Origin of the sequence: Hyphomicrobium sp. CS1BSMeth3 (assembly GCF_900117415.1) — a bacterium.
GTDB lineage: Bacteria > Pseudomonadota > Alphaproteobacteria > Rhizobiales > Hyphomicrobiaceae.
The window spans coordinates 454,779-676,373 of the sequence record NZ_FPEI01000006.1; the positions used below are offsets into that span (position 1 = coordinate 454,779).

Annotated in this window: 216 protein-coding genes, 3 tRNA genes and 1 riboswitch (2 of these 220 running past the window's edge); of the genes, 100 read left to right on the top strand and 119 right to left on the bottom strand. The window is 64.2% G+C overall.

The window, feature by feature from the left end; translation table 11 throughout:
* Window positions 1-323, top strand: partial view of a heme ABC transporter ATP-binding protein gene (locus tag CS1BSM3_RS17180; protein ID WP_072388950.1) — the 3' portion only. 520 nt of this gene lie to the left of the window's left edge; only the last 323 of its 843 coding nucleotides appear in the window; the start codon falls outside the window, past its left edge; it ends in the stop codon at window positions 321-323.
* 49 nt (window positions 324-372) lie between these two features.
* Here CS1BSM3_RS17180 and CS1BSM3_RS17185 read toward each other — a convergent pair whose 3' ends face one another.
* Window positions 373-1,158, bottom strand: coding sequence for a GntR family transcriptional regulator (locus CS1BSM3_RS17185; protein ID WP_072388952.1), 786 nt, complete (start codon window positions 1,156-1,158; stop codon window positions 373-375).
* A gap of 127 nt (window positions 1,159-1,285) precedes the next feature.
* On the opposite strand from CS1BSM3_RS17185, the gene CS1BSM3_RS17190 reads away from it, so the two are divergent.
* The 3 genes from CS1BSM3_RS17190 to CS1BSM3_RS17200 all read left to right on the top strand — a co-directional run bounded on the left by CS1BSM3_RS17190 (window position 1,286) and on the right by CS1BSM3_RS17200 (window position 6,106).
* A complete protein-coding gene (locus tag CS1BSM3_RS17190) occupies window positions 1,286-2,539 on the top strand; it encodes an ABC transporter substrate-binding protein (protein ID WP_072388954.1) in 1,254 nt (417 codons plus the stop codon).
* Between the two features lie 164 nt (window positions 2,540-2,703).
* Window positions 2,704-3,582, top strand: coding sequence for a branched-chain amino acid ABC transporter permease (locus CS1BSM3_RS17195; RefSeq protein ID WP_072388956.1), 879 nt, complete (start codon window positions 2,704-2,706; stop codon window positions 3,580-3,582).
* Window positions 3,583-3,589: 7 nt separating this feature from the next.
* Complete coding sequence (locus CS1BSM3_RS17200; protein WP_072388958.1) at window positions 3,590-6,106, top strand: branched-chain amino acid ABC transporter ATP-binding protein/permease; 2,517 nt, start codon at window positions 3,590-3,592, stop codon at window positions 6,104-6,106.
* Between the two features lie 88 nt (window positions 6,107-6,194).
* Here the strand turns inward: CS1BSM3_RS17200 and CS1BSM3_RS17205 are convergent, their stop codons facing one another.
* The 8 genes from CS1BSM3_RS17205 to CS1BSM3_RS17240 are packed head-to-tail and all read right to left on the bottom strand — an operon-like array spanning window position 6,195 to window position 13,190.
* Window positions 6,195-6,893, bottom strand: coding sequence for an ABC transporter ATP-binding protein (locus CS1BSM3_RS17205; protein WP_072388959.1), 699 nt, complete (start codon window positions 6,891-6,893; stop codon window positions 6,195-6,197).
* Window positions 6,877-7,665 carry an ABC transporter ATP-binding protein gene (locus tag CS1BSM3_RS17210; protein ID WP_072388961.1) on the bottom strand — a complete coding sequence of 263 codons (789 nt, stop codon included), beginning with the start codon at window positions 7,663-7,665 and terminating at the stop codon, window positions 6,877-6,879. Before CS1BSM3_RS17210 ends, CS1BSM3_RS17205 begins: the two co-directional genes overlap by 17 nt.
* Window positions 7,662-8,612: a branched-chain amino acid ABC transporter permease gene (locus CS1BSM3_RS17215; RefSeq protein WP_072388963.1), complete on the bottom strand. Its 951-nt coding sequence runs from the start codon at window positions 8,610-8,612 to the stop codon at window positions 7,662-7,664. The genes CS1BSM3_RS17210 and CS1BSM3_RS17215 overlap by 4 nt, the downstream gene beginning before the upstream one ends.
* 4 nt (window positions 8,613-8,616) lie before the next feature.
* Window positions 8,617-9,483 (bottom strand): branched-chain amino acid ABC transporter permease, encoded by an 867-nt coding sequence (locus tag CS1BSM3_RS17220; RefSeq protein ID WP_072388965.1) that lies wholly within the window; start codon window positions 9,481-9,483, stop codon window positions 8,617-8,619.
* Window positions 9,484-9,489: 6 nt separating this feature from the next.
* Window positions 9,490-9,879, bottom strand: coding sequence for a RidA family protein (locus CS1BSM3_RS17225; protein WP_072388967.1), 390 nt, complete (start codon window positions 9,877-9,879; stop codon window positions 9,490-9,492).
* Between the two features lie 11 nt (window positions 9,880-9,890).
* A complete protein-coding gene (locus tag CS1BSM3_RS17230; protein ID WP_210188799.1) occupies window positions 9,891-11,513 on the bottom strand; it encodes an acyl-CoA synthetase in 1,623 nt (540 codons plus the stop codon).
* On the bottom strand, window positions 11,503-11,991 hold the full coding sequence (locus CS1BSM3_RS17235; protein WP_072388971.1) for a MaoC family dehydratase: 489 nt from the start codon (window positions 11,989-11,991) through the stop codon (window positions 11,503-11,505). The genes CS1BSM3_RS17230 and CS1BSM3_RS17235 overlap by 11 nt, the downstream gene beginning before the upstream one ends.
* Window positions 11,988-13,190 (bottom strand): ABC transporter substrate-binding protein, encoded by a 1,203-nt coding sequence (locus CS1BSM3_RS17240; protein WP_072388973.1) that lies wholly within the window; start codon window positions 13,188-13,190, stop codon window positions 11,988-11,990. Before CS1BSM3_RS17240 ends, CS1BSM3_RS17235 begins: the two co-directional genes overlap by 4 nt.
* A gap of 168 nt (window positions 13,191-13,358) precedes the next feature.
* On the opposite strand from CS1BSM3_RS17240, the gene CS1BSM3_RS17245 reads away from it, so the two are divergent.
* The 11 genes from CS1BSM3_RS17245 to CS1BSM3_RS17295 all read left to right on the top strand — a co-directional run bounded on the left by CS1BSM3_RS17245 (window position 13,359) and on the right by CS1BSM3_RS17295 (window position 24,183).
* A complete protein-coding gene (locus tag CS1BSM3_RS17245) occupies window positions 13,359-14,183 on the top strand; it encodes an IclR family transcriptional regulator (RefSeq protein WP_072388975.1) in 825 nt (274 codons plus the stop codon).
* 92 nt (window positions 14,184-14,275) lie between these two features.
* Window positions 14,276-14,458, top strand: a complete 183-nt coding sequence (locus CS1BSM3_RS17250) for a hypothetical protein (protein ID WP_072388977.1) — start codon at window positions 14,276-14,278, stop codon at window positions 14,456-14,458.
* 162 nt (window positions 14,459-14,620) lie between these two features.
* On the top strand, window positions 14,621-16,033 hold the full coding sequence (locus CS1BSM3_RS17255; protein ID WP_072388979.1) for an MmgE/PrpD family protein: 1,413 nt from the start codon (window positions 14,621-14,623) through the stop codon (window positions 16,031-16,033).
* A complete protein-coding gene (locus tag CS1BSM3_RS17260; RefSeq protein WP_083528682.1) occupies window positions 16,008-17,243 on the top strand; it encodes a 2-methylaconitate cis-trans isomerase PrpF family protein in 1,236 nt (411 codons plus the stop codon). The genes CS1BSM3_RS17255 and CS1BSM3_RS17260 overlap by 26 nt, the downstream gene beginning before the upstream one ends.
* An 11-nt stretch (window positions 17,244-17,254) precedes the next feature.
* Window positions 17,255-18,061, top strand: coding sequence for a phosphosulfolactate synthase (locus CS1BSM3_RS17265; RefSeq protein WP_072388981.1), 807 nt, complete (start codon window positions 17,255-17,257; stop codon window positions 18,059-18,061).
* Window positions 18,058-18,966 carry a TrmB family transcriptional regulator gene (locus tag CS1BSM3_RS17270; protein ID WP_210188800.1) on the top strand — a complete coding sequence of 303 codons (909 nt, stop codon included), beginning with the start codon at window positions 18,058-18,060 and terminating at the stop codon, window positions 18,964-18,966. Before CS1BSM3_RS17265 ends, CS1BSM3_RS17270 begins: the two co-directional genes overlap by 4 nt.
* Window positions 18,963-20,477 carry an FAD-dependent tricarballylate dehydrogenase TcuA gene (gene tcuA, locus CS1BSM3_RS17275; protein ID WP_072388983.1) on the top strand — a complete coding sequence of 505 codons (1,515 nt, stop codon included), beginning with the start codon at window positions 18,963-18,965 and terminating at the stop codon, window positions 20,475-20,477. Before CS1BSM3_RS17270 ends, tcuA begins: the two co-directional genes overlap by 4 nt.
* 29 nt (window positions 20,478-20,506) lie before the next feature.
* Entirely contained in the window at window positions 20,507-21,499 is a 993-nt protein-coding gene (locus tag CS1BSM3_RS17280) for an ABC transporter substrate-binding protein (protein WP_072388985.1), read from the top strand.
* A gap of 185 nt (window positions 21,500-21,684) precedes the next feature.
* Window positions 21,685-22,542: an ABC transporter permease gene (locus tag CS1BSM3_RS17285; protein WP_210188801.1), complete on the top strand. Its 858-nt coding sequence runs from the start codon at window positions 21,685-21,687 to the stop codon at window positions 22,540-22,542.
* On the top strand, window positions 22,539-23,378 hold the full coding sequence (locus CS1BSM3_RS17290) for an ABC transporter permease (RefSeq protein WP_072388987.1): 840 nt from the start codon (window positions 22,539-22,541) through the stop codon (window positions 23,376-23,378). Before CS1BSM3_RS17285 ends, CS1BSM3_RS17290 begins: the two co-directional genes overlap by 4 nt.
* Window positions 23,368-24,183, top strand: a complete 816-nt coding sequence (locus tag CS1BSM3_RS17295) for an ABC transporter ATP-binding protein (protein WP_210188802.1) — start codon at window positions 23,368-23,370, stop codon at window positions 24,181-24,183. Before CS1BSM3_RS17290 ends, CS1BSM3_RS17295 begins: the two co-directional genes overlap by 11 nt.
* 623 nt (window positions 24,184-24,806) lie before the next feature.
* On the opposite strand, the gene CS1BSM3_RS17300 is transcribed toward CS1BSM3_RS17295, so the two are convergent.
* A tRNA-His gene (locus CS1BSM3_RS17300) sits at window positions 24,807-24,883 on the bottom strand.
* 280 nt (window positions 24,884-25,163) lie between these two features.
* Here CS1BSM3_RS17300 and CS1BSM3_RS17305 point away from each other — a divergent pair.
* Window positions 25,164-27,101, top strand: coding sequence for a potassium transporter Kup (locus CS1BSM3_RS17305; RefSeq protein ID WP_083528683.1), 1,938 nt, complete (start codon window positions 25,164-25,166; stop codon window positions 27,099-27,101).
* Window positions 27,102-27,170: 69 nt separating this feature from the next.
* Here the strand turns inward: CS1BSM3_RS17305 and CS1BSM3_RS17310 are convergent, their stop codons facing one another.
* From CS1BSM3_RS17310 to CS1BSM3_RS17330, 5 genes are all read right to left on the bottom strand, one after another.
* Window positions 27,171-28,481, bottom strand: coding sequence for an adenylosuccinate synthase (locus tag CS1BSM3_RS17310; protein ID WP_072388989.1), 1,311 nt, complete (start codon window positions 28,479-28,481; stop codon window positions 27,171-27,173).
* A gap of 368 nt (window positions 28,482-28,849) precedes the next feature.
* The gene (locus CS1BSM3_RS17315; RefSeq protein ID WP_072388991.1) at window positions 28,850-30,982 is read right to left on the bottom strand and encodes a hypothetical protein; all 2,133 of its coding nucleotides are present in this window, start codon (window positions 30,980-30,982) and stop codon (window positions 28,850-28,852) included.
* A gap of 44 nt (window positions 30,983-31,026) precedes the next feature.
* Complete coding sequence (locus tag CS1BSM3_RS17320; protein WP_072388993.1) at window positions 31,027-33,936, bottom strand: DUF4159 domain-containing protein; 2,910 nt, start codon at window positions 33,934-33,936, stop codon at window positions 31,027-31,029.
* The gene (locus CS1BSM3_RS17325) at window positions 33,933-34,892 is read right to left on the bottom strand and encodes a DUF58 domain-containing protein (RefSeq protein ID WP_072393929.1); all 960 of its coding nucleotides are present in this window, start codon (window positions 34,890-34,892) and stop codon (window positions 33,933-33,935) included. Before CS1BSM3_RS17325 ends, CS1BSM3_RS17320 begins: the two co-directional genes overlap by 4 nt.
* Window positions 34,893-34,983: 91 nt before the next feature.
* Window positions 34,984-35,982 carry an AAA family ATPase gene (locus CS1BSM3_RS17330; RefSeq protein WP_072388996.1) on the bottom strand — a complete coding sequence of 333 codons (999 nt, stop codon included), beginning with the start codon at window positions 35,980-35,982 and terminating at the stop codon, window positions 34,984-34,986.
* A 320-nt stretch (window positions 35,983-36,302) separates the two neighbouring features.
* On the opposite strand from CS1BSM3_RS17330, the gene CS1BSM3_RS17335 reads away from it, so the two are divergent.
* A complete protein-coding gene (locus CS1BSM3_RS17335; RefSeq protein ID WP_244540632.1) occupies window positions 36,303-36,818 on the top strand; it encodes a DUF1285 domain-containing protein in 516 nt (171 codons plus the stop codon).
* Window positions 36,819-36,929: 111 nt separating this feature from the next.
* Entirely contained in the window at window positions 36,930-38,165 is a 1,236-nt protein-coding gene (locus CS1BSM3_RS17340; RefSeq protein ID WP_072388998.1) for a Zn-dependent hydrolase, read from the top strand.
* Between the two features lie 126 nt (window positions 38,166-38,291).
* Here CS1BSM3_RS17340 and CS1BSM3_RS17345 read toward each other — a convergent pair whose 3' ends face one another.
* Complete coding sequence (locus CS1BSM3_RS17345) at window positions 38,292-38,903, bottom strand: hypothetical protein (protein WP_072389000.1); 612 nt, start codon at window positions 38,901-38,903, stop codon at window positions 38,292-38,294.
* Window positions 38,904-39,136: 233 nt separating this feature from the next.
* On the opposite strand from CS1BSM3_RS17345, the gene CS1BSM3_RS17350 reads away from it, so the two are divergent.
* Both CS1BSM3_RS17350 and CS1BSM3_RS17355 read left to right on the top strand, forming a co-directional pair.
* Entirely contained in the window at window positions 39,137-40,732 is a 1,596-nt protein-coding gene (locus tag CS1BSM3_RS17350; RefSeq protein WP_072389002.1) for a GMC family oxidoreductase, read from the top strand.
* A 12-nt stretch (window positions 40,733-40,744) separates the two neighbouring features.
* On the top strand, window positions 40,745-41,206 hold the full coding sequence (locus CS1BSM3_RS17355) for a TfoX/Sxy family protein (RefSeq protein ID WP_072389004.1): 462 nt from the start codon (window positions 40,745-40,747) through the stop codon (window positions 41,204-41,206).
* On the opposite strand, the gene CS1BSM3_RS17360 is transcribed toward CS1BSM3_RS17355, so the two are convergent.
* The gene (locus CS1BSM3_RS17360; RefSeq protein WP_072389006.1) at window positions 41,148-42,599 is read right to left on the bottom strand and encodes an amidase; all 1,452 of its coding nucleotides are present in this window, start codon (window positions 42,597-42,599) and stop codon (window positions 41,148-41,150) included. The genes CS1BSM3_RS17355 and CS1BSM3_RS17360 overlap by 59 nt on opposite strands.
* A 17-nt stretch (window positions 42,600-42,616) precedes the next feature.
* Complete coding sequence (locus tag CS1BSM3_RS17365; RefSeq protein WP_072389008.1) at window positions 42,617-43,438, bottom strand: glucose 1-dehydrogenase; 822 nt, start codon at window positions 43,436-43,438, stop codon at window positions 42,617-42,619.
* A gap of 198 nt (window positions 43,439-43,636) precedes the next feature.
* Here CS1BSM3_RS17365 and CS1BSM3_RS17370 point away from each other — a divergent pair, with 198 nt between their 5' ends.
* Complete coding sequence (locus CS1BSM3_RS17370; protein WP_072389010.1) at window positions 43,637-44,788, top strand: CaiB/BaiF CoA transferase family protein; 1,152 nt, start codon at window positions 43,637-43,639, stop codon at window positions 44,786-44,788.
* An 8-nt stretch (window positions 44,789-44,796) separates the two neighbouring features.
* Here CS1BSM3_RS17370 and CS1BSM3_RS17375 read toward each other — a convergent pair whose 3' ends face one another.
* Window positions 44,797-45,669 carry a crotonase/enoyl-CoA hydratase family protein gene (locus tag CS1BSM3_RS17375; protein WP_072389012.1) on the bottom strand — a complete coding sequence of 291 codons (873 nt, stop codon included), beginning with the start codon at window positions 45,667-45,669 and terminating at the stop codon, window positions 44,797-44,799.
* A gap of 18 nt (window positions 45,670-45,687) precedes the next feature.
* Window positions 45,688-46,464 (bottom strand): SDR family NAD(P)-dependent oxidoreductase, encoded by a 777-nt coding sequence (locus CS1BSM3_RS17380; protein WP_072389014.1) that lies wholly within the window; start codon window positions 46,462-46,464, stop codon window positions 45,688-45,690.
* A 150-nt stretch (window positions 46,465-46,614) separates the two neighbouring features.
* Between CS1BSM3_RS17380 and CS1BSM3_RS17385 the strand changes: the two genes are divergently transcribed.
* The 5 genes from CS1BSM3_RS17385 to CS1BSM3_RS17400 all read left to right on the top strand — a co-directional run bounded on the left by CS1BSM3_RS17385 (window position 46,615) and on the right by CS1BSM3_RS17400 (window position 51,203).
* Window positions 46,615-47,556, top strand: a complete 942-nt coding sequence (locus CS1BSM3_RS17385) for an acetamidase/formamidase family protein (RefSeq protein WP_072389016.1) — start codon at window positions 46,615-46,617, stop codon at window positions 47,554-47,556.
* Window positions 47,557-47,895: 339 nt separating this feature from the next.
* Window positions 47,896-48,093, top strand: coding sequence for a hypothetical protein (locus CS1BSM3_RS17390; RefSeq protein WP_072389018.1), 198 nt, complete (start codon window positions 47,896-47,898; stop codon window positions 48,091-48,093).
* Window positions 48,094-48,606: 513 nt separating this feature from the next.
* On the top strand, window positions 48,607-49,896 hold the full coding sequence (locus tag CS1BSM3_RS17395; protein WP_072389020.1) for an OmpP1/FadL family transporter: 1,290 nt from the start codon (window positions 48,607-48,609) through the stop codon (window positions 49,894-49,896).
* 22 nt (window positions 49,897-49,918) lie between these two features.
* Entirely contained in the window at window positions 49,919-50,065 is a 147-nt protein-coding gene (locus CS1BSM3_RS28315) for a hypothetical protein (protein ID WP_174263716.1), read from the top strand.
* A gap of 349 nt (window positions 50,066-50,414) precedes the next feature.
* Complete coding sequence (locus CS1BSM3_RS17400; RefSeq protein ID WP_072389022.1) at window positions 50,415-51,203, top strand: YiiX/YebB-like N1pC/P60 family cysteine hydrolase; 789 nt, start codon at window positions 50,415-50,417, stop codon at window positions 51,201-51,203.
* 102 nt (window positions 51,204-51,305) lie between these two features.
* On the opposite strand, the gene CS1BSM3_RS17405 is transcribed toward CS1BSM3_RS17400, so the two are convergent.
* From CS1BSM3_RS17405 to CS1BSM3_RS17450, 10 genes are all read right to left on the bottom strand, one after another.
* Entirely contained in the window at window positions 51,306-52,148 is an 843-nt protein-coding gene (locus CS1BSM3_RS17405) for an ABC transporter permease subunit (protein ID WP_072389024.1), read from the bottom strand.
* Between the two features lie 14 nt (window positions 52,149-52,162).
* On the bottom strand, window positions 52,163-52,978 hold the full coding sequence (locus CS1BSM3_RS17410) for a taurine ABC transporter ATP-binding protein (RefSeq protein ID WP_244540550.1): 816 nt from the start codon (window positions 52,976-52,978) through the stop codon (window positions 52,163-52,165).
* Between the two features lie 40 nt (window positions 52,979-53,018).
* Complete coding sequence (gene tauA / locus CS1BSM3_RS17415) at window positions 53,019-54,029, bottom strand: taurine ABC transporter substrate-binding protein (protein ID WP_072389026.1); 1,011 nt, start codon at window positions 54,027-54,029, stop codon at window positions 53,019-53,021.
* Window positions 54,030-54,467: 438 nt separating this feature from the next.
* Entirely contained in the window at window positions 54,468-55,421 is a 954-nt protein-coding gene (locus CS1BSM3_RS17420) for an aminotransferase class IV (protein WP_072389028.1), read from the bottom strand.
* A gap of 81 nt (window positions 55,422-55,502) precedes the next feature.
* Window positions 55,503-55,757 (bottom strand): hypothetical protein, encoded by a 255-nt coding sequence (locus CS1BSM3_RS17425; RefSeq protein ID WP_072389030.1) that lies wholly within the window; start codon window positions 55,755-55,757, stop codon window positions 55,503-55,505.
* A 108-nt stretch (window positions 55,758-55,865) separates the two neighbouring features.
* Window positions 55,866-57,308 carry an NAD-dependent succinate-semialdehyde dehydrogenase gene (locus CS1BSM3_RS17430; RefSeq protein ID WP_072389032.1) on the bottom strand — a complete coding sequence of 481 codons (1,443 nt, stop codon included), beginning with the start codon at window positions 57,306-57,308 and terminating at the stop codon, window positions 55,866-55,868.
* 133 nt (window positions 57,309-57,441) lie between these two features.
* A complete protein-coding gene (gene recO / locus CS1BSM3_RS17435; RefSeq protein WP_072389034.1) occupies window positions 57,442-58,203 on the bottom strand; it encodes a DNA repair protein RecO in 762 nt (253 codons plus the stop codon).
* Between the two features lie 65 nt (window positions 58,204-58,268).
* The gene (locus CS1BSM3_RS17440; RefSeq protein ID WP_280174757.1) at window positions 58,269-59,102 is read right to left on the bottom strand and encodes a prephenate dehydrogenase; all 834 of its coding nucleotides are present in this window, start codon (window positions 59,100-59,102) and stop codon (window positions 58,269-58,271) included.
* A gap of 161 nt (window positions 59,103-59,263) precedes the next feature.
* Window positions 59,264-60,517, bottom strand: a complete 1,254-nt coding sequence (locus CS1BSM3_RS17445) for an NAD(P)/FAD-dependent oxidoreductase (RefSeq protein WP_072389035.1) — start codon at window positions 60,515-60,517, stop codon at window positions 59,264-59,266.
* A gap of 47 nt (window positions 60,518-60,564) precedes the next feature.
* A complete protein-coding gene (locus CS1BSM3_RS17450; RefSeq protein WP_072389037.1) occupies window positions 60,565-61,080 on the bottom strand; it encodes a Dps family protein in 516 nt (171 codons plus the stop codon).
* A 234-nt stretch (window positions 61,081-61,314) separates the two neighbouring features.
* Between CS1BSM3_RS17450 and CS1BSM3_RS17455 the strand changes: the two genes are divergently transcribed.
* Together CS1BSM3_RS17455 and CS1BSM3_RS17460 are read left to right on the top strand one after the other, a co-directional pair.
* Window positions 61,315-62,442, top strand: coding sequence for a caspase family protein (locus CS1BSM3_RS17455; RefSeq protein ID WP_072389039.1), 1,128 nt, complete (start codon window positions 61,315-61,317; stop codon window positions 62,440-62,442).
* A 57-nt stretch (window positions 62,443-62,499) separates the two neighbouring features.
* Window positions 62,500-63,366 (top strand): lytic transglycosylase domain-containing protein, encoded by an 867-nt coding sequence (locus tag CS1BSM3_RS17460; protein ID WP_072393941.1) that lies wholly within the window; start codon window positions 62,500-62,502, stop codon window positions 63,364-63,366.
* Window positions 63,367-63,488: 122 nt separating this feature from the next.
* Here the strand turns inward: CS1BSM3_RS17460 and modA are convergent, their stop codons facing one another.
* Together modA and CS1BSM3_RS17470 are read right to left on the bottom strand one after the other, a co-directional pair.
* Window positions 63,489-64,265 carry a molybdate ABC transporter substrate-binding protein gene (gene modA / locus CS1BSM3_RS17465; RefSeq protein ID WP_072389041.1) on the bottom strand — a complete coding sequence of 259 codons (777 nt, stop codon included), beginning with the start codon at window positions 64,263-64,265 and terminating at the stop codon, window positions 63,489-63,491.
* A 187-nt stretch (window positions 64,266-64,452) separates the two neighbouring features.
* Window positions 64,453-65,418, bottom strand: coding sequence for a tripartite tricarboxylate transporter substrate-binding protein (locus CS1BSM3_RS17470; RefSeq protein WP_072389043.1), 966 nt, complete (start codon window positions 65,416-65,418; stop codon window positions 64,453-64,455).
* Between the two features lie 113 nt (window positions 65,419-65,531).
* On the opposite strand from CS1BSM3_RS17470, the gene CS1BSM3_RS17475 reads away from it, so the two are divergent.
* Window positions 65,532-66,506 carry a LysR family transcriptional regulator gene (locus CS1BSM3_RS17475; protein WP_072389045.1) on the top strand — a complete coding sequence of 325 codons (975 nt, stop codon included), beginning with the start codon at window positions 65,532-65,534 and terminating at the stop codon, window positions 66,504-66,506.
* Here the strand turns inward: CS1BSM3_RS17475 and CS1BSM3_RS17480 are convergent.
* From CS1BSM3_RS17480 to CS1BSM3_RS17535, 12 genes are all read right to left on the bottom strand, one after another.
* Window positions 66,457-67,218, bottom strand: coding sequence for an ABC transporter permease (locus tag CS1BSM3_RS17480; RefSeq protein WP_072389047.1), 762 nt, complete (start codon window positions 67,216-67,218; stop codon window positions 66,457-66,459). The genes CS1BSM3_RS17475 and CS1BSM3_RS17480 overlap by 50 nt on opposite strands.
* Window positions 67,215-68,141 carry an ABC transporter ATP-binding protein gene (locus CS1BSM3_RS17485; RefSeq protein ID WP_072389049.1) on the bottom strand — a complete coding sequence of 309 codons (927 nt, stop codon included), beginning with the start codon at window positions 68,139-68,141 and terminating at the stop codon, window positions 67,215-67,217. The genes CS1BSM3_RS17480 and CS1BSM3_RS17485 overlap by 4 nt, the downstream gene beginning before the upstream one ends.
* Window positions 68,142-68,246: 105 nt before the next feature.
* Window positions 68,247-69,938 carry an SDR family oxidoreductase gene (locus CS1BSM3_RS17490; protein ID WP_072389051.1) on the bottom strand — a complete coding sequence of 564 codons (1,692 nt, stop codon included), beginning with the start codon at window positions 69,936-69,938 and terminating at the stop codon, window positions 68,247-68,249.
* Window positions 69,935-70,387 carry a thiol-disulfide oxidoreductase DCC family protein gene (locus CS1BSM3_RS17495; RefSeq protein ID WP_072389053.1) on the bottom strand — a complete coding sequence of 151 codons (453 nt, stop codon included), beginning with the start codon at window positions 70,385-70,387 and terminating at the stop codon, window positions 69,935-69,937. Before CS1BSM3_RS17495 ends, CS1BSM3_RS17490 begins: the two co-directional genes overlap by 4 nt.
* Window positions 70,388-70,403: 16 nt before the next feature.
* The gene (era, locus tag CS1BSM3_RS17500; protein ID WP_072393944.1) at window positions 70,404-71,348 is read right to left on the bottom strand and encodes a GTPase Era; all 945 of its coding nucleotides are present in this window, start codon (window positions 71,346-71,348) and stop codon (window positions 70,404-70,406) included.
* Complete coding sequence (rnc, locus tag CS1BSM3_RS17505; protein ID WP_072393947.1) at window positions 71,341-72,087, bottom strand: ribonuclease III; 747 nt, start codon at window positions 72,085-72,087, stop codon at window positions 71,341-71,343. Before rnc ends, era begins: the two co-directional genes overlap by 8 nt.
* Before the next feature lie 119 nt (window positions 72,088-72,206).
* Window positions 72,207-72,935 (bottom strand): signal peptidase I, encoded by a 729-nt coding sequence (gene lepB, locus CS1BSM3_RS17510; protein WP_072393950.1) that lies wholly within the window; start codon window positions 72,933-72,935, stop codon window positions 72,207-72,209.
* 418 nt (window positions 72,936-73,353) lie between these two features.
* Entirely contained in the window at window positions 73,354-74,217 is an 864-nt protein-coding gene (locus CS1BSM3_RS17515) for a DUF4344 domain-containing metallopeptidase (protein ID WP_072389054.1), read from the bottom strand.
* 64 nt (window positions 74,218-74,281) lie between these two features.
* Window positions 74,282-74,614, bottom strand: a complete 333-nt coding sequence (locus CS1BSM3_RS17520) for a hypothetical protein (RefSeq protein ID WP_072389056.1) — start codon at window positions 74,612-74,614, stop codon at window positions 74,282-74,284.
* A 430-nt stretch (window positions 74,615-75,044) separates the two neighbouring features.
* Window positions 75,045-75,251, bottom strand: coding sequence for a hypothetical protein (locus CS1BSM3_RS17525; protein WP_143149255.1), 207 nt, complete (start codon window positions 75,249-75,251; stop codon window positions 75,045-75,047).
* A gap of 168 nt (window positions 75,252-75,419) precedes the next feature.
* Entirely contained in the window at window positions 75,420-76,361 is a 942-nt protein-coding gene (locus CS1BSM3_RS17530; RefSeq protein ID WP_072389060.1) for an HlyD family secretion protein, read from the bottom strand.
* Window positions 76,358-76,594 carry a DUF3302 domain-containing protein gene (locus tag CS1BSM3_RS17535; protein ID WP_072389062.1) on the bottom strand — a complete coding sequence of 79 codons (237 nt, stop codon included), beginning with the start codon at window positions 76,592-76,594 and terminating at the stop codon, window positions 76,358-76,360. The genes CS1BSM3_RS17530 and CS1BSM3_RS17535 overlap by 4 nt, the downstream gene beginning before the upstream one ends.
* A 441-nt stretch (window positions 76,595-77,035) precedes the next feature.
* On the opposite strand from CS1BSM3_RS17535, the gene CS1BSM3_RS17540 reads away from it, so the two are divergent.
* The 8 genes from CS1BSM3_RS17540 to CS1BSM3_RS17580 all read left to right on the top strand — a co-directional run bounded on the left by CS1BSM3_RS17540 (window position 77,036) and on the right by CS1BSM3_RS17580 (window position 88,978).
* Window positions 77,036-78,247: a tyrosine-type recombinase/integrase gene (locus CS1BSM3_RS17540; protein ID WP_072389064.1), complete on the top strand. Its 1,212-nt coding sequence runs from the start codon at window positions 77,036-77,038 to the stop codon at window positions 78,245-78,247.
* Window positions 78,248-79,424: 1,177 nt separating this feature from the next.
* Window positions 79,425-79,658: a helix-turn-helix domain-containing protein gene (locus tag CS1BSM3_RS17550; protein ID WP_072389068.1), complete on the top strand. Its 234-nt coding sequence runs from the start codon at window positions 79,425-79,427 to the stop codon at window positions 79,656-79,658.
* 143 nt (window positions 79,659-79,801) lie between these two features.
* On the top strand, window positions 79,802-80,821 hold the full coding sequence (locus CS1BSM3_RS17555; protein WP_072389079.1) for a bifunctional DNA primase/polymerase: 1,020 nt from the start codon (window positions 79,802-79,804) through the stop codon (window positions 80,819-80,821).
* A complete protein-coding gene (locus CS1BSM3_RS17560) occupies window positions 80,818-82,641 on the top strand; it encodes a DUF927 domain-containing protein (protein WP_072389081.1) in 1,824 nt (607 codons plus the stop codon). The genes CS1BSM3_RS17555 and CS1BSM3_RS17560 overlap by 4 nt, the downstream gene beginning before the upstream one ends.
* Complete coding sequence (locus CS1BSM3_RS17565; protein ID WP_072389083.1) at window positions 82,638-83,045, top strand: single-stranded DNA-binding protein; 408 nt, start codon at window positions 82,638-82,640, stop codon at window positions 83,043-83,045. The genes CS1BSM3_RS17560 and CS1BSM3_RS17565 overlap by 4 nt, the downstream gene beginning before the upstream one ends.
* Window positions 83,046-83,052: 7 nt before the next feature.
* Window positions 83,053-83,259 carry a hypothetical protein gene (locus CS1BSM3_RS17570; protein WP_072389085.1) on the top strand — a complete coding sequence of 69 codons (207 nt, stop codon included), beginning with the start codon at window positions 83,053-83,055 and terminating at the stop codon, window positions 83,257-83,259.
* A gap of 11 nt (window positions 83,260-83,270) precedes the next feature.
* On the top strand, window positions 83,271-84,575 hold the full coding sequence (locus CS1BSM3_RS17575; protein WP_072389087.1) for a hypothetical protein: 1,305 nt from the start codon (window positions 83,271-83,273) through the stop codon (window positions 84,573-84,575).
* Window positions 84,575-88,978: a hypothetical protein gene (locus CS1BSM3_RS17580; RefSeq protein WP_072389089.1), complete on the top strand. Its 4,404-nt coding sequence runs from the start codon at window positions 84,575-84,577 to the stop codon at window positions 88,976-88,978. The genes CS1BSM3_RS17575 and CS1BSM3_RS17580 overlap by 1 nt, the downstream gene beginning before the upstream one ends.
* A gap of 33 nt (window positions 88,979-89,011) precedes the next feature.
* On the opposite strand, the gene CS1BSM3_RS17585 is transcribed toward CS1BSM3_RS17580, so the two are convergent.
* Window positions 89,012-89,437, bottom strand: a complete 426-nt coding sequence (locus tag CS1BSM3_RS17585) for a hypothetical protein (RefSeq protein WP_072389091.1) — start codon at window positions 89,435-89,437, stop codon at window positions 89,012-89,014.
* A gap of 266 nt (window positions 89,438-89,703) precedes the next feature.
* On the opposite strand from CS1BSM3_RS17585, the gene CS1BSM3_RS17590 reads away from it, so the two are divergent.
* Complete coding sequence (locus tag CS1BSM3_RS17590; protein WP_072389092.1) at window positions 89,704-90,735, top strand: fibronectin type III domain-containing protein; 1,032 nt, start codon at window positions 89,704-89,706, stop codon at window positions 90,733-90,735.
* A 115-nt stretch (window positions 90,736-90,850) separates the two neighbouring features.
* On the opposite strand, the gene CS1BSM3_RS17600 is transcribed toward CS1BSM3_RS17590, so the two are convergent.
* Window positions 90,851-91,102: a helix-turn-helix domain-containing protein gene (locus tag CS1BSM3_RS17600; protein ID WP_072393953.1), complete on the bottom strand. Its 252-nt coding sequence runs from the start codon at window positions 91,100-91,102 to the stop codon at window positions 90,851-90,853.
* 118 nt (window positions 91,103-91,220) lie between these two features.
* Between CS1BSM3_RS17600 and CS1BSM3_RS17605 the strand changes: the two genes are divergently transcribed.
* The 4 genes from CS1BSM3_RS17605 to CS1BSM3_RS17620 are packed head-to-tail and all read left to right on the top strand — an operon-like array spanning window position 91,221 to window position 93,409.
* Window positions 91,221-92,330 carry a hypothetical protein gene (locus tag CS1BSM3_RS17605; RefSeq protein ID WP_143149256.1) on the top strand — a complete coding sequence of 370 codons (1,110 nt, stop codon included), beginning with the start codon at window positions 91,221-91,223 and terminating at the stop codon, window positions 92,328-92,330.
* A complete protein-coding gene (locus tag CS1BSM3_RS17610) occupies window positions 92,327-92,587 on the top strand; it encodes a hypothetical protein (RefSeq protein WP_072389096.1) in 261 nt (86 codons plus the stop codon). Before CS1BSM3_RS17605 ends, CS1BSM3_RS17610 begins: the two co-directional genes overlap by 4 nt.
* Before the next feature lie 2 nt (window positions 92,588-92,589).
* Complete coding sequence (locus CS1BSM3_RS17615) at window positions 92,590-92,817, top strand: hypothetical protein (RefSeq protein ID WP_072389098.1); 228 nt, start codon at window positions 92,590-92,592, stop codon at window positions 92,815-92,817.
* A 46-nt stretch (window positions 92,818-92,863) separates the two neighbouring features.
* On the top strand, window positions 92,864-93,409 hold the full coding sequence (locus CS1BSM3_RS17620) for a hypothetical protein (RefSeq protein WP_143149257.1): 546 nt from the start codon (window positions 92,864-92,866) through the stop codon (window positions 93,407-93,409).
* 9 nt (window positions 93,410-93,418) lie between these two features.
* Here CS1BSM3_RS17620 and CS1BSM3_RS17625 read toward each other — a convergent pair whose 3' ends face one another.
* A complete protein-coding gene (locus CS1BSM3_RS17625) occupies window positions 93,419-94,285 on the bottom strand; it encodes a hypothetical protein (RefSeq protein ID WP_072389102.1) in 867 nt (288 codons plus the stop codon).
* A 610-nt stretch (window positions 94,286-94,895) separates the two neighbouring features.
* Here CS1BSM3_RS17625 and CS1BSM3_RS28065 point away from each other — a divergent pair.
* The 3 genes from CS1BSM3_RS28065 (at window position 94,896) to CS1BSM3_RS17635 (ending at window position 97,443) form a co-directional block, all read left to right on the top strand.
* A complete protein-coding gene (locus CS1BSM3_RS28065; protein ID WP_143149258.1) occupies window positions 94,896-95,483 on the top strand; it encodes a hypothetical protein in 588 nt (195 codons plus the stop codon).
* A gap of 310 nt (window positions 95,484-95,793) precedes the next feature.
* A complete protein-coding gene (locus tag CS1BSM3_RS17630) occupies window positions 95,794-96,456 on the top strand; it encodes a hypothetical protein (protein ID WP_072389104.1) in 663 nt (220 codons plus the stop codon).
* A 39-nt stretch (window positions 96,457-96,495) separates the two neighbouring features.
* A complete protein-coding gene (locus CS1BSM3_RS17635; protein WP_072389106.1) occupies window positions 96,496-97,443 on the top strand; it encodes a J domain-containing protein in 948 nt (315 codons plus the stop codon).
* A 469-nt stretch (window positions 97,444-97,912) separates the two neighbouring features.
* On the opposite strand, the gene CS1BSM3_RS17640 is transcribed toward CS1BSM3_RS17635, so the two are convergent.
* A tRNA-Tyr gene (locus CS1BSM3_RS17640) sits at window positions 97,913-97,997 on the bottom strand.
* Between the two features lie 138 nt (window positions 97,998-98,135).
* A complete protein-coding gene (locus CS1BSM3_RS17645) occupies window positions 98,136-99,362 on the bottom strand; it encodes an LL-diaminopimelate aminotransferase (RefSeq protein ID WP_072393956.1) in 1,227 nt (408 codons plus the stop codon).
* A gap of 305 nt (window positions 99,363-99,667) precedes the next feature.
* Between CS1BSM3_RS17645 and phaC the strand changes: the two genes are divergently transcribed.
* Window positions 99,668-101,509 carry a PHA/PHB synthase family protein gene (gene phaC / locus CS1BSM3_RS17650; RefSeq protein WP_072389108.1) on the top strand — a complete coding sequence of 614 codons (1,842 nt, stop codon included), beginning with the start codon at window positions 99,668-99,670 and terminating at the stop codon, window positions 101,507-101,509.
* 129 nt (window positions 101,510-101,638) lie between these two features.
* Here the strand turns inward: phaC and CS1BSM3_RS17655 are convergent, their stop codons facing one another.
* The 9 genes from CS1BSM3_RS17655 to CS1BSM3_RS17695 form a co-directional block, all read right to left on the bottom strand.
* A complete protein-coding gene (locus tag CS1BSM3_RS17655; protein WP_083528687.1) occupies window positions 101,639-102,574 on the bottom strand; it encodes a TIGR02186 family protein in 936 nt (311 codons plus the stop codon).
* Window positions 102,574-103,497, bottom strand: coding sequence for a sulfite exporter TauE/SafE family protein (locus tag CS1BSM3_RS17660; RefSeq protein WP_072389110.1), 924 nt, complete (start codon window positions 103,495-103,497; stop codon window positions 102,574-102,576). The genes CS1BSM3_RS17655 and CS1BSM3_RS17660 overlap by 1 nt, the downstream gene beginning before the upstream one ends.
* A gap of 281 nt (window positions 103,498-103,778) precedes the next feature.
* Complete coding sequence (locus tag CS1BSM3_RS17665) at window positions 103,779-106,388, bottom strand: tetratricopeptide repeat protein (protein ID WP_072389112.1); 2,610 nt, start codon at window positions 106,386-106,388, stop codon at window positions 103,779-103,781.
* 318 nt (window positions 106,389-106,706) lie between these two features.
* Complete coding sequence (gene gcvPB / locus CS1BSM3_RS17670; protein ID WP_072389114.1) at window positions 106,707-108,287, bottom strand: aminomethyl-transferring glycine dehydrogenase subunit GcvPB; 1,581 nt, start codon at window positions 108,285-108,287, stop codon at window positions 106,707-106,709.
* Window positions 108,287-109,630, bottom strand: coding sequence for an aminomethyl-transferring glycine dehydrogenase subunit GcvPA (gene gcvPA / locus CS1BSM3_RS17675; protein ID WP_072389116.1), 1,344 nt, complete (start codon window positions 109,628-109,630; stop codon window positions 108,287-108,289). Before gcvPA ends, gcvPB begins: the two co-directional genes overlap by 1 nt.
* Before the next feature lie 27 nt (window positions 109,631-109,657).
* Window positions 109,658-110,137 (bottom strand): OsmC family protein, encoded by a 480-nt coding sequence (locus CS1BSM3_RS17680; RefSeq protein ID WP_072389118.1) that lies wholly within the window; start codon window positions 110,135-110,137, stop codon window positions 109,658-109,660.
* Window positions 110,138-110,145: 8 nt separating this feature from the next.
* Window positions 110,146-110,520 (bottom strand): glycine cleavage system protein GcvH, encoded by a 375-nt coding sequence (gene gcvH, locus CS1BSM3_RS17685; RefSeq protein WP_072389120.1) that lies wholly within the window; start codon window positions 110,518-110,520, stop codon window positions 110,146-110,148.
* 34 nt (window positions 110,521-110,554) lie between these two features.
* Window positions 110,555-111,697: a glycine cleavage system aminomethyltransferase GcvT gene (gene gcvT / locus CS1BSM3_RS17690; protein ID WP_072389122.1), complete on the bottom strand. Its 1,143-nt coding sequence runs from the start codon at window positions 111,695-111,697 to the stop codon at window positions 110,555-110,557.
* A 161-nt stretch (window positions 111,698-111,858) separates the two neighbouring features.
* Window positions 111,859-111,966, bottom strand: a riboswitch (glycine riboswitch).
* Window positions 111,967-112,038: 72 nt separating this feature from the next.
* Window positions 112,039-112,599, bottom strand: coding sequence for a hypothetical protein (locus CS1BSM3_RS17695; RefSeq protein ID WP_244540552.1), 561 nt, complete (start codon window positions 112,597-112,599; stop codon window positions 112,039-112,041).
* Window positions 112,600-112,899: 300 nt separating this feature from the next.
* On the opposite strand from CS1BSM3_RS17695, the gene ispH reads away from it, so the two are divergent.
* From ispH to rnhA, 3 genes are read left to right on the top strand one after another with little or no spacing between them, the layout of a single operon-like run.
* A complete protein-coding gene (gene ispH / locus CS1BSM3_RS17700) occupies window positions 112,900-113,886 on the top strand; it encodes a 4-hydroxy-3-methylbut-2-enyl diphosphate reductase (RefSeq protein ID WP_072389126.1) in 987 nt (328 codons plus the stop codon).
* A gap of 6 nt (window positions 113,887-113,892) precedes the next feature.
* A complete protein-coding gene (locus tag CS1BSM3_RS17705; protein WP_072389128.1) occupies window positions 113,893-114,861 on the top strand; it encodes a homoserine kinase in 969 nt (322 codons plus the stop codon).
* Window positions 114,861-115,328, top strand: coding sequence for a ribonuclease HI (gene rnhA / locus CS1BSM3_RS17710; protein ID WP_072389130.1), 468 nt, complete (start codon window positions 114,861-114,863; stop codon window positions 115,326-115,328). Before CS1BSM3_RS17705 ends, rnhA begins: the two co-directional genes overlap by 1 nt.
* Here the strand turns inward: rnhA and CS1BSM3_RS17715 are convergent.
* The 3 genes from CS1BSM3_RS17715 to CS1BSM3_RS17725 are packed head-to-tail and all read right to left on the bottom strand — an operon-like array spanning window position 115,325 to window position 116,499.
* Entirely contained in the window at window positions 115,325-115,801 is a 477-nt protein-coding gene (locus CS1BSM3_RS17715; RefSeq protein WP_083528688.1) for a hypothetical protein, read from the bottom strand. The genes rnhA and CS1BSM3_RS17715 overlap by 4 nt on opposite strands.
* Window positions 115,802-115,831: 30 nt before the next feature.
* Window positions 115,832-116,179 carry an antibiotic biosynthesis monooxygenase family protein gene (locus CS1BSM3_RS17720; protein WP_072389134.1) on the bottom strand — a complete coding sequence of 116 codons (348 nt, stop codon included), beginning with the start codon at window positions 116,177-116,179 and terminating at the stop codon, window positions 115,832-115,834.
* Complete coding sequence (locus tag CS1BSM3_RS17725) at window positions 116,176-116,499, bottom strand: NIPSNAP family protein (RefSeq protein ID WP_072389136.1); 324 nt, start codon at window positions 116,497-116,499, stop codon at window positions 116,176-116,178. Before CS1BSM3_RS17725 ends, CS1BSM3_RS17720 begins: the two co-directional genes overlap by 4 nt.
* A gap of 147 nt (window positions 116,500-116,646) precedes the next feature.
* On the opposite strand from CS1BSM3_RS17725, the gene CS1BSM3_RS17730 reads away from it, so the two are divergent.
* The 8 genes from CS1BSM3_RS17730 to irrA all read left to right on the top strand — a co-directional run bounded on the left by CS1BSM3_RS17730 (window position 116,647) and on the right by irrA (window position 124,813).
* Entirely contained in the window at window positions 116,647-117,114 is a 468-nt protein-coding gene (locus CS1BSM3_RS17730) for a GFA family protein (protein ID WP_072389137.1), read from the top strand.
* Window positions 117,115-117,127: 13 nt separating this feature from the next.
* On the top strand, window positions 117,128-117,847 hold the full coding sequence (locus CS1BSM3_RS17735) for a hypothetical protein (RefSeq protein ID WP_072389139.1): 720 nt from the start codon (window positions 117,128-117,130) through the stop codon (window positions 117,845-117,847).
* Window positions 117,848-117,903: 56 nt separating this feature from the next.
* A complete protein-coding gene (gene kdsA, locus CS1BSM3_RS17740; protein ID WP_072389141.1) occupies window positions 117,904-118,761 on the top strand; it encodes a 3-deoxy-8-phosphooctulonate synthase in 858 nt (285 codons plus the stop codon).
* 82 nt (window positions 118,762-118,843) lie between these two features.
* Window positions 118,844-120,682, top strand: coding sequence for a single-stranded-DNA-specific exonuclease RecJ (gene recJ / locus CS1BSM3_RS17745; RefSeq protein ID WP_072389143.1), 1,839 nt, complete (start codon window positions 118,844-118,846; stop codon window positions 120,680-120,682).
* 415 nt (window positions 120,683-121,097) lie between these two features.
* Entirely contained in the window at window positions 121,098-121,886 is a 789-nt protein-coding gene (locus CS1BSM3_RS17750; protein WP_072389145.1) for an inositol monophosphatase family protein, read from the top strand.
* 172 nt (window positions 121,887-122,058) lie between these two features.
* Window positions 122,059-123,099, top strand: coding sequence for a flagellar motor protein MotA (locus CS1BSM3_RS17755; protein WP_072389147.1), 1,041 nt, complete (start codon window positions 122,059-122,061; stop codon window positions 123,097-123,099).
* A gap of 3 nt (window positions 123,100-123,102) precedes the next feature.
* Window positions 123,103-124,131, top strand: coding sequence for a peptidoglycan -binding protein (locus CS1BSM3_RS17760; protein ID WP_072389149.1), 1,029 nt, complete (start codon window positions 123,103-123,105; stop codon window positions 124,129-124,131).
* Window positions 124,132-124,360: 229 nt separating this feature from the next.
* Window positions 124,361-124,813, top strand: coding sequence for an iron response transcriptional regulator IrrA (gene irrA, locus CS1BSM3_RS17765; protein WP_072389151.1), 453 nt, complete (start codon window positions 124,361-124,363; stop codon window positions 124,811-124,813).
* A gap of 91 nt (window positions 124,814-124,904) precedes the next feature.
* On the opposite strand, the gene CS1BSM3_RS17770 is transcribed toward irrA, so the two are convergent.
* Together CS1BSM3_RS17770 and CS1BSM3_RS17775 are read right to left on the bottom strand one after the other, a co-directional pair.
* Window positions 124,905-126,023: a TRAP transporter substrate-binding protein gene (locus tag CS1BSM3_RS17770; RefSeq protein ID WP_244540553.1), complete on the bottom strand. Its 1,119-nt coding sequence runs from the start codon at window positions 126,021-126,023 to the stop codon at window positions 124,905-124,907.
* Window positions 126,024-126,245: 222 nt separating this feature from the next.
* Complete coding sequence (locus CS1BSM3_RS17775) at window positions 126,246-127,247, bottom strand: KpsF/GutQ family sugar-phosphate isomerase (protein ID WP_072389153.1); 1,002 nt, start codon at window positions 127,245-127,247, stop codon at window positions 126,246-126,248.
* Window positions 127,248-127,498: 251 nt separating this feature from the next.
* Here CS1BSM3_RS17775 and CS1BSM3_RS17780 point away from each other — a divergent pair, with 251 nt between their 5' ends.
* The 5 genes from CS1BSM3_RS17780 (at window position 127,499) to CS1BSM3_RS17800 (ending at window position 131,019) form a co-directional block, all read left to right on the top strand.
* Window positions 127,499-127,882, top strand: coding sequence for a RidA family protein (locus tag CS1BSM3_RS17780; RefSeq protein WP_072389155.1), 384 nt, complete (start codon window positions 127,499-127,501; stop codon window positions 127,880-127,882).
* A 41-nt stretch (window positions 127,883-127,923) separates the two neighbouring features.
* Entirely contained in the window at window positions 127,924-128,898 is a 975-nt protein-coding gene (locus tag CS1BSM3_RS17785) for an SMP-30/gluconolactonase/LRE family protein (RefSeq protein ID WP_072393965.1), read from the top strand.
* Window positions 128,899-128,965: 67 nt separating this feature from the next.
* Window positions 128,966-130,063: a Zn-dependent alcohol dehydrogenase gene (locus CS1BSM3_RS17790; RefSeq protein WP_072389157.1), complete on the top strand. Its 1,098-nt coding sequence runs from the start codon at window positions 128,966-128,968 to the stop codon at window positions 130,061-130,063.
* An 11-nt stretch (window positions 130,064-130,074) separates the two neighbouring features.
* Complete coding sequence (locus CS1BSM3_RS17795) at window positions 130,075-130,734, top strand: fumarate hydratase C-terminal domain-containing protein (protein ID WP_072389158.1); 660 nt, start codon at window positions 130,075-130,077, stop codon at window positions 130,732-130,734.
* Window positions 130,735-130,755: 21 nt separating this feature from the next.
* Window positions 130,756-131,019: a hypothetical protein gene (locus tag CS1BSM3_RS17800; protein ID WP_072389160.1), complete on the top strand. Its 264-nt coding sequence runs from the start codon at window positions 130,756-130,758 to the stop codon at window positions 131,017-131,019.
* A 10-nt stretch (window positions 131,020-131,029) separates the two neighbouring features.
* Here the strand turns inward: CS1BSM3_RS17800 and CS1BSM3_RS17805 are convergent, their stop codons facing one another.
* The 4 genes from CS1BSM3_RS17805 to CS1BSM3_RS17820 all read right to left on the bottom strand — a co-directional run bounded on the left by CS1BSM3_RS17805 (window position 131,030) and on the right by CS1BSM3_RS17820 (window position 133,970).
* On the bottom strand, window positions 131,030-131,764 hold the full coding sequence (locus CS1BSM3_RS17805) for a hypothetical protein (RefSeq protein WP_143149259.1): 735 nt from the start codon (window positions 131,762-131,764) through the stop codon (window positions 131,030-131,032).
* Window positions 131,765-131,988: 224 nt separating this feature from the next.
* Window positions 131,989-132,462, bottom strand: coding sequence for a hypothetical protein (locus CS1BSM3_RS17810; RefSeq protein WP_072389164.1), 474 nt, complete (start codon window positions 132,460-132,462; stop codon window positions 131,989-131,991).
* 86 nt (window positions 132,463-132,548) lie between these two features.
* Window positions 132,549-133,217: an aquaporin gene (locus CS1BSM3_RS17815; RefSeq protein ID WP_072393968.1), complete on the bottom strand. Its 669-nt coding sequence runs from the start codon at window positions 133,215-133,217 to the stop codon at window positions 132,549-132,551.
* Window positions 133,218-133,358: 141 nt separating this feature from the next.
* Entirely contained in the window at window positions 133,359-133,970 is a 612-nt protein-coding gene (locus CS1BSM3_RS17820) for a L,D-transpeptidase (protein WP_143149260.1), read from the bottom strand.
* Window positions 133,971-134,265: 295 nt separating this feature from the next.
* Between CS1BSM3_RS17820 and CS1BSM3_RS17825 the strand changes: the two genes are divergently transcribed.
* Window positions 134,266-136,071 (top strand): gamma-glutamyltransferase family protein, encoded by a 1,806-nt coding sequence (locus tag CS1BSM3_RS17825; protein ID WP_072389168.1) that lies wholly within the window; start codon window positions 134,266-134,268, stop codon window positions 136,069-136,071.
* Here CS1BSM3_RS17825 and CS1BSM3_RS17830 read toward each other — a convergent pair.
* The 7 genes from CS1BSM3_RS17830 to CS1BSM3_RS17860 all read right to left on the bottom strand — a co-directional run bounded on the left by CS1BSM3_RS17830 (window position 136,053) and on the right by CS1BSM3_RS17860 (window position 141,168).
* The gene (locus CS1BSM3_RS17830) at window positions 136,053-136,499 is read right to left on the bottom strand and encodes a hypothetical protein (RefSeq protein WP_143149261.1); all 447 of its coding nucleotides are present in this window, start codon (window positions 136,497-136,499) and stop codon (window positions 136,053-136,055) included. The genes CS1BSM3_RS17825 and CS1BSM3_RS17830 overlap by 19 nt on opposite strands.
* Before the next feature lie 490 nt (window positions 136,500-136,989).
* Entirely contained in the window at window positions 136,990-137,400 is a 411-nt protein-coding gene (locus CS1BSM3_RS17835; RefSeq protein ID WP_143149262.1) for a hypothetical protein, read from the bottom strand.
* A 494-nt stretch (window positions 137,401-137,894) separates the two neighbouring features.
* Complete coding sequence (locus tag CS1BSM3_RS17840) at window positions 137,895-138,257, bottom strand: hypothetical protein (protein ID WP_072389174.1); 363 nt, start codon at window positions 138,255-138,257, stop codon at window positions 137,895-137,897.
* Between the two features lie 279 nt (window positions 138,258-138,536).
* Window positions 138,537-138,611 (bottom strand) — tRNA-Val (locus CS1BSM3_RS17845).
* Between the two features lie 114 nt (window positions 138,612-138,725).
* On the bottom strand, window positions 138,726-139,796 hold the full coding sequence (locus CS1BSM3_RS17850) for a geranylgeranyl reductase family protein (RefSeq protein WP_210188803.1): 1,071 nt from the start codon (window positions 139,794-139,796) through the stop codon (window positions 138,726-138,728).
* Window positions 139,797-139,807: 11 nt separating this feature from the next.
* A complete protein-coding gene (locus tag CS1BSM3_RS17855) occupies window positions 139,808-140,362 on the bottom strand; it encodes an adenine phosphoribosyltransferase (RefSeq protein WP_072393973.1) in 555 nt (184 codons plus the stop codon).
* A 20-nt stretch (window positions 140,363-140,382) separates the two neighbouring features.
* Window positions 140,383-141,168: an SDR family NAD(P)-dependent oxidoreductase gene (locus tag CS1BSM3_RS17860; RefSeq protein ID WP_072389176.1), complete on the bottom strand. Its 786-nt coding sequence runs from the start codon at window positions 141,166-141,168 to the stop codon at window positions 140,383-140,385.
* A 198-nt stretch (window positions 141,169-141,366) separates the two neighbouring features.
* Here CS1BSM3_RS17860 and CS1BSM3_RS17865 point away from each other — a divergent pair, with 198 nt between their 5' ends.
* From CS1BSM3_RS17865 to CS1BSM3_RS17880, 4 genes are all read left to right on the top strand, one after another.
* The gene (locus CS1BSM3_RS17865; RefSeq protein WP_072389178.1) at window positions 141,367-141,822 is read left to right on the top strand and encodes a DUF2948 family protein; all 456 of its coding nucleotides are present in this window, start codon (window positions 141,367-141,369) and stop codon (window positions 141,820-141,822) included.
* 178 nt (window positions 141,823-142,000) lie between these two features.
* Window positions 142,001-143,329 carry a histidinol dehydrogenase gene (gene hisD, locus CS1BSM3_RS17870; protein WP_072389180.1) on the top strand — a complete coding sequence of 443 codons (1,329 nt, stop codon included), beginning with the start codon at window positions 142,001-142,003 and terminating at the stop codon, window positions 143,327-143,329.
* Window positions 143,326-143,814, top strand: a complete 489-nt coding sequence (locus CS1BSM3_RS17875) for a UPF0262 family protein (RefSeq protein ID WP_072389182.1) — start codon at window positions 143,326-143,328, stop codon at window positions 143,812-143,814. Before hisD ends, CS1BSM3_RS17875 begins: the two co-directional genes overlap by 4 nt.
* 6 nt (window positions 143,815-143,820) lie before the next feature.
* Window positions 143,821-144,306 carry an arsenate-mycothiol transferase ArsC gene (locus CS1BSM3_RS17880; protein ID WP_072389184.1) on the top strand — a complete coding sequence of 162 codons (486 nt, stop codon included), beginning with the start codon at window positions 143,821-143,823 and terminating at the stop codon, window positions 144,304-144,306.
* Window positions 144,307-144,311: 5 nt separating this feature from the next.
* Here CS1BSM3_RS17880 and CS1BSM3_RS17885 read toward each other — a convergent pair whose 3' ends face one another.
* From CS1BSM3_RS17885 to CS1BSM3_RS17895, 3 genes are all read right to left on the bottom strand, one after another.
* Window positions 144,312-144,881 (bottom strand): carboxymuconolactone decarboxylase family protein, encoded by a 570-nt coding sequence (locus CS1BSM3_RS17885; protein ID WP_072389186.1) that lies wholly within the window; start codon window positions 144,879-144,881, stop codon window positions 144,312-144,314.
* Between the two features lie 40 nt (window positions 144,882-144,921).
* Complete coding sequence (locus tag CS1BSM3_RS17890; RefSeq protein ID WP_072389188.1) at window positions 144,922-145,332, bottom strand: cupin domain-containing protein; 411 nt, start codon at window positions 145,330-145,332, stop codon at window positions 144,922-144,924.
* Between the two features lie 74 nt (window positions 145,333-145,406).
* A complete protein-coding gene (locus CS1BSM3_RS17895) occupies window positions 145,407-146,609 on the bottom strand; it encodes a glycosyltransferase family 4 protein (protein ID WP_244540554.1) in 1,203 nt (400 codons plus the stop codon).
* A gap of 75 nt (window positions 146,610-146,684) precedes the next feature.
* Here CS1BSM3_RS17895 and CS1BSM3_RS17900 point away from each other — a divergent pair, with 75 nt between their 5' ends.
* Window positions 146,685-147,503, top strand: a complete 819-nt coding sequence (locus tag CS1BSM3_RS17900) for an alpha/beta hydrolase (RefSeq protein WP_072389192.1) — start codon at window positions 146,685-146,687, stop codon at window positions 147,501-147,503.
* Window position 147,504: 1 nt separating this feature from the next.
* Here the strand turns inward: CS1BSM3_RS17900 and CS1BSM3_RS17905 are convergent, their stop codons facing one another.
* From CS1BSM3_RS17905 to CS1BSM3_RS17925, 5 genes are all read right to left on the bottom strand, one after another.
* A complete protein-coding gene (locus CS1BSM3_RS17905; RefSeq protein ID WP_072389194.1) occupies window positions 147,505-149,124 on the bottom strand; it encodes a hypothetical protein in 1,620 nt (539 codons plus the stop codon).
* 209 nt (window positions 149,125-149,333) lie between these two features.
* Entirely contained in the window at window positions 149,334-150,200 is an 867-nt protein-coding gene (locus CS1BSM3_RS17910) for an SDR family oxidoreductase (RefSeq protein WP_072393979.1), read from the bottom strand.
* Window positions 150,197-151,384: a tRNA epoxyqueuosine(34) reductase QueG gene (gene queG / locus CS1BSM3_RS17915; protein ID WP_083528690.1), complete on the bottom strand. Its 1,188-nt coding sequence runs from the start codon at window positions 151,382-151,384 to the stop codon at window positions 150,197-150,199. Before queG ends, CS1BSM3_RS17910 begins: the two co-directional genes overlap by 4 nt.
* A 7-nt stretch (window positions 151,385-151,391) precedes the next feature.
* Complete coding sequence (locus tag CS1BSM3_RS17920; protein WP_072389196.1) at window positions 151,392-152,318, bottom strand: dihydrodipicolinate synthase family protein; 927 nt, start codon at window positions 152,316-152,318, stop codon at window positions 151,392-151,394.
* A gap of 71 nt (window positions 152,319-152,389) precedes the next feature.
* Window positions 152,390-153,022 carry a glutathione S-transferase family protein gene (locus CS1BSM3_RS17925; RefSeq protein ID WP_072389198.1) on the bottom strand — a complete coding sequence of 211 codons (633 nt, stop codon included), beginning with the start codon at window positions 153,020-153,022 and terminating at the stop codon, window positions 152,390-152,392.
* 264 nt (window positions 153,023-153,286) lie between these two features.
* Between CS1BSM3_RS17925 and CS1BSM3_RS17930 the strand changes: the two genes are divergently transcribed.
* Together CS1BSM3_RS17930 and CS1BSM3_RS17935 are read left to right on the top strand one after the other, a co-directional pair.
* A complete protein-coding gene (locus CS1BSM3_RS17930; protein WP_072389200.1) occupies window positions 153,287-153,955 on the top strand; it encodes an extensin-like domain-containing protein in 669 nt (222 codons plus the stop codon).
* 141 nt (window positions 153,956-154,096) lie between these two features.
* The gene (locus tag CS1BSM3_RS17935; RefSeq protein ID WP_143149263.1) at window positions 154,097-154,960 is read left to right on the top strand and encodes a hypothetical protein; all 864 of its coding nucleotides are present in this window, start codon (window positions 154,097-154,099) and stop codon (window positions 154,958-154,960) included.
* On the opposite strand, the gene CS1BSM3_RS17940 is transcribed toward CS1BSM3_RS17935, so the two are convergent.
* The 4 genes from CS1BSM3_RS17940 to CS1BSM3_RS17955 all read right to left on the bottom strand — a co-directional run bounded on the left by CS1BSM3_RS17940 (window position 154,898) and on the right by CS1BSM3_RS17955 (window position 158,192).
* Window positions 154,898-155,731: a hypothetical protein gene (locus CS1BSM3_RS17940; RefSeq protein WP_083528691.1), complete on the bottom strand. Its 834-nt coding sequence runs from the start codon at window positions 155,729-155,731 to the stop codon at window positions 154,898-154,900. The genes CS1BSM3_RS17935 and CS1BSM3_RS17940 overlap by 63 nt on opposite strands.
* A gap of 285 nt (window positions 155,732-156,016) precedes the next feature.
* Window positions 156,017-157,576 (bottom strand): NAD(P)H-hydrate dehydratase, encoded by a 1,560-nt coding sequence (locus tag CS1BSM3_RS17945; RefSeq protein WP_244540555.1) that lies wholly within the window; start codon window positions 157,574-157,576, stop codon window positions 156,017-156,019.
* Between the two features lie 3 nt (window positions 157,577-157,579).
* Window positions 157,580-157,783 carry a hypothetical protein gene (locus CS1BSM3_RS17950; RefSeq protein ID WP_072389204.1) on the bottom strand — a complete coding sequence of 68 codons (204 nt, stop codon included), beginning with the start codon at window positions 157,781-157,783 and terminating at the stop codon, window positions 157,580-157,582.
* Window positions 157,776-158,192 carry a VOC family protein gene (locus tag CS1BSM3_RS17955; RefSeq protein ID WP_072389206.1) on the bottom strand — a complete coding sequence of 139 codons (417 nt, stop codon included), beginning with the start codon at window positions 158,190-158,192 and terminating at the stop codon, window positions 157,776-157,778. The genes CS1BSM3_RS17950 and CS1BSM3_RS17955 overlap by 8 nt, the downstream gene beginning before the upstream one ends.
* 149 nt (window positions 158,193-158,341) lie before the next feature.
* Here CS1BSM3_RS17955 and CS1BSM3_RS17960 point away from each other — a divergent pair, with 149 nt between their 5' ends.
* Window positions 158,342-158,965, top strand: coding sequence for a glutathione S-transferase family protein (locus CS1BSM3_RS17960; protein ID WP_072389208.1), 624 nt, complete (start codon window positions 158,342-158,344; stop codon window positions 158,963-158,965).
* 12 nt (window positions 158,966-158,977) lie between these two features.
* Here the strand turns inward: CS1BSM3_RS17960 and panB are convergent, their stop codons facing one another.
* Window positions 158,978-159,868 (bottom strand): 3-methyl-2-oxobutanoate hydroxymethyltransferase, encoded by an 891-nt coding sequence (panB, locus tag CS1BSM3_RS17965; RefSeq protein ID WP_072389210.1) that lies wholly within the window; start codon window positions 159,866-159,868, stop codon window positions 158,978-158,980.
* A 112-nt stretch (window positions 159,869-159,980) separates the two neighbouring features.
* Between panB and CS1BSM3_RS17970 the strand changes: the two genes are divergently transcribed.
* The 6 genes from CS1BSM3_RS17970 (at window position 159,981) to CS1BSM3_RS17995 (ending at window position 166,087) form a co-directional block, all read left to right on the top strand.
* Entirely contained in the window at window positions 159,981-160,349 is a 369-nt protein-coding gene (locus CS1BSM3_RS17970) for a hypothetical protein (RefSeq protein ID WP_072389212.1), read from the top strand.
* A gap of 141 nt (window positions 160,350-160,490) precedes the next feature.
* Window positions 160,491-161,828, top strand: coding sequence for an ATP-binding protein (locus CS1BSM3_RS17975; RefSeq protein WP_083528692.1), 1,338 nt, complete (start codon window positions 160,491-160,493; stop codon window positions 161,826-161,828).
* A gap of 136 nt (window positions 161,829-161,964) precedes the next feature.
* Window positions 161,965-162,684, top strand: a complete 720-nt coding sequence (gene phoU, locus CS1BSM3_RS17980; protein ID WP_072389214.1) for a phosphate signaling complex protein PhoU — start codon at window positions 161,965-161,967, stop codon at window positions 162,682-162,684.
* A gap of 175 nt (window positions 162,685-162,859) precedes the next feature.
* A complete protein-coding gene (gene phoB / locus CS1BSM3_RS17985; RefSeq protein ID WP_072389216.1) occupies window positions 162,860-163,546 on the top strand; it encodes a phosphate regulon transcriptional regulator PhoB in 687 nt (228 codons plus the stop codon).
* A gap of 279 nt (window positions 163,547-163,825) precedes the next feature.
* On the top strand, window positions 163,826-164,995 hold the full coding sequence (gene dapE / locus CS1BSM3_RS17990; RefSeq protein WP_143149394.1) for a succinyl-diaminopimelate desuccinylase: 1,170 nt from the start codon (window positions 163,826-163,828) through the stop codon (window positions 164,993-164,995).
* Window positions 164,996-165,199: 204 nt separating this feature from the next.
* The gene (locus tag CS1BSM3_RS17995) at window positions 165,200-166,087 is read left to right on the top strand and encodes a cell envelope integrity EipB family protein (RefSeq protein WP_083528693.1); all 888 of its coding nucleotides are present in this window, start codon (window positions 165,200-165,202) and stop codon (window positions 166,085-166,087) included.
* Between the two features lie 22 nt (window positions 166,088-166,109).
* Here the strand turns inward: CS1BSM3_RS17995 and CS1BSM3_RS18000 are convergent, their stop codons facing one another.
* Both CS1BSM3_RS18000 and mce read right to left on the bottom strand, forming a co-directional pair.
* Window positions 166,110-167,168 (bottom strand): transporter substrate-binding domain-containing protein, encoded by a 1,059-nt coding sequence (locus tag CS1BSM3_RS18000; RefSeq protein ID WP_083528694.1) that lies wholly within the window; start codon window positions 167,166-167,168, stop codon window positions 166,110-166,112.
* Window positions 167,169-167,478: 310 nt separating this feature from the next.
* The gene (mce, locus tag CS1BSM3_RS18005; RefSeq protein ID WP_072389219.1) at window positions 167,479-167,883 is read right to left on the bottom strand and encodes a methylmalonyl-CoA epimerase; all 405 of its coding nucleotides are present in this window, start codon (window positions 167,881-167,883) and stop codon (window positions 167,479-167,481) included.
* Window positions 167,884-168,018: 135 nt separating this feature from the next.
* Between mce and CS1BSM3_RS18010 the strand changes: the two genes are divergently transcribed.
* The 3 genes from CS1BSM3_RS18010 (at window position 168,019) to secA (ending at window position 173,338) form a co-directional block, all read left to right on the top strand.
* Window positions 168,019-168,618, top strand: coding sequence for a class I SAM-dependent methyltransferase (locus tag CS1BSM3_RS18010; protein WP_072389221.1), 600 nt, complete (start codon window positions 168,019-168,021; stop codon window positions 168,616-168,618).
* A 161-nt stretch (window positions 168,619-168,779) separates the two neighbouring features.
* Complete coding sequence (locus CS1BSM3_RS18015; protein WP_072389222.1) at window positions 168,780-169,871, top strand: hypothetical protein; 1,092 nt, start codon at window positions 168,780-168,782, stop codon at window positions 169,869-169,871.
* Window positions 169,872-170,188: 317 nt separating this feature from the next.
* Window positions 170,189-173,338, top strand: a complete 3,150-nt coding sequence (gene secA, locus CS1BSM3_RS18020) for a preprotein translocase subunit SecA (protein WP_083528695.1) — start codon at window positions 170,189-170,191, stop codon at window positions 173,336-173,338.
* A 22-nt stretch (window positions 173,339-173,360) separates the two neighbouring features.
* On the opposite strand, the gene CS1BSM3_RS18035 is transcribed toward secA, so the two are convergent.
* Complete coding sequence (locus tag CS1BSM3_RS18035; RefSeq protein ID WP_072389224.1) at window positions 173,361-173,792, bottom strand: tellurite resistance TerB family protein; 432 nt, start codon at window positions 173,790-173,792, stop codon at window positions 173,361-173,363.
* A 50-nt stretch (window positions 173,793-173,842) separates the two neighbouring features.
* Window positions 173,843-174,754, bottom strand: a complete 912-nt coding sequence (locus CS1BSM3_RS28320) for an energy transducer TonB family protein (protein WP_083528696.1) — start codon at window positions 174,752-174,754, stop codon at window positions 173,843-173,845.
* Window positions 174,755-174,987: 233 nt separating this feature from the next.
* Here CS1BSM3_RS28320 and CS1BSM3_RS27765 point away from each other — a divergent pair, with 233 nt between their 5' ends.
* Window positions 174,988-176,493, top strand: coding sequence for an alpha/beta fold hydrolase (locus CS1BSM3_RS27765; protein WP_348532906.1), 1,506 nt, complete (start codon window positions 174,988-174,990; stop codon window positions 176,491-176,493).
* 3 nt (window positions 176,494-176,496) lie between these two features.
* Here CS1BSM3_RS27765 and CS1BSM3_RS18055 read toward each other — a convergent pair whose 3' ends face one another.
* On the bottom strand, window positions 176,497-177,564 hold the full coding sequence (locus tag CS1BSM3_RS18055; protein WP_210188805.1) for an SDR family oxidoreductase: 1,068 nt from the start codon (window positions 177,562-177,564) through the stop codon (window positions 176,497-176,499).
* A gap of 101 nt (window positions 177,565-177,665) precedes the next feature.
* Here CS1BSM3_RS18055 and purS point away from each other — a divergent pair, with 101 nt between their 5' ends.
* Together purS and purQ are read left to right on the top strand one after the other, a co-directional pair.
* Window positions 177,666-177,914 (top strand): phosphoribosylformylglycinamidine synthase subunit PurS, encoded by a 249-nt coding sequence (purS, locus tag CS1BSM3_RS18060; RefSeq protein WP_072389228.1) that lies wholly within the window; start codon window positions 177,666-177,668, stop codon window positions 177,912-177,914.
* A gap of 42 nt (window positions 177,915-177,956) precedes the next feature.
* Window positions 177,957-178,640 (top strand): phosphoribosylformylglycinamidine synthase subunit PurQ, encoded by a 684-nt coding sequence (purQ, locus tag CS1BSM3_RS18065; RefSeq protein ID WP_072389230.1) that lies wholly within the window; start codon window positions 177,957-177,959, stop codon window positions 178,638-178,640.
* A 202-nt stretch (window positions 178,641-178,842) separates the two neighbouring features.
* Here purQ and CS1BSM3_RS18070 read toward each other — a convergent pair whose 3' ends face one another.
* A complete protein-coding gene (locus CS1BSM3_RS18070; RefSeq protein WP_072389232.1) occupies window positions 178,843-179,169 on the bottom strand; it encodes an NIPSNAP family protein in 327 nt (108 codons plus the stop codon).
* Between the two features lie 536 nt (window positions 179,170-179,705).
* Here CS1BSM3_RS18070 and CS1BSM3_RS18075 point away from each other — a divergent pair.
* The 4 genes from CS1BSM3_RS18075 (at window position 179,706) to CS1BSM3_RS18090 (ending at window position 182,836) form a co-directional block, all read left to right on the top strand.
* Entirely contained in the window at window positions 179,706-180,590 is an 885-nt protein-coding gene (locus tag CS1BSM3_RS18075) for an ATP-binding protein (protein ID WP_072389234.1), read from the top strand.
* Between the two features lie 53 nt (window positions 180,591-180,643).
* Window positions 180,644-181,483: an NAD(P)-dependent oxidoreductase gene (locus CS1BSM3_RS18080; RefSeq protein ID WP_072389236.1), complete on the top strand. Its 840-nt coding sequence runs from the start codon at window positions 180,644-180,646 to the stop codon at window positions 181,481-181,483.
* A 48-nt stretch (window positions 181,484-181,531) separates the two neighbouring features.
* The gene (locus tag CS1BSM3_RS18085; RefSeq protein ID WP_072389238.1) at window positions 181,532-182,530 is read left to right on the top strand and encodes an aldo/keto reductase; all 999 of its coding nucleotides are present in this window, start codon (window positions 181,532-181,534) and stop codon (window positions 182,528-182,530) included.
* A 69-nt stretch (window positions 182,531-182,599) separates the two neighbouring features.
* Window positions 182,600-182,836 (top strand): BolA/IbaG family iron-sulfur metabolism protein, encoded by a 237-nt coding sequence (locus CS1BSM3_RS18090; RefSeq protein ID WP_072389240.1) that lies wholly within the window; start codon window positions 182,600-182,602, stop codon window positions 182,834-182,836.
* 21 nt (window positions 182,837-182,857) lie between these two features.
* On the opposite strand, the gene CS1BSM3_RS18095 is transcribed toward CS1BSM3_RS18090, so the two are convergent.
* Window positions 182,858-183,364, bottom strand: coding sequence for an SRPBCC family protein (locus CS1BSM3_RS18095; RefSeq protein ID WP_072389242.1), 507 nt, complete (start codon window positions 183,362-183,364; stop codon window positions 182,858-182,860).
* A 4-nt stretch (window positions 183,365-183,368) separates the two neighbouring features.
* Window positions 183,369-183,695, bottom strand: a complete 327-nt coding sequence (locus CS1BSM3_RS18100) for an ArsR/SmtB family transcription factor (protein ID WP_072389244.1) — start codon at window positions 183,693-183,695, stop codon at window positions 183,369-183,371.
* Window positions 183,696-183,919: 224 nt separating this feature from the next.
* Between CS1BSM3_RS18100 and CS1BSM3_RS18105 the strand changes: the two genes are divergently transcribed.
* Complete coding sequence (locus tag CS1BSM3_RS18105; RefSeq protein ID WP_072389246.1) at window positions 183,920-184,753, top strand: sugar phosphate isomerase/epimerase family protein; 834 nt, start codon at window positions 183,920-183,922, stop codon at window positions 184,751-184,753.
* 72 nt (window positions 184,754-184,825) lie between these two features.
* Here the strand turns inward: CS1BSM3_RS18105 and CS1BSM3_RS18110 are convergent, their stop codons facing one another.
* The 4 genes from CS1BSM3_RS18110 to CS1BSM3_RS18125 all read right to left on the bottom strand — a co-directional run bounded on the left by CS1BSM3_RS18110 (window position 184,826) and on the right by CS1BSM3_RS18125 (window position 190,296).
* Window positions 184,826-186,310, bottom strand: a complete 1,485-nt coding sequence (locus CS1BSM3_RS18110) for a TRAP transporter large permease (RefSeq protein ID WP_072389248.1) — start codon at window positions 186,308-186,310, stop codon at window positions 184,826-184,828.
* Window positions 186,311-186,323: 13 nt separating this feature from the next.
* On the bottom strand, window positions 186,324-186,893 hold the full coding sequence (locus CS1BSM3_RS18115) for a TRAP transporter small permease (RefSeq protein ID WP_083528699.1): 570 nt from the start codon (window positions 186,891-186,893) through the stop codon (window positions 186,324-186,326).
* Window positions 186,894-187,040: 147 nt separating this feature from the next.
* The gene (locus CS1BSM3_RS18120; protein WP_244540556.1) at window positions 187,041-188,063 is read right to left on the bottom strand and encodes a DctP family TRAP transporter solute-binding subunit; all 1,023 of its coding nucleotides are present in this window, start codon (window positions 188,061-188,063) and stop codon (window positions 187,041-187,043) included.
* Window positions 188,064-188,301: 238 nt separating this feature from the next.
* Complete coding sequence (locus CS1BSM3_RS18125; protein WP_072389252.1) at window positions 188,302-190,296, bottom strand: glycosyltransferase family 39 protein; 1,995 nt, start codon at window positions 190,294-190,296, stop codon at window positions 188,302-188,304.
* A 239-nt stretch (window positions 190,297-190,535) separates the two neighbouring features.
* On the opposite strand from CS1BSM3_RS18125, the gene grxD reads away from it, so the two are divergent.
* The 4 genes from grxD to CS1BSM3_RS18145 all read left to right on the top strand — a co-directional run bounded on the left by grxD (window position 190,536) and on the right by CS1BSM3_RS18145 (window position 193,569).
* Window positions 190,536-190,877, top strand: coding sequence for a Grx4 family monothiol glutaredoxin (grxD, locus tag CS1BSM3_RS18130; protein WP_072389254.1), 342 nt, complete (start codon window positions 190,536-190,538; stop codon window positions 190,875-190,877).
* Window positions 190,878-191,007: 130 nt separating this feature from the next.
* Window positions 191,008-192,111 carry a paraquat-inducible protein A gene (locus CS1BSM3_RS18135; protein ID WP_072389256.1) on the top strand — a complete coding sequence of 368 codons (1,104 nt, stop codon included), beginning with the start codon at window positions 191,008-191,010 and terminating at the stop codon, window positions 192,109-192,111.
* 123 nt (window positions 192,112-192,234) lie between these two features.
* Window positions 192,235-192,480, top strand: a complete 246-nt coding sequence (locus CS1BSM3_RS18140) for a hypothetical protein (protein WP_072389258.1) — start codon at window positions 192,235-192,237, stop codon at window positions 192,478-192,480.
* Window positions 192,481-192,621: 141 nt separating this feature from the next.
* Entirely contained in the window at window positions 192,622-193,569 is a 948-nt protein-coding gene (locus CS1BSM3_RS18145) for an alpha/beta hydrolase (RefSeq protein WP_072389260.1), read from the top strand.
* 60 nt (window positions 193,570-193,629) lie between these two features.
* Here the strand turns inward: CS1BSM3_RS18145 and ndk are convergent, their stop codons facing one another.
* The 3 genes from ndk to CS1BSM3_RS18160 form a co-directional block, all read right to left on the bottom strand.
* Window positions 193,630-194,052 carry a nucleoside-diphosphate kinase gene (gene ndk / locus CS1BSM3_RS18150; protein ID WP_072389262.1) on the bottom strand — a complete coding sequence of 141 codons (423 nt, stop codon included), beginning with the start codon at window positions 194,050-194,052 and terminating at the stop codon, window positions 193,630-193,632.
* 117 nt (window positions 194,053-194,169) lie between these two features.
* Entirely contained in the window at window positions 194,170-194,373 is a 204-nt protein-coding gene (locus tag CS1BSM3_RS18155) for a hypothetical protein (protein WP_072389264.1), read from the bottom strand.
* Between the two features lie 435 nt (window positions 194,374-194,808).
* A complete protein-coding gene (locus CS1BSM3_RS18160) occupies window positions 194,809-195,735 on the bottom strand; it encodes a peptidoglycan-binding domain-containing protein (protein ID WP_072389266.1) in 927 nt (308 codons plus the stop codon).
* 373 nt (window positions 195,736-196,108) lie between these two features.
* On the opposite strand from CS1BSM3_RS18160, the gene CS1BSM3_RS18165 reads away from it, so the two are divergent.
* The 3 genes from CS1BSM3_RS18165 (at window position 196,109) to CS1BSM3_RS18175 (ending at window position 199,673) form a co-directional block, all read left to right on the top strand.
* Window positions 196,109-196,393 (top strand): hypothetical protein, encoded by a 285-nt coding sequence (locus CS1BSM3_RS18165; RefSeq protein WP_072389268.1) that lies wholly within the window; start codon window positions 196,109-196,111, stop codon window positions 196,391-196,393.
* Between the two features lie 117 nt (window positions 196,394-196,510).
* Window positions 196,511-198,100, top strand: a complete 1,590-nt coding sequence (gene guaA / locus CS1BSM3_RS18170; protein ID WP_072389270.1) for a glutamine-hydrolyzing GMP synthase — start codon at window positions 196,511-196,513, stop codon at window positions 198,098-198,100.
* Window positions 198,101-198,416: 316 nt separating this feature from the next.
* A complete protein-coding gene (locus tag CS1BSM3_RS18175; RefSeq protein WP_072389272.1) occupies window positions 198,417-199,673 on the top strand; it encodes a tyrosine-type recombinase/integrase in 1,257 nt (418 codons plus the stop codon).
* Here the strand turns inward: CS1BSM3_RS18175 and CS1BSM3_RS18180 are convergent.
* From CS1BSM3_RS18180 to traG, 15 genes are all read right to left on the bottom strand, one after another.
* Window positions 199,663-200,013 (bottom strand): helix-turn-helix transcriptional regulator, encoded by a 351-nt coding sequence (locus tag CS1BSM3_RS18180; protein WP_083528701.1) that lies wholly within the window; start codon window positions 200,011-200,013, stop codon window positions 199,663-199,665. The genes CS1BSM3_RS18175 and CS1BSM3_RS18180 overlap by 11 nt on opposite strands.
* 2 nt (window positions 200,014-200,015) lie before the next feature.
* On the bottom strand, window positions 200,016-201,632 hold the full coding sequence (locus CS1BSM3_RS18185) for an MFS transporter (RefSeq protein WP_072389274.1): 1,617 nt from the start codon (window positions 201,630-201,632) through the stop codon (window positions 200,016-200,018).
* Window positions 201,629-202,153, bottom strand: a complete 525-nt coding sequence (locus CS1BSM3_RS18190) for an acyl-CoA thioesterase (RefSeq protein ID WP_072389276.1) — start codon at window positions 202,151-202,153, stop codon at window positions 201,629-201,631. Before CS1BSM3_RS18190 ends, CS1BSM3_RS18185 begins: the two co-directional genes overlap by 4 nt.
* A gap of 5 nt (window positions 202,154-202,158) precedes the next feature.
* Window positions 202,159-202,479: a DUF736 domain-containing protein gene (locus tag CS1BSM3_RS18195; protein ID WP_072389277.1), complete on the bottom strand. Its 321-nt coding sequence runs from the start codon at window positions 202,477-202,479 to the stop codon at window positions 202,159-202,161.
* 10 nt (window positions 202,480-202,489) lie between these two features.
* Complete coding sequence (locus CS1BSM3_RS18200) at window positions 202,490-203,776, bottom strand: TraB/TrbI/VirB10 family type IV secretion system protein (RefSeq protein WP_072389279.1); 1,287 nt, start codon at window positions 203,774-203,776, stop codon at window positions 202,490-202,492.
* Window positions 203,773-204,771, bottom strand: coding sequence for a P-type conjugative transfer protein TrbG (gene trbG, locus CS1BSM3_RS18205; protein WP_072389281.1), 999 nt, complete (start codon window positions 204,769-204,771; stop codon window positions 203,773-203,775). Before trbG ends, CS1BSM3_RS18200 begins: the two co-directional genes overlap by 4 nt.
* Complete coding sequence (trbF, locus tag CS1BSM3_RS18210; protein WP_072389283.1) at window positions 204,768-205,463, bottom strand: conjugal transfer protein TrbF; 696 nt, start codon at window positions 205,461-205,463, stop codon at window positions 204,768-204,770. Before trbF ends, trbG begins: the two co-directional genes overlap by 4 nt.
* A gap of 11 nt (window positions 205,464-205,474) precedes the next feature.
* Window positions 205,475-206,743 carry a P-type conjugative transfer protein TrbL gene (trbL, locus tag CS1BSM3_RS18215; RefSeq protein WP_072389284.1) on the bottom strand — a complete coding sequence of 423 codons (1,269 nt, stop codon included), beginning with the start codon at window positions 206,741-206,743 and terminating at the stop codon, window positions 205,475-205,477.
* Window positions 206,744-207,056: 313 nt separating this feature from the next.
* Window positions 207,057-207,773 (bottom strand): P-type conjugative transfer protein TrbJ, encoded by a 717-nt coding sequence (gene trbJ / locus CS1BSM3_RS18220; protein WP_072389286.1) that lies wholly within the window; start codon window positions 207,771-207,773, stop codon window positions 207,057-207,059.
* Window positions 207,773-210,394: a conjugal transfer protein TrbE gene (gene trbE / locus CS1BSM3_RS18225; RefSeq protein ID WP_072389288.1), complete on the bottom strand. Its 2,622-nt coding sequence runs from the start codon at window positions 210,392-210,394 to the stop codon at window positions 207,773-207,775. The genes trbJ and trbE overlap by 1 nt, the downstream gene beginning before the upstream one ends.
* The gene (locus CS1BSM3_RS18230) at window positions 210,388-210,660 is read right to left on the bottom strand and encodes a VirB3 family type IV secretion system protein (protein ID WP_072389290.1); all 273 of its coding nucleotides are present in this window, start codon (window positions 210,658-210,660) and stop codon (window positions 210,388-210,390) included. Before CS1BSM3_RS18230 ends, trbE begins: the two co-directional genes overlap by 7 nt.
* 14 nt (window positions 210,661-210,674) lie before the next feature.
* Window positions 210,675-210,968: a TrbC/VirB2 family type IV secretion system protein gene (locus tag CS1BSM3_RS18235; RefSeq protein ID WP_072394009.1), complete on the bottom strand. Its 294-nt coding sequence runs from the start codon at window positions 210,966-210,968 to the stop codon at window positions 210,675-210,677.
* A 221-nt stretch (window positions 210,969-211,189) separates the two neighbouring features.
* The gene (gene trbB / locus CS1BSM3_RS18240) at window positions 211,190-212,194 is read right to left on the bottom strand and encodes a P-type conjugative transfer ATPase TrbB (RefSeq protein WP_072389292.1); all 1,005 of its coding nucleotides are present in this window, start codon (window positions 212,192-212,194) and stop codon (window positions 211,190-211,192) included.
* Window positions 212,187-212,726: a CopG family transcriptional regulator gene (locus CS1BSM3_RS18245; protein WP_143149266.1), complete on the bottom strand. Its 540-nt coding sequence runs from the start codon at window positions 212,724-212,726 to the stop codon at window positions 212,187-212,189. The genes trbB and CS1BSM3_RS18245 overlap by 8 nt, the downstream gene beginning before the upstream one ends.
* A complete protein-coding gene (gene traG, locus CS1BSM3_RS18250) occupies window positions 212,723-214,699 on the bottom strand; it encodes an IncP-type conjugal transfer protein TraG (protein WP_072389296.1) in 1,977 nt (658 codons plus the stop codon). Before traG ends, CS1BSM3_RS18245 begins: the two co-directional genes overlap by 4 nt.
* 723 nt (window positions 214,700-215,422) lie before the next feature.
* Between traG and CS1BSM3_RS18255 the strand changes: the two genes are divergently transcribed.
* Together CS1BSM3_RS18255 and CS1BSM3_RS18260 are read left to right on the top strand one after the other, a co-directional pair.
* Window positions 215,423-216,115 (top strand): secretin and TonB N-terminal domain-containing protein, encoded by a 693-nt coding sequence (locus tag CS1BSM3_RS18255; RefSeq protein ID WP_143149267.1) that lies wholly within the window; start codon window positions 215,423-215,425, stop codon window positions 216,113-216,115.
* Between the two features lie 457 nt (window positions 216,116-216,572).
* Entirely contained in the window at window positions 216,573-217,433 is an 861-nt protein-coding gene (locus tag CS1BSM3_RS18260; protein ID WP_083528703.1) for a LuxR C-terminal-related transcriptional regulator, read from the top strand.
* A 243-nt stretch (window positions 217,434-217,676) separates the two neighbouring features.
* Here CS1BSM3_RS18260 and CS1BSM3_RS28325 read toward each other — a convergent pair whose 3' ends face one another.
* A complete protein-coding gene (locus CS1BSM3_RS28325; RefSeq protein ID WP_174263694.1) occupies window positions 217,677-217,817 on the bottom strand; it encodes a hypothetical protein in 141 nt (46 codons plus the stop codon).
* A gap of 66 nt (window positions 217,818-217,883) precedes the next feature.
* Here CS1BSM3_RS28325 and CS1BSM3_RS18265 point away from each other — a divergent pair, with 66 nt between their 5' ends.
* The gene (locus CS1BSM3_RS18265) at window positions 217,884-218,483 is read left to right on the top strand and encodes an FkbM family methyltransferase (protein ID WP_210188806.1); all 600 of its coding nucleotides are present in this window, start codon (window positions 217,884-217,886) and stop codon (window positions 218,481-218,483) included.
* Between the two features lie 44 nt (window positions 218,484-218,527).
* On the opposite strand, the gene CS1BSM3_RS18270 is transcribed toward CS1BSM3_RS18265, so the two are convergent.
* Window positions 218,528-219,193 carry an ABC transporter ATP-binding protein gene (locus tag CS1BSM3_RS18270; protein ID WP_072389302.1) on the bottom strand — a complete coding sequence of 222 codons (666 nt, stop codon included), beginning with the start codon at window positions 219,191-219,193 and terminating at the stop codon, window positions 218,528-218,530.
* A gap of 134 nt (window positions 219,194-219,327) precedes the next feature.
* On the opposite strand from CS1BSM3_RS18270, the gene CS1BSM3_RS18275 reads away from it, so the two are divergent.
* On the top strand, window positions 219,328-220,587 hold the full coding sequence (locus tag CS1BSM3_RS18275; protein ID WP_083528704.1) for a glycosyltransferase family 4 protein: 1,260 nt from the start codon (window positions 219,328-219,330) through the stop codon (window positions 220,585-220,587).
* A gap of 53 nt (window positions 220,588-220,640) precedes the next feature.
* Window positions 220,641-221,595, top strand: the 5' portion of a protein-coding gene (locus tag CS1BSM3_RS18280; protein ID WP_072394015.1) for a glycosyltransferase family 4 protein. 449 nt of this gene lie beyond the right edge of the window; the window shows 955 of its 1,404 coding nt (coding positions 1-955); the start codon lies at window positions 220,641-220,643; the stop codon falls past the right edge of the window.

Sequence of the window (221,595 nt, forward strand, 5' to 3'; positions counted from 1 at the left end):
GCCTCGACCCGGCCCAGCAGACCCAGGTGATGGCGCTATGCCGGGCTCTCGCGACGGCCGGGCTGACCGTGGTGCTGGTCCTGCACGATCTCAATCTGGCGGCGGCGTGGGCCGATGTGCTGGTCGTCCTCGCGAAAGGAAAAGTGCGGGCGGTGGGTTCCCCGCGTGACGTCCTCACGGACGATCTGCTGGCATCCGTCTATGATTGGCCGGCCCGCGTGAACACGCCGCCGCGTGATGGGGAAGTCTTTGTGCTGCCGCATCACGCGCGGGATATGTCGTTTGCGGGCAGCGATGCCGGTCGTGATGTGCGCCGTGGATGATGTCCTCGGCGCGAGCATCCGCTCGCCTGAGATCGCGAGGATCTTCAAGTCACGGTCGATGACGAGCTCCTTGAGGCGTTCGCCTGGGTTCCCGGGCGCCACCGACGGCTTCGGGTGGTGTCGGATGTCCGCCCTCGATGCCGCTCGCCAGACGACCACTTGAAAGGATGAACTCCGCAGCGCTGCGAATGTCGCCTGCGATGGCCGCGCGTGCAACCTCCGGATCGCCGGCCCGCAAGGCGGACAGAAGCGCCTGGTGGCATTTTACAGCATCACCCATCTTGATCCGCTCGGGCGATCCACGAAGATCGAAGTTCAGGATCGGGCCCACGCGCAGCCACAGCCGCTCGATGATGGCCAAAAGCTCCGGTGACTTCGCTGCCCGATAGACGGCGAAGTGGAGCTCCTGATTGGCGGCGACGGCGCGTGCCAGATCGGGCGCGCGCTCGCGGCTGATGGCGCGGAACGTACGCTCTCGCTCGGCGATCGTGGCGAGATCCGAGCGATCGGCACCGTGGCAGGCCATGGCAGCCGCCGCGCCCTCGATCTCGATGCGCACGCGGGTGATGTCGCGAAACTGATCTGCTCGCATGAGCGGCACCGTCACGGCGCGCTTTGGCAGAACCTCGAGCGCACCTTCGGCCGTCAGGCGTGACACGGCTGCGCGCACGGGCATCATGGAGACCCCGAGCGTGTCGGCCACGGCACGCAGCGAGAGCTTGTCGCCGGGTGCGGCACGCCCAGCCATGAGGCGATCGGCCAAAGAACGATATACGCGATCGGCCAGCGTTCCCGCGGCTTCTTCCGATGCGCGCGCGCGTGCAGGGCTGCCCACCGCTATTTCCTCGGCTCCTGGCTGGACAAACGGTTCTCTACCTTGCTAACTGTGATCACAGACTACGGCAAGGCCCGTTCAAGAGGCCAGCCATGGGGAATGAGAAACGCTACGAGGAGGTCGCGCTATGAAGAAGCTCTTTCGTCCTACGCGTCGTGCGCTCATCAAGGGCGCCGGTGCGACGGCTGCAGTTGCGGGCATTTCGGGTTTTCCCGCCATCAGCCGCGCCCAAGCCGATGTGATCCGTATCGGCCACCTGACGCCGCGGACCGGTTTTCTCGGTGTGCTCGGGGACTACGCCGTCATGGCCGCCGATCAGGCAGCCGACGAGATCAATGCCGCGGGCGGCGTGCTCGGGCGCAAGATCGAGCTGCTCAAGGAAGATTCAGTCAACCCGCAGACGGCCTCCACGAAGGCCGAGCGCATGATCGAGCGCGACAAGGTCGCCTGCATCGTCGGTGAGATTTCGTCGGCTTCGTGTCTGACGATTGCGCAGGTCGCGCAGCGCACCAAGAACCTGTTCGTCAACACGGGCGGCAATTCTGATGCGCTGCGTGGTTCGAACTGCAACCGCTACATGTTCCACGTTGAGAGCCAGAACTCGATGTACGTGAAGACGGTCGGGCGCTCGCTGCTGGCCGGCAACATGGTCAAAGGCAAGAAGTGGTACTCGCTGACCGCCGACTACGCCTTCGGGCACGATCTGCTTCGCGTCGCCAAGAGGTTCATGGAGCAGAACGGCGGCCAGTTCGCCGCTGACGAGCTCGTACCGACCGATCTCTCCGATTTCTCGAGCATCCTGACGAAGATCCGGAACAGCAAGCCCGATCTCGTCGTGTCGAACCTCGCCGGCAACCAGATTACGAACTTCCTGAAGCAGTACTCGGAGTTCGGACTGGAGTTCCCGGTCGCCGGCTTCGGTTTTGATACTGCCGTCGCCTGGGGCGCGGGCAAGGGCAATTTCTTCGGCACGTGGCCACTCGTCTGGCACCATCTGATCGATACGGCCGGCTCCAAGAAGTTCGTGGCGGACTTCACGGCCCGCTACAAGAAGCCCCCCGAGAACCAGGCCTGGGGCGACTACATCGCGCTCAAGATCCTCGCGCAGGCCATGAATGATGCGAAGTCCATCGAGGCGGTGCAGATCATCGAGCACCTCGAGAAGGAGCCGAAGTTCGACCTGCTCAAGACGCGGCCCGGCTACTTCCGCAAGTACGACCATCAGCTCATGCACGAGATGTACGCCGTCGAGGCGCTCAAGGCCAACGAGCTGAAAAATCAGTGGGACATCTACCGGCCGAGCGCGCCCGTCCCGGCGCCGAACGAACCGCTCGACGTCATTGCGGCGACGGCCGAAGAGAACGCCTGCAAGATGACCTGAAGCCGTCCCGGTAGTGGATCGGCACTGTAGCATTCCTCGGGGAGCGACGCGTTCCCCGAGGGGCGAGTGTCCCGATCGCGAAGTTCGTCACGATCTGCGCGGCCTCTCGAACGAACTTCGGAATCTGAACCACACTAGGCAGGCTTCAGCGGAGCACGCTCGACGTGACGACAGCTTTGTTCGTGCAGCAGGTGCTGAACGGCCTGCTCGATGGCGTCTACTACCTCCTGATCGCGCTCGGCCTGTCGCTGATCTTCAGCCTTGGCGGGATCGTCAATCTGGCGCACGGCGGCTTCTTCGCGATCGGCGCCTATCTCACCATCACGCTGGCCGAGTACCTCGGCTTCGGTGGCGCTTTCGTCGTCGCGCCGGTCGCCGTTGCCTTGCTCGGCGTGGTGATCGAGCGATTCTTATTCCGGCCCTTCTATCGGGCCGATCCGCTCTTATCGCTTTTGCTTACATTCGGCCTGGCGCTCGTGGCCGAGCAGACCTTGCGCTGGATCTATGGCGCCGCACCGATGTCGTTCGCCATCCCTCAAGGATTGCGCGGCCAGATCTGGATCGGCGATTTCAGCTACTCCTACTACCGCACCATCCTGATCGGCGTTGCGATCCTGTGCGTGGCGGGATTGTGGGTGCTGCTTCACAAGACGGCGTTCGGCCGCGTCGTACGCGCCGGCGTGCAGAACCCGGACATGGTCGGCGCGCTCGGCATATCGCTCGAGCCGTACATGGCGGGCATCGCAGCACTCGGGATCGGTCTCGCCGGGCTCGCGGGCGTACTGCTCGCACCGATCTACGCCGTGCATCCGGCCATGGGGCAGGAGATCATAACGCCCGCCTTCGTCGTGGTCGTGATCGGTGGCCTCGGATCGTTCTGGGGCGTTGTGGTGGCGGCGCTCCTCGTCGGCCTGGTGAAGGGCCTGATGATCGCCTTCGGCTACACGGCATTCTCCACGGCGGCCATCTACCTCATGATGATGCTCGTCCTCCTGTTCCGTCCGCGCGGCCTCTTCGGCGAGCGCATCCAGCGATTCGAGTGAGCGGACCATGCTGCAAGAACGCTCACCTCTGCTGGTCGCAGTTGTTGCGCTCGTCGCGCTACCCTTCGCCCTGAATGCCATCGGCCTCGGCGTGACGTCGGCAACCGAGGTCGTCATCTTCGCCATGGCCTGCATGGCCCTGAACATCCTCGTCGGCTACACGGGCCTGATCTCGTTCGGCCACGGCGCGTGGTTCGGATTCGCAGCCTATGCCGCAGGCATCATCCAGCGCGAGCTCCTGCCAGGCTCGATGCTGCTCCCGATCCTCGGATCGCTGGCGATCGTGGCGATCATCGCCGTTGCATTCGGCTATCTCATTCTGCGGCGGCGCGGCGTGTACTTCGCCCTGCTGACGATGGCGCTCTCGGCCATGATGTACGTCGTCGCCTTCCGCTGGACGGCAGTCACGGGCGGCGAGGATGGGCTCGGCGGCATCGTGAGGCCCGACATCGCCGGCTTCCGTCTCGAAAACAACCCGACCTACTACACGCTCGTCGCAACCATCGGGTTTCTGATCGTCTACGTGCTGTGGCGCTTTCACCGATCGCCGGTTGGCCACGTCCTGATCGCCATCCGCGAGAACGAGCAGCGCGCCCAGTTCATCGGTTACGCGACGAACCGCTACAAGCTCATGGCCTTCACGCTCTCGGCGACGATCACCGGCCTCGCCGGATGTCTGCTGCTCTTCAACAATCGCATGACCTCGGCGGAGCCGATCTCGGTGGCGTTCTCCGGCGAGCTGCTGGCCATGGTGGTCATCGGCGGTATGCGATCGTTCCTCGGGCCGGCGCTCGGTGCGCTGTTCTTCGTCATTTTCCGCGATTACCTGTCGAGCCTCACGGCCAACTGGCAGCTCTGGTTCGGCCTTCTGTTCGTGCTGTTTGTTCTGTTCTCGCCGAGCGGGCTGGTCGGTGTCGCAGAGCGCTTGCTCGCGCCTTTCCGCAAGAAAGTGGTCGAAGCCGCAGCCATGGCCGGCCGCAAAATCGGCGACGCATCGTTGCCGGCCTTTCTGAGGCCCAAGCATACGTTCGAAGGCCCGGTCCTCAAGGTCGATGGCATCGTGAAACATTTCGGCGGCATCAAAGCCGTCGAGGGCGCAAGCTTCTCGGTGCGCGACCGCACGCTGCACGCGCTGATCGGTCCCAATGGAGCGGGCAAAACAACTGCCTTCAATCTCGTATCGGGCATGCTTCCGCCGGATCAAGGTACGGTGCAGCTCGCGGGCACGAACATCTCGGGCTTGCGGCCGGACCAAATCTGCCGGGCGGGCATTGGCCGCTCGTTCCAGATCACCAACCTTTTCCCGACCTTGACGATCGCCGAGAACATTCGGCTTGCGGCCCAAGCACGACATCCGCAGAGCTTCAATGCCTGGACGCCGGCTCGATCAATCGAGCAGATCGAGGCCGAGACCACCGCCCTCATCGCCTATCTCGGGCTGAACGGCATCGAGACTGCCGAGGCCGGCGCGCTCTCCTACGGTGGTCAACGCCTCGTCGACATGGGTCTCGCCCTTGCGACCAAGCCCCGCCTCCTGATGCTGGACGAGCCGCTGGCGGGACTTGCGACGGCCGAGCGCGAGCGCATTGGCGGGCTGGTGAAGGCACTGTCGGCCGACGTTCCGGTCCTTCTCGTGGAGCACGATATCGATCGCGTCTTCCGTCTCGCGGACCACGTGACCGTCATGAACGAGGGCAAAGTCCTGATCGACGGTACCGTCGAGGACGTGCGGACGTCGAAGCGCGTGCAGGAAGTGTACATCGGCTCGGGCGCGGCGCACGTCGCGTCGAAAGAACGCGTAAGTGCGGCGGAAACGAAGACCTTGCTCAAGGTCGAGAGCATCAACACCTTCTACGGCAAGAGCCACATCCTCAATGACGTCTCGCTCGACGTGCGCGAGCACGAGGTGGTGGCTTTGCTTGGACGCAATGGTGCCGGCAAGTCGACGCTGCTCAAATCGCTGGTCGGCATCGCACCACCGGCAACGGGCAGCGTCAAGCTCGATGGCACGGAGATCGCGCGCCTGCCTTCGGCACGCGCCGCGCGCCTCGGCATCGGCTATGTGCCGCAGGGGCGCGGGCTCTTTGCCGGCATGACCGTGGCGCACAATCTCGAGCTTGGGCGCCTCAAGCGCCAGACCGGCACTGGCGTCCGCTGGGACGAGGACCGCATTCTAGAATACTTCCCGCGCATCAAGGACCGCCTGCAGACGCCCGCCGACTTCCTTTCGGGCGGTGAGCAGCAGATGGTCGCCGTGGCGCGCGCACTATCCGGCGATATCCGTGTGCTTCTGCTCGATGAGCCGTTCGAAGGACTTGCGCCTGCCGTGGTGGAGCAGCTCTTCGAGAGTTTTGATCGACTGCGCAAGGAGGTCGCGATCATCATCGTTGATCACCACCTGGACCTCGCACTCGCGCTTTCCGACCGCACGGTGGCGCTCGAGCGCGGTCAGGTGCAATGGACGGGAGATTCCAAAGCTCTCCGCGATGATCTCGAACTCCGGCGCAAGGTTCTTTGGCTCTGAAGCGTGCCTGCCCGGCTTCGAGGGAAACGGTGAAGCGCGCACGCCCGATGGCAACGAGCTGACGGGTACCAAAGCGGCGGGAGACTGCTTAAAGGTATGCGGCCTGCACCGTATCTGAGCTGCGCAGCTCGGCGGCCGTTCCCGCGAGCGTGATGCTTCCGGTCTCCATGACGTATCCGCTCTGGGCCACATCGAGCGCCAGATTGACATTCTGCTCGATGACGACGATGGACGTGCCTTCTGCACTGATCCTTCGCACGATATCGAAAATTTCCTCGACGATCCGAGGAGCGAGGCCGAGCGAGGGCTCATCCAGCAAGAGATACGAAGGGCGGGACATCAAGGCCCGGGCAATAGCCAGCATCTGCTGCTCGCCGCCCGACAGCGTGCGCGCGGGCTGGCGGACGCGCTCGCGCAAACGCGGGAACACATCAAGCAGGCGCTCGAAGTCCTCGCGCATGTCTGCCTGGCCGCGCCGCAAATAGCCGCCAAGGAGCAGGTTGTCGGCCACGCTCATCGACTTGAAAAGCTCTCTTTGCTCGGCGACGAGCGCAACGCCGCTCTTGAGAGTTCGGTCCGCGGACTCGTTGGTAAGAGGCTTTCCATCGAGCTCTATTGTGCCCGACGAGCGTCCTATCAGGCCGACGATCGCCTTCAACAGCGTCGACTTGCCGGCACCATTCGCGCCGAGGATGGCCACGACAGATCCTGCGGGCACATCGAGGTCGATCCCGTTCAGGACATTCTTGTGACCGTAGCCGGCGCTGAGATCACGAATGCGAAGCATGGGCCGCCTTCTCGCCGAGATAAGCCTTGATGACCTCTGGTGAACTGCGGACCTCTTGCGGCGAGCCTTCCGCGATCTTGCGTCCGAAGTTCAGCACCGTGATGTGATCCGAAATGGCCATAACGAGCGCCATGACATGGTCGATGACGAGGATCGTCAGTCCCAGGTTGGCACGCAGATCGAGCAGTATGCTATTCAACTCGTCGATTTCGGCTGACCGCAATCCTGCGGCAGGCTCGTCGAGAAGCAGCAGGCGAGGGCGCGTAGCGAGTGCACGGGCGATCTCGAGGCGGCGCTGCTTTCCGAACGGCAATGCTGCAGCTTCGACATCCGTATCATTGCCGAGGCCGACCAGCTCCAGAAGACGGCGAGCCTCGGCGCGGATGGCCTGCTCGGTGCGCCAATAGGCCGGGCCATGCATGGCGCTGCTGAGGTAGCTGCCGCACATATGTCTGTCCGCGCCGATCATCACGTTCTCGAGCGCGGACATCTCACCAAACAGCTCGGTGTTCTGAAAAGTTCTCGCAATGCCCAGGCGGGAGATTGCGTGCGGCGCGCGCCCATCGATGCGCGCGCCGTCATAGTCGACGCGGCCGCTCGTTGCGCCATAGATGCCCGTGGCGACGTTGATGAGCGTGCTCTTTCCCGCGCCATTCGGGCCGATCACCGCTTGTATGGATCGTGGCGCTATGTCGAGTGAGACGTCGTCGAGCGCGACCAGGCCCCCAAAGCGCACCGTCAGGTTCTGAATGGTGAGCAGCGCAGAGGTCATGCGGCACCTCTTTGCTGCTTCCCACCGACGATGCGCAGCAGATCGGATGCCAAGCTCACCAAGCCGTTCGGCCTCAGCACGATGAACACAAGCAGCAGCAGTGCGAAGACGAGGCCGAGGTAGGTCTGGAATGCCTGCAGGAACTCGGGAACGAGCACGAAGACAGCGCTTCCAACTATGGCGCCGAGCGGGGACTGCATGCCGCCGACGACCGCAACTGCAAGGTAATAGACGGCTTGTGTAATGCCGAACTGGGATGGGTCGAGGTAGGTCGACAAAAGACCCAGCAATCCGCCGCCGATCGCGCCAAGAAAGCCGCTGGCTGCAAATGCGGCGGACTTGTGCGCAAGAACGTCGATGCCCATGGCGGCGGCGGCAGTCTCGCTCTGACGAATGGCGGCGAAGGCACGCCCCACTGGCGAATGGATCAGATTGTGAACGGCGAGGAACAGCACGCCCACGACAGGAAGAACGACGTAGTAAAGCGTCCCGCCGCTAGCGAACGTTTTCCCTGAGATCTCGAGCGTCGGCATCTGCATGCCGACGGCGCCGCCGGTCACCGCATCCGAATGAATGAAGGCGAGCTGAACGATCGCCGTGAACGCCATCGTCGCCAGTGCCAGATAGTGCCCCGAGACGCGCAATGTGAGCTGTCCCAGTGCATAACCGACGGCTCCCACAACGACAGCGGTGATCATGATGCCGGCCCAGACAGGCACACCATAACGCGCGGCGAGAATGGCCGGTCCATAACCGCCAAGGCCGACGAAGGCGGCCTGAGCCAGGGAAATTTGGCCAGCGATCCCGGTGACGACCACGATGCCGAGAACGACAAGCGCCGTCGCAGCGATCAAACACACCTGAAAGAGTTGAAACTCGGCGAGGAAGTGCGGCGCGGCGAAGAAAATCACCAGGACGACGGCACCAAAGAGAAGCCGTACGGTCATCGCTTTACACCTTCTTCAGCGTCAGCTCGCCGAACAGACCCTGCGGCCGCACGAGTATGACGGCAATCAGGATCGCATAGCTGATCATGTCCTTGAGGGCGCTCGACACGTACGTCCCAGCCAGGGCTTCGAGGATTCCGAGCGCGATGCCGCCGGCTACCGCACCTGGCAGGCTGTTGAAGCCACCGAGCACGGCCGCCGTGAAGCCTTTGATGCCGATGAGGCCCATGTCTGGGGACAAGGTCAAAAGCGGTGCGACCAGGATACCAGCAACTGTCGCGAGGACGGAGGCGAGGATCCAGATCAAGAGGAACACCGTCGAAACGTGCACGCCGACCAGACTTGCGCCGGTGCTGTTCTCACAGGCTGCGAGGATTGCCTTCCCGTAGATCGTGCGATCGAAGATCAGGTAGAGCGCAACGAGCACGGCAATGGCGACGCCGACGATCGCAAGATTGGCAGGCACGATGAGAACGCCACCGACCGGGACCGATGTGGATGAAAGCAGGAACGGGAAGGGCCAGGCATTCGGCCCCATGTAGCTGCGCAGAAACTCTCGCAGCACCGTGCCAAGCGCGAGACTTGCGATAATGCGCGCAAGCAATGAGGCGTTCCTGAGCGGCCACATGAAGGCCAGATAGATGATGGCGCCGAGCAGGACAGAAGCGACCAACGCTCCCGCGACCGCGACGTCGAAGCGGAGGCCGATGAACGCCTGGCCGATCAGAACGAGATACGCACCGAAGGTGACTTGATCACCATAGCCGAAATGCACGACGCCCGTGCCCTTGTGAATGAGCACGAAGCCGAGCGCGATCAGCGCATAGACCGCTCCCGCCGTGATCGAGCTGACAAGGACTTGGGCGAGCATGGGGCCTCAGAGCGCAGCGATGGCTTTGATTTCGATCAGCGCGCCCTCGCGTACGAGCCCGCTGACGACGACGCCGGTCGCCGCCGGCCATGGTGGCCCCTTGAAGAGCTCCCGGCGGACCTGGGCGGTTTTCTTGTAGTCCTCCAGCGAGAGGACGTAGTCCGTGGTCTCGACGATATTGGCGAGGCTGCCACCGACGCTTTCGAGAATGACGGCGAATTTCTCGAAGATGTATCGGGTCTGCCCGGCGATATCGCCCGGTGCCACGATGTTGCCGTTTGCGTCGCCCGCGGTGCTGCCGGACAGGAAGACGAGGTTGCCCACCCGCACGGCCGGCGAGAACGTCATGCGCTCGGGCCAATTGGGATTGGGGATGATCGGTTCATAAACGGCCATTGGGCTCCTCCTCAGTCGCGCTCTCGAAGCATGAAGCGTTGGATCTTGCCGGTCTCGGTCTTGGGCAGGCTTGCCACGTACACGATCTCTCGCGGGTACTGATAGCGGCCGAGCGTATCGCGCACGAGCTCGACCAGCTCTTTTGAAAGGCTGTCAGAGCCTGAGAAACCGGGGCGCAGGACAATCCACGCCTTGACGATCTCTCCGCGCAACTCGTCGGGCTTGCCGACGACAGCGGCCTCGGCCACCGCAGGATGTCTCAGCAGCGCGCTTTCCACCTCGAAGGGACCAATGCGATAGCCGGCGCTCTTGATCATGTCGCCCGCACGCCCCTCGAACCAGAAGTAGCCGTCATGATCGCGCCGCGCCAGATCGCCCGTCACGATCCAGCCATTGCGCATCAGGTCCTGCGACGCTGCGGGATCTTCCCAATAGCTCAGCCAATAGCGGTTGTTTGCCGTGGACCTGCTTGCGAGCAGCCCGATTGCGCCGCTCTGCAGGGTATTGCCGGCCTCATCGACGATTGCCATTTGGTAGCCCGGCGATGGCAAGCCCATCGAGCCCGCCTTCACCTCCATGTCGAGCGCATTGTAATTGCCGATAGGCAGAGCGAGCTCCGTCGCGCCGAAGTGATCCATTGGCGTGATGTCCCATGCGTTCCGGAAGAACTCGACGACTTTGGCGTTCAACGGCTCTCCGCAACTCGAGATGGCCCGCAGCCGTGAGCGCGACGGCCGCACCTGCTCCTCTCCGAGGGCCATCAAGCCGCGCAGAAGTGTTGGTGTCGTCGCGAGGTTCGTGACGCCGTAGCGCTCGAGAATGGAGAGGCTAAGCTCCGGCGTCGGGTTCGGCTGAAGAGAAACGAGCGTCGCGCCGCGCGCGAGCGCGCCCAGGTAGCAGACGAATCCATAGCCCCAGCCAGGATCTCCTGTCGGCCAGAGCACATCTTCCTCGCTCAAGTCGAGGCCGTAGATGATGTACGGCCATACGGCAGCGAGGAAATTGACGGCGATGGCGCCGCCTTTGGGTTGTCCGGTGGAACCTGACGTATAGATCAACGCAGCGATTTCTTCGCGGTCGCGGAGCGGCGGTTCGAATGTCGCGTCCTCCCGCGAGATCAGCTCGCTGTAGTCGAGATCGTCGGAGACGGGAGCGCTGTCTACGTGAACACAGACGACCGTCGTATCGACACCTGCGGGAATCTGATCGCGCACAAGCTCATGCGTGACGACGACGCGCGCCTTGCTGTGCTTGAGACGAAACCTGATGGCGTCCGGACCAAAGCCGGTGAACATCGGAACATAGATGGCGCCGGCCTTCAGAGCGCCAATGATCACCACCAGCGTCTCGGGCACGCGCGGCATGAGCCCGGCCACGCGGTCGCCAGGCTTTACGCCGAGGCGCCGCAGCGCCGCGGCAAAACGATTGCTCGCTTCCGAGAGGTCGCGATAGCTGAGCCTCTGCTCCCGGCCATCGCTGCCGATCCAGATCAGGGCCGTACGATTGCTGTCGGCATGGCGATCGACGATCGCCTCGCCGATTGAAACGCGAGCGGCGTCGCCCCATCCGAGCGCCGCGCGCACGTCTCGCCAGTCGAAGGCCGCAGCGGCTTCCGTGTAGGACTTACGCGCCACGCTCGACGCCCTCTGCATCTTCCGGTTGGCACCGAAGCAAATAGGCGTGCTCGCCATCGAGGACGACCTCGTCATCGCCTTTCACGAGCGTCACCCTCATGCGAACCAGCGCCATATTGCGATTTGCCCTGCGTTCGATGGCGATGATCTCGAACCGGCTCGATACCGTGTCGCCGACAAAAACCGGCTTCATGAAGCGGCACTTCTGCTCCGCGAAGGCGACCATTGCGTCCTGCAGGCGGCGCGACATGGCGGTTGCTCCCATGGCCGTCATCGCCATCAAGAGCAGGCCGTGCGCGAGCCGCTTGCCGAAGCGCGTCTTGGCTGCGAACGCGTCATCATAGTGGATGGGATGATCATCCCCGGTGAGGCGGGCAAAGGCTGAGAACGCATCGTCGCCAATGACCCGATCCTCACCGCGGAAGGTCTGTCCAATCACCAGATCATCGGCAAAGAGCTGGTGCTCGGCGCCGCTCATTTGCTGGCACTCTTGTCCTGAACCACCGCAGGAAGGAGCTTGCGGCTGAGGTCGCTCTGCACTTCCACGATCCTCGCAGCAACATTCCCTTCACGACGCTCCGCGGAGAAGGTCGTCGGCAGCGTCAGGCCGGTCTGGAAATCCTTGAGGCCTTCGAGCGCCTTGATGAAGCTCTCCTGGGTCGGCTTGTCGCCCGCGCGCTTCAGCGCATCGACAAAGGCGAGCCCACCGCCATAGGCAAGGACGTCACCAAGGTCCGGACGGCCCTGGCGCGCAAGATCCGGGAAGCGCTTCTCGAAAGCTGCGCGGAATTTCACGGCCGCGGGATCGTTACCCTCGGGCAGCACCTGCAGCGTGACGATGTTCTGCGTGCCCGCTGCGGCCTCGCCGACGATCTCCGGATACTTCCGGCTGCCCGCCGAGTTGGCACCCATGATCTTGGCTTTCAGCCCGAGCTGCTTGGCCTGGCGCGTGATGATCGCCGAGGGATTTGGATAGCCGTAGATGATCAGGACGTCCGGCTCGGCCTTGATCGTGCGCGTGAGCTGGGCGGTGAAGTCGGTGTCTGTAAGATTGAAGACCTCCTCGTTGGCAAGAGCGACATTGAGCTCCTTCAGGCGAGCGACGACGGCCTCGCCGCCCCGCTTGCCATACTCGTCGGTCTGGCGGATCAGCGAGATCTTCTTCGCCTTGAGATGCTCGATCACATAGTCCGCGATCGCGATGCCCTGCTGCCGATCATTCATCGGGCCGGTGCGGAAGACCGTGCGGATGGGCGGCTCCGTAACCGCAGGTGTCGAGAAGACCGAGATGAATACGGGCGTTTTGCTCGCCTTGAAACTCGGGATCAGCGCTTGGCCGACGGCGCTCGCGCCCGGGCCGAAGATCGCGAAGACCTTCTCCTGATCGACGAGCCTCTTGAACGCTGCAATGCCTTTTGGCGGAGAGGACTCATCATCGAGTGAGACCCACTCGATCTGACGACCATTGATGCCGCCTGCCGCGTTGGCCTCCTCGAAGGCGATTGTCGCGCCGGCGAGATTGCCCGTGCCGAAGATCGCGAGCGGCCCGGTGAGGCTGCCAAGTATTCCGATCTTTATGGACTTGTCGCTCACCCCAGGCTCTTGCGCGCTGAGGGGGGCTGCGCTGAGCGCCACCGCAGCTAGTGCGCTGGCTATGGCCGTTTTGAAACTCGACATCCTCCACACCTTCCCTTTTTCGAGACCGCACACACTAAGAATGCTCATGCGACTTGCATTTCCGAAAATCGGAAACTATTACTGATTTTCGACAATCGTATTGAGCGCGAGGGCTGCCTGTCAATGGCAGATCTCGCGCAATGCGCTCAATTCGGAGGCAGAGGTTCAATGGAAGACGGCAAGAGCGCACCGCTCGAGCGCTACCTCGCTGTGCTCGAGGCGGTGGCGACTGCATCAAAGGCGCTCAGCCTGTCGGAGATCGCCGAGCGCTGCGCGTTGCCCGTCGGGTCGACGCATCGACTGCTTCAGAATCTTCAGGGCTCAGGCCTGGTGACGACGGATGGCACGAGGCGCAAGGACTACCGTCTGGGCGAGCGCCTTCTTCGCCTTCTGCACGCGGGCTCTGATGATGCCTGGCTGAAAATCTCCGTTCAGCCGGTCCTGGATGCGCTGGCGAATGAATTCGGCGAAACGTGCTTCGTCACGCGCCTCGTCGGGCATCAGGTCATATCGCTCGCGTGGGCTGTGCCGACGTCCGGTTTGCAGGGCTATGTATTTCCGGGGCACATCATGCCTCCTCACGCCGCTGCATCGGCCAAGGCGATCTTGGCATTTCAGCCGAAAAGTGTGGTCGACAAGGCTCTCGACGTCGTTCTTCCAAAGCTCACGCCAAGAACGAAGGTTACGCGGACGAGCATTGATCGCGAGCACGCGCGTGTGCGCGCATCTGGTTACGCAACGTGTCTCAACGAGATGGAACCGGGCGTCGGGGCTCTCGCCATTCCCATCGAGGTGCCCGAGGTGGGAGTCATGTACAGCCTCGGCGTATCCAGTCTTATCGATCGTCTGAACCGACGCTCTCTCGAGGTGACCATCGAGAGAATGCGGATTGCCGCGGATGGCCTGTCGCCCGCGCTCGGCGATCTATCGTCGAGGTCTCCGATGCGCCCGCCTCCGCGGAGGTCGCCGGGCGCATATTCTGCGAAGGGATGAGGTCAGCGGTCAAAGCGGCTGACGTGGCGAGCCAATAGCAGTCCATTGGTTCTCTCTGGTCGGGACAGTGCCAGTGGTCCGCGGATGCTGTCTTGGCCGTCCTGAAAGCGGCGGCGATTTTGTTGCTGTTGGCGGCTCCGTCGCGGCAGCTTCAGCGTTGGCGTCAGAAGTTGATGTTCTGGGCGGGCCTTGCCGCGTGCCCGTCGATTTCCAGAAAAGCTGACAATCGCGTCCGGCGCGCCGAGGCGGCGCTGCTATCGCCGCTGCGCGCCTGAGGCATCAGCCAGCGGTCAGCGGTCGGAAATGGTGGTAGCTGGAATTGCCTCCAAACGTGCATAGGAGGGCCACCATAGGCGAATTTCAGGTCTCATGGCGTTGACAGAGGCCAATTAGTGGTATTCTTTACTGCTACCAATTAACCGCTGGAGCTGTCCAAGATGCCAAGTGTCTCCACCCCTCAGCAGGCCGAGGAGCTCAAAGGGCTCACGATGCGCTTTGCCGAGCATGTCGCCGGCCTGAAGTACGAGAACATCCCCGACGACGTCGCGCACAAGGCGAAGCTGATCCTGCGCGATGGCGTCGGCAACGAGATTGCGGCATCGGCGATCAGCGAGCCCGCCAACAAGGTCATCGAGCTCGTGAAGGAGTGGGGCGGGGCGCCCCAGAGCACGATCATCGGTCACGGCATGAAGGTGCCGACGCCGAATGCCGCTCTGGTCAACGCCATGATGGGGCACGGCATCGAGCTCGACGACGCGCACGGCACGGGCTTGATCAAGGCCGGCTCGGTGCTCGTGCCGGCCGCCTTCGCCGTCGCTGAGATTTCGGGCGCATCGGGCAAGGATGTCGTGGCGGGTGTTGTCGCCGGCTATGATGTCGCCGTCCGCATTGCCAAGGCCATCAATCCCGGCCATCGCCAGCGCGGCTATCACACGACCGGCACTGTTTCGGCCATCGGCGCGGCGGCTATGAGCGCGAAGCTGCTCGGCGGCAATGCCGAGCAGATTGCGTGGGCGATCGGCCTTGCCTGCATGCAGTCGGCGGGCATCCAGTCCTATCTCGACGACCCCTGCATGGCGAAGCCGTTCAGCCCGGGCAAGTCGGCCTACAACGGCGTGCTTGCCGCCATCATGGCGAGCCGCGGATTCAGCGGTCCCAAGAAGGTGCTCGAGTCGCGTGAAGGCTTCCTCAATGCCTTCACCGACAGCGTCCGGCTTGACGACCTGCAGGACAATCTCGGCAAGCACTTCGCCATCATGGAAGTCGGCTTTAAGCCGCACGCCGCGTGCCGCTATGCGCATGGGCCGATCGATCTGGCGCAGGATGCTTATCGTCTCGATGGCGTCCGTCTCGACAATGTTGATCGCGTCACCGTCCACATGAGCAAGCTCGCGATCCGCCAGGCCTCGAAGCCGGTCTGCACAAACCTCAACGCGGCGATGGGCAGCACGCAGTTCAGCGTCGCGCTCTCGCTCGCATCGGGCGGCAATGGCCTCAAAGAATACTGGGACGGCTACAAGCAGTCCGATGTCCACTCGGGCATGAACAAGGTCGAGCTGCGCGAGGAGCCGGCCTATGGTCTCGGCGGCCGCCAGGCGCAGATCGACATCGCGCTCAAGGACGGGCGCAAGGTGACCCGCAGCTCGGAAGAGCCCAAGGGCGAGCCGAGCAATCCGCTCGCACCCGCCGAGCTCGAAGCCAAGTTCCTCGCCATGACCACGATGGTGATCGACGAGAAGCAGGCGCGGAAGGTCAGCGACCTCGTGATGTCGCTCGAGCGCCAGCCGAAGGCCGACGTGATCCCGCAGGCAACGGTGGTGGACAATGGCCCTTCGCTTCGCGCCGCGTGAGCAATCAGCGCCCGCAGTAACGTCGCCCGCGCTCAGCGCGGGCGACAGCGAGCAGGTCGCAATTCCCTGTGCCTTCATGCGTGGGGGCTCGAGCCGGGGCGGCTTTTTCCTGGATGCGGATCTGCCGCCGATCGGACCGCAACGCGATGCCGTCCTGCTCGCTGCCTACGGCTCGCCCGACAGCCGGCAGATCGACGGCATCGGCGGCGCCGATCCGCTGACGAGCAAGGCGGCTGTCGTGAAGCGGTCGGAGCGGCCCGACGCCGATGTCGAGTATTCCTTCTATCAAGTCGGCATCGAGCAGCCCAAGGTGTCGATCGGCGGAAGCTGCGGCAACATGCTCGCTGCCGTCGGTCCGTTCGCCATTCGCCGCGGGCTCGTGCGGGCCGTAGAGCCGGAGACGACGGTTCGCATCTATACAACCAATACGAAGCAGGTCGTCACCGCGCGCATTCCCGTTCGCAATGGCGAGCCATCCTGTGAGGGCACCTGCAGCATCGCGGGCGTGCCCGATCCTGGCGCGGCCATACGATTGGACTTCGGCGATTGCAGCGGCGCGGTTTCCGGCAAGTTGCTGCCGACCGGCAATGCCCGCGACAGGATCACGATCGACGATAGAGAGATCGAGGTCTCCTTCATCGATGCAGCCACCTCCTTCGTCTATGTAAGGGCATCCGACATCGGAGGCACGGGCACGGAGACGCCGGACGAGCTGCGCGGCAATGAGCTGCTGATGGGGCGGCTGGAAAAGGTGCGCGGGTGGGCGGCGGTCGTTCTCGGATTGGTATCCAAGCCCGAGCAGGCACGCATCGAAACGCCTAACATTCCGCGCGTCATCATGATCGCGCCGCCCTCTCCCTATCGCAGCGTGAGCGGCGCCGAGATCGCCGCATCCAATGTCGACATCTGCGTCCGACAGCTCGCCATGCAGCGGCCGCACAAGGCGCTCGCGGTGACCGGGGCCGTCTGCACGGCCGTCGCAAGTGCTGTTCCCGGCTCGATCGTCGCTGAAGCCATCGGCAAGCCGGTCACGGATGTTCGCTTGGGGCATCCGAGCGGTGTCCTGCGCGTTGCTTCGCGCACGAGACGCGATGCGAATGGTGGTATTGTCATCGAGAGCGCGGAGATCGAGAGAACAGCGCGGCTCATCATGGAAGGCTCGCTGTTCATTCGACGTCGCAAGATCGATCAACTTGCCCAAACGGCATAAGGACGGCCGAAATGAATACGAGGGAGCATCAGCGCGAATTCGCCCCACCGCCACGGAGCGCAAAGCCGCGCAAGCGCGGCCTGACCGCGGTGATCGACTATGGCCCGGACGGCTTCGGCTGGACGGGCGAGCGCGGCATTGCCGACATGCTCGATTGTGCGGCCGAGTACATCGACTTCGCCAAGATCTACGCGATGAATGCGCTGCTCATCCCAAAGCCGGTGATCCAGCGCATCATCAAGCTCTACCGCGACGCGGGCGTGCACTGCTACGCGGGCGGGATCCTCTTCGAGTACGCCTACCAGCGCAATGAAGTGGATCTCTATTGCGATCACGTGCGGAAGATCGGTCTCAACGCCGTGGAGATCTCCGAGAATTACGTCACGCTCAACGACAACGAGCGGCTATCCTACATAGATCGCTTCCAGAGCTTGGGCCTGTCGGTCATCTACGAGTTCGGCCGCAAGAACCCCGAGCAGCCCCTGCGTGTCGACGATATCGAGGCCCTGATCACCGCGATGACCAATCGCGGTGTCGACCACGTCATCGTCGAGCAGTCCGAGATCGATATGGCTGCAAGCCGCGCGCCGGAGCAGCTCAAGGCGATCGCTGCAGCGCCCTGGTTCGAGCGCATTCTCATCGAGGCCGATCCCTATCGCTTCCCCAAGCAGCATGTGGGCCTGCTGCAGGACTTCGGCATCGACGTCAATCTGGCCAACATCGCGCCCGGCCAGGCCCTGCGTCTCGAGGGCTTGCGGCGCGGGATCGGTCGCGCTGTCGACTATTCGCTGCTCGCAAAAGAGGGAGCGAAAGCTTGATCGAATCCAATCAGACGGATTTGCGCGAGCTGCTGCCCGATCTGATCGCGCTCGGGTTCAGCGAATACGAGGCGCGGGCCTATCTCGCGCTCTATCAGCTTCAGCCGGCAACAGCTTACGAGGTCAGCAAGCTTGCGGGGCTTCCCAAGGCCAACGCTTATACCGTGCTGGACAGCCTCAGCAAGAAAGAGGCGGCGCAGCCGATTTCCGAGAGCCCGGTGCGCTATGTTGCGGTCACGCCCGACGTCCTGTTCGAGCGCATTTCCAGCGCGACCGCGAGGCGCTGCGCCAAGCTGATCAAGGCCATTCCGGTCGCGGCCCAGGCCGACGAGCGTGGCTACGTCTGGTCGATTTCCGGTGGTGATGCGATCAGCACGAAGATCGAGTCGATGATCGATGGTGCCGGCTCGCACATCTGGATCAAGGCTGCCGAGCAGAACATCATGCCTTACCGCGACGCGCTCGAACGAGCCGCGGAGCGGGGCGTCGAAGTGTTGATCATTCTGTTTGGTACGCAACTCGAGAAATTCCAGTTCGGCGGCAAATCGCGCACCTATCTGCACGAAGGCAACGGCATTCCGGTCGGCATCGCTCACAAGCTGGTGACGATCACCGTCGACTTCGAGGAGGCGCTGGTCGCCGAAATCGAGAACCATCCGCACGGCGCGTACACGCGCAATCGACCGATCGTCAATCTGGCCGAGTCCCTCATCCGACACGAGGTCTACTTCGCCGAGATCTTCGAGATGTTCGGCCAGCCGATTCAGAAGACCTTCGGCACGGCCTTGATGGATCTGCGCCGCAAGTATCTTCCGCCAGCCCAAGCAGATGCGCTCGAGAGGCTGCTTGGCCTCACGTCGGACACAAAAACCCCGGGCAAGAAGGGCAAGGAAAAGATCACATGAGTACCGACGAGCTGGAATACGACGTCATCGTAGTGGGGGCTGGCAATGCGGCTGCGTGTGCTGCGATCTCGGCGCGCAACAACGGCGCCAGCGTGCTCATACTGGAGGCAGCCCCCGAAGCTGAGCGCGGCGGCAACTCCACCTATACTGCCGGCGCCATGCGCTACACTTTCGATGGCGTCGATGACGTTCTGTCCCTGGTCCCTGATGTCGACGCCGACACGCTCGCATTGACCGACTTCGGCAGCTACACCGTCGACCAGTTCTTCGACGACATGTTCCGTGTCACGCAGTACCGCACGGACCCCGTGCTGTGCGAGCTGCTGGTGAGGAACAGCCTCCCGACACTTCAATGGATGCGCAAGCAGGGCGTTCGCTTCCAGACGAGCCACGGCCGCCAGGCTTACAAGGTCAATGGGCGCTTCCAGTTCTGGGGCGGCCTCAGCGTCGAGGTATGGGGTGGTGGCCCCGGTCTCGTCGATATGCTGCTGAGTTCCGCTGAGCGGAAGGGCGTGCAGATCCTCTACGAGACGGCGGCGGTGTCGCTCATCAAGGACAACGACGGCGTCCATGGCGTGCACGTCAGCCACCGCGGCCGGGAGCGCGACCTCTACTGCAGAGCCGTGGTGCTCGCCTGTGGGGGCTTCGAATCCAATGCGGAGATGCGGGCGCGCTATCTCGGCCCGAACTGGGATCTCGCCAAGGTGCGCGGCACGCGCTTCAACACCGGGGGCGGCATCAAGATGGCGCTCGACGTCGGCGCCATGGCCTGCGGACATTGGTCGGGGGCCCACGCCGTCGGCTGGGATCAGAATGCGCCGACGTTCGGCGATCTGGCTGTCGGCGACGCATTCCAGAAGCACAGCTATCCGTTCGGCATCATGATCAATGCGCGCGGCGAGCGCTTCGTCGACGAAGGCGCCGACTTCCGTAATTACACCTATGCGAAATACGGGAGTGCCATCCTGGCTCAGCCGGGGCAGTTTGCTTGGCAGGTGTTCGACAGCAAGGTCATCCCCATGCTCCGGGACGAGTACCGCATACGGCAGATCACCAAGGTCTCTTCCGATACGCTGGAGGGGCTTGTCGATCAGATGGAGGGCGTCGACCGCGATGGTTTTCTGCGCACGATTGCCGAGTTCAACGCGGCAGTGAAAAAGGACGTCCCGTTCAATCCGAATATCAAGGACGGCCGCGCTGCTGAAGGCGTTGCGCCGCGCAAGTCGAACTGGGCCAACACGATCGATGCAGGTCCCTTCGAAGCCTATGCCGTGACGTGCGGTGTGACTTTCACATTCGGCGGCGTGAAGATCGGCCCCGACGGCCAGGTGCATGACACGGCCGATCAGCCGATCCCCGGCCTCTTCGCGGCGGGCGAAATGGTCGGCGGCCTCTTCTTTCACAACTATCCCGGCGGCACCGGCCTCACGTCGGGCGCGGTGTTCGGCAAGATCGCAGGTGAAGGCGCTGCGGCCGCAGCCGCTGTGAACAAGAGCCGCTCAGCGGCCTGAAATTGGCACTCATCTAGGGAAGAAGCACCATGAGCCTCAAAGGATTCGGTTGGTTGAAGTGGAGCGCATTGGCGGCGATGGTCGCCGTCGGTGGCACGCTCGCGCACGCGACGACGGGATCGATGTCGATCCGAGTTGGACTGCAGTCTGTTCCGCCGGACGAAGTCTACACGGCGAAGGACTGGGGCGCCCGCTACAAGCTGAAGGTGGAGCACGGATCCTTCAGCTCCGGCGCCGACATTCTCAAGGCCTTCATCGCCGGGCGCGTGGACATCGGCAACGGCGGATCTGGTCGCCTCGTCACGATGGCCGCGCAGCAGCCGGAGCTCTTCTACATCGTCGCGGCCAACCAGTACGGCGGTGATCGCTACGGCGTCATGGTCGCCAAGGATTCGCCGATCAAGACGGTGCAGGAGCTCAAGGGCAAGAAGGTCGGCGCGGTGACCGGCTCGGGCACCTACAGCACCTTTCGCGTCTATCTCGACAACAATGGCCTCAAGGAAAGCGATTTCCAGATCGTCAACATGAAGGTCGAGGATCTGCGCGCAGCCGTGCAGCAGGGTATCATCGATGGTGCAGTGGCCTGGGAACCTCATGTCGCGATCGCGGAGACCATGGGCGTGGTCAGGCGCATTCAGTCGATGGCCGGCGTGAACGACAGCCCGAACTTCGTCCTCGTCAATCGCAAGTTCGCCGACGCCAATCCGGAGGCTGTTGCTCGCTACATCGCCACCCTGATCGATCTCGGGGAGCTGATCAGCAGCAATCCGCAGGAGGCCGCGAAGCTGGCCGCCGGCCAAATCAGCAAGAAGGGCGTCTCCATCAATCCCAAGGCGCTCGAGCTCTCATTTACGCGGATCAAGATGGATCCGAAGGTGACCGATGCGCTGCTGGCCGAGCTCATTCCGGTGGCGGAGTCCATGAAGGGCGCCAGTAAGATCGGTGCTGTTCCGGATTTCAAGAAGCTCGTGCGCATGGACTTCTACGAGCAGGCCGTCAAACTGAGGCAGGCATCCCGCTAGTGTCCCGATTCCGAAGTTCGCCACACCTCGATGCTGGTGTTGCGAGCGAACTTCGGAATCAAAAGGGACACTAGAAATCATCCACTTGCCAGTGTGATTCAGATCGAGAAATTCGCTCTATACCGTGCCCGAGATGTGGCGAATTTCTCGATCATCACACTAGGGTGCCTTGAGGTCCTAGAACCGTGACAGCGAGCAGAACTGCGGGCGTCCCGCGCCAGAAGGGCGGGCCATCTGCCTCACCGAGCCAGATCGTCGCGTTTGTGACGTTCATGCTCCCGATTGGCGCCCTGCTTCTCTTTTGGGAAGGCGTGGTCCGGTTTGGCCTGGCGGATGCGACCATCCTGCCCGCACCATCGATGATCGTGGTGCGCGCATGGGAGCTTCTGAACCCAGCCAAGGCCGAGCGAAGCCTGCTGCTCGTGCACATTGGCGTGAGCTTGTGGAGGGCACTTGCGGCGTTCGTGCTCGCCTGTCTCGTGGCCATTCCGCTCGGCTTCGTGCTTGGTCTCAGCACGGGGACCTATCGCGCGCTGTCTCCCTTGCTCAGTCTCCTGCTGCCGTTGCCGGCCGTCGCCTGGACGCCGATCTTTCTCGTTGCTTTCGGACAAGGCGATCTGACAATCATCGGCGTCTGCTTCCTCGGCGCGTTCTTCCCAGTGCTCTACAGCACCATCCAGGGCGTGCGTGGCATCGGCGTCCACGCGATCTGGGTCGTGCAGAGCATGGGCGCTGGACCGCTGGACCTCTTCAGGCGCGTGCTTCTGCCCGGTGCGCTTCCAGCGCTCATCTCCGGTCTCAAGCTCGGCATGGCTCATTCCTGGCGTACGCTCGTTGCGGCTGAGATGCTTGCCGCGCTGAGCTATGGCCTCGGCTACATGATCTTTGCCGCGCGCTCCTACATGGACGTCTCGACCATGTTCGTTGGCATCGTGTGCCTGGCGGTCATTGGGCTGCTCATCGAGCACGTGATCTTCGGCACGCTGGAAAAAATGACAGTGGCGCGCTGGCACAGCAGCGGCAAGGTCAGGGGGACGCGATGAGTGCTGCCGACCTTGCTGGCGCGAAGCCGCTCTCCGGAGAGCGCGCGGGCGCGCTTCTGCGCAACATCATCACGCGCTCCGGCGTCATCGTGACCTTGCTGATGCTGTGGGAAGTCGCCGCGCGACTTGGCTGGATCAACACGTTTCTGTTTCCGGCGCCGTCCAACATCGCAGCGACCATCTGGACGCAATCGGGGCCGGACGGCAGTCCGCCCTATGCGATGCCGATGCACGTGCTGCGCAGCATGATCCGGCTTCTGGCCGGCATAGCGCTGGCCGTTGTCATCGGCACGGTATTGGGCGTTCTGATCGGCATGACGCGCTGGGCGCGTATGCTATTCCAGCCGCTCATCAGCATTTTCATGCCCGTACCGACGCTCGCATGGACACCGGTTCTTCTGCTGCTCACGGGCATCGATGACCGCACAACCATCATCGTCGTCTTCATCGCCGCGGTCTTCGAGGTGATCTACACGATCGTCGCCGGCATCGAGATGATGAACGTGAAGCTGTTCTGGGTTGCCCGCTCGATGGGCGCCTCGCGGCTGCAGATCTTCTTCCGCGTGATCATTCCGGCGATCTTTCCTTACCTGATCACCGGCATGCGCCTCGGCACCGGCTATGCCTGGCGCGCCTTGATCGCTGCCGAAATGCTGGCGGCGAGCTCGTTCGGCCTCGGCTTCATGATCTACGATGCGTCGGAGTATATGAGCACGAACGTGATCTATGCAGGGATCATTCTCATCGCCGTGCTCGGCTATCTGCTCGAAAATGTTCTGATCGGCCGTCTCGAGGCCGCAACAACCGAAAAATGGGGAATCCAAAGTGAGCGCTGATCTGGCGAAAGTCCTTCCGATGAACGCGCGGTCGAAGCCGAAGATCGTGGCCAAGGGCATTCAAAAGAGCTTCGGCAATGTCCTTGCCATGGAGGACGTCACGCTCTCCATCCAGGAGCGGGAGTTCGTCGCGATCATTGGCCCGAGCGGCTGCGGCAAGTCGACCTTCCTGTATTTGATTGCGGGCTTCGAGAAGCCGAGCGGCGGCGAGCTCACGATCAATGGCAACGCCATTACGGGGCCGGGGCCGGATCGCGGCGTCGTGTTCCAGGAGTTCGTGCTGTTTCCATGGCTGACAGTGCTGCGGAACATCACGCTCGGTCTCGACATTCAGGGTGTGAAGCGCGAGGAAGCCGAGGCGCGGGCCCTCAAGTGGATCCGCCTGACCGGGCTTTCAGGCTTCGAGAACGCCTATCCGTCGACGCTGTCGGGCGGCATGAAGCAGCGCGTCGCGATCGCGCGGGCATTGACGTACGATCCGGAAGTGCTGCTGCTCGATGAGCCGTTCGGCGCGCTCGACGTGCAGACCAAGAATTACATGATCCGCGACCTGCAGGACCTGTGGCAGGAAGCGAACCGGACCATCGTGATGATCACGCACAGCGTCAGTGAGGCCGTGCATATGGCGGATCGCGTGGTCGTCCTCAGCTCGCGGCCGTCTCGTGTCATCGCCGATGTCCGCATCGACGTTCCTCATCCGCGCGACCGCCGCAATCCGACGATGCATCGCTACGAGGACGAGATCACGGCCATCCTGTCGGCCGAAGTGGACAAGGCCATGAGCCTGGAGCGACAGATCAGGTAGCGTCGTTTGAGGCTTGGTGTCCCGCGCATTCTTTTGCGCCCCCGGTTTTGCTCGCTCCCCGGCTGAATGCCGGATGCTCGGCGCTGGGCCGCCTTCCACTCCCGGTCTTGTTGCTGCTCGTCCGCGCGCCGGATCGGCGGTAGCGAGGCTATAGGCGAGGGGCCGCGTGCTCAAAATCGCCAGCGTGTCATGGCGAGATGGGCGGAGGGTGCGTGCAAGGCCGCAGGCATATGTTGTCCCTTCACTGGGCGAAGCGAGCCTCGTGCCGGCGATTGCCGAAGCCCCGAACGATGTTTCCTTGAGATCGTCCGACAGCCTCCTGGCGGACGTCGACGTTCTACAGCGGCCTCGCCGAGCGAGCGGTCTCCACCGTCGATCGCCCAGGTGCGGATGCCGACTGTGGGCTACCTCGATGCCAAATAGGCCCGGTTCGATGTGATGTGGCGCCCTGGGGCACCCTCAGTCAACGAGCCGCCGAGATTGCCCTGTTCCAGGATGGCTGCCCGACGCGTGAAGATTTACCATATCGATCGATGCAATGGGCTGCTCACATCCGTGGAGCAGCAACGGGTCCAATCCCCGATTCGGTGGACGTGCCCGGGAATGTAAGGGCTTGAAATCATTGGTACCGCCTCCCCGGCTCGAACGGGGGACCCCCAGATCCACAATCTGGTGCTCTAACCAACTGAGCTAAGGCGGCACAGCACATCGGGGCCCGGAACGGGCGCTGGCCGATCGGCAGGGCGTTCTCTAACGTGCTTCCAGGGCCTTGGCAAGGCACGGGGCACGCCGCGGCGGCAATAGGCAAAGACGGCGTGCGGAAGATGGGGAACGCAGGTCCGTCGCGCGGTCCGCACATGGCGGAATTGGAGCGCTTACAGGGCCATATTGTTCTATAAGGCGGGGCTCATGACCAGCGGGCAGCAGCGCCGGGGGCGGCTCAACGCGAGAGGTCATTGGCAGCGGTACGGAGCTTACCTGTGCCCACACCCGTGTCCCGGACGCCCGAACCGGCAGTCGACGACCAGCCCAGCTCCGCCGAGATCGGAAGATCCGATGCCAGCCGCTTTGCGGCTCTTCTGGTAGTCGGCATCGGTGTCGTCTACGGCGATATCGGCACGAGCCCCCTCTACGCGTTCAGGGATGCCGTCGCCGCAGCGTCCGGCGGTCTCGGCGTGACGCCGCGGCCCGATGCCGTGCTCGGGATCCTGTCGCTCATCCTGTGGGCGCTCATCACGCTCGTGAGCACGAAGTACGTGCTGATCCTGTTGCGGGCGGACAACCACGGCGAGGGCGGGATCCTTGCGCTCATGGCCCTCGTCCAGCGCTCCGCTTCACGCAGGGCTCTGCCCGTGCTCGTGCTCGGCGCCATAGGGGGCGCACTCTTCTACGGCGATGCCCTGATCACGCCGGCCATCTCGGTGATGTCGGCCGTCGAGGGCGCAAAGCTCGCCATGCCGGTGTCTCAGAGAGAGGCGCTCATCGCGACCATCGTGATTCTTCTCGTGCTATTTGCAGTGCAGGGATATGGCACGCACCGCGTGGCAGGGGCCTTCGGGCCCATCATGATCATCTGGTTCCTCGTCATCGGTGCGGCGGGAATCTATCAGATCGCGCAGGCGCCGCAGGTGCTCGCCGCCGCAAATCCGCTGCATGCCGTCACGTTCCTGACGAGTGATGTCACTATCGGCCTCATGACGCTCGGCGCCGTGTTCCTCGCCGTGACGGGCGCGGAGGCCCTCTATGCCGATCTCGGGCACATCGGCCGCAGGCCCATCACGCTCGCATGGTTCTTCTTCGTTCTGCCGGCGCTGGTGCTCAGCTATTTCGGGCAGGGAGCGGTCGTGCTCTCGGACGCTTCGGCGATCGACAACCCGTTCTATCGGACTGTGCCTGAGAACTATCTCATGCCGATGGTCGGCCTAGCGACGGTTGCGACGATCATTGCCAGTCAGGCGACGATCACGGGCGCCTATTCCTTGACCCGGCAGGCCATCCAGCTCCGATTGCTGCCGCGAATGGTGGTTCGGCATACGTCGGTCGAGCACGCCGGGCAGATTTATTTGCCGGCCGTGAACTGGCTCATGATGGCCGGCGTGCTCACGATCGTCGTGGTGTTCCAGGATTCGACGCACCTCGCCGCCGCCTACGGCATCGCCGTCACTGGCACCATGATCGTCACGGCGACCCTCGCGTGCATGATGATGGCCTGGCACTGGAAGTGGCCGGCGTGGCGGATCGCCCTCGTCATGGCGCCATTCCTGGCCATAGAGCTGGTCTTCCTGGCGGCCAACCTGCTCAAGGTGGCGGAAGGCGGCTGGGTCACGCTGCTCATCGGCGCCGTGATGCTGACGATCATGCTCGTATGGTGGAAGGGCTCCGATATCCTTCTCGCCAAGACGCGGCGGAGCGAGCTGCCGCTGGTCGACCTCATGCCGAGCCTCGAGCGATCGAGCGTGACCGTTGTCCCGGGCACGGGCGTCTATCTCACGGCCAATGCCGACAACACGCCGACGGCACTCCTCCACACGATGAAGCACTTCAAGGTCATGCACGAGCGCATCGTGGTGCTGACGGTGATCAACTCCAACTGGCCGTATCTCGAATTGGGGGAGAGCGTCTCGATCGAGCGGCTGTCGGATCGGCTCATCCGCGTGCGCGTCGTCACGGGTTTCATGCAGCAGCCGAACATTCCGAGCGTGATGGACTATTGCCGCACGCACGGCGTTCCCGGCGAGAGCGCGTCGACCTCGTTCATGCTGTCACGGCGGGAGGTGAAGGCCGAGCGGCCGTCCGCGATGCCGCGTCCCGCAACGGCTCTGTTCGTGATGCTCGCGCACAATGCCGCCGACGCGACCGACTACTTCGGCATTCCGAAGGATCGCGTCGTCGAGATCGGCACCCAGGTCGGGCTCTAGTGTGATGGCAGCGCGCGGGCTTGCCGCGCGCTCAGGATCAATCCTGGCCCGAGCGCGCCCTTCGCGCGCTCAGTCTTGAAACGGATCCTTCATCAGGATCGTGTCATCGCGCTCGGGGCTCGTGGAGAGCAGCGTCACCGGGCACTCGATCAGCTCCTCGATGTGGCGCACGTACTTGACCGCCTGCGCGGGCAGGTTTGCCCAGCTCCGCGCGCCCTGCGTCGACTCAGTCCAGCCCTCGAAAGTCTCGTAGATGGGCTTGACGCGCGCCTGCTCGTTCATGCCCGCAGGCAGCCTGTCGATGCGCTTGCCGTCGAGCTCATAGGCAACGCAGACCTTGATCTCGGGAAGCGCGTCGAGGATGTCGAGCTTGGTCAGCGCGATGCCGTTGATGCCGGCAACGCGCACGATCTGGCGCACGAGCACGGCATCGAACCAGCCGCAGCGGCGCCGCCGGCCGGTGTTGACACCGAACTCCTTGCCGCGCTCGCCGAGCAGACGGCCGATCTCGTCGGGCTCGCCGTCGGGGCCGAGCAGCTCGGTCGGGAAGGGGCCCGAGCCGACGCGCGTCGTGTAGGCCTTGGCGAGGCCGAGCACATAGCTCAGCGCCGAGGGACCGAGGCCCGAGCCGGCCGCGGCCTGGCCGGCAATCGTATTCGACGAGGTGACGTACGGGTACGTGCCGTGATCCACGTCGAGCAGCGCGCCCTGCGCGCCCTCGAAGAGAATGCGCTTGCCGGCCTTGCGCGCCCGGTCGAGCGTTTCCCAGACCGTGTCGATATAGGGCAGGATCTTCGGCGAGATCTCGGAGAGCTCGCGGATCAGCACTTCCTTCTCGATCTCCGGTTTGCCGAGGCCGCGGCGCAGCGCGTTGTGGTGGACGAGCAGGCGGTCGATCTTGGGGCCGAGATTGTGCAGGTTGCGCAGGTCCTGAACGCGGATCGCACGGCGGCCGACCTTGTCCTCGTAGGCGGGGCCAATGCCGCGCCCCGTCGTGCCGATCTTCTGGGCTGCCGCCGCTTCCTCGCGGAGCTGGTCGAGCTCCCGGTGCAGAGGGAGGATCAGCGTCGCGTTCTCGGCGACCTTGAGCTGGTCGGGGCTGATATCGATGCCCAATTTGCGGATGCCCTCGATTTCGGCGACGAGGTGCCACGGATCGACGACGACACCATTGCCGATGACGGAGAGCTTGCCCGGGCGCACGACGCCGGAGGGGAGGAGCGCGAGCTTGTAGATCTTGCCGTCGATGACGAGTGTGTGGCCGGCATTATGGCCGCCCTGGAAGCGCACGACGATGTCGGCGCGCTCCGAAAGCCAGTCCACAATCTTGCCTTTGCCCTCGTCGCCCCATTGGGCGCCGACAACCACCACGTTCGCCATTGTCCGATGCCTCTTGTCCGCAGCGCGTGGCTGCCCAAAGGCGTTAGCCCGGGGCGCGGCGCGGCGCAAGAGGTGAATGCTCCTTGTGCGGCGGTTTTGCTTTAGTGCCGCGGTGGTTTGTTTTAGTGCCGCGGGCCGCTGGGAAGGGGTGCTGTCGCCTCCCACCGTTGTGCCATGCCCGCGGCGGTGGCTTTGTTTTAGTGCCGCGGGCTGCCGGGAAGGGGTGCTATCGCCTCCAGCCGTGGTGCTATGCCCGCGGCGGCCAGAGCGACAGCGCAGTGTGTTATGCGCCCCACTTCCCCCTCTCCCCATTGTCTTCAATGGGGAGAGGGGATGCTGGCGTGGCGGAGGCGCGAGTGGCTCTGGAGCTAACGCCCCTCGCGCCACCAGGCCAGTGTCAGGAAGGCGAGCAGGGCCGCGAGGGCGAGCAGTCCCGTGAACATCGGGGTGATGCGCACCCCGCGCGTCACGTAGGCCTCGCGGTCCTTGAGACCCATCCAGCCCGAGCCCGCGAGCACGCGCGCATTGGCGAGCAGCGAGACGCGGGGGACCTCGACAGCGGTATCGCTGGCGCTCGAGAGCAGGCCGCCGCCGCGCGTCCAGAACGTGCCGCCGCCCGTCGCGCTGATCAGGGGCTTGAGCTTCGCGTCGGTGGCCGTGACCTCGCTCATCTCGCGAGCATCCTCGAGGCCGGCATGGGCAACGGCCGTCAGCATGCGGCGGTCAGGCGGGGGGCCGTTCGTCTGCATTTTGTAGAGGCCGGGCTGGCGCACATCGATCGTCGTGCGCCACACGCCATCGGCAGCGCGCTCGAGCCGCACCTCGCTCGTCTCGCCGCCGGGAGACTGCACGCTGACGGGCGGCACGTCCTGCTCCATGGAGCGGCGTTCGATCGTGAGCTTCAGGCCGCGTGCGTCGGCAAGGAGACGCTCCTCCTCGAGATCAGGCTCCTTCATGAGCCAATGCGCCGTGCGCCGCAGGAGGTCGGTGTGCGGGCCGCCGCCGTCATAGCCGCGCGCCCAGAGCCAGGCGTGATCGGAGAGCATGAGCGCGACGCGCCCACGGCCGACGCGATCGAGAACGAGCAGCGGGCGCTCCTCGACGCCGCTCATGAGCGTGCGACCGCGAATGACGTTCGTCTCCACCTGACGGAACCAGCGGCCCCAGTCGGGCTCCTGATTTGGCTCGCGCAGGCCCGGCAGATTGCGCGTGACCGGGTGCTTGAGGCCTTCCGTGGTGACGCGCGCCTTGAAGGGCTGCTCGATGACGCGGCCCGAGGGCGACGCCGGCAGTACGGGCGCGAGCGCCGTACGGAAGAGGCTCGCGGCCTGCGCAAAGTCATCGCCCGAGGCAACGAGCAGCGCACCGCCGTTCGACACGTATCGCGCGATGTTGTCGTAGTAGATGGGCGGCAGGATGCCGCGGTTCTGATAGCGGTCGAAGATGATCAGGTCGAAGTTGGTGATCTTCTCCGAGAAGAGCTCGCGCGTCGGGAAGGCGATCAGCGAGAGCTGATGGATCGGCGTCCCGTCCTGCTTGTCGGGCGGGCGCAGAATGGTGAAGTGGACGAGATCCACGGCGGCATCGGACTTCAGCAGATTGCGCCAGACGCGCTCGCCGGCGTGCGGCTCGCCCGAGACCAGGAGGACGCGCAGGTTCTCGCGCACGCCTTCGGCGGCGATCACGACGCGATTGTTGAGGTGCGTGAGCTCGCCCGGCACAGGGTCGAGCTCGATCTCGACGATATTCTGGCCGGCCGTCGGGAAGGGCATGGCGATGCGCGTGCGCGTGTCGATTTCCGTGCGAACGGTCTCGTCGGGGCGGCCTTCGCGGCGCACGCGCAGGTTCACCTGCCGGCTAGCCTGGCCGCTCTTGCCCGTCTCGCGCACGGCGACTTCGATGTCGCGCGGCGGGCCGTTGACGATGCCGAACTTCGGCGCGGTGATGACCTCGATGCGGCGGTCGAACTCGTCGGGTCGGCCCGTGATCAGCGCATGAATGGGCGCATTGAAGCCGAGTGCGGCGACGGAGGCCGGGATGTCATGGACCTGGCCGTCCGTGATCATGATCACGCCGGCGAGGCGGTCGGGTGCGATCTCAGCGAGCGCGCGGTTCAGATCCGTGAAGAGATGCGTGCCCGAGGCGCGGTCGCCGGTCGGCCGCGAGGCTTCGATCCATTTCACCTCGAGGCCGGGAATGCGCTTCAGCTTCTCTTCCAGATCGGCGCGGATCGCGGCGGTCTGCGCGGGGCGCCCCGCAATAGTCTGGCTCGTGCTCTCGTCGACGAGGACGACGGCGATGTTGTTGAGCCCTTCGCGCTCCTCCTGGCGGAAGGAGGGATTGGCGAGGGCGGCGACCAGGGCCGCGAGCGCGAGCGCGCGGAGTGCAGCGCCGCGCGTGCGCCGGAAGAAGAGTACGGCGATCAGGGCGAGCGCAATGAGCGCCGCGGCCACCAGCACGGGCTGGGGCACCATCGGTGCAATGTCGATCGACCACGTCATCCGGTCTCAGAACTCCATCACTACTGCCGTCGCGCGTGTCGCGCTCATTGACCCAGCCGCTCGATGAGCGCGGGGGCGTGCACCTGATCGGCCTTGTAGTTGCCGGTCAGGGCGTACATCACGATATTGATGCCGACGCGGAAGGACATCTCGCGCTGCGCTTCGCCGCCCGGCACTGTCGGGAACATCGGCCGGTTCTGCTCGTCGAGCGCCCAGGCGGCGGCGAGGTCGTTCGGCGTCACGATGATGCTGCTGACACCATCGGCACGCCGGGCCTTGCGCGTATCGCCGTCGACGGATTCCGAGCTGTCGGCCTCGACCCACATCTGCCCGCCGTCCCAGCGGCCGGGGAACGTACGCAGGATGTAGAAAGCCTTGGTCAGAACGTGTGTCTCGGGCACGGGCTCGAGGCGCGGAATGTCGAGGCGTCCGAGCAGGCGCTGCAGCGGCGTGCCGCCCTCGCGGCTCATGCCGACGCCGGTCGGAATGCCGGTGCCGAAATCGCGGGTGTCGAAGATGATCATCCCGCCCTGTTTCATGTACGTGTCGATCTTGGCGAGCGTCGCGTCGGGAAGCGGATTGGCGTTCGGCAGCACCGGCCAGTAGAGGATCGGGAAGAAGGCGATCTCGTCGGTGGTGACATTCACGCCGAAGGGCTCGCCGGGCTCGACCGAGGTACGCGCGGCGAGCACGCGGCCGATACCGACGAGACCAGCGCGGCTCGTGTCGTCGGTCGCGGCATCACCCGTCAGCACATAGGCAAAGGAGACCTTGCCCGTTGCCTGGATGGCAATCTGCAGGTCGCGGCTCGAAGGCATGGCCGCAGCGGTTGGCGGCGCCTCGGGGCGGCGCTGCGCGCTGGCCTGGCTGCTCGTGAGCGCGAGAGCGGCGGCGCCCGCGAGGAGAACGACGATCGCGGCCGTCGCTGCGGCGGGTCGGCGGCGGCGCCCTCTCAGCAGACCTTGCAGGAGCAGCACGGCAATGATGTCGGCGAAGATGAGGGCGAGTGCCGCCGAGAGCAGCCAGGGCTTCAGCGGCTCGGGGTTGGTGCCCTCGTACGTGCGCTGCTCGACATTCGGCGGAAGGCTCGGCAGGGGGCGGAGCTCGGTGCGCGGCGTGATCACGTTCAGCGCGCGCGGACTTGCTGTCGGTCCGTAGTAGCCGGGCGGGTGATCGAGCGAGGGCGTCATCGTGTCGATATTGCGGGCTGGGAGGGCCTGCGCCGTCGGTGTCGGCGAACGGAGCGTGCCGAAGCCATCGAGCACCTGCGTCGGAGCAAGAACCTCGGCCGTCTCGGGCGTCGGCGTGGCGCGGGGCGTTGCCGCCGCCATGGTCTCGGGTCCGCCGACGGCAATGCCGCCGCTCACGCCGAGCGTCGCGATACGGCGCAGCATCTCGACGAAGAGGCCGGAGAGCGGCAAGTTCGACCAGTCGGAATTCGCGGTCACGTGGAAGAGCACGATCTGACCCTCGCCCATGCGCCGTGCGGTGACGAGTGGCGTGCCGTCCGCGAGGCGCGCCCACACGCTGACCTCATCCGTGAGATAGGCCGGATCGGCGAGGATCTGGCGGTTCACGGTGACATCGCGCGGGATAGTGAGGCCGGCGAACAGGCTCTTGTCCTCGAAGGGGGCGAGCGGCTGCGGTGTCGACCAGGAGAGCGCGCCGCCGAGCGTGCGTCCGCCCATGCGCAGGCCCACGGGCAGGAGGTCGTCGCCGCCTTTTTCGAGCCGCGGTCCGGCAAAGCGCACGAGCACGCCGCCCTTGTTCACCCATTCCTGCACGCGTGTGCCGAGATCGCCGGCAAGCGTGCCGATGTCGGCCATGACGAGGACCGAAGAGCGCTGATCGAAAGCACTTGTCACCGCGCCTGCGAGGTTCACATCCTTCTGTCGGACCAGCTCCGCGAACGGCGCGAGCGCACGCTCGATGTAGTAGAGCGGCGCCAGTAGCGGCTGTGCCTGTTCGCGGCTCTCGCCCGAGATGAGGGCAATGCGGTGCCAGCGCGAGCGGCTGTCGAGAAGATGCACGCCACCGGCACTGCGCTCGCCGGCAAGCTCGATGCGGGCGACCTGGTTGCGCAGCTCGAGCGGCAGGTCGAAGCGAGCCGTCGCGCGGCGGCTGCCGGCGGGGATCTCGTAGGAGGTCTCGGCGAGGCGCTGGCCGCGAGCGGAGAAGGCCAGCGCCGTGCCATTGCGGCCGGCACCATCGGCGCGCACGACGAAGGCTTCGAGACGCCCGTCGCGGTCGAGGCCCGCGGCGAGGCCGAGCGGCTCGTCGCCGGGCCGATTGCGGATCACTTGCAGACGGCCGCCGGTCGCGATCTGGCTCAACGCGGTCGCAAACGCCGCAGTCTTGCCGTCATGGTCGATGCCGTCGCTCAGCCACACGACGTCGAGGCCCTTCTGGCCGGCGACGGTGCGCGCAAGCTGCTCGGCGAGCTCCGTGCGCTGGGGGGCAAAGGGCTGCGGCTGGAGAGCTGCTGCCGTGGTGCGCGCCGCAACTGGCGACTCGATGCGCAGTGTCAGCGTCTTGGCGCTCGAAGCCGTGGGCGCGATGACGACAGGCCGGTTGGCGGTCTCAGCTTCCGAGATGAGCTGATCGACGAGGCGCGCGCGCGCCGCGAAATGACCGCCGCTCGACCAGCCGTTATCGACGACGAGAACGAGCGGGCCGCTCCCCGAAAGGCCGGCTTCGCGGTTCGGATTGAGCACGGGATCAGCGAGCGCGAGGATCACGAAGGCGGCGGCGAGCATTCGGATCAGCGTCAGCCACCAGGGGGTCTTCGCGGGCGTCTTGTCCTTGTTCTCGAGGCCGACGAGGATGCGCGTCGGCGGGAAGGCGATCTGACGCGGGCGCGGCGGCACGGTGCGCAGCAGCCAATAGATGATCGGCAGCGCGGCGAGCGCGGTCAGCAGCCATGGGCTCAGGAAGGCGAGCGCGCCGATGCTCATGCGGGCCCTCCTGCTGCTGCTGCTGCTGCGGCGGCGGCGGGCGGCGTGCTCATGCGGTAGCTGCCCGCCTGGCCGCCGAGGCGCAGAATGAGGCTCAGCAGCAGCTCGTGCGGCGGCCGGTCCGTGTGATGGACGAGCAGCGACCAGCCGAGGCGTCGGGCGATCTCGGCGAGGCCCTCTCTGTGGGCCGCGAGGCGCTTGATGTAGGCGTCCCGCATGGTCTCGACGCGATCGACGATCCAGCGCTCGCCGGCAACCTCGGGGCCGAGGAACTCCGCGCGGCCCTCATAGGGAAGCGTTTCCTCGGCGGGGTCCATGACCTGCACGAGATGACCGCCGACGCCGGCGCCCGCCATTTCTTCGAGACGCGGGCCGAGCTGGTCGAGCGGATCGAGGAAATCGCTGATGAGGATGGCGCCCGAGTAGCGCGGCAGGCGGATCTTGGGCGGCAGGCTCGTCGTCAGCAGAGGCGAGGAGACGTTCGTAAGCACGGTTTCGGCGATGACGGTCGCGGCCTTGCGGCTCGCGGTTGGGCGGCCGAGCCCGAGGAGCGCGACACGCTCGCCGCCGCGCACGAGAAGCTCGGCAGCAGCCAGCATGAGCACCACGGCGCGATCGCGCTTCGTCACGGCCGCGAGGTCGCTGCGGAAATCCATCGACGGCGAGAGATCGGGCCAGAGCCACACCGTGTGCGCCGCTTCCCACTCACGCTCGCGCACGTACAACTGATCGGAGCTTGCAGAGCGGCGCCAGTCGATGAGCGTCGCAGCATCGGCGCCTTCGAACTGGCGGAACTGCCAGAAAGTTTCGCCCGGCCCCGCGCGGCGGCGGCCGTGGATGCCGTGCGCGACGGTGCTCGCGACGCGGCTCGCCTCGATGACGAGGTCCGGCAGTCGGTCCGCGAGACCGTGTGCCTCAAGCTCCAGCCGGCCGATCTCGGTCCGGGCCGGGCTCATGGCTGCCTCCATCGGCATCGCAAGGCGATTGTGCTTTCCGCCACGAGCTGGCTCCCAAAGCTCCTTCAATGCGTGGTGCGCGAGGTGCGCATCACGCGACGTTGGCGGCCAGCCGGCCGATGACGGCGCCGATCTGGCGGCCCTCGGCGCGGGCGGCGAAATTGAGTGCCATGCGATGCTTGAGAACGGGCTCGGCAAGGGCGACCACATCGTCGACCGAGGGGGCGAGACGGCCGTCGACGAGCGCCTTGGCGCGCACGGCGAGCATGAGCGCCTGGCTCGCGCGGGGGCCGGGGCCCCAGGCGACGAAGCGGTCGGTCTCGACGTCGGCGCCGGTGCCGGGACGCGCGGTGCGCACCAGCGTCAGGATCGCATCGACAACCTTGTCCGGCACCGGGATCTGGCGCACGAGGCGCTGGATGCTCATGAGCTCCTGGCCGGAGAGGATCGGCTCGAGCCGGCGCTCCTCGGTGCCGGTCGTGGCGAACAGCATCCGCCGCTCGGCGACCGTGTCGGGATAGTCGACGTCGATCTGCAGCAGGAAGCGGTCGAGCTGCGCCTCGGGAAGGGGATAGGTGCCTTCCTGCTCGAGGGGGTTCTGCGTCGCGAGCACATGGAAGGGCGAGGGCACGTCATGGCGCTGGCCGGCGACCGTGACGTGATGCTCCTGCATGGCCTGCAGCAGTGCCGACTGCGTCTTCGGCGAGGCGCGGTTGATCTCGTCAGCCATGAGGAGCTGCGTGAAGACCGGCCCGCGGATGAAGCGGAAGCTGCGCCGCCCGCCCTGCGCATCCTCGAGCACCTCGGCGCCGATGATGTCCGAGGGCATGAGGTCGGGCGTGAACTGGATGCGCTTGGCATCGAGACCGAGCACGCGCCCGAGCGTCTCGACGAGGAGCGTCTTGGCGAGGCCGGGCACGCCGATCAGCAGCGCGTGGCCGCCCGAGAGCAGGGTCACGAGCGTCTGCTCGATGACCTTGTCCTGGCCGAAGATGACCGAGGCCGTAGCCTCGTGGACGCGCCGCACCCGCTCTCCGGCAGCTTCGACGCGCGCGACGATGTTGTCCTGGGTGTCGATTACTGTTGTCATGGGGGGACTATAAGGCCGTTTTCAGGGGTTGCGAAAGCTTGTGGCGGCGAACATGTTCAGAATAAGGAGCGCGATGCCGGGCAAACAGGCAGTCACCCGAATTTGGGTGTCTTGAAGTTAACCGCATGGCCGCCGCGCACATCGCGGAACCGGCCACGAGCCCGGTTGTTGAGTTGGTATGTTGCCAAACGCTCGTTGCGCTGCGCAAGCAAGGTTGCTCCATGGGTCCACACGATATGCAAGGCAGTCCGCCGGATACAAGGCAGGACGACGCGGCAAAACCGTCCACCGGCGCGGCGCCGCTTGCCGGCCTCGAAGCCATGCTGCGCGCCCAGGATAAGGATCGTCTGCCACCTGTGGATAGCTGGAATCCTCCATATTGCGGGGATATCGGCATGGCGATCGCGGCGGATGGCACGTGGTTCTACCAGGGCAGCCCGATCGGGCGTAAGCCGTTGGTGCGGCTCTTTTCGCGCGTGCTGAGGCGCGATCCGGACGGCCGTCACTTTCTCGTGACCCCCGTCGAGAAAGTCGATGTCGCGGTTGCCGATGCGCCCTTTCTGGCCGTCGAGATGGAGATCCACGGTGAGGGGCGGGCACAGGAGCTGATCTTCCGCACGAATGTCGATGATGTGGTCCGCTGTGGGCCGGAGCGACCGTTGCGGTTTGCACCCGAGGAGGGGACGGGCGGGCTCAAGCCCTACGTGCTCGTGCGCGGGCGGCTCGAGGCGCTCGTGACGCGGGCCCTCTACTACGACCTCGTCGAGATGGCGGTCGAGGATGAGGCCGGACGGCTCGGCGTTTGGAGCGGCGGCGCGTTCTTCCCGATGACGTGAGGGTCGTTAGGGGCGTCGTTGCGGGAATAAATCGCTCTATCGATGGCCGCTGCCGGCGTGGCACAACAGGCGTGTGTCACACCTCTTTCCAGCAGCCGGCGGCAGGCAATCATGAGCACGAACCTCTCGATCAATCCGGATCGCCTCTGGCAGAGCCTCATGGCTTCGGCTGAGATCGGCCGCACGCCGACGGGCGGTATCCGCCGTCTCACGCTCAGTGACGAGGACAAGGCCGTCCGCGATATGTTCGCGAGCTGGGTGCGCGCGGACGGCTACGCGCTCTCCGTCGATCGGCTCGGCAGCATGTTCGTGCGGCGCGAGGGGACGGATCCATCCCTTGCGCCCGTGCTGATCGGCAGCCACCTCGACACGCAGGCCAAGGGCGGACGCTTCGATGGCATTCTCGGCGTGATGTCGGGGCTCGAGGTCCTGCGCACGCTCGACGAGCGCGGCATCAAGACGAAGCGGCCGATCGAGGTCGTGAACTGGACGAACGAGGAAGGCGCGCGCTTCCCGCCGCCGATGCTGGCGTCGCTCGTGTTCTCCGGTGGCGCCGACATCGAATGGGTCGAGGACCGGCGCGACAAGGAGGGCCTGCGCTTTGCCGACGAGCTGGCGCGGATCGGCTATCGTGGGGAAGCACCGGTCGGCGGGCGCCAGATCGACAGCTACTTCGAGCTGCATATCGAGCAGGGGCCGAAGCTCGATGCCGTGGGTCTGCCGCTCGGCATTGTCATGGGCGGCTTCGCGATGCAGGGCATGCGCGTTGCCGTACGCGGCGAGACCTCGCATGTGGGGCCGACGCCGATGATGCTCCGGCGCAATGCGCTGGTTGGTGCGTCCTACGTCGCCGTCGCGATCGATGACATCGGCTGGCGCTATGCGCCCGAGGACGGCAAGACGAGCGTGGCGCGTCTCGATCTCAGGCCGAACCTGCCGGGCATCCTGTCCGACGAGGCCGATCTGTGGATCGACTTCCGCCACCCGCGGAAGGAGCGGCTCCCCGACATGGTCGCGGAGGTCGAGGCGGCCGTTGTCGAGTCGGCGCGCCGCTCGCGCACGAACATCGAGATTGCCGAGCGCTGGGGCTTCGGCGGGCTGACGTTCGATCCCGGATTGATTGCGCTCATCCGCGAGACGGCTCAGCGCCTCGGCGTGCCGTCCATGGATATCGAGACGCAAGCTGGCCACGACGCCTACAACATGACGCGCGTCTGCCCGACGGCGATGATCTTCACGCCGTGCAAGGGCGGCATCAGCCACAACGAAGCAGAGGACATCGACTTCGCGGCGACCGTGCCGGGCGTCAATGTCCTCCTGCACGCGGTGATCGCGCGGGCGTCGTGACTTCTTCCCCTTCTCCCCACGCGCGGGGAGAAGGTCGGGATGAGGGGCGGCACGCCTGCTGGCGTTGGCGTATGCCGCTGCCCCTCACCCTAGCCCTCTCCCCGTAAGGACGGGGAGAGGGGAATCTTATGTGCGTATCCACGTCTCCGAGAAGGCGAGCATGGCGGTGGTGATCGTCTGGCCGGCGACCTGACGCGGCACCGGCTTGCCCGGAAGCTTCCGACCATTGACCGTGATCGAGGCCTCGCTGCAGCCGACGAACAGGCTCGGCATCCAGTGGCGGCCGGTCGCCGACTTGTCGGGCGGCAGGGCGAAGCAGAAGGCTTTGCCGAGGCCGCTCCAGGCGAGCTCGACATCGAGAGCGCCGGCCTTGAGCGTTTCCTTGTAGGCCGAGCCGGGATCGCCCGAGGCAACGACGCTGTCGAGTTTGCGATAGGTGAGACCTGCAAGGCCCGGCAAGCCCTTGTAGCTGCCGAAATTCGAGACGAAATCCGACACGAGGTAGCGGGCGAGTGCCTCGTTGTCATGCAGCAGGTAGTTGGCGCGTTCGGCCGGCGGATTGGCCTCCTGTGGCGACTGCATGAGGACGAGGGCGTGGCCGCGGCCATGGGGCGAGAGCACCACGCGGAAGAAGCTTGCGAGGCTGACGAACGGGCCGTCCGGGCTTTCCTTGAGCGAAATGCCGGGGTTCTCTCCGGACCATTCGACTGTGCCTGGAAATGTCGTGGGCTCGGGCATGATTTCCTCCTGTCCAATGCCATGAATGTCGTTATTGGGCGGATGCCGAAGGCATCTTAGGGGCGGGTTCGGCCGGCGGCTATCTCCGTCCACGCGCGGCTTGGAGGCTTCCGCAATGCGCGCGCAATGCAGGCCGGCACTATCATTCGAGTACTGGTCATCTGCCGGCCGACATTGGTAGGAATGTCGCGACAGCGGGCGCAAAGCTCGCGGCACACGGGGCAGGGAGCACCATGGAGCAGTATGACTATATTGTCGTCGGCGCAGGATCGGCCGGCGCGGCGCTGGCAGCGCGTCTGAGCGAAAATCCGAAGAACAGCGTCCTGCTCGTCGAGGCAGGTCCGGCAAGCCACATGTACTCTTGGCTGCCGGTCAGCTTTGGCCTCCTGATCCACAACCCCGCAGCCAACTGGCTCTATGAATCCGAGCCCGAGGCGTGCACGGGCAACCGGAAGATCCCGGTGCCGCGCGGCAAGGTGGTCGGTGGATCGAGCGCGATCAACGGCCTCGTGTGGGTGCGCGGCCAGCCGCTCGACTACAACACCTGGGCGCAGATGGGCGCGCGCGGCTGGAGCTGGAACGACGTCGCGCCGGTCTTCACGAAGATCGAGAACTACGAGGGCGGTCCAGAGAATGGCCGTGGCACCGATGGGCCGCTCAAGGTCTCGGTCGTGCCCGATCAGAACCCGCTTTACGATGCACTCTTCAAAGCCGGTGAGCAGGCTGGCCACAAGATCACCAAGGACTACAACAGCGAGGATCAGGAGGGCATCGGCAAGACGCAGACGAGCATCCACAAGGGCATTCGGATGAGCGTCGCGCGGTGCTACCTCAAGCCCGCGATGAAGCGGCCCAACCTGCGCGTGATCGCGGATGCCCCGACGCGCCGGATCGTGCTCGAAGGCAAGCGCTGTGTCGGTATCGTTTATGAGAGGTACGGACGGCAGATCGAGGTCCGCGCGGGCCGCGAGGTGATCCTCTCGGCGGGCGCTGTCGCGACGCCGCAGCTTCTCGAGCTCTCAGGCATCGGGCGCCCGGAAATCCTCAAGCAGTTCGGCATCGAGGTGAAGCACGCACTGCCGGCTGTCGGCGAGAACCTGCGCGATCACATCAACGCGCGCGGCATCTGGCATGTGAAAGTGCCGAGCGTCTCCTACAACACGAGGGCGCGCGGGTTCGGGGCCGTGAAAGAGGCGCTGAAATACGCGACGACGCGCGGCGGCTTCCTGAGCCTGCCTTCGGCGCCGCTCCTCGCCTTTCTCAAGACGCAGAAGGAAATGGAGACGCCGGACGTCCAGATGCACATCGTGCCGTACTCGGTGAAGGATCCGAAGCGGCGCATCCTGCAGGAATTCCCGTCGATGACGCTCTCGGTGTATCAGTTGCGCCCGGAGAGCCTCGGCTCGATCCACATCCGCTCGGCCGATCCGAACGACCAGCCGAAGATCTTGTTCAACTTCCTGACCAACCCGATCGATCAGCAGTGCATGGTCGACGGCTTCAAGATGGTGAGGAAGATCGTGAGCCAGCCGGCACTCGATGCATTCCGCGGCGACGAGTACGATCCGGGTCCCAAGGCCAAGACGGACGACGATATCCTGGCCTGGATCCGCAACAACTCGCAGACGGCCTATCACCCGATCGGCACCTGCCGCATGGGGCCGGTAGGCCCGAACACCGTCGTCGACGACAAGCTCAAGGTGCACGGCATCGAGGGCTTGAGGATCGCCGACGCCTCGATCTTCCCGACCATGCCTTCCGGCAATACGAACGCGCCCTCGATCATGGTCGGCGAGAAGGCAGCGGAGATCATCAAGGCGGCCGCCTAAGGAGCTCGGAGCATGTCCGCAGATGCTGCACTCATCGCGCATCTCATGGACGTGCTCCGCCCGCTCGGCGGTGTCGCGGCGCGTCGCATGTTCGGCGGCGCGGGACTGTTCCGCGACGGCCTGATGTTCGGGCTGATCTCGGATGAGGTCCTCTATCTCAAGGCCGACGCGGAGACGGTCGCAGACTTCGAGGCGGAGGGCCTCGGGCCATTCACTTACGGCACAAAGAGCGGCGATCGCGTCCTCACATCCTATTGGCGCGCGCCCGAGCATCTGCTCGATGATGACGACGAAATGCGGGAGTGGTGCCGGCGCGCGACCGGTGTCGCGACCCGCGCCGCCAAGAAAAAGGCCGGCGGTACGAAGAGCGCCGGCCAAAAAGCGGCCGCGAAGAAGCCTGCTGCAAAGAAGGGCGTCACTCGTAGCCCGGCGGCGGGACGAAGCCGCCGATCTCGCGCTCGACGAAACGGCTGAAGGCGATCGCCATCTTGTCGTGGCCGTGGCGCGCGATGGCCTGATAGCCGACGGGCAGGCCGGATTTGGTGAGGCCTGCAGGCCCGACCGTCGAGGGCAGATAGACGACGCCCGAGTATCCCGCCCAGAAGAGCTGCGCGGTTGTCGCCTGTGGTTTGCCGTTGATCGGGATCGTGCGCCGCCAGCGTTCGCCCGATTGGTCATGAGGCCATGCGGCCGAGGCCGCAGCGGGGCAGAGCAGGATGTCCCAGTCCTTGAAGAAGGCGTCGAAGGCAAAGCGCAGCTTGTGGCGCTCGTTGTTGAGCGGCAGCCACGCGCGGTGCGTGAGATCGACGCCCTTCACCATCAGATCGAGATAGCGGTCGGGATTGGGTCCGGAAGCGGCGAGTGCGCTTTTCCAGGCGGCGATATCCGCATCCGGCGTGCGCGCCGATGTGGCTGCGCGCAGGAGCTGCACGTAGACCTCGTGCAGCCGCCTGGTGTCGATCTGCGGCTCGATCTCCTTCACGGTCGCGCCCGCTTTCGCGAGCTTATCGACCAGAGCCTGCAGCACGTTCGCGTACTCGCCATCGATCTCGCAGTTCGGATCGCTGAGCTTGACCGCGACCTTCAGGCCCTTGAGCGAGGTCGCCTTGGCCTTGGGCAGCTCGAGCTTCCAACAGTATTCATCGAGCTCGTCGGCGCCGCTCATGACATCGAGCATGACGTCGAGATCTGCCGCGCCGCGCGCGAGTGGTCCGACGCAGGAGATATCGCCCGGCGCATAGGCATTCGGGAGCGAATGGCGGCGCAGCGGAATGATGCCGTATGTCGGCTTGAGCCCGAAGACGCCGCAGTAGTGCGCAGGATTGCGGATCGAGGCGCCGATGTCGCTGCCGGCTTCGACACCCGTGAGGCCGGCTGCCAGCGCCGCCGCCGAGCCGCCTGAGGACCCGCCCGGTGTCAGCGCCGTATTCCAGGGATTGTTCGTGCTCCCGTAGATGGGGTTGAAGCTCTGCCAGTCGGCGAGAAGCACGGGCACGTTCGTCTTGCCGAAGAGATTGACGCCGGCCTTCTCCAGCCGCTCGACGGCAAGCGCGCTCGTCTCGGTGATGTTGTTCTTGTACTCGGGGAGGCCCCAGGTCGTCGGCGAACCGGGCACCTGGTAGCTCTCCTTGATGGTCATGGGGACGCCGTGCAGCGGCCCCCAGACCTCGCCGCGCGCGAGCGCTGCATCCGCCTCGCGCGCCCGCTTGCGCCCGCGCTCGGCATCCATCCAGATGATGGCATTGAGCTTGGGATTGTACTTCTCGATGCGCGCGAGGAAGTGCTCCAGTACTTCGACAGCCGACGCCTTCTTCGTGCGTATGAGCTCGGCAAGCTCGACGGCCGATTTGGTGTGCAGCTTGTCCATGCTGGGCTCCCTTCAGGTCACTGGCTCGAGCGGGGCATCGCGCCGCACATCACGCCACCGTCGATGACCAGCTCCGAGCCGGTCATGTACTTGGAGGCATCCGATGCGAGGAAGAGAACGCCATCGGCGATCACCTGGGCCTCGGCGACGTAGTTCAGCGGGATCATCCAGAGCGAACGCTCGCGCGGGTCGATCGGCCTGTTGTTGTGCGCGCCGGTCGCGCCGGTCGGAATCTTGTTCCAGATGGGCGTGTCAATAACGCCGGGATGGACGGAGTTCACGCGAATGCCGTCCTTGGCAACGGCGCATTCGAGCGCGACGGACTTCGCAAAGAGCCTGACGCCGCCCTTGGTCGCGGAGTAGCCGGCAAGCCCGGCCGAGCCCCTGAGACCCGCGATCGACGACATCATGATCACCGAGCCGCCCTGCCCCGTGCGCCGCATGGCCGGAATGCCGTACTTCACCGTAAGAAACACGCCATCGAGATTGATGGCGTTCTGGCGCTGCCAGTCCGCGAGCGACATCTCGAGGATCGGCACCATGATGCCGATGCCGGCGTTCGCGACCAGAATGTGGAGGCCGCCGAAGGCCTTCTCCGCAGCCTCGATGACTTCCGGCCAGCGCGCCTCGCTGGTCACGTCCTGCTGGAGAAAGATCGCCTTGCCGCCATCGGCCACGATCTTCTCTGCGAGCGCCTTGCCGCGAGATGCGTCGATGTCGGTGATCACGACGCTGGCGCCTTCGCGCGCGAGCGTCCGCACGCAGGCCTCTCCGATGCCCGAGGCGCCACCCGTGACGAGCGCCACCTTGCCCGCAACCTGACCGCTCTTCTCCGCCATTGTCCGCTCTCCCTGCATGCGCCCGCGCGGCGGGCCTTGTGTGCCGGGCAGGTTAGGCATTTCGGAGCATCCGCGCCACATAGTGAAGCAGGGCGAATGGTGCCCTTCCGTTTTTGCCGGGGCTCCGTCGCGCTTGCTTGCTCAAGTGCATTCGGTCAATGCTTTGGGAAAATCGCCGGATAGTTGGGGAGGTTCAGAATGCAGGCATTCAGCGGGCTCAAGGTGCTCGACTTCACGACGACCATCGCGGGGCCGCACTGCGCACGACTTCTCGCGGATCTCGGCGCCGACGTCATCAAGATCGAGACCGCCGAAGGTGACCTCATGAGGAGCCGGCCGCCGCTGAGAAATGGCGCCAGCACGTCTTACGGCCAGCTCAATGCGGGCAAGCGCAGCATCGTGCTGGATTTGAAACGTCCCGAGGCGGTGGCCGCCACGCGGCGGCTCATCGGCGGCGCCGATATCATCGTCGAGAACTATCGGCCTGGCGTGACGCGGCGGCTGGGCATCGACTATGCGAGCGCATCTGTCGAGAACCCGCGCCTCATCTACTGTTCGATCTCGGGCTATGGGCAGACGGGGCCGGCGGCCGACAAGCCGGCCTATGCGCCGGTCGTGCACGCCACCTCCGGCTATGACCTCGCGCACATTGCCTATCATCCAGGTCGCGAGCGCCCGGACAGTTGCGGCATCTTCACGGCGGATATCGTCGCCGGCACCTATGCCTTCGGCGCGATCTCGGCGGCGCTCTACCAGCGGTCCGTGACGGGCAAGGGCCAGCACCTCGATGTGTCCATGTTCGAGGGGATGCTCTCGCTGATGACCGTGGAGCTGCAGGCCTCGCAGTTCAATATGCCGCCGCGCCCCAAGCGGGCACTCTATGGCCCCGCAGCGACCGCAGATGGCTTCGTCAATATTGCCGTCGCGAGCGAGCGGACCTTCCAGGAGCTCGGAAATGCGGCCGGCAAGCCCTGGGCCACGGATCCACGCTTTGCGAAGTACCTCGACCGCCGCGCCAACTGGGCGGAGTTCATGGACGAGCTCGAAGAGTGGACGCGTACGCTTACGACGAGCGAGTTGATGGCTGTGCTCGATCGCCATGGTGTTCCCGCGGGGCCTTATCGCACAGTCAAGGAGGCGCTGGCCGATCCGCAGCTCGCGCACCGCGGCGCGATGCAGGAGGTGCACGATGCGGCGGGGGCCTTCAAGGTGCTGAACCCGGCGTTCCGCATGTCGGCGTCCGAGACCCAAGCCGGCCCGCGCGCGCCGGCACTCGGCGAGCACACGCGCGAGGTGCTGGCGGCGGCCGGCTACAGCGAGAGCGAGATCGCCGCGATCACGGGGACCTGAGCGGAGCCCTACTCGTACTTGCGCGCCTTCCACCACGGGAAGGTCGAGGGCATGTCAGCCGAGACGCGCCCGGGAAACTTCGCAGGCCGCTTCTCGAGGAAGGCCGCGACGCCCTCGCGTGCATCGGCGCCGGCGCCCGTCTGCACCATGAGGCGGCTGTCGATCTTGTGTGCCTCCATGGGATGATCGGCGCCGAGCATCCGCCACTGCATCTGGCGCATGAGCGCGACCGAGATGCCGGATGTGTTGTCGGCAATTTCGCGGGCGAGCGCGCGTGCTGCCGGCAGCAGGGCGTCGGGTGCGAGCACGTTCTTCACGAGTCGGCCTTCCAGCGCTTCGGCCGCATCGAACACGCGCCCCGTCATGGTCCATTCGAGGGCCTGCGAGATGCCGACAATGCGCGGCAGGAACCAGCTCGAGCAGGCCTCCATGACCACGCCGCGACGCGCGAAGACAAAGCCGAAGCGTGCGCTTTCCGAGGCGAGGCGAATGTCCATGGCCAGCAGCATGGTCGCGCCGATGCCGACGGCCGGGCCATTGACCGCGGCAATGACAGGCTTCAGGCACTCGAAGATACGCAGCGTCAGGCGGCCGCCGCCATCGCGCGCACTGTCGTCGGAGAGGTCCGCGCCAGCGAGCGTGCCGCGTGCGGCATAGTCGAAGGTCTTGGCCCCGCCCGAGAGATCGGCACCGGCGCAGAAGGCGCGGCCTTCACCCGTGATGATGACCGCGCGCACGGCGTCGTCGCGGTCGATCTCGTCGAAAGCCGCGATGATCTCGCGGCCCATGTCGCGGTTATACGCGTTGAGTTTCTCGGGGCGGTTCAGCGTGATGGTCGCGATGCCGTCCTCGACCTCGTAGCGAATGGCGGATGGTGCCATGGCCAGCACTCCCGAACGTCAGAACAGCGCGTAGCCGCCGTCAATGAGGAAGGTGTCGCCCGTGTGGAAGCGCGAAGCAGAACTCATGGCATAGATGGCAATGCCGCCGAAGTCGTCGCCCGTGCCCCAACGGCGCATGGGAACGCGCTTCAGCACATTGTCGTGGAACTTCTCGTTGGCGATGAGATTGGCGGTCATGTCCGTCTCGATCCAGCCGGGCAGGATGGCGTGCGCGCGAATGCCGTAGCGGGCGTACTCCACGGCGAGCGAGCGGATCATGCCGATCATGGCGCTCTTGGTTGCAGCGTAGTGCTCGCTGCGCGGCGGGCCCGAGATGGCAGCGAGCGACGACGTGCCGACGAGGACGCCACCGCCGCCGCGCGCGACCATGTGCTTGGACGCCGCGCGGAACGTATAGAAGGCGCCGTCGAGGTTGATGCGCGTGACGCGCTTCCATTCCTCGGTCGGCATATCGCTGAAGGACGTATGCCCGCCGCGGCCGCTCACGCCGGCATTGGCAAAGCAACCATTGACGCGACCGAGCACCTTGACGGTTTCGGCAAAGCCCTGCTCGACGGCGGCTTCGTCTCCCACGTCCACCTGGAGCGTCAGCACGCGCCGCCCGGTCTTCTCGATCTCGGTCTTCGCGGCGGCATTCTTGGCCGCATTCGTTCCCCAGATGGCGACATCCGCACCGGCTTCTGCCACCGCCTTTGCCATGCCGAGACCGATGCCGCCATTGCCGCCGGTGACGAGCGCGACTTGGCCCGTGAGATCGAATGCCGCGTATGCCATGAGTGTCTTCCCGATTGAGTGCCTGCTCGGCTGCCATCATGACCGCCCGGCAGGCGCGCGCAAGTCCGGATCGCGTGCCGTGCAGGATGACGTTTGGCGGGCGGGACGCTAGGTTGGCTGCGAGCGAGAGCCAGCAGCGAGGGAAGTCCAATGACCGATCACGTCCTCAAATCCCGCGTCGGGACCGTCCATTGGGGCTACTTCGATGCCGCGGAAAAGCCCGTGCTCACGATCAAGAGCGGCGATCGCGTCACCATGGAGACGATCAGCGGCGCGCCGGATGTGATGCCGCCGCCGTCATCGGGCTTCAAGATTCCGCCGGAGCTGCTGGAGGTCCACGCGCAGGTGCCGCGCAAGCTGCCGGGGCACGTGCTGACGGGGCCGATCGCGATCGACGGCGCGATGCCGGGCGACGTGCTGCAGGTGGACATCGAGGCCATCGAGTGCCGCCAGGACTGGGGCTACAACGCCATCCGTCCGCTCGCCGGTGCGCTGCCGCTCGAGTTCGATCGCGTGCGTATCGTGCACATTCCCATGGATCGCGAGAAGGGCGTCGGCAAGCTCTCGTGGGGCGCCGAGGTGCCGCTAAGACCGTTCTTCGGTGTGATGGGCGTCGCGCCGCCGCCGGCCTGGGGCATGATCACGTCGCTCGCGCCGCGTCAGCACGGCGGCAACATGGACAACAAGGAGCTGGTCGCGGGGACGACCGTTTTCCTGCCCGTGCATGTGCCGGGTGCGAATTTCTCGGCGGGTGACGGGCATGGCGCGCAGGGCGATGGCGAGGTGTGCGTGACGGCGATCGAGACGGCGCTCACGGGCACGTTCAAGTTCACGCTGCACAAGGGCGGCTCTCTCGACTGGCCGCGCGCGGAGACGCCGACGCATGCGATCACCATGGCTTTCGATCCCGATCTCGACAGCGCGGCGCGCGCCGCACTGCGCGACATGATCAAGCTGCTCGGAGAGAAGAAGGGCCTCTCACGCGAGGATGCCTACATGCTCTGCAGTCTTGCCGCGGACCTGCGCGTGACGCAGCTCGTCAACGGCCACAATGGCGTGCACGTCATGCTGGAGAAGCGGTATTTGGAGTAGCGTAGTATGAAAGGGGTCTCAGTTTGAGTTGCCGCTTTTGACCCACAACAGACATTCGGCCATGTCCGGCGAAGAGTGACGCTCCGTACAGAAGGCGGACATCAGAGCATCGGCACGACCTGACGACGGGCTTGCTTGCCACAAGCTACGCGACAACTGACGTCGCAGCTCCAGCGAACGCATCCGGCATCGCGAGGTGTTACTAGGGAGCCTTGAGTCCGGTCGCTTGAACGATGGAGTTGTCCGCTGGACGCTTGTCTTGTTACGCACGTAACAGCGCACCGAAGCGCGATGGCACAGAATAACACTCATCGGATCTAGCCAATGAGGAGAACTGTCATGGATCGCAAGCCGGAAATTCAGGAACTGTCCGCAGCCGATGTCGATCAGGTGGCTGGCGGCATGATGGCATTTGTCATGGCGGCGGTGCGAGCTGCACTGAAAGGTTCGAGTGACGGCGGTTCGGCAGGCGGCCAGAACGACCAAGCCCAACAATTCCAGCTAATAATGGAGCAGTTGACTCCAGGGCCAGGGTAGCAATCGAAGGCCGCCACCTTTGGCGGCCTTTCACTTTCCCTTCGGCAACACCACGACATTGTCGCCATCTGAGCCGGCGCGCGACAGGACCGATTGTGGCGGGCCGGAATACTCCGAGCGCGTGCTAGATGTCAGAAATTGGGATGTAATGACCATGGCGCCGGTCGCATGTCGATAGATCGTTGTGTCCGCTTTTGAGATCGAGCGACGATCTTGAGTACCCAGGAAAAAGCGGTGCCTATGGCCTCTTCTGGCCCGAAGCTTCCCTGAGCAGTTGCAGCAAGACAGGCACGCCGTCGAACGCAGCGCGGAGAGGCAGACCTCCGTCCATGCCCACGTTTGTTGCGCAAATGTGACGACGAGCCACTAAAAATCTGCGCGCTGACGAATCAGCGACACGGCGCTCGGGCGAGCAGGATAAGCTCTCTGCTGGATCGAGTGCGTATGTCTCTCGCTCCAGGCGTTGCATCGATAATACCGGGCAAACCGGAGTCGGTCAGTCGGGGGAAGCACATGTATCGCGTTGGTGGGTTCAAGGCCGTGCTGCGCGCGTCGGCCACGGCTACTGCGGTGTTCTGCGTGAGTGGGCCGGCCATGGCCGGTGGTTTCGAGGTCCGCGAGCAGTCCTCCTACTTCCAGGGTATGTCGTTCGCTGGCGCCGCCGCAGGCGGCAGCAACCTCTCGTCCATCTTCTGGAACCCGGCAGCCTCCGCTTATGTGGGCCCAGGGCTGGTTACCGACTCGAGCTATTCGCTCATCAACGTCAAATCGCAGATCAACGCTACCGGGCTGACCGGAGTGCCACCCGGCGTCGATTGCGGCACCTTCGACTGCTCGGTCGGCATTGGTGGCGCCGTGCTGGTACCGGCCAGCTACATGGCCTACCGGTTGGACAGCCGCACCGTGTTCGCCCTCGCCATGAACTCCCAGTTCGGCTCCTCGACGAAGCCCGACAATCGGGAATGGATCGGCCAGCTCCACGCGCGCTCGGCAAAGCTGTTCAGCATCAATGTCAATCCGTCGATGTCCTACGAGGTCGCGCCCGGCCTCTCCGTCGGCGTGGGTCTCCAGGTGCAATTGCTCGATCTGATGCATCTGCGGTCGGCTTCCAACCTTCCTTCGCCGACGGACGTGAGCAATACGCTTTCCGGCGATGATATCGCGCTCGGGTTCACCGCCGGCATCAACTGGAGGCCGAACCCCGGCACGTCGATCGGCCTCGGCTATCGCTCGTCGATCAAGCACTCTCTCGACGGTAGTCTCAAGGGCCCGGCGGTCGGTGGCGGTTCGGTGCCGATCTCGGCCGACGTCACCACGCCCGACAAGGTCACGCTCAGCTTCGCGCAGGAGGTGAGTCCCGCGTTCCGCGTCATGGGCACGGTCGAATGGACGCGGTGGAGCGCGCTTGGCGTGATCCCGATCGACCCGGTCGGCCTCAAGCTGGACTTCCAGTGGCACGACGGCTGGCTCTTCGCGCTCGGCGGCGAATGGAATGTCAGTCCGAAGCTCGCGCTGCGCGCCGGCGCCGCCTACGAGATTTCGCCCGTGCAGGACCCGACGGAGCGGCTGGTGCAGATCCCCGATGCCGACCGTGTCTGGGTGAGCGTCGGCGGTACCTATCGGTTCAGCGAGATGACGGCGATGAACTTCGGCTACAGCCACGTGTTCGTTCAGGACGCGACGCTGGAGCGCAATCTGACGACCGGCACCCCGCCCACGCTTTTCGCCAAGACGAGTTCGAGCGTGGACGTCTTCTCGGTGGGCCTCACCATGAAGTGGGGCGGGGAACCCGGGTTGAAGTAAGCGTCGCGCGGCACTGCGCGACATGATCAAGCGGCTCGGCGAGAAGAAGGGGCTCTCGCGCGATGATGCCTACATGCTCTGCAGCCTTGCGGCGGATCTGGGCGTCACGCAGCTCGCGAACGGCCACAATGGCGTGCTCGCCATGCTGGAGAAGCGGTATCTGGAGTAGAGCGGCGCGTTAGAGCCTCAGTTTGAATGGCCGCTTCTGGCCCGTAGCAGCCCTCAAACCCTCGACCCGGCGGCTGTGGCTCGGAGGACAGCGCGCTTCGCCACATCTGCAAAAACTTGGGTCGTGGGTGCTGGTCGATGGGCTTTGCTGCTGGTACCTTGCCTATCCTTTACCACTGCAGATTGCTCGAAGCAGACGCGTTTTAGTCACTTGCGGCACGCCCTCTTTGTGTCTCGGTGAACGTGCAATCAACACCAAGCGAGCGCAACATTGAGGCGAGCAGGTAGCTGGGTCGCAGAGGGCAAGGCGACTAAGGTGCAAGTGACCAAGCTATTGTGGAGATACTTATATGATAATGCAAAAAATGCGCGTGCTGGCGCAAAACTTGCTTATTATTGCAACCATAGTCGGAGGGGTGACATTCGCACATACTAATCAAGCAAGGGCTTCCAACTTCCCAAAAAATATAAAATTGAGGCACGGTGACCTCATCTGGGTTGGCGACAAGACTCGTTCTATACCATACAAAGTCGATCTGGAGGTGCTCAAGATAAACAGAGCACTGAAGCCCAACCCTAGTTTTGGCGATCAGGATGCCTGGTCAAAGATGCTGGACTTGAGCCCAACGATCTCGACGCATCTCAAACAGGGCAAACGGAAATCTGACTCATTTGGAGACTGGGTTCTCGATACGCTGCGTTTATCCGTTGGCCATGTTGCTATTGTGAACAAAAAAGGCAACCAGATCTTTGTGGTTGAGGCTGCGAATAAGGATGCGGGGGTTATATCCACCGAGCTGGAAGAATGGGTGTCAGAGTGGTCTGACAATGATGTGTTCTGGGTTGGTCGATTTAAGGGTCTTACGCCCAAAGAGGTTTCGGAAGTGGTCTCAGTGGCCTCAGCGCAAGCCGACCTAAAGAAGCCCTATGATTTGTCGAACTCGGATCTACTCGATGACAAGTCATTTTACTGCAGCAAGCTCATCTGGTACGCGGTGATGAAGGCAGCGGGTAAATCCCTTGACGAGAACAGTCGCTCCAAGCGCACTCTCCCGTTCTCTCCTAAGCAGCTGATCAACAGCTCGATGGTGCAGGTCGTCTACGGCGAACGCTCCCAGTATGGACAGCCCCAAAACTAGTGGAGCCGCGATGCAGCATCTTCCGGATGCTTCGAGTTCCGATCCTTCGACTGCTGTTGGCCCAAGGCCGAATTCAATTGCAGTCGCCTGGGACAGCAGCGCTCACACCTTCCCCTTCCAGGGCACGGCCCAACGTTCGAACGCGCGCATGAGCAGCTCGAAGGCAAAGGCGACGACGCCGATCAGCAGAATGCCGAGGATCACGACATCGGTCCTCAGGAAGTTCGAGGCATTGAACACCATCTTGCCGAGGCCTGCATCGGCCGCGACCATCTCGGCGGCGACGAGCGTCGTCCAGCCGACGCCCATGCCGATGCGCAAGCCGACGAGGATCTCAGGCAGCGCGCCCGGCATGATGATGTGGCGGATGACCTGCGCGCGCGAGGCACCCATGGAGAGCGCGGCCTGGATCTGCTCCTGCGAGACCGAGCGCACGCCGGCGCGGGCCGCGAGCGTAACGGGGGCGAAGATCGCGAGGAACAGCAGGATGATCTTCGATTCCTCGCCAATGCCGAACCACACGATCATCAGCGGCAGATAGGCGAGCGGCGGCAGCGGTCGATAGAATTCGATGGGCGGATCGAAGATGCCGCGCGCTATGCGGCTCGTGCCCATGAGAATGCCGATCGGAATGCCGAGGGCGACGGCGAGCGCGAAGGCGCTGAACACGCGGCCCATGCTCGCGAGGAAATGTCCCCACAGCGTCGCATCGTCGAGGTCGCCGTTCACGGCCTGGATGAAGGCGCTCCAGATGGCTTCGGGTTTGGGCAGGAACAGCCGGCTCACCCAGCCCATATGCGTCGCGATCCACCAGGCGCCGAGCAGCACGGCGATGGTCACGACGTTGATGGCGAGCGTCGAGCCTTCGCCGAGGACGCGGTAGCGGCTCGTGCGGACGCGTCGCGGGGGCGTCGCTGCAACCGATGTAGCTTCGCTCACGGCCATGGTGGTGATCCTCGTCAGTCGCGGCGCTGGATGTCGGCGAGAACCTGCTCGCGCATGGCAATGAAATCCGGGCTCGCCTTCACCGTTCGCGCGTTCTTTGTCCCGATGTAGCGGCGGCCGAAATCGAGGTCGTAGCTCTTCTCGATCTTGCCCGGCCGCGGCGTCATCACGATCAGGCGCGTTGCGAGGAAAATCGCCTCCTCGACGGAATGCGTGATGAAGAACACCATCTTGCCCGTGCGGTGCCACACGTCGAGGATGAGCTCCTGAACCTGCTCGCGCGTCAACGCATCGAGCGCGCCGAGCGGCTCGTCCATGAGCAGCACTTCGGGGTCCGAGGCGAGCGCACGCGCAATGCCGACGCGCTGCTGCATACCGCCCGAAAGCTCGTAGATCATCTTCTCGGCAAAGTCGCCGAGCCCGACGAGCCCGAGCTTTTCGCGCGCGATGGCGTAGCGCTCCTCCTTGGAGACGCCGCGCATCTTGAGGCCGAACGCGACATTGTCGATCACGTTCAGCCAGGGCATGAGCGCGTGCTTCTGGAAGACGACACCGCGATCGGCGCCGGGGCCCTCGACAGGTGCGCCGTCGAGCAGGATCTCGCCATCGGAAGGTGTGAGAAAGCCGGCCATGCAGGAGAGAAGCGTCGTCTTCCCGCAGCCCGAGGCGCCGATCGCGACGACGAAGTCGCCGGCTTTCATGTTGAGGTTCACCCGCGCGAGCGCTTCGACGATCCCGTCGCGGGTGGCATAGCGGACCGAGAGGTCCTTCACATCGAGCGTGGCGTTGGCGGACCGTCGCTCCGCGGCGGGCCGTGTCATCGTCACCATGGAGCCTCTCGGTCTTGCTCTTGCGTGTCTGCGAGCCTTCTTACTTCGCGGCCGCGGCCGCGAACTCGGGGTTCACGAACTTGCCGAAGTCCTTCGGGACCTCCGTGATCCGCTTTTGCTCGAGCAGGAACTGCGCGGTGTTCGCGAGTGCCTTGGCAACGCCGCCATTGGCACCGCCGCCGAGCCACTTGTCGGAGGCCTGCTCGGCTGCCGTCGGGAAGGCGTAGTCGGCGAGCACGGCCGGCACGTCGTCGGGCTTCGCACCGACGACCTTGGCGATCGCGGCGGCATTGTCCGAGCCCTTGGCGTACTTGCCGGGGTTGGCGCGGTAGTCGGCGTCGGCCTGCGCCATGATCTTTACGAAGCCCGTGACGAAGTCCTTGTGCTGGGCCGCCCAGGCGCGGTTGGCGATGATGCCGTCGAAAGTCGGCGCGCCCTGCTTGCCCACGTCCGCCGATGACGTGATGAGCGTGCCGTCGGCCTTTACCTTCGAGAGCACGGGCTCCCAGATGAACGTCGCATCGAGGTCACCGCGCTCCCAGGCGGCGGCGATCTCCGGCGGACGGAGGTTGAGGATCTGGATCTCCTTCGGGTTCACGCCGGCCTTGTTGAGCGCGAACAGAAGCTGATAGTGCGCAGTCGAGACGAAGGGCGTCGCGACCTTCTTGCCCTTGAGGTCGGCGAGCGTCTTGATGCCCGATTTTTTCGAGGCGATGAGCTGCTCGGCATTGTTGATGTCGTCGAGGACCCAGATGACTTGGATATCGATGCCCTGAGCGGCTGCCGCCGTGATCGGGCTCGAACCCGCCTCGCCGAGCGGAACCTGGCCGGACGCCATGGCCTTGATGACGTCGCCGCCGCCGGCGAACTGCTTCCAGGCGATCTTGTAGCCCGTGGCCTTCTCGATTGCGCCTGCCGATTGAGCAACGCGATAGGGCACGATCATGTCCTGATAGGCGATCGTGACTTCCTTGGTCTGGGCGACCGCGGTGCTGGCGGCGACGGCAAGAGCCATCGGAATCGAGAGCAGAAGTCTCGGATTAAGCTTCATTTATGCCTCACTACAGATGCTGAGCATTGATGCTTCGCCGGCCGATCGTACACGCGGAAAATGCGTGCGCCACACGAGCGGATCGACGAATTTCTACAAAGCATATCTCCTCCCCGACGCGGCTCCCCGCAGCCGGACGCAATAATCCTACACGGGCCGCATCGAATTGCCAGCAAATGAGACGAGTCGTTCTGCCGGATGAACCGGCAGTGCGTGCGGCGATCGCAGGATTGTTGGGCGACGTGAGGGAGCGCGTGCAGCTTCCCCGTCTCCCCGCAAGAGCGGGGAGAGGGGACAAGCACCGTTCTCCCAGCAGCCCACGGCCGTGTCTGCTGCGCTCGTGCTCTGGCCGCCGCGGGAAATGTTCGGGCGCGCCTTTGGCGCGACGCACCACAGTGGAACGCGATAGCACCTCTTCCCAGCAGCCCGCGGCAAGAATTAGAACGCGCGCGCCTGCATACCTTCCTGGTAGCGCTTGAGGTACTGCGCGACGAAGTCATAGCCGACATAGCGGCTATAGGCGTCCGCGAGACGCTTGGTGATCGGCCCCCAGACCTGGCCAGCGGGGCCAATGTCGACGCCGTTGATCTTCGTGACGGGGCAGATGCAGAGCGACGTCGAGGTGAGGAACATCTCGTCGGCGACATAGCTGTCGTAGAGATCGATGTCCGCTTCGGCGACGGGAATACCCTCGGCGCGGGCGAGATCGATCACCGTCTGGCGGCTCACGCCAGGCAGCACGAATTTTTCGCGCGGCGTCAGCACTTCGCCGTTGCGCACCGTGAAGATGTTCGAGCCCATGCCCTCGGCGAGATTGCCGTTCGTGTCGAGCAGCACCGCCCAGGCCTCGGGATCGGCGCTCTGCACTTCCTGATTGGCGACGATCATGTTGAGGTAGTTGTGCGTCTTCGCGCGCGGCGTGAGCGACTCCGGTGGCGTGCGCCGGTGCGAGGGCACGATCACGCGAATGCCTTCCTTGAAGAGCTTCGCGCGCTGCACGAGCGGCAGCGGCGAGCATTCAAGAACCACATTCGGTCCGTGATAGTCGAGATTGTCGCCCGGCACTTCCTTCACGCCGCGGCTGATGCGCTGGCCAACCCAGTAGTCGTCGTCAGGCCCGAGCAGGTGGCGATTGCGCTCGAAGAGCTCTTCCGTCAGCGCGACCATGCGCTCGGGGCCGAAGCCCGGGTCGATGCGGAGATACTTGAGCGAGCGGTACAGGCGATCCACATGCTCCTTCACCTTGAAGAGCTTGTGGTGAAAGCTGCGGGTCATGTCGAAGCAGCCATCGCCGTAGACCCAGCTCAGGTCACGGAAAGGAATGCGTACCTCGCTCTCGGGTACGAACGTGCCGTTGAACCACGCGACGCGGACGTTGCTGCGTTCGGCCATGTTGGATGTTTCCCCGTTTCTTCCCTGTGTGCGTAGCTTATCGCGCTTCTGGAATGCTGGCGACAGTATGGCTGTGCGCAATCATCCGGCCAGATCGGGATCCTCGCGATCGTGCACATGACCGATCGCCTCGAGCAGGCGCCGGGAAAGTCGTGCGGGACTGATGATGACCTTGCGATCATGGACGCGGACAATCGCCGCGCCAGGGATATCGAACTCGCCCGCATTCTCGACGAAGAGGACAAAATTGTCCTTGTTGACGGCCCGCACGGCGCCGATGCCTTCCTCTCCCTCGGCGATGAACACCATGTCTCCGGTTTCTACCTGCTCAAGCATGGCAAATCCTTCCGGGAGTTGGCTCGGTCAGACTCTCCTTGTCGATGCGTCGGCCGGCCTCGCGCTTGAGCAAGGCCGACCGTTCATATGTGCGCCGGTGGCGCTAAATCAAAGTCCGCCCATCAGCATGTACTTCAGCTCCACGAAGCCATCGATGCCGTGCGCGGATCCCTCGCGGCCGAGGCCAGACTCCTTCACGCCGCCGAAGGGCGCAACCTCCGTCGAGATGATGCCTTCGTTGATGCCGACCATGCCGTACTCGAGACCTTCGGCGACGCGCCACACGCGGCCGATGTCGCGCGCGTAGAAGTAGCAGGCGAGACCGAACTCGGTGTTGTTGGCCATGGCGATCCCTTCTTCCTCGGTCTTGAACTTGAAGACCGGGGCGACGGGGCCGAACGTCTCCTCGCGTGCGCATTTCATGTCGGACGTGACGCCCGAGAGCACGGTCGGCTCGAAGAATGTGCCGCCGAGCTTGTGGCGCTTGCCGCCGGTGACGATCTTGGCGCCCTTCGAGACGGCGTCGGCAATGTGCTCCTCGACCTTCTCGATGGCCGCCTTGTTGATGAGCGGGCCCTGCAGAACGCCGCTCTCGGTGCCGTCGCCGACTTTCATGGCGGAGGCGGCCTTGGCGAGCTTCGCGACGAACTCGTCGTACACGCCTTCCTGCACGAGCAGGCGGTTGGCGCACACGCACGTCTGGCCGGCATTGCGGTACTTCGAGGCCATGGCGCCTTCGATGGCCTTGTCGATGTCGGCGTCGTCGAACACGAGGAAGGGGGCGTTGCCGCCGAGCTCCAGCTCGACCTTCTTGATGGTCGAGGCCGACTGCTCCATGAGCACCTTGCCGATCTCCGTCGAGCCGGTGAACGTGATGCCGCGCACTTTCGGGCTCGTCGTCAGCTCCTTGCCGATCTCGGCGGACTTGCCGGTGATGACGTTGAACACGCCCGGCGGGATGCCGGCCTGACGCGCGAGCTCAGCCAGTGCGAGCGCGGTGAGCGGCGTCTCGGTGGCCGGCTTGACGACGACCGTGCAGCCGGCGGCGAGTGCCGGCGAAACCTTGCGCGTGATCATCGCGTGCGGGAAGTTCCACGGCGTGATCGCGCCGATGACGCCGAGCGGCTGCTTGATGACGATGATGCGGCTGCCCTGCTTGAAGCTCGGGATCGTCTCGCCGTAGATGCGCTTGGCTTCCTCGGCATAGAACTCGGTGAACGAGGCGCCGTAGATGATCTCGCCACGCGCTTCGGGGAGCGGCTTGCCCTGCTCGCTGGTCAGAAGCAGCGCCAGCTCGTCGGCGTGGGCGACCTGCAGGTCGAACCACTTGCGCAGGATCGCCGCGCGCTCCTTGGCGAGCAACTGGCTCCAGGGCTTGAAGGCCTTCTCGGCGGCGTCGATAGCCTGCTTGGTCTCGGCGGTGCCGAGGCGCGGCACCTTGGCGATTTCCTCGCCCGTGGCGGGGTTCGTGACGGGGATCTCGGGCGTGCCGACCCACTTGCCGTCGATGAAGCACTGCGTCTTCAGGAGTGTGATGACTTTCTTGTCCATGGATCCTCCTGGGGATGTTGGTTGGGGATAGGGTGCGCCTGCCGGGGGCCAAATCAGGCCTGGGTGGCGACTTCGAGGGGGATCATAGCGCCTCAGGACGGCGCTGGCCCGTGTTTTTGAGGAGGGCTGCCTGTCACCCGTTGCGGGCGAGGGCCACGATATCGGCGGGCTTGCGGGCGCGCATGAGCATGTCGGTGAGGCGGCCGCGGACCTCGGGCAGGGCCTCGCCGCGGGGGACCAGAATGCGGGTCTCCAGGAAGTGGCCTGTAAGGGCGAAGCCGGCAGCAAGATCGCTCTGCGAAACAGCTCCCTGGCTGCGCCCGCGCAGGAAGGGAGGGAGCGTCAGCAGGCGGTCGCGATAGGGCTCGCCCGCCGAGGCGGAAACGGCGCGGCCGCTCTTCGGCGAAACGTAGATGAGATCGTCGTTGGCGCCGGTGGCAGCGCAGGCCGCGAGATCGAGGCCGAAGCCCAGCTCTTCGAGCAAGGCCAGCTCCCAGCGGACCAGCAGCGCCGGCCAGACCTCCGGCTCGTCGAGATAACCGAGAACGAAGAGGCTGACCTCGTAGAGGCTCGGGTGCGGATCGCGCTCGGGCAGCAGGCGGGCGAGCGTGGTCAGCGTCGCGAGCCCGGCGAGGGGCATGGGGTGGTCCATGACCTCGGCGGCAAAGGCGCGGCGCGTTTCGAGCGCCATATGGCCGAGATGCTCGGCGAGGCGGCCCTTCCAGCTCACTTCGACGTGGTTGCCGGGCTGGAGGATGGGGCGCATCCGCCGCGAGCGCCCGCCGTGGACGAGGCCGAGGTGGCGGCCATGAGCGCGCGTCAGCAGCTCGACGACGCTCGCCGTCTCGCCGTGGGGCCGCACGCCCAGGATGATTCCCTCGTCGGTCCAGTCCATGCGGGGAATATACAGGAGTCGGAGGCCTCAAGGCAGCCGGGTTGCTGTCGGTTCTTGGCTCCGGTTCAGTAAGCAGCAGCCGCGAGGGGTGGCGCCAGCTCGGCCTGCTCATCCAAGGCGCCGCGCACCTCATCGGCCAGGGCGAAAAAACGCTCGCGCACGGCGGCGGCGTGCGGATTGGCCCGCTCGATGGCCTCGTAGACGCCCGGCGCATCGTGGCGGACCATGTTGGTCGCTTGCAGGATGAGGTCGAAGCTGCGCGTGGCCATGCGGCTCGGCAGCGGCTCCATGCGCACGAGCACCTTCGCGATGAGATGCGTGAGGCCCTGCACGACGGCCATCTCGCGATCGTGGACATCGGGCGTCGTGCGGATGACGTCGAGCTCGAGCACACGGCGCAGGAACGCCGCGATGCGCCCGGCCGAGCGTCCGCGCACGGGGCACCAGGCAATGCGATGACCGGCCACGCCGTCCTTGGCACTCTGCGGGCCGAAGAGCGGATGCGTGCCGATGATCTCGACGAACGGCGGCAGCTCCTCGCGCATGATGCGCACGGGCTCGATCTTCACCGAGCCGACGTCGATGACGATCATGCCCGGTTGCAGGTGAGGGCGCAGCGCGCGGATCGTATCAGCGAGCGCGCTGACCGGCACGGCAAGGACGAGCACGTCGGATCGCGCGACCGTGGGCAGGTCGCAGAAGATGACTGGCAATCCTTCCGGATCGCGCGGCTGAAGGTCGAAGGCCAGCACGCGGCAGTGCGGCGCCAAATGCCGGGCAACCAGCGCGCCAAACGCGCCGAAGCCGACAATACCGACAGTGGAGAAGGATTTTCGTTTGAAGGGCATCACGGATCTCCGAGTGGAGCTGCGATGCCGACGTTCGCCATTTGTGATCAACCGCCGGAAACGCAGCGGTTGAGCATGGGAGTGCGGCCGCCGTTATGTGGACGGCGCGTAATACTGGCTGGCGAGATGAGCGTTCGTTCTCATGGGGCGAGCGTATAGGCCGACGTGCCGGCGAATGTCAAACGGAGCTGCGCCGCAGGGTTTGTCGCGCCTTACTGAAAGAGCTTCGCATCCGGATCGGCCCTGCCTTCCGCCCAGGCCTGCACGACCTCCGCCGCGATGACACTGAAGGTGATGCCGTTGCCGCCACAACCGAGCACGGCGAAGCAGTTTGCAAGGTCCGGCGCCGGCGCCATGTAGGGAAGGCCCGTCGGGCTGTCCGCGAAAGCGCCCGCCCAGGCATAGTCGATCTCGAGCCGCCGGCCGGGCAGCAGCGCCTTCACTTTGGCCAATAGGCGCTCGGCTTTCATCGGGGTGGCCTCATCGCGGCGGTCGGGACTGTTGAGCTTGGAGTCCTCGCCGCCGGCCAGGATGCGGTTGTTCCAGGTCGTGCGCACGTAGAGATAGGGATCTGCCGCCTCCCAGATCAGGCAGCGCCCTGGCCAGAAAGCATCCGCAGGCAGCGGCTTGGTCGCGATGGCCCATGTTGAAACGCGTTCGAACTTATCGCGGGGCAGGCCGGGGATCACCGCATAACCCGTCGCAAAGACGGCGCGGCGCGCGGAGATCATCGGGCCGTCGCCCGTTTCGAGATCGACGCCGCGGGGATGCGGGTGCACCTTCTTGACTTCGCGTGGACTGTAGAGGCGCGCTCCGAGGCGCTGTGCCGTTCGCAGGCATTCAGCGGCGAGCTGCGCGGGATTAACCTCGGCAGCGCCGTCGGAGATGATCGCGCCGGTTCGATCGATGCCGTAGGCCGACGCAACTTCAGCGCTGGTCAGAAAGGTCGAGGGGAGGCCGATGCGCGCGCGGTGCGCGGCCTCATCCTGCAAGGCGCGCCAGCCGCGCTCGTTGCCGGCGAGATAGAGCGCCCGGCGCTCCTTCCATCCACACTTCAGGTGATGGCGCTCGATGATCGCACCGAGCGTGCGCACTGCAGCGAACGAGCGAAGGTAGGCGCGACGCGCCGCCGCTGCGCCCTTCCGATCCGCAAGTTCGACAAGGGGCGTGTCCAGCTCGAACTGGATCATCGCCGTGCTGGCGAGCGTGCTACCGCGACAAGGCTCGCCCCGGTCGACGATGACGACATCGTGCCCATGCTCGGCGAGGCTCAGCGCGACCAGCGCTCCGCTGATGCCGGCGCCGACGACAGCGACGTCGCACGTTTCCTGTGTCAGGCGCGTGCGATACCTGACATCGATGCGTGGCGTGTCGAGCCACAGGGGCCTGCCGCCACGCAGATCTTTCTTCGGCGTCGGCACGTCGACCTGCTCGAGGAAATGCGGAACGGGGCGTGTTCCGCCCATGCAGAACGCACGAGCCTGTGGCCGGTTTCCCGGAGCACAGACGGGCCTCAGCCCTTTCGTAGGGTCTCGAAAAGGAACCACACGCGCCGCTCGCCCTCGTCGATCCAGTTCTCGATGAGGCTCGTGGTCGCCACGTCTCCCGCTTCGTCGGTGAGATCGTGCAATTCGCGCAGCGAGTCGACGAGCTGCTTGTTGTCGTCGCGCAGCTCGGCGAGCATGTCGTCCGGCGCGACGAAGTCGGCGTCGTTGTCGAGAATGCGCTGCTGGCGTGAGATCTGCCCGATCGAGCGCAGCGTCGTGCCGCCGATCTTGCGCACGCGCTCGGCCATATCGTCGGTCATGGCGAAAATCTGCTCGGACTGCTCGTCGAGCAGAAGGTGATAGTCGCGGAAATGCGGCCCGGACATGTGCCAATGGAAGTTCTTCGTCTTGAGATAGAGGGCAAACACATCCGCGAGCGCCGTCGTCATGGCGGCAGAAATGTCCTTGACGGCGTTCGAGGAGAGGCTTGTCGGGGTCTTCAGTGCTGACTGCCGAATCTCGGTTGCGGATCTTTTTGACATAACTGGTCTCACTCAGAGATGTGGGGGGCGCATCGATGTCAGATCATCTGGGCGCGTCGAGGCGGCAATTAAAGGCGGGGCGAAGTCCCGCTTCCGGCCTCTCGAACAAAGGAACGTGATCTGTTCTCAATCGGTTCCCGCGGCGGGCGGAATGATGTCGCTGTTGCCCGGTTCGTCTTGGATCTGTCGAATTCGGTGCCTAGACCAAACCGACCTGTTCCTGGGGAGCCCCTGATGCCGCGCACGGTTCTGTTGCTCACGACCCTGGTGACCAGCCTCTTGTTTGCCGCACCGGCCATGGCCGAGAAGCGCGTGGCGCTCGTGATCGGCAACGGGGCCTACGTGAAAAGCTCCGCCCTCGCCAATCCGGTCAATGATGCAACCGAGATGGCCAAGGCGCTCGCCGAGGCGGGCTTCGAGGTCATTGCCGGTCTCGATTTGGACAAGCGGACATTCGACATCAAGGTGCGCGATTTCGCACGCGCGCTCGGAGATGCGGATGTGGCGCTCTTCTACTACGCGGGCCACGCCCTGCAGGTGTCGGGCAGGAACTATCTGGTTCCGGTCGATGCCTCCATGGAGCGCGAGCGGGACCTCGATTTCGAGACTGTCGGCGTCGACTTCGTTCTTCGGCAAATGGAGATCGACCGCGAGAACAAGACCAATCTCGTGTTTCTCGATTCCTGCCGCGACAATCCGCTGGCGCGCAATCTCGCGCGCTCCATGGGGACGCGATCGGCAAGCGTGAGCCAGGGCCTCGCACAGGTTCAGACAGGCGTCGGTACGTTCATCGCCTATTCGACGCAACCCGGAAATGTCGCCCTCGATGGCTCGGGTACGAATTCGCCGTTCACGGCCGCGCTGGTCAAGGGCATGCGGGCCTCCGAGCGCAATCTGACCTCGGTCATGGTGGAGGTGCGCAAGGATGTGCTGGCGGCGACAGGTGGCCGGCAGGTGCCTTGGGATCACTCATCGCTGACAGGGGATTTCTTCTTCCAGCGCGTCGCGGCGCCAGGTGCGCTCGTGCAACCCGGCGTGCCGGCCGCGAGCGATGTGCAGAAGCGGCTGGAGGACCTCGAGCGGGAGCTTCAGCGCAAGACCGACCAGACCGGCAAGGTCGTCGAGCTGGCGCAGGCCAAGGAGCGGCTGCGGCAGCTCATGGAGGCCAACCAGGATGACCAGCGGCGCATATTCGATGTTCAGCGTGATCATCGGCGCAGCGGCTCGGACAGCTTCCAGGACATCAGCCGCCTGCAGATCGCTATGGTCCGGCGGAGTCAGGAAATCTCGAAGCTGCGTCCGCGCATTGCCGAGCTCGAGGCCGAGCTTGGGTTGCCGTCGAGCGCGGCAGCGAGCAAATAGCCGCGGCCCGTATGCAACCGGCAGCGGACCGATGTAGTTTTGAAGCTGATGCTGCGTATGACCCGTTTGTCGCTATTCAGCCTCGTCGTCATGAGCCTGGCCGGTGCTTTCGGGGGCGCTACCTCCGTGCGCGCGAGTGATCAGGAGCGCCCGCTCGTCGAGACGATATGCCCCTTGATGGAAAAGGAGGCGCAGCTCAACGGCATCTCGCCGGCTCTCTTCGTGCGCCTCATCTGGCGTGAGAGCGGTTTCCGGCCGAATGTCGTGAGCCACAAGGGCGCGCAGGGAATTGCCCAGTTCATGCCGGGGACGGCCAAAGAGCGTGGGCTCGAGAATCCTTTTGATCCGGCGCTGGCCATCCCGCACTCCGCGCGGCTTCTCGCGGATCTCATGAAAGAGTTCGGAAATTTCGGCCTTGCGGCTGCGGCCTACAATGCGGGCCCGGATCGCGTGCGCGGCTGGCTCGAGGGGAGCCGCACGCTGCCGGCCGAGACGCGGACTTACGTGCAGTTCATCACCGGCCATGCCGCGGAGCGCTGGAAGGAGGCGGGCGGCACGCCTGCCGAGCCGACGGCAATGACCTCCGCGGAGCTGCAGGACTCCTGCCGCAAGCGCGCGCCCGCACTGGTTCAGGTCGCACTCGCCGGGAAGCCGAAGATGCAAGCCGCACGGCGGCCCTGGGGCGTGCAGCTTGGTGCGGGCCCTTCTGAAGCCAAGGTGGCCGGCCTGTTCAACACGCTGAAGCGCCAGCATGCCAAAGTGCTCGCGGATGCCGAGCCCATGTACGTGCCCGCGCGGATCGTGGGCCGAGGGGCGCAGGCCATGGTCGCGTTACGCGTCGGCGCCGACACGCGCGACGATGCTCTGAAGCTCTGCGTGCGCTTGCGAAGCAGCGGCGGCGTCTGCACCGTGCAGAAGAATTGAAGCGGCGCACCCGCCCGGGGGGGAGCGCGGCGCGCCGCTCTGGCCGAGCACCTGATCGGCCAACCTTGATGCGAGCCTCCGGCATCGGCCGACCATCGATGAGATCGGCGACCACGAGGAGCTCAGGGCGTCTCGAAGCCTTTGGCCGAGAGGGCCTGCTTGAATGCGGTCGACGTGAGAAATGCGATGAGCGCCTTGGCAGCGTCGCCGTTCTTGCTGCTGGCCGGAATTCCGAGCGTGTAGACCGTGTAGTTCTGGATATCGGCCGGCAGCGGGACGGCAGCAAGCCCAGGCGTGACAGCCACATCGCTCACCAGCCCGATGCCGACCTCGTTCTCGCCCTTGCCCACGGCCTGGGCAACCTGCGTGCCGGACGGATACAGCTTGGTCTTCGCCTTGACGCCGTCCGCAAGTCCGAGGCGCTGCATCAGGCCTGCCGCGTAGACGCCGACCGGACCGCCGCCGGCTGGATCGCCGAGTGCGATCGACTTCGCCGAGAGCATGGTGCGCTTGAAGCCGTCGACCGAGGCGAGATCGGGCTTGGCGGCGCTCGCGTGGTAGAAAACGCCGTAGCCGACCTTGGCGAGCTCGGCGCGGCTGCCGGCGACGAGCTTGCTCTCCTTCTGCAGCCGCTCGTTCTGGCCCGACGTGACGACCACGAGATCGACGGCGTCGCCTTTCATGACGCGATCCATGTTCGCGCCGAGCGTGCCGTACTCGATCGTGACCTTGTGCCCCGAAGATTTCTCGAATTGCGGCATCATTTCCGTAAACAGCGCGCGCATCGCCGATCCGCCGAGCATCTTGATCTCAGCGGCCATCGTCTGGACCGGCATCAGCGCGAGCGCGAGGCCCGTGAGAGCGCCGGTCAATCCCGTAGCAAGCGAACGTCCGAACATGGCATCCCTCCAAGTGAACTAAGTTGTCTATTGGGTCAGGGGTCGTCATCAATTGCGGCGTCGCAGCTCTGGTTGCCGGCCGCCCTGCGAATGAAATCCAGTTGTCTTCGACGTGCTTCGCTCGAATGCGGCTGCTGACCGCCGGAGACGGCGTGCTGCCGCCGTGCCCGCGTGCAGGTGCGCGGGCTCAGTGGGACTTGATGTTGGCCGCCCTGAGGATTGGCCACCACTTGTCGATCTCGGCCTTCTGGAACGTGGCGAGCGCGGCCGGTGTCTGCTGCTCGGGGGAGGGTACGTCCTGGCCGAGCTCGGCGAACTTCCTTTGGAGATCGGCGCTCGCGAGCGCCTTCACGACAGCGGCGTTGAGCTTGGCGATGATCTCGGGTGGCGTTGCCTTGGGCACCCACAGACCGTGCCAGACGGAAATGTAGAAGCCGGGCAGGCCCGCCTCATCGACCGTCGGGATGTCAGGCGCGGCCGCCAGCCGTGCCTTGGCGGTCACCGCATAAGCCTTGATGCTGCCGGCGCGGACATTGGGGAGTGAGTTCGACGACTGGTCGAACATCACGTCGACGTGGCCTCCGATAAGATCCTGCATGGCCGGGCCGCCGCCGCGGTAGGGCACGAAGGAAAGCGGAATGCCCGTGGTGTTCTGGAAGAAAAGGCCGCTCACGTGGCCCGCCGAGCCGACCCCGGCCGTGCCGACGGTCGCCTTGTTCGCTTTCAGCCAGGCAACGAGCTCGCCGAGGCTTGCAGCCGGCACGGCGGCCTTGGAAACAATGAGCTGCGGGCTGCTCGGCAGCAGGACGACAGGTGCGAGGTCGCCCACGAGATCATAATTGAGCGTGTAGATTGCGCCGTTCAGAACATGCGTGTTCCAGTTTCCCACGCTGACGGTGTAGCCGTCCGGTGCTGCCCGAACCACCCGCCCGACACCGATGCTGCCACCGGCGCCGGCGACATTTTCAATGATCACGGACTGGCCCAAGGCTTCCGATATCGGCTCGCTTAGTCTCCGGGCGAGCACATCTGCCGGACCGCCGGCGGCGAACGGGACGACAAGCGTGATGGGTCTCGTCGGATAGCTCTGTGCGTCAGCAGGTGTAGACAAAAGAAAGGCCGCGAACGCCGCCGTGAGAAGCTGCTTCTGCATGCCCTTCCTCCAGGATCATGTAGCGCTTCATGCGTTACGGGCTTGATTGTGTCGGTCCTCGATGGGAAAAAATACGGGCGCAATTGTTTTTTTAGATGATAGGTTTTGTTGCGATGAAGACCCGCTTTCTCGAGAGCTTGGTCGCAGTCGCTGAGTGTGGTTCGATGGCGGGGGCAGCCCGCCGTCTCAATTTGACGCCTGCCGGCGTGAACCAGCAAATCCGTGCTCTCGAGAACGAAATCGGCACCCGCCTCCTCGTCCGCTCCGGTCGGGCCGTACGGCCGACGCCGGCGGCGGCGTCAATCCTCGACCGGGCTCGATCTGTGCTCGGAGAGGTGCGGGACATGAAGTCGATCGCCGCGAGCGGCGAGCTTTCGGGCGAGCTTCGGCTCGGCGTGATGCAGACGACGCTCTCGGGCATGTTTCCGGACATGCTCATTCCGTTCATGAAGGCGCATCCGCGGATCGAGGTGCGCATCCTTCGCGACAACTCGGCAGGGCTCTATCCGAAAGTCATGAACGGCGAGATCGATGTCGCCGTGACCAGCGAGCCGCCGTTCACCGTGCCGAAGACGCACGAGTGGCGCGTCCTGCGCGTGGAGCCTTTTGTCGTTCTGACGCCGGTATCCATGCAGTGCCGCGATGCGCACACCGTGCTGGCGAAGGAGCCGTTCATCCGGCTGGATCGCAGGGTCTACGCGAGCCAGCTCATCGAGGTGTACTTGCGCAGACACGGCATCCGGCCCGACGAGCGCTATGAGCTTGATGGCTTCGAGCTGATCGCGGTGATGGTCGATCGCGGGCTCGGTGTCTCGCTGCTGCCCGATTGGGCGCCGCCCTGGCCGGAGGGTTTGGCGCTGCGCAAGCTGCCGCTCCCCGATCCCTCGATGGTGCGGCGGACAGGCCTGCTGTGGGCGCGGGATTCGCTACGCTTGCGGCTCATTCATGCCTTTATGGAGCAGGCGCGCCTGGCTATGTCGAGCAGCCAGGCGACGAGGCCGCCCGCAAGCACGAGTTCGCTTACCGAAGCGGCGCAAGTCACGGCTTCAGGCGATAGCCCGTACGGAAGATCCACCACACGATCGTGAGGCACAGGAGCAGGAACACGAGCGTCATCGTGAGGCTGATGCCCACGCTGACGTCGGAGATCTCGAAGAAGCTCCAGCGAAAGCCGCTGATCAGATAGACCATCGGATTGACGAGCGCGAGGTTCTGCCAGAAGGGCGGCAGCATGTTGATCGAATAGAACGTGCCGCCGAGAAAGCTCAACGGCATGATGATGAGCATGGGAATGACTTGCAGCTTTTCGAAGCCGTCGGCCCACACGCCGATAATGAAGCCGAGCAGGCTGAAGCTCAGGGCCGTCAGCACGAGAAAGGCGAGCATCCATACGGGATGTGCGATGCGCACGGGTACGAACAGGCTCGCCGTCACGAGAATGATGAACCCGAGGATGATCGATTTGGTCGCTGCAGCGCCGACATATCCGAGCACGATCTCGAAAGGCGATATGGGCGCCGAGAGGATCTCGTAGATGGTGCCCGTGAAGCGCGGGAGATAGATGCCGAACGAGGCATTCGATGCGCTCTCCGTGAGGAGCAGCATCATCATGAGACCGGGAACGATGAAGGCGCCGTAGCTCACCCCGTCGATCTCGGGCACGCGCGAGCCGATGGCCGCACCGAACACGATGAAATAGAGCGACGTCGAGAGGACGGGTGCGACGATGCTCTGGAGCAGCGTGCGCCCCCAGCGGGCCATCTCGAAGCGGTAGATCGCGTTGACTGCAGTCAGGTTCATGTCGATTGTCTCACAAGATCGACGAAGATGTCCTCGAGCGAGCTTTGGCGGGTCTCGAGGTCGGTAACCATGAGGCCGGCATCGCGCAGGGTATTGAGCAGGGTCGTGATCCCGGTACGTTCTGCGCGTGCGTCGTATGTGTAGAGAAGTGCGCGGCCTTCATCGGCGAGGCTCAGCGGGTGGTTGGCGAGCACCGCCGGGATCTCCGAAATCGGCGCGCCGAGGCGGATCATGAGCTCCTTCTTGCCGAGCTTGCGCATGAGCTCGGCCTTTTCCTCGACGACGATGATCTCGCCGCCGTTGATGACGCCGATGCGGTCGGCCATCTCCTCGGCTTCCTCGATGTAGTGCGTGGTGAGGATGACGGTGACGCCGGCTTCGCGCATCTCGCGGACCACCTGCCACATGCCGCGCCGAAGCTCGACGTCGACACCGGCGGTCGGCTCGTCGAGGAAGAGGATGCGCGGCTCGTGCGCCAGGGCCTTGGCTATGAGGACGCGCCGCTTCATGCCGCCCGACAGCGTCATGATCTTGGCGTCCTTCTTGTCCCAGAGCGAAAGCTGGCGCAGCACTTTCTCGATGTAGGCGGGGTTCGCCTTGCGACCGTTGATGCCGCGGCTGAAGCTGACGGTCGCCCACACAGTCTCGAACATGTCCGTCGCGAGCTCTTGCGGCACGAGGCCGATGAGAGCGCGCGCGGCGCGATAGTCGCGCAGAATGTCGTGACCGTCGACCGTTACGCTGCCCGACGAGGGGTTCACGAGCCCGCAGATGATATTGATCAGCGTTGTCTTGCCTGCGCCATTGGGCCCGAGAAGCGCAAAGATTTCGCCGCGCCGGATATCCAGGTTGATGCCCTTCAAGGCTCGAAAGCCCGAGGCGTACGTCTTGGCGAGGGCGCTAATGGTGATGATGGAGCTCATGGATCATGCTTGCATGGATTGTGGCGGGAGCGGGCGCTCGTGTGATGATCGAGAAATTCGCCATATCAGGCGGCATCGAGGTGGGCGAACTTACGGATAGGGACACTAGCCCTCGACGATCGCGAGCCGGCCCCGATAGCGGACGATCAGACCGGATATAGGGTGTGAGATCTCGACATGGAAGGCGAAGCGGCCGCCCTCGACGGATTCATAGGCGTCCGATCTTGGTGCGAGCCAGAGAGGGAGCGGTAAGCCGAACAGGCTCCAGCGGCGCAGTACGAGCCGCAGGCATTCATCATCGAGTACCAAGGCCATGGCGAACGTCAGCGGGCCGAAGCGCTCGCAGAGCAGCGAGTCCGAGCGGCCCTGGCCGGCGAACTGCTCGCTCGAGAAGGTTTTGCCCCCGAACGTCCGCGTCCAGGTCTCAGTCCCGCCACACTCTCGGAATTCGACGCGGACGGGCACGCTTTCGGCGGCACTAGGAAATCCGATGATCGCGGCAGCAATGCGCGACAGCAGGCCAGTGCCGCGCTCGACGCTCGCGTTTCCCTTAGCAATGCGTGTGCCGGCAAGGTCGTGCATCTGCCGAATCGGCTCGGGGAGTGCCGGCCATGCAGGGCCGAGCAGTCGGGCATAGAGCGGCCCCTTCTCGACCGCGAGATCGTCGCGAAGCCCCGTGTAGATCGTTTTGCGCTCGAACAGCCTTTCGTAGTCGTCGAGCTCGAGTTCGCGCACTGCAGCGCGCGCGCCCGGTGTCGGCACGTGACCATCGAGCACTCGGCGAACGATCGCTTCCACGGCCATGGAGGGAATGAGCGGGCCGTCCGCGCCCTCGGCAAGCAGATGCCAGGATCGCTCGAGCGGCGTGCCATCGGCGGCAGCACCCTGTACGGCGACGAACATGCCACCGCGATGCTCGCCCCAGCGGAGATGGTTCATCGCGATGTGCATCAGCGGCGCGAGAAAGGAAAGTGAGGGCAGCACACGCAGGCGCACGAGCCACGCCCATGCAACCAGAGCCCGATGCAGAAGCTCCGGGACGGGCCCGGCGCCCATCCATATGGTGCGCGCTTGCGGCCACAAGTTGGCGAGCGCGACGAGGTCCGGCACATCAACGAGCGAGAAGAGCGTGTTGCGCAATGGCAGCCGCCCACCCGGCGCGATCGTGAAGCGCATATGCTCGGTAAAGGGATGGTCGGTCGTGATCCTGCCGTCCTTCTTGATCGACACAGGCTGCCCCGCATAGCTCGCAATGGCGCGGATCACGTTCTCGCCGACGCCGGCATAGGGCGATGGCGCGATGCCGCCGTGAATCGTGTCGATACGCGCCATGCCGGACGAAAGTCGCCGCACGACGGCCGCCGTCAGTACGGGAAAGCTCGAGACGCCGGTGAGGACCCATACGCCTTCCATGCGCGCGGCGTCGTCGAAGTCATTGACGCCGGCGACGAAGGCCGATCCGTCTGCGAGATCCAGGTAGTGCACTTTGCGCGCGATGCAGGCCTCGATGAGGCGATAGCGGTCCGCGCCATAGGCCTGGAAGGGGCCGCTGGCATCGATGAGCACGTCGGGCTTCAGGGCTTCGAGCTGCACGGCGAGATTGCCATCCCGGTCGAAGAAGGTCGGTGCGAGGTTCGCCTTCGCTTTCTCGCGGCCGCGGCAATAGGCGGCGGCCTTCTCCATTGAGCGCCCGGCGATGATCAGGCTGAGGCGCGGCTCATCCTCGAGCAGCTCGACAATGCGCCCGCCGAACGTGCCATAGCCACCGACGAGCAGGATTGTGAGTGAGGAGCTCATGCAATGAAGCGGTCGGCCTCCGATGCATCGGGCATATAGCAGACCGAGCGGCTGCCGAACCAGCGAAGGCGATTGAGGGCAATGAAATCATAGAGCGGATCGCGCACGGCGCGGGGTATGATACGCGCTGCGGCACTGAGCGACCACGGGAAGCCGAGTTTGCTGAAGATCTGCAAGGCCGCCTCCGATCGTATCGAGGCGCGGCCTTCGTCCAGCAGGATGAAGGTCTCGTAGGTCTCGGGATCGAGGCCGAAATGAGCATAGAGCGCGGTGCCGATCGGCTTCTGCGCCGCAAGCAGGCGAAAGCGGCGGTTCTTGTCCACGCGCATGATGAATTGAGCAAAGCGCGAGCAGAGCACGCATTTGCCGTCGAAGATGATGATGGGGCGGTCGTCCGGAAAGGGCGGCACGGCGGGATCGCTACGATAGCTGTAGGGCTCACGTGCCATGAATGCGCCGCTGACCTCAGCTCTTGGGGAAGTCGAGGCCCATGTTGCGGTAGCGCTCGGGGTCGTCGCTCCAGCCTTCCTGGACCTTCACGTGCAGGAAGAGATGCACGGGGCGCTCGAGCAGCACGGCGAGCTCCTTGCGCGCGCGCATGGAGATGTCCTTGATCGTGCGGCCGCCCTCGCCGAGCACGATGCTGCGCTGGCTGTCGCGCTCGACGAAGATGGTCTGCTCGATGCGCGCCGAGCCGTCCTTGCGGTCCTGCCAGGCGGTTGTTTCGACCGTCGCCGAGTAAGGCAGCTCCTGATGCAGGCGCTCGTACAACTTCTCGCGCGTGATCTCGGCCGCGAGTAGACGCTCGGGGACATCGGAGAGGTCATCGGGCGGGAAATGCCAAGGACCTTCGGGAACGTGCGCGGCGAGATGGGTCTTCAGATCGGCGACACCGCTGCCCGAGAGCGCCGAGACCATGAACGTCGCCGAGAAGGCGAGGCGCGCGTTGAGGTCGGCGGCGAGCGCGAGAAGCTGCTCCTTCTTCACGCGGTCGATCTTGTTGAGCACGAGTATGCGCGGGCGCTCCACGCCCTCGAGCTGGCGCAGGATGCGCGCGACATCGTCGTTGACGCCCTTTTGCGCATCCACCAGCAGCACGATCAGATCGGCGTCGCCGGCCGCCGTGGAAGCGGCATCGACCATGGCCCGGTCGAGCCGTCGGCGGGGCGCAAAAATGCCCGGCGTGTCGATGAAGACGAGCTGGCTCGCATCGGCGAGGGCGATGCCGCGCACGGGGACGCGCGTCGTCTGCACCTTGTGCGAGACGATGGTGACCTTGGCGCCGACGAGCGCGTTGACGAGCGTGGATTTACCCGCATTGGGGGCGCCGATGACGGCGATGAAGCCGCAGCGCTGGGGGGTGCCGGCGTCGGTCTGTGCGGCGGCAGCGTGGCGGCTTGGCTTACTCATGGGCATCTGCGGAGCCTTCGGCAGGCCATACGCCTTTTGCTTGCAGAAGTGCCGTCGCGGCGGCCTGCTCGGCGGCGCGCTTGCTGGCACCGACGCCTTCGGCAGGCGTGTGGCGGCCGACGCGAACCTGGGCGGTAAAGCGCGGGGCATGGTCGGGACCGTCGCGACTGATCTCGACATATTCGGGCAGAGGTAGGCCCTGGCCCTGTGCCCACTCCTGCAGGGCGGACTTGGGGTCCGCGGTCGTGCGTGGGGCGTTGTCGATCAGTGGCATCCAGAGGCGGCGGACGGCGTCACGGGCGATGTCGAAGCCGGCTTCCACGAACATGGCGCCGAGCAGGGCCTCGCAGGCATCGGCGAGGATCGTATCCTTGTCGCGGCCGCCGCTGTCCGCTTCGGAGGCTGAAAGGATGAGCGCGGGGCCGAGGCAAAGATTGCGGGCGACACGTGCACAGGCTTCGCGGCGCACGAGGCGGTTGAAGCGGCGGGCAAACTCGCCCTCGGTCGCGTCGGCATCCATCTCGACGAGCAGCTCGGCAATGGCGAGGGCGAGCACCCGGTCGCCGAGGAACTCGAGGCGCTCGTTGTCGTCGCTTTTCTCGCGCTGGGAGCGGACGCTCGCGTGCGTCAGCGCGCGCTTGAGCAGCGGCCGGCTCTTGAACTTGTAGCCGAGCGCCTTTTCGAGCGATGCCGTCTTCAGCTTTTCTGCAGGCTTCTTCGCTGGCGGGGTTGGGCTCACGGTGCGCCCCCGTGGCGAATCCCGCGGCGCTTGCCGCTGCAGGCGCACGCTCGCCTCCTCAGCCCGAAGGCCGGAACGTTCGGATGCCCTGGCGCATCACTCAAATGTTGCTGCCTTCGTTACCGGACCAGCATGAAAATTCGGCTCCAACGGACGTCGAAGGGCCATGTCCAGGGACGCGTCAGCTCAAAGCGTCCTGGCTCGTCGACGGCTGCGGAAAAGAAAATAATATCCGCCCGCCCAATGAAATTCTCAAGCGGGACGTAACCAACACCATAGCGGGGCGACTGGTCGCGACTGTCGGTAGAGTTGTCGCGGTTGTCGCCCATCATGAAATAGTGGCCTTCCGGCACCTTATAGGGGCCGACATTGTCGTACTCACCATTCGCCCGGGCATCGAGCACGAAGTACTTGCGGCCCTCGGGCAGCGTCTCCTCGTAGCGCGGAATGCGCCGCTCGCGGCCGTCTTCGCCGACCTGCACGAAATCGTCGACGCGCCGGCGTGGCACCTCCTTGCCGTTGATGAAGAGCACGCCGCCGCGCACCAGGATCTCGTCGCCCGGCAGGCCGATCACCCGCTTGATGTAGTCCGTGGAGTTGTCGCGCGGTAGCTTGAAAACGGCGACGTCACCGCGGTTGGGGCTCGCGCCCCAGATGCGGCCCGAAAAGATGTTCGGGCTGAACGGGAAGGAATGCTTGGAATAGCCGTAGGAGAGCTTCGAGACGAAGAGGTAGTCGCCGATCAGCAGCGTCGACTGCATCGAGCCGGAGGGGATGTTGAACGGCTGATAGAAAAAGACGCGCACGACGAAGGCTATGATCAGCGCATGCAAAAAGATGCTGATCATGTCGCGGAAGCCGCCGGCCTGGGATTTCTGCGTGCCTGATTTCAAGTCGTTCTGCTCCCACGCATCAGTTCAGGCGGCAGGCCGCGTCGGCGACCCGACCAGGATTGGCGCTCGATCGTCATTAGTACCGGGCGCCTCGCGCGTGTCATGCACAATCGGCGCGTGCCGGTACACGCAGAATCCCCCAACTCCGTCCCCAGTGGCCTTCCGTCGCTTCCGACGGTTTCTCCGCCGGGTACGCGCCAGCCGGTCCATCCGTGTGGCTATAGCGTTTCCAGGGAGGCCGCGCAATTGACTGCGGGCCTCACCCCCCACGACTTGAGGTCGCGCCGGCCGCGGCGCAGTGGAGCATGGGTTGTGGCGGGGCGTTCTGGCTGGATCCGATGGCCCCGGGGCCGGGCGGCTGGGGACGGGCGCGCTAACGCGGCGTTGGCCGGGCCGCTTCGGGCAGCCAATCCTTGTGCAGAACTTTTTGGGCAATGGCTTTGTCTACATGCGGCAGGATGAGCGTATTGAAGGCATAGTGCACCTCGCCGTATTCCCTCCGGCAGTCCTTGGCGCGCATTTCGGGCAGGTAGCCCTTGGTGACAAAATCGCCGAAGAGATTGGAATCGGCGCCGTAGGCGAGGCAGATCATATTGTAGAACCGGGTCGGCGGCGGGCTGTGCATGTCCGAGAACGCGCTCACGGGCACGGTCACCTTCGGGTTCATGAGGTAGTTTTTATAGGAGTAGGCCGCGGCGGCGAGGAGCCTGCGGGCATCGTCCTTGCCGAACTGCAGAATGATGTAGGTGGCGAAGTTGTCGGCGGCGTCCTCGGATCCGCCGAATACCGGCACGCCCAGCATATCGAACATGGCGTGCCCCATTTCGTGCGAGAAAACAAAAAAGAAATGTCCGGCGACCGCATCCGTCGGCGTGATGCCCTCCGCAGTCGTTTCCTTCGGCATCAATTTCCAGATTTGATTCAAAAGCTCGTAGCAGAGGCTCACGCGCCCGGATTGATACCAGGCGTTCGCGACGCCGTCGCATTCGACGGTCCGCAGCAGTAGCTCATTCGGCAGTTTGAAGGCGCCGTAGATCTCCTGCATCTTCTCGAGCGCACGGCGCTCCTTCATGATCTGGTAGATTTCCTGGTTCTCGGGAGACTTGGGCGCGACGTACTCGATGCGGATCCGGTTGGGTTGCGGATCATTTGCTGCGGCCAGCGTTGGCGGCGCGAATGCCGACGAGCCGATTATTGCGACGACGAGCGCGAGAACAGAGTGCTTGAGCGGCCGCATGGAGGCTCCTGCAGCAGGCGCGCGGCTACGGCAGCTTCGTGCCGTAGCCGCTCTTTAAAGCTGATCAACCGCCGTCGGGAGAGAATGCTTCCGCTGCCCACCCCGAGTACATGCTCTTGGCGGCAGGGTCGGTGTCCACGAGATAGAGCTTGTCGCCCACTCGCATGATGATGGCACCTTCTTTCACTTCCTGCGCGCCGAGTTTCATGATCTGCGCTGCTGGATCTGTCTTCGGCGATCCCTTGACGATGCCGAAGTTGCTCTTGCTGACATAGATCCCTTCGTTGCCGTTCAGCGCGCCGAGCTGAGTGCGGGCTTGCGCGAAGAGAGCTGGCGCGGTCGCAGCAAGTGCGATGCCTGCTCCGAGGGCTACGAACGTAAGACTGCGTACTGACATGGGCTATTCCTCGTGTTGGCGTGAAGGCACTTCGGGCGGCCAAACCTTTTCAGGCGTGAAGAGAGAAACGCTCACAGCCTGAGGAACAATTGGCGCTCTGGATGGAAGGACTTTCCATCCGGCCAAGCCCCTACAATTCGAAGAGCAAACCCCGGCTCCTAATGTCGGGCGCGCGGGCACCTGACGGTGCGTGGGGCAGTAAAGAGATCCAAAAAATGGGAAGCACCGCGAGCCGATCACGATGGATCGTGTTGGTGTGCGCATGATGTCTCGATCAGCGAATGCGTCAGCACTCCCCGCTTGGAAATTCCAGCGGAGAGTGCCTCGGTGCTCTGCTTCGTTGGATGCGTGAGGGGTTCACCGCATTCAGGAGTGAGGTCTCACTTCACGATCGCGCAGGTGGCTGCGCGATCGCTGCGGAGGGAAGCGCTCAGTTGCTCTGCCACGAGCAGCTGCTCATGTCGTCCGAGCAGCCGACAAGCGTGGAGTTCTCGGGCGCATTCTGAATCTGCCAGATGAGCCGACGGATATAGGTGCCGAGGGATATGGCGGCGCCGCCGACATCATCAATCTCGTCGACCGTGAGAGCGCGAATTTCCGTCACCGGGGTGGCTGCATTTTTCTCGATCATCGTCATTTCCTTTCTTGGACTGGTCCTGTGCGACAGACCCTTGGTGTCGCCAACGAGGACAGAAATGACATCACGCGAGAGGCCCTGCTGTCTCCCAGGGCACAGCCGTGGGATGTTTTTCCCGGGCGCTGGCCCGCCTGCGCGCCAGCGGGCGGCGGCGATCTCCGGACAGGCTCAGAACGGGTTGATGAAGTTGAGGATGGCCGTCATCCGCAGCATGACCTTGCGAATGACGTGCGCCACTTTCACGTGATCCGTGAAGATGGCTGCCTCGCCCGTGCTGCCTGCCGGCAGGCGCCTGAGGAGATCCACATCGTCGAGCTTGATGCGAATGATGAATGGCGCTGATTGCACGTCTCTCGGCGTGACGGCTTGTCCTGAGGGCTGCACCTGTCCGCTCGAGACCGCCTGCAGCATCGTCTCGACTTTTCCGGTGAAGATCCGCCCCGGCAGAAATTTGAATGTGATCTCGACGGGCTGGCCGGGCTGGATGTAGCGGGCATTGGTCTGCGGGATCTCGACGCCGACGACCGTCTCCGCGGTTTCGATGAAAGCCATGACGGGTGAAAGCGGCAGCGAGGCGACGCGCGCGCCCTTGCGCAGCGCGACATTCGTCACGTAGCCGTCTGCAGGCGCGCGCACGATGGTCTTCTCGAGGTTCCATTTGGCACCGGCAAGCTGGCCGCGGAGCTGTTTGACCTCGGCGTCGCGCTGCTCGACGTCGAACGTGCGTCCGGCCTGCTTGGCGGCAAGCTCCGACATTTGTGTGAGGCGCAGCTCGGCGAACTTCAGTTGCGCTTCGAGCGCGTCGACCTGCGCCTGGAAGGGTATGGGATCGATGCGAAAGAGGACGTCGTTCGCCTTAAGCGGGGTATTCGGATCGACGGGCACATCGATCACCTCGCCGGCGACGTCCGGCACGATCTGGACGGACTGGCGTATGGCGAGCGCCGGTCCCGAGGGGGCGCCCCACTGCATGGGAATGAAGAGGCCGACGAGCAGCAGGAGCAGCACGAAAACCGGCGAGAGTTTCCAGAATAGATTGAAACGAATAATTTTCAGCCAGACCAGACAGAAGAGAATGGCGAGGTAGATATTGAAAAGGAAGACGATCATTGCTGTGCCCCCTTCTGGGGCACGTCGACAAACGCCCAGACCAGAGCGAGCGGCCATAGAACGAAGCCGAAAATGAGCAGGGCCCAGCCGGCGACCTCGACGGCTTGCGGCCAGGGGTGATTGCGCCTTTTGGCTATGTAGCCCGGCGCCATGCCCATCAGGACGAAGACGGCGATCGCGGTGAGAACGAGGACCAGGAGAATGAAGGCTGCAAAGGCATCGAGAAAGGACATGGCGATTGTCGCTCGCGGGTCTCAATTCCAGCTCTCGCAGGGCCGTTGAGCCTTTACCACGCTCGCTCACGTCGCGAAGGGGGCCGCCAGCGCCTCTCGGGGATCGCCGCTTTGCCGATCCCGTGATGATCGTCGCGGCAAGCCGCCGGTCGCGGCATCAGCCCAAACCCTGATCATGAGAAGGAGGATAGCGAGGCCCGGCCACCGACGGGCCGGCCCTCGGCGAGCAAAACACCATGAAACCAAAGATGAAATGGAGAAAGTTGGTGGAGAGGGTTTCCTTCGAACTCCCATCCACCCGAGTCCGTGTCCGTCTGCGCACACCCCTGAAACATTGAGATTTTGGCCAGTAGCCATCCACAGGCGTCCATACAAGGATGCGTCGATCCAGGTCAATTACTGGGGTAGCTACTGGGGTAAAGCTGCAGCACGGGGGGCCTCATGACGCGCGCATTGCATCGGCTCGCGCCTCGATCGGTGACAACGGCGAAGACCGGCCGGCACAGCGATGGCGGCGGGCTCTATCTGATCGTCGATAAGCCAGTCGACGACGACACGCCGGGCGCCCGGCGCTGGGCTTTCATGTACTGGCAGGGTCGGAAGGGCTCAGAGATCGGTCTCGGCAGCCCCGTGAAGGGCGTGACACTGCCGATGGCCCGGGACCGTGCCGCGGAGTGCCGGCGACTGCTCGCAGAAGGCGGTGATCCGCGACAGTGGAAGCCCGAAGAGAAGCAGGTGCCGAACTTCGAGACGATGGCCGAGGAGGTGATCGCTTCGCTCGAGAGCGGATGGCGCAACGAGAAGCACATCTATCAGTGGCGCGCGACGATCAAGACCTACTGTAAGTTGATTGCGACGACCGCCGTCGACAAGATCACGACAGAGGACGTGCTCAAGGTCCTGCGGCCAATCTGGTCGACGAAGACAGAGACGGCGACACGCGTCCGCGGCCGGATCGAGCGGATCCTCGATGCTGCCAAGGCACAGGGATACCGGGAAGGGGAGAACCCAGCGCGCTGGCGCGGCCACCTCGACAATCTGCTCGCCAAGCCGCAGAAGCTCGCGCGCGGCCACCATGCTTCGATGCCGTGGTCGGAGGTGCCTGCGTTCATCCTGCAGTTACGTGCACGGGAAGCCATGGCGGCGAAGGCGCTGGAGTTCACGATCCTGACTGCGGCCCGCACGAACGAGACGCTCGGCGCGCGCTGGGATGAGATCGACATCGAGGCGAAGGTCTGGACGCTGCCCGCGCTCCGCATGAAGGCCGGCCGCGAACATCGCGTGCCGCTCACGGATCGGGCCATCGCGATCCTCAAGGAGCTCGAGAAGGCGCAAACCGGCGAACTTGTCTTCCCCGGGCGCAAGGTCGATAGGCAACTCTCGGGCATGGCGATGGAGATGCTGCTGCGCCGGATGGATGCCAACGCATACACGGTCCATGGCTTCCGCTCATCCTTCAAGACATGGGCAACGGAAGCCACGTCCTTCCCGAACGAGCTGTCCGAGCAGGCGCTCGCTCACGTGACCGGCAATCAGGTGGAAAGGGCCTACCGCAGGACAGACATCCTGGAGAGGCGTCGCGAGCTCATGACCGCTTGGGCACGCTTCGTTGCGGGCAGCCACAAACGCGCGAATAAGAGAAGCGGTACTTAGTACATATATATCTATATCTAAGGGAACTATGGGAACATAGGGAACAGTATTGATTTATTAGTTGGTTTTCCGTTCCCACAGCGTTCCCAAGCGCTGATGGAGTGGGAACGTCTGGAGTGAGGCGAGCGATGGCAGATGTTGTCCGGGAGAACGAAGGCGCTCTTGTTTGCGGTCAGCAAGACGGACGAACGACCGCCGTATTGCGCAGCCGCGGAGATCAGTGGTGACGCGGAAGCAAGGACGGGGCCGTAGCGCGTGCAGCCCAGCAGCCAACGAGGCGAATTGGTCTTGGGAGGCTATCGCAACGGATGTCAATCTGTTCGCAGGCCTTGGCAGTCAGCTGGACCTGACATTCTCACCTCGGATCCAAGATCACGTTGCGCGAGCGCTCGGACGATTCGTCAGGCAGGCCCAATCGAAACCAACCCACGCCGAATACTCTGCCGCTAAGAAGCAGCTCGCGAAGGCTACGCAAGCATACGTCAAGCTACTCAGCGAGTTTCGGACCGGGCCCGATTTGGCAAAGCGACTAGCCGCAGAGGCGCTGTTCTTCGCGGCAGGTGAACCAAAGCTCGGGTTCAGACCAGATGAAGGCCCGCCGGACCCGCCTCTTAGGTCTCGTCTCGAGGCTCAACTCACCGATGCCGCAATATCACTTGAAGAAATGGGGCATCTGGAGAGGGGACGCCCGAAGATCAAGAGAGAAGATCTGTTCTGTGCGCTTTATCTAGCCTTTGAAGCGGCAGGAGGAAGGCCAACCGCCAACTTCAATGCCCTCACCGACATGATCGATTCGAAGTTTGTGCGGTTTGTTCAGCAGTTGATCCAAGCCTGCCCATCAGAGGCTCAGAAGGCCATGGGGGCTGTCCCAGTTGCCACTAGAGGACAACTGCGCGCGTGGCGAAATGATCCGGGTTGCCGAGGCGGGCCAGACTCCGCTGAAGGACGTCAATGGCTTCAATACCTTCAAGCCGCTCCTAGGGTTGCGATGCATCGCAGGGGAGGAGTTACGGTGTACCGATCTGCAGGCACGCAGAGGAGTGCAAGTCCGGCTCGATCTCATAGGCAGAAAAATAGCCGCCGAAGATCGGATTAAATAGCCTTTAGCTATGTGACGGACATCATCGGATTACTCCGGTCGTCGCCAATTTTTGGCGGATTGTACCAAGGAGTTGCCATGCCGGCCCTACCTTCAGCCCCCAACCCTGCTCGCCCCACTTCCCCCGCGGCCTGTGAGCGCTTCGCCTATCCCATCAACGACGCCTGCTATGCGCTCGGCATCAAACGCTCTCTGGCTTACGAGCTGATCAAGCGCGGTGAGCTTAAGGCGATCAAGATTGCCGGTCGCACGCTGATTCCACGATCGGAGATCGAGCGCCTCACCCGCGTGGATCGCGACGAAGCCGCCTGACACGCGACCGCCGCCCCCTGGCGGACATCCAGGCAGCGGCGGTGAAGATCGTCAATTGGAGCGCGCCCGTTCTATCACTTCCCCCACGATGATGAAAGCGACTTGCGCGCTGTTCTCGACCAAAAGGATCGGAACAGTAGACCATGCAGCAGGCAAATGCCGATGAGATCAGGCGTGATCGATCTCAACTGAGCTTGGCTCTTTGGTACGCGCGCCGGGGCTTCCCCGTCTTCCCGGTGAATCCATGGAACAAGCGGCCATACTGCCTCCACGGCTTTCACGACGCGACATGCGACGAGGCCATCATTGAAACTTGGTGGCGCCGCTGGCTCGCTGCGCTTGTGGGCATTCCTACGGGACCGCGAAGCGGCTACTGGGTGCTCGATGTTGACGGCGAGGCCGGGAGCGCGAGCCTCGAGGAGATCCTTGCAGCGCTGGGCATTCAGCGTCTGGAAGGCCTGACCGCGGTTATCGTGCGTACGCCGAGCGGCGGGCTGCACCTCTACTTCCGCTGCGGGCCGGGCGAGGAAGTGCGGACACGGGCGAGCGACATTGCTCCCGGAATCGATACGCGCGGCCTTGGCGGCTACATCATCGCTGCCGGCAATCGTCGTCCAGATGGCCGGAGCTATGATCTGATCGGGACGGCCGCCGAAATCTCAGAGGCGTCCTTCGCTCCCCGTGATCTCGTCTTTCTCGGCACATTCAACAGGCGCGAACGCGAGCAGATCGTCTCACAACCCAAGCTGCGCTCTCGAATGTGCGACGCCACGCCATCAGAATGGCCCGGCATCATGCGAGCGTATCGGGATGCGGAGGCCGAGAGATTGCAGGCCCAACGCCCGCCTTCTTCCCCTGATGCTCTGCGACGCCAGGCGCTCCACGATCTCCATGAGGCGGCCGACGAGTACGCATCCCGGCTAGACGGGCGTCGTAATGGTCTCTTCACGGTCGCCTGTCGGATCGCGCGCTATCCCGCGCATGGCGTGATCTCTGAGCACGAGTTCCGCTCGGCTCTGCTGCAGGCAGCCTGCAGCAATGGTGCGGTCGCCTCGCACGGTGATGCTTGGTTCAATGACACGCTCCGTCGAGCTCTGGCCTACGGCGCCCGCGATGCGCTTCCGCCCGTTGCCAGACGCTTCATCCTCGAGAGCGCCGCATGACCAATCTTCATGTGCTCTCGGACGCAGCCACTCGCCGGGCTGGCAAGCAGCCGAAGAAGCCAGCGAGCAAATTGCGCGACGGGGCTATTCGATATGCCGCCGATGGCTCCCTCGAGATGCAGGACGAGGATGCCTGGCGCGACATTTGCTCGCCTATCAAGCTCAAGGGAGTCTTCCGGGATAACCACTCCTTGAATTGGGGGCGGCGAGTTTCGGTGCAGGACCCCGACGGCCGCTGGAATGAGGCACTCCTCCCGGCGGAATGGCTAATCGGAGACGGGAACCGAGGCCTTGAGATCATCGCCAACAGAGGCGGCCGCATCAAACCAGGCAAGGAGTGTCGGGCTGGCGTGCTTCGGTATCTCAACCGGATCACTGATCTTGATAGCAGCCGGCTGCCGCGAGTCATCATCGCACAGCGTACTGGCTGGCATGGCGATAGCTTCGTGCTGCCAGATCGCGTGATCGGTGGGATTGAGGATGTCTGCTATCAGCCTCGCTCGATTTCGGCAGCAGTTGCTCAGCGCGGTTCGCTCGAGGATTGGCAGAGAAAGGTAGCCGCGCCGGCCAGAAGCAATAGCCGGCTGGTGTTGTCTCTGTCGCTCGCCTTTGCGGCGCCTTTGCTCGGCCGGCTTGGCTACAGCGAGGGCTTCATCGTCCACTTTCGAGGCGGCTCCAGCACTGGGAAGACGACCGCACTGGAGGTGGCCGGCAGCGTGTGGGGTGGCGGTGATATCGGCGGCTATAGCCAGAGTTGGCACGCAACGTCAAACGGCATTGAGGCGATTGCCGAGGCGCATTGCGATCTCCTGATCTGTCTCGATGAGCTCGGTCAGTGTCGCGCCGACGATGCAGGACGCGTCGCTTATCAGCTAGCGGCGGGTATGGGGCGCGGTCGCGCACTCGTTGACGGCAACGGGGCCACAAGGAAGCGCTGGCGCACACTCGGCCTCAGCACTGGCGAGTTGTCCTTGGAGGACAAGCTTCGAGAGGGAAGGACCGGACAGCGGATTATGGCCGGTCAGGCCGTCCGCTTCATCGATCTTGCCGCTGATGCGGAGAAGGGCTTCGGCTTGTTCGATCATGCGCCAGAAATCCGGGGAAATCCGGATGCCACAGTGCGCGAGCGCGGGCGCGCCCTTGCAGATCGCCTCAAGGATGCTGTGCAGGTGAACTACGGCACAGCCGGCCCTGCATTTCTCGAGGCAGTCATCGCAGATCTTGAAGACGCGCTTATCAACGTACGCAGCGACATCGAGGCTATTATCGCAAGGATGGCGCCGCCCGTTGCCGATGGTCAGGTGCAGCGCGTCGCGCGGCATTTCGCCTTAATCGGAGCCGCTGGAGAGCTGGCAACGATGCATGGCATTCTTCCGTGGCCGCGGGGAGAGGCGTCCCAGGCGGCGGAGGTCTGTTTCCGGGATTGGCTCGCTTCGCGTGGTACTGCTGGTGCTTCGGAGATAGAGGATGCCATCAACCATTTGCGCGCGGTGATCGAGCGCGATGGTGCCTCGCGGTTTCAGAAAGACAGCTCACCATCTGATGCCGTTCGTGATCGCCTCGGCTTCACCAAGCCCGATGTCAACACAGGCGACGTGCTCTATCTCTTTCAGGCAGAGGCTTGGAAGTCGATCATGGCGGGGCGAGACCCCGGCCGCATTGCTCGGGAGCTCGTCGGTCGCCGCATCATTCGCCCAGGTGAGAATGGTCGAACGCAGCGCAAAGAGCGTCTGTCGGGTCATCCTCCCCAGCGCTTCTATGTGATCTCGCACACGGCCTTGTTCGCCGATCACGGTGACGATGTGGGGGATGGCACATGATCACCACCACTCTCACCGGTCGCCTTGGTAGATCGCCGGAGCGGCGACTCACGAGCGCTGGGAAGCCGTGGCTCAGGTTCTCTGTCGCAGTCTCGCAAGGCGACGAAGGTACGGAATGGGTCAACGTCACAGTCTTTGGTGAATTGGTCGATGAGTTGCCGGACGATCTCGAGGCCGGCGAACGTCTGCGCGTCGAAGGGCGTCTGAAGCTCAGCCGCTGGGAAGGACACGACGGACCGCGGTCCAGCCTGCAGGTCAACGCGAAGGCTATCGAGTTGCTCGACCGTGCCGGCTCCGAACGCCGAGCGTCCCGACGGAAGCCGAAACAGCAGAGCACGTCACAGCCGCCGGCCGATGCAGCGAGCGTCCCCCAGCGCATCCAAGATGATCCCATGCCGTGGTGAGGATGAAATGAGCTCGAAGCCCGAAGCAGTCGTCAAGGTCTGCCAGCAGTGCCAGGAGGAGAAGCCGGCGGCAGCATTCTTCCCTAGCCCCCTCCACGCCGACGGCTTCACGGATCGCTGCAAGCGGTGCGTGTTCGAGCGCTCGCGGCAAGAGCAGGCACGGCGCGAGAAGCGCGCCCAGCATGAAGCAGCACCCCTTCAGGGCAGCCGGTAAGGAGCAACGTGATGGCAATCAATCTTATGCAGATGCCCACCTACGATCCCGGGAACGGCATCGACTTCTCACCGATCTCGAATGCTCTGACTGAGAACCGCCAGCAGCAGCAGTGGCAGCAGCAGAACAAGCTCGCTCAGGCCGGTTTGGACATGCAGCGCGAGCGACTGGGGTTCGAACGCAACCGTCTCGCGATGCAGCAGGAGACGCATGGCGTGCAAATGGCTTCAGCTCAACGGGAGCAGGATGTCGCCGATGCGCGCGATTGGGCTGCTTTCCATCGGCATGTCAGCGGCCTGCCAGAGGATCAGCAACAGGCCATGTGGGCGCGCCGCTTCGAGAGCCCGCGCTTCAAGGACCACCCAGCATTCTTACGCGACTTCAAGACCGTCGGGCCGTACTTATACGCCGCGGCCTCACAGTACCTCGACGAGAAGGAGTTGGCGGCGCTGGGCCTCACGAAGGCTCAGACCGGCATGGCTTACGCACATACGGATCTCTATCGCGCGCAGGCCGCCGACTTCCAACGAAAGGCTGGGATGCCTGCGAATGCCGATCCGGAATTTGCCAAGGCAATGGCGAAGAAGCACGCGGAGACTTACCAGGGGTACATCGACGAAGGTGATGCGAGCACAGCCGCAGCAGCCGACTTCAAAATGTTGGACGACTTGAACAAGGTTGTGGGTTCCGGTGCTTGGGAAGCCTGGAAGCCGACGATTGGACCCTATGCGCAATCGCTCGGCATCAACGTGAGTGGGCTGAGTGCTGCCCAGACTTTCCAGGCCATCGCGAACAAGCTCACGCCCGGCATGCGCCCAAAGGGGTCTGGATCCACGTCCGACAAGGACATGGCAATTTTCCAGCAGTCACTGCCGCAGCTTTCACAGACACCAGCCGGACGCACGGAGATAATCAACACGTTCAAGGCTCTGCATGAGTACAAAATCGAGCGCGCCAGGATCGCGAATGACGTCGCCAACGGCTATATGAGCCGTCAGGACGGCATGGCTCGCATTCGAGCGCTGCAAGATCCATTCGCGCGCATCAAGGCTATGCGGGCGACCGGTCGCGGAACGGGCGGACCACCCATGCCGACGCCGCAGGGAACACAGTCACCCCAGGCCGCGCCGCGTCCTCTTCCTCCGCATCAAGGCGGATCGGGAGCTTCGCCAGCACAGCGCTCTCCTATCACCGGGGCGCCAATGCCACTCGGGCCGCCAGGCCAGCAGTTTATGCGCCCGGCCGGTACGGTGCCGCCCGCGCAGGGCGGATCTCGAAGGCTTCGATACAATTCGGCGACTGGGGAGCTTGAGTAATGGCGATCGAGGTCGAAGGGCCGGATGGCACGGTCATTGAATTCCCGGACGACACGTCTTCAGACGTGATGAAGGGTGTCCTAGCGAAGCGCTATCCCGCATCAGACTCCAAGACGCCCGGCATGATCGAGAGCTTCGCTCGTGGTGCTGGCACGGGAGCAACGTTTGGCTTCGATGATGAGCTGGGCCTGCAGGATAAAGACGCGCGGGAAGCCGCCCGTAAGGCCAATCCCTGGACGTACTTTGCAGGCGAGATGGCGGGCGGAATGGTGCCGGTCGCAGCTGCCGGACCGCTCGGCGTTCTGGCAAAAGGCGGTAGCATGATCGCGAGAGGGGCGAGAGCAATCACCGGTGCATTCGCGCCTCAGACCGCAACGACCTTCACGCAGGCCGCCGGTCAGGGCCTCAAACTCGGTTTGACCCATGGTGCCATGCACGGCGCTGGCAATGCAGAAGGCGGACTCGTAGAGCGCGCCAAGGGTGCGGGATCTGGAGCCGTGATCTCTGGCTTGTCTGGCTTGGCGCTCGGGCCGGCCATCCACGCCGTAAGCAGAACCGCGCAACACATGGCAGGAGCTCGAGCAGCGGCGGCGCAGGAAACGGACGATGCCAGCCAGGGTGCGCTCATGGCGATCTCCCGCGGACTCGAGCGCGACCGCATCTCGCCGGATGACATTGTGGCCGGCATCCGCAGTGATCTCCCGTCCAGCACGGCCATGGCCGGCGGCAATCGCTATTGGGGATCAGCGAATGCGCGGCAGCCCTGGACCGACGACATGATCGAGGATGTCGTGCTGCGCACTCTCGACGGCGAAACGCCGGGGGCTATCGCGCGCGCCTTGCAGGTCAACGGGAGAGGACCGTCAACCGGCGCGATCAATACCCTTCTCAAGGATATGGAGTTCAAGAGTCGGGGCCCGCTCAATCTCGTGGACCGCGCCGGCATGGTGCGTCCCGGCTCAGGCGACAACACGCAGATGACCCTGCGAGCCGCGGCGGCAACGCCAGGCGAGGCGCGCTCTATCGCTCGCGAGGCCCTGCTCGAGCGGCAAGTGGGCGCCGGCAGCCGGCTCGGCCAGGCCTTCGAGCGTCTGATTGGGTCAGGGGATTTCGAGGGCGTTGCCGCGAGGCACTCGGAAGCTCTCCGCGGCGCCGGCACAAAAGCCTATGCGGCTGCGTTTCAAGCAGAGAAGCCATTTGACCTCCGGCCGATCGTTCTCAGGCACATGGGCAGGTTTGATAACCGCCGCGGCCCCGTACCGGAAGAGATGATGTCGGCTATCAACTCACTGACGACGAACACACAGTTCGCAACCCTGCCTGGCGGGCCTGCCGCGAAACATCTCACGACGCCCCAGACACTTCAGGAGTTCATCGACGCGCGGCAGAATCTCTCGGCTGCTATCGACGCGGCGGCGCGCAGGTACGGTGCGAGCAGCGGCCCGACTCGCGCTCTCACGCAGCTCCGCCAGGAACTTACAGACGAGGTTGCCAGGACGAACCCGGCATGGAAGGCAGCCAACGATATCTGGCGCGATGGCAAGGCTGCAGAGGATGCGATGGCAGCGGGCGCCAGCATGGCCATGCGTCTCAATGCGAGAACACGCGAAGGTCTGCGTGAGTTCGTCGACGCAAAGAGAGCGTTGGGTAAGGCAAAGAGGGATCGGGATGTGGCCGGCCAGGATGCCGCGCTAGCACGTATAGATCTCTTTAAAGTCGGGCTTGTGCGATCGCTCAATGAGCAGATCGCGAACAATGGAATGACTGCGGACCTGACGCGCACACTCCGCATGCCGGCGGCGCGCCAGATACTCGGCGATGTTCTCGGCAAGAAGGAAGCCGCCCAACTGCTGCGCGTGGTCAATGCCGAGCACGCAATGCACCGTACCTACGGCTCGCAGTTCGGATCGCAGACGACACCGTTGAAAGAGGCGGTCGACGATCTCAATTGGGCGCCGCGCATGTCCAGCGCATCTGATCTCATGCGACCTGGCAAATGGCTCGAGCTCGCAGGCGATGCAATTTCCAGCCGGTACAACGCCTCCCGCAACCGGCAGATGATGCCGATGCTGACGGACGAGAACCCCATGCGTCAGCTTCAGCTCATGCGCGCCGTCGACGCTGTGTCGCGCGCACGTGGTCAAGCAGGGCAGGTGGTTGGCCAGCCGCTTATGAGCGGCGTCGGTCCGCTGGGTGGAGCTCTTACGGCAGAGAACCAAGCAGGCTGGGACGAGGCAGAGCGCCGCCGGCAGCATTTCAACGAGCTCTATGGCGGCGAGGGGATGGCGCCGGGCTCCGAGCAGCCCCAAGGCGGCTACATCCCCAACGCTGGCGAGGGAGAGCTTCCCATGCCAGAGGCACCCCCTGGAGAGATGACGCTGCCGGACTACGGTCTTGGCCCCATGACGCAGCGTACGCAGCGTGGGCTACCCAACCCGGAACTGAGATCGTCGCTGCCGACCGTCGACGGGCACGGCATTCCTTCCGGTGATGTCGCCAGAGAGGCCATCGCCCAACACGGACCTGGCATTGCTTATGAGATGACCGGGATTCCCTCCATTCAGCGCGGCGCGGGCAATATCCAGCGCGGCTATCAGGAAGGAGATCCGCTCAGAGCGGCAGCCGGCGGAGGCGAGGCCGTCCTCGGCATGGTGCCGGCGGGTTCGCTTGTGCGCGGTGGTAAGGCGCTGAAGGCGGCCACTGCCACACCTGGACGCACCGCCGCGGCGGCGGGCGCCACGCTCGGGCCCATGGCAGCCGCTGACGTGCGTGACGCGCGCGCGAGTGGGCAAGAGAAGGTGGCGGCTGCGGTCGAAGCCGACCCGACTGTGCAGCGGCATCGCGCTCGCCTCGAGAAGCTGCGCGAGGACTTGGCAGCCTCGCAGGGGTCGATCAAAGGTTTGAGCGAAAAGGCAGCCGACAAATCTCGCGCAGAGAAAGCGAAGCCGATCCAAGCTGAAATTGCCCAGCTTGTCGGGAAGGACGGTCAGCCCGGCATCATCCAGCAGGCCGAGCAGAAGGCGGCGCAGAACTACCTCTACAACGCCCCATTCCGCGAGCGGTATCCGGGAACAGCAGAGGCGCTCATCTATGGCGGTGGCGCGCTGGCCTTCGGGCTATCGGGCGTCAATGCGATGCGGCACCGCTACGCCGACCGCTTTGTGCACGCCCCGGCAATCGAGCGGCAGGCGGAGAAGGTCGAGACCGCCCTACGCGGAACGACCACGCAGCCGAACATGCTGCAACGGGCCATGGGACGCCAGCCTGAGACCATCCAGCCCAATCAGGGGCGGTTTGAGATGGAACGCGAGGTGCTGCGCAACAAACTGGCCGCGCGGGCCGAGGCCGACCCGTATTCAAAGGAGACCTTCAAGAAGAACGCATTGGCAGGCGCCCTGGTGATTCAGGAAGCCAAGATGATCCCCGAGGAGATCGACGCCATGTCGTTTCCGCCCGGCCATCCGGCGCGCGTGGCAGCCGAGGAGCAGCTCAGAAACCCGATGTACTACCTGAGCGGCGCCGTACCCTCGATAGTGGGTGGGTTGGCGATCGGAAAGTTTGCGCCGCCCGTGGCTGGAGCCATCTCTCCGTCTCGCATGGATACGCCGCGGGGACGCGCAGCCGCTGATCTGCGGTGGAAGGGCGAGAAGGCACCGCCGCCTGAGCCGCCGAGCAGAATCAACAGGCTTGCGGAGGCGACCACGCAGCGCTTGGAAGGCTGGATTGCTCCGCCTCAGAGACCGACGCGCGCTGATAGGATCAAGGATGCGGCTACTGAGCGCGTTGAGAGCTGGCTGCGGCCTGCTCCTCGGCCGATCAACGACCCTTCGGTACTTCGTACCGATCGCGGCCCTTCATCCGTAAATCTTCCTCGCACGAACGTAGCCGATCCTGTAGGAACTCCAGCGACGCCTTCCGCTTCTCCGGCGGCAGCTGGTGCAGGACGTGAGCAAATTCCTCCGACAGGCACATCAGCGCCTCCTCCAGGTCTTCCACGGAGCCTTCAGGAGGAGAGGGGTGGTCCAGCACGGTCTGCCAATCGGTCATCGCGATCATCTCCCGTATACAGCAAGGACGAACACACTGTTGCGGCAACGTCAGTAATCGAAGGCTATCTGGCCCGCAGACAAGTGCCGAGCTTCGAGCAAATGCGCACCGACATTGTGCAGGCCTTCGAGAAACAGGGTCTGAAGGCGCCCCCACCTAGCGTTGTTACCAGGAAAGTGCGCGAGACGCACGCGGTCGCAAAGGCCATCGAGGGAGCCGATCCCGAGACCCAGCGCAAGGTATTGGCCGCGACCCTCGGCAAAGCGCCCTTCCTCGCTGTCCCTGCGGCAATAGGCGCCGGGGCTGCTGCGAGCGACTATGGAGAGCGCAACATGCTGGCGCAGCCCTACTACTGACGGTGAGCGGCGGGTTGCCGTCTAACGTGGCGCTCACTTGCTTGGCTTAGGTCCTTTCCGTGGCCTCGTTGGCGGTGGAGTGATTAACTTGGTCAGCCGCTGAGTTTCCTCGGATTGCCTGCGCTTCTCCTCCTGCCTCTCGGTGCGGCGTTTCTCGCCCAGTCTCTGCAAGGTGGCCTTTAACGCAGCCTGCGCAGCAGCGGGATCAGAGAGCGGACTTGTCCTCTGGGAGCTGCCTGGTAGTCGATTTGCCGGCTTGATAGGAGCGGGCTCCAGGCATCGCTCCATCATCTCCCTCATGTCGCTCTCAGTGACGCAGAATTTCCCGGCAATGCGTCTCGGAATCAGGTGACCTTTCCGGATCTCCGTGCGCAGGCTTGTCACCGTCACGAAGCTTCCAGGGAAGAACTTCTCCACTGCCTGCTTCAGCGTATAGATCGGCTCAAACTGATCAGTCATGTGTGCCCAGCCTCCTGGTTTGCGCCCGCGGTAACTTGTCGATCAGTGACACTCCGCCAGAGGGCGCTTTCGCGCTAGTGAGATCATCCGACATGTTGGCGCGAGAACTTGTCGGTCGTGATGCTGATCTGCGGGTGAGTTATTCACCTAGACGGCCATTTTTCCGTCGAAGTACGGCGCATTGCTCGGATAGAATGCGCGTGGCGCGGCTAGGCTGATCCCCGAAAATAGATGGCAAGGATCTCGTATTCGCGGAGGATGATCTCATGAGCTTCATCGGCGTGCCGTTCGTTCCTTCGGCCAGCAGCTCTGCTACGGCTCCGGACGCCTTCGATGTTGGTGACTGGTCCATAGCACCGGGTGACGAGGAAGCTGCCGTCACGATCAACTCACTGCCCAGCAATGGCGGGGCATCCATCACGGACATCGAGTATCGGCTGGATGCAGGTTCGTGGGTCAGCTCTGGCGGTACGGGCGGTTTTTCCATCACCGGTCTGACGAACGATCAGGAGTACGACGTAGAGCTTCGCGCGGTGAACAGCGTGGGTGCTGGCGCAGCGAGCGACACGAAGCAGGTGACGCCAGCAGCAGGCGGGTCTTTCCATCCGCTCGATCTCAGTCCTGAACTGTTCTTCCAGATCTCCGATCTCGGAACGCTGAAACAGGAGCGCACGGGACCGTCGGCGACGACACCGTGTGGCGTCGGTGATCCTGTCGGCAGCATCCAGAATCTCGGCACGCTCGGCGGCTGGGCTATGGCCGAGGACGATAGTCGTCGCATGATCCTGAGACAGACTGGCGGCGGGAAGTACTATCTGGAAAAAGGCGACAGTGGCAGCGAAGGTCCCGTGTACGGTCTGTCGCTGGCCAACTCGGTCGGCGCGCGCACGTCCGTTCTCGGACTCGTAAACGCGTCAGGCTACTGGGCTGCGACCTGCGATGCCGGAGGGCCGTCGGCCAGCGACCTGAATGCATGGGCAGGCAATGTGGAGTGCGACGCAGGGGATAGCCGCCACTATTCGCGTACCTGCCCGGACCTCTCGGCCGGAGGCGTGATGTCGAGTCTGTCCGGCCCAGGTGCATCGCCTGTTGTCTGGCTCAACGGCGCAGACATTGGGGCGCTTGAAGACGGGAGTGGCAGGTCGTGGAATTCATCGATCGTCGCGCTTTTTGGCTATGCGCCCGGATTTGCCGGCACGGGCACGGCGCATTACTTCGGCTACTTCAGCAAGTACGCTGACATGTCGAGCGGTGATCGCAACGCGGTAGAGGCATGGATTGCCGCTGAGATGGCCTGACGATTGCCTGGCCATCATGGCCTCGCGGCCCAGTGCCGACACGTAGGCCCCGCACGCCAACGGACAGACCGACGCCTGACTTCGAAAGGTTGAAGCGAAACGGGCCTAGGGAAGCCTACTTGCTGGAGGCTTTCGGCTTCTTCTTCCGCAGGCGGACGCCCGCGCCGTCGCCGTTTTCTTCGACGAAGATGACGCCGGCCCCTTCGAGCGCTCGCTTAATCGCCTCAAGCGTCACATAGCGCGGCTCGGTCTCGCCGCGTTCAAACGTGCGCACGGTCACGATGCCAATTCTTGCGATATCGGCGAGCTGCTGCTGCGACCATGCGAGAAGTCCGCGCGCTGCGCGGCATTGAGCTGGAGTGATCATGGCCGTGAGATAGCACAAGGCGTCTCAAAACGATAGATCTATCTAAAATGCTTGCTCATAGGAAAGTCGTCCTGTATGGATGATGTTGTCTAATTTAGATAGTTTAGTGGAGCGTACCATGCAGACAACGTGCAGCCAGAACCACAGCCTTTCCTCCTCCCGCAAATCAGCTGAGTCGCACGGAGAAACCTTTCCCAGCTCCGTCGCTGAACTGCGGGTGCGCATATGCGACGAAGTCAAACTCTTCCATCGATCGGTGGTGCCGGCAGCGGGCTGTTCAATCGGCCCTACCTCGCTTGTCGCCGTGGTCTCCAGGCTCAACGATGCTGTCGGTCGAGCGAACGCTCACGATGCCTTGTATGAGGCTGAGATGTCGACAGCCGACGAAAATCGCCAGGGCCAGTTGGAGGAGATCAGCGAAGCGAACTGCGTCGAGCGAAGCGATCTTGAGGACCAGATCAAGCTGGCACCCATCAGATCGATTGGTGATCTTGTCGTCCTCGCCAAGCTTGCCGAGCACCAGCATTTCTATGGTCAGATGGACGACGACATGCCGGTGCTTCTTGCCGACACGATTTTGCGGATGTTCTCAGGAAGGGGGTTTCGCGATCAAGCTGACGGGAAGTGCGCAGATCGGCCCATTGACCTCGATGGCCGGGATGCTGGCCAGCACCGGAACGAGCCAGTCCCTAGACTCTCACCGACGTCTCCGGATCTCGACGAAGTAAGCGACGCAGTCGAGCAACTGCACGTCGATGACGATTTGGAGGAGGACGAAACCGAGCTGCTGCGTCGGAGGACTCGCATCAACCATCTCTCGCTTATCGATAGCTCAAAGCTCAGCGCAGGCATGGCCAAGCTCTGGAGCGAGCTCTGTGAGCGCGATCGCATGGACGAGGACATGTACAGTGAAGAGGAACACGCCGAAGAGCATGAGCGCCTGTATCGCATCTGGGAAGCTCTGCGCGACGGCAACCTCAGGCGACACCGGGAAATCATCCGGGAGATCGTCGCCTCCAGTCCGCAGACCATCGGCGATCTTGCGCTCAAGTGTCTTATCGTTTGGCACGAGTATCAGAACGGCACGCCAAACTATGCGTGCGCAGCGATGGCAGCAGAGCGCGCGCTCTCGTATGCAGGGATGCTCCCAGCGCCAGTCGTATATCAACGTGGCGGCAATTCGCCGAATAACTTCGCCCTGCTCTACGAGGAGGGCATGGCATCATGAGAGCGATCAACACGTTGTCGGATCTCATCGACTGCATCGGTGGCATCGGCTGGGTCGCGGACTACTGCATGACCAGGCCGCCTGAGGTCCAACGCTGGATCGAGAGGGGCTTTGTTGCGCCCGGCTGGCATTTGCGGTTTTTGGCCTTCGCGCTGGCAAACGGTGGAACCTTCGATCAAGCCGGCCTGGAACGCGTCTTCGGTCTCTGCTCGGAAGACGCCAAGACCCTAGCCGTTGCTCTGTCCAGAAGGGGCTGATCATGCCGCGTGTTCGTCGCCCAGCGTCGTTTTCGCTCAAGGAGAGAGTTGAGCGCGCTGTTGATACCATCGAGCGTATCGAACTTCTGATTGGCTCGGCCATGCACTTTGACGACCATCGCCGTGACAATCCTCAAGCTGCCAATCATGTGATTGTCGCGCATGAGATGATCCGGGATCAGCTGCAGGCCTTGAGGCAGGAGCTATACGGTCCAGCGCTGGGCCCCTGACATGGAGGGGCCCATGGAAGAGCGGCTTGCAGCGCTCGAGAGCAAGGTGGCGGAGCTCGAAGCTTCCGCCGACGATGCCGAGATGCAGTACGTGACGCTGAAGACATCCTTCATCAAGAACTGCGGGCCTATGGCTGCGGCAATGGGCGTCACGCCAGACCGGTTGCGCGATATCCGCGACGAGATGAGCGTGGCCGCCGCGTGGCTTACCTTCTTGGGTGTGGCGCCAGAGTTATCGGACCGCCGGGGCGACGTTCTGAGCCGGGAGTTCGACGACATCTTCACCAGGCTTATGCGCGAGCTTGAGGCCACCCGAGCAGCAAAGCCGCCAGAGCCTCTCAATCGCTTCGAAGCCATGGCGGATCTCGTGTCAGCGGCAGGCGTCCAACTCTCTGAGACCCAGCGCTTGCGGCTGGCTCGGATCTTGCAAAGCGGCGTCAGGAAGCTCGCGAAAGCTGAGCTTGCGAGCGAGCTGGAGTGGATGCTGACTATGTGTGATCTTCACGCAGAGGACGCCAAGACTCCTGAGGACAAAGCGCGGTTCGAGGAAATGGCGCGGTACATGCGCCAACGGATCGCGGCGTTGACATAGCGATAATGCTCAGACCATCTCAATCGGCGGCGCGGTCTTAATTTTCTGGATGAAACCCAATCTCTCGTCCAATCCTGCGGCACGACGCAAGAGTTCCAACAGTCCCCCTACGCCCTCGCGGCAAGCGTTCAGGATTTGAACGGCTTCCTTCATGCTCAACGAGTACAGCGGTTCTCGCGGATGGACGTATCTATTCCTTTCCCGACGTAAGGCTTGAAAATCGGACCAACGCTTGGATTTGCCGAAGTCGGGCAATGACTTCCCACACAATCCGAACCAAGCTTCAATCCGCTTCTCTAGCGACCCTACGTTGCGGATCTGTTCAAAATGCTTGTTCTCTAGAAGATTCGGTTTCCGCTCTGCCATCACGAAAGTTGCGTGACCCAGGAAAGCATCAAGCAGTGATATGGAGACCTGCAGATAGGTTCTGTATGCTCGCGCAACGGCAACAAGGCTATCCGTGCCACTGGCGTCGACCGCTTCCTTGCGGAAATGAAGAATGTCGGAGGCGAGCACGTCAACTGGTGGTTCAAGTATCCCATACGCATCGATCGATTGTGTAAGCGAACCGATCGTCATCGTTGCCTTCAGATGCTTGCTCGATATGCCCAAAGAAAATCCGGGCGGCATCAGCGGATCAGAGTTGTCGAAGAGGCTTTGCAGGTTTCGCGGCACACCGGTTTCACGGGCCAATTGAATTTCGTTGCGGAGATCGACACGCAGGATTCCAGACGATGTGTCCAGTGTAGCGACCTTACCGGTGGCGACCTTAGTGCCGAAATTGGTCACGCCAAATTGTGTAGCCAGTTTCCTCACGTACTCCCGGGCATCCTCCTCGGAACGGTGATAGGGAGCAATTTTCAGCATCTTTCGCATTCTTCGCTCGGGGCAAGAGGGGCTCGAAGATCTACTGGTGCGGATGGTGATGATATGCGCTGAGCGGATGCGGCCACGCTACTCCCGCTCCGACTGAGAATGGCGAGGGTTTCGATTTCTCGTCACCCACAACCTGCCAGACCAGCACCACCAGCGTGCTCTATGATCAGCCCGTAGATGACGGGCAGTAGGGCTTCGAACCCTGTTTCTCATCCGGAGCTCGGTCAGCGAGGGGGAGTCGAACCCCGCCACGTGTGAAGAATAGGCTGATTCCCGGAGTGTCGCGGCGATCAGATGGTACTGGGGCATCCGAAAATCGAGCACGCGAGGAGTGGTGAGGCTGTGCCAGATCGGCCTCAAAACTTGATCTGCTCGTGGTCGCTGATCTCCAGGCACACCGCCCGGCGCGGTTCAGGGGGGATGCGCCGCTGCCGACTTCAGCATTACCCAAGCAATTGCAACGATGTAGAAACAACACAATTGGCCCGTGCGCGGTTGTCGAGCGGCGCTCAACTATCCACCGCAAAGAGTTGCTGCCCCCTGCCTGCCGCTTGTCCCTCCGGGTAGCTTCCGAGCGTCAGCGGCAACCTCACGGAGGTAGCAAATCGAAATGGAGAAAGATCAGGCGACGCACTCGCGCCTACCTCCTTGCAAGCTTGCCGCTGTAGCGGGTGGCGGCGATGGGGCGCACACCGGCGAGGCGGTAGATAAAAGCGCTACATCTACTACGCCCGAAAGCCGACAAATCATTCCGCTCGAAACACGCTACCAGACGTCGAAGGAGATGCTCCTTGCTGTTCTTGAACGGCAGTATTCTTATGGAAGATGGCTTCTCGCATCGTTGCTGACAGTCCACGCGGGGTCGCTTCTTGCTATTTCGCAGGCTGGAAGCGTGAAGGAAGCTCTCTATAAATCTTGCGGTCCCCTGCTCATTTATGGGGTGGCCGCGACCCTGACCGCAGGTGGCCTTGCGTGGGTCAATTATTCCGTGATCGCTAACGCTTGTGCGTTTGCAATGAAAGACCTCCGAGATGGCCGCGAGCCAACACCAACAACGCTGAAGAAGGTTCTTGCCGGTCTAACGTTTTGGGTAACGCCGTTCGTGGCGAGTGTTTCGCTGGGCCTGTTTATCGCCGCAGCATGGCGAGCAATGGATGTGTTCGCAAAGGCCTTGCCATCTGCCTTGCCTCCGACGTAGGCGTTTTCGCTGTCGTGCGTCAGCCTTGTGAGGGGAGCCTCTTAAACCAAAGTGGCGAGGATTATTGCGACAATCTCGGCACGCCGAGGGAGAAGCGCAGAACCGAGTGTCCGTCAGGACTAAGCGTGAGCTGGCCCGCCATGACTCGAGCTGCAAAGGAGAGGCGAGCTCGCGAGTATCTTGCTCGATCGGTCGAGCGCGAGTGTCAGAAGGCAGCGTCACGAACTCGCCCGGTCCAGAAGCCACGAAGCCGCATAAGCTCCGACCGCGAGCGCGACCAGAAAGACAGCCGCAAGCATCAGCCACCACCATGCCGGCCGAGGCGCTGGGGAGCGCCCGCAGATTGAGATCGCAATGGGTGACAAGGGGAGAGATTGCGGACATCCCAGATGATTTGGGGCCGAACGCGATGAAGTCTCGATGCGAGGCGCACGACAGTGTAGATCTCGCTTGGCTGAGCGGCACCGGGGCATATGACGATCGAACCAAGCGGGCCTGGACATACAGCAGCGGATTGCGGATCGCAGCTTATCTCCAGCCTTGGGCGGCAGTGCTTGAGGTCGCGGGAAACTCCCATCGCATTGCCCTTACGTACACCGCCACGCGCTTCGGCGGCCGGCGCCAATGGTTCTCGTGTCCGCGCTGCCAGACAGCCCGACGCGTTCTCTACTTCAGCAAGGACGGCTTCGCCTGCCGTCAGTGCCTGGACCTTCGCTATGAGTCGGAGCGCGAGGATGGACTCTCTCGTCATCTCCGCCGGCATCGGAAGCTGCGCAAGCGCCTTGGTAGCCACATCAAAGAGCCCTTCCCCGCAAAACCGAAGCGAATGCGGTGGAAGCGCTATCGCGAACTCGAGGCCAGGGATCGTCAGATGCGCGCCGGCCTTGCTGCTGCGTTTGCCTCTTCCTCAATGAGCCGCAGCCTCGAAAGGATAAGGCGGCTGGCATTGCGCCGAGCGGAGCGCGGCTGCTAGCCTCTCCCAATTGATGTTCTGGATTGAGGGGGCAGCGTCATGCGGACGCTCGTTGCTGCCATTGTCATTGTGCTTTTTGGCGGCGCAAGCGTCTGGCGAACGATCACCGAGCGGATTCAGGAGCGGACGCCGGGATACAATTGGGGAGAGTATGGCGGCTTCTTGATTATTGCCGCGCTCCTTGCGGCGCTCTCAGTGATGTTGGCACCCTGGCTAGCGGACTGGGATCAGCTCCCTAGTCACCTCGTCCCGATCGCTGCATTGGCCGGAACGGTCCTATGGCCAGTCTACGCCGCCGCAAGGCACAAACATCGGCAAGATAAGTTGCTCGACCGCATACGGGCGGTCTTTGTGCTTTCGACGACGAATCTCACGCAAGAGCGCGAGTGCCAAGCGCGCGAGGGCCTCTGTCTGATACGGAGGCTAGAGCGGCGCTGGAGGTACGGCGCGAGCTATCCATACCGGCTGGCGCTAATGTCGTCGGTGATCCTGACGAACGTCGGGATCGCTCTGGTGTACCTCATTGGCACGACACACCTGAACTCTCAGACGCACTATCACGTCCAGCCGCTCCGTGAGACCTTACGCATCCACTGGGAGTCGCCTTTTCTTTGGCCCCTGGTGATCGGGTTCGCAGTGGCATTTGCTCTGCCGCCTTCCATTGAGGCTTTCCGCATCACCGCACGTCAATGGTCGGAGTTCTACGGCGATCGGTTGGAGGCGATACTCAAGGCCGGCCGAGGGGTTGAGGCGGCTCCACAGCATGAGGGGCCCGAACTGCCACCTGACGGGGCAAGCGCACTCGAGTTGCTCGGGCTCAATCCAGGTTTTACCAAGCAAGAATTGCGGAAGGCGTGGCTGCGCCTCGCGCGCGAGCTGCACCCTGATAGATGGTCCGCATCGGGGGCGGGCGTCCGCTCAATGAAGGAGGCGGCTCTCAAGAGGGTCAACGCGGCGCGGGACGAGCTGGCTGGTCTGGCTAGGTGAGCGTCATCGGGGCAAGTTGCTCTGCGGGGTTACGGGCACCGTGAGTAGAGACGGTTGCAATCTGCTCCCCCTCAACCGCGTTCCCACGTGGGAACGAATGGGAACAAATAATACATTGATATTACTGTGAATTCCCGCCGTCCCCGCGTTCCCGCCTCAAAACATAGGATGGGAGGGGAATGAGTTTTGGGACTCCATAAAAAGGGGGGAGCAGCGGTTTTTGCGACGCCATAAAAAGGGAGAGGCTCATTGAGGTGGGAGTGCTAGTAAGCGCTCTCGGCGGTAGGCCTCACCTGTCTCGCCGAGCGAGTTCTGACAAGCCCTCGTGGCGCGCTTGCGGAGTCCATAACGGGCCACGTGCGTCCATTCCAGTGCGCTCCTATCCATGCTATTACTGGGGCATATACTGGGGTAGTACGAAGGCGCTGGCTCTTAATTAGCTGTAATTACACGACTTTTCATCGAGATTTGGTGGAGAGGGTTGGATTCGAACCAACGTAGGCGAAGCCAACGGATTTACAGTCCGTCCCCTTTAGCCACTCGGGCACCTCTCCACGCACAGCAACGGGCAGCCAAACCGCTGAAGGAGGCTCGAGCCTCCCGGTCTCGTCCGGTGCTGGAAGCCCGCCTTATCGGGGCCTCAGCGCGCCCTGTCAATGCCTATCAGGCATCTGAGGGCGCGCCCTTGGTATTCAGCCGGCCGCCTTGTCGCGGAGTGGCACGACATTGTGCATGGATGTCGCACCCTGGGAGAGGAAGCGCTTGATATTCCGCGCCGCCTGGCGGATGCGGTGCTCGTTCTCGACGATGGCAATGCGGACATAGCCCTCGCCGTGCTCGCCGAAGCCGATGCCAGGCGCGACGGCGACTTCCGCCTTCTCGACCAGCAGCTTGGAGAACTCGAGGCTCCCAACCTCCCGGAAGGCCTCCGGGATCGGCACCCAGGCGAACATCGAGGCTTCGGGCGGGGAGAAGTCCCAGCCTGCATTGGAGAAGCTCTCGACCAGTACATCCCTGCGGCGCTTGTAGATCGAGCGCATCTCGTGGATGCAGTCGTCGGGGCCATTCAGTGCCGCTGCTGCTGCAACCTGGATCGGCGTGTAGGCGCCATAGTCGAGGTAGCTTTTCACGCGCGCGAGCGCGGCGAGCAGGCGCTCGTTGCCGACCGCAAAGCCCATGCGCCAGCCGGCCATGGAGAAGGTCTTGGACATCGAGGTGAACTCGACGGCGACGTCCATCGCGCCCGGCACCTGGAGGAGCGAGGGCGGGGGATTGTTGTCGTCGAAATAGACCTCGGCATAGGCGAGATCCGAAAGCAGGATGAGCTCGTTCTGCTTCGCGAACTGGACGAGCTCGCGGTAGAAATCGAGGCTCGCGATATGCGCCGTCGGGTTCGCCGGATAGCACACCACGAGCGCGATCGGCTTCGGGATCGAGTGCTTCACGGCCCGCTCGAGGGCCGGGAAGAAGGCCGGCGTCGGCTCGGCCGGGACCGAGCGAATGACGCCGCCCGCCATGAGGAAGCCGAAGGCGTGGATCGGGTAGCTCGGGTTCGGCACGATCACCACGTCGCCCGGCGCGGTGATCGCCTGGGCCATGTTGGCGAAGCCTTCCTTCGAGCCGAGCGTGGCGACGACCTGCGTGTTCGGGTTGAGCTTCACGCCGAAGCGGCGGCCGTAATAGCTGGCCTGGGCCTTCAGCAGGCCGTTGATGCCCTTCGAGGCCGAATAGCGGTTCGTCCGCGGCTTGGCCACCGTCTCGATGAGCTTGTCGTTAATGTGCTTGGGCGTCGGTAGGTCGGGATTGCCCATGCCGAGATCGATGATGTCGGCGCCACGAGCTCGAGCCTGTGCCTTGAGCCGGTTCACTTCCGCAAAGACATAGGGCGGGAGGCGCTTGATGCGATGGAAATCCTCGATCACGGCGGAACCTCGATTTGGTCAAGGGGCTTACTTGTGGCCGGCTGCCCGCCCCGATCGATCGCGGGCGGGGATGGGCCGGTCGGCACGATCTACTCTATCGCGCGGATTCCCGCCAGAGTGAGGCGGAAAGGCGGCGTGCGCACTATATCGTAAGCATGGGCGCGTCCCTCGATTGCCAGGGCCGGAGGCCCCCGTTAAGACTTGGCCCTACGTGCGCTGATTGGTCTCGCGCGGCCCCGGGGGGAATCACGCCTAGTGCGAGGTGGCTTCGACCGGTGGCGTGCCCCGCCTGGAATGCCCGCATGCCCAAGAAATCCCCGGAAGTGCCAGCAAAGTCCCCTGCAACCCGAGTGGACTGGACCCAATACATGGTCAACGATCCGGAAGCCTTCGCGCGCAACATGGTGCGCCTCGTCGAGGAGGGCGGCAAGGCCTGGGCGGCGCTGATCGAGCGTTCGGAAAAGACCAACGGCGCCCTGAGCCCGCCGAGCGACATCAACGAGGCGACGCACATCGTCGGCGAGATCGTCCGGCAATGGTGGAGCGACCCTGTCCGGGCCGCCGAATCGCAAAGCGATCTCCTGCGCGGCTACGTGGACGTGTGGAACACGACCATGCGCCGCATGATGGGCGAGGAGGTCGAGGACGTCGCCAAGCCCGAGGCGGGCGATGCCCGTTTCCGGGACGCGGAGTGGACCAGCAATCCCTATTTCGATTTCTGGAAGCAGGCCTATCTCGTGACTTCGCACTGGGCCGAGAAGATCATCGACGATACGGATGGCTTCGACGAGCGCACGCGCCAGCGCGCGGAGTACTACTTCCGTCAGGTCGCGAGCGCGCTCTCGCCGTCGAACTTCCCGCTGACAAACCCGGAAGTCCTGCGCGAGACGTTCAAGTCGAACGGCGAGAACCTCGTGCGCGGCGTCATCAACCTGATCACGGATCTCGAGTCCTCGGGCGATCTCCTCAAGATCAGCCAGACGGACACGAATGCTTTCGAGGTCGGCCGCAACTTGGCTGTGACGCCGGGCAAGATCGTTTTCCAGAACGACATCTTCCAGCTCATCCAGTACGCGCCCTCGACGCCCAAGGTGCGCGAGGTGCCGCTGCTGATCGTGCCGCCGTGGATCAACAAGTTCTACATCCTCGATCTCACCGAGCAGAAGTCGTTCATCCGCTACATCGTCTCGCAGGGCTTCACCGTCTTCGTCGTGTCGTGGGTCAATCCCGACAAGCGTCTCTCGCACAAGACCTTCGAGGACTACATGCGCGAGGGCATCCACGCCGCGACCGATGCCGTGCAGCGCGAGACCGGCGTCGAGAAGATCAATATCGTCGGCTACTGCGTCGGCGGCACGCTGCTCGCGACGACGCTCGCCTATGACGCCGCGACGGGACGCGACAACTACAACTCGGCGACGTTCTTCGCCGCCCAGGCGGACTTCACCAAGGCCGGTGACCTCCTGCTCTTCATCGACGATGCGCAGCTCAAGGCGCTCGAGGAAATGATGGCCGAGCGGGGCTACCTCGACGGCTCGCGCATGGCGACGGTCTTCAATCTGCTGCGTCCGCGCGACCTCATCTGGCCGTACATCGTCAACAACTACATGCTCGGCAAGACGCCCTTCCCGTTCGATCTCCTGTACTGGAACCAGGACTCGACGCGGATGCCGCCCGCCAATCACAGCTTCTATCTGCGCGAGTTCTACAAGGACAACAAGCTCTCCAAGGGCGAGCTGAAGATCGGCGGCATCACGCTCGACATGAGCAAGGTCAAGCTGCCGGTCTACGAGCTTGCCGCGCGCGAGGATCACATTGCGCCGGCGAAGTCGGTCTTCATCAGCTCGCGGCTGTTCGGCGGGCCCGTCGACTACGTGATGGCCGGTTCGGGCCACATCGCGGGCGTGATCAATCCTCCGCTCGAGGGCAGGCCGCCCAAGTACCAGTTCTGGACGAACCCCGACCGCGTGGACAAACTCGAGGAATGGCTCGAGGGTGCGAAGGAGACGCCGGGCTCCTGGTGGCCGCACTGGATGAGCTGGCTCAAGAAGCGCTCGGGCGGGACGATCGCCGCACGCGAGCCCGGCGCCACGCTCGGCGTGATCGAGGATGCCCCCGGCTCCTACGTGCGCGCTAAATCCTGATCCACTTCTCCCTCTCCCCGCGTGCGGGGAGAAGATCGGGATGAGGGGCGGCCGCATACGCTGTCGTCGGCGTATGCCGTAGCCCCTCACCCTAGCCCTCTCCCCGCACGCGGGGAGAGGGAAAAGCGATCACGCCTTGTTGCGGTTGAAGACGTACGAGGCGAGCATCCCGGCGCCGACGGCAATGAGCACAGTGAACACGCCGTAGAAGAACGGGTGATCGAAGGCAAAGCGGTGGACGAAGTGCTCAAGCCCCTCGCGCTCGAGATCGAGCTTCGTCGTGTAGGTGCTCAAGAGCTCGCCATCCCGGAAGAGATAGACGCGTGTCTCGAACGCGCCGACGGTGACCGTCGCCGGCATGTCGAAGGCCGAGCGGAAGAGGCTGCGCCCGACGAAGGCGACGCCGTACTCGTCCTGCTGATAGAGGCGCTCGTGCTGTTTGAGGCGCACGACGGCATCACGCCATTCCTTGATCTCGGGCGCCGTGAGATTGCGCGCCGAGCGGTGGAACGTCATGGGCACGAAATCGAAGCCGATGCCGCTCGACTTCAGCACGTCGTCGGAGGCGACCTCGTCGAGCGGGCGCGTCGAGCTGATGGCGTAGTAGCTCGGCACGCTCGTGAAGGTCACCGACGAGGTGTTGATCCAGAGGCCACCGACATTGCTCTTCTTGCGTGCGACGAGGCGCGAGGGCGCTCCCGAGATCACGATCACGACGTCGTAGAGGCCGGACTCCGCGCTCACCTGGCGGCTGTTGTCGACGGCGCCGAACACGATGATGCCCGTGCCGGAAAACGTAGACGTCACCGCGATGCGCCGGGTCGAGACATCGGCGTGCACGGACTCGCGCGGCAGTGGCGGCGCCTCCGGCGGGCGGGTTTCCTGAGCCGGCGCGGGGGCGGGCGGCGGAACCTGTGCCGGCGGCGCCGGCTGTGTCGGCACGGACGGGGGCTGTGAGGGGGCGGGCCGCTGCGCAATGGCCGCCCCGGCGAGCACGCACGCCGTCAGCACGCCAATGGCGATGGATGCGATGGTGCGGCGATGCCGGCGCCGTGCGCTCCCCATCACGGCCTCCCGAGCGCCGTAAGCGAGAAGAGCTCACCCGGGTGCACCACGAGGCTCCACGCGAGCCGAAGTGCGACCAGCAGCACGATGCCGGCGAGGAGGAAGCGCAACTGCTCGCCCTTGAGCCGTTGGCCGGCGATCGCGCCGAATTGTGCGCCGATCACGCCGCCGACGATCAGCAGCAGGGCCAGGGTCGCATCCACGGTCTGGTTCTGGGTCGCGTGCAGGATGGTCGTTGCGGCGGTGACGAACGTAATCTGGAAGAGTGACGTGCCGACGACGACGTTGGTCGGCACCTTGAGCAGGTAGATCATGGCCGGGACCATGATGAAGCCGCCGCCGACGCCCATGATGGCCGCGAGAAAGCCGACGAACACGCCGAGGGTGAGCGGCGGGATCGCGCTGATATAGAGCTTCGAGCGGTGGAAGCGCATCTTGAGCGGCAGGCGGTGCACCCAGTTGTGCTGCCCGCGCTGGCGGCTTGCCACCACGATGCCGGACTGCGCCTGGCGGATCGCGTTGATGCTCTCGATCATCATGAGCGTGCCGATGACGCCGAGCATGGTCACGTAGCTGAGGATGACGAAGAGATCGAACTGGCCGACACGGCGCAGCGCCTTCACGGCCTCGACGCCAAACACCGAGCCGACGATGCCGCCCGCCAGCAGGATGGTGCCCATCTTGAAGTCGATGTTCCGCCGCCGCCACTGCGCGAGCGCGCCCGAGACCGACGAGGCGACGATCTGCGCCGCCTCCGTTCCGACGGCGACCGCCGAGGGCACGCCGGTGAAGATCAGGAGCGGCGTCATCAGGAAACCGCCGCCAACCCCGAACATGCCCGACAGAAAGCCGACCGACGCGCCCATCCCGATGAACAGGAAGAGGTTGGCGGACATCTCGGCGATCGGCAGATAGATGTTCATCAGGCGGCGCCGGATCCGAGCGGGGGGCAGCAGGGCTGGGCGAGGGGCACGCCAAAGACAACATCGTCGCCCAGGTGGGAGCCTGAGCTTCGTGGCGACCGGGCGCGTTCTCGGGACGAATACCGGCTGCTATAAGCCCTCACTATGCCCGGCGCGTCAATGCGTTGTTGAGAGCAATTGTTCCGTTTTTCAACGGTGGTGAGGGATGGCGGAGCGCTATGCGCGCCGCGGCTTCCTGCAGCCCTGATGCACCAGTCTTTTCCAGCGGCGCGCGCCCGCCTCTACTGGCGTACGGGCTGCCATGCCTGGCCGGCCACCCGCGCGTCGTTGGCCTCCGGCTCGACGGCCTTGGCGCGCCACTGGATGACGAGGGCATCGGCCGCGCGCATGCTGGCGCCGTCGAGCTTGGCGCGGACCACATCGCGACGGCGCGTCGCATCCTTGTCGCCGCTGCGCGCAGCAAGCGAGTACCACTTGTAGGCCTCGAGGTTGTTGGTGGGAACACCAAGGCCGCTCTCGTAGAGAATGCCGAGATTGTACTGGCTGTCGGCGAGGCCGCGGCTCGCAGCCTCCGTGAACCATTGGACGGCTGAGGCATAGTCGGGCTTGGCGCCGGGACGGCCGGCGCTCAGTACGGCAAGATTGTGCATCGCACGGAGATTGCCCTGCTCGGCGGCGCGGCCGTACCAGACGCGGGCACGGGCCGGATCAGTGGCCACGCCGAGGCCGCGCTCGTAGAGCGTGGCGAGCCGGTACTGCGCGGTCGCGAAGCCTTGCGTGGCAGCGCGCTGGTACCAGGTTGCGGCCTGGGCGAAGTCCTGCGGCACGCCCTTCCCTTCGGCAAAGCGGGCCGCCACCTCGAACTGGGCGCGCGGATCGCCCTTGGAGGCGGCATGGCGCAGCGAGAGCGGGCCGATCATGGCCGGCGGCATCTCTACAGACCGGGACATGGTGGGGCCTTGAGGCGCGCTCGGGGCCGCCTGCGGATCAGGTGCGCCCGCGCCCTGCCCGACGGCCGCGAGCAGATCGGCCGTCGAGGGCATCGGCGGCGGGACGTGCGCGGGCTGCTGGTCGACGCGGGTGGTGAGGCTCGCGGGCTGAACTTGCCCACCGGTGCCGGTATCGTCCGCATTGGCGGCGTCACCGCGCTCGATGGACGGGCCGGTGCTGGTGGCCCCCGAAAGGCTGCCCTGCTGCTTTTCCACGGTGGCCTGTGCCGGTGGGCTTACGGGAGCTGGATCGGCGCCGCGCATGGCGCCGAGGCCGAAGCTCGGCACGAGCCCGCGCAGGCTCGACCCCGCGACGAGCCAGAAGCCGGCCAGCAGGAATACGGCGAAGCTCGTTGCGATCAGGATGCCGGAACGCGACACGGTCCGCGCGGCAGGCGCGCGGGGCGTGGGGGGCGCCTCGTTCGAGACCTTCTCGGCCGCGCGCCGCGCCATGGCGATCAGCGCCTGACGATCGAGATCGCCGCTCATGGGCGGCTTCGCCGGGGGAACGCCCTGGGGCTCGGCGCGGACGCTTGCCGCAGCCGGCAGCGGTGGATCGAGCTCGACAGCCAGCGGGCGAACAGTCGGCCTGTCGACAGCGGCCTGTACCGGCCGCTCCGTCGCCTCGGGGATGGCGGCGCGCGCAGTTTCCGGCGTCCGCACGGCGAAGACCTGGGGCTCTTGCGGCTCGGCTGGATGGGCCACGCTCGCCTGCATGAGGGCTTCGTGATTGGTGATCTGAGCGGCCTCGATGGCTTCGACGCGATCGATCAGATGCTGCATGGCCTGCTGCATCGTATCGAGGGCTTCGGCCGTCAGCGCGTCGCCCTGGCGCTGTTCGCCGATGAAGGCATCGAGCATCCCGGTCAGCTCGACGAGGCGCGGATCGCTGACCATGCCCTCGATTGTCGGCGAGGCTGGCATTTCACTGCGGATCGAGGCCGCAACGCGCTCGGCGGCCGATGCCGCGATCGCCGTCAGCTTCTCCTCTGTCGGCGCGAGCGCGCTGACGAGGCGCGTCACCTGCTCGTCCGAGAGGCTTTCGCGGAGATCATTGAGCCGGGTCTCGATCGCATCGAGGCGACCGAGCTGGCCCGTGGCGCGATCGAGTTGCGCGAAGAGATCGGTGATCTGGCGTTCGACGGTCTTCAGGGCCTCGGGATCGGAACCGGGCCGGCTGGTGATCGCATCGAGCGCGCGATCGAAGCGCTGCTCGAGCTGGTCGAAGCGCGCGCCGATGCTCAAGAGGGCGTTGTGCGGGTCGTGGGCGGCGAGCGACTGCTCGACGCGCTCGGCGATATTGGCGAAGCGTGCTTCGAGCCACGAGGGCTCGATGGTGCCCGCGGCTGGCGCTGCGGGCGTCTCTGCGGGCTTTGCGTGCGCGGCCGGCGGCGGCGTCAGAACCTGCTCGCCGGATTCGCCGAAGTCATAACGCGGCTGGGCTGACGGCGTCGCGGCGAACTCCGGTCCGCCGAAGTCATCGAGCGGGCCGCGCGAGGCTGGAGAGGCATCGTCCTCGCCGCGGTGTGCGCTCATGATGGCGCGGCGGACCTCGGAGCGCACGGTCTCGGGGAGCGCGCCGTCCGTCTCGTCAACGGGACGCGTTGCGCGGTAACGAACGGGCTCGGCGTCGCTCAGGCGCTCGGCAAAGGAGGACATCGCCGCTTCGATGCGGTCGATCGCAGCGCCATATTCGTGCGGAAGAGCGGGCTTTGCGGCGCTCGCGCGGTCGCCGAGCGCCGCGGCACGCCCATGCATGTCGTGCAGGGTCTCGGTGTGGCGCGCGCTCGCGCCCACGATCTCTTGGGCGAGGTTGTCCAGGAGGGACTTGAGGTCGGCCGCAGGTCCGTCGGCAGCGCTGTCGTGTGCGCCGGACTTTGCGATCTCATCGTGGCCTGCCATTTCCAATCCCCTAGCCGCGTGGGCGTCAACAGCACCTTCCTGTCGCGCGATCTCCCACAGTGGGATTGGGGACGAAGCCGGACAGCAATTTGTCCGGCTTCACGAGCGTCGGCAGTGATGCACTTTCGAGCCCCGACGCGGGACGAATCCATGGAGCAGCAATAACGACGCTCGCAAGGCACCGTAAACTTTTGGTTAAGCTCACGCGGAAAGAAGAACGGCCGCACCCCGCCGGGCAGAGCGGAGCACGACCGAACATCAATCTAAGCGGTGAACCTTGCGCGAGACGAGTCTCTCTCCCCGCAATCCTGGGGAGATCTATTCCGCTGCGGCTTTGGCCGCGGCCGGGCGCCACCTCAGACGCGGCTCGCGGGCCGCCTTGGTCTCGTCGAGGCGGCGGCGGGGGCTGAGCATCGGGGCCTCCTTGAAGCGGCTCTTGTCGTTGCCGTGCCTGGCCTCGTTGGCGAGGAAGCGCAGCGTACCGATGAACTGATCGAGGCTCTGCTTCGATTCCGATTCCGTCGGCTCGATCAGCATGGCGCCATGCACGACCAGCGGGAAGTACATGGTCATGGGGTGGTAGCCCTCGTCGATCATCGCCTTGGCGAAGTCGAGCGTGGTGACGCCCGTATCCTTGAGCCAGGTATCGTCGAAGAGGACCTCGTGCATGCAGGGCCGGTCGCCGGTCGGGCCGCCGAAGGGCTGGCTCATGACGTCCTTGAGACTCGCGCGGATGTAGTTCGCGGAAAGCACCGCATCCTCCGAGGCCTGCCGCATGCCGTCCGAGCCATGCGAAAGCATGTAGGTCAACGCGCGCACGTACATGCCCATCTGGCCGTGGAAGGCCGTCAGGCGGCCGAAGGGCGCGGCATCACCCGCCTCGCTCGCATCCTCGACGAGCGTGAGCTTGTCGCCGTCCTTGCGGATGAAGGGAAGGGGCGCGTAGGGCGCGAGCGCTGCCGAGAGCACGACCGGGCCGGCGCCGGGGCCGCCGCCGCCGTGGGGTGTCGAGAAGGTCTTGTGCAGGTTGATGTGCATGGCATCGACGCCGAGATCGCCGGGCCGCACCTTGCCGACGATCGCGTTGAAGTTGGCGCCGTCGCAGTAGAAGTAGGCGCCGGCCTCGTGCACCACCTTGGCGATCTCGACGATCTCGCGCTCGAAGAGCCCGCACGTATTGGGGTTGGTCAGCATGATCGCGGCGACATCCGGCCCGAGGGCGGCCTTGACGGCTTCCGCCGAGACGGTGCCATCCGCCATGGCCGGAATGGATTTCACGCGATAGCCCATGAAGGCTGCCGTCGCGGGGTTCGTGCCGTGGGCGCTGTCGGGCACGAGCACGACATCGCGCTTCGAGCCCTTCGCCTCATGCGCCGCCTTGATGGCGAGCATCCCGCACAGCTCGCCGTGCGCGCCCGCCTTGGGCGAGAGCGCGACAGCCGGCATCCCCGTCAGCTCCATGAGATAGCGCGCCAGCGTCTCCATGAGCTGGATGGCGCCCTGCACGGTGCTCTGCGGCTGCAAAGGATGGATGTCGCCGATGCCGGGAAGCCGGGCCATTTTCTCGTTGAGGCGCGGGTTGTGCTTCATCGTGCACGAGCCGAGCGGATACAACCCGCTGTCGATCGCGTAGTTCTTGCGCGAGAGGCGCACGTAGTGGCGCATGGTCTCTGGCTCGGTGAGGCCGGGCAGGCCGATCTCCGCCGAGCGCTCGAGCCCGCCGAGACGTGATTTGGCTTTTGGCGCTGCCGGCAGATCGACGCCGGTGCGGCCCGTGTCGCCGATCTCGAAGATCAGCGGCTCTTCATGATCGAGGCCGCGATTGCCCGTGAATGTCTGGATCTCGGCGATAGTGGCAGTGCCCGGCGCGGTCGGCCGGCCTTGTGTGTTCATGGCCATCACAGGACCTCCTTCAGCGCCGCGGCAAAGGCCGCGCGGTCATCATCGGTGTTGATCTCGGTGGATGCGACGAGGATCAGATCGGCAAGCTCCGGGTGATCCGGCTCGAGGCGCGAGACCGGTACGCCGCCGAGAATGTGGCGCTCGGCGAGCTTCTCGATTACGTCGGCAGCCTTGCCCGGCAGCCGAACCGTGAACTCGTTGAAGAACGTGTCGTTGAGCACGCTCACGCCCTTCACCTTGCCGAGGCGCTCGGCGAGATCGCAGGCATTGGCGTGGTTGAGTGCCGCGAGCTTTCTGAGCCCCGCTTCACCCAGCAGTGTCATGTGAATGGTGAAGGCGAGCGCGCAGAGGCCCGAGTTCGTGCAGATGTTGCTCGTCGCCTTCTCGCGGCGAATGTGCTGCTCGCGCGTCGAGAGCGTCAGCACATAACCGCGCTTGCCCTCGGCATCGACGGTCTCGCCCGCGAGGCGGCCTGGCATCTGGCGCACGAACTTCTCGCGTGTTGCAAAGAGCCCGACATACGGTCCGCCGAAGTTCAGGCCATTGCCGATGGACTGGCCCTCGCACACGACGATGTCGGCGCCCATGTCGCCGGGTGACTTCAGCGCGCCAAGTGCCACGACCTCCGTGACGACGACGACGAGCAGCGCGCCTTTGGCGTGCGCGGCGTCGGCAATCGGCTTCAGATCGCGGATGCTGCCGTAGACGCTTGGATACTGCACGACGACGCAGCTCGTCTCGCCGTCGATGGCGGCGGCTGCATCCTCCTTGCCCTGGGGATCAGGTGGCAGCTCAGCGACGGCCGTATCGCCCCACTTCGCGAGCGTCTCCGTCACTGCGCGATAGTGCGGATGGAGCCCGCCCGAGAGCACGGCTTTCTTCCGCCGCGTGATGCGATGCGCCATGAGCACGGCTTCGCCGCACGCCGTCGAGCCGTCGTACATGGAGGCATTGGCCACATCCATGCCCGTCAGCAGCGCCACCTGCGACTGGAACTCGAAGAGATACTGCAGCGTGCCCTGCGTGATCTCGGGCTGATAGGGCGTGTAGCTCGTCAGGAACTCCGAGCGCTGGATGAGATGATCGACGCTCGCCGGCACATGATGGCGGTAGGCGCCGGCACCGACGAAGAAGGGCACCGAGCCCGCCGATACATTGCGTGCGGAGAGGCGGCCGATCTCGCGTTCGACGGCGATCTCGCTCTGGGTCTTCGCGAGAGGCGGCAGCGACTTCAGCAGTTTGGCGTTCGGCACATCGGCGAACAGGTCGTCGATCGCCTTGACGCCGATCTTCGCGAGCATGTCCGCCCGGTCGGCATCATCGAGAGGAAGATAGCGCATGGTCGGACTCTTCGTTGGAGGAAGCTCTCAGTGATGATCGGCCATCCCGGCGATCGTGACCGTCGCGCGGATGGAGTTGGCGATGTAGCACTCGGCGTGCGCGCGCGTGTGGAGCGCGGCGATATCGGCGTCGGTTGGCTGCTTGTCGCCGGACCAGACGATCTTCGGATCGAGCGTGATCGCCGAGATGTAGAGCTTGCCAGCCTCGTTCGGCGTCATCACGCCGAGGGCATTGTCGGTATAGCTGTCGACGACGAAGCCCTGCCGCCCCGCGAACGCGAGAAAGAACAACATGTGGCAGGACGAGCAGGCGGCGACGAGCGCCTCCTCGGGATCGACCGCATCCGCGCGCGACATGGGCGGCTTGACGGAGGCCGGCGCAGGCGATGCCGGCACGACGATGCCCTCATCGAAGCGCCACTCGTGCGCGCGGCTGTACTTGTTGTCCGTGAAGACAGCGCCGACAGGGCGCTGCCAGTGGATGGTCGCCTGATAGGTGTGCGACATGGTGGGCCTCAGCCGTTCTTGGCAAAATCGTCGTAGGCGGCGCGGTCCATGAGCGCATCGAGCTCGGCGGGCTTCGCGAGACGGACCTTGAAGAACCACGCCTTGCCCTCGGCATCCTCGTTGACGAGGCCCGGCGTCGCGGCAAGATCGCCGTTGGCCTCGATCACTTCGCCCGTGACCGGCGAATAGACGTCGCTTGCCGCCTTCACGCTCTCGACGACGGCGACGGCTTCCTCGGCCGAGACCTTGCGTCCGACCTCGGGGACCTCGACGAACACGACGTCGCCGAGCTGGTCCTGCGCGTGCACGGTGATGCCGATGGTCGCGATATCTCCTTCAACGCGGATCCACTCGTGGTCCTTGCTGAACTTCTCGATGGCCATGAAGCGCTCCTGATTGTGGATGTCTGTTGACGGGTCAGCGCACGTAGCGGTGCGGCGTGAAGGGCATGTTCGCGATGGTTGCGGGAAGCGGCTTGCCGCGCACCATGAGCTGGATCTTCGTGCCGAGCTCGGCGTGCGCGCTTTCGACGTAGCCCATGGCAACCGGGCCGTTCACCGAGGGGCCGAAGCCGCCGGAGGTGATCGTGCCAATGGGCTTGCCGCTCATGTCCTGGATCTCGGTGCCCTCGCGCGCGGGCGCACGCCCCTCGGGCTTGACGCCGACGCGGCGGCGCTTGGGTCCGTTCGCCAGCTCGGCCTTGATGCGATCGGCACCGGGGAAGCCGCCTTCATCGCGGCGGCGCTTCTGGATGGACCACTGCAGGCGCGCCTCGATGGGCGAGGTCGTCTTGTCGATGTCATGGCCATAGAGGCAGAGGCCCGCCTCGAGACGGAGCGAATCGCGCGCGCCGAGGCCGATGGCTTCCACGTCGGGCGTTGCAGTCAGCAGGTTCCAGACCTTGGCGACATGCGCGTTCGGCACGGCGATCTCGTAGCCGTCCTCGCCCGTGTAGCCCGAGCGCGTGAGATGCACAGGCTGGCCGTCGAGCGTCGCGAAGCGGCCGCTCATGAAGCTCATGCTCTCGATGTCCGGAATGAGCTTGGAGAGCACGGCCACAGCACGCGGGCCCTGCAGGGCGATCAGCGCGTGGGCGTCGTCCACGTCGAGGCGGACGCCTGCTGGGAGATGTTTCGCGATATGGGCGTAGTCGGCGTCCTTGCAGCCGGCGTTGACGACGAGCAGCAGCGTGCCGTCGCTCTGGTTGCCTTCCGGGCGCGTGATCATGAGATCGTCGAGAATGCCCCCGTCAGCCGCGAGGAGCTGCGAATAGCGCTGCTGGCCGGGCTTGAGATTGAGGATGTCGGCCGGGACGAGGGCCTCGAGTGCGCCAGCCGTCGTTGCATGGTCCGGCCCGTGCAGCCAGCAGATGCCCATGTGGCTCACGTCGAAGAGCCCGGCCTTCTCGCGCGTCCAGAGGTGCTCCTTGAGCACGCCGAGCGGATACTGCACGGGCATGTCGTAGCCCGCGAACGGCACCATCTTGGCGCCCGCGGCGACGTGCAGATCATAGAGGGGAGTTCGCCGGAGCGGCGCGCTGGCAGTCGGATCGGCGCTCATCGTAACGAGGTTCCACGCGGCTCTGAGCCCGCGCGACCATTCGCGCGTGCCGGAGCCCCCTCTGTCACGGAACCTGAGAGATTCCGGTCACCTGCCCTTTCAGGCGAGCGACCTTACCCCTTCGGTGAGCCGGCCTTGCCACCGGCTGCTTTCCAGAGCGCCATCAATCTGCGGTCCTTTTGCCTGAGAGGTTCCGGGGCGGTTGCTCCTTCGGCGCCTGCGCGCAAGCCCGCAAGGGCCTGCGTGCCGGTCTCTTCCGCAGATGTCGACTGGCGGTGCGAGAATAGGCAGCCTGCCGCACCTGTCAATCGGCGGCTGTCATAGGGTGCGGGGATAAGATCTCAGCCGGCGCCCGGCGCCGTCTGCTCGAAACCGACGAAGACGTCGATCTCGCCCGGGCGCGATCCTTCGGGAATGTCGAACGTGACCGTGCGTACCTGCGAGAAGTACGCAATCGGATTGTCGAGCGTGACGCTCGCCTCCACGCTCGTGCGGTCGCCGCCGATGGCCGCGCGCTTCGGGTCGCGCACGGATACCTGGACCGGCAGCGCGATCACACCGGGGCGGCCGCGCGGGCCCAGCAGAATGCGTCCCGAGAAGCCGTACTTCACGGTTACGCGCGTGCCCTCGATGCTGCACTCGCGGGCCGTGCGCGTGATCTCGCCGCGATGCATGACGCCGAGGCTGTCGCCGGCGCGTCCGGGCTCGTAGATGGTCACGTGATGGTCGCGCGATGCGATCTGGAAACGTGGGCAGCCATGGGCGACACCGGCGCCGCCACCACCGGCCCCGTCCGCCTTGGCGGAGGAGAGCATGCTTTCTTCCGTGATGCGCCCAGGCGAGCCTGTCGAGCCCGTGCCGCCGAACATGCCGCCGCCCATACCGGACGTCAGCGTGGACATGCCGCAGCCGGAAAGCAGCAGGGCAAGAGCCGAAGCCCCGAACAGGCATATGCCGACTCGGCGCGGCGAATGCCGCCGCAGGGGCGCGCGGTCTCTGCTCGGCATGTAGGCGGGCCCCCCTGCCATCATTGATGCTCGCGTCCCGGCCGTACGGGAACGCACCCCATTGCTCTTGATTTTATTCGGCAACTGTAGCACCTCGCTCAAACCCGTGCCAAGCTGCAGAGCCAAGATGCAGGATTGGCGGAACGCTCTTCTCGCATCTCTTGCGGCTTGCTCCAACGTCGGTTCGACATCCCCATGCCCGCTCGCCCGCCGCTGACCATTCTGCTCGCCGCCCCGCGCGGTTTTTGTGCCGGCGTGGACCGAGCCATCCAAATCGTGGAGCTAGCGCTCGCTCGATTCGGCGCCCCGGTCTACGTGCGCCACGAGATCGTTCACAACCAATTCGTGGTCGAGAACCTCCGTCGGAAAGGCGCCATATTTGTGGAGGAGCTCGACGAAATTCCAGATACGGACGCGCCTGTGATATTTTCGGCGCATGGCGTACCGAAGGCCGTCCCTGCGGCCGCCCGCCAGCGTAAACTCTTTTACCTTGATGCGACCTGCCCGCTCGTTTCGAAGGTCCATGTCGAGGCAGAGCGCCACCATGCCGCAGGCAACGAGATCCTCCTGATCGGCCATGCCGGCCACCCCGAGGTGATCGGCACCATGGGGCAGCTCCCCGAGGGGGCCGTCCGCCTTATCGAAACCTCCGATGATGCGCGCACGGTGCTTCCCGGCAATCCCGAGCGCCTCGCCTTCATTACGCAGACGACCCTCTCGGTCGACGACACCGCCGAGATCGTCGCCATCCTCAAGGAGCGCTTTCCGGCGATCGTCGGTCCGCACAAGGAGGACATCTGCTACGCGACGACGAACCGGCAGGCGGCGGTCAAAAGCATCGCACCGCGCTCGGACCGCGTGATCGTTGTCGGCGCGCCCAACAGCTCGAACTCGCTGCGCCTCGTCGAGGTGGCCGAGCGGGCGGGCTGCCCCAAGGCGCTCCTCATCCAGCGCGCGCACGAGATCAACTGGGCGGATTTCGAAGGAATCACCACACTCGGCGTGACGGCGGGGGCTTCGGCGCCGCAGGTGCTCGTCGACGAGATCATCGATGCCTTCCGCGCGCGCTACGACGTGACCGTCGAAAGCGTCGTCACGGCGAACGAGAATATTGCCTTCAATGTACCGCGTGAGCTGAGAGACGACGCGCAGCCGCGCGCGAGCCGCCGCGTGCAGGGGTAAGGCACTATGGCCGTCTACACGGAAGTTTCCGACGACGACCTCGTGCGCTTTCTCGAAAGCTATCCGCTCGGGACGCTACTGTCGTGCAAGGGCATTGCCGAGGGCGTCGAGAATACGAACTATCTCGTGCGCACGGAGCAGGGGCCGTTCATCCTGACGCTCTACGAGAAGCGCGTGCACCGCGAGGATCTGCCCTTCTTCCTGGGGCTCATGGAGCATCTGGCGCAGAACGGATTGAGCTGCCCGACGCCGGTGCGCGATCGCCATGGCGTCATGCTGCAGGAGCTGGCCGGGCGGCCGGCGGCGCTCGTGACATTCCTCGATGGCGTGTGGATCAGGCGGCCGAGGGTCGACCACTGCGCAGCCGTCGGCAAGGCGCTCGCCGAGCTGCATCTTGCCGGACGCGGCTTTGAGATTCGCCGGGAGAATGCGCTGGGTCTCGCCGGCTGGCGCCCGCTCTATGAGCGTTTCCGCGCGCGGGCGGATGAGATCTTCGCCGGCCTCGGCGCGCTCATCGAGGGCGAGCTCGCGCATCTCGAAGCGAGCTGGCCACGCGACGTCCCACAAGGCGTGATCCACGCCGATCTCTTCCCCGACAATGTCTTCTTCATCGGCGACCGCCTGTCGGGCCTGATCGACTTCTACTTCGCCTGCAATGACGCGCTCGCCTATGACTTGGCCGTCTGCCTCAATGCCTGGTGCTTCGAGGCCGACAACTCGTTCAACCTGACGAAGGGCATGGCGATGCTGCGCGCCTATGATGCGGTACGGCCGCTCGAGCCGGCCGAGCGCGCATCCCTGCCGCTGCTCGCGCGCGGCTCGGCGCTGCGCTTCCTGCTGACGCGCGCCTATGACTGGATCAACACGCCGGAAGGTGCGCTGGTCAAGCGCAAGGACCCGCTCGAATACGTGCGGCGCCTGCGCTTCCACCAGTCGGTGGCCTCGGCCGGCGAGTACGGGCTCGAGAAGCGCTGATGGCAGGCAGGGCGAAGCCGCATGTGATCATCCATACGGATGGCGCCTGCTCGGGCAATCCGGGGCCGGGCGGTTGGGGTGCGATCCTCGAGTCCGGGGAGCATCGCAAGGAGCTTTCCGGCAGTGAGGCGCAGTCGACCAACAACCGCATGGAGCTGATGGCCGCGATCGCAGCGCTGGAGGCACTGAAGGGCTCCTCGCGCGTCGATCTGTGGACCGACTCCAACTATCTCCGCGACGGCATCACGAAGTGGATCCACGGTTGGCGCCGCAATGGTTGGAAGACGGCCGACAAGAAGCCGGTGAAGAACGTCGAGCTGTGGCAGCGCCTCGAAGAAGCCGTGAAGCGCCATACCATCGAGTGGCACTGGCTCAAGGGCCACGCCGGCCATCCCGAAAACGAACGCGCCGATGAGCTTGCCCGAGAGGCCATCAAGGCGCTGAGGGAGAGTGGGGGTGGTGCTTAGTCGCGCAGTAGCTCACGCTGTTCGTCTTGCGTGAGCATCGCAAACTGCGCCAGCAAGCGCTGTCCTTTGGCATGGGCTATCGCAGCCATGATGCTGCGCACAGCGACGTCGTCCTCGGCAGATGCGAGATCGCGCAATGCCGGTGTGAGAATTGTCTTCCAAGCGGCCCGATATGGCCCAATCCACGAGAGCGGCAAAGGCGGGTTTTGGGTGGATAGGCGTGCCTCTTCGATCGAGGCGACTAGCGCATAGGCATTCCAGTCGGCTGTCGGTGCATTCTCAACTATTTGGATAAGCTCAGGAACCGCTGCGTAGGCCGCTGTGTCGACGTTTCCTTGATGAAGAAGCCTCTCCCAAAGCTCTTTTGATGCTGTCACGCCTCCGCCACGCCTCCACGCGTCGAGTGCGGGGCGCGGATCAAACGGTTGGCGATCCCCTCCCAGCAGGCTCGACCAGTCAATTTGATCCTGCACCAGGCAATCTCCTCGGTCGGGTTGGCAGGACTAGGTAGAATGCACCGCCCGGCTGTCTGCCGGTGCCTCCTCGCGCTCGTTCATGCCGTAGTCGCGGATGACGATCGCAATGCGCAGGCGGTAGTCGGCGAAGATGCCGGCGCGCCCTTTCGCCTGCGCGCCCCGGTGCGCCATGGTGTTGCGCCACTGGCGCACGGCCTCCTCGTCGCGGAAGAAGGAGAGCGAGAGAACTTTTTTCGGGTCCGTGAGGCTCTGGAAGCGCTCCACGGAAATGAAGCCGTCGATCTTTTCGAGAACGGGTCTGAGGCTCGCGGCGATGTCGAGATACTCTTCCTTGCGCCCTTCGGCGGGGGTGACTTCGAAGATGACCGCGATCATGTCTTCTCTCCGTGGGGCATGGATACGCACTTCAGGAATGTCCGGTCCTCGCGCAGCAGGAATTTCTCCCGCTGGGCGAACAGGTAATTCTCGCGTCCGAGCGGATCGGCCGCAAGCCGGGCACGATAGGCCTCATAGGCGGCGAGGCTCGGGATATTATAGATGCCATAGGCGAGCGTGCTCGAGCCCTCATGGGGAGCATAGTAGCCGATCAGGTCGGCGCCGCAGCGGGGGATGGCCTGGCCCCAATTGCGCGCATAAGTGGCGAACTCGTCCTTTTTGGTCGGGTCGATATGATAGCGGATGATGCAGGTCAGCATGGCGGGGCTCCTGTTCCGGGTGGTTTTCCCGGCAGGATGGCGCGGGGTGCGCGAGCGATGCTTCGGCGGCGATCGAACCGATCGAAAAAAGCCTGAAAGACGCCTACAGTCCCACGGCGAGTCGGGGGGCGTGAGGAGAATGGTCCGATGACCGAGAGCGGGGCCAATCCAGCGGCGGACGACGAGATCGTCACCCGCGGCCACTGCCTGTGCAAGGCCGTGCGCTACGAGTTCAGCGGCAAGCCGCGCTGGGTCATGCATTGCCATTGCGCGAGCTGCAGGCGCGCGGTCGGCTCGGCGGTCGCGACCTATGTCGGCGTGATTGCCGCGCGCACCCGCTACACGGGTGAGCAGCCGAGAAGCCACGAGAGCTCGCCGGGCGCCTTTCGCCATTTCTGCGGGACGTGTGGCACGCCCATCGCCTATACCGGGGCGCGCTGGCCGGACGAGATTCATTTCTATCACGGCACGCTGGAGAACCCGTCCGCATGGCCGCCGACGGGTCACGCTCATGTCGTCGAGCGGGTGGATTGGTTTGAGGTGCACGACGAGCTGCCGCGCTACGAGGCCCTCGCGGGCAAGGGCGCGAAACCTGTACGAATTGGGCCGCAATAGGGGAGCGGATGTCATGTGGGGGAATGGGCGCGCCGTCCGTATCGTGACGGCAATCATGCTGGGTCTTGCCACACTCTTTTCAGCGCATTCAGGAGCCGAAGCCCGCAATGTGACCGTCTCGGTCGGCGGGCAAGCCATCGTGCTCGTCATCGATCCCGACCAGTGCGAGCTCGATCGCGGTCATGCTTCCGACAGCCGCGTGTACGATCTCGTCGAGCGCGGTCTTGCCGGACACAACGAGCTGCTGCTCGCCGCGGCCGATTGCACGCAGATCCCGCCATGGCGCAATGGCGAGCGGCCGACGCTCGACGATTTCACGCAAGTGCAGGTGGGGCTGCAGTTCCGCACCCAGGATCTGAAGGGGCGGGAAATTCAAACCGCCAACGAGATCTGCACGGCATTGCGCCAGCAGGGCGACGCGCTCGTGAGCGGCCCCGTCGGCGCGGTGCGCGAGCGTTTCAACCAAGTCAGCGATGCGGTGAAGCTCAACGAGACCAAGTTCATCGGGGTCGTCCACGAGGATCCCGAGGCCTGCTACGCAAGTCTCGTGCAGCGCATCCGTACCGAGCAGGGCGCCGACAAGCTGATCCTCTGCGTCTACGGCCACGTGGTCGTGCGCGGGCGCCTTCTCTACATCTACCGCTTCACGGAGGGCGAAAGCTTTGCCTCGCTCTTGCGCTTGACCGAGCTCCTGCGGAAGTCCGTGCAGGCTCACCTCGACGCGAACCGGTGAGGGGCTTGGGCGCCATTTGCCGTGCGCTCACGAGGCAAAGAGAATAAGGAGGGCACATGAGCAGCGATCAAACGCTTCGGCCCAATTCGGAGGTCCGTGTCGGCGATGTCACCTTCGGTGCGCGCCGTCCTGTCGCCGTCTTTGCCGGGCCTTGCCAGATGGAGAGCCGCGCCCACGCCCTCGAGATGGCGAGCGCGCTGAAGGAGATTGCGGCGCGTCTCGGCTTGGGGCTCGTCTACAAGACGAGCTTCGACAAGGCGAACCGCACCTCGCTCTCGGGAAAGCGCGGCATGGGCCTTTCAGCCGCACTCGACGTGTTCGCCGAGATCCGCTCGAGCCTCGGGCTTCCCGTCGTGACGGATGTGCATGAGGCCGCGCAATGCGCGACGCTCGCCGAGGTCGTCGATGTCCTGCAGATCCCGGCCTTCATGTGCCGCCAGACCGACCTCCTCGTCGCAGCGGCAAAGACCGGCCGGGTGGTCAAGGTCAAGAAGGGCCAGTTCCTCGCGCCCTGGGACATGAAAAACGTCGTCGCGAAGATTACCGGCAGCGGCAACCCGAACGTGCTCGTCACCGAGCGGGGCGCCTCCTTCGGCTACAACACGCTCGTCGTCGACATGCGATCGCTGCCGATCATGGCTGAGACGGGGGCGCCCGTGATCTTCGATGCCACGCATTCGGTCCAGCAGCCGGGCGGACAGGGCACCAGCTCAGGCGGCGACCGCCGGTACGTGCCGGTGCTCGCGCGGGCGGCCGTGGCCGTTGGCGTTGCGGGGCTTTTCATCGAGACGCACCAGGATCCCGACAATGCGCCGTCGGATGGTCCGAACATGGTGCCGCTCAAGGACTTCGAAGGCCTCATGCGCGAGCTGATGGCCATCGACGCGCTGGTCAAGGGGCGTGCGCCGGCCTGATTTTTCCACGCGATTCTGCCGCGGTGGGAACGCTTCGCGACTCACTCTACAACTCGACAGGTCGTTGTAGAGGGAGTGGGGCATGGCGACGGGGGCAGCGCGGGTACGACCGCGCGAGAGGGGCAGTAGCGACGCGCAGGCCTATCTCGGCGTAACCGCCTCGGCGCGCGGCTACACATGGCGCGAGCGCCTGGCGCCAGGCGCCGCAAACACCGCGATCGCCATCAGCCAGCAGCATGGTTTGCCGGAGCTGCTCGGGCGCGTGCTCGCGGCGCGCGGTATCACGATCGAGGAGGTGCCGAACGTCCTCGAGCCAACCATCCGCGCGCTCATGCCGGACCCGAGCACGCTCAATGATATGGACAAGGCCGCCCGCCGCCTCGCTGACGCGATCGTCAAGCGCGAGCGCGTTGCCGTATTCGGCGACTACGACGTCGATGGCGCGTGCTCGTCGGCCCTGATGCGGCGCTTCTTCAATGCGCATGGCCTCGATGCGACGATCTACATCCCGGATCGCATGTTCGAGGGCTATGGGCCGAACGTGCCGGCCATCCAGGGCCTCGTCGAGAAGGGCGCCCAGCTCATCGTGACCGTGGACTGCGGCACGACGAGCTTCGAGGCGCTGGCTCCGCAGCACCGCGGCAAGACGGACGTGCTCGTCATCGACCATCACCAGGCCGACGAGCAGCTCCCGGAGGTCTCGGCCGTCGTCAATCCGAACCGGCAGGATGACCTCTCCGGGCTCGGGCATCTCTGTGCGGCGGGCGTCGTGTTCATGCTGCTCGTCGCGACGACGCGCGAGCTGCGCCAGCGCGGACACTACGACAAGAACGGCCGCCCGCCCGATCTTCTCGCCATGCTCGATCTCGTCGCGCTGGCGACCGTTTGCGACGTCGTGCCGTTGCAGACGCTCAATCGCGCCTATGTCACGCGCGGGCTCGAGGTCATGCGCCAGCGCCAGAATGTGGGCCTGCGCGCGCTCGTCGATGCGGCTGGCCTCAATCAGCCGCCGACGCCCTATCTGCTGGGCTTCGTGCTCGGTCCACGCATCAATGCGGGCGGGCGCATTGGCGATGCGGCGCTCGGTGCGCGCCTCCTTTCACTCGACGACGAGACCGAGGCCGCACGCATTGCCGTGCAGCTCGACAAGCTCAATCGCGAGCGGAAGGCCATCGAGACGGCGATGCTCGAAGAGGCCACGGCCGAAGCCGACCGGCTCATCGACGAGGTGCCGGATCTGCCCATGCTCGTCGTTGCCTCGGAGCGTTGGCACAAGGGTGTCGTCGGTCTCGTGGCAAGCCGGCTCGTGGAGCGTTTTGGCCGGCCGGCGTGCGTGATCGCCTGGGAGGAAGGTGGGCAAGGCACAGGCTCGCTGCGTTCCATCGCCGGCGTCGACATCGGCGCGGCTGTACGTGCTGCGACGGCCGACGGCCTGCTGCTCAAGGGCGGCGGTCACGCGATGGCGGCGGGACTGACGGTTGTGCGCGAAAAATTCGAGGCGGCACGCACGTACCTCGCCGAGCAGGTGGCCTCGCCCGCCACGACCGCGCGAGTGGCGCGCGCGCTCGAAATCGATGGGGCTCTCACGCCCGCTGCCGCCAACGACACGCTCGTCGATCTGATCGAGCGCGCGGGGCCGTACGGTCAGGGCAATCCGCAGCCGCGCTTCGTCTTCCCGGCGCATCGCGTGCGCTTTGCCAAGGTCATGGGCGAGGCGCACCTGCGCGTGACGCTCGAAGCCGATGACGGCAGTCGCCTCGAAGGCGTCGCTTTCCGCGCCGTCGGCCAGCCGCTCGGCGAGATGCTGACGAATACGGGCGGGATGCCGATTCATGTGGCGGGCAACCTGCGCCGCGATACCTGGGGCGGCCGCCAGCGCATCGAGCTGCAAATCGAGGACGCGGCTGATCCGCGGAAGTAGTTCGCGCCTGCGGCGCGACGAGGGCTAGCCCTCGCGCTCCCACCGGGAGGGACACCCTCCCGGACCCGCCCGTCTTTATGCGCTGATCGCTCGCCGCGGACGCACAGATCCCTTCTCCCTGTCCGTCACGGGGAGAAGGGTAGCGGCTTGCGCTGACGTTGGCGTTTGTCGCCGCCCCTCACCCTAACCCTCTCCCCGCAAGGGCGGGGAGAGGGGATGATGGAGCGCTCGGGGCGTGCTCCGAGTCCATAAAAGACGGGGGTTCCGGGGGTGTCCCCCGGGTGGGTTACAGGGCGGCAGCCCTGTTCGCGCCGGAGGCGCGACCGAGAGCGCGGCCTACGGCCCCTTGTGTCTTGGGCCCCCAGGCGCTAGGGGTTCAGCCTTCCAGCAGCACAGGCAAAAAAACCGAGGCGCCATGCCCGCATCCGCGCTTATGAACGTCATGATCGGGGCGGCCCGCAAGGCCGGGCGCAGCCTTGCGCGCGACTTCGGCGAGGTGTCGCAGCTCCAGGTCTCGGTCAAGGGCCCGGCGAATTTCGTCTCGGCGGCCGATCAGCGGGCTGAGGAAATCGTCTATCGCGAGCTCGCCAAGGCCCGCCAGGGCTATGGCTTCCTCATGGAGGAGGGCGGCGAGATCGAGGGGGACGACAAGACGCACCGCTGGATTGTCGATCCGCTCGACGGCACGACGAACTTCCTGCATTCGATCCCGCTCTTCTCCATCTCGATCGCGCTGGAGCGTGAGGGCGAGCTGGTTGCCGGCCTCATCTACAACCCGGTGAGCGATGAACTCTATACGGCGGAGAAGGGAAAAGGCGCCTTTCTCAATGACAAGCGCCTGCGTGTTGCGGCGCGCCGCTCGCTTCAGGACAGCGTCCTGACGACGGGCATCCCGTTCCGTGGGCGTGGGGGATATGAGCGCTTCGAGCGCGAAACGGCCCCGCTCATGCGCGAGGTTGCAGGTCTGAGGCGCACGGGCGCTGCGTCGATCGACCTCGCATGGACCGCCGCTGGGCGCTTTGACGGCTATTGGGAGCACGATCTGCAACCCTGGGACATGGCGGCGGGCATCGTGCTTCTGAGAGAGGCGGGCGGCATCGCGACGGATGTGGCCGGCGGCGAGGAGATGCTGGACAAGGGCAGCATTGTCGCGGCCAACCCGACGATCCACAAGCTGCTGCTGGCATCCCTGCGGAAGGCGTGATCCACAACTCTGATCGATCTTTTTCGCGATGTGGTCGGACCGTTGTGATTTTCGCCACAGTCTCTGGTTGTTTTGCCACGATCATCGGGTAGTGTTTTGCTGCACTGCGTGCTGACTGCCGCGTTCCACGGCGGCTCTGTGATGTGGCTTATGTGTGAGGCGGAGTTGAGCAATGGCGAGAGCGCGGCCGACTGAGCTGGCGTCCAGGCGGCTACATCGCACGCTCAATACGCCGGGGCCCTTCCTGCGCGGGATGCTGGTCTTCCTGATGGTCGTCGCATTGTGCGGCGCCATTCTCTATCAGCAGATCCAGCACGCCTTCTGGGCCAATCCGGTTCTCAACGGCTTCATCCTGACGGTGCTGGTCATCGGCATTCTGCGGGCCTTCGGACAGGTCATCCGCCTCTATCCCGAAATCCGCTGGGTCAATGCCTTCCGCATTGCCGATCCCGGTCTCGCCATCGAGCACAAGCCGGTGCTGCTGGCACCCATGGCGACGATGCTGCGCGACCGCACGGGGCAGCTCTCGCTGTCGACATCGTCGATGCGCTCGATCATGGACTCGATCGGCGGCCGCCTCGACGAAGCGCGCGATACGGGCCGCTATCTCGTCGGCCTTCTCGTGTTTCTTGGTCTGCTCGGCACGTTCTGGGGCCTTCTCGACACCATCCAATCGGTCGGCACGACGATCAACTCGCTCGACACCAAGGGCAGCGATAGCGTGCTCATGTTCGAGGAGCTGAAGTCGGGCCTTTCCGGTCCGCTTCGCGGCATGGGCACGGCATTCTCCTCATCGCTGATGGGCCTCGGCGGCTCGCTGGTTCTCGGCTTTCTCGATCTGCAGACGAGCCATGCTCACAACCGCTTCTACAACGAGCTCGAGGAATGGCTCTCGGGCATCACCGAGCTGACGCCGGGCGGCGAGCACGCCGGGGAGGTCGGACAGCAGCTTTTCGGCGTGCTCTTCGAGGTCCAGCGCACGATCGCAGAGCTTTCCGATCGCATTCACATGATCGGGGCTTCGGGCGGGCAGAACGCCGAGAACATGCGCGATGTCGGTCGCGGGCTCCAGGAGGTCGTCGGCCAGATGCGGGCCGAGCAGAAGATCGTGCGCGAGTGGGTGGATGAGCAGGCGGCGCGCCAGGCCGAGATGGCATCGGCGCTGCGCGATCTTGCAGCCCGCGGCAATGCGCGGCGGGGCGGGAGCAGCTAAAGCATGGCGCGCACACGCTCACGGCGCTCCAACGAGTACGGCGAGTTCTGGCCGGGCTACGTCGACGTCATGTCGACGCTGCTGCTCACCTTCGTGTTCCTGCTCTCGCTGTTCATGCTGGCGCAGTACTTCGTCAGTCAGGAGTCCGGGCGCAAGGACACGGCACTCGGCAAGCTGAACCTGCAGATTGCGGAGCTGACGAGCCTGCTTTCACTGGAGAAGGGCAAGAGCCGCGGGCTCGAGGACGAGCTTGCGGCGATCCAGGCGACGCTTGCGGCTGCGCGCGCAGAAAGTGCCCGTCTCTCCGGGCTGGCTGGTCTCGATGCGGAGCGCGCCGGCACCGCGGAGACGCGCGTCAGCGCGCTCACGAAGGAGCTCGAAGGCCAGAAGGAGATTTCGAGCGAGGCGCTCGCCAGGGTCGATCTCCTCAATCAGCAGCTTCTTGCCTTGCGGCGCCAGATCGCGGCGCTGAACGAGGCGCTGGCTGCGGCCGAAGCCAAGGACAAGGACTCGCAGGCGCGTATCACCGATCTCGGCGCGCGGCTCAATGTCGTGCTCGCCCGGCAGGTCCAGGAGCTGCAGCGCTATCGTTCGGACTTCTTCGGCCGCCTGCGTGAGCTGCTGAGGGACCGCAAGGACATTCGCATCGTCGGCGATCGCTTCATCTTCCAGTCGGAGGTGCTTTTTCCATCGGGGCAGGCGACGATGACGCCCGAAGGTCTTGCGGCCATCGACCAGCTCGCTTCGGCCATCGTCGAGCTGGAGCGCCAGATCCCCAAGGAGATCAGCTGGGCCTTGCAGGTAGATGGGCACACGGATCAGCGGCCCATTGCGAGCAGCGCCTTCCCGTCGAACTGGGAGCTGTCGAGCGCCCGCGCCACCAGCGTCGTGAAGTATCTGATCAGCCGCGGCGTGCCGCCCAACCGTCTCGTCGCGGCAGGTTATGGCGAGTTCGCCCCCCTCGAGGATGGGACCAGCGAAGAGGTCCTGCGACGGAACCGGCGCATCGAGCTCAAGCTCACGAACCGCTAAGCACTTGAGTAACAGCGAATTTTTGAAGGACTCTAAACAGCGGCTCGGCAGACCCTGCGGCGGCCCGCTCAGTTGCGGCTCGGGGCCGATGCGCGCTATAAGGCGACAACTCGGTTGCGAAAAACACTGGATGTTGACCCCGAAAGTCGAGTATTCCCCTAGGGAATTGCGGCGACGACGATCGGGTGCGCCGTTTTAGTGGGCGCGAGAACGCTTGGTGAGCGGACAAATGCATAAGGCACATGGTCACGAGGATCACGGCAAGCCGCTGAGCGAGAGCGCGGTCATCGAGCTGCTGCGCCACGCCCGGCTGCGCCCGACGCGCCAGCGCCTCGCGCTTGGTGGGCTTCTGTTCACGGAGCACGGCCGCCACGTGACCGCAGAAATTCTCCACGCCGAGGCCGTGGCAGGCGGCGAGCGCGTCTCGCTCGCGACCGTCTACAACACGCTGCACCAGTTCAAGCGGGCCGGTCTCGTGCGCGAGCTCGCGATCGATGGCACGCGGACGTACTTCGACACGAACACGTCGAACCACAGCCACTTCTATATCGAGCAGGATGGCCGACTGGTGGACATCCCCGATGGCTCCATCCGCGTCGATGGCCTGCCGACCCCGCCCGAGGGCATGCGCATCAGCCACGTGGACGTGGTCGTGCGCCTCGTCGAGGACACCCGCAAGTAAGCGGCGGGTTGGCGCTCTTCAGCGCTTCCTTGCAGAACGTTTCCTGGAACCGCGGGCATCGTGCGACGCTCGCGGTTTTGTTTTGGCGTGCTCAGCCCGGGAACTTGTAGTCGAGCAGACGGGCGTTCATGTAGCCCTGCTCGGCAATGCGGTTCCAGGCCATGAGCTCGCGGCGCGCCTTGAGATAGGACTGCGCAACCTCGCGCGTGAGCTGGTCCTTGTCGTCGAGCATTTCCTGGAGCACCTCGCCGGCGGCGGTGCCATAGGCGATCAGGAAGTCGTTCGGGAAGCGGCGGAGCTGCACATTGTGCTGCTGGATGAGCGTCTGCAGGGCCTGCCCGTTGCGCCCGTTGAACTCCGAGAGGAGCTTGTCGGCCTCGGCCTTGCAGCATTCCTCGAAGATGCGCTGGACATCCTTCGGCAGCGCCGTGAACTTCTTCTTGTCGACGGTGACTTCGAGCGTCGTGCCGCCCTCGTGCATGCCGGGCCAGTAGTAGTACTTCGCGACCTTGTGGAAGCCGAAGGCGAGGTCGTTGTAAGGGCCGACCCACTCGGTAGCATCGATGGCGCCGGACTGAAGGGCCGCAAACAGCTCACCGCCCGGCAGGTTGATGATCGTCATGCCGAGCTTCTTCAGCGCTTCGCCGCCGAGGCCCGGAATGCGCATCTTCATGCCCTTGACGCTGTCGATGCCGGTGATCTCCTTGTTGAACCACCCGCCCATCTGCACGCCCGTACCGCCGGCATGGAAACCCTTGAGGCCGAACGGGTCGAGGATCTTGTCCCAAAGCTCCTGACCGCCGCCGTAGTTCATCCAGGCGGTGGTCTCGCTGCAGGTGAGGCCGAACGGCACGGCCGAGTAGAACTGGAGCGCCTTGTTCTTGTTCGGCCAGTAGTAGGGCGCGGCGTGCATGAGATCGGCGGCGCCGCGCGTCACGGCGTCGAAGCTCTCGAAGGGCGGCACGAGCTCGCCGGCGGCGAACACCTTGATCGTCAGGCGGCCATCAGTTGCGGCCGTCACGCTTTCGGCAAAGCGGTTTGCGCCGGTGCCGAGGCCCGGGAAATTCTTCGGCCAGGTCGTGACCATCTTCCACTCGGTCTTGCCCTGGGCAATGGCCGGGGCGGCGAGGGCGGACGTTCCGGCCGCGGCGCCGGCGAGCGCCGCGCCTTTCAGGAACTGGCGGCGCTTCATGGGCCTCGATTCGCGCATTTCGGGGATCCTCCCTTAGATCAAAAGGCGCGCCTTGTGGCGCGTTGGACGGCTCTTTATTGGGTTCGCGGAGGCTTGGAAAGCGCATTCATGCCGCAGGAAAACTAGAGCCACGGTGCCACCGCGGCGCTCCATTTATCGGACAAAATGGGCAAATTTCTGCGGCCGCGCAGGGTGCGCAACCCGCGCCGTGGACGTGCGGGCGCGAGGCGTGGGTGATGCTCAGGCGACGCTGGCGCGCAGCAGGTCGTGGACGTGGACGAGGCCGATCGGCCGGCCGGCTTCGACGACGAAGAGTGCCGTGATCCGCGATTTGTTGAGGATGTCGAGCGCGGAAGAGGCGAGCGCGCTCGGTTTGATCGTTTTCGGGTTGGGCGTCATGATCTGGCCGGCCGTCGCCGACAGCAGACTTGGCCCCATGTGGCGGCGAAGGTCGCCGTCGGTGATGATGCCGACGAGCTTGCCGTCGCCATCGACAATGCCGAGACAGCCGAGTGCCCGTTGCGTCATCGTGACGAGGGCGCTCGTCATGGGCTCATCGACGCGGGCAAGCGGCAGCCGGTCGTCCTTGTGCATGAGGTCGGAGACGAACTTGAGCTGCGCGCCGAGCGATCCGCCCGGATGGAAGACTTTGAAGTCCGTCGCGGTGAAGCCGCGCGCCTCGAGCAGCGCGACGGCGAGGCAGTCGCCGATAACGAGCTGCATGGTTGTCGAGGTCGTGGGTGCGAGCCCGTGCGGGCAGGCCTCGCTCGCGCGCGGCAGCTCGATGACGATATCGGAGGCCTGGCCGAGCGCCGACGACGCGCGCGACGTGATCGAGATCAGCGGCACGCCGAAGCGGCGCGAGTAGGTCACGAGCGTTTTGAGCTCGATGGTCTCGCCCGACCACGAGATCGCGAGCAGCACGTCTTTCGGCGTGACCATGCCGAGATCGCCGTGCGCGGCTTCCGACGGATGAATGAAGAAGGCGGGCGTGCCCGTCGAGGCGAGCGTCGCCGCGATCTTGCGCCCGATGTGTCCCGATTTTCCGATGCCGCTGACGATGACGCGGCCGGCGGCGCTGCTGAGCACCCGGACGGCCTCCTGGAAGGTCTCGCCAAGACCATTCTGGAGAGCGGCCGCCAGCGCCGTGAGCCCTGAGCTTTCGGCCTCGAGCGTGCGCAGTGCACTTGCGATGGCGGGCGGCGTCTTGCTCGTGGTGGCAGGCTGAGATTTGGTGGACATGGACCGTGGGCGGTGAGCGGCAGATGCCATGACTATAACCCCCGTCCCGGGCGCGCAAAGCCCCGAGATGATACGTGGCCGAACGAATCGGCCTCCCCTGGGGCGGATGTGACACGAGGCGCGGGCGCCGCGCAAGTCGCGCAACGCAGCACCTCGCCATCGACCAAGTGATTTGCCCACAATGATGAACTAGAACGAAGATGTGAACGGCGTACGCGGACGGCCGCGTGCGGAAGAAGGAGCGCGATTGGATGGAAAAGCGGACGATCAATGCCGCCGATGCGCCGGCGCCCGCAGGCACTTATTCACAGGCCATCGAGGTGCGGAACGCCACGCGCACCCTCTATGTGAGCGGCCAGATTCCGGTCGCGGTGGATGGTACGGTGCCGACCGCGTTCGCGGATCAGGCGCGCGTTGCCTGGCAGAACGTCGTGGCGCAGCTCCATGCAGCCGGCATGACGCTCGACGATCTCGTCAAGGTGACGATCTTTCTTTCCGATCGCCGCTACATTCCCGAATATAGGCAGGTGCGCAGCGAATTCCTGGGCGAGCGTAGGCCTGCATTGACCTGCATCATCACCGGCATCTTTGACACGGCGTGGCTGCTCGAAATCGAGGCGGTCGCTTGCGCGTAGAGCGGCACGAAAAGAAAAGCATCACGGAGGAAACAAAGAGCATGACCGAAGCAAGCGCTCCCGCGCCGCGGCGCCCATGGACACCCGCCACGTACTATCCCGATCCCGCCATCCGCATTCTGCATCCGAGCTTTCAGCGCTATGTCATCGCGCTCGGCGCGGTCGAGCGCCTCGCGACGGGCTTTCGCTGGGCAGAGGGCCCGGTGTGGTTCGGCGATGGGCGCTATCTGCTCTGGAGCGACATTCCCAACAATCGCATCATGCGCTGGGATGAGGAGACGGGCGTCACCTCGGTCTTCCGCAAGCCCTCCGACTTCGCCAATGGCAATACGCGCGACAGGCAAGGCCGGCTCGTCACGTGCGAGCATGGTGGCCGCCGCGTTACGCGCACGGAGTACGACGGCACGATCACCGTCCTCGCCGATCGCTACGATGGCAAGCGGCTCAACTCACCGAACGACATTGTCGTGAAATCCGACGGCAGCATCTGGTTCACCGATCCACCCTTCGGTCTGCTCAGCGACTACGAGGGCCACAAGGCCGAGCAGGAGCTGCCGCACGGGCTCTATCGCATCGACGGCACGTCCGGCCGATTGGAGATGCTGGCAGACGACATTGCTGGGCCGAACGGCCTCGCCTTCTCGCCGGACGAGAGCGTTCTCTATGTGGTCGCGTCACGCGCGCAGCCCAATCGCGAGATCATTGCCTATGACGTGACGGCAGATGGCACGCGCCTTGCCAATCGCCGCGTCGTCATTGATGCGGCCGGTGGCACGCCGGATGGCTTCCGCTGCGATACGGATGGCAATCTCTGGTGCGGCTGGGGCATGGGCACGGAGGAGCTCGACGGCGTGCGCATCTTCGCGCCGGATGGCCGGCCGATCGGGCACATCGCGCTGCCTGAACGCTGTGCCAACCTCTGCTTTGGCGGCCTCAAGCGGAACCGCCTGTTCATGGCCTCGAGCCAGTCGCTCTATGCGGTTTACGTGAACGCGCAGGGCGTGAAGGGCGGTTGAGCGAGGGCCGCCCCGGGCCTAACATGGCAGTGTTCCAACCAATCAATGAAACACGAGGAAATGTCCCATGCGCGCGGCCGTGCTCACCGAAGTCAACAAGCCCCTCGAGTTGCTCGATTTCGAGCAGGAAGGTCCCAAGGAGGGCGAGGCGCGCGTCAAGGTGAAAGCGGCGGGCGTGTGCATGTCCGACTGGCACATCATGATCGGAGATTGGCCGGCGCCGCTGCCAATGATCCTCGGACACGAGGCGGCGGGTGAGGTCGTCGAGGTCGGCCCCGGCGTGAAGCATGTCAAGAAGGGCGACCACGTCATCTTCTCGTTCCGTCCCAACTGCGGCTATTGCCGGTATTGTGCGAGCGGTAGCTCGGTGCTCTGCATCGGCCACAACGACAAGCCGCGCCACATGATGCACGACGGCACGACGCGCATTAAGCTCAACGGTGAGCCCGTGTACCAGATGGCGCGCATCGGTACGTTCGCCGAGATGGTCGTGTGTCCGGCCGAGCAACTGGTCTCCGTGCGCAAGGATCTGCCCTGGACGCACGCAGCCATCATCGGCTGCTCGGTGGCGACCGGCGTTGGCGCCGTCACGCGCCATGCGAAGGTGGACGCAGGCTCGAGCGTGGTCGTGGTCGGGGTTGGCGGCGTCGGTCTCAACGCCGTACAGGGTGCGCGGCTCGCGGGCGCCAAGACGATCATCGCCGTCGATCTGCTCGACAACAAGCTGCAGATGGCGACCAAGTTCGGCGCGACGCACATCATCAACGGCTCGCGCGAGAACGTTGTGAAGCGCGTCCGCGAGATCACCGGCGGTCTCGGCGCTGACTACTCCTTCGACGCCATCGGCACGGCGCCGACGACCGAGCAGATCATCGACGTGCTGGCGCCGGCCGGACACGCAACGATCGTCGGCATACCGCATGTCGATGCCAAGGCGCAGGTGTCGCCCTTCCAGATGGTCTATACGGAGAAGAAGGTCTCGGGCACCTACTACGGCTCGATCCGCCCGACCATCGATTTCGGCATCCTCGCCGACCTGTCGCTCGAAGGGAAACTCGATCTCGACAGCCTGATCAGCCGGACCTACAAGTTCGAGGAAATCAACGAGGGCTTCCAGCTCATGGCCAAAGGCCAGGTCGCCCGCGGCGTCATCGAGTTCAACTGAGAAAAAAAGAAATGACCAAGCTCAAGACTGTCGATCTCGTTCTTCCCGCAGCAACCGAGGAGCTGGCAAAGCTCGAGATCGGCAATGTCGTCTACCTCAGCGGGCGCATCCACACGGCGCGCGAGGGCGTGTACAAGCGCGCCGTCGAGGAGCGCAGCAACGTGCCCTCCGGTATCGGCACGGCGAGCTTTCACTGCTCGCCGGCAGCGAGCGTCGGGCCGAACCGCGAGCTGACGGTCGGCGCGGTTACGGCGACGGCGTCGTTCCGCTTTGCGAAGTGGATCGACGGCTGGCTCGACATGTCGGGATGTAACGTCATCATCGGCAAAGGCGGCATGTCGAGCGAGATCTACAAGCAGAGTTTCGTGCCGCACAAGGCGATCTACCTGACGACGGTCGGCTACGGCACGGGCGCGCTGCTCGGGCGCGGCATCAAGAAGGTCGTCGATGCGCACTGGCTCGAGGAGCTCGGTCTCGCGCAGGCCATCTGGGTGCTGGACGTCGAGCGTTTTGGGCCCTTCCTCGTCGAGAGCGATCTCAAGGGCAACTCGCTCTTCGAGCGCGAGAACGCGAAGATCTCGCCAGGGCTGGAGAAGCTCTATCGCGGCACGAAGCCCGCCACGCTGCGCCGCTTCGGCGAAACCGACGACAAGACGGAAGAGGTTATTTGAAAGGGGCGTGAGGGGGACGCCATGAAGCCGCGCATCACGATTGCCATAAGCAAAGACGGTGTGCTCGAAATCTATCTCAATGAAGCGGGCCGGGCTCGTTTCGTCGAAGAACTTACTGGTCTCAGCAGAGAGCGAGACCATTTCCATCTTCAGCCGGAGGGCAACGTTGACGAGGTGCCGCTTCAGATGCGGCCCTACAACGGGGGCGATCAGGTGATCGAATTCGGGAAGGTGCTATTTCGGCCCGATGACTGGGATGCACAATATTTCCCTCATGTCCTATGAGGATGCGCAATCAGGACAAGTAGGGCCGATCGCTGCGGCTGACCCAGGCAGACAGCGCGAAGAGTGCCGGCGTGAGCGCCTCGAAGCCTTCCTCGAAAGCCAGCATGAGGCGCCGCAGATCGATATGCAGATCGTGGCCCGTGTAGTCGTAGAGCACCGACGGCGTGCGATCGACGACCTTTGCGAGAACGAAGAGCGCGCCGGCGAAGATCACCCAGTATCCGGCGCGGCTTGAAATGCCGCCGTCCACAAGCAGAAAGCGCACCACCACGTACGCCGCGTAGAGCAGCATGGCAATGAACGCTGCCGCTGCGAGACCTGCCAGAACCTTCTCAGCCAGCGGAGCAGGGGCCTTGAGATAGTAGCTGATCTTGAGGAAGCTATCGGTGGTGAAGGCCTTGTGCCAGCTCGCCTCGCGCGCTGCAAAGGCAGCAAACAGGATCACGAAGATGGCCGATCGAGACGTGAACGGTCGCGCGCGCAAAATGACGATGAGGCTCGCGGCGAGCCAAAGCAGGATCGCGCCTTCTTCGAATGGTCCCTCCTCGGAGAACACATACTCGAAGCGATCCGGCGATAGTCTGGCGGCGAGGACGATCAAGACGACTGTGTAGGCGGCAATGACCAGCAGGGCTGCTCGATCGGGCCATGCCAATCGCGGGAGGCGGGGCCAGCGCCAACGTTCCCGGCCGGGAGCACTGGATGCCGATGCCGCAGTCTCGTTGCCCTTTCTGCGTGGCACCATGTGCGCGAGCTCCCCGTGAGGTGACTATTCCTCTCGCGTGCGCCGTCGGAGCGTGCGCGAAGAGGGCCAAAGCTTAGTCGGCCCACGGCTGAAGAGCCGTAACGAAACTGACACAATAAGGTCGGAACTCGCCCGCTTCCCGCCCGCGTCTCGAGCAGGGCAGGCCGCAGAATGGCTTTCATCCACCGAGGAGCCCCGCGCCCTCGAGGCTCGAAGAGAACCGGCTAGAGCGTGCCGGGCTTTTTGTTGTCCTCTTCGAGGCTGCGCAGACGGTCGCGGAATTTCTTGAACATGCGCTCGACGTAATCGAGGGCGCCGTCCACGTCTTCTTCGCTCGGGAGCTGGAACTTCTCCTTGCCGGGCGGCTCGGCGACGGGCGGCTGCGACGGCGCGCCGGGCACGGCCGCTGTCTGCAGCCGCTTGATTTCGGCCCTGAGGTCGAGGTTTTCGGTGCGCAGCCGCTCGATCTCCTTCGCCAGCCCTTGGCTCTCCTCCTGCGCGGGCTGACAGAGAACGAGATTGCCGGAGCCCGTCCGGCACGTGGAGACGGCACCGGTCTGCGTGTCGAGACGCAGAAAGCCGCCTTCGATCGGCTGCATGGTGAAGCGGCCGGGTACATCGCGCGTTTGCGCGGAAGCCGGCAGCACAGCAAGGATTGCCAACGCTGCCGGCGCCAGAAGGCGAGTGCAATTTGTCATGACGCGCTCCTGCGACCTCAATTCCGTGCAGGCTAGCAAATGATTGTGGCTGATGGACACTTCAAGGGACATCCGCCCTGCGACGTTCAGTCGTCGCTGATGAGGCGCCCAACGACCCCGCCGAGCACAGCACCGAGAATAGGTGCGACCCAGAACACCCAAAGCTGGAGAATGGCTCCTGTGCCGGCGAAGACTGCTGTTGCGAGGCTGCGCGCCGGGTTGAGGCCGCCGCCGGACACCGGAATGGTCAGCAGGTAGAGGCTGACGGTTGCGAGACCGATGGCGAGCGGGGCGAGCGTCGCCGGTGCGCGACGGCCGCCCATGCCGACCACGACCAGCACGAGAAGAGCTGTCGCGACAGCTTCCAGCGCAAAGACCGCGGTGAGGCCGAAGACGCGGTCATAGCTATTGGCGACCGACGCGAACCCGCCCTTCGGCGGCGTGGCGGCCCCCGCCATGACGAGGGCCAGCAGGCCGGCGGCTGCTAGCCCGCCGAGGCACTGGACGAGGATCATCAGTGGCGCGCGGCTCGAGTCCAGTCGGCCCGCCGCGATGAGCCCGAGTGTGATGGCAGGATTGAGGTGTGCGCCTGAGACAGGACTGAACGCGGCTGTCATGGCAACGACGACGCCGCCTGCAGCAAGAGCAGCAGCAAGGCCCGCTACGCCTGCGGGCGCGAAAAGAAGCGGTCCGCACAGTGCCAGCACGAGAGCAAAGGTGCCGGCGGCCTCGGCCGTAAGCTCACGGGTGCTCATCGGCGCCTCCTCGGTGATCTCGCGCAGCATGGAGCGATAACCGAAGCAGGCTGATTTGTGAATGCGAGCGGCCGAACGAAAGCGCCCCGCACACGAGGTGCGGGGCGCTGATTGGTCGTTTGTCGTTCCGCGTGTTGCGGATCAGCCGCCGCTGCCGCCGCGCGCGACGCTGGCGGAGAGCCGATTGACGACCACGACTGTCGTGCCGACGCCGACGCGGCGCGAGAGATCGACGACGTGGCCGTTCGTCATGCGGAAGCAGCCGGACGAAGTTGCACGGCCGATGGTGCGGGGATCATCGGTGCCGTGAATGCGGTAGAGCGTATTGCCGAGATAGAGCGCCTTGGCGCCGAGCGGGTTATAGACGCCGCCCATCATCTTCACCGGCAAGTACGGCTGACGCTGGCGCATCTCCGCCGGCGGATGCCAGTCCGGCCAGTTCGCGACGCGGCTGATACGCTCGGTGCCCGTCCACGTGAAGCCTTCGCGGCCAACCGAGATCGGATAGACGAGCGCGTCGCGCGACGATTGAACGAGATACAGCTTGCGGCCCGTTGTATCGATGACGACCGTGCCGGGCGCGTAGCTGCTCGCGAACGAGATGCGGCTCGGGCTTGCTGGCGAGACGTTCGGACGCGGCCCGCCGCTCATGAGGGCTTGGCCCTGGGGCCGCGGGCGAGGACCGTAGCGGTCTTCATCGAACCGCGGGGCGGCGTAGGAGGGGGCCTGATAGCCCGGTCTAGCCCAAGGCATCCACCATTCCTGAGCGAACGCAGGGGGAGCCAAGACGCCGGTCATGGCCAGCGCCAACGCGGCACGCAACATTATTATATACTCCTGATTTTCCCGTGGCTTGCTAGATTAAGCGCATACGAACTGTGTACCACGTATCGTAGGCGGATCGAACCTCTAATGCGCGTCCCTCACGCGTTGTTGACCTGCGATCCGGTCGCGGGGCGGCCAGCTCATATCACTTGACGACATCGAGACTGAATCGCAGGTAAATTGTCTCTACGTAGTTTTGCCGAATTCTCCCGGAGCGACCCCTATGGCGAACATCAATGCCGGCCCGTTCACGACGCGCCCGGAGATCGAAGGCACTTTCGGCGTCTGCGCGACGACGCACTGGATCGCGACCGCCGTCGGCATGTCTATCCTGGAAAAAGGCGGCAATGCGTTCGACGCAGGCATCGCCGCCGCATTCACGCTGCAGGTCGTGGAGCCGCACCTTTGCGGACCGGGCGGCGACGTGCCGGTCATCGTATATGATACGAAGAAAGGCGCGCCGGAGGTCATCTGCGGGCAGGGACCGGCACCTGCTGGTGCGACGATTGCGCACTACCGCGGCCATCTCGGCCTCGACATCGTGCCAGGCACGGGCCTTCTCGCAGCGTGCATTCCCGGCACGTTCGAAACTTACATGATGATCTTGCGCGATTACGGCACCATGCGGCTTCGCGATGTGCTGGAGCCTTCGCTCGGCTATGCGCGCGGCGGCCATCCGATTGTCGAGCGCGCCTGCGCCACGATCGCCACCGTGAAGCAGCTCTTCACCGAGCACTGGCCAACGTCTGCGGCTGTCTATCTGCCGGGTGGCAAAGTCCCGGCACCCGGCACGCTCTTTCGCAACACGGCCCACGCCGAGACCTATCAGCGCATTCTCAAGGAAGCCGAAGCCGGCGGCGGCAGTCGCGAGGCGGAGATCGAGCGCGCCCGCAAGGCCTGGAGCCACGGCTTTGTCGCCGAGGAGATCGACCGCTTCTGCCGCACGAATGAAATCATGGATGTGAGCGGCCGGCGTCACAAAGGCGTGCTGACGGCGGCCGACATGGCCGGCTGGCAGCCGACCATCGAGGCGCCCGTGTCGCTCGACTATCACGGCTACACGCTGTTGAAGCCGGGCCCCTGGACGCAGGGTCCGGTCATGTTGCAGCAGCTTGCGATCCTGAAGGGCTACGACCTCGACAAGCTCGATCCGACGAGCGCCGATTTCGTCCATCTCTGGATCGAGGCCGCAAAGCTCGCCTATGCCGATCGCGAGGCCTTCTACGGCGATCCGAAGTTCGCAGACGTGCCGATGGAGACGCTGCTCTCCGAGCGCTACAACTCGGATCGCCGCCGCCTGATCGGCCAATACGCTTCCATGGAGCAGCGTCCCGGCGTCATCGAGGGCTACGACGGCAAGGTCATCGTCAAGTCGACGGCGGATCGGCGCGAGGCGGTCAGCGCGGCAGGGGCCGGCGAGCCGACGGTCGGCGCCATGGGCCAGGTCAAGGGCGATACCGTCCACATCGACATCATCGATCAGGCCGGCAACATGTTCACCGCGACGCCGTCCGGTGGCTGGTTGCAGTCCTCGCCGGTGATCCCGGCACTCGGCTGGCCGCTCGGCAGCCGCGCCCAGATGTTCTGGCTCGAGGAAGGCCTGCCGGGAACGCTGGTGCCGGGCAAGCGTCCGCGCTCGACGCTTTCGGTCGGCATGGCGCTCAAGGAGGGCAAGCCGTACATGGTCTGGGGTACGCCCGGCGGCGATCAGCAGGACCAGTGGAGCGCACAGTTCTTCCTGCGCCACCTGCACGCCGGCATGAGCATGCAGGAGGCGATCGACGCGCCCGCCTGGCACATCGAGCACTTCCCGGCCTCGTTCTGGCCGCGCGCGGCGCGGCCCGGTGTCGTGGTGGTCGAGAGCCGTTTGCCGGCTGCGACGATCAAGGAGCTCGAGCGCCGCGGCCACAAGGTCGAAGTCGGCCCGGACTGGTCCGAGGGGCGTCTGACGGCGGCTTCGCAGGTCGGCCCGCGGCGTCGCGCGGCTGCCAATCCGCGCGGAATGCAGGGCTACGCGGCCGGGCGGTGACGATCAACCGGGCTGGCGGCGCGCTTGTGGCCGTTGAGCTGCTCGCCCGTGATGTCCAGAAGGTCCTCGCACAGGGAGAGGGCCAGATACACCGTCGGATCAGCCTCGTCGGGAAGGATGTCGAGCAAAAGCGAAGCCTTCAGCTTCAAGGCTTCGAGCGTTACGGCGGGTACTGAGCTAAGCTGAACGGAAAGATCGATCATCTCGTCGCTGATCGCGTCATATTCCGTTTGAAAATTATTATCGGGAGCATGACCGCGCCGCCGCTGGATGCGGCTCGCCAGCTTTCCGGATCTGGCCATCAACTCATCGTGCCGAATACGGAGTGCCTCGATCTCGCTGGGCCGCTGGTCGCTGTCGGCCGAGGCCCGAACGCTCTTCTGCGTGTCAGACGAAGCCAATGAAGCTAAACAATTTTCCGGGCACATGGGACGCTCTTACTTACGAGGAGAGGGGTGTCGGAGAACGACGGTCGGCGCTGAATAACGACTGTTCAGTGAACGATAATTAGCTGTCCTACAGCCGTCAACAAGTAAGGTAAATTAGGAGCATAATCCTGTTTTAAGTAGCGATACGGCCACATGCTGCAATGCAATCGCCGCAATCAAAACGCAGATTGGAACGGATAGTGAGGAATGAGATGATGGGCCGTGCAGGGATCGAGCTTCGGCGCCTTCCGGTTCGGGCGTAGTCCCCGCCGAGAGACGTTCGGCAAGCAGTTCGAATGTATTGCGCCTGTCTTCGAGGTAGACCGCAGCCAGCTAGTGCCGCGATCCCGAAGCTCGCTACCGTGCCGCCAGAGAGGACCTTCGGCACTGTGCGAGAATGGCGGGACCGAGTCCCGCCATAGAGAGCGCGTTCGACTTGGATGGGCGCTCCTGTTGGGGCCTGCCTCCCCGTAGGCCAGAGGCGTATCTGCTATTTTCTGGCGGCCGGCGAAAACTCGAAGTGACCACGCTCGAAGTCCGCGAGGAGCGACTTCGCCAGTTCAAGCTCCGTGCAATCCTCTTCCGGGAGCAGGTACAGCAAGGCCGACATCTTCAACTTCAGGTGGTCATGGGATGTGGCGGGAAGAGCGCCGAGATCGACGCAGATGTGATGCATTTGATCCGTGAACTTATCAAGGGTGTTCTGAAAATGCAGCTCATCAAGATATCCTGCATCCTTCGTGTATCCTGGCGACATGCTGCCGATTGTTGACATCAGACCGCAGAATTGTTCGCTCAGTTCACCGAAATTCAGGGTTAATTGCGAGAGTGATCCCCCCGGATTTTCCAGCCAATCATCGGCGAGCGAATTTCCAATGCTGACTGGTGCTGATTCGATCATAAGCAATACTCACAAGTTACTGGTTTTTACCTCCGTTGATGGCGAGAGGATCTCTCTAGCAGCAGACCCTCGCCGCTGCCAGCAATCATGACTCCGCCACAATTTGTCAACATTTGTTCGCGTCTGAGGGTCTGATTTCCGCAACTGATGCGAGCAGGCCATGCAGCCGGTGATTGTAGATGAATAAACAGCGTACCCGATGATGCATATGTGTACGCCTCAATTTTCCAGCACAGCACGTTGCTTGGAAGATTTTGCTCGGGATGATGGGCGGTATAGAGATCGAGCAGGGGCGCTTTTCGCTCTAGGCGGAGGCCCTCCGCTGAACGGGTGTGCGCGCGTCGGCTGAGCGCAGCGCAGTGATGGCTCGGCGCGGGATGCGGTGGGCGGCAAGGAGGCGGAAAGTCGGACAGTCGCGCTCGCGCGTGCAATGGCGCTGCGAATGTCCGCGCTTGCCGCCTTCTGGGATAAGCGTGATGTGGGAGCCGCTCTACTCAGCTCGTCTGGGCTCGTAGCGTGCAGATCGGCGAAACCTGCACACGTTGCTGCTCGTCGAGGTCCAAAAGGAGGGACTTTGCCAGTCTCGGCTCTGTGTCCTCTTCGTCGGGGAGCAGGTAAAGCAGGGCCGAAATCTTCAATCTCAAGTGGTCGACGCACGTCGACCTGAGACCGCAGAGATCGATGCAGATCCCATGCATTTCGTCCGTGAGCCTATCAAGCTTCCGATGATAGTGCAGCTCGTCGATATATCCCACGCCTTCGTGAAATCCTGAAGACATCCTGCCAATTTCAAAGCGCAGATCGGAAAATTTCTGCTTTAGTTCCTTGAAGCGTGAGGTGAACGCCAGGCGCGGCATCTCCGAGTTCTCTCTCCATCTCTCGCTCAATTGATCCGCAACGCTTGCGGTCGTCGGTCCTCTCATACTCAATACTCTCTTGCTGCCAAATATTGTCTCTGTCATCGGCGTTGTCGTTATAGTTAATCTTTAGGCGCCGCCGCAACCAATCGTGGTTCCGCCACAATAAGTCAACCTTAGGGATGCCTAATTTCCAGGCAGCATGAGATGCGCCCGTAGTCAGAGGCCGAAAAACAACCAGACTACGGGAAATTCAGATGAAGGAGGGTCTTGGAGGGATGGTGGGCAGTACAGGGATCGAACCTGTGACCCCTACCATGTCAAGGTAGTGCTCTACCGCTGAGCTAACTGCCCATCCCGTAAGGCGCCCGCGAGCGCGAAGCATCGGGGCGAGGTGGCTCTCTTAGCGAACGGGCGCCGATCGCGCAAGGATGGACTGCGCTCCGCCCGCGAAAAACCACCCGCACCTCACGCGGCCCAGTACTCCGGGAAGGCAATCCAGGCGCGGCGCAGGTCATCGGGGCCGGGCTGGCCGACGTCATGGAGCCGCATCAGGGCCTCGCGCCGGGCAACGGCACGTGCGAGCGAGGCCTCGAACATGTCGGCGAGGTCATCCCGGTAGCTGGCGGCCGCATCGGCATCGCCCGCGACCAGCGCTGCAGCCGCCTCGCCGGCCATTTCGCCCGAGATGACGGCCGACATGATGCCGGCGCCGGTAATCGGGTTCGTCAGGCCCGCCGCGTCGCCGGCAAGGAGCACATGCGCCGTACCCACGCTCGCCACGGGCTCCAGCATCCCGCCGCTCGGGATCGCGCCACCCGTGTGACCGAGCACATCGCTGCCGACGCGTCCTTGTGCGACGAGCTGCGTGTGAAGGTCATCGAGCAGCGGCTTGAAATGCGAGCGCCAGCGCGGATCGCCGCCGAGTCCGAGGTTGGCGACCTCACCCTTGGGAAAGAGCCACGCATAGCCGCCGGGCAGCTTGTGCGAGAGGAAGATGTCCGTCTCCTCGAAGGACATGAGCAGCGGTACGGTCATCTGCCGTGTCTCGGCGAGCACTTGGTTCTCGATGCCCACAGCCGCGCCGACAGCCGAGCGCGGCCCGTCCGCGCCGACGATGACGGCCGCCGCTATGCGGCTCCCGTCGGAGAGCTGCGCCGTGCCATCGGCATCGATCTCGCGGAGCGAGAGGCCGAACCAGATCTCGGCGCCCGCTTGCTCGGCGCGCGCGACGAGGGCGGCATCGAAGGCCTGCCGGTCGATCATCACGCCCGAGAACTGCTCGCGCAAATGCGGGGGCTCGTCCTCGACGAAGGTGGTCATGGCGCGAATGCGCTGCTGGCGGTGTTGATCGAGCGCGGGCACCTGCTGGCCGATCAGCGCCGGCACGAACTCGGCACACTGCACGGGGTGTCCGGCAACGCGCTTGCGATCGATGGCGACGACGCGGGCGCCACGCGACGCCGCCGCGGCTGCAGCGCTCGCACCCGCAGGCCCGAGCCCGACAACCAGCACGTCGATGATGCGCACGTCGCTCACGGCGCCTGTCCTCAGTGTCCCTCGAAGGCCATGAGCGTCTCGCAGCGAATGCCCATGCCTTCGAGCCTTTTGCGCCCGCCGAGATCGGGAAGATCGATGATGAAGGTGGCGCCGACGATGTGCCCGTTCGAGCGCCGCACGAGCTTGGCGGCTGCTTCCGCAGTGCCGCCGGTCGCGATGAGGTCATCGACGATCAGGATGCGCGCACCCGCCCGGATGGCGTCCGCATGGATCTCCATGGCATCGATGCCGTACTCGAGCGTGTACTCCTGGCCGATGGTCTTCCAGGGGAGCTTGCCCTTCTTGCGGATCGGCACGAAGGCCGTCCCGAGCCGGTCCGCCACCGCGCCGCCGAGAATGAAGCCGCGCGCCTCGATGCCCGCGACCGCGTCGACCGGCTCGCCGCGCCAGGGCTCGGCCATGCGCACGATCGTCGCCTTGAAGCCCTGCGCGTCGCCGAAGAGCGTCGTGACATCGCGGAACATGATGCCGGGCTTCGGATAGTCGGGAATGGTGCGGATGAGGCTCTTCAAGTCGGCCACGGATAACTCCTCTTCTTCTCCCATTGGATTGGGCGGGTGCGCCATCAGCTCTCCCAGGGCACGCCGCCCGCGTAGGTCAGATACGGAACGCCCGCGAGCCAGCCGGAATCGACCGGCAGCAGGATGCCCGTGATCGTGCGCGCCTGCTCCGAGGCGAGGAAGGCGATGGCGTTGGCGATGTCCGCAGGCTCGGGCAGCGTCTTCAGCGCGTGCACGCTCATGATCTTGTTCATGTCGCGCTGGCCGGCGGCGACCTTGGCACGCAGGGGCGGCGTCATGACGTAGGTCGGGCCGACGCTGTTGACGCGGATGTTGTGGCGGCCGAGCTCGACAGCAAGAAGCTGGGTGAGGCGCGCCACGGCCGCCTTGCCCATGTTGTAGGCGGGGATCGGCAGGGGCTGGGCGGAATTGATCGAGCCGATGGTGACGATGGCGCCGCGCTGCTCGGGGATCATGCGGCGCGCGAACGAGCGGCAGGCATGGAGGGTGCCGTTATAGTTCACCTGCCACATGCGGTCGTGGGCGGCCATGTCCATGTCCAGGATGGATTCGGTATTCGGGATTAGCCCGGCGGACGTCACCAGCACCCGCGGGGCGCCCATCTCCTTGGCCACCGTCTCGGCTGCGGCCTCGACGGCGTCCGCATTGGCAACATCACAGCGCCAGGCGCGGGCGCCATTGCCGATGTCGCGGGCAACGGCGTCGGCTGCATCCATGTTCACGTCGAGGATGGCGATCCGGTAGCCGTCCTGCGCGAGCCGGCGTGCGGTCGCCTCGCCAATGCCGCTCGAGCCGCCCGTGATAACGGCAATGCCTGCCTTTTCGGCCATGTGCGTTTCTCCCCTGGATGCCGGACAGCCGCGCGTGGCCATCGCTGCCTGCAAGGTTAGCTGAAGGCGGGTTCCACAACCAGCGCTTGAAATGACGGCGTCGGCCTTGTTGCACCGCCGCGTGCTGGCGGGTATCAGTCTGCCTCGATAGCGCACCGGCTTGGGGGAGCTGGCGGCGCGGATAGTGCCAGGCCGAGCATGGACAATCTCAAACTCATTGCCCTCGACGCTGATGACCTCAAGATCGTCTCCGCGCATATGCAGGATGCCGTGCTGAAGGTCGGCGACATGGCCTACGTGCCGCGCGAGCGGCGCTTTGCGGCCATCTTCAACCGTTTCGACTGGACGTCGGTGGCACCAGGCGGCAGGGCGAGGGCGCCGACGCGGCGGCAGGCGGCGCTGCGCTTCGAGCGTGTGCTCGGCGCCCAGGTCAGCGGTATCGACCTGAAGGCCGGGCAGGAGGTGCTGGAGCTGCTCGCCATCCAGTTCGAGCCGGCCGCGACCGAGGATCCCCAAGGGCATGTCACGCTGGTGTTTGCCGGGGGCGGCGCCGTGCGGCTGCACGTCGAGTGCATCGAGGCCGAGATGAAGGATCTCGGTCCGGCCTGGCAAGCGCGCGCCGTGCCGAAGCATCCGGAAGACGATCCGGCATAGCAAAGGCCGCCGACAGCACAGGAATTGCACAAAATCCCCTCTCCCCGTGCTCACGGGGAGAGGGTTAGGGTGAGGGGCGGCGGCAAACACAAACGTCGCGCAAGTTCCCGCCCCTCAACCGACCCTCTCCCCATTGAAGACGATGGGAGAGGGGGAAAGTGGCAGGAAAGTACGACACATGCCAACGCGCCTTAGGACATCCGATGCCGGCTTCGAGGCGGCCTTCCGCAGCTTCCTCACGCAGAAGCGCGAGGTTTCCGAGGACGTGGATGCGCAGGTCCGGTCCATCCTTGCCGACGTGCGCAAGCGCGGCGATGCGGCGGTCATCGAGCTCACGCAGCGCTTCGATCGCTTTGATGCCGGCGCCAAGGGCTTGCGTATCCGCGCGGACGAGATCTCGGCTGCTGTTGCCTCGGCCGATGCCGAGACCGTCGCGGCGCTGACGCTCGCGCGCGACCGCATTGCTGCCTACCACCAGCGCCAGCTCCCGTACGATGACCGCTATCGTGATGCGCTGGGTGTCGAGCTTGGCGGGCGCTGGACGGCCGTCGAGGCCGTGGGCCTCTACGTGCCGGGCGGGACGGCCTCCTACCCGAGCTCGGTGCTCATGAATGCCGTGCCGGCGCGTGTCGCGGGTGTGCCGCGCATTGTCATGGCCGTGCCTTCGCCCGACGGGCAGCTCAACCCGCTGGTGCTGGTGGCGGCGCATCTCGCAGGCGTCGAGGAGATCTACCGTATCGGCGGCGCGCAGGCCGTGGCCGCGCTCGCCTATGGCACGCAGACGATCGTGCCCGTCGCCAAGATCGTCGGACCGGGCAATGCCTATGTGGCGGCCGCCAAGCGGCAGGTGTTCGGTACGGTCGGCATCGACTCGATCGCGGGGCCATCCGAGGTTCTCGTCATTGCCGACCGCGACAATGATCCGGAATGGATCGCCGCCGATCTCCTTGCGCAGGCTGAGCACGACACGGCCGCGCAGTCGATCCTCATGACCGACGATGCAGCCTTTGCCGAAGCCGTCTGCGCCGCCGTGGAGCGGCAACTCAAGGTGCTGCCGCGTGGCGCGATCGCTGCCGAGAGCTGGCGCGATTTCGGCGCGGTCATCCTCCTCGAGCACTTCGGCGAAGCCCCCGCGCTCGCCGACCGCATTGCCGCCGAGCATCTGCAGATTGCCGTGCGCGACGCGGACCAGCTCGCGGACGCCATCCGCAATGCCGGCGCGATCTTCCTCGGCGCGCATACGCCCGAGGTGATCGGCGATTATGTCGCCGGCTCCAACCACGTGCTGCCCACGGCGCGCAGTGCGCGTTTCTCCTCGGGTCTCGGCGTCCTCGACTTCATGAAGCGCACGTCGATCCTGCGTCTCGATGAGAGCGCGCTCGCGGCACTCGGACCGGCGGCCATGCGCCTTGCCTCCGCCGAAGGGCTTGACGCGCACCGCCGCTCCATTGCCGTGCGGCTCGGCCCGAACGCGCTTGCCGCCAATACGAAGAAGGAGGGCGCGTGAGCCAGACGCCCGATGCTCCGTCCCGCGCGCGGCTCGTCGCCATCACACTCGACGAGGCCTCGATCACGCGCGGCAACGCGAACATCGAGCACGAGCGCGAAGTCGCGATCTACGACATTATCGACGCCAATACTTTCGAGGTCGAAGGGCGCGAGGGCCCGTTCACGCTCAAGCTCGCGGTCATCGAGGATCGCCTGCATTTCATCGTCGACACCGAGCCCGTGTCCGGCGAGCACACTCTGATGCTCTCCCTCTCACCGCTGAAGCGCGTGATGAAGGACTACTTCATTGTCTGTGAGAGCTACTACAAGGCGATCCGCACCGCGCCGCCCTCGCGCATTCAGGCCATCGACATGGGACGGCGCGGGCTGCATGACGAAGGGAGCCGCCTGCTCACGGAGCGCCTCAAAGGCAAGATCAACGTCGACTACGACACGGCGCGGCGCCTCTTCACGCTGATCTGCGCGCTGCACTGGAAGGGCTGACGCACCATGCCCGGGGGCGCGGCCAGCAGCGAGGGTGGTGTACGTGAGCTGCCGGGTGCCGTGCTCTTCGCCTGCACGATGAATGTCGTGCGCTCGCCGATCGCCGCAGCCATCCTGCGCCATCTGGCGGGCCGGCGCGTCTATGTCTCCTCTGCCGGCGTCAGGGCCGGCGAAGAGACTGATCCGTTCGTCACAGCAGTCATGGACGAAATCGGAATCGACGTTTCCGCTCACGCGCCGCTCGCGCTCGCCGATCTCGATGACACCTCCTTCGATCTCATCGTGTCGCTTTCGCCCGAGGCGCACCACTCGGCCCTGGAGCTCACGCGCACCATGGCCGTGGATGTCGAGTACTGGCCGACCTTCGATGCTTCGCTGATGGTCGGCCAGGGCAATCGGGAGCAGACGCTCGAAGTGTACCGGCGCGTGCGCGACCAGCTCTTCGAGCGTATCAAGCGCCGCTTCGGCTTCGAGGGTGGTCCCTCAGTGTAGGCGCCTCAGGGCAGCGGATCGATGCCCGTCTTCGCGCCTTCGGGAAGCGGCGCGCGCGAGACGTTCAGCACCATGGCGAGCAGGCTGTAGTAGCCGTGGATGCCGATCATATCGATGACGCCGCGCTCGCCGAATGCTTCCACCGCCCGCTTGTACGTCGCATCACTCACGGAGCGCGCGCGCGAAAGCTCGTCGATGAAGTCGTAGATGACGGCCTCGTCGGCGGCCATCTTGGCCGGGCGACGGCCCTCGGCAATGGCGTCGATGACGTCCGCGGCAAGGCCCGCCTTCTCGGCGATCGGGCGGTGGTGATGCCACTCGAAGGCCTGTGTCCAAAGACGCGCCGTCATCAGAATGACCATCTCGGAGCGGCGCGGCTCGAGCGCGCTGTTGAAGCGCAGGTATTCGCCGGTCTTCTGCAGGCGCGTCATGAAATCCGGGCTGCGCAGCAGCGGGATGAACGGGCCGACGAGATGGCCGCGCGGGCCGGAGACGATGTCCTTGACGGCGGCCTTCTGCGCCTCCGTCATCTCGGCATCAGGGATCATCGGCATGCGCGGCGTACGGGCGGTCATTGGGGGTGTTTCCTTTGCTTATTCTTGGTCGCGAGGGACCTCAGGTGCCGCCCTTCGTATCCCAGCCGGAGGTATCCTTGTCGAGGAACTTGTTGGGCTTGAGGAAGATCGAGAGCACAAGGCAGCCATTCGGCGAATGCGCATTGTGGCGGTTGCCGGCCGGGCGCCAGACGAAGTTGCCGGGCGTGGCGATGCCTTCCTCGTCCTCGAGCGTGCCCTCGAGCACCCAGGTCTGCTCGATCTCGACATGCTCGTGATAGGGAAGCTGAGTGCCGGGCGCGAAGCGGAAGAGCGCCGTGACGAGCCCGCTCTCCTTGTCCTCGACGAGCACCTTCATGTCGACGCCGGGAAAGCGCGTCTCCTGCCAGGGCAGCTCGGCGACATTGAGATAGCGCGAGGCGAGGGGCCCAAGCTTGTCGGCATCCTTCAGGAATGGCGTCGTGGCGACCATGGCGGGCGAACTCCCATAAAATCTTGCTTTGGCTTCAAAGAGCGCCGCAAGACTTTCACCTGGGCTGCCGCCTGTCAAACCGGATGCGTCTGCGATGCCGTGAACCGCGCCGCGAGCTGCGTGCCGAGCAGGCCGTCATAAACCGCGAGCGTCTGGCGCTGCATGGCTGCGACGGTGAAGCGTGCCGCAATGGAGGCCGCGGCGCGCGCGCTCATGGCTTGCCGCTCGGCCTCCGGCATGGCGAGCGCCTCGGCAATGGCATCAGCGAGCGCGGCAGCATCGCGCGGCGGCACATGCCATCCCGTTGCCTGCTCGCGCGAGACCTCCGGCGGGGCGAGGACGATCTCGGGCGGTGCACCGATATTGGTCGTGATTGTTGGACAGCCGACGGCAAGCGCCTCTGCAGCAGCACGTCCGAAGGCTTCGGGCTCGATGGAGGCGATGACCGTCAGGTAGGCGACAGCAAATGCCGCGGCGATGTCCTCGACATGACCGACGAGGCGCACGCGATCGCTGATGCCGAGCTCGCCGGCAAGCTGGCGCAGGCCCTCGGCGTAGTCGTTGCGCCCTTGTGCGTCGCCGGCCAGCACCAGCACGCCATTGCCGAGACGGCCCTCGGCTTGTAGCCGGCCGACGGCCTCGATGAGGACGCGCTGGCCCTTCCACGTCGTGAGGCGCGCGGCATGGAGGATCACGCGCTCATGCGGCTCGATGCCCCACGCCGTGAGAAGGCGCGTGCGGCGCTCTGCATCGATGCTGTCAGGCGAGAAGCGCGCGATGTCGACGCCGCGCGGAATGATCACGGGCGTCCCCGCGAGCGCACCATAGCGGCCGCGGATCAGGTCCGACGTGTAGCGCGAGTTTGCGATGACGCTATCGCCGCGCGCCATGACGCTATTGTAGAGCCGCTTGATGCGCCCGCGCTCGCCATAGGCGCCGTGGTAGGTCGTGACGAAGGGGACACCTGCCCGCCGCGCGGCCATGAGTGCGCTCCATGCAGGCGCGCGACTGCGGGCATGGAGGAGCGACACCGAGCGCTCGCGGACGATGCTCGCTATGCGCTGGCCGTTGGTGACGATCGTCACCGGGTTCTTCGTTTCGAGCGGCAGGGTGATGATCTCGCCGCCGAGTGCCGTGACACGCTCGGCCATGCGCCCGCCCTCGGTCGCGACCAGCGCCCGCGCGCCCGTGCGCACGAGCGCCGCGACGATTTCCAGCGTGGAGAGCTCGGCGCCGCCGGTATCGAGCCGCGGGACGATCTGCAGTATGGTCGGCATCTGATCGGCCATCGGGATCGGCTATGGTTCGAGATAAGGAGCCCGCGCGGCTCAGCAGTGTCGAGGGTTTATAGAATGGCAGAGGCCGAACCACAATTTCTGCAAGTCGGGGCCGGAGCGCCAGGAGACGCATCTGGGCGCCGCATTGCCTATCTGGCGGATCCCGGAAAGCCGGGAAAGACGCCCGGCGTGATGTGGCTTTCAGGTCTCAAGTCGGAAATGACGAGCACCAAGGCCTCGGTACTCGCGGCCTGGGCTGCCGAGCATGGCCATCCTTGCACGCGTTTTGACTATTCGGGGCATGGCCAGTCACCGGGGCAGTTCGAGGACGGGACCATCGGCGCGTGGCTCGAGGAGGCGCTGGCCGTCTTCAAGCAGATTACGCAGGGACCACAGATCCTCGTCGGCTCGAGCATGGGCGGCTACATCGCGCTGCTCGTGCTGCGCGCGCTCATGCGCGATGCGCCCGCCGAGGCCGCGCGCATCAAAGGGCTGCTGTTGATCGCGCCGGCCTGGGATATGACCGAGCGGCTCATGTGGGCGCGCTTCTCGGAGAGCGCGAAACGCGACATCCTGGAGAAGGGCGTGTTCCAGCGGCCGTCAAAATACGGCGATGGCGACTACGCCATCTCGCGGCGCCTCATCGAGGAAGGACGCAATCACCTCATTGGCGATGCGCCTTTCGATCCCGGCCGGCCCATCCACGTGCTGCACGGCCTGCTCGATCCGGACGTGCCCTGGGAGCACACGCTCGATCTCGTCGCGCATCTCTCCGGCGATCACGTGCAGGTCTCGGCCGTGCCGGACGGTGAGCATCGTCTCTCGCGGCCCGAGGATCTCGATCTGATGATCCGCGCGCTCGAAGGTCTCGCCGGCGTTTCGTACGCGAAGTGAGCTACCAGCGGTCGCGCCACGGGTTCAGCTTGGGATCGGCCTCCGCCGAATCCACGAGCCCGCCGTCGAATGCCGACTCGAAAGCGTGAGGCGGCAGGCGCTCGGCAGCAGCCTCCGAGATCACCCACATGGTGTAGCCATCGCCGTGGATGGCGCCCGTGCATGTGACGCGGTCGCCCGCGCCCGCGCGGCAGCTCGAAAGCGTCTCGATGCGCTCCGGCTCGCGTCGGTCATGCCGGATCACGCGGATGTCGACAGGCTGCACGTCCGCGGGGAGAGCCCCGAGATCGACATTGCGGAAGACGCACGTGGTGGCGTGATTGCAGGCACCGGCGCGGCGGCCGATCGCGTTGCCGAACCGCACGGCGCGATTGCCATGCAGGAACGTTGCCGGTTGATCGTGCCCATTGCTCACGTAGCAGCCGCCGGCCGTGCAGAGCACAGGGTCCATGCTTTCATAGCCGCGGCCACGGCGATAGCGCGGCTCCATCTGCAGGAGGATGGTGACGTGGCCGTCATAGGCGAGCTTGGGCTCTGGTGACATCAGCGCGGGGCGCTCGGTGCCGGCGCGCGAGCGCGGCGGGGCGAGCGGGACATCGCGGAAGCCTTCATTGTCGGTGATGCGGCCCTGGCCCGATGACGGCTCGTGCGCGCGTTCCTGGACAGTGCCCGTAATCGTGCCGCTCGCCGGGCCCGTGTGCCGCGCAAGTTGCTCCTCGCGAATGCGGCGCAGGCTCTCGGCTACGCGCGCGATCTCGGCATCGGCCTCGATGTCGGCGACGCGGCGGGTTTCATCGGTGGTCGCGCGAGCAACGGCGCGACTGGCCTCTGCGGCCCGGCGCTCGGTCTCGGCGCGTGCGGCTGCCTCGGCGGCGGCGCGCTCGGCTGCGATGCGCTGGGCCTCACTGGCCTTGCGGACTTCCTCGGCTTTGCGCGTTTCTTCAGCCTTGCGAATTTCCTCGGCCTTGCGGAGCTCAGCCGCGCGCTTGGCCTCCTCGGCTGCCCAGGCCGCCTGCTCGGCGCGGCGGGCTTCCTCCGCACGGCGCTCGGCCTCGGCAAGACGTGCGGCTTCGGCCTTGCGGGCTTCCTCTGCAGCAGCCTGCTCGGCGGCAATGCGGAGTGCTTCGGCGGCGCGCTTGATTTCCTCGGCCTTGCGCGCTTCTTCCGCGACACGCGCTTGCTCGGCTTCCCGCGCGGCCTCGATCTGACGCGCTTTCTCGGCGCGCTGGCGCTCGGCTTCGCTTTCACGCGCCTCGCGCTCGGCGCGCATGGCGTCGAGCCGTGCGGCCTCTTCTTCGAGCTTTCGGCGCTCTTCATTCTCGGCGCGGGCGCGCGCGAGCATCTCGGCCTCGTGAGTCTTCTGCGTTTTTTCCTTGGCAGCCTTGGCTGCTTGCTCTCTGCGCTGCTGCGCCTGTTTTTGTGCCGCTTCCTTGCGCTGAGCCTCGGCGCGCTGGGCATCCTCGGCAAAGCGGTTGGCGATCGCGTGCGCCGGATTTCCTGCGGGATCGGCCGAAGCCGGAAGCGGGCTTAGAATGATTGCGGAGGCGAGAGCACCGGCTAGGCCGGTCGTGCGATGCAATGTGAGGTAAGAGAAATATGCGCGACGCTTCAGGGCGGACATGCCGCTACTCCCTCGACGGAGACAAATCATCAACGCAGCGCGCGCCAGGGGGCTGGCGGCCTCAACAACTCAAGTACGCAGTACGGAATGACGGTACGCTTCGATTTAGGCGGCCGCGCGGACTTGGGATGAACGCCGCGTGAATTCCTTCATGCGCAAGCCCAGGACCGGTGAATTCCTTCACGCGCAACTTAGGTTCGTGAATTGCTTCACGAACCGATCAACGCGGCGTCGCGGGCAAATCCGTCGCGATAAGTGGGGTAAGCGAGCGCCAGGCCGAGTGCTTCTTTCACGCGCGCATTGGAGACGCGCTTGCACTCCGAATAGAAGCTGCGCGCCATGGGCGTGAGATCCGCCGTCGCAAAGTCGACGGATGGTGGTGGCGGCAACCCGAGCAGTGTCGCGGCGTAGGCGAGCACGTCCTGCGGCGGGGCGGGCTCGTCGTCGCTGACATTATAGATAGCGTGCCCAAATGGCCGGGCGATCGCGGCCGCGAGGACGTTCGCAATATCCTCGACATGAATGCGATTGAACACTTGGCCGGGTTTCACGATCGCGCGGGCCGTGCCCTTGCGAACGGCTTCGAGCGGCCCGCGCCCAGGCCCGTAGATGCCGGCGAGGCGAAAGATCTCGACGCGAAGGTCGGTATGTTGCGCGAGATCGAACCATGATCGCTCGGCAGCAAGCCGCCAGCGACTGCGATTGCTCGTCGGCTTCGGCGTCGTTGTCTCAGCGACCCAGGCGCCGCCGTGATCGCCATACACGCCGACCGTCGAGAGATAGCCAACCCAGGAGAGCGCGCTGGGTAGATCACCGGCGTGGTGCCGCAAGAGCGGATCACCCGATGCATCGGGTGGCGCGGACACGAGGAGATGCGTCGCCGAGGTAAGAGCCGTGCGCAGTTCGTCGCTCGCGGCTGTGCCGTCGAAAGCAATCGCTTCATAGCCGAGAGCAGCGATACTTGCCGCGCCGCTGGGCGTTTGCGTGGTTCCAATGACACGCCAGCCCTGAGCCGCGACGCGCGCCGCGAAGACGCGCGCCGTATATCCGAGGCCGATGCACAGAAGCGTGCTCATGAGGCGAGCGCCGCTGTCCATTCCTCGCACACGGAAGCATCCGCGTCGTTCCCGTGCGCTTCCGCCAGCTTAGTCATGTGCGCACGCGGGACGAGACGCGAGAGCGCCCACACGGCAGCGCCGCGCACGACCGGCGCTTCGTGCGCGAGCAGGGCTTCGATCAGCGGAACGAGTGTAGCGTCGCTGCTGTTGCCGGCCGCGATCAGGACATTGCGCATGAAGCGTGCGTGTCCCGCGCGGCGGATCGGCGTGCCGGCAAAGCGCTCGCGGAAAGCCGCATCGTCGAGCGCCAGCAGATCCGCGATGCGCGGTCCCTGCGTCTCCGGCCGAATGGCGAGCTGCTGATCGTGCGAGGCCTGCGCGAACTTGTTCCACGGGCAGACGGCGAGGCAGTCGTCGCAGCCGAAAATGCGATTGCCGATGGCCTCGCGGAATTCGTGCGGGATCGGGCCTTTGTGCTCGATGGTGAGGTAGGAAATGCAGCGGCGCGCATCGAGCTGATAGGGGGCCGGGAATGCCGCCGTCGGGCAGATGTCGAGACAGCGCCGGCAGCGCCCGCAGTGATCGCGCTCGGGCTCGTCGGCTGCGATCTCGGCGCGCGTCAGAATGACCCCGAGATAAAGCCACGAGCCGTGCTCGCGCGAGACGAGGTTCGTGTGCTTGCCTTGCCAGCCGAGACCGGCGAGCGCTGCGAGCGGCTTCTCCATGAGTGGTGCAGTATCGACGAAGACTTTGACGTCCTCGCCGGTCGCTGCCTGCAGGGCGCGCGCGACGCGCTTGAGGCGCGGCTTGACCACATCGTGGTAGTCGCGGCGCGCGGCATAGACGGAGATGCTCGCGCGATCGCGCTGATCGAGGAAACGGAGAGGATCTTCCTCGGGCGCGTAGCTGAGGCCGAGCACGATGGCGCTTCGTGCTTCTGCCCACATGGCATTCGGATGCTGGCGGCGCTCGGCCTTGGCCTCGAGCCAGTCCATGTCGCCATGCTGGCCATCGGCGATGAAGCTGAGAAAGCGCCGGCCGGGCTCGGCGCCGAGATCGCTCACGCGGGCAATGCGCACGACGCTGAAGCCGGCGGCTGCCGCCTCGCGCGCGACTAGTGCGCGGGCGTCCTGCGCACTGTCGGTTGGCCGGGTGGCGCCGTCACCCGCGTGCCTTGTCCGCACGGCCAGTGTCGGCGCCATGATGGCCTCACGCGGCCTCGGCGAAGTTCAGCTTGAAGCCATGAACCTCGGCGAGCGTCTGGATGGCCTTCTCGGCTTCGGCCTCGGGGAGCTCCGTGAAGGGCGGCCGAAGCTCGGCCCAGAGCGGGTCATCGCGGTAGTGCGCGAGGAGCGCCTTGAGCACCGGGATCATCGGATACTGCTGGATGGCCATCCTGAGCGCAGTGACATTGGCCTGGATCTTGTCGGCGTTCGGCCCCTGCCAGTTGTCGAACACCTCGCGAATTGCGCGCGCGCTCACGTTGGCCGTCGCCGAGATGCAGCCCGCCCCGCCGAGACGCAGCGCGTCGAGCAGGAAGGCTTCCGAGCCCGGGAAGACCTCGAAGTCCGGGAAGGCTTCGAGAATGGCCTTGGTGTTGTTCCAATCGCCCGACGAGTCCTTCAGCCCGACGACGGTCGTCGGGAACTCCTTCTTCAGGCGCTCGATGAGCGGCAGCGAGAAGCCGACCTGGGCAATGGGCGGGATGTGATAGAGGTAGACCTTGAGGTCCTCGTCGGCGACCTCCTCGATGACCTCCGCGAAGAAGCGGAAGAGGCCCTCCTCGCTCGGGTTCTTGTAGTAGAAAGGCGGCAGCATCAGCACGCCGCCGCAGCCGAGCTCGACGGCGTGATCGGTCAGCAGGATCGCATCCGAGAGCGAGCACATGCCCGTGCCCGGCATGAGCTTCGAGGGTGGAATGCCGGCTTCGACGATCTCCTCGAGCATCTCCATGCGCTCGTCGATCCCGAGCGAGTTCGCCTCGCTCGTGGTGCCGAAGGGCGCAAGGCCCGTGCAGCCGTCCTCGAGCAGCCACTCGCAGTGCTCGACGAAGCGGTCGAGGTCGGGCGCGCCGTCCTCGCCAAAGGGAGTGAGAACCGGAGCGATGACGCCGGAGAAGGTCGGGTTTGTTTTCATGGCGGCGTTCCTTGCTGGCGCGCGCTGGCTGATGGATCTTGGTGACGGCCGCTCGGCGGCCAACGCATTCCTCAGGAGGGCATGGGGATGCCGTCCTGCGGTACAGGTATGTGATAGCCCTTCTGAACAGCCGGGCGTGCGGCAATGGCCTTGTACCAGCGGCTGACGTTCTCGTACTGGGCAAGGTCGATGCCCTGCCACTCGAAGCGCGAGATCCAGGGCCAGATGGCCATGTCGGCGATCGTGTAGTCGCCCGCCACGTATTCGGACTTGGCGAGCTGGCGGTCGAGGACGCCGTAGAGGCGCGCGGCCTCCTTCAGATAGCGCTCCTCGGCGTAGGGCGCCTTGCCCTTGTTGAAGCGCACGAAATGATGGACCTGGCCGAGCATGGGGCCGATGCCGCCCATCTGCCACATCAGCCACTGCATGGTGTTCCAGCGCCCTTTTTCGTCGGTCGGCCAGAACTTTCCGGTCTTCTCGGCAAGATACATCAGAATGGCGCCCGACTCGAAGAGCGCGAGGCCATTGTCGCGGTCGACGATCGCGGGGATGCGGTTATTGGGGCTGATGGCAAGGAACTCGGGCTTGAACTGCTCGTCCTTGGAGATGTTCACCGGATGCACGGCATAGGGGAGCGCAACCTCCTCCAGCATGATGGAGACCTTGCGCCCATTGGGCGTGGACCAAGTATAAAGATCGATCATGGCGCTCCTTCGTCGCCGGGCCTGCCCGGGACATTCCTTATCTCAGAACGCGTGAAGGTAGACGCTCCATGGCTCTCGGGCAATGAGGACCTGCCGCGCCGCATGACCGCGCCCGCACCGCGTTGGCGCAGCAGCAACTCTTGCCCGATCATGAACGCTTCGTCAGCCCCGGGACATCCTCGCAACAAAGTGCCGCACTAATCTGAGTTTCTGGGTCATTAGCGTTGACCAGTTCTTAGGCTGAGCCACCGTATACTTTCCTTCATGTTGCGTAGGTCGGTAAAATTCGGGCTGACGATTGCGGCGCTGCTCCAGATACAGGGCTGCGGCAAGCAGGCGTACTTCGTCGCCAAGGAAGAGCCGTGGCGGGCCGATGAGGAGCGCCGCTGCCTGGCGTCGGGCTACGTCCGAAACAACCCGCACATTTCCCGGCGCAGTGCTCTTGGCGGCCCCAGTGCGTGCGGCGCCATTCAGCCGCTGTATGTCAGCGCGACGGCCCACGGCGCGGTCAGCCTCACGCCGCAGGCGACCCTGCAGTGCCCGATGGTCCCCGCAACCGACCACTGGGTCGTCACGTCGGTCATGCCGGCAGCGCGCCGCTACTTCCGAATGGACGTCGTGGAGCTGAAGGTGGCGGCGTCCTATTCCTGCCGGCCCCGTAATGGCATTGCCGGAAGTGTGCTGTCCGAGCATGGCTTGGCCAACGCCCTCGATATCTCCGCCTTCGTCCTGGCCGACGGGCGCAAGATCTCCGTACTGACGGGTTGGAAGGGCAACGCTGCCGAGCGAGAGTTCCTTCGTGCCGTCCATCGGGGGGCCTGCCGCACGTTCACGACCGTCCTCGGCCCCAATGCCGATGCCTTCCACCGCGACCACTTCCATCTCGATCTGGCCCGTCACGGACGCCGGGGCGCAGGCCGGATATGCCGCTGACGCGGGCCCTGGATGTGGCGCGCCTACAACTATATGGTAGATGGAGCACATACAAAAATCGCGTCGATTGCAACGAATTAGCAACGCGACTGTGTTGATATTTCACTGTCACACTCTGTATGTGACGAGCGGAGCCGTGTGTTGAGTCTGCAGTTGATAGATGACCAGGGGCAAGTGTGGGACGGAAGCTCGCGCCAGCTCCGTCATGCCTACGACTCGCCCTATTCGGGGGGCGAATTCTCCGACTACGCGGTCGTCAATCTCGGCTTCATCGCGACGAACGTCTATGGCCAGTCGGCACAGATCCGGCTGCGCCCGAGTTTCACGGCCGACGCCGCCTATGACGCGCTCTACCGCTGGCTCCTCAACCGCCGCTTCGACCGTATCGTTCTGACCTGGCTCGACAGCGAGTGGCAGAACGAGATGCTGCGCTCGAACCAGGCCGCGCTGATCCGCCTCGACGATCTGATCGAGGAGGCCAAGCGCCAGCGTCCCGACGAGTTCCTGTCGCGCAAGCTCGAGGGCCCCACGGTCCGCGATCCGCACGCCATGCAGCAGCTATTCCGCGAGTGGCCGCACCTTTCGGCCAATCTCAACGAGGTCGAGCTGCGCCGTCTCCTCGAGCCGCTGCTGGGCCATCGCTATGTGGTGGTGAAGGGCGAGCGCAGCGCCGAGAAGCTCGTGTTCTCCGAGTTCGGCGGCGGCATCTTCGCGAATTATGACGTCTGGCGCTCGTGCGCGGTCGGGGCGCCCATTCAGGAGCAGCCCGACCGGCTTTACGGCCGCTGGGTCGCGGACGCCTACAAGGAGGCGCTCGTGTCCAATGCGCCGCGTCTGGACCAGGTCGACGCGATCGTGCGCTGGCCCCGCGAAGGGCGCCTGCGTATGCGCTATCAGCGCCTGATCGTGCCGATCAAGGTCTCGAACCAGGAGATTCACCTCCTAGGCGGTTCGGTGGTGGACGACCGGATCGACCTTCGTGTCTCGCGGCGCCAGCAGACCTGAGAAATAGTCGACCAGCTCGTCGCGGTTCGACCAGATCAGCGCCGAGTGGACCGTGCCCGGCGAGACCGGGGTCTCGATCAGGTCGATCGCCCATTCGACATGGGCATAGCCCGTCCGCGGCGCGGTGCCCGCCTTCACGACTTCCTCGGCCATGAAGCTCAGCGTGATGTCCGTATCCCAGCGGGTCTGGGATAGCGCCTTCGTGATGCGCGGAAGGATCGAGGTCAGCCCCTGCTTGCGCATCGAGGGATGATACCAGACCGCGCCGGAGAAGGTCGTCGGGCCCGTGATCGTCGAGGCCGAGGGGGCGGTGACCACGATCTGCTCGCCGGGATGACGCTGGGCATCCGGATCGGGATAGAAGAGCTTCAGGCTCTCCGTCTCGTCCTTGAAGCTCGTTCCGGTGAGGTCGTAGATGCGGGCCGCCTGGGCGGCGACGACCTGGCCGCTGCTCGTGCGGGCCAGCAGGCAGAACCCGTTCTCGTCGGCGAAGCCGCCATCCTCGACATTGAAGATCGGCAGCAGCGAGCGCCAGCTGTCGCTGTTGCGCCGGTTGACCTCCAGGAGCTCCTCGAGGGGGGCGAAGGTGAGGTTGATTCCCCGCTCGCGCAGCATCGTATCGCCGCGCAGGAACAGCCGAGCGTAGAGGTCCCGCGGGCCGTGGTCGATCCGCACATCGGCGAGAAAGTTGTGATTGAACGTCTGCGCATGGATGGCCGGCGCGGCAACCGTTGTTGTGGTCGTTGCCGCTGCCCTCGCGGAGGTATGCATGACGGGAATTCCCCCATTCCTGAAGAATAAGGACAACGGCGCCTCGGCAGGCATTTGCGAGGTAGCGTTTCCTTAACCTTACTTATAGGATGGAATTCTTATCAGATGCAAGAGAGTTTACGGAAAATTTACTCTGTTAAGTCGCGGATTCTCAGGAAGAATTGTAGCGTTTTGATACGCTTGTTAATATTCCGGCAATAGATTGGTTAATGTGAGCAGAAATCCTATTGGAATGTGCAGGTAAACGGAGAATGCAATTTTAGGTTGATCATTTCCATTATGCCCTTATTTGAATAAGGGAAGGACCTGCATCAGCGCCTCGGGGAGGTCTTCGGCAATGAGCCCGGGGCCGGCGCTCTCGGCGCTCGCTCCATGCAGCCAGACGGCCGATGCCGCCGCCTCGAATGCCGGCGCACCCTGTGCGAGCAGCCCGGTGATGAAGCCCGCGAGCACGTCCCCCGAGCCGGCCGTCGCGAGCCATGGCGGGGCATTCTCGTTGATGGCGACCCGGCCGTCAGGAGCTGCAATGCAGGTGTCGGCCCCCTTGAGAACGACCACCGCGCCGCTCTCGGCGGCGGCACTGCGCGCCCGTTCGAGGCGAGAGCCCGGAAGCTTCCCGAAGAGGCGCTGGAACTCGCCGTCGTGGGGCGTCAGGACGGCTGGGCGCTTGGCGTCGGATTTGATGGCGTCGAAGAGCCGCCTGGGGCTCGGTTGACTGCCCGTTGCGGCCCCCGGAAGGAAACCGAGCGGACCCGGGTCCGATCCGGCGCTGGCTGAGAGTTCTGCGAACGACGTCAGGGCATCGGCATCGAGGACCACGGCGGGGCCCGATGCGAGCGCGATCTCGACCATGCGGCACGTCGCCTGCCCGACACCGCAGCCGGGGCCGATGAGCACGGCATTCCGGCGTTTGTCAGCCAGCACGGCCGCCAGCCCCTCCGGCACGTCGAAGGGCTTCAGCATGATGGCCGTCAGGTGAGCGGCATTGACCGGGAAGGCCGCGCGCGGACTCGCCACAGTGACGAGACCGGCGCCGACCCGCAGCGCCCCGCGCGCACTGAGGCGCGCCGCACCGGTACTCTCCGCGGGACCTGAGATGATGACGGCGTGCCCCCGCGTGTACTTATGTGCGTCCGCCTTCTGCCGGGGCAGGGCGGCGCGCCAGACTGCTGGGCTGTTTACGAACGTCTGCGGCTTGATTTGATCGAGCACGCTGGCGGGTATGCCGATATCGGCGCATGTCACCGGACCGCAGAGCTCGCGTCCCGGGAGCAGGACATGTCCAGGCTTGCGGCGAAAGAAGGTGATGGTCCGTGTCGCTTCGATAACCGGTCCTGTCGGCTTGCCGGTCGTCCCATCGAGGCCGCTCGGGACATCGATTGCGAGCACGGGCACATCGGATGCGTTGACCGCGTGAATAGCCTCGGCGGCGGGGCCTTCGATCGCACGTGAGAGCCCGGCACCAAAGAGGCCGTCTATGATCAGATCGCAGTCGCGGATGCTTGGCCCATCGACCGGCTCGACCGGCCCCGGCCAGCGCGCCGCATAGCGGGCGGCATCACCCTTGAGCGCAGCGAGCTCGCCCAACAATGCGAGGCGCACGCGATAGCCTTGCTCGAGCAGCCGCCGTGCCGCGACGAAGCCGTCACCGCCGTTGTTGCCGGGTCCAGCCAGCACGAGAATGCGCGCACCGATGCCGGCCATCGTGCCGGCGACCTCGGCGACGGCCTCGCCCGCGCGTGCCATCAGCGTGAGCGAAGGCACACCCGCAGCAACAGCAAGACGATCCGCCGCCGCCATCTCCATGGTGCTAAGCAGTTCGATGGCGTCGTCCGCATTCGGCATCGTCTAGATCTTTTCGAGCCACACCAGCAGGCCGCGCACGACCCCGATCGGCGGGAAGGCGATGTCTCCGAACAACCAGAGCCAGCGCCGGCCTTGCGCGTCATGCACCAGAGCTGTCACGAACAGCGCGCCAATGCCGGCCGCGATGACCCATTGAACGAGGCCGGCACCGAGGGCCGTGGGAAAGAACCAGTAGTAGTCATACATCGTCGGCCCCCGCTGCTTTGAAGCGCAGATCGGCATACGTGCTGAGCTCGACGAGGTTGCCGTCCGGATCGCGAATATAAATCGACTTGAGCTTGCCGCGCGCGCCCGTGCGCTCGGAGGGCGGCACGAGGATCGGCACGTCATTCGCGACGAGCTGCTCCTCGATGCCGTCGAAGTCATCCACCAGCAGGCAGATGTCACCCGATCCGGGCATCGGATGCTCGGCACGCGGCGCGAACATGTTGTCCGCCTGATGCAGGTTGATCTTGTGCGGGCCGAAGCGCAGCGCTGAGCGCTTGTCGGGTCCGAAGACCTCGTGCGTCATGCCGAGTGCCTGCGTGTAGAATGCTACGGTGCGCTCGATCGAGGCCACCGTCAGCACGAGATGGTCAAAGCCGATGACTTTCACGGGTGGCGCTCCGCGGCCGAGATTCACCAAGGATAGTGTGGGCCGCACCGCGATAATGCGCAACTGGAATGCGGTCGCGCGGGTTCGCCGCCTCGAAGTCCGCCAATATAGGTTTCAAGAGAAAGAGGCTACGGGAGGGAGCAGTCCCCATGCTGAGGATTCTCGGAAGAGCAAATTCGTTCAATGTGCGAAAAGTCCTGTGGGTCTGCGACGAGCTCGGCGCTTCGTACACGCGGGAGGATTGGGGCCGTGGCTATCGCCCGACGAACGATGACGAGTTCCTGAAGATCAATCCGATCGGCCTCGTTCCTGCGGTGATCGATGATGGTGTCGTGCTGCGCGAATCCAATACGATCGTCAGATATCTGGCGACCAAGCACGGAGATGATGCCATTTACCCGACGGATCCCGTGCGTCGCGCCGGCGTCGAGAGTTGGATGGATTGGGCCAACTATGAAACGTCGATATCGCTCCGCGGCGCCTTCCTCGGCGGCATGCTGAACGAGCCGCCGTGGAACAATCCGTGGTTCATCGAGCAGGGGCGGCGGCAAATCACGAAGGAGGTCGGCCAGCTCGACGCGCATCTGCGAACGAGCGGGCCGTACATCACGGGTGATACATTCACCATCGCCGATATCCCGATCGGCCTCGTGGTCAACCGGTGGTTCTGCCTGAACTTCGAGCGGCCGGAGTATCCTTTCGTCGCGCGCTACTATGAGCAGCTCAGCACCCGGCCCGCTTACATGCGCCACGTGCGCAATGGCCTGCCCTGATGAGCCGAGCGGCTAGATCTGCTTCCGCTTCTGCACCATCTTGGCGAACTTCTCGTACTCCTCCTCCTTGACGGTGTAGGAGTGATCGTCATCGGGGAAGGAACCTTCCTTCACCTCCTTGACGTACTGCTTGATGCCGTTGACGGCGACCTCGGTGAGGTTGGCGAAGCGCTTCGTGAACTTCGGCTTGAAGTCCGTGAAGACGCCGAGAAGGTCATGGCAGAGCAGGATCTGGCCGTCCGTGCCGACGCCAGCACCGATGCCGATGGTGGGAATCGTGAGCTGCTCGGAGATGAGCCGCGCGATCTTGGCCGGCACGGCCTCGAACTCGAGCATGAAGCAGCCCGCATCCTCGATCGCGAGCGCATCCTCGAGGATCTTCATGGCGGCATCGGCCGTGCGGCCTTGGATCTTGAAACCGCCGAAGGTGGCGATCGTGTGCGGCGTGAGGCCGATGTGCGAGGCCGTTGGGATGCCGGCATCGACGAGGGCCTTCAGAATGTGGGCTTGGCTCTTGCCGCCCTGCGGCTTCACCGCGTCGGTCAGCGCGTCCTGCATGAAGCGTGTCGCATTCACGAGCGCGCGATCGACGGTGTTGTAGCTCTGGTAGGGCATGCAGCCGAGCACGAACGTATTGGGCGCGCCGCGCCGGATGGCCTGCGCGTGCATGACCATCATGTCCATGGTCGCGGGGATCGTGCTCTTGTGGCCGTGCGCGATCATCGCGAGGCTGTCGCCGACGACGGCAACGTCGACGCCCGCCATCTCGGCCCATTGCGCGGCCGTGTAGTCCGGGACGGACATGTAGACCATCTTCTCGCCGGTCTTCTTGCTGTCGCGGATTTCGGTGATCGTTCGCTTCTCGCGCTTCTTTGCCGCCTCGGGTGCCGCTGCGTTGGCCATGGTCTCATTCCCTCCATGCTGATATATCTTCCGTATGGTAAGGTAGGGGCCGCACGTCGGGCAAGCAAAGGCTTGCCAGGCGGAGCATCGAGACAGCGAATGAGGTGAAGGGATGGCGCTCATGCAATGGGGTGCGCTGGTGGCGTTCGCGCTGCTGGTCATGAGCGCATCACTCTATGGTTTGACCGCAAGCGGGCACTTTCCGAGCGAGCATCGCGCGGAGGCGCTGAGGTCGCCCGCCGGTGCTGCGATCCTGTGGGGCACCATGGCCGTCGCGCTGGCAACGGCGATTGTCGGGCTCGTCCTTGCCTGGCTGATGCTGCCTTGGACGTGGGCCGTGATCGTCGGAGGCGGCGTCCTGCTCATGGCGCCGCTCATCCTTCAGCTCTTTCCGGATAGCTTCGTCGATGGACGGGCGGGGCTTCTGGTGTTCGCGGGCCTTGGGGCGGCTCTGTCGCTCGCCGTGCTGCTTTTTCGCTAGTGTGGTGTTTCCGAAGTCCGTCACCCATTCGCGGTAGGTGTCGGAGGCGGACTTTGATCTGAACCACACTAGGGCTGTCGGATCAGCCGAGGAACGTCTAAAAGACCGCGCAGGAAAACGCACGACACGGAGGAGCGGCGCGTGCAGCTTCTCGGCATGGACCAGCAATCTTTCGGCGATGCTCTGCGGCTTGGGCTCAGAACGGCAGCCCGGCGCGTGCGGCAGCGCGCATCACTACTGCTCGCCGTCACCATTGGCGGCGGCGCCGTCGCGTTGATGGGCGGTCTTTCGCCGTGGATGATCGTCCTCGGTGCTGCGCTGGCTCTGGTGCTGGCGGCGCTCGTCTCTCTCGAGGGAGAAGACGCGGGGGCGGCCGAGCGCGCCTCATCGCGGGCGCAGCGAAGTGCCGCCGCTGAAATGGCCGGGCGCTGGCGCGCGGCTCTGGATGCCGTTCCCGATCCCGTGATCGTGCTCAATCATGGCGGCGCGATCGTGCACATTAATCCCGCCGCACGCGAGATCTATGCGCTCCTGCGGCCCGGTGGACAGCCCTCCCTCCTGAGCCGCGACCCCATATTTCTCCAGGCCATCGACGAGGTGCTCGACGACGGCCGCCAGCAATCAGTGGAAATCCAGGAGCGCATTCCGTTCGACCGGCGCGTTCGGATCACGCTCACGGCCGTGCCCGAGACCTCGGCGGACGAGGACGGACCTCGCGTCGTCATTGCGCTGCGCGACCTCACCGACCAGGACCGGCTTGGGCGCATGCGCGCGGATTTCGTCGCCAATGCGAGCCATGAGCTGCGCACGCCGCTCGCTTCGCTCGTTGGCTTCATCGAGACCCTGCAGGGGCGCGCCAGCGACGATCCGGTAGCAAGGGCGCGCTTTCTCGGCATCATGGGCCAGCAGGCCGCGCGCATGTCGAGGCTCGTCGATGACCTTCTCTCGCTGAGCCGGGTCGAAATGCGCGAGCACGTGCCGCCGCGCACGGCCATCGATCTCAACGATACGGTTGCCGCTGCCGTCCAGGCCCTCGAGCCCGTCGCGCGCGCCGCGGGTGCGACACTGAAGTTCTCCCCTTGCGACGGGCCAGCGGTGGTTCTCGGGGAAACCGACGAGATCGTGCAGGTGGTGCAGAACCTCGTGCAGAACGGGTTGAAATATGGCGCGCCGGGTAGCCCCGTCGCGGTGACCGTTCGCCGGGAGGCGCGCGGACCGACCAGCCGCATTGCCGTCGCCGTGCGCGACGAAGGGCCTGGAATACCGCCCGAGCACCTGCCGCGACTCACGGAGCGCTTCTATCGCGTCAATCCCAAGTCGAGCCGGGAAAAGGGCGGCACGGGCCTCGGGCTCGCCATCGTCAAGCATATCATCAACCGCCACCGCGGCGAATTCCGAATCGAATCGGAGCTGGGAAAAGGCTCGACTTTCACGTTCGTCATCGATGAGCAGGCGCGTCGTCCGAGCGCTGCTCTGTGATGACGGTATTGTTATTTAATTATAACGCCTTATTCTGTCACAAAGTTGTAGGCTGAGGGCGCTAGATTGCAGCGCAAATCGAGGGGGCGGGCCGTTTCGGCGCGCGTGAACTCTCGGACATTTTCGGAGCATCAGGATGACGCGCCAGCACACGGTCAAGGCCTTTGAGCAGGAGCTGCATCTGCTCGATAAGCGCATCACCCAGATGGGTGGCCTCGCCGAGCAGCAGCTCGGCCGCGCCTTCGAGGCGCTGGAGCGTCGCGATCCCAAGCTCGCGGCCGAGGTGGTCGCCGGCGATGCCCTCATCGATCAGCTCGAGCGCGACCTGCAGGAGCAGTCGATCGTCATGATCGCCAAGCGCCAGCCGCTGGCCGACGACCTGCGTCACATCATGACCGTGCTCAAGATCGCCGGCGACCTCGAGCGCATCGGTGACCTCGCCAAGAACATGGCCAAGCGGGCGCTCGCGATCTCGGGTGAGAACCACCCGAAGCCCTTGATGACCGGTCTCAAGAACATGACCGAGCTCGCGCTTCGCCAGCTCAAGGACGTGCTCGATGCCTACAGCGAGCGCCAGGCCGACAAGGCGCTCGCCGTCTGGCGCGCCGACGAGCAGATCGACGCGATGTACAATTCGCTCTTCCGCGAGCTGCTGACCTACATGATGGAAGACCCGCGCAACATCGGGCTCTGCACCCATCTTCTGTTCGGCGCCAAGAACATCGAGCGCATCGGCGACCACACGACGAACATCGCCGAGAACGTGCATTTCCTCGTCCATGGGCAGCCCGTGATGGATGTGCGCCCGAAGAGCGACGAGACCAGTTCAACGCTGATCACGGCCGAGGAGCCCTGATCGGTGCAACGGATGCGTGGTGCACGCCGAGGGCCTCACTGCCGAGGCCGAAGGCAACCAGCCCACGCTGTAAGAAGCGGAGCGTAACGTGCGCGTTGCGACACTGAGAACGGCACGGGGACAGGCGATCCGTAGCGACGGAGCGCCGGGCGAGGCCAGGGAGGGCCGGGCTCGGATGAGCATCAGGATCCTGGTGGTCGAGGACGATCCGGCGATCGTCGAGCTCATCACCTACAACCTCGAAGCCGAGGGCTTCGAGGTCGTCGTCGCCGAGACCGGCGAGGAGGCTCAGCTCCTCATCAACGAAGAGAATTTCGACCTCGTCCTGCTCGACTGGATGCTGCCGGGCGTGTCCGGGATCGAGCTTTGCCGGCGCATGCGCCAGCGCCAGGAGACGACGGCCGTCCCCATCATCATGCTGACCGCGCGCGGCGAGGAAGGCGATCGCGTGCGCGGGCTCGCCACGGGCGCCGACGACTACATCGTCAAACCCTTCTCGATCGCGGAGCTCATTGCCCGCGTCAAAGCCATGCTGCGCCGCGCCGCGCCCGAGCGCGTCTCCGATGTGATCACGGTTGGAGATGTCTCGCTCGACCGCCTCGCCCATCGCGTGCGCCGCGCGCAGCGCGAGGTCCGCCTCGGGCCTACCGAGTACCGCCTTCTCGAGTTCATGATGGAGCGGGCCGGACGCGTTCTGAGCCGCGAGCAGATCCTCGACGGGGTCTGGGGCCGCCAGGCCGAGCTCGACGAGCGTACGGTGGATGTTCATATCGGACGGCTGCGCAAGGCCCTGATCCGCGGCAAAGAGAGCGAGATCATCCGCACGGTCCGCGGCGCCGGCTACGTCATCGAGGCGGCCTGAGCCAGGCAGTCTCAGCAGACTTCTCTCCGGTCCCTTCGGATGCGAGTGCCCCGATTCCGAAGTTCGCCTGAGCTTGGCGCTGGTGTCGCGAGCGAACTTCGGAATCATAAGGGGCACTAGAATTACAGTCTTGCTCGTGTGATTCAGATCGGGATATTCGCTTAGTACGGTGCAGCAACCACCGGCGAATATCCCGATCATCACACGAGTGCGTCGTGTGCGCCCCTAGGCGCATTTCCGCAGCAGCTCACATCTCCGACGACCGGATCTCCCATGACGATCGACTTCAAGGACCCCGTGGCGCTGGCCCAGGCGCTGATCCGCTGTCCGTCGGTGACGCCGGAGGAGGGTGGTGCACTCTCGCTCCTCGAAGAAGCTCTGAGGCCCGCGGGCTTCGGCTGCAAACGTCTCGTCATGCGTGAGGCGGGGACGCCGGATGTCGACAACCTCTATGCGCGGCTCGGTCGCAAGCAGCCGAACCTTTGCTTTGCCGGCCATACGGACGTCGTTCCGGTTGGCGATGCTGGAAAGTGGACGCACCCGCCGTTCGGCGCCGAAATCCACGACGGCATCCTCTACGGCCGCGGTGCCGTCGACATGAAGGGCGCGATTGCCGCTTTCGTCGCCGCGACTCTGAGGCTCGTCGAGCGCCATGGCGGGGAGCTTCCAGGGGCCATCAGCCTCCTCATCACGGGCGACGAGGAAGGCCCTTCGATCAATGGCACCATGAAGGTGCTCGATTGGATGCGCGACAACGGCGAGGTCATGGACGCCTGCATCGTCGGCGAGCCGTCGAACCCGAAGTCCCTCGGCGAGGAGATCAAGATCGGCCGGCGCGGCTCGCTCAATGCCGAGCTGATCGTTGCCGGCAAGCAGGGCCATGCCGCCTATCCCGCTCTTGCCGAGAACCCCGTGCCGAAGCTTGCGCGGCTGATCGACCGCCTCTCGTCGATGCCGCTCGACCAGGGCAACGCCGACTTCGAGCCCTCGAGCCTGCAGGTGACCGTGCTGAGCGTGCCGAATACGGCGACCAACGTCATCCCCAACGAGGCGCGGGCGAAGTTCAATATCCGCTACAACAATCTCTGGACGCGACCCAAGGCCGAGGCCTGGGTACGAGAGCAGTGCGCGGCGGCGGCCACCGAGGTCTCGGCGCGCTGGGAGGTGAGCTTTTCCGGCACAGGCGACGTATTCCTCACCAAGCCCGGACCGCTGGTCGAGACGATGAAAGGAGCGGTCGCCGAAGTCGTCGGCCGCACACCGGTCTTGACGACCAATGGCGGCACTTCCGATGCCCGCTTCATCCAGGCTTATTGCCCGGTCATCGAATTCGGGCTGACCAATGCGCTCGCGCACCACGTGGACGAAAGGGTTGCCGTCAGCGACCTCCAGGCGCTCACGCGGATTTATGAACGCTTCATCGAGCGCTATTTTACCGTGGGGGTGTGACGATCAGGCGCCCGGCCGCCATGATCCTGCCGCGAGCCGGTCGTCTCAATCCCGATTGACGGAGCAGGCTCATCGGGCAAAGCTCAATCCTCACGAAGTTTTGCATGTTCAAAGGACTATGTCGTGCAACAGAAGGGCGGGGCTGTATCGCTCGAGCCCGGTGGTGCTCGTCAAGGTTGGTCAGTGAGCGCGGAGACCGCGAGAATGGCTGAGGCCGTGAAATGGTGCCGAGTGCGCAGGCTGGCCCTCGCCTTGGGCACGGCGCTGCTTGCGCCGGGCCTGGTCGGAGCCGCCTCGGCGTCGCCTGCCGAAGTCGTGATGAGCCCCCACCGCGCTGTCTACGACATCACGCTGCTTCGCGCTCAGGGTGGCTCGGGCATCGCCGACATGTCCGGCCGGATGGTCTACGAGCTCACGGGCAATCCCTGCGTCGGCTACTCGCAGAACATGCGCTTCGTCACCAATGTCGTGAACCAGGAAGGCGTGACGAGCCTCACGGATCTGCGCACGACGAGCTGGGAGGATGCCGCCTCGCGCGCCTTCCGCTTCAACTCGAGCCAGTACAAGGACCGCAAGCTCACCGAGACCACCGTCGGCGACGCCTCGCGCACGGATGGCCCCGGCCGGCTCAAGGTCGCGTTGACGCGGCCGGCAAAGAAGCAGCTCGATCTGCAGCCGCAGGCCATGTTCCCGATCCAGCACTCGCGCGAGCTCGTCGTTCGCGCGCAGCGCGGCGAGCGGCTCTTCACGGCCGATCTCTATGACGGGTCGGAGAAGGGCGACAAAGTTTACACGACCGTTTCCTTCATCGGGAACAAGCGCGCGGCGGGAAATGTCGAGGGGCTCGAAGCGGTCGAGTCGGCAAAGCCGCTGCTGAGTGTGCCTTCGTGGCCCATCTCGATCAGCTACTATGAGCCCGAGACGCAGCGCCAGGATGCGCTCCCGACATACGAGCTCTCGTTCCTCTACTACGCCAACGGCGTCTCCCGCCGCCTGATGATCGACTACGGCTCCTTCGCCGTGCGCGGCGTGCTCAAGGAGATTGCCTTCCTCGATCCCGGTAAGTGCGAGGAAACCGCCAAGCCGCGGTGAGTTGATCTTCGAGCTAAATTGCTCAGCGCAGGTGCGGCGCAACCATGAGGCCGCCCTTGATCCACAGCTCGTTGGCGCGCCGCTCGAGCTTCAGCGCGGAACGCTGGCCGAGATTGCGCTCGAAGAACTCACCGTAGTTCCCGAGTGATTTCAGGATCTGGTAGACCCAGTCGCGCGGCAGGCCGAGCGGCTTGCCGATATCGCCCTCGACGCCGAGCAGGCGCCTGACGTCGAGTTGCGCGGAGGCCTTGAGGCTTTCGACCCGTGCCGAGCTGATGCCGAGCTGCTCGGCGGCGACGAGTGCGTGGATCGTCCAGCGCACGATGTCGAACCAGGCGGGATCGCCGCGCCGCACGGCCGGGCCGAGCATGGTGATGGCGAGCGCCTCGGGCAGAATATGATGCTCGGTAGGACCGGCCAGCCGTAGTCGGAGATCCGCCAGCGCCGCAGCATCGGCACTGAGTGCCTGGCAGCGGCCGCTCGTATAGGCCTGGACCATCTCCTCCCATTTCTCGACGACGACGGCTTCATGCTTGATGCCGTGTGTCTTGAAGAAGCTGGCGACGGCCTGGATGGTTTCCGGGTTGTTGGCGAGGCAGATGCTGGCGCCCGAGAGCTCACGCGCACTCGTGACGCCTTGCGCGCGCTTCACGAGCAGCCGCGTCGTGTCGTGATAGAGCACGCCGGGAAAGCGGATGCCGAGGCCAGTCTCGCGCGTCAGGCTCACGGCGGTACCAGTCGCGAGGATGTCGACCTCGCCGGAAAGGAGCGCGGTCGCAGCCACCGAGGGCGCGATCATCAGAGGTTTGGCGGCTTCCGGCTTGCCGAGCACGGCGGCTGCGAGCGCGCGGCAGAAGTCCACATCGAAGCCCGACCAATGGCCGCGCGAATCGACGGTCGAGAACCCCGGAGCCGTGCGCGTGAAGCCACAGATGATATGCCCACGCGAAACGATGCGTTCGAGAGTCGTCGGTTTGTCCTGCGCCTCCGTGCGGGGAGCGGCGAGGGTGCATAAGGCGAGAGCAAACAGAATGGAGGCCGACAGGTGCCGGCGTCCAAGAACAGCAAATTGTCTCATCATTCTGTGACGGCGACCCCTTTTCCGTCGGCGCGCCTGCAGACTGCGATTGCGGCTGCGGACGCGAGAGGAATGGAGCCTTCTCCAGTTGGGGTGAGCAGAAGATGAGCCCTGCTCGCCCAATGATCATGAGCACAACGGCCAAGCTTTTGCCCGTGTGATCTGCCAACAAGGTATCTCGTTGATCCCCGAGCCCCTGCAAAGCGTGCGTCGTGCGCGTAAGTTCTCGCGTGAGCTTGTGACGTGGTCAAGACTTGACCTCCGTCGGCTGATAACACGGCGGCGTGATAGTCCGTGCCCGGTCGCAAATACTTCAGGCCTGCTCGAGCTCGACGAGCGTGCCGCAGAAATCCTTGGGGTGCAGGAACAGGACCGGCTTGCCGTGGGCGCCGATCTTCGGTTCGCCATCACCGAGGACGCGGGCGCCGGCGGCCTTCAGGCGATCACGCGCCGCGATGATGTCATCGACCTCGTAGCAGATGTGGTGGATCCCACCATCGGCATTGCGCTCCAGGAACTTCGCGATCGGCGAGTTGGCGCCGAGCGGCTCGAGAAGCTCGATCTTGGTATTGGGCAGCACCACGAACACGGTCGAGACGCCATGCTCCGGCTGGGGTACCTTCTCCGAGACCTCGCCACCGAGCGTATCGCGATAGACGGCGACTGCTGCTGCCATGTCGCGGACGGCAATTGCCACGTGATTGAGGCGTCCAATCATAATCGTTCTCCGATGTTCTCTTTCCCTCTTCGGGGATCGGGCCGCAGGCGTCAAGGCGGCTTATCCGGCAGGCTTGGCGCAGCACCGGCCCGCTGGCACGATGCCGCTATTCATAAGGTGGCCGAGGATCTCGCAATGCGCTCGACTGATGGGTATGGCGAGAACGCAAAGAGGCTCGCCGCGCAGTATGAGAGCATTACGTTCGAGGATACCCACCGCTGCGTGCTGCACCTCTTTCCCGCCGCCACCAGCCGCATTCTCGACATCGGCGCGGGCTCGGGGCGCGATGCGGCAGCTCTCGCCGCGCTCGGCCACACCGTGATTGCCGTCGAGCCGACCGCCGAGCTGCGCGACGCGGGTCGGCGACTTCATACCGCCAGTGCCATCGCGTGGGTCGACGACATGCTGCCCGATCTCGATGTCGTGCGCGGTCGCAATGAGCGCTACGACGTTATCCTGCTGACGGCCGTTTGGATGCACCTCGATGCCGATGAGCGGCGGGTGGCGATGGCGCGGATCGCCGATCTTCTGGTCCCACGCGGCATCGTGATCATGTCGCTCCGGCATGGTCCCGTGCCGGCCGGTCGCCGCATGTTCGAGGTCTCTGCAACCGAGACGATCGCTCTGGCGGCCTCGGCCGGGCTGCGCTGCATTCACGAGAGCGCACGCGAGGACATGTTCGGGCGCGCAAACGTGAGCTGGACCATACTGGCGCTTCAGGGTGACAGCCGCTGAGTGGCTGTGTGCGACCGCGGGCACTGGCCGGACATCAGATACAAGATGCGGTAATATCGTGCGATTCGGTGCGTCTTCGTGTGCTGCGTAGGTTCCGGTTGCCGGTGGCGGATGGGTGCTTGATCGCCACGGACAGGTGATGCAGGTGGCACGATACGCGGATGAGCGAACGCCCAACCGATACGCAGCCGTCGCGCGCTGCGGCGGCACATGGCCGCGGGCGCGGTGAACGCGCGCAGTACGCTCGTGCTGGGACACATGCCCGCGCCGGCGGGCCTTCCGTTGCGCAGCGTGCCGCCAACTTTCGCCAGGGCGCACCATTTCTGGTCGAGCGCGCAACGCTCTATGATCCCGAGCCGCTCGAGCTGTTAGCGCCGACCCATGTCCCCGGAGCACCGCCGCCGCGCAGGCTCCTGCCTGTGGCCCTGACCCTGCTCGGTGTCGTCGTGGTGGTCGGTCTCGCCTCGGGCATTATGTTCGTGCGCAATGCCGATGTCGTTCGCCACGATGATGGTGACCGCCGACGCGAGGTCGTCTCCGATCGCGCCCGTCTACCGGAAGGCCCCGGGCAGACCCCGGGCGTGCAACCGAACGCCACTACACTCGCCTATGATCTGACCCGCCGGTCCAACGACGCCATCGTCGGGGCGTGGCGTCCGGGTGCGGAGGACAGCGCCAGCGAGCGGTCCGAAACTCCTGCGGCTCAATTAAAACGGCGCTCGCTGCCGCGCCGGATCAGCCAGCCGGCACGCGAGGTGCCGCCCGAAGCGGTTACGCGACCCGTCGCCGCGGTAACGCCACGCTATGACCCGCCGGAGCCGAAACGGCGTCTCTCGGACGCGGAGCAGGTGCACCGCGCCCAGGAACAGCCGATCGAGACGGCAGCCGTGCGCCCGAGCGGCCTCCCTCCGGCATCCGCCGGATCTGCGCCTGCCGACGAAGCAGAACGCCCGGGGGCGAGCGTCGTTGCGCGAGTCGGGCGGGCCAGCGAGCCGGTCGAGGCCGAGGGCCCGGCGGTCACAATTCCGCTCGAGAAGCTCGCATTGCCGCTGCGCCGGCCGGACCCCGCGATGCTCGAGGAAAGGCACGAGCGGCGCTCCGCCCGGGGACGCCGCTCTCGCGTTGTCCAACTGCAGCGGCAGCTTCGGCGCAAGCAGCGCCATGCTCTGAAGAATGATCCCGCCGAGATAAGGCGCGCGCGCGAAGCCTCCTTTGGCGATTGGTTCGTCGGTACGCAACGGCACCGGCCATAATATCCCTGCAATACGGCAGGTGCGCCAGTCCGTCACAGCCCTGGCCACAGTGCCCACCGCGTGTGACATGTGATTTGACGCGCTTTCGTTGACAACCCTTGGCGCCCTCCTTATCTCTCCGACGTGCCGGCTGGATGCGTGCCCGGTTGGGTTGGTAGGGCCTCTTGGCGGCTCGATCGTCGGCCTCTTCCTCTTCGAAGCACAACCTGATCGCAGCGGCAGCCCGACGGAAGTCGGTGCGTCGACACGTACATCGACTTCGCAAGCTTCCGGGTCCTGCAGGCCCGACCTTGGCGACTGGATTTGAGGAACGGTTCATGCTGTCGCTCGCCTCGATTGCCTCCAAGATCTTCGGCTCATCGAACGATCGGATGCTGAAGACGTTTCGGCCCAAGGTCGCCGAGATCAATGCCCTGGAGGCCGAGCTTGCGAAGCTCTCCGACGCCGACCTCAGAGCGCGCACGGAAATGTTCCGCAAGCAGCTCGCCGAGGGGGCGACCCTCGATGACCTGCTGGTCCCTGCATTTGCCACCGTGCGCGAGGCCGCGAAGCGTACCCTCGGCCAGCGCCATTTCGATGTGCAGCTACTCGGTGGCATGGTGCTGCATTCCGGCAACATCGCCGAGATGAAGACCGGTGAAGGCAAGACGCTGGTCGCCACGCTGCCGGTGTATCTGAACGCGCTCGCCGGGCGCGGCGTCCATGTGGTCACCGTCAACGACTATCTCGCCAAGCGCGACTCCGAATGGATGGGGCAGGTCTACCGGTTCCTCGGACTGACCGTGGGCTGCATCGTCCATGATCTCGACGACGAGCAGCGCCGCACCGCCTATGCGTGCGACGTCACCTACGGCACCAACAACGAGTTCGGCTTCGACTATCTGCGCGACAACATGAAGATGCGGGTCGTCGACATGGTGCAGTTCGGCGGCCGGCCCGAGGGTCTCGCCGGCCATGCCTTTGCGATCGTCGACGAGGTGGACTCGATCCTGATCGACGAGGCGCGCACACCGCTGATCATCTCGGGACCGGTCGAGGACCGCTCCGAGCTCTACAATGCCGTCGACGCGCTGATGCTCAAGATCGAGAAATCGGATTTCGAGCTCGATGAGAAGCAGAAGCAGGTTGCCTTCACCGAGGTTGGCCAGGAGACCATTGAGCGCCTGCTGGGCGAAGCCGGCCTGCTCAAGGGCGAGGGCCTCTACGACATCGAGAACGTCACGGTCGTCCATCACATCAATCAGGCCCTCAAAGCCCACAAGATGTTCCACCGCGACCGCGACTACATCGTGAAGGACAGCGAGGTCGTCATCATCGACGAGTTCACCGGCCGCATGATGCCGGGGCGGCGCTACTCGGAAGGTCTCCATCAGGCCCTCGAGGCCAAGGAGCACGTCCAGATCCAGCCCGAGAACCAGACGCTCGCCTCGATCACCTTCCAGAACTACTTCCGCCTCTACGACAAGCTCGCGGGCATGACCGGCACCGCATCGACGGAAGCCGACGAGTTCCTCGACATCTACAAGCTCGACGTGATCGAGATCCCGACCAACGTTCCGGTCGGCCGCGCCGACCTCGACGACGAGGTGTACCGGACGGGCAAGGAAAAGTACGAGGCGATCATTCGCGAGATCGACGCTGCGCAGAAGCGCAAGCAGCCCGTGCTCGTCGGCACGGTCTCGATCGAGAAGAGCGAGATGATCTCCGAGATGCTGAAGAAGCGCGGCGTCCCGCATCAGGTCCTGAACGCGCGCTACCACGAGCAGGAAGCGTACATCATCGCCCAGGCGGGTGTTCCGGGCGCGGTGACCATCGCGACCAACATGGCGGGCCGCGGCACCGACATCCAGCTCGGTGGCAACCTGCAGATGCGCGTGCTCAAGGAGCTCGCCGATGTCCCCGAGGGGCCGGACCGGGAGCGCCAGATCCGCAAGATCACGGATGAGATCGAGGTGAACCGGCGCATCGTTCTCGAGGCGAGCGACACGGTCGAGATCGAGCCTGCCAAGGGCAACCGGCCAGCCAAGACCGTTACGTATCCCGGTGGCCTCTACGTCATCGGCACGGAGCGCCACGAGAGCCGGCGCATCGACAACCAGCTCCGCGGCCGATCAGGTCGCCAGGGCGATCCCGGGCGCACGAAGTTCTACCTCTCTCTCGAAGATGACCTCATGCGCATCTTCGCCGCCGACCGCATCGACGGGATGCTGCAGAAGCTCGGGCTCGAGGAAGGCGAGGCGATCACGCACCGCTGGATCAACAAGGCCCTCGAGAACGCACAGAAGAAGGTTGAGGCCCGCAACTTCGACGCCCGCAAATACGTCCTCAAGTACGACGACACGATGAACGACCAGCGCAAGGTCGTCTTCGAGCAGCGCATCGACATCATGGCGTCCGAGGACGTCAGCGAGACCATCGACGCCATGCGCCACGAGGTCCTGCAGGAGCTCGTCTCGAAGCACATTCCCGAGACCGCCTACGCAGAGCAGTGGGACACCGAGGGTCTGCGCACGCGTGTCCAGGAGGTCTTCGGCATCGATGTCCCCGTCACGGCCTGGGCCGATGAGGAGGGCATTGCCGATCAGGAGATCCTGGAGCGGCTCACGAAGGCGGTCGACGCCAAGTTCAACGAGCTCGCCGAAGAAGTCGGCAGGACGGTCCTCGCCGGTTATGAGCAGGCGAAAGGCATGGTCAACTTCGTGCGCAGCGAGCCTGAGCTGCGCGTTCTTGCCGACGGCGTGCCGGGCGATGCGACGTTCGAGCGGCTCGGCCGCGCGCTCCTCGACTCGAACCGCGAGGAGATCCGGATCGAGGGTCCGAGCCGCCAGGAAGCAGAGACGCAGCTCGCCGGCATCGGCTACTCGTTCATGCGCGAGTACATCGAGGCCAAGGGCCTCGTCGAGGCCATCGACAGCGCCCCCGACAAGTCGGCGGCGGCGGTCGGCCGGCTTCGTCTGCGCGACATCGAGAAGTCCGTTCTGCTGCAGACGCTCGACAATCTCTGGCGCGAGCATCTGGTCGTGCTCGAGCATCTGCGCACGGTGATCAATTTCCGCGCCTACGGTCAGCGCGATCCGGTCAACGAGTTCAAGTCCGAGAGCTTCACGCTCTTCGAGAACATGCTCTCGCATCTGCGCGAGGCGGTCACGAGCCAGCTCATGCACGTGCGCATGACGCCAGGCGAGGCGCCTGAGCAGATGGAGGAGTTCGAGCTGCCGCCCATGCAGGCGCACCACCTCAACCCGATCACGGGCGAGGACGAGTTCGAGCTTGCCGAAGCCGCACTTACAGCGGAGGCGCGGGCGCCCATGCCGGAGCGCGCTCGTCCAGAGCCGGTGAAGTCGCGCGGGCGCACCACGTCCGTCGATCCGGGCGACGGGTCGACCTGGGGCCGCGTCTCGCGCAATGCGCCGTGCCCCTGCGGCTCGGGCAAGAAGTACAAGCACTGCCACGGCAAGCACGCCTAGGCGGCGCGCTTCGAGCTGGTGCTCAGGACCCGAGCACGCGTTTGCGCGCGAGCATCCGTTCGCGATCGGGCACGTGCAGCAGCCCGCCGACCTGGCGAATGAGCTGATCCTCGAAGGGATCGAGCACGCCATCCACATAGGCAATGCGCCAGAGCATTTCGACGACCTCGATCTTGTCGTCGATGCTCATGCTGTTGTTCAGGCTGTTCGTGAAGGGAAAGTACTGGGCCGTGCTGCGCGCACGAACCTCTGCGCGCGTGATCAGCTCCGCAGCCTCATCCGGCGAAAGTGCAAAGCGGCGCGAGAGAAGGCGCGCGGTCATCGCGCGCTCGTCTTCGGTGAAATCGCCCTGCATGAGCCCGGCTTCTACTAGGAGCACCGCGACCGAGAAGTGAGGCTCCTCGGCGGCCGTCTGTGGATCGCCTTGCAGCAGCTTGAGCAATCGGTCGAGCATCGGAGTTGCCTTCACGCTGTGGAGCACCGTGGCGCGCGCCGGAAAGCGCCCTAGTGATAAATATACGTGATCAGGAACACGAGATCCGCGGCATTTGCATTGCGCGGCGGAAAGGGAAAGCTCGCCTGTCGGGTGGAGAAGACGACGCTCCGGTCGAGGTCCCTGACATTCGATGGATTCACGATCTGAGTGCTTACGAGGCTGCCGTCCCTGTCGAGGGTGATGCGGACGGTAACGCGACCTGTCGCGTCGCTCAGTTGCGGCATTGTCTTGCGGAGGGCACCGACGACGCCGCGCGCGAAGGCGTCGTTCTCGCCGGAACGCGTAGCACCGGGCGGACGCGCCAGATCCGTGCCCCTGCCACCGCTCATCGGTGCTGAGAAGAGTGGCGGCGGCGAGAGATCGAGTCTCGCCTGCTTGGTGCGTTCCGGCTTCGTCTGCTTGGCGGGCGGCGTCGGCTCGGCCTTGGGAGGCGCTGCGGGTTTCGGCTCTGGTTTTGCCTCGGTCTTGGTCGGCGGCTCCTCCAGAGGCTTCAGGGTCAGTGCAGCTTCCGGGACCGCGGCTTCGGGAGGCGTTGGGGGCTGTGCTGGTGCCGCCTCGGCCGGTTGCACGGCAGGCTGGCTCGGTGGGGGCGGCGGCGGTGCGGCGGCCTCGGCAGGCGCCGGTGGCGGCGGCGTCGGCGGGACAGGTTGGCCTGGAGGGGGTGTACTGCGCGCGCTCGAAAGACTGCGCAGCTCAGCCTCGCTGACGATCGCGACGTTGATGGCGTCCTTGTCGCCGCTCGGATCGCCGATGAAACGCGGCGGCGAGCCATAGAAACCGGCGAACAGAAGGCTGTGAAAGACGGTCGCCAGCGCGAGGCCAATATAGAACCGGCGGTCCTCTTTCGAGGCCACCTCGCGTGCCGGCGGAGTTTCCAGCGCGGTCAGTTCGGCAATCGGCAGTGCAACCGCGTCGCTCATGTCAGCCAATTTAGGCAGCTCGGTCTGATCACGAAACGCTATGGAGCTGATTTACACTGGGATTCTTGTCCCGGATGTGGCCCATGCGACGCGCTTCACCAGATGTTTGTGGCGCCAATCGCCGCGTCGAGGCGCGACGAATCGTCCTGGCACCGGTTCAAGAAGGCCAAGCAAGGCGGGCTTGGCGACATGGCAGCCCTGAAGCGGCGATTTGCGCCATATTTCAGCACTTCATGCTCGTCTACTGCCCCGGCAGTGGAAATAGCAGGGTGTGGTGGTTTGTGAGTCTGCTCATTAGAAGATCAAGAATAAGAGACTTCGGGGTTTTCGCAGGTAAGGACTACAAGGCTGGTGAAACAATACACCGCATGAGCGGACAGAAGTTGTCACGCTGGCGGTGTGCTTCCCGAATAGTGATGCGCCGTGCGAGCGGCAGCGATCTGCTGCAGGTGAACCGTAGGGCGTATCTGCGCCTCGATCCGGTTTCGCGCCGGTTCAATCATAGCTGCAATGCCAATGCAGCGCTGCGCCGATCCAATGATCTGATCGCGCTCGTCGATATCCCCAAGGGGGCGGAAATCACCTTCGACTATGCGATGACGCGCGTGCCGGCCGTCTGGTCGCCCTTCAAGCGCGTCGCCTGCAGTTGCGGCACGGCCGAATGTCGTGGCCATATCGACGATCTCACCTCCGTGCCCGCCGAGGTCATGCGCCGCCATGAAGAGGTTGGCGCGCTCAACGACAATGTTCACGAGCACCTGAGCGCGCGCAGCAGCAATCCGGCCGGCAGCGTTGCTGCATCGGCCCGCGCGCCGAAGATCCAGCCGCTCGCGGAGGCGCGTCCGCGAAGCGAGGATCATGGCTTCGTGCTCGAGGGTGGGCGCGTTGGCATTCTGCTGTTGCACGGGCTCGGCGGCACGCCCAATGAGATGCGGGAGGTGGCCGAAGGCCTGAACGCGGCGGGATACACGGTCGCGTGCCCGCAGCTCGCCGGTCATTGCGGCTCGTATGACGATCTCAGGAACTCGCGCTGGACGGAGTGGCTCAGCAGTGCCGAGGCCGGGCTTCTGCGCCTGCACGCGCAATGCGACTTCGTGGTTGTCGGCGGGCTCTCGAATGGTGCCGTTCTCGGCCTCTGCCTGGCAGCGCAGCACCCGCAGCTCGTGAACGCCCTGCTGCTCTACGCGCCGACACTCTGGCTGAACGGCTGGGTCGTGCCCATGCACGCGCATCTCTTCCGTCTGGTGCGGCACAAATTGCTGGCTGATCGGTTCGACTTTCCCGATGTTCCGCCGCACGGGATCAAGGATCCGATTATCAGGAAGCGCATTCATGACGCCATGCACAGCGGCGATTCGACTGAGGCCGGTGTGCCCGTCACGCCTGGGGCTGCCGTGCTCGAGCATCGCAGGCTCGTGAAGGCGACACTGGCGCGACTATCGTCGATCCACCAGCCGACGCTGGTCATCCATCCGCGCGAGGACGACTATGCGGATCTCAATAACGTCCTGCACCTGATGCGTCGCCTTGCCGGGCAGGTCGACACGGTCGTTCTCGAGGATTCCTACCACATCATCACCGCCGACAGGCAGCGGGACGTCGTCATCGAGCGCTCGATCGAGTACATCGCGCGCCTCGCGAAGCAGCATCAGAGGCTGCACGCGACGGCTCCCGGCGCCTCTGCGCTCGGCATTCAAGGTCGGCAGCTTCGGCCGGCGCTGACGTCGAGCCCGCAGTGAGCATCAGGGCACGAACCGCGCGCGCCTGATCTCGCCGAGCTGCTCGAGAATGCGCTCCTCGCTGTCGAAGCACTCCGAGAAGCCGAGCTTGCGGGCGCGCGTCGTGTCGGACATCTGGTCCCACGTCGCCTTGAAGACGTAGTTCGGGAAGGCCCAGTTGACGGCCGAGGTGAAAGGCGTGCGCATGAGGTCGTACTTGGCGATCATGCGCTCCCAGAGCGGCGCCTTGTCGGCCATGAAGCTCACGAGGTCGATGGTCTGCACGCCGCCGGCCTTCATGCCGAAGTGATCGGCGATGCGCGGCCAGAGGCTCTCCCAGCGGAAGAAGTCGCCGTTCGTGATGTTGAGGGCCTGGTTGGCGCAGGCAGGTGTGGTCGCTGCCCAGTGCGCCGCGCTTGCGAGCAGGCCCGCATCCGTCACCTGGTAGACGGCGCGGTAGGCGCCCTCCTGGCCCGGGAATTTCAGCGGCAGGCCCAGCTCCTTCGAGATGGCCGCATAAAGACCGAGCGCGGCCAGCAGGTTCATGGGATTGCCGACCGTGAAGCCCATGACGGCGTGCGGACGCAGGCACGACCAGGTCCAGGATTTGCCGGCCTGAAGCTCCGTCACATAGTCCTGCTGGTCGAAATAGAAGTTCGGCGCCATGTGGCGCGGATCGTCCTCCTTGGCCGGCGTCTTGAAGGCGCCGATGTGCGAGCCGTAGTACTTCGTGCCCTGCATGACCTGCACGTGCCGAAGACCCTTGGACGCCGCGGTTACCGGCTCGACGGCATTGGCGAGGAGGGCGAGGTTCACCGCCACATTGCCGTTCGCGGGGAGATACTGCTCGTCCCGACCAAGGGGGAGAAAGCCGCAATAGAAGATGTGCGTCACATCACTGAGGCCGCCGAGCTTGGCCCGTGCCTCGGCCTTGTCGAGCAGGTCGACGCCGATCCAGCGCACATTGGGAGCCGATTCGGCGGGTGGGCGGCGGCAGAGGCCGGTGACCTTCCAGTCCGGCCGGGCAGCGAGGTCGCGCAGGATATAACCGCCCGTAATGCCGGTGGCGCCGATAATCATGGCGTGTTTCATGTTCATTCCTCCCGATGCGGCGCCGCGGCCCTTGTATATCGGGCCGTGTCCGGGCATTTCTCTCGGACGACAGGGTAGCCGTAATCAGCCGCGAGAGGCGCATGAAAGCCCGTATCCGCATCACGCTCAAGAATGGTGTCCTCGATCCGCAGGGCAAGGCCATCCAGAACGCGCTTTCCGGGCTCGGCTTCAAGGGCATCGAGGAAGTGCGCCAGGGCAAGTACATCGAGGTCGACCTCGCCTCGACCGACGAGGCGGCCGCCCGCGCCGAGGTCGAGAAGATGTGCCGGGAACTGCTGGCGAATACGGTGATCGAGGACTACGCCTTCGAGCTAGAGCAACGGACTTGAAATTCGCCGCTTTAGCAGCGCGCTGAGAGCGAGGACGCCCGGATGAAGAGCTCTGTGATCGTCTTTCCCGGCACGAACCGCGAGCGGGACGTGGCCGATGTGCTGGCCGAAGTCACCGGCACGGCGCCGCGGATCGTCTGGCACGGTGACAGCGAGGTGCCCCAGTCCGACCTGATCGTGCTGCCGGGCGGCTTCTCGTTCGGCGACTATCTCCGCTGCGGCGCCATGGCCGCGCACTCGCCCATCATGCGGGATGTGGTGGCCAAGGCGAAGGCCGGCGTGCCCGTGCTCGGCATCTGCAATGGCTTCCAGATCCTCTGCGAAACCGGCCTTCTGCCGGGCGTGCTCCAGCGCAATGCCTCGCTCAAGTTCATCTGCAAGGACGTGTGGCTCAAGGTCGAGAGCACGCGCACGCGCTTCACCGGTTGCTACAACCAGGGCGAGGTCGCGCAGATGATCTGCGCGCACGGCGACGGCAACTACTTTGCCGACGTGGCGACGCTCGACAGCCTCGAAGGCGAAGGGCGGGTGGTCTTCCGCTACTGCGATCCGGCCGGAAACGTGACGCCTGAAGCCAATGCCAACGGCGCTCAGCGCAATATCGCTGGCATCGCGGATCCGACGGGGCGCATTCTCGGCATGATGCCTCATCCTGAGAACGCCGCAGAGGCCATGCTCGGCTCGGTGGACGGCCGCAAGCTCTTCGAGAGCCTGCTAGCCGCTTGATAGTTGATGCCGCGGGCTGCTGGGAAGGGGTGCTGTCGCCGCCTACCGTACTGCTATGCCCGCGGCCGCCATGCGGACAGGCTTCCCGTAGGACAAGTCAATAAAGGCGGGTGGGTCCGGGAGGGTGTCCTTCCCGGTGGGGGTGCGGGGGCCTAGCCCCCGTCGCGCTGAAGGCGCGAGTTTTCCGGTGGTGCCGTCCCTCTTACTTCACGCTCGAGAACGACGTCGGCTGCAGGAACTGGTTCACGACCTTGGCGACGATCGGGCCATCCTTCTCGGTCTCGGCGCGCTTGGCCAGCCACTCGGGGTCCGACGCGAAGGCATTCCACTTCTTCTCGCGATCGGCGAGGCTCTCGAAGGCCAGCAGGTAGTACAGCGCCTGGTTCGACTCGCCGACGAGGACGGTCCAGAAGCCGGCCTGCTTGATGCCGTGCTTCTCCCAGAGCTTCAGGGTGATGGTCTCGAAGCGGTTCAGCAGGTTGGGCAGGCGGCCGGGCACGCAGTGGTAGACCCTGAGCTCGTAGATCATCGTGGCGTTTCCTCTAGCTGATGAGATATTAGATCGTTCGGTAGCATATTATGGGGCGTGGGGCGGGAGCCGCGACGCGAAGATGCCGTTTTGCGCGCTTGTGCATCCCGTTCACGGCTCGAATGTTGGCCTAATCCGTCTGGTTTGACCACTGGCGCCGTTCGTTCGCGCCCGATATATCGGCTCGGATCTAAAGCTAAGCTATTGAAAGATCAAAATAAGGGCCAATGCGCTATGCGCAGATGCCAGGCCTTCGCCTGCTAACCATGCAATTTTGGAGTGCGCCGCACAAAAATCGCCCTTGTAAATGTTGCGCCGCACATATACCTATATCCGTGCGAGAGCGATCTCGCAGCCCTCCTTTGGGCGTTTCCTCCCTAGACTTGGGCCGTTCGGAATCCGGACGGCCCCTTTTTTTTGGCCTATGGCATACCAAGCGGCTCAGATCCGCGTTCGCACGGGGTGACGGGCGGCGCCTTGCGGGCTATAGACCCGCGCGCAGCCAAAAAATTCTAGTCCGAAAGACCTCGTCCGACATGTCCGACACGATCGCCGTGAACGCCGCCCTGCTCGAACGCCTCGTCGCCGCCCTGGAGCGCATGGCCCCGCCTGCCGTGCCGCCCGTGGACTTCGAGGCCGCGGAGGCGTTCGTGTGGCAGGCGAACCCGGTGGGCTTCCTTCCCGTGCCGCATGTGAACAGGCAGCCGCTGTCGCTGCTCAAGGGCATCGAGCTCGCCTCGGACCAGCTTCTCGAGAACACGCGCCGCTTCGGCAAGGGCCTGCCGGCGAACAACGCGCTCCTGTGGGGCGCCCGCGGCATGGGCAAGTCCTCGCTCGTCAAGGCCGCCCACGCCGAGGTCTCCAAGGAGATGGCGAAGGCCAAGTCCAAGGGCGGCCTCAAGCTCGTCGAGATCCACCGCGAGGACATCGATTCGCTGCCGACCTGCCTCGGCTTCATGCGGGGCAGCGATCACCGGTTCATCGTCTTCTGCGACGACCTTTCCTTCGACCACGACGACACGAGCTACAAGTCGCTCAAGGCCGTCCTCGAAGGCGGCATTGAAGGACGCCCGCAGAACGTGCTCTTCTATGCGACGTCGAACCGCCGTCACCTCATGCCGCGCGATATGATGGAGAACGAGCGCTCGACGGCGATCAATCCGTCCGAAGCCGTGGAGGAGAAGGTCTCCCTCTCCGATCGGTTCGGGCTGTGGCTCGGCTTCCATAACGGCAGCCAGGACCAGTATTTCGATATGGTGCGGAGCTATGCGGCGCACCATGGCCTCAAGATCAGCGATGCCGAGCTGATCGCCGGGGCGCGTGAATGGTCGATGACGCGAGGGGGCCGCTCGGGCCGCGTCGCGTGGCAGTTCATCCAGGATCTGGCGGGGCGTCTCGGCGCCAAGCTGGCCAGCGAATAAGGCGGTGTCGGTGCGCGTCGTGCCACACCCGCCAAGAATGGGGAGTGGAAGCGATGACGAAGACGACAGTGGCCATCATTGCCCAGGGTGCCATGGGCGCCGGTACGGCCGCGCGGCTGACCTCGAATGGGGTCGATGTCGTGACGTGGCTCGAGGGTCGCAGCAGCGCGAGCCGGGCGCGCGCTGAAAAGGCGGGCATGCGCGGCGTCGACCTTGCCGGCATTGCCGCGGCCGACATCATCCTCTCGATCGTGCCGCCGAGCGACGCGCTGGCCTTGGCCGAGCAGCTTGCGCCGACGCTCAAGGCCTCCAAGAACAAGCCGCTCTACGCCGACATGAACGCCGTGAGCTCGGCCAAGGTCGAGCAGGTCGCGGCCGTCATCGCGCCGACGGGATGCACCTTCTCCGATGGCGGTATCATCGGGCCGCCGCCGCGCCCCGACACGCGCAACACCATCTATTTCTTCTCGGCGATCCCGGCGGACCGTGTGGCGCCGCTCGCCAAGGGCGGCCTCGAAGTGAAGATGGTCAATGGCCCGATCGGCGCAGCCTCGGCGCTGAAGATGTCCTATGCTGCCATCGGTAAGGGCCTCACGGCACTCGCGTCGGCCTCGATCCTCATGGCGGACAAGTACGGCGCCAAGGAAGCCCTGCTCGAGGAGCTGCAGCGCAGCCAGCCCAATATCCTGAAGGGCGTGAGCTGGTCGGTGCCGGACATGTTCGTGAAGGCCTATCGCTTCGTCGGCGAGATGGAGGAGATCGCCGAGCAGAGCGGGCGCAAGTCCACGGCCGCGATCTACAACGGCATTGCCGATCTCTATCGCGAGATCGCCGCCGACCAGGATGGGCCGAAGAAGGACGTCACGACCCTCGAGCAGTTTTTCAAGAAGTAAGGCAGTGTCGAACGGCCGCAAGAGCCGACGAGCCATTGGGAGGCAAACATGATCGAGAAACGCGCGCTCGGCCGGACCGGCGAGCAGGTGTCCGTGCTCACCTTCGGCTGCGGTGCCGTCGGCGGGTTGATGGTGAAGGGCGATGCGGCGGAGCAGGAGCGCGCCGCATCTCTGGCGCTCGAGCACGGTGTGAATTTCTTCGATACGGCGCCGGGCTATGGCGATGGGGTCTCCGAGATCAATCTCGGCAAGCTCCTGAAGAAGCTGAAGCCCAAGGCCATCATCGGCACGAAGGTGCGCATTCCGAGCGCGGACCGCGGCCGCATTTCCGCGCGTATCAATGCCTCGCTCGAGGAAAGCCTCGGGCGCATGGCGCGCGATCACGTCGATCTCTTCCAGCTCCACAATGTCCTCGCGCCGGACGGTGCCGGCGAGAGCCTGACGGCTGCGCAGATCCTCGGCGAGGTCGTGCCGGCCTTCGAGAAGCTGCGCGAGCAGGGCAAGATCCGCTATCTGGGCTTTACCGCGCTCGGCGACATCGGCGAGATCGATAAGGTCGTCGCGGCGGGCGTCATGGATACGGCGCAGGTCTGCATGAATGCGCTGAACCCCTCGGCCGTGGCGCCGATGGCCGCCGGCTATCCCGCGCAGGACTACAAGCGCCTGATGGCGCGGGCACGCGACGCCGGCATCGGCACGATCTGCATTCGCGTGCTCGCCGGTGGTGCGCTGAGCGGCGAGATGGACCGCCATCCGCGCGGCTGGGCAGTGGTGCCGCCGATCGGCTCGGGCTCGGACTACGCGCGCGATGTCGAGCGTGCGCGGCGCTTCCACCCGCTCGTCGAGGAGGGCCATGCCGCCAACCTGACGGAGCTCGCGATCCGCTATGCCCTCGCGCAGCCCTCGCTTTCGACCACCCAGGTCGGTGTCGCGACCTTCGAGCAGGTCGCGGGCGCCATCGAGGCCATCGAGAAGGGACCGCTCTCGCCGGCAGCGCTCGCGCGCGTGCGCGATATCCAGCAGACGTTCGTCGGCGAACCGCGCTAGACTATCCCCTCTCCCCGCTGAAGCGGGGAGAGGGAGAAGTCACGACAGCCCCATGAAGGAGCCCACGTAATGCCCATGGACGCCAATGAGATCGAGAAACTCATCAAAGCCCGCTTTCCGGGGGCGGAGGTGACGATCAAGGATCTGGCGGGGGATGGGGATCATTATGCGGCACACGTCGTGGCGCCGCAATTCAAGGGCAAGACGCGCGTCCAGCAGCACAAGATGGTCTACGAGGCGCTGGAGGGCCGCATGGGCGGCGTCCTCCATGCGCTCGCGCTGACGACGGCGCCGCCCAAGGAGTGAGCGCTGGGCGGCACGCGCATCTCAGGCTGACTTGGCAAGCACGGCGGCGAGTTGATCGAATGTGCCGCCGTACCCCTCGGCGAGCGATCCCGTCATACCTTCGAACGTCTTGATCTCGTCTTCCGAGGCGCCGTGCGGAAGAGCGCGAAGCGTCACGATCGTCGATCCGTTCGTTTCGGCAAATCGGACGTCGTTGAGGATCTCGAGTGGGATTGCCATGTCGAACGGCGCGCGTGTGATGCCGCACGTCTCGTTGGAGAACGAGTTCAGCCACGCTATGCGCGTGTGCTTGTCGATATTGCGATAGAGGAAGCGCCCCCACATGGGCTCGCGCTCCGGGAAGTGCATCGCGTAGTGGAAGAAGCCCCCGGGCCTGAACTCGAAGGCCGCCACTTTGATCGAGCAGCCTTTCGGCCCCCACCAGCTCTGCATCTCCGCTGCTGTGCTCCACGCCTTCCACACATGGGGAAGGGCGGCATCGAAGTGGCGCGTGATCACGAACGCACGATCCTGCTTGTTGGCGGACATCGTCTTACCTCTTGGGTTTCGATTTCAGGTGCTGGGACAGGCGATCGAAGCTGTCCTCCCAAAGCGTGCGATAGTTCCCGACCCATTGGTCGACTTGCTTCAGCGGCGCTGTCTCCAGCCGGCACGGCCGGGTCTGGCCTTCGCGCGTGCGCGATATGAGCCCCGCGCGTTCGAGGACCTTCAGGTGCTTGGAGATTGCGGGCTGGCTCATATCGAAAGGGCGCGCCAGCTCATTGACCGTAGCCGCGCCTTTGGCGAGCCGCGCGAGGATGGCTCGACGCGTGGGATCCGCCAGTGCGGCAAAGGTGGCATCGATCGTGTTTTCAGCCATTTGAGAGCCGATCAGTTATATATCTAATTGGTTATGTAAAGATGTGTGAGATGCGTGTCAAGCGTTCGTGGCAAGCCTGATGCCCGTCGCGTGCGTGGACTTGTGTCGGGGCAAGGTGTGATGGTCTATGATGTCATGCCCGCTCGTCGAGGGTTCGCTTCGCGAATTCGCGCTGACCACCGAGCGCTGTCGACGCGCCGGCGAAACAAGAAAAAGCAGGAACCATGCACAATCTCATTCTCAATGCGCAGACGCTCGCGCCGGACGTCGCTTTCGACGCGCGGGTGAAGGCCGCCGCCACGGCAGGCTATCGCGGTATCAGCATTCGCCCATCGGAGTACAACGGTGCCCTGAAACAGGGCCTCGACGATGCGGCAATCCTCGAGCTGCTCGCGGCGAACAATGTCGAGGTCACGGAGATCGGTCTCGCCACGACGTGGCTGCCGGGTGCCGGCGGTCAGGCTGGCGTGGACGCTGACGAGGCTACGCTCTGGCACATGGCGGACATCTTCAAACCGCGCCAGCTCAACTGCGCCATGTGGGAGAAGCAATCGCTGCCCGACATGATCCGCGGTTTCGGCGTGCTGTGTGACCGCGCGGCGGCCAAGGACCTGCTCGTCGCCATGGAGTTCATTCCGCACAGCGGAATCCGTGACATGCTCATCGGCTGGCAGATCGTCAATGGTGCAGCGCGCCCGAATGGCGGCCTCATCTTCGACACCTGGCACTTCCATCGCGGCGGCACCGTGCACGAAGCGATCACGACCGTGCCGCCCGAGAAGTGGTTCACGCTGCAGCTCTCGGATGCGCGGGATGTGCCTTGGCCCGAGGTGCGCGAGGAATCGCGCCATGGCCGATTGCTGCCGGGCGAGGGCGTCATCGATTTCGACAGCATCGTCGGGCGGCTCATGGGCTACAACGCCAAGCCGACCATCAGCGTCGAGGTCATCAGCGATGCGCTTCACCGCATGGAGCCGGCGGTTGCGGCGCGCACCGCAATCGAGCCGTGCGCCGCGCTCCTCGATCGGCTGGGCGTGAACGCGCCCTGGTGGAAGTAGCCGGCGATCGAGCGCCATTCCCCTTATACGAGGCCCGGTGCGAGCAACACGCGCCGGGCCTCGGTCGTTTGCTCACCGATAGAGATACTGCGGCACGATCAGCGTCAGCGACGGGAAGATCGTGATCAGCATCAGCACAGCCAGCAGCGGAAAGAGGAACGGCAGCACCGCGCGCACCGTGCGGTCGAAGGAGATGCTCGCCACGCGCGCCAGAATGAACAGCACCATGCCGACAGGCGGCGTGAGGAGCCCGATCATCAGGTTCAGCACCATGATGACGCCGAACTGCACGGGATCGATGCCGGCCTGAACGACCGCCGGCATGAGCACCGGCACGAGGATCGAGATCGCCGCGATCGTCTCCATGAAGCAGCCGACGATCAGCAGCAGAACGTTGATGATCAGCAGCAGCGCGAGCGGATCGCGCGAAATGCCGAGAAGTACCTCGGTGATGGCTTCCGTCACGCGCGCGGTCGTAAGGACCCAGCCGAAGAGCGAGGCCGCGCCGACGATGATCAGGACTGCCGCGGTGGTCTCGATCGTATCCATCGAGATCTTGAAAAAACGCTTGAAGCTCATGGGTGGATAGGTCGGGACGATCCTGCCGACCCATGTGAGATAAACGTACGCCGCAACCGAGCCCAGGATATTGAGCAGGAGTGCGCCCATGATGACGCGCACGGGATTTGCGAGATCGTAGTAGGCGGCAAGGCAAGCTGCCGCGAGCACGATCGTCATGATCGACAGCACGCGACCGAGCGGAATGCCGACGGCCTCGAGCTGGCTCGTGAGCGGATAGAAGACGAGCCCGAGGAACAGTGCCCACATGCACGCGGCAACCGCGGCCTCGGTTGGCGTGAAGATGCCGAAGGACATGCCACCGATGATGATGGCGGGTGTCATGAGCGCTGGGAGCGCATGGACGAAGGTCGTGCGAAGAATGGCCAGCCGGAAGACCTGATCGCGGCCGATGTTGTAGCGGTGCGCGTACCAGGTCACGTACATCATCAGGAAGGCGGCCATGAGGAGGCCGGGAATGAATCCTGCGGCAAAGAGCTGGCCGATCGAGACGTTCGCCATGACGCCGAAAATGACCATCGGCAACGAAGGTGGGATGATGGGGCCGATGGTGGCGGAAGCCGCAGTCACGCCGACGGCGAAATCGGTCTTGTAGCCATGGTCGCGCATGGCCTTGATCTCGATCGTGCCGAGACCGCCGGCATCCGCGACCGCGGTTCCTGACATGCCGGCAAAGATCACCGAGCCGACCACATTCACGTGCCCGAGGCCGCCCTTGAGCCAGCCGACGAGCGCGACCGCGAAGTCATAGATGCGATTGGTGATGCCCGCCGAGTTCATCAAGTTGCCGGCGAGAATGAAGAAGGGCACCGCAAGCAGCGGGAAGCTGTCGACGCCGCCGGCCATGCGATGGAGGATGACGAAATCGGGAATGCCGGCGATCAGGTTCGTGTAGACGAGCGACGAGCCGGCGAGCGCGATGAAGATCGGCACGCCGATCAGAAGCGTCGTGAAGAAGACGATGAAGAGCAGGAGCATGGTGCGTGCCTCGTCAGTCTACGACCATGCCTTCGCCGATGGCTTTCTGCGCCGAGCGCCAGCCATCGCGGGCATTGCGAAAGAAAATGATCCCTTGCCGTATGAGCATGAGGAAGCAGCCGAGCGCGACGCCGCCATAGACGATGCTCATCGGCAGATCGATGATGACCATGCGCTGCCACTGCATGCGCTCGACGATCATCAGCGAGAAGTAGGCAAGGAGCCCGATGAAAAGCAGCTTGATGACGTCCACAATCGCGAGCAGCAGGCGCGCAGGGATCGCTGGCAGATAGTGGAGGAGCACTTCGACGGAGATGTGCAGGTTCTTGCGCGCGACGACGGCAGCCCCGATGAAGGTCAGCCACATCAGCGCATAACGGGCGATCTCCTCGGTCCAGGCCAGGCTGTCGTTGAGCACGTAACGTGTGAAGAACTGCAGGAAGACGATCGCGCCGAGCCCCCAGAAGACGAGAAAGGCGAGCCAGTTCTCTACGTAGTGCTCGATCTGGACATCCTCGTCCTCGACGACGATGAGATGCACGTTCTCGCGCTCGTCGGGCGCGGCCGCCGGATCCTTCGTCATCCGGTTCTTCCTCCCGCAGTTTATTGTTGAGGCACTAGGCTGCGAACGGATGGCGGGCCGGCCGCCATCCGTCGAAGGTCTCACTTCTGATGCCGAAGCTCGCTCGGAACGCCAGCATCGAGGTGGGCGAGCCCCGGAATGGGCACGCTAGAGCGCCTGAAGCGCCTCGTACTGCTCCTTGGTCCAATAGGAGAGTGCCTCGGGGCCAAGATGGGCAGGGAGCGCGACCTTGCGGAAGGCCTCGCGATCGGGCCGCGTCACGGCTTTGCCAAGCTTCTCGAACTCCGCTGGCAGCTTCTGCTCGGAGTCGCGGATGGCGTCCGTCGACTTGGAGGCCGCCTGCGCGAGCACCTCGGCGAAGATGCCCTTCTCGGCGTCGCTGAGCTTGCCGAGGAGTGGACGGCCGAGCACGGTCACGAGCGATTCCGTGATGTGGCCGGTGAGGTGAATGTACTTCTGCACCTCGTAAAACTTCTTCGCCAGAATGGTCGGCAGAGGGTTCTCCTGGCCATCGACGGTGCCTTGCTGGAGCGCGAGGTAGACCTCGGCGAAGGCGATCGGCGTGGCGTTCGCGCTGTAGATCTTGGCGAACAGGACGTAGAGGGGCGCCTGCGGCACGCGCAGCTTCATGCCCTTCATGTCGTCCGGGCTCTTGAGCTCCTTGTTGGAGGTCATGTGCCGCTCGCCGTAGTAGGTAAGCGCGACGATGCGGTGCCCGGCTTTCTTCTCGTAGCCGTCGGCGAGCTCGCGGAACAGCTTCGAGCCGCGATAGGCCTTCCAGTGATCGAAGTTACGGAAGATGTACGGGCAGTTGGAGATCGAAAGCGGGCGATGGACGCCGCCGACGAATGCCGCGCCGGTGTAGATGATGTCGACGGTGCCGAGACCGAGCGCCTCGTTGATCTGAGGCTCGTTGCCGAGCTGCGAGGCAGGGAAGACCTGGATCTCGTACTTGCCGTTCGTGCGCTTCTTTATCTCTTCCGCGGCCCAGAGCGCTTCCGTGTGATAGGGCTCGCTCACCTCATAGACATGGGCCCATTTGAGCACCGTCGGCTTGGCCTGCGCGATCGTCGGCGAAGCGACGCCGACGAGGGTGCCTGCAGCGCCGACCGAAGCGGCCGTGCCGAGAAAACGACGGCGGGTCATGCCGCCCGATTTAGGGGTGGTCATAGGCATTTCTCCCGGATGTGAGGTCGGTCTTGGCGCCGACCTTGAGACGTAAAGATCAATGTATGCACGGCGCCAGGAATGCGAAGTGTGTTGCGCCGTAAAGGGACCGCCAGAATGCCGGGAACACTAGGCCTCCGCCAGAGAAATCTCAGCGATGTGGCTGCAGGAGCGCGGCCCCCTACGAAAGGAGTAATTGATCTTCGGAGAAAACTGGCCGCGCGGGGCACGCAGTGGTCGATCAGTTGCCTTTCGCGCCGATGCGCACCGTCTGCCCATCCGGTCGCATATCGAAGAGCTCCGGCGGCGGCACGGCGATCCAGCGATTGCCGCGGCGGATGTGATAGGGGGCGTCCCGCTTCCTGCGGTAGAGGCTCCATTGGCGCTGATCGACGCGGCGGCCGTTGGCGCGCACCCATTGGCCGATCGCATCCAGTGCCGTGCTTTCCGGTGCGAGTGTGAAGCCGCCGAGCATGACGTAGCGAATGCGACCGTCCGTAACGAGGCGCTCGAGAGCTTGCGGCGTGAGAATGGGATCATCGCCGAGATAGCCACCCATGGCCATGACAGGGAGGCCGGTCTCGATAATGAGTGGGGCGGCGACATTGGCATTCGGCACCGCAACCAGGAACGTCTCGCCCTGTCGATTGTCCGTGAGGAACCTGACGAGCTTCTGGCGCGCGGCGTTCTGTCTGAGCCGCCGGATGGCCTCCTGCCGTGCGTCCGGCGGATTTGCCAGCGAGGCCATATTGGCGATGGGTACAGCCACATTGGGACGCACGATGACCACGCTTGCCGCCGTCAGGCCCGGCAGGACGATGAGGGCTGCTGCCCCTGAGACTGCCGCGAGCCGCGCAAGGTTGGGGCGCGCGACAAGCAACAGGCTGCAGGCGAGCACGATGCTGATCGAGGCGAGCCAGATCCATCTCAGCCAGGTGACATCGGTGACGCCTTCCTGGCCGAAGAAGAGATAGCTCTGCCACGCGGCCATGAGCACCGCGAGTAGCGGCAGGCCCCAGCGCGGAAGGAGCCCGCTCTTCCAGCGCTCGTAGAGGCCGGCGATGGCGATGCCCGTGAAGACCGCGAGTGGCGGCCCGAGAATGGCGACGTAGTACGTGTGAACCGGACCGCCGGCAAAGCTCAGCGCGATCCAGTAGCTCACGAGCCAGCCCGTCCAGATGCCCGCGCTGATGAAGCGCGAGGATGTGGCGCCTACGGTGAAGGGGGCGAGCCACGCGAGAGCCACGCCGACGAGTGCCAGAGGAAGCATCCACGCCATTTGTGTGGCCGCCCGCGGCCGCATGAGACGGAGGAAGCCCGTCGGCGAGTCGTCATAGAGCGCGGGGAGGGGAGGCGCGACAGTGTCAGGTTCGGGGGTGGCCGAAGCTGGTATCGGTGCCGCCACCGGGGTCGTGGTGTCCGGGGGCTCTGCCTTGGGTTTGAGGAAGCGCGCGGCCCCGTTGTGGATGAGGGCCAGCTCGAGCATGGAATTGTGCTTGGTGCTGCCGGCGTACGGTCGCTGGCTCGGGGATACGAGATCGAAGTAGCTGACCCAGGAGAGCGCCACGGCGATCAGGACGATCCCGGCGACCGCTTGGCGTGTGAGGTGCCACAGGATCGGGCGATCGCGCCAGGCGAGGCTGAAGGTGAGCGCGATCACGGGAGCCAGCACGAGTGCGGCCCCCATCTTGATGTTGAAGCCAATGCCGAGGATGCCCATCGCACCACAGAGGAGCGCGAGGCGTCCGGTCTCGGCAGCACGCATCGCGAGCCACGCGGCCAACAGCAGCACGACGATCAGGCTGCTCTCGGTATTGTTCGAGCGATCGACGGCAATGCTGACCGGCGTGAGAGCAAGGAAGAGCGCGGACCACGCCGCAGCGCGCGGGCCGAATGTGCGCTGGACCATCAGGTACGTGAGCAGGACGGCGAGCAGTCCGGCAACGACCTGGGCCATGAGGATCGAGTGGCCGGAAAAGCCAAGGAGCTTGGCGCTGAGCGCCTGCAGCCAGATGGCGACCGGCGGTTTGTCGATGGTGACGAAGCCGGCGGCATCGAAAGAGTTGAAGAGGAAGGCGTGCCAGCTCTCCATCATGCTGCGCACGGCTGCCGCGTAGTATTGGCGGCCATAGTCGTTCTGCGAGAGGTGCCACGTGCGGGCCAGCGCCGCGACGAGGAGGATGCCGAGGATCGGGGCCGACGTGCGCAGGCGCGACATGCTGCCGTTCAGCCACATGGCTCCGCCCTCCCCCGATACAACCTGGCACATAGCCTGCTGGCTCACCTGGGTCATTTAACGGGGGGAGGGGAGGAATCCTTTGGTCCGGCGTGGCCAGTCCGGCCCTGGACGGCGGTCAGCGCGCGCCAGCCGCGCCGGCCGGAGCATTGACTTGCCGCCCGCCGGGGCCATCTCTATGCTACGCGCCGAAACGTGCCGGCGGCGGCCCGATGCCGCCCCAATTTCGAGGTTGAGCCATGAGCGAGCAGGCAGTCCACGACTGGATCCGCAAGCAGATCTCAAGCAATGACGTGGTGCTTTTCATGAAGGGCACCAAGAACTTCCCGCAGTGCGGTTTCTCCGGCCAGGTTGCCCAGATCCTGCAGTACCTGGGCGTCGAGTACCAGGACGTCAACGTGCTCGAGGACATGGGTATCCGCGAGGGAATCAAGTCCTTCAGCGAGTGGCCGACGATCCCGCAGCTCTACGTGAAAGGTGAGTTCGTGGGCGGCTGCGACATCGTCCGCGAGATGTTCCAGGCCGGCGAGCTTCAGGAGATGCTGGCGGAGAAGGGCGTCACGCACACGGCGGTCGCCTGAGACGCCATCGGCGTCTCGCCCCGCCGTGCCAGAACGTGATTTTGCCGCCGCCCGCTGACATCGTCTGCGGGCGGCGTTTTGTTTCGTGCGCTGCATCTCCAGACGGGCGCGACGGGAGGCGGGGGGCGGCATGACCACGACGCTCGAACCGATGACACAGCCGACGAGGCCTACTGAGCGCTCGCGCCTTGTGCTCGGCGGGCGTCGCTTCCTTCTGAGCCTCGCAATCATCGGCGCCAGCATCTCGCTCGCGCTCGGCGTCAGCCTGCCCTCGATCAAGCTGACGAAGTTCTACTTCTTCTCGACCGAGTTCTCGCTGATCTCGACGGTGTGGACGCTCATCCAGCGCAATCAGATCTTTCTCGGCCTGATCGTGTTCGTGTTCTCGATCCTGCTGCCCGTGTTCAAGATCCTCTATCTCGTCATTCTGACGACAATGCCGCTCGACGTGCTCCAGCGGCAGTACAGGCGCCTGCGGGCGCTCGAATGGCTCGGCAAATGGTCCATGCACGATGTGCTCGTGCTGGCGCTCATGATCTTCTTCCTCAAGAGCCAGGGCATCTATGACGCGCGAAGCCTTTCCGGCGTCTACTTCTTCACGGCCGCCGTGGTGTTCATGATCCTCGCGTACGCGTGGCTCAGCGTGTTCGCGCTGGCGCCCATCCGGGCCGAGCATCTGAGAGCCGAGCGCGCACGTCCCATGGTCGGCGTCCGCGGGCGCTCGGCGCTCAAGAACTTCCTGCTTGCGCTCTTCATCCTGACAGCGGCGATCTGCTTTGCGCTCGGCGTGATCCTGCCGTCGATCCGCTTCACGACGGTCTACGTGTGGACGAACGAGCATTCGATCGCGAGCATCATCTACGCGCTCTATCGCACGCAGGAGTATTTCCTGGCGGCGGTGATCACCGTCTTCTCGGTGGTCTTCCCGTTCCTGAAGCTGCTGTACCTGCTGACGCTCTGCCTCTCGCCGAACCTCTCGGAGGACTTTCGCCAGAAATCCCTTTCGACCATGGAATGGCTGGGCCGCTATTCCATGACCGACGTCATGGTGCTGGCGCTCATGATTTTCTATATGAACTCGTCCGGCTATATCGAGGCGCGGGTCCTGCCCGGCGTCTATTGTTTCGCCGCATCCGCGCTCATGACGATGTTCGCCTATGGCTGGGCCAACTCGGCCTCGGGAACGCCCTTGCACAGCGTTGACGGTCAGCGCGTCACCAGGATGGCAGGTTGAGGGCGGCGCAAAACGCGTCGCCGTTGTCGGCCACTTATGCACCTGGCTGCGAGCCGGATCGCTTCTCTGTGTCACGCACGCGGCCTATACAGGGCGTGTTTGGGCACTTTGGAGGGATATTCAATGATCAAAGCATTGGCTGCGGTGCTTGTGCTGGTTCTGTTCGGTGCGTTCGCGCCAGAAGCTGCAGCACAGACGGCGTGCAGCGGTTGGAATGCGACGTGCAAGGGACGCTGCAAGGCGCCAAATGCGCCTGACGGCTGCTCGAGCTATTGCGCGCGCCAGATGAGTGCGTGCAAGAAGTCCGGCTGCTGGACTGAGGGCGCGCGTTACGGTGGTGCGAAGCACTGCAACCTGAAGAAGTCCTGACGCGACACCCGGCGCCCCGCGCATAGCCTTCATTCCGGGGTGCCGTTCTCGTTCGATACCTAGGCCGGGGCCATTACGGTTGCCTGATCCCGCGCCGTCCCTGTAGCCTGCTGCAAGACAGGACGAGCAGGAGAAGAATTCATGGCCATCCACCCCGATGCCGCCAAGGTCGTCGAGTTGATCATCGCCTCGGGGCGTCCACCCTATCCGACGATCGGGCACGTTGCGGCGCGTGAGATCTTCGTCGCCTCGCGCGCGATCCTCCAGCCCGATCCGTCGCCGGTCGCCGAGGTCCGCGATCTCGCCGCCACCGGACCTGCGGGCAAAATCCCGCTCCGCCTCTATCGCGGGCAGGGCAGCGATACGAAGAGCCCGCAGCCGGCGCTGATCTACTACCATGGCGGTGGATGGGTTCTCGGCAATCTCGACAGCCACGATGGCGTGTGCCGCGACATCGCCAACGTCGCGCAGTGCACCGTCATCTCGGTCGACTATCGTCTGGCGCCGGAAGCGAAGTTCCCGGCGGCGGCCGATGATGCCATTGCCGCGGCCCAGTGGATCCACGACAATGCGGCTGACCTCGGCATCGACCGCGGGCGCCTCGCTGTCGGCGGCGACAGCGCGGGCGGCAATCTCAGCGCCGTCGTCGCCCTCTACGCGCGCGACAACGGCAATGCGCCGAAGCTCAAGCTGCAGGTGCTGATCTACCCTTCAGCCGACATGTCGAGCGTCTATCCCTCCTACGAGGAGTTTGCCGAGCAGCTTCCGCTCACGCGCACGACCATGGACTGGTTCGTCGATCTCTATCTCAGTGACCGCGAGAAGGACGCGAAGGACTGGCGCGCCTCGCCGCTGCACGCGAAGAGGCTCGCGAGCCTGCCGCCGGCCTTCATCATCACGGCGGCGATGGATCCATTGCGCGACGAGGGTGAGGCGTTTGCGCGGGCGCTCATCAAGGCCGGCGTGCCGGTGGAGGTGAAGCGCTTCGACGGGCAAATCCATGGCTTTCTGACCATGGGCCGCATCATCAAGGACTCGCAGGCCGCCATTGCCGACATCGCGACCGAGCTGCGCAAGGCCTTCGCGTAGCGGCAAAAAGCAAGAAGGCCCGCCGAAGCGGGCCTTCAATGGCTCAGCCGATGTACAAAATCAGCCGACGATCTCTTCGGGCTTGAAGTTCAGCGCGATCTCGCGCTCGGCGGCGGCAGGGCTGTCCGAACCGTGGCTCGAATTCTCGCCCTTGGAGCGGGCAAAGAGCTTGCGGATGGTACCCTCGGCGGCCTGTGCCGGATCGGTTGCGCCCATGACCTCGCGGTACTTGGCGATCGCGTTCTCGCCCTCGAGCACCTGGACCACGATCGGGCCCGAGGTCATGAATGCGCAGAGCTCGCCGTAGAAGGGGCGCGCAGCGTGCTCCTCGTAGAACTTCTCGGCTTGGGCCTTCGTCCAGCGCACGCGCTTCTGCCCGACGATCCTGAGGCCGGCCTTCTCGATCACGGCGTTGATCGCGCCGGTGAGATTGCGCTCGGTGGCGTCGGGCTTGATGATGGAAAACGTGCGCTCGATCGCCATGAGGCGGCTCCCAGATGTTCGCTGTTGAAGGAGGATGTCTGGCGCGCCTTATAGCGGCGCCGGGTGAGCGCTACAAGACAGGCCGCATCGGGTGGGCGATCGGTCGCGCGCCGCGCCTTAACTTGCCGGATCGAGCAAGCCGGAGAACAGCGCGCGGCTGACCTTCACGATATCCATGATATCGCACGCTTCCTCCATGGCCGGCGCGCCCTTGGCGGGCAGATAGCGGTAAGCCAAACGGCCTGCTGCCACCCAAAGTCCGATCTCGGCCTGCTCGTGGAAGACCGCAACGCCACCTTCCGCGCCGTGTGCGAAAGTCAATGCTGGTGCGCTATCGCGAAATTCTCCGCGCAGAACGCGCAGTAGCTGATCGTCCCAAGGACTCCAATAGCGCATAGATCAATGTCCCCCTGTCGCAATAGCGAATGGATAGCCGATCGCGGCAGAGAATGCATCGATAAACAGCAGTAAATACTACTGGCGCCGAAGAAATATTATATAAAATGCGCGCAATTGAGGGGCCGTTTCCGCCATTTGGCGAGAATCGAGTTATGCCGCCGAATTGAAAATGTCATTCATTTAATCCGGCTTTTGCTCCACGATGAAGGCAATTGCTGCCGCGATCACGGTAGTCGTTTGGTTATGCGGGTAATCGCTTCACCGTATCTCACGATGCGCACCGCTGGCGGTGCCGCGCTTCCGACGCAGCCATGCCGGTGCGCCGAGGCTCGACCTTGTGAAGGCAGGAGCTGTCGACTACGGCCCGTCGAACTTCATCTTGTTGAAGACGGTGCGCTTCCAGTCGGCTCTCGGCGCTGCCGGTCGGTAAGCAGGCCGTCCCTCGCTTGCCGAGCGCTGGGCGCGGCGCGGGAGTGTCGAGCCAGAACCGAAGCCGCCTTGAGCCGCCGTGCGCGGGGCGATGGGAGCGGGGCCGCGCAGGATCGCCGGAGCAGACGGATCCCGCGGATCCATGCCAGCGCGCAGCGGATCGACAGTGGCAACACCCAGGCCCATCCGGCTTTGATCACCATCCCCGCGCTCGCGCGACAGCATGACTTCATCGTCGAACTGGCTGGCCGTCGGCCTCTCCGAAGAGGCCAAGCCGCGCGCGGGGCGCGTGGGCTCGGAAGCAGCAGGGGCACGATCGGCCAGGCGCCGCGATGACGATCCGGAGCCCGTGCGTGCGCGCTCGCCCCTGGTGTCCCAAGGGCCTGCCATGGGCACAACCCGCGCCGGTTGGCGCGAGGCTGCCGCCTGACCACGCGGCGCGCACAGGTGGCTTACTTGGCTGCGCGCCAGGGCGAGCATGATGTAATCGGGCGCATCGACCGGCCGCAGGACGCGCACGCGCTCACCGAGGGACTGCATGGCCTGCTGCGTTTCGGGCGACCAGTTGCCATCGACGGCGCCGGCATAGCAGCCAAGGCGCAGCAATTCGGTCTGGATCTGCTGGACGAGCCGGGTGGTCGAGTCCTTCGGCAAGGCTGGACCGGCTGGGGGCGCCGAGGGAGAGACACGCGCCACGGTCACAGGGTGCGATTTTGCCGGCTGCGACGGCGCGACCGTGCTGCTCGGAGCGGTAGCCACGCTCGCCAGCTGCTGCTCAGGCGATAGTGGTGTCATGAGATAAGCCAGGGCGCCGAATGCGCCGAGCGCTCCCACGAGGCCCGTGGTCTTGCTCATCGGACAGTTCCTTACGCACAACTCGAAGACGGATCTTGGGTCCGACGTCAGTGCAGGGCCATGGGCCTCGCACCACGCGCGGGGGACTTGCTCAGCACCCACCGCTTAGACGCAAACATAGGCGTTTTGGTTCACACTACCCAGATCGAATGCCATCACAATTTGCGGATTGTGAGCTTGGTTGATGTTTGTTGCCAATTGGCAGCAGTGCTGAGCCAGCGGCGGGGGACTGCCGAGCATGATCGCACGGGTTGGGCCCAGGCGGTTCCGATCCTCGAATTGAAACTGATATAGTTGTTTCGTTCACCTGAGGGCTTTCCCCGGGTGGCCAATTGCCGGGGGAACCCTATTGCTGGTGGAAGGAGTGGTTCAAATGGATCTCGGTCTTCTCATTCAGCTTGTTAGCGGCGCCGCTGGTGGTAATGCGGCGGGGGCGTTCCTCAAGGGCCAGACACTGGGTGTGCTCGGCAATGCGCTGGCCGGTGCGGTGGGCGGTGGGCTCGGCGGCCAGATCCTGACTGCCCTCCTCGGCGCCGGTGCGATCGGCACCGGCGATCTCAACCTTAGCGCGATCGTTGCTCAGATCGCCGGCGGTGGTGTCGGAGGCGCCGTCCTGACGTTGATCGTCACTTATCTCAATCGGGCCTATGGCAAGTAGCTGCGCGGCGGCGGCGAGCGCTTGACCCGTGGCCGGCCCGGTGCTGTATCGGCGGGGACGGACATGCAACCGATTCCTGCCGGCCAATCTCTGCCGGCAAAGCGCCGAGACCCCTAGATGCCCTCTTCCGATGCGACGCCCGTGGTGCCGAACGAGCCCCTCGGCGATGTGGTGCTGATCATCGATTTCGGCTCGCAGGTCACCCAGCTCATAGCGCGGCGGGTACGGGAAGCCGGCGTCTATTCGGAGATCGTGCCCTTCAACCGGGCTGAGGAGGCACTCCGGCGCTTGGCGCCGAAAGCCATTATCCTCTCCGGCGGTCCGGCATCGGTGACGACGGCCGGTTCGCCGCGCGCGCCTCAGGGTGTTTTCGAGGCCGGCGTGCCGGTCCTTTCCATCTGCTACGGCCAGCAGGCGACGGCCGTGCAGCTCGGCGGGGTTGTCGAAGGCGGGCACGCGGCGGAGTTCGGCCGCGCCGACATCGAGATCCGGGAAAAGAGCGCCCTCTTCGAGGGCATCTGGGAGATCGGCAAGCGCTATCCCGTCTGGATGAGCCACGGCGACCGGGTGACGCGGCTGCCGGACGGCTTCACCGTCAAGGCGGTGAGCGAGAACGCCCCGTTCGCGATCGCGACCGACGAGCGCCGCCGCATCTACACGACCATGTTCCACCCCGAGGTCGTGCATACGCCGGATGGCGCGCGCCTCATTGCCAACTTCGTGCGCAACATTGCGGGTCTGCCCGGCGACTGGACCATGCGCCACTTCCGCACGGCCGAGATCGAGAAGATCCGTGCGCAGGTCGGCAAGGGCCGTGTCATCTGCGGCCTCTCGGGCGGCGTCGATTCAGCCGTGGCGGCAGTGCTGATCCACGAGGCCATCGGCGACCAGCTCACCTGCATCTTCGTCGACCACGGGCTCATGCGCCTCAACGAGGCCGACGAGGTCGTGAGCCTCTTCCGCGGGCACTACAACATCCCGCTCGTGCACGTGGATGCCTCCGAGCGCTTCCTGGGGGCGCTGGCCGGCGTGAGCGATCCCGAGCAGAAGCGCAAGATCATCGGCCAGCATTTCATCGAGGTTTTCGAGGCCGAAGCAAAAAAGGTCGGTGGAGCCGAGTTCCTCGCCCAGGGCACGCTCTACCCGGATGTCATCGAGAGCGTCTCGTTCACCGGTGGCCCATCCGTCACGATCAAGTCGCACCACAATGTCGGCGGCCTCCCCGAGCGCATGAACCTCAAGCTCGTCGAGCCGCTGCGCGAGCTCTTCAAGGACGAGGTGCGCGCGCTCGGCCGCGAGCTTGGTCTGCCGGAGGCCTTCGTCGGCCGCCATCCGTTCCCGGGGCCGGGGCTTGCGATCCGCGTGCCCGGCGAGATCACGCGGGAAAAGCTCGACATCCTGCGGCAGGCCGATGCCGTGTACCTCGACGAGATCCGCAAAGCCGGTCTCTACGACAAGATCTGGCAGGCCTTCGCCGTGCTGCTGCCCGTCCGCACGGTGGGCGTCATGGGTGACGGACGGACGTACGACCATGTCTGCGCTCTTCGCGCGGTGACGTCGGTCGATGGCATGACGGCAGATTTCTTTCCCTACGACATGGCCTTCCTTGGCCGCGCTGCAACGCGTATTATCAATGAGGTGCGCGGTATCAATCGCGTCGTCTATGACGTCACCTCGAAGCCGCCCGGCACGATCGAGTGGGAATGATTCCACGTCCTTTGCGGGCTATCGGCTGCGATCGAGATGAAGCTATAACCATCTGATAAATATTAAATTATCTTTCGATGTTTATCGCTGACGTTCGCCATCAAGCAGAACGATCTGACGGTACGACTGACGGTATCACCCGTGTGGCAAATTGGCCCTCGCCCCCGTACCGCCACCAAACTTCACCACAGACACATCGATAAATATGCTATATCAAATTGATATTACTAAATAATCGCGAGTCATTGACGGTATTTCTTCTGACGGTATAGTTGCGCAGGAGAACCTGTATATTTTCGCTAAGTACGGGGTGGTCATGCTGACGGACGTGGCACTCAAGGCTTTAAAATCAAAGAATAAATTGTACAAGGTTGCTGACCGCGACGGTATGTACGTGGCGGTGACACCGGCGGGCCAAATCACCTTCCGCTACGACTACAGGCTCAATGGCCGACGTGAGACGCTCACCATCGGGCGCTACGGAAAGGACGGCATCTCTCTCGCTGAGGCGCGCGAATTGTGCCTGGCGGCACGGAAGGTCGTCGCCGACGGTCGCTCACCCGCGTTGGAGAAGCAGCGCGAGAAGCGAAGGCTTTCCGGTGCTCGCAACTTCGGGGAGGTCGGTAAGCGTTGGTTTAAGGAAGCGCAGATGGCCGATAGCACGCGCTCTATGCGCCGAGCCATCTTTGATCGTGACATTCTTCCGAACTGGAAAGGCCGCCTGCTGACAGAGATCTCGCCCGACGACCTGCGCGCGCTCTGCATGAAGGTGAAGGATCGCGGAGCTCCAGCAACCGCGGTTCATGTGCGCGACATCGTCAAGCAGATCTACGGATTTGCAATCCTGCACGGCGAGAAGGTTGCCAACCCTGCGGCAGAGGTCGGTCCAGCGTCAATCGCCACGTTTGCGCCGAAGGACCGAGCGTTATCCCCGAGTGAGATCCGCATCGCGTTGCACGAACTCGAGCACGTGCCGACCCTGCCCACGATACGGCTTGGCCTTCGCCTGATCCTCCTGACCTTGGTCCGAAAGAGTGAGCTGTTGGACGCGGTTTGGGATGAACTCGATTTCGAGGGTGCCGTGTGGTCAATTCCCAAAGAGCGAATGAAACGCGGCAAGGCGCACAACATATATCTGTCGCGCCAATCGCTCGATATCATGGTCGCGCTGAAAACCTGCGCCGGCAACTCGCGCTATCTGCTGCCGTCCCGCTACGACGCTGATGCCCCTATGTCCAGAGCCACATTCAATCGCATCACCACCGCCGTGGCCGAGCGAGCGCGCAAGCAGAACTTGCCTCTCGAACCATTCACAGTTCACGACTTGCGCCGTACCGGCTCGACACTCTTGAACGAACTAGGCTTCAACAGGGACTGGATAGAGAAGTGTCTGGCTCATGAAGAAGGGCACTCCTCGCGTGGAGTCTATAATAAGGCTGAATACGAACAGCAGCGCCGCCACATGTTGCAGGAGTGGGCCGATATGATCGATGCCTGGGTCCAGGGTCTAAAGCGTGTCCCAACGCTCTATCCACCGGCCATGCAGCTGCTCGCTCCTGAGGCTATGGCCTGACCGGCCGCACTTTCCTCTTGCGAACATCTGGAGACACACACGGCTTCGGAAGGCCTGTATCGGAGGCGCGGCGACGCTCTTCGATCCAGGCTTCAACCTCGTCCAGATCCCAACCAGCGCATCGCGGTGTCAAATAAATACGGCGTGGAAATTCACCGCGCTGCTCCATCTCATAGATCGTCGTGTCGGCCAACGGCACTATGAGCCTCAGCTCGTGCCTCCGCACTATTCGTTTGAAGCGTCGGCGAAACCCGGAAACGGTGCCGACCAACTTGGCGCCTCCTGTCCGAGGCTGCTCTGAAAGCGAAGAGGCCGGTTGGTCCGGCTCGTTCTTTGCCATGGCTACCACCTTGCCAATATAGGCTGGGTACGAAGAGCATCTGGAACGGCGTTATTCGCAAGGCCTGAACTCACTGCGCTACTTGCGCTGACAATATGTACCGACGCCGTTGCTGAACCGATTGCCACCGCTGCCGTCGCCACTGATAGCATGATCGCCAGAATTGCTGACCCAATGGCTATAGTACGCCAGCTCCGTGCTTGCCGGTGTGCAAGCGCGATGCGCTCGAACCAGACTTCAGCGGCGCGATCATAAGCGATCATAGTGCCGACACACGCCATTCCACGGAGGGCTCGACTGTGAACGGCGTGCGCGTGCAGGACGGTCGTCGGCTTCGTTCGGCCCAGCAGCAGAAACCAAGCCATCGCGACGGCCTGCAGACCAAGAACGAGTGTAAACGCCACCTGATAGGCGATCGCAGGGGGATGACCGTCCTGCTCCGGCCAAAGAGCGACGATGAAGCCTGTTGCCCCCTGAAGTACAAATGACCCTGCCATCTGCAGGACATTGAGTGCAGCCGTGGCTCGACCAGAGCTCGTCCGTGGAAACAGCTCTGTTACGGCAGCATAGCCGAGGACGGTCGATGCTCCGACAATTGCAACGATGACCCAAGGCAAAACCGTTGGCACCGGCAGCCGCAATACGATGGCGAGCTGTGCAGCGATTGACACTCCGGCGACGACAGAAAGCAAGACGCTGGGAGAAAGGCCACGCCGGCGTAGCCGATCTGCGCCGACACCAAGCAGCAGACCGCCCGCGCTCAGCGCGACTGCCATGACAAAAAGTTCTCGCACGACTGTGGGTCGGGACAACCCTTCCACATCAGCGAGCCAGTGGACCGCCCATAGTCCCTGCAGCGACCACGAAGCTGCAACCACTGAGGTTGCCACCGGCGCGATGCGCCAGAAACGGCGATCGGAATAGATAGCGCTCACGCCCGGTGTCGTTGTGCGTGGAGCATCACCTGTCGTATCCCGTTCCGGGACGACGACGTAAATCAGCAACGCAGACAGAATGCAGAGGACAGCCAGAACGTCGAAGAGACCGCGCCAGCCTATGATGCCCAGCAGAAACTCGGCAGGGACGGTTGCCGCGACGGCGCCGAGTGAGCCGAACGTCACCAAGCTGCCATTGGCGAGCGCCATACGTTCGGGCTGAACCCAGAGAACGATAGCTTTCAAACCGGCCATCAGCGCGACGGCGACCCCAATGCCGATCACAGCCCTTCCGATCAGCAGCATGTGAAAGGTGTCCGCGCGGGCGAAAATCGCCGCGCCCGCCGCGGCGACCAGCATCAACAGGCTCTGCACGCACCGCGGTCCATGCCGATCCAACGCCGCGCCAAGCGGCAGCAGCACCAGCGCAAAGGCCAGGAAGTACATCGAGGTCATGAGCCCAAGCTGCGAACCACTCAGGCCGAACTCGGTGTGCAATGGAGCAGCAATGACTAAATTTATTTGGCGGAACACAAACGAAAGGAAATAGCCTGTCGCGAACGGCATCAACACCGTTATGACAAGCAGTGCCAATGGCAGCGGTGTCGAATCTTCGGTGCGCCTTGAGCTGGCTCGGAAGCACCGCGGCAGCGTATCGTCGTCAAAGACCTGTGCCGCCGTCATGATCGCCCTCTCACGAGATCCACGACGCGACGAAACAGCGACCGCCGCGCGCGGCCCTCGCCCTCTTCGGGTGGGCCGAATTCGCGGAAAGACTGGACCAACGCTGGAGGAAGTGGCGTGGCCTTCCGCGTCGTCTGATCCAGGAGCACAGCAACGGACCTTGAGCGTGCGACGCAACGGCGCTTAAAGAATATCGCTTGTGCGACCGTCACCGATGTCTGCCCGATGCGGGCAACGCGTGTCCCAATCTCCACCGATCCCGGCCAGTGCATCTCGCCGACGAAGTCGAGCTCCAAGCGCGCCACGGCAATGCACGTGCCCGACGGCAGCGTTCCGCCCGCCGCCTGCAGGATGAACTCCATGCGCGCATTCTGGCAGCAGATTGCGAAGACACTGTTCGTGACATGGCCATTGCAGTCTGTATCGGCAAACCGCAGCTTCTCGGTCGATTGCGCCGGATAGTCGTCGATGCTCTCCGTTGGTGGCGGGAGAAGTGCCACGCCATTGGTGTTGCGCTGCATCGGTGTCAGGTCTCCTCACGCTTTTCACGGCGCCAAGCCAGACGGAGGACACCGTCCTCAGTCTGCGACAGCAAGGCCGCACGCATCGGCTCAGGAAAGGAAGGATCGTCAATGCGCAGACTGAGGTAGGAGGTGTTTCCCTCCTTGGCCGTCTTACGCCAGGCGGCGCCGATTTCGGAGTTGCCTGCAAACACGCGGAAGTCGGGCGCGCTCTCCGTGCCCTTGCGGTCGTTTGCGACGATGCGGACCTTGGCGGAAAATGTGAGCGTTCGAATTGTGCCGGCGTAACCATCCTTGTCGGGTTTGAAGCTTCCAATGATTGCCATGACTGTCCTCCTAGTGAGTGGTGATGCCGGGTCCGCGGTAGGGTCGCAGAACCAGATCTTTGTGGACGATGACGCGCAGCGGCCAACCCGGCCGTACCGTGACGGTAGGCTGCACATTGAGGTTGCGTTCGACGAGCCGCTGGCCCGCCCGGTTGGTTGTTGATTGCGTCGAGAGCTGCAGGGCCCGGACAAGATCGCTGTCACCAGAGCCGCCAATGCCGCCAAACGCGAGCTCGGAGCTGACACCGAGGACCGTTGCCAAGGCGATGCCCTTCAAGAGCCTCCAGGTATGCAGATCGACCTCGTCGGCGAGTCCAGCATAGCCACCGGTATCGGTAGCCGGCAGATTGTCGATGACGATGGACGAGCCGTCAGGCAGGATCAGCCGCTGCCAGACGACCAGCGCGCGCTCCTGCCCAAAGGCGACGACGTTGTCGTACTTGCCGACAAGCCGCGTCCCCTGTGGGATAAGCAGGTAACGTCCCGTTGCCGTATCGTAGACGTGCTCGGTGACCTGGGCGATGACAAAGCCCGGCAGGTCCGAATTGAGACCGGTGACAAGACTGGCGGAGATGACGCTGCCAGCCATCAGCTGATATGGTGACACCGGCGTTTGCAGCGCGTGTCGATTGTAGATCGCGGCCTCCGGCCCCTCCTTCAGGAACGTGAGCTTTCTCGTGGCCTCCGTTGCGTCCGTGCTGACGTCCTCATTGCCCAACGAGCGGCGCAACGCGTTCAGCGCCGGCCCGTCTGTTCGCGTGACTGCGGCACCTTCTCCTTTGCTGTCCGCCACTGGCAGGGGCACCGATCTATCGGCGGCGCGGGACGGCGCTTTGAGCTGCAGTCGGAAGAAAAGTGGCGACTCCCGCGCTTCGACATCACGCTTGGCTTGGCGTGCCCGTTCAGCATCGTCAAATCCACGCGGCGCCTCGTCGAACGGGTTAGTTGGTCTCGTATCAGATGGCGGGATGCGTTGCTCGGCTCGAGGCATCGGTTGCGGTGATCGTACGCCCTCGTAGGTCGCTGGCAGCTTGCTCAAACCTTCTGGCGTAACCTTCTGCTCGACATTGAAGAGCTCGGACGGTGATCGAGACGCAAATCGCGGTGGGTTGAGTGCAACGATGATCAGCCCGGAAAGAAAGAGCAGAACAAGACCAGCAACAGCGAACAGCACCTTGCGGTTGATGCGCGTGATCGGGGCCGGCTTCGCCCGCAGCTCGAGAGATTCCGCTGGCTTCGGTTCCTGGCGCTCCGTGTTGCCAATCTTCTTCTCCTCATTATTCACCGTGTCCGTCATGGGCGGGCCTCCCGCCAGACCGCATCTGTACGCACAATGCGGACGATGCGCTGTGGCGATGTTCCCATGCGCAGTTCGGCCGCCGCGAACAGCCGGTCGACGATGTAGGTCGCCCCACGCACGCGATAGTTGACCAGCGCCGGCTTGCCATCGGAGCCGACCACGAACAGAGGCGGCGCCTCGCTTTGCGCCAGACCAGCTGGGAAACGGATGTAGACCTTGGCCCCGTCGTCGAAGACTTGGGTCGGCTTCCACGGGGCATCGCCCTCGAGACGATAGCGGAACCGTAGCTTCTCAAGATTGACCCCGTCCTCGACAATGGCGGCGGCCGCGGTGCGGGCTTCTGCGTCTTTAGTCCTGAGTGCGATCAGCTCAGATGCGGGATACGTCCACGACACCGACGCCATGTACGTGCCGTCTGTGGACCTGAGCTCGAGATGGTAGGCACGTCGATCCGTAGCAATGACGAGATTGGTCTGAAGCTCCCCGGCAAACGGTTTTACGAGAACATGCACCTGGGCTTGCGTGCCCTCCCCGCTTGTCGTGTCGCCCACCACCCATCGGGCCGTATCACCGGCCGAGACGGAGATCAGTTTCTCGCCGCTCTCGAGCGCGATGTCTGTTACCTGATTGACGGCTGCATAGACTTGATAGAGCGCACCCTTCGCGAACGGGTAGACTTGGATGGCGTTGACGTAGCCGTCCTTGGCCGGCTCGATGCGGGCTGCTGCGTTGGCCTTGGCGATCCGCTCCTTTGGCGGCGTGTCGTCCTTGGCGGCTGGTCCGGGCTTCGGGGCTGGCTTCAATTGGCCAGGCAGCGGCAATGGCTCCGCCACCGTAACGATCTTGACCGGCGGCTCAGGATCAAGCGTCCTCGTCGCCGACGTGAAACTTTCCTTCAGAAGAGGAATTTCCGGTACCGGTACGGTCTTGGCACAACCGGTCAGACCGACCAGGACGACACATGCGCCAACACCGAGAGTGTTCTGTCTCATTTCGGCTCCGTGGGAAGAACGTCAGGCGACCAGTTGAAGGCGTGCACGTAGATGCCAAGCGGGTTCTTGGCGATGCGTTCGGCCGTGCGCGGCGGACTGACGACAATCGAGAAGAAACCGGTAAAAGCACGCGTCTCGCGCGTTGCACCGCCCTCGAAGACGCGTTCCAGCCAACGCACCTGAAACGAGCTGTCGGAAGCGCGCACGATGCTCGTCACTTCGATCGCGACCGAGCGCTGACCGACCTTCGCAAACGGATCCGCCGTGCGAGCGTGCTCGTTTAGCGTCAGCGCGGCCTTGTCGGTCACGTAGTCGTAGGCCTTGAGCCAGCTCTGTCGCACCACAACGGGATCAATCGACAGACCGCGCACGTGCTCGACGAAACGAGCCAGATGGAATGCGATCTGCGCGTCGCTCGGGCGATACTGCTCTTGCACTGGACCGACGACGCGCGCAGCACCGGTGGTGTCGATCTCGACCACGTAGGGAACAGCCGTACCCGATCGCAATAACCACAACAGTCCAACCAACAGGACGATCGAAATCCCGAGGCAACCGAAGGCCATCAGACGCCAATTGTGGGCCTGCACGCGTGAGTTCCCGATGCGCTCGTCCCAGACCTGCGCTGCGCGCTGGTACGGCGTCACGGCCGGTGGCGTTGATCCGTAGCGGAGTGTGGAACGTCGAAACATCGCGGCGTTCCTCAGCTCTTACTCTTGAGATCGGGCCCCGCTCCCGTGGCCGGACGATCGCCCTCGCGCAAAGTTTGCGCAGCGGCGAAACTCGCATTCCGCATTGTTTGCCGACGCGCGAGCGCCGTCGCCCACGGTGGTGCTTGGGACCCCGATGAAGGCGAAGGTGGCGGAATGTTCGAACCATCGCTGGACGGTGCGGCGGTCGCGCGGACTCCAGCGGCCGCACCTTCGCGATAGGCATCACGCACGGGATTGGTCACCGAGCCCATCGCTCGCGCCGCGGGTTCAGCCACAGTGGCGCGCGCGACGCCGGCGATACCGCCGCCTTGGTAAGAAGCAGCAACAGTGCCCGTCAGCGTGGCCGCGGACCGCACTGCTGTGCCGGCGGCGTGCCCCACCATCCGGGCGCCACCGACCGTCAGAACTCCGGACGCTGCCAGCCCCGCACCTGTACCGACGATGGCACCGGCGCCGAGTTGCGGCGCGCCCATGACGAGGCCGGCAGCGACGGCGGGAATGAAGATGGCAAGACCAAACACGGCGATCGCCGCCAGGATGATCGACGACGCGTGCTTCAACGTGATCGCGGTTCCTGGCGCTGGCACGATCGAGCCAAAGATCGTCGCCCCGATACCGACGATGATCGACAGCACCATCAGCTTGATGCCGGACGAGATCACATTGCCCAGCACCCGCTCAGCGAGAAACGCCGTATGGCCGAACAACGCGAAGGGAACCAAGATGAAGCCGGCCAACGTGGTTAGCTTGAATTCGAGGATCGTAATGAAGAGCTGCACCGCGAGCACGAAGAACGCCAGCATCACGATCAGCCACGCGACCAGAAGCACCACTATGGTCACGAAGTTCTCGAAGAAGGTCGTAAAGCCGATCAATTCTCCGGCCTTTGCCAACAACGGTTGCGACGCCGTGAACCCAGCCTCAGCCACGAACCCCGGCCGCATGAGATCCTGCGCTGTCAGGCTCGTCGCGGACGCCTTGAGACCAAGGCCCGCAAAGGAGCGAAACACAACGTCGGCCAGCGATTGAAAGTTGTTGAGCAGGAGCGCGAAGAAGCCGACGTACAGAACCTTCTTGATCAGCTGCGCCGGGACATTGTCCTCGCCGTGAAGCGCCCAGAAGAGACCTGCCAGTACGATATCCAGAGCGACCATGATGGTCGTCAGAAAGGCGACGTCACCGGCCAGCAATCCGAACCCGCTGTCGATGTAGCGACCGAACGTCTCCGTGAACCGGTCAATAATGTTGAGATCATCCATCGAGACAAAGCTCCCCCCTCAGCATCCGCACAGGCGGCGCTGGTCGACGCGTTCGGTAGTCTGGTCAGATCTTCAGGACGTCATCATCACGGTGGCGACCGAGGTCGCTGCGCGAGCGGGGCCATGCTGGGAGCATGCGGCCGGCATGCCCCCGCAGCCAATTGGCGAGGAACCCGCCAGACCGACCGTGCTTTGAAACCCACAAGAAGGAGGGGGTTCCGGGGAAACATCCCCATCGTGCCGAAGACGCGTCTCCGACACGACGCGAACAGGGTCTGCAGAGCGCTTGCGAAGCGAATTTCTGTTACATGCATCACTGCCCCCGTGTGTACGCCCGGCCATCGCCGAGGAAGGATTTGAACTGCTGACGGGCCTCCTCTTGCGCGGTCACCGCTCGAGACCGATCGATGGTCTCTGCCCGTGCCTGAGCAGCGAGTAGCGCCTGCAGTTGGAGCGCCTGTTTGATGTTGAGGGCGGTGAGCTCGTTGCCAGCCTGGGCCGCCTGCAGGGTGCCGACCGATCCGTCAGAGCGCGCAACAATGTCTGCCAGCAGCCGGGCATCAGCGGTCGAATTCTCCGCGACCTGACCTTGCAGGAGCGCCGCGCGCCTGAAGGCGGCGTGTGTCTCCTCCCAGCGGGCACGCGATTGCCGCAAGATCTCGTCGCTCGACAGACTGTCGGCAAACGCCGTCGGAAACAGACGCGTGAACGCGGCATCAGTGTCCTGGACCCTGAGGGAGATGGCATTGCCCGCGGCGACCTGCCGCTGCAGCTCGCCAAGAACCAGAGAGAGTTGCGGCGAAATGCTGCCGGGCAGCGTCTGAAGATGGCGCTCCATGTTGAGCAGCATCTGCGCCTGGTTCTGCAGCTGACGAATCTGGTTGTTGACGGCATCGAGTGCGCGCAGTGCCGAGAGCAGGTTCTGCTGATAATTGGCGGGATCGAATACCGTTAGCTGCGCGTGGGCCGGTGAGCTGAGTGTGATCGCGGCCAGGGCCACCGCCGACACGGTAAGTTTGAGGCGACGCATCACCGGCGCTCTCCTTTCCTCTTTCCGGCAAGAACACGGTACGGCGACAGCCGGTCTGACAAGGCTGCACCGCCCGGGAGACCCGGCAAAGGAGCTTGATCTGTCTTGGTCCCGAACTTTTGCCGTGCGGCGTCCGGTAGCGGCGGTGGTGTGGTGCGAGGCGGTGCCGAGCCATCGAATTCAGCACCGTCCTCGGGCTGCGCGGCCGCGCCCGACGTGTGTTCAATCAGTTCGGCCGCCCAATCCAATCCCTTGGCGCGCAGGAAGTTCGCGGCGAATGCTCCGGAAATTGCCTCAGCCGCCGTGTTGTCGATCAGGCGCTGATCTTCGGGCGACGACGCGCCTGTGAAGGCCAAACCAACCGGCCCCAGGCCGAGCTCGAACACGCGGTTTCCACGTGCGGTCTGCGCGTAGTAGTCGCGCTTTGGAATAGCACGCGACAGGATCTCGATTTGGCGCTCATTGAGGCCGAAGCGCTCATAGATGGAACGTACCTGCGGCTCGAGAGCACGATCGTTTGGCAGCAGGATGCGGGTCGGACAGCTCTCAATCAGAGCCGGTGCAATCGACGAGCGCTCGATATCGGCGAGTGATTGCGTCGCAAACACCACAGACACGTTCAGCTTGCGCAAGGTCTTGAGCCATTCCCGAATGCGGGCTGCAAACAACGGATCGTCCAGGAACACCCAGGCCTCATCGAGAACAAGCATCGTCGGCCGCCCGTCGAAACGAGCTTCCAAACGATGGAACAAGTAGGTCAGCACAGGGACCATGAGGCGCTTGGCCTGCATCAAGCCATCCATCTCGAAGTGCAGAACGTCCGCGAGGTCGAGGGTCTCCTTGGCACCGTCAAGAAGTCGGCCATAGGGCCCTTCCAACGTGTACGGTGACAGCGCCGCCACGAGTGCGCTCGATTGCATCAAAACAGCCAAGCCCGTCAGTGTGCGCTCAGACTTTGGTGCCGACGCCAGGCTCTGCAGCGCCGTCCACACCGTATCCTTGATCTCCGGCGTGATGCTGACACCTTCATTGATGAGGAGGCCGACCACCCATTCCAGCGCAAAAGCCAGATCTCCAGGATTGTCGATGTTAGCAAGTGGCTGGAACGCGACGTCGCCATCGAGCGCAAGGTCCACTGCGCGGCCGCCCATCGCGAGCACTGCCGCCCGTGTCGACCGTCCCTTGTCGAAGATCGCCACCTGGGCGCTGGCAAAGCGTCTGAACTGCAGCGCCAGCAATGCAAGCAATACGGATTTGCCCGAGCCCGTCGGTCCAACCACCAAAGTGTGACCAACATCACCGACATGAAGATCAAGGCGGAAGGGCGTGCTGCCGCGCGTCTGAGTCATCATCAGTGGTGGCGATCTGAGATGCGCATTGACTTCAGGCCCGGCCCACACCGCCGACAGCGGCATTATGTGCGCCAAGTTGAGGGTGTGAATCACGGGCTGGCGCACGTTCGCGTAAGGATTGCCAGGAAGACTGCCGAGCCAGGCCTCGACCGCGTTCAACGTCTCGCGGATGGTCACGAAGCCGCGCGCGTTGATGACCCGCTCGATCGCCAGCATCTTGTCGTTAGCCCGCTGCGGATTTTCATCAGACACAACCAATGCTGTCGTGACGAAGCCAAAAGCCACATCATCCGAGCCGAGCTCCTGTAGTGCCTCGTCGGCATCGAAGGTCTTGTTGCTTGCATCAGAGTCGAGCAGTGCCGTCTCGCGATTGAACATCACCTCGCGCAAGATGGCCCCGACAGACTTCCGCTTTGAAAACCACTGACGGCGCATCTTCGTCAGATGTCGCGTGGCCTCGTCCTTGCCAAGCGCAATCCATCGTGTCGCCCACCGATAGGCGAAGCCAAGATCGTTCAACGCATCGAGCAGCCCCGGGCTCGTCGTGCTCGGGAAACCCAGCACCGTCAGGACCCGCATGTGCTGCTCGCCAAGCATCGGCTCGACACCTCCGGTGAGCGCCGTATCACACAGGATTGCATCGAGGTGCATCGGGATCTGCGGCATCTGCAGGGGGTGACGTCGCGTCGATACCGTTCCATGGAGATAGGTCAGCGTCTCGGCGTCATCGAGCGCCTCAATTTCCGGCAAGAAGCTACCAAGGAGTTCGAGGGCGCGGTCGGTCTCCGTGAGGAAGGCCTCCAGATGCACGCGCGGATCGACCATACTCGGGCTCTTGTTGGCGCGTTCGAAGAAAATGCGCTCCGTCCTGCTCGAAGCGTCCGCCGGCGGCAGAAAGAGAAACGTGAGGTAGTAGCGGCTTTCGTGATGGGCGCCTTCTTCGAGAAAGGCCGCTTTGCGTTCCTCGTCGACCAGCCAGGATGCTGGATCGCCGAATCGGCCACGTGGATAGCTAGCCGCCGGCACGCGCTCTGCCTCAAAGAACAGCGCCCAGCCCGAGCCGAAGCGCTTCAGGACGTTGTTGATGCGTGCGGTCACCGACACCAACTCGGCCTCTGTCGCGCTGTCGAGATCAGGTCCGCGATAACGCGCGGTCCTCTGAAAACTTCCATCCTTGTTCAGCACGACGCCGGGAGCGACCAGACACGCCCACGGCAGATAGTCGGCAAGGCAGGTCGCCTTGCGGCGGTATTCAGCAAGGTTCAGCATGTGAGCGCTCCCTTGTGGCGGGCATGACGGGACAGCACGGTCAAGAACTCGGGATCGGCCTTGGTGACCCACACGGCGATGGCGTGCCCCACGATCCAGATCAGCAAGCCGGCAAGCCAGAGGCGCAGCCCAAGCCCGATGGAGGCTGCGAGCGTTCCGTTGAGAATGGCAAAGCCGCGCGGCGCACCCGCAATCAAAATAGGATCCGTCAGCGAGCGGTGGAGAGGCACGGTGTAACCGGGGATGTCATTTGGATGATGCAGCATGAGCCGGTGCTCCCTTAGATCATCGCGCCGCCGGCGAACTGGAAGAACGACAAGAAGAACGAAGTCGCCGCGAACGCGATGGTCAGGCCGAACACCACCTGAACAAGTCGCCTGAACCCGCCCGACATGTCGCCGAACGCGAGACTGAGCCCGGTAACGATGATGATGACGACCGCACACACCTTCGCCACCGGTCCTTCGATCGATTCCAGGATCTGGTTCAGCGGCGTCTCCCACGGCATGCCGGAGCCGGCAGCAGCAGCAGGCGTGCAGACCGCAATGAGCAAGCAGGTTCCGATCGCTGGGATGGAAAGAAATCGCTGCGCGAACGGGCTGCCGCCCCGACCCGCGTCGTGTCGGAGACGCGCCTTCAGCACGATGGGGATGGTTCCCCCGAAGCCCCTCCTTCTTATGAGCTTCAAAAACCGGGCGATGTGGCGGGTGTCCCGACAGCGGGGCGCGGGGTCATGTCGGAGAAATGCTTTCAGCATGGCCCCGCCAGCGGAGCGACCAGATGCGCTCGGTGCCATCATTGCACCCTCTCCGCTTCCACGGCCCGGAGTGTCGGCACCGCGAGTGGGTTCAGGACGTAGTTCTCATCATCGTCGATGCCGGCGACCTCCACGATTGTCTCAACGCGGCGAGTGCCGCCGCGGCCGTTGAGAAAGACGACGATGTCGATAGCTTCGATGATCAAATCGCACGGGATGGTGACGACGGCCTCCTGGATCAGCTGCTCGATCCTTGAGAGGCCGGCAGCAGCCGAGTTGGCGTGGATGGTCGTCAGCCCACCCGGATGACCAGTATTCCAGGCCTTGAGCATGTCGAGCGCTTCGGGGCCACGCACCTCGCCAACGATGATCCGGTCAGGGCGCAGCCTAAGTGTCGAGCGAACGAGATCGGCGAGGCTGGCCACCCCGGATTTGGTCCGCAGCGAGACACAGTCCGGCGCAGTACAACGGAGCTCTCGCGTATCCTCGAGGATGATCACGCGATCGCCGGACACAGCGATCTCGGCGAGCAGAGCATTGAGGAGAGTCGTCTTGCCGGAGGAAGTCCCGCCGACCACAACAATATTCTTGCGCTCGGATATCGCGGCCTTGAGGACATCGGCCTGCAATGGCGTCATGATGCGCGCCGTTACGTAGTCGGCAAGGCGATAGAGAACATCGGCAGGCTTGCGGATGGAGAAACACGGCGCTCGGGAAATTGGCGGCACCACACCCTCAAATCGATCGCCGGTATCGGGAAGTTCCGCCGAGACGATCGGCGCCCGCTCGTGCACTTCTCGGCGGACGTGAGCCGCAACGAGACGAATGATGCGCTCTGCCTCTGCCGGCCCGATCCGCGCGCCAGTATCCACGCGTCCGACCCGCGCCATGTCGATCCATAGACGACCATCGGGATTGACCATCACCTCGATGACATTCGGATCCTCAAGGGCCGCGGCGATCGATGGTCCGAAGGCTGTGCGAAGCATCTGGCGGCGGCGAACGCGCGCTTCCTCGGCGCCCGGCAGTAGAACATCAGGCATGATGTGTATCCTCTCGCTGGGTCTGCGCATTGCCGGTCGGAGGCGTGGCCGTGTAGCGATCGGCTTCGGCGTGTTCTTGCCGTGGTCGAAGGGGGCCGTCGTCGATCGCATCAGCCAAAAGATCCGGGTTGTTGGCAACGACGCTCTCGAGAACCTCGGAGAACAGCCTATGATCGCTGGCGAGACGCCGCCCGATTTGTGCGACGAACACCTCGAAGCGTTCCCGGCCTAGTGCACGGGCAGCATCCTGTTCAGTCTTGGGCACTGGCGGCGTGACGGTGAGGAAGTAGCGGACATAGAGCGACAACGTTTCAGTGACGATCGCCACATCGCGCTGGACGTCACCAAGACCTTTGACGAGGCCATCCATGCGCCGCAGCAGCGCCTCGTCATGCTTCTGAATGCGACCGGGATCGAGCTGACGGTCCAAGGCCTGTTCGATCAAGGCAGACTTGGTGCCTGGCACTTTGGAAATCGCATCGAAGCGATTGGCCAATGGCTTGGAGAGATAGACGGTATAGCGCTTCTTCATGAGGACCATCCCTCGTTTGGAAACGACAGTTGCGCAGTCGGAGCAGCCCGGCGCGTCCGTCGGCGACGTGGCTCATCGATGATAAGATCCGTGTCGCGCTCGCGCGGCGCCGCAGCTGCCTGCATAGAGGGCTGCGCCTGCGGTACCTCGGTGGCGTGGCCGTCGTTACTTGGTTCGACCGTAACCAGATCACCCCATTGTTTCACCAACCGCTCATCGCTCCCCCAAGTGCGCGTGCCCCAAACGTCGCTCGGGCGTTTGTAGTGGATGGGCGTCGATGCCTTTGCTGCGGGCAAGCAGCGCGCGACGAGATTGCGATCGTCGAAATACCTCAGTTTCTTGGCCCGGATCGGCGGACAGCCCGAAGCAAAGATCAGGGCTTCATCGACCGGCAGCTGCATGACCTCACCGGGCGTCAGCAGCGGTCGTGCTGTTTCCTGTTCGGATATGCTGGTGTGACCGAGCCATGGCGACAGCCGCTTGCCGGCGAGGTTCCGCTGCGCGCGAATCTCCGTCTTCGTGCCGAGCGCATCGGAAAGACGTTTCGCAGTTCTTTCGTCATTTGCGGCGAACGCGATCCGCACGTGGCAATTGTCGACGATCGCGTTGTTGTTGCCATAGGCCTTCTCGATCTGGTTCAAGGATTGGGCAATCAAGTAGGCGCGTACGCCATATCCGGCCAGGAAGGCGAGCGAACCCTCGAAGAAATCAAGGCGGCCAAGTGCTGGGAACTCGTCGAGCATCAAGAGTAGGCGGCGACGCGAAACGTTGCTGTTGTCCTTGAGTTCCTCGGTCAGACGGCGCGCGATCAGGTTCAGCATCAGCCGCATGAGGGGACGCGTGCGCGACAAGTCCGATGGAGGCACAACAAGGTAGAGGGAGATCGCACGTGAGCCGTCCATAAGGTCTGAAATGGCCCAGTCGCTGCTGCTCGTGTTCTTGGCGATGAGCGGATCGCGATAGAGGCTCAGCAAGCTGACCGCGGTTGACACCACGCCCGATCGCTCATTCGGGACTTTGTTCAGGACCTCGCGGGCGTACTCAGCCACTTGCGGATGAACTTGCGGTGCCTCCTCAGAGCCGACGTGGTTGGTGGTCATCATGGCCCAAAGAGTGCGGTCGATCGATCGTGATGGATCTGACAGCAGCCGTGCCACGCGGGCGAGCGTCTTCTCCTCCTCCGCATACAGGACATGAAGTATGGTGCCGACCAACAGCGCGTGCGCCGTTTTCTGCCAGTGATCCCGTACCTCCCGACTGCCGTCCGGATCGACCAGAATGTCGGCGATGTTCTGAACGTCGCGCACCTCGTTCGGACCTTTGCGCACCTCGAGCAGAGGATTGAAGCGAGCGGAATCCTGCGCGGTCGGATCGAACTTGAAGCAATCTGAGCCGCGTGCTCGCCATCCCGATGTGAGCTGCCAGTTTTCACCCTTAATGTCATGGATGACCGCAGACTCCGGCCAGGACAGCAGTGTTGGAACAACCAAGCCGACACCCTTGCCGGAGCGCGTTGGTGCCACCGCAAGCACATGATGCGGACCGTCATCGCGAAGATACTCTTCGTCGATCTGCCCAAGCATCACGCCGCGATCTGCAATGAGGTGCGCTGCGCGCATGTCGGCGATGTCCGCCCAGCGGGCGGAGCCGTAGGTCGTTACGACCTTCCGTCTCGACGCCCGCCAGGCGGCTCCCCCTATGCTGAATCCGCCACCAATCAGCGCGCCAGCAACGGCGATGAGTCCGGCGGTATCGAATACGCGCGGGGCGATGTGGCCGTAGGTCAGCCACCAAGGGAACAGCTGCCACGGTGCATAGACCGGCCAATTGAGCAGGGAGAGCCATGCCGATCCGAGTGCCGGATGAAAGCCAAGCATGGCCGCAGCCCATTGGGTCGCGAGCCACACGCTGAAGACAACGGATATGGCGGTTGCGGCGCCGTAGCCAACCGAATGCCGAACAGTAAATGTCATCGCCTACCTCGAAGAGCACGAACGGTATGGCGACAACGGTGCGGGCGGACGGATGCCCTTTCAATGAAGATCGCGGGATGCTTCAGTAATGGACAGTAGGTCCGTAAAGCTTGCGAGACTTTGGTGTGCCGCTGACATATTCGACTTTACGCAGCGGTCAGACGAGCTGCCCGGGGAACTATGAAGAGCCCAGACCCGTTTGCCACTCCCCTTCAGGTTTTGCAGCCAGATGATGCAGGCGCCGAAAAATATCGCAGCCAAGGCTTGAGATGCTCTGTGCATACGGCTGTCTACGATCAAGGCGACCTAGCGCGTACGGAAACGGCAAGATCGTGAGCGACACTTGGATTGTGGCCTCTGCAGCCAAGTCAGTCGCCACCGAAGTTTGAAAGAGCCCCATAGCGGGAAGAGCTGGAGCGACGTCGCTCTCCGGTATCACGCTAGAGCGTCAATGCCTTTCTGGTGGTCAATGCTGCCGTGCCATCAACCAACATCGCTCATATCAACCCTCCTTTGATCACATCGGGGCTGATCATTTGCGCTGGCTGCACGAGAAGCCGATTGTGATGGCCAAAAGATTCTTGGCCACAATTGATGTGCGATCCCACCATTTCTCACGGCGGCCAGAGCACCGTCTAGTTTGCTTCGGACAAAATCGAGCGGCCGTGCCAAAAGAGAGCCCAGTGTTTTGCGACGGACTTGGCCTTTCTCGGAGACGGACGCGTGGCGAGCCTGAAGCGTCCGATAGGACACCGCACCTGCAGGTTGGTCTCGTGGTGCGCGATGATCGTATTTGCCGTCGTCGCGCTCACATCGGCGCCGCAGCTCGCCGCCCGACAACGGTCCGAAGGCGCGCAGGTCTATGACATTCCAGCCCAACATCTCGATAGCGCACTGGACCGCTACATCCGAGTTAGCGGGATGCAAGTTCTCTACGAGGCTATCACGACGGCTAAGCGCCGATCAGCTCCGGTCAATGGCCGCTTTACGCCAGAGGCCGCGCTCACCACGCTTCTCGGTGGAACTGGGCTTACGGCCGTACGCACCGACTTCAATGCCTTCATTATCGTCCGCCCATCGCCAGAAAATCCTGGCATCGGCAACGGCACGCCGCCCCGACCAAGCACGCAGTTCCTCGCTGCCCTTCAGAGAGGTGTTCTCGACGCGCTATGCCGCAATACGAGCACACGACCCGGCGACTACAGATTGGCAATCGAGCTCTGGATTTCCCAAACTGGAGCGATTGAACGCAGCGCGCTCATCGGCTCGACAGGGAACCTCGCCCGCGACGAGATGCTCGTCGCGGCTTTGCGCGGGGCCAAGATCGGTATGGCGCCACCGGCCAACGTTCCGCAACCACTCGTCCTGACCATCGCCCAGCGGTCCCCACGTCAGACCGGCGATTGCGGCGCGTGAATTCCGGGCGCTCAGGCGTTCTGAGAGTAGCCGTGTCTCATGGGACTTGCACACTATCATGACAGTTGCTCGCTTAGGTCGTGCTCTGGTGCGAACAACTGGTGCAACCAGGCCACATTCGCTGCCCAATAGACCTGAGAATGGGCGTCGAATGCGCCCCACATCAGAAATCCATCGAGATGGGATTCGCACCCGGCCGCGCCGATACGTCCAAGAAGTATCAAGGCAGTTTGGTTACCGCGCAGCCCATGTGGTCGCGCCGAAAGACCAATACGTTCAGAAGGCGTTCTATGATCGACGTACTGCGTATCACGTCTGGGGCTGCCCAGTCTTGGCCGCACTTGCGGCTGTGGCGCCATGTTGAGACGGCAATGGCACCGCGCGGTGCCCACTTTGGCGAAATCCGAAAGCAGAAGAGGCACGCCTTCGAGGCAAACGCGCTTCCGGGGAGCGCACCATGAGCCTCGATATTGTTGCGGTACTGAGCGGTACAGCCGAGGTGCTACCGGCGTCCGCGCCGCCGCTGGGCTATTGTGCTGGCGAGGACCGCAATACACCGAAGCGTACTTCTGGTTCGCGCTATTCAGCTACGCTCTCGGCAGATGCCGCAGCTGCCCAGCATTGCCATCTTTGCGAAGCGTTACACGACATGGCGAGCGCATATGGAGCACGCGGCGGCATCTACGTACATTTTGGCCACGCGATCCATACTCCTGAAACGGAGGAGATCGTGCCGGCACGCTTCGTGGCTTCGTCTGCCACAGATCGCCGCTTCTTCTTTCAGGAAGGAAGCCTATCTCTCGATCAGGTCGCCCGTCGCGCGATGCGCGCCCATACGCCCTTTACTTGGTCTAGTTCGTGCGACACAGGCACAAGCCCAGCTGAGCTATCGCTGGGTGGGCGCCTGAGAGCCAGAGCGATCCAAGGTGGAATAGCCATCCCGGTGCAGGATTATGCTGCCGGTCCGGCTTTCATCAACCTCTACTACAACGCGTTTGTCTCCGCGGCTGAGGCGCAGGAAATCGTAACAAGCCGTGCGCCCGAGCTATCATATGCGGCCGCTTACTTTCATCAGCGCGCCAAGGACGAGATTGTCAGCGACATCGGTGATGGCACCCTGCCTGCGCTGACTCTGCGAGAAGTTGAGTCCTTACGCCTCGCTGCTTTGGGAAAGACGGTGAACGAAATTGCCGAATTCCTCGAGGTCAAGCCACGCACCATCGAGTTCCATCTGAAGAACGCAGCAGAGAAGCTCGGGGCGCCGAATAAGCTGCGTGCCGTTGTGGTCGCCATGCGCTGTGGGCTGATCGAGGCATGAGAGGAACTCCCGGGAGTGCCGCTATCAAATACGTGCTGCTCCAAGAATCTTGGGCGGCAGCAGCGGAAACGCTGCAGATCGTCCCGCCCACCGGAGCCGCGACAGCGCGATGGAGGCGCTTGCGCCTACGAATAGGGGATAGCCATTAGCGGAATCTCTGCCTTCGTTAGTCTATTTGGCGTCCGTGCAGCTTGGCCGGACGATCGGCTAACGGCGCCGTTGTTCGATCTTCGACAAATCTCGCTAGGCTCCCGCCGACAGAGAGAAGCTCGCATTCGTGCGCTCTGCCACACTGTGGATGTTGGTGATCAGACGGTGCTGTGTCGCGTCCTCGGTCGCTACAAGATGCTTGTCGACGCCGCCGATCGCGGCCTGTCTCCTCATCTCATGCTCGATGGCTTCTGGGAAATGTGGCTTACTGAGGCCATAGTGGATGCTGTGCGCCCAGGCATGACAGTCGTCGATATCGGCGCAAATCTCGGCTACTTCACGCTCCTCATGGCCGACCTCGTGGGTCCAACGGGTCGCGTACATGCCTTCGAGCCCAATCCGCCGATCACGGCTCGGCTCAGACAATCCGTCTCGCTCAACGGTTTTGCGGATCGGACCGTCATCCACGAATGTGCACTTGGTGACACCGATCATCGGGACATGCTCCTCGTTTGCCCGAAAGGCGAGCCCAAAAATGCACATCTCGTGAACCCGTCCAAATCAGGACGCGTGCAGGACGGAATCCCGCTCAAGACTAGCCGTTTGGATAGTTTCGAGGAGATCGTCCATTCGGATGTCATCAAGATTGATGCCGACGCTGCGGAAGAGGCAATCTGGAGAGGCATGACGCGGCTTGTTACGTCGAACAGGCCGACCACGGTTTTCCTGGAGTACGCTAGCGCACGCTATGCAGTGCCGGACGCGTTTCTTGGTGACATCCAGAGTGCGGGATTTTCGCTCTGCCGACTTAGTCATGATCACGGGATTCAAGAGGTGTCGCGAACCGACGTGCTCGGGGCGCCAGCGCATGTCGATCAGATGCTGGTTCTGCGCCGATGATGGGACACTGTCTCGAACGGCGAAACTCTCCTCTCACAGTGTCCCTATGCTGCCGAGGTCTGCAGCCGTGCGTGCGTCGCGATCGCCTCCTCGAGATCATCGAACATCATCAGACGTCCGCCATGCAGCACCGCTCCGCGAGTGCAGAAAGTCCGCAGAGTCCGGGGATCATGACTGACCATGATCAACGTACCTGTGCTGCGACGGTACATCAGAGCTTCATAGCACCGCTTCCTGAACCGCTCGTCGCCGGCCGCGGTGACCTCGTCAACGAGATAAACGTCAAATTCTATTGCGAGCGAAATGCCGAACGCCAGGCGCGCCGACATGCCGGCCGAATACGTCTTGATCGGCTGCCGAAAGTACGGTCCGAGCTGTGCGAAGTCCTCGACGAAGTCCAGGAGCGGCGCGATCGGACGGCGATAAATGCGCGCGATAAAACGGGCGTTGTCAGCACCAGTCAGACTTGCTTGGAAGCAACTCGTGTAGCCGATCGGCCAGGAAATCGAAAAGCCGCCGCGGTCGATGAGGCCGGCAGTCGGATGCTCCACGCCGGCGATGATTTTCATCAGCGTGGACTTGCCGGCTCCATTGGCGCCGAGAATGGCAAGTGCTTCACCACGGGCAACCGAGAGATCAACTCCGTCAAGCACGCGCTTGGTGAGTTTGTGTCCGTGATAGACCTTGGAAACCTGATCGAGCACCAGCATCGCGACACCTCATACCTGCAGTATCATAACTCGAGAGGGTCGTGACGTGTAGCAAAGAGTGAAGTCGCGGAATGAATAATTGCCCTCAAACATACTGAGTTTCCAACAAGAAGCTCGGCCGTCTCGTTGCTGTCATGGATATGCGCCTCCACTCGGAAGGAACACTGAACGAGACGCTCCTGAGGCGGATCTATGATCCGCATTACGTGCACACACTGCCGTCTGATGGTGCGCCCGTACAGGTCTGCGTCGATCGGCGAATGCTGGGCAGTTACGGCACGGGCGTTGCTGTCTATGCTGAGGTGCTCGCATCCTGTCTTGAAGCCGCTGGCGCAAGCCCTGCCTTCTTGAGTGCAGGTACTCAGAGCAGAACAAGTGCGGCAGCTGCACGATTGAAGCGTTGGACGTCCGCATTGCGCGGAGGTGTTCGGCGCGCTGCCACAAGCACGGCGGACGCCTCGCTTTCGGATGCCGCCCTTGAGGTCAGTGACGTATTTCGAGAGGCGCAGGTCTTCTTCAATATTCATGGTCGGCTATTGCCGATCGTATGCGAGGTACCGCCAAAGGTGATGCACTGGACATATCCTGTGCCGCTCTACGTCAGAGATGCCAAGAACCTCTACACCATCCATGATCTCATCCCGTTGCGCGAACCAAGCCTGACCTCGATCGCCCCTCTCCGACACGCTCGCCTGCTGCAACGGATTGCCGAGGTTGCAGAGAGGTATGTCACCGTCTCGGAGACTGTGCGTGCTGAAGTTATCGCTCATTTCGGCTGCGCGCCGGAGCGGGTCATCAATACTTACCAGGCTGTCCGCGCGCCTCTACAGCGTGATCCCTCGTTGCCGGCTGGCTTGGTGCCCGGCGCCTATTTCCTGTTCTGCGGTACCGTCGAGCGCCGCAAGAATCTAGGGCGCCTCATTGCGGCACATGCCCAAAGCGGCATTGCCACACCTCTTGTAATCGTAGGTCCGGAGGGGTTGGGCGCTGAAGATATTATTCGAGATGCCGTACAAAGCCGGCGTGTTCTGCGCCTTCCCTGGCAAGAACGATCCATTCTTATTGCATTGATCCGACAGGCACGAGCATTGTGCTTTCCGAGCCTTGCCGAAGGTTTTGGACTCCCGATCGCCGAGGCTATGACACTCGGCGCGCCTGTCTTGACATCCAATCGTGGAGCGCTCGCAGAGATCGCTGGCAACGCCGCTCTGACAGTAGACCCATACGACACGACGGAAATGAGTGCTGCGTTGCGCCAACTCGACGGTGACGGCCAATTGCGCGCCCGCCTACGTGCCGCAGGTTTTCTACGCGCCCGCATGTTCTCGCCAACGGCCTATTCTGGTCGGCTGCAAGCGCTTTACGCGGACGTCACGCAACCTCCAACGGGGTAATCAACAGACGTGAGCTCAATCCCAGCCAAACTAGGACGGTGATGGCAGAGACAATGCACAACGGATCGCCATTCCGAGTCGGCGTTGACGGCTACAACATGGCAATGGCGCGTGGCACCGGTGTTGCCACCTATGGCCGCGTGCTCGGCCGGACCCTCAATGCCATAGGCCATCCCCTTGATGGCATCTTTGGTCTCGATGTCGACCACGCTGCTCCGCAGGCTTTGCGTGAAGTGCTGTTCTTTGGCGCTCTCAGTGCCGAACCGCCGGCAGAGCCACCCAAACTGACACTCCGGCGGCTCATTCGGCGCAGTTTCATCTCGCCAATGCCTCGCCATCTCGTCGAAGTGCAGCGCACAGGGCATGTGGTTGGTGAAGCCTTTGCGGAGCGATTGCCGGCGTTCGATCGCCTTTTCACTCTTGGCAATCTCTTCGACGTAGCTGTGCGCTACTTCCGGCGTTACCGACAATTTATGCCCGTCGTCGTCCCGGCACCGCCCGCCGTAATGCATTGGACCTATCCCGTACCTGTCCACCTGAAGGGCGCTGCTAACGTCTACACTATTCATGACCTCGTTCCGCTGCGGTTGCCGCACACGTCGACCGAGGACAAGCGCTATCATTTTCGACTGATCGAAACCTGCCTGCGCGAAGCCGCGCATGTCTGCACGGTATCAGAAGCCTCGCGCAACGACATCCTGGCCATGTTCCCTGCGACCGATCCGGCGCGTGTGACCAACACCTATCAGGCTGTGACAGCACCTGCGTCTGCAGAAGTCCTGACTGAGGATGAGCTCCGGGGACAGCTGCGCAATCTGTTCGATCTCGCTCTCGGCGACTACTTTTTGTACTTCGGGGCGCTTGAGCCCAAAAAGAATATCGGACGATTGATTGAAGCCTATCTTTCCGCCGAGAGCGAAACGCCGCTCGTTATCGTCGGCGGTCGTGCGTGGCGCTCAGAGCATGAGCTGAGACTGCTGAACGGTGCCCACGGCACGGGATTGAGAA

Bases quoted from the DNA above. Each gene is read 5' to 3' on its own strand.
- CS1BSM3_RS17550 (WP_072389068.1), top strand. From the start codon at position 79,425: ATGCCGGCCCTACCTTCAGCCCCCAACCCTGCTCGCCCCACTTCCCCC.
- CS1BSM3_RS17635 (WP_072389106.1), top strand. From the start codon at position 96,496: ATGCGGACGCTCGTTGCTGCCATTGTCATTGTGCTTTTTGGCGGCGCA.
- CS1BSM3_RS18145 (WP_072389260.1), top strand. From the start codon at position 192,622: ATGGCCATCCACCCCGATGCCGCCAAGGTCGTCGAGTTGATCATCGCC.
- CS1BSM3_RS28315 (WP_174263716.1), top strand. From the start codon at position 49,919: ATGATCAAGCGGCTCGGCGAGAAGAAGGGGCTCTCGCGCGATGATGCC.
- CS1BSM3_RS17580 (WP_072389089.1), top strand. From the start codon at position 84,575: ATGGCGATCGAGGTCGAAGGGCCGGATGGCACGGTCATTGAATTCCCG.
- CS1BSM3_RS18190 (WP_072389276.1), bottom strand. From the start codon at position 202,153: ATGCAGCGCAACACCAATGGCGTGGCACTTCTCCCGCCACCAACGGAG.
- CS1BSM3_RS17855 (WP_072393973.1), bottom strand. From the start codon at position 140,362: ATGGGAGAAGAAGAGGAGTTATCCGTGGCCGACTTGAAGAGCCTCATC.
- CS1BSM3_RS17405 (WP_072389024.1), bottom strand. From the start codon at position 52,148: ATGGCCGTGAGCGAAGCTACATCGGTTGCAGCGACGCCCCCGCGACGC.
- CS1BSM3_RS17735 (WP_072389139.1), top strand. From the start codon at position 117,128: ATGTGGGGGAATGGGCGCGCCGTCCGTATCGTGACGGCAATCATGCTG.
- era (WP_072393944.1), bottom strand. From the start codon at position 71,348: ATGAGTAAGCCAAGCCGCCACGCTGCCGCCGCACAGACCGACGCCGGC.
- CS1BSM3_RS17825 (WP_072389168.1), top strand. From the start codon at position 134,266: ATGGCGAACATCAATGCCGGCCCGTTCACGACGCGCCCGGAGATCGAA.
- phoB (WP_072389216.1), top strand. From the start codon at position 162,860: ATGAGCATCAGGATCCTGGTGGTCGAGGACGATCCGGCGATCGTCGAG.
- CS1BSM3_RS17530 (WP_072389060.1), bottom strand. From the start codon at position 76,361: ATGATCGTCTTCCTTTTCAATATCTACCTCGCCATTCTCTTCTGTCTG.
- trbL (WP_072389284.1), bottom strand. From the start codon at position 206,743: ATGGATGATCTCAACATTATTGACCGGTTCACGGAGACGTTCGGTCGC.
- CS1BSM3_RS18035 (WP_072389224.1), bottom strand. From the start codon at position 173,792: ATGCTCGACCGATTGCTCAAGCTGCTGCAAGGCGATCCACAGACGGCC.
- CS1BSM3_RS17590 (WP_072389092.1), top strand. From the start codon at position 89,704: ATGAGCTTCATCGGCGTGCCGTTCGTTCCTTCGGCCAGCAGCTCTGCT.
- CS1BSM3_RS17610 (WP_072389096.1), top strand. From the start codon at position 92,327: ATGAGAGCGATCAACACGTTGTCGGATCTCATCGACTGCATCGGTGGC.
- CS1BSM3_RS18120 (WP_244540556.1), bottom strand. From the start codon at position 188,063: ATGACCACCCCTAAATCGGGCGGCATGACCCGCCGTCGTTTTCTCGGC.
- CS1BSM3_RS17880 (WP_072389184.1), top strand. From the start codon at position 143,821: ATGCCCGGGGGCGCGGCCAGCAGCGAGGGTGGTGTACGTGAGCTGCCG.
- rnhA (WP_072389130.1), top strand. From the start codon at position 114,861: ATGGCAGGCAGGGCGAAGCCGCATGTGATCATCCATACGGATGGCGCC.
- grxD (WP_072389254.1), top strand. From the start codon at position 190,536: ATGAGCGAGCAGGCAGTCCACGACTGGATCCGCAAGCAGATCTCAAGC.
- CS1BSM3_RS17335 (WP_244540632.1), top strand. From the start codon at position 36,303: ATGCTGCGCGCCCAGGATAAGGATCGTCTGCCACCTGTGGATAGCTGG.
- purS (WP_072389228.1), top strand. From the start codon at position 177,666: ATGAAAGCCCGTATCCGCATCACGCTCAAGAATGGTGTCCTCGATCCG.
- CS1BSM3_RS18110 (WP_072389248.1), bottom strand. From the start codon at position 186,310: ATGCTCCTGCTCTTCATCGTCTTCTTCACGACGCTTCTGATCGGCGTG.
- CS1BSM3_RS17450 (WP_072389037.1), bottom strand. From the start codon at position 61,080: ATGTCAAAAAGATCCGCAACCGAGATTCGGCAGTCAGCACTGAAGACC.
- mce (WP_072389219.1), bottom strand. From the start codon at position 167,883: ATGATTGGACGCCTCAATCACGTGGCAATTGCCGTCCGCGACATGGCA.
- CS1BSM3_RS17570 (WP_072389085.1), top strand. From the start codon at position 83,053: ATGAGCTCGAAGCCCGAAGCAGTCGTCAAGGTCTGCCAGCAGTGCCAG.
- CS1BSM3_RS18090 (WP_072389240.1), top strand. From the start codon at position 182,600: ATGCCCATGGACGCCAATGAGATCGAGAAACTCATCAAAGCCCGCTTT.
- CS1BSM3_RS17255 (WP_072388979.1), top strand. From the start codon at position 14,621: ATGCCAAGTGTCTCCACCCCTCAGCAGGCCGAGGAGCTCAAAGGGCTC.
- CS1BSM3_RS17565 (WP_072389083.1), top strand. From the start codon at position 82,638: ATGATCACCACCACTCTCACCGGTCGCCTTGGTAGATCGCCGGAGCGG.
- CS1BSM3_RS17755 (WP_072389147.1), top strand. From the start codon at position 122,059: ATGGCGAGAGCGCGGCCGACTGAGCTGGCGTCCAGGCGGCTACATCGC.
- CS1BSM3_RS17730 (WP_072389137.1), top strand. From the start codon at position 116,647: ATGACCGAGAGCGGGGCCAATCCAGCGGCGGACGACGAGATCGTCACC.
- trbJ (WP_072389286.1), bottom strand. From the start codon at position 207,773: ATGCGTCGCCTCAAACTTACCGTGTCGGCGGTGGCCCTGGCCGCGATC.
- CS1BSM3_RS17330 (WP_072388996.1), bottom strand. From the start codon at position 35,982: ATGACAACAGTAATCGACACCCAGGACAACATCGTCGCGCGCGTCGAA.
- CS1BSM3_RS17945 (WP_244540555.1), bottom strand. From the start codon at position 157,576: ATGCCGAATGCGGACGACGCCATCGAACTGCTTAGCACCATGGAGATG.
- trbG (WP_072389281.1), bottom strand. From the start codon at position 204,771: ATGAGACAGAACACTCTCGGTGTTGGCGCATGTGTCGTCCTGGTCGGT.
- gcvPA (WP_072389116.1), bottom strand. From the start codon at position 109,630: ATGCGCTATCTTCCTCTCGATGATGCCGACCGGGCGGACATGCTCGCG.
- CS1BSM3_RS18175 (WP_072389272.1), top strand. From the start codon at position 198,417: ATGCTGACGGACGTGGCACTCAAGGCTTTAAAATCAAAGAATAAATTG.
- CS1BSM3_RS17320 (WP_072388993.1), bottom strand. From the start codon at position 33,936: ATGAGCATCGGCGCGCTCGCCTTCCTGAGCCCATGGCTGCTGACCGCG.
- CS1BSM3_RS17810 (WP_072389164.1), bottom strand. From the start codon at position 132,462: ATGACAAATTGCACTCGCCTTCTGGCGCCGGCAGCGTTGGCAATCCTT.
- recJ (WP_072389143.1), top strand. From the start codon at position 118,844: ATGGCGACGGGGGCAGCGCGGGTACGACCGCGCGAGAGGGGCAGTAGC.
- CS1BSM3_RS17705 (WP_072389128.1), top strand. From the start codon at position 113,893: ATGGCCGTCTACACGGAAGTTTCCGACGACGACCTCGTGCGCTTTCTC.
- CS1BSM3_RS17290 (WP_072388987.1), top strand. From the start codon at position 22,539: ATGAGTGCTGCCGACCTTGCTGGCGCGAAGCCGCTCTCCGGAGAGCGC.
- CS1BSM3_RS17515 (WP_072389054.1), bottom strand. From the start codon at position 74,217: ATGCGGCCGCTCAAGCACTCTGTTCTCGCGCTCGTCGTCGCAATAATC.
- CS1BSM3_RS17780 (WP_072389155.1), top strand. From the start codon at position 127,499: ATGGAAAAGCGGACGATCAATGCCGCCGATGCGCCGGCGCCCGCAGGC.
- CS1BSM3_RS18095 (WP_072389242.1), bottom strand. From the start codon at position 183,364: ATGTCCGCCAACAAGCAGGATCGTGCGTTCGTGATCACGCGCCACTTC.
- CS1BSM3_RS18230 (WP_072389290.1), bottom strand. From the start codon at position 210,660: ATGCTGCATCATCCAAATGACATCCCCGGTTACACCGTGCCTCTCCAC.
- CS1BSM3_RS18165 (WP_072389268.1), top strand. From the start codon at position 196,109: ATGGATCTCGGTCTTCTCATTCAGCTTGTTAGCGGCGCCGCTGGTGGT.
- CS1BSM3_RS17470 (WP_072389043.1), bottom strand. From the start codon at position 65,418: ATGCAGAAGCAGCTTCTCACGGCGGCGTTCGCGGCCTTTCTTTTGTCT.
- CS1BSM3_RS17725 (WP_072389136.1), bottom strand. From the start codon at position 116,499: ATGCTGACCTGCATCATCCGCTATCATATCGACCCGACCAAAAAGGAC.
- tcuA (WP_072388983.1), top strand. From the start codon at position 18,963: ATGAGTACCGACGAGCTGGAATACGACGTCATCGTAGTGGGGGCTGGC.
- CS1BSM3_RS17630 (WP_072389104.1), top strand. From the start codon at position 95,794: ATGCCGGCCGAGGCGCTGGGGAGCGCCCGCAGATTGAGATCGCAATGG.
- CS1BSM3_RS28065 (WP_143149258.1), top strand. From the start codon at position 94,896: ATGGAGAAAGATCAGGCGACGCACTCGCGCCTACCTCCTTGCAAGCTT.
- CS1BSM3_RS17585 (WP_072389091.1), bottom strand. From the start codon at position 89,437: ATGACTGATCAGTTTGAGCCGATCTATACGCTGAAGCAGGCAGTGGAG.
- CS1BSM3_RS17995 (WP_083528693.1), top strand. From the start codon at position 165,200: ATGGCTGAGGCCGTGAAATGGTGCCGAGTGCGCAGGCTGGCCCTCGCC.
- CS1BSM3_RS17835 (WP_143149262.1), bottom strand. From the start codon at position 137,400: ATGATCGAATCAGCACCAGTCAGCATTGGAAATTCGCTCGCCGATGAT.
- CS1BSM3_RS17315 (WP_072388991.1), bottom strand. From the start codon at position 30,982: ATGACGTGGTCGATCGACATTGCACCGATGGTGCCCCAGCCCGTGCTG.
- CS1BSM3_RS17310 (WP_072388989.1), bottom strand. From the start codon at position 28,481: ATGGCGAACGTGGTGGTTGTCGGCGCCCAATGGGGCGACGAGGGCAAA.
- CS1BSM3_RS17445 (WP_072389035.1), bottom strand. From the start codon at position 60,517: ATGGGCGGAACACGCCCCGTTCCGCATTTCCTCGAGCAGGTCGACGTG.
- CS1BSM3_RS18010 (WP_072389221.1), top strand. From the start codon at position 168,019: ATGCGCTCGACTGATGGGTATGGCGAGAACGCAAAGAGGCTCGCCGCG.
- CS1BSM3_RS17475 (WP_072389045.1), top strand. From the start codon at position 65,532: ATGAAGACCCGCTTTCTCGAGAGCTTGGTCGCAGTCGCTGAGTGTGGT.
- CS1BSM3_RS18100 (WP_072389244.1), bottom strand. From the start codon at position 183,695: ATGGCTGAAAACACGATCGATGCCACCTTTGCCGCACTGGCGGATCCC.
- CS1BSM3_RS17665 (WP_072389112.1), bottom strand. From the start codon at position 106,388: ATGGCAGGCCACGATGAGATCGCAAAGTCCGGCGCACACGACAGCGCT.
- lepB (WP_072393950.1), bottom strand. From the start codon at position 72,935: ATGATCAGCATCTTTTTGCATGCGCTGATCATAGCCTTCGTCGTGCGC.
- CS1BSM3_RS17410 (WP_244540550.1), bottom strand. From the start codon at position 52,978: ATGGTGACGATGACACGGCCCGCCGCGGAGCGACGGTCCGCCAACGCC.
- CS1BSM3_RS17785 (WP_072393965.1), top strand. From the start codon at position 127,924: ATGACCGAAGCAAGCGCTCCCGCGCCGCGGCGCCCATGGACACCCGCC.
- CS1BSM3_RS28325 (WP_174263694.1), bottom strand. From the start codon at position 217,817: ATGAGGAGACAGGCCGCGATCGGCGGCGTCGACAAGCATCTTGTAGCG.
- irrA (WP_072389151.1), top strand. From the start codon at position 124,361: ATGCATAAGGCACATGGTCACGAGGATCACGGCAAGCCGCTGAGCGAG.
- CS1BSM3_RS17395 (WP_072389020.1), top strand. From the start codon at position 48,607: ATGTATCGCGTTGGTGGGTTCAAGGCCGTGCTGCGCGCGTCGGCCACG.
- trbF (WP_072389283.1), bottom strand. From the start codon at position 205,463: ATGTTTCGACGTTCCACACTCCGCTACGGATCAACGCCACCGGCCGTG.
- CS1BSM3_RS17325 (WP_072393929.1), bottom strand. From the start codon at position 34,892: ATGAGCCCGGCCCGGACCGAGATCGGCCGGCTGGAGCTTGAGGCACAC.
- CS1BSM3_RS17860 (WP_072389176.1), bottom strand. From the start codon at position 141,168: ATGGCCGAAAAGGCAGGCATTGCCGTTATCACGGGCGGCTCGAGCGGC.
- CS1BSM3_RS18195 (WP_072389277.1), bottom strand. From the start codon at position 202,479: ATGGCAATCATTGGAAGCTTCAAACCCGACAAGGATGGTTACGCCGGC.
- CS1BSM3_RS17905 (WP_072389194.1), bottom strand. From the start codon at position 149,124: ATGTCCGCCCTGAAGCGTCGCGCATATTTCTCTTACCTCACATTGCAT.
- CS1BSM3_RS18140 (WP_072389258.1), top strand. From the start codon at position 192,235: ATGATCAAAGCATTGGCTGCGGTGCTTGTGCTGGTTCTGTTCGGTGCG.
- CS1BSM3_RS17365 (WP_072389008.1), bottom strand. From the start codon at position 43,438: ATGGCGGAGAAGAGCGGTCAGGTTGCGGGCAAGGTGGCGCTCGTCACG.
- panB (WP_072389210.1), bottom strand. From the start codon at position 159,868: ATGGCCAACGCAGCGGCACCCGAGGCGGCAAAGAAGCGCGAGAAGCGA.
- CS1BSM3_RS17770 (WP_244540553.1), bottom strand. From the start codon at position 126,023: ATGCGCGAATCGAGGCCCATGAAGCGCCGCCAGTTCCTGAAAGGCGCG.
- CS1BSM3_RS17655 (WP_083528687.1), bottom strand. From the start codon at position 102,574: ATGGGGAGCGCACGGCGCCGGCATCGCCGCACCATCGCATCCATCGCC.
- traG (WP_072389296.1), bottom strand. From the start codon at position 214,699: ATGACATTTACTGTTCGGCATTCGGTTGGCTACGGCGCCGCAACCGCC.
- CS1BSM3_RS17380 (WP_072389014.1), bottom strand. From the start codon at position 46,464: ATGGCATACGCGGCATTCGATCTCACGGGCCAAGTCGCGCTCGTCACC.
- CS1BSM3_RS17495 (WP_072389053.1), bottom strand. From the start codon at position 70,387: ATGGCACGTGAGCCCTACAGCTATCGTAGCGATCCCGCCGTGCCGCCC.
- CS1BSM3_RS17430 (WP_072389032.1), bottom strand. From the start codon at position 57,308: ATGGACAAGAAAGTCATCACACTCCTGAAGACGCAGTGCTTCATCGAC.
- CS1BSM3_RS17265 (WP_072388981.1), top strand. From the start codon at position 17,255: ATGAATACGAGGGAGCATCAGCGCGAATTCGCCCCACCGCCACGGAGC.
- CS1BSM3_RS18200 (WP_072389279.1), bottom strand. From the start codon at position 203,776: ATGACGGACACGGTGAATAATGAGGAGAAGAAGATTGGCAACACGGAG.
- CS1BSM3_RS18085 (WP_072389238.1), top strand. From the start codon at position 181,532: ATGATCGAGAAACGCGCGCTCGGCCGGACCGGCGAGCAGGTGTCCGTG.
- CS1BSM3_RS18275 (WP_083528704.1), top strand. From the start codon at position 219,328: ATGGATATGCGCCTCCACTCGGAAGGAACACTGAACGAGACGCTCCTG.
- CS1BSM3_RS17490 (WP_072389051.1), bottom strand. From the start codon at position 69,938: ATGAGCTCCTCACTCACAATCCTGCTCGTCGGTGGCTATGGCACGTTC.
- CS1BSM3_RS17800 (WP_072389160.1), top strand. From the start codon at position 130,756: ATGAAGCCGCGCATCACGATTGCCATAAGCAAAGACGGTGTGCTCGAA.
- CS1BSM3_RS17910 (WP_072393979.1), bottom strand. From the start codon at position 150,200: ATGAGCACGCTTCTGTGCATCGGCCTCGGATATACGGCGCGCGTCTTC.
- secA (WP_083528695.1), top strand. From the start codon at position 170,189: ATGCTGTCGCTCGCCTCGATTGCCTCCAAGATCTTCGGCTCATCGAAC.
- CS1BSM3_RS17525 (WP_143149255.1), bottom strand. From the start codon at position 75,251: ATGACGATGATCGAGAAAAATGCAGCCACCCCGGTGACGGAAATTCGC.
- CS1BSM3_RS17790 (WP_072389157.1), top strand. From the start codon at position 128,966: ATGCGCGCGGCCGTGCTCACCGAAGTCAACAAGCCCCTCGAGTTGCTC.
- modA (WP_072389041.1), bottom strand. From the start codon at position 64,265: ATGTTCGGACGTTCGCTTGCTACGGGATTGACCGGCGCTCTCACGGGC.
- CS1BSM3_RS17930 (WP_072389200.1), top strand. From the start codon at position 153,287: ATGTTGCGTAGGTCGGTAAAATTCGGGCTGACGATTGCGGCGCTGCTC.
- CS1BSM3_RS17350 (WP_072389002.1), top strand. From the start codon at position 39,137: ATGGAGCAGTATGACTATATTGTCGTCGGCGCAGGATCGGCCGGCGCG.
- CS1BSM3_RS17615 (WP_072389098.1), top strand. From the start codon at position 92,590: ATGCCGCGTGTTCGTCGCCCAGCGTCGTTTTCGCTCAAGGAGAGAGTT.
- gcvH (WP_072389120.1), bottom strand. From the start codon at position 110,520: ATGGCCATCGAGAAGTTCAGCAAGGACCACGAGTGGATCCGCGTTGAA.
- CS1BSM3_RS17385 (WP_072389016.1), top strand. From the start codon at position 46,615: ATGACCGATCACGTCCTCAAATCCCGCGTCGGGACCGTCCATTGGGGC.
- CS1BSM3_RS17190 (WP_072388954.1), top strand. From the start codon at position 1,286: ATGAAGAAGCTCTTTCGTCCTACGCGTCGTGCGCTCATCAAGGGCGCC.
- CS1BSM3_RS17520 (WP_072389056.1), bottom strand. From the start codon at position 74,614: ATGTCAGTACGCAGTCTTACGTTCGTAGCCCTCGGAGCAGGCATCGCA.
- CS1BSM3_RS17225 (WP_072388967.1), bottom strand. From the start codon at position 9,879: ATGGCCGTTTATGAACCGATCATCCCCAATCCCAATTGGCCCGAGCGC.
- CS1BSM3_RS17210 (WP_072388961.1), bottom strand. From the start codon at position 7,665: ATGACCTCTGCGCTGCTCACCATTCAGAACCTGACGGTGCGCTTTGGG.
- CS1BSM3_RS18015 (WP_072389222.1), top strand. From the start codon at position 168,780: ATGAGCGAACGCCCAACCGATACGCAGCCGTCGCGCGCTGCGGCGGCA.
- CS1BSM3_RS17600 (WP_072393953.1), bottom strand. From the start codon at position 91,102: ATGATCACTCCAGCTCAATGCCGCGCAGCGCGCGGACTTCTCGCATGG.
- CS1BSM3_RS18270 (WP_072389302.1), bottom strand. From the start codon at position 219,193: ATGCTGGTGCTCGATCAGGTTTCCAAGGTCTATCACGGACACAAACTC.
- CS1BSM3_RS17925 (WP_072389198.1), bottom strand. From the start codon at position 153,022: ATGATCGATCTTTATACTTGGTCCACGCCCAATGGGCGCAAGGTCTCC.
- CS1BSM3_RS17795 (WP_072389158.1), top strand. From the start codon at position 130,075: ATGACCAAGCTCAAGACTGTCGATCTCGTTCTTCCCGCAGCAACCGAG.
- CS1BSM3_RS17960 (WP_072389208.1), top strand. From the start codon at position 158,342: ATGCTGAGGATTCTCGGAAGAGCAAATTCGTTCAATGTGCGAAAAGTC.
- CS1BSM3_RS17535 (WP_072389062.1), bottom strand. From the start codon at position 76,594: ATGTCCTTTCTCGATGCCTTTGCAGCCTTCATTCTCCTGGTCCTCGTT.
- CS1BSM3_RS18260 (WP_083528703.1), top strand. From the start codon at position 216,573: ATGAGCCTCGATATTGTTGCGGTACTGAGCGGTACAGCCGAGGTGCTA.
- CS1BSM3_RS18245 (WP_143149266.1), bottom strand. From the start codon at position 212,726: ATGAAGAAGCGCTATACCGTCTATCTCTCCAAGCCATTGGCCAATCGC.
- CS1BSM3_RS17865 (WP_072389178.1), top strand. From the start codon at position 141,367: ATGGACAATCTCAAACTCATTGCCCTCGACGCTGATGACCTCAAGATC.
- CS1BSM3_RS18080 (WP_072389236.1), top strand. From the start codon at position 180,644: ATGACGAAGACGACAGTGGCCATCATTGCCCAGGGTGCCATGGGCGCC.
- CS1BSM3_RS17900 (WP_072389192.1), top strand. From the start codon at position 146,685: ATGGCAGAGGCCGAACCACAATTTCTGCAAGTCGGGGCCGGAGCGCCA.
- CS1BSM3_RS18055 (WP_210188805.1), bottom strand. From the start codon at position 177,564: ATGAAACACGCCATGATTATCGGCGCCACCGGCATTACGGGCGGTTAT.
- CS1BSM3_RS17815 (WP_072393968.1), bottom strand. From the start codon at position 133,217: ATGAGCACCCGTGAGCTTACGGCCGAGGCCGCCGGCACCTTTGCTCTC.
- CS1BSM3_RS17480 (WP_072389047.1), bottom strand. From the start codon at position 67,218: ATGAACCTGACTGCAGTCAACGCGATCTACCGCTTCGAGATGGCCCGC.
- CS1BSM3_RS17625 (WP_072389102.1), bottom strand. From the start codon at position 94,285: ATGCGAAAGATGCTGAAAATTGCTCCCTATCACCGTTCCGAGGAGGAT.
- CS1BSM3_RS18265 (WP_210188806.1), top strand. From the start codon at position 217,884: ATGACAGTCGTCGATATCGGCGCAAATCTCGGCTACTTCACGCTCCTC.
- CS1BSM3_RS18185 (WP_072389274.1), bottom strand. From the start codon at position 201,632: ATGACGGCGGCACAGGTCTTTGACGACGATACGCTGCCGCGGTGCTTC.
- CS1BSM3_RS17575 (WP_072389087.1), top strand. From the start codon at position 83,271: ATGGCAATCAATCTTATGCAGATGCCCACCTACGATCCCGGGAACGGC.
- CS1BSM3_RS17360 (WP_072389006.1), bottom strand. From the start codon at position 42,599: ATGGACAAGCTGCACACCAAATCGGCCGTCGAGCTTGCCGAGCTCATA.
- ispH (WP_072389126.1), top strand. From the start codon at position 112,900: ATGCCCGCTCGCCCGCCGCTGACCATTCTGCTCGCCGCCCCGCGCGGT.
- CS1BSM3_RS17940 (WP_083528691.1), bottom strand. From the start codon at position 155,731: ATGCATACCTCCGCGAGGGCAGCGGCAACGACCACAACAACGGTTGCC.
- CS1BSM3_RS18115 (WP_083528699.1), bottom strand. From the start codon at position 186,893: ATGACGAAGGATCCGGCGGCCGCGCCCGACGAGCGCGAGAACGTGCAT.
- CS1BSM3_RS27765 (WP_348532906.1), top strand. From the start codon at position 174,988: ATGCTCGTCTACTGCCCCGGCAGTGGAAATAGCAGGGTGTGGTGGTTT.
- CS1BSM3_RS17280 (WP_072388985.1), top strand. From the start codon at position 20,507: ATGAGCCTCAAAGGATTCGGTTGGTTGAAGTGGAGCGCATTGGCGGCG.
- CS1BSM3_RS17455 (WP_072389039.1), top strand. From the start codon at position 61,315: ATGCCGCGCACGGTTCTGTTGCTCACGACCCTGGTGACCAGCCTCTTG.
- CS1BSM3_RS17260 (WP_083528682.1), top strand. From the start codon at position 16,008: ATGGCCCTTCGCTTCGCGCCGCGTGAGCAATCAGCGCCCGCAGTAACG.
- CS1BSM3_RS28320 (WP_083528696.1), bottom strand. From the start codon at position 174,754: ATGAGCGACGCGGTTGCACTGCCGATTGCCGAACTGACCGCGCTGGAA.
- CS1BSM3_RS17220 (WP_072388965.1), bottom strand. From the start codon at position 9,483: ATGCTCGCCCAAGTCCTTGTCAGCTCGATCACGGCGGGAGCGGTCTAT.
- CS1BSM3_RS17720 (WP_072389134.1), bottom strand. From the start codon at position 116,179: ATGATCGCGGTCATCTTCGAAGTCACCCCCGCCGAAGGGCGCAAGGAA.
- CS1BSM3_RS17830 (WP_143149261.1), bottom strand. From the start codon at position 136,499: ATGTGCCCGGAAAATTGTTTAGCTTCATTGGCTTCGTCTGACACGCAG.
- CS1BSM3_RS17560 (WP_072389081.1), top strand. From the start codon at position 80,818: ATGACCAATCTTCATGTGCTCTCGGACGCAGCCACTCGCCGGGCTGGC.
- CS1BSM3_RS17885 (WP_072389186.1), bottom strand. From the start codon at position 144,881: ATGACCGCCCGTACGCCGCGCATGCCGATGATCCCTGATGCCGAGATG.
- CS1BSM3_RS18125 (WP_072389252.1), bottom strand. From the start codon at position 190,296: ATGTGGCTGAACGGCAGCATGTCGCGCCTGCGCACGTCGGCCCCGATC.
- CS1BSM3_RS17890 (WP_072389188.1), bottom strand. From the start codon at position 145,332: ATGGTCGCCACGACGCCATTCCTGAAGGATGCCGACAAGCTTGGGCCC.
- phaC (WP_072389108.1), top strand. From the start codon at position 99,668: ATGCCCAAGAAATCCCCGGAAGTGCCAGCAAAGTCCCCTGCAACCCGA.
- CS1BSM3_RS17920 (WP_072389196.1), bottom strand. From the start codon at position 152,318: ATGAAAACAAACCCGACCTTCTCCGGCGTCATCGCTCCGGTTCTCACT.
- CS1BSM3_RS17775 (WP_072389153.1), bottom strand. From the start codon at position 127,247: ATGTCCACCAAATCTCAGCCTGCCACCACGAGCAAGACGCCGCCCGCC.
- CS1BSM3_RS17555 (WP_072389079.1), top strand. From the start codon at position 79,802: ATGCAGCAGGCAAATGCCGATGAGATCAGGCGTGATCGATCTCAACTG.
- ndk (WP_072389262.1), bottom strand. From the start codon at position 194,052: ATGGCGATCGAGCGCACGTTTTCCATCATCAAGCCCGACGCCACCGAG.
- CS1BSM3_RS17485 (WP_072389049.1), bottom strand. From the start codon at position 68,141: ATGAGCTCCATCATCACCATTAGCGCCCTCGCCAAGACGTACGCCTCG.
- CS1BSM3_RS17695 (WP_244540552.1), bottom strand. From the start codon at position 112,599: ATGTCCACGCTGACGTCCGGTATGGGCGGCGGCATGTTCGGCGGCACG.
- gcvPB (WP_072389114.1), bottom strand. From the start codon at position 108,287: ATGGCCATGAACACACAAGGCCGGCCGACCGCGCCGGGCACTGCCACT.
- CS1BSM3_RS18105 (WP_072389246.1), top strand. From the start codon at position 183,920: ATGCACAATCTCATTCTCAATGCGCAGACGCTCGCGCCGGACGTCGCT.
- CS1BSM3_RS17420 (WP_072389028.1), bottom strand. From the start codon at position 55,421: ATGGCCGAACGCAGCAACGTCCGCGTCGCGTGGTTCAACGGCACGTTC.
- CS1BSM3_RS17805 (WP_143149259.1), bottom strand. From the start codon at position 131,764: ATGGTGCCACGCAGAAAGGGCAACGAGACTGCGGCATCGGCATCCAGT.
- CS1BSM3_RS17895 (WP_244540554.1), bottom strand. From the start codon at position 146,609: ATGCCGACCATACTGCAGATCGTCCCGCGGCTCGATACCGGCGGCGCC.
- CS1BSM3_RS17345 (WP_072389000.1), bottom strand. From the start codon at position 38,903: ATGCCCGAGCCCACGACATTTCCAGGCACAGTCGAATGGTCCGGAGAG.
- gcvT (WP_072389122.1), bottom strand. From the start codon at position 111,697: ATGAGCGCCGATCCGACTGCCAGCGCGCCGCTCCGGCGAACTCCCCTC.
- CS1BSM3_RS18075 (WP_072389234.1), top strand. From the start codon at position 179,706: ATGTCCGACACGATCGCCGTGAACGCCGCCCTGCTCGAACGCCTCGTC.
- CS1BSM3_RS18160 (WP_072389266.1), bottom strand. From the start codon at position 195,735: ATGAGCAAGACCACGGGCCTCGTGGGAGCGCTCGGCGCATTCGGCGCC.
- CS1BSM3_RS17370 (WP_072389010.1), top strand. From the start codon at position 43,637: ATGCAGGCATTCAGCGGGCTCAAGGTGCTCGACTTCACGACGACCATC.
- CS1BSM3_RS17390 (WP_072389018.1), top strand. From the start codon at position 47,896: ATGGATCGCAAGCCGGAAATTCAGGAACTGTCCGCAGCCGATGTCGAT.
- trbE (WP_072389288.1), bottom strand. From the start codon at position 210,394: ATGCTGAACCTTGCTGAATACCGCCGCAAGGCGACCTGCCTTGCCGAC.
- CS1BSM3_RS17605 (WP_143149256.1), top strand. From the start codon at position 91,221: ATGCAGACAACGTGCAGCCAGAACCACAGCCTTTCCTCCTCCCGCAAA.
- CS1BSM3_RS17375 (WP_072389012.1), bottom strand. From the start codon at position 45,669: ATGGCACCATCCGCCATTCGCTACGAGGTCGAGGACGGCATCGCGACC.
- trbB (WP_072389292.1), bottom strand. From the start codon at position 212,194: ATGCCTGATGTTCTACTGCCGGGCGCCGAGGAAGCGCGCGTTCGCCGC.
- kdsA (WP_072389141.1), top strand. From the start codon at position 117,904: ATGAGCAGCGATCAAACGCTTCGGCCCAATTCGGAGGTCCGTGTCGGC.
- CS1BSM3_RS17750 (WP_072389145.1), top strand. From the start codon at position 121,098: ATGCCCGCATCCGCGCTTATGAACGTCATGATCGGGGCGGCCCGCAAG.
- CS1BSM3_RS17970 (WP_072389212.1), top strand. From the start codon at position 159,981: ATGGCGCTCATGCAATGGGGTGCGCTGGTGGCGTTCGCGCTGCTGGTC.
- recO (WP_072389034.1), bottom strand. From the start codon at position 58,203: ATGGACTGGACCGACGAGGGAATCATCCTGGGCGTGCGGCCCCACGGC.
- CS1BSM3_RS17950 (WP_072389204.1), bottom strand. From the start codon at position 157,783: ATGTATGACTACTACTGGTTCTTTCCCACGGCCCTCGGTGCCGGCCTC.
- CS1BSM3_RS18135 (WP_072389256.1), top strand. From the start codon at position 191,008: ATGACCACGACGCTCGAACCGATGACACAGCCGACGAGGCCTACTGAG.
- CS1BSM3_RS17660 (WP_072389110.1), bottom strand. From the start codon at position 103,497: ATGAACATCTATCTGCCGATCGCCGAGATGTCCGCCAACCTCTTCCTG.
- CS1BSM3_RS17240 (WP_072388973.1), bottom strand. From the start codon at position 13,190: ATGTCGAGTTTCAAAACGGCCATAGCCAGCGCACTAGCTGCGGTGGCG.
- CS1BSM3_RS17205 (WP_072388959.1), bottom strand. From the start codon at position 6,893: ATGCTTCGCATTCGTGATCTCAGCGCCGGCTACGGTCACAAGAATGTC.
- CS1BSM3_RS17680 (WP_072389118.1), bottom strand. From the start codon at position 110,137: ATGTCGCACACCTATCAGGCGACCATCCACTGGCAGCGCCCTGTCGGC.
- purQ (WP_072389230.1), top strand. From the start codon at position 177,957: ATGAAGAGCTCTGTGATCGTCTTTCCCGGCACGAACCGCGAGCGGGAC.
- tauA (WP_072389026.1), bottom strand. From the start codon at position 54,029: ATGAAGCTTAATCCGAGACTTCTGCTCTCGATTCCGATGGCTCTTGCC.
- CS1BSM3_RS17460 (WP_072393941.1), top strand. From the start codon at position 62,500: ATGACCCGTTTGTCGCTATTCAGCCTCGTCGTCATGAGCCTGGCCGGT.
- hisD (WP_072389180.1), top strand. From the start codon at position 142,001: ATGCCAACGCGCCTTAGGACATCCGATGCCGGCTTCGAGGCGGCCTTC.
- CS1BSM3_RS17840 (WP_072389174.1), bottom strand. From the start codon at position 138,257: ATGCCGCGCCTGGCGTTCACCTCACGCTTCAAGGAACTAAAGCAGAAA.
- CS1BSM3_RS18180 (WP_083528701.1), bottom strand. From the start codon at position 200,013: ATGGCAAAGAACGAGCCGGACCAACCGGCCTCTTCGCTTTCAGAGCAG.
- CS1BSM3_RS17540 (WP_072389064.1), top strand. From the start codon at position 77,036: ATGACGCGCGCATTGCATCGGCTCGCGCCTCGATCGGTGACAACGGCG.
- CS1BSM3_RS17355 (WP_072389004.1), top strand. From the start codon at position 40,745: ATGTCCGCAGATGCTGCACTCATCGCGCATCTCATGGACGTGCTCCGC.
- guaA (WP_072389270.1), top strand. From the start codon at position 196,511: ATGCCCTCTTCCGATGCGACGCCCGTGGTGCCGAACGAGCCCCTCGGC.
- CS1BSM3_RS18070 (WP_072389232.1), bottom strand. From the start codon at position 179,169: ATGATCTACGAGCTCAGGGTCTACCACTGCGTGCCCGGCCGCCTGCCC.
- CS1BSM3_RS17340 (WP_072388998.1), top strand. From the start codon at position 36,930: ATGAGCACGAACCTCTCGATCAATCCGGATCGCCTCTGGCAGAGCCTC.
- CS1BSM3_RS17820 (WP_143149260.1), bottom strand. From the start codon at position 133,970: ATGCCTTGGGCTAGACCGGGCTATCAGGCCCCCTCCTACGCCGCCCCG.
- queG (WP_083528690.1), bottom strand. From the start codon at position 151,384: ATGGCGCCGACACTGGCCGTGCGGACAAGGCACGCGGGTGACGGCGCC.
- CS1BSM3_RS18000 (WP_083528694.1), bottom strand. From the start codon at position 167,168: ATGATGAGACAATTTGCTGTTCTTGGACGCCGGCACCTGTCGGCCTCC.
- CS1BSM3_RS17235 (WP_072388971.1), bottom strand. From the start codon at position 11,991: ATGAGCGGCGCCGAGCACCAGCTCTTTGCCGATGATCTGGTGATTGGA.
- CS1BSM3_RS17200 (WP_072388958.1), top strand. From the start codon at position 3,590: ATGCTGCAAGAACGCTCACCTCTGCTGGTCGCAGTTGTTGCGCTCGTC.
- CS1BSM3_RS17215 (WP_072388963.1), bottom strand. From the start codon at position 8,612: ATGACCGTACGGCTTCTCTTTGGTGCCGTCGTCCTGGTGATTTTCTTC.
- CS1BSM3_RS17425 (WP_072389030.1), bottom strand. From the start codon at position 55,757: ATGCTTGAGCAGGTAGAAACCGGAGACATGGTGTTCATCGCCGAGGGA.
- CS1BSM3_RS17760 (WP_072389149.1), top strand. From the start codon at position 123,103: ATGGCGCGCACACGCTCACGGCGCTCCAACGAGTACGGCGAGTTCTGG.
- phoU (WP_072389214.1), top strand. From the start codon at position 161,965: ATGACGCGCCAGCACACGGTCAAGGCCTTTGAGCAGGAGCTGCATCTG.
- CS1BSM3_RS17400 (WP_072389022.1), top strand. From the start codon at position 50,415: ATGATAATGCAAAAAATGCGCGTGCTGGCGCAAAACTTGCTTATTATT.
- CS1BSM3_RS17245 (WP_072388975.1), top strand. From the start codon at position 13,359: ATGGAAGACGGCAAGAGCGCACCGCTCGAGCGCTACCTCGCTGTGCTC.